The sequence below is a fragment of the Mucilaginibacter auburnensis genome (assembly GCF_002797815.1).
Lineage (GTDB): Bacteria > Bacteroidota > Bacteroidia > Sphingobacteriales > Sphingobacteriaceae > Mucilaginibacter > Mucilaginibacter auburnensis.
The window spans coordinates 2,133,848-2,358,713 of sequence record NZ_PGFJ01000001.1 but is presented as its reverse complement, the minus strand read 5'-3'; the positions used below and the strand labels follow the sequence as shown (position 1 = coordinate 2,358,713).

The following is a 224,866-nucleotide window of genomic DNA, read 5'->3' as shown; positions in this document are numbered from 1 at the left end:
CCTATTGTGTTGCCATCGGCATCTGTTATCTCATAATCATGCCTTGGGATGCCTCTTTCCAGCATTTCAAAGCCAACCAGTTTTTTGGTAATGCCCGCCTGTTTTTGTTGCTCCAGTTGTTCGCTGTTGGTGAACTTTTTATTGAACTTAGTTACCCAGCCTAAACCGGCTTCTAATGGTGATGTGGTATCATCAATATCATTACCATATAAACAGAAACCCATTTCCAGTCGTAGGGTATCTCTGGCTCCCAAACCAATTGGTTTAATACCGAATGGTTCACCTGCTTTGAATACTTCATTCCAGATGTGCTCTGCATGGTCATTATCAAAATATAATTCAAACCCACCGGCACCGGTGTAACCCGTTGCAGATACCAATACATTATCTATACCTGCAAACTTTCCTTTTTTGAAGGTGTAGTATTCCATTGTACCCAGGTCAATATCCGTCAGACTTTGTAGTGCTTCGGCAGCTTTAGGACCTTGAACAGCCAATAGCGAGGTACGGTCGGATATGTTTTTCATATCTACGCCGCCGGTGTTGAAGCGGCTTATCCAATCCCAGTCTTTATCAATGTTAGATGCGTTAACTACCAGCATGTAAGTTTTCTCATCAATGCGATAAACCAACAAGTCGTCAACAATGCCACCTTGCTCATTAGGTAAGCAGGAGTATTGCACTTTGCCATCATACAGCTTAGCGGCATCATTACTGCTCACGCGTTGTATCAGGTCAAGGGATCCTTCGCCTTTCAGAATAAATTCGCCCATGTGGCTTACATCAAAAACGCCAACGGCTTTGCGTACGGTTTCGTGTTCGGCATTAATGCCGTTGTATTGTACAGGCATGTTGTAACCTGCAAAGGGTACCATTTTGGCGCCCAGTTTTATATGGGTATCAGTTAATGCGGTGTTCTTCATTATAGGCCTATCAAAGTTTTGTATTCGGTATCCCACAGTAAACTGTCCAGTTGAGTAAGGTCCGTCAGCTTTACCTTAATTATCCACCCGTCACCATAAGGATCTGTGTTGATCAGTTCCGGATTAGCATCTAACTTTTTATTCATCTCAATTACGATTGCTGCAACCGGCATAAACAGATCAGAAACTGTTTTAACGGCCTCAATTGTGCCAAAAACTTCTTCGGCAGCCACCTCTGCCCCTATTTTATCAATCTCAACATACACTATATCACCCAATTCCTGTTGGGCGAATGCTGTAATTCCAATATAAGCCTCATCACCTGAAGCCTTTATCCATTCATGATCTTTAGTATATTTTAATTCCGAAGGAAAATCCATGTAAAAAAATTTGGAAACAGGTGCTTAAAAAAACGGGACAAGGAATTAATTCCTTAGTCCCGCTACCTAATCAACCTATCAAAAATGAAACAATTAAATTATTTTTTATCCAACAGCATCCGCTTTAAAAAATCGGCTGCTGCGGTATTAACTTTTAAAATATTGCTGTGTGCCATCCAATGGTGCGAATCGCCGGGTATTGCCAGGTACTCAAAATATGGCTTACCATTCTGCTCAAACCGCCTGACTAACGATACACCTGCCGAATAGGCGACATTGCGGTCATCATCACCATGAATTATCATGGTGGGCGATGTCCATGCATCAAGTGGTTCTTGTGAGTTTCCATGAATGATCACCCCTGCCTTAAACAGCTTTGAATCCCGCGCGAGTGCAGAGGCCGTTAATGCGCCGCCTGCAGAACCACCGTAAACGCCTAAGCGTGTGGTATCAACATTAGGTTGACTAGCCAACCATTCACCACCAGCTTTTACGTCTATATAATTTGCGCCCTGTTTAGTTGGGCGGTTAAAATCATAGCCGTAGCCGATGCCATTACGATAGTTTACAGACAGTACAATGAAACCCATGCCGGCCAGGTATTGGTTAAGAGCGTAATCAATAGCGTAATAGTCCATATGGTGCCATCCTAACAACATTTGCCTTTGGGGACCACCGTGGATGTAAACAATAGCTGGCTTTTTTGACGGACCGCCAACGGGTTCAAATAACTGCGCATGCACCTGCTGCCCATCGGGCGATGTATAAATTACCTGCTTAGGAATAACCATTTGCTTAACCGGAAAATCAACCGGGATGAGCTGCTCTCCTATCTGTTTGATTTTACGCGTACTTAAAGGCATAACAGCAACTGTTAATGGTCTTTGTCCGTTAGCTGTAAACATAGCCACGGTTAAACCATCGCCGGTTAAAACAGGATAGGTTTCCATTTCGGTGCCGGGGGTTAACACCTCCATGTCAGCTTTATCAACAGATACTCTTAACACATGCCGTCTGTCAATATCCAACTTTGCGTCTGGTCCGGTGTTTGCGCTAAATATCAACCATTTACCATCTCCGCTTAATTTTATTTGTTCAGCCTGAAAATCTCCGGGTGTAAGCAACAAAGGTTGTCCGCCTTTGGGGTCAATTGAATACATATGTGGCCAGCCATCCTGATAAGAGCAAAACACAATACGGTTAGCGGCCCAGTATAAATTGGCGCCACCATCTGTGCCTGGTAAACCATCACGAGGATTATCTCCTGATTTCCAAAGCAGTTTACCTTCTCCTGTGGCAACATCTGCAGTCCATATTGACCAGGCCTGTACAGCGCCTCTGTTGGCAGATGGCTGTGCCGCACTACCCGCAGCAGCAGGTTGGGTTGCTGCATTAGCAACCTGTCCGAGTGTGCGTATGAAGGTGATCTTTCCTCCATCGGGCGACCAGCGCGGAGACGCATCTTTGCTGAACGACGGAGCTAACCATTTTACTGGCGCAGCTGCATTAGTATACACGCCGATGTAGGTATGATCTGTACGGTTACATACAAAGGCCAGCTTTGAACCATCGGGCGACCATTGTAATGACCCGCATTCTCCTGCTATGTCAACAATGCATTTTGCAGCAGCAGCTCCATCAATAGCAGCTATCCATATTTTGTTGTCATTTATCCATGCAACCTTATTGCTCTTTGGCGATGGAACAGCATAGTCACCTTCGCCCAGCTTCTTTGGTATCCCTCCGGCAAATTTCACGCTCCAAACCTCAATTTTTGGTTGCACGGGATTGTTGGCAGGGTTTACCACCATGCTGCGGTCGCGGTTACCACTATGTTCTCCGCCGCGTACGTAGGTTACCCACTGTCCGTCTGCCGACACCGAAAGACTTGTTATTTCCTGACCGTCATCTTGCTGATAATTAGTAAGCTTGCGTAACTCAAAAACCGGTCCTTCTGCCACATAAATATTGCGTTTACCTTCCTGCTGAACAGATACGGCAATCTTAGCACCTGTTGCCGAGCTTGTAATATCCCGCGGAAATGGATAAGCAATAACGCTCTTCATGCTAAACGACTGCGCAAGCGCATTGAACGTACCTACCGCCAAAAAGGCGATAAGCACGTTACAAAGCAGGGCTCTTTTCATAGCTGTTTTACTTTATTGCTGATTGTAATCGCAATCTGTAGCGTTGCCCAGAAAATCCATACCCGGCATACCTATAGGTGCGCCCGGTGGAACAGTAAGCTCAGGTACACGCTCAAACTTAGATGGCTCGCCTTTGAATGATTCTATCTGCGATAGCCCAAACAGCAGGTTGGCTTTTTGTACATCTGTTGCCGATGCTAATTTACCGGTCATGTAGTCCTTAAGCTTCTCAACTTCTAACATAGCCTGTCCGCGTACATTGTCTGATGTACTTGTATTAGCTGCCAAGGCCAGCAAATATTGCAGGGTAAGGTTGTTCACCATTACCTGTAATTCACCTTTATAACCTTCTGATAGCGGCGCTTTCCAGGTTTGATCCAGCAATTTGTCGGTCACAGCAATAAAACCTGGTTGCTTGCTGTCGCGTGCTTTGTATTCAATTAACCTTGCAGCACGTTCCGCGTCAAGTAGTGAAGCAATAGTTAAGTCGGCTGCTGCTTTTGCGGCCGCTATTGGGTCAAAAGTTGGACCTGTGTAACCACTGAATGTTTCAATACTTGCCGGATAGCCTGTAGGGCGCGGCGGTATTTTTGAGATCAAGCCATCAGGTAAAGCAAGCGCCTCAGGCGTTACTGTGGCCATCAATGCATCAAAAGCTTTCCATTGCTGAGCCGGATCAACCATTTTGGTTGGTACTTGTCCATCGCCTTTAACAGCATGGGTAAAGTATAAACCACCCACAGATTTAGCGACCGCTTCTATCTGGTAACGGTGCAACATGTAAATTGGAACCAATACTTCCTCAATGGTTGACATTGGCGCATCTTTCACAATAGCTTTTTCAGAGAATTTATCCAATGTGATGCGACGCACCTTCATTAACTTATCTAACTGTGCAATTGGCTCTTCGCCATCATCCCACTGGTGAGAGGCCGGGTGTGTGTAACCGCCAATATCAGGAATATACTGAAAACCCAGTTTTATGGTCTCATCCATTATTTTGTCTAAGGCAGCGTTCTCATCAACGCCTTTGGCAAATTCTGAATATCCCCAGGTTACAGCACGTTTATCCCATTCGCCAATGCCTTTTGCATAAGCGTCAGACAAGTCAATAGTACCATCAGCTTTCAGCGTTATTTTAGGGAATGGATAATCCATTACCGAAGCGCGGTCTTTAGGGCTGGCAGCGAAGTTATGCGTAAAACCAAGCGTGTGGCCTATCTCATGGGCTGATAATTGCCTGATACGAGCTAAAGCCATCTCCTTCATGCGTTTATCAACCGGTTTACCGTTTTCGTACGGCTGTAAAAGACCTTCAGCAATTAAATAATCCTGACGATGGCGATCTGAACCCAAAGTAACCACACCTTTAATGATCTCGCCTGTGCGTGGATCAATGTAAGATGCACCTGATGAGAAGGCCCTCGGAGAACCGGCACGGTTGATCCAGTTGACCACATTGTATCTGATATCCATTGGGTCCGCACCTTCAGGCAATTCTTTTACAATGAAAGCATTTTTAAATCCGGCTGCTTCAAAAGCCTGATTCCACCATGCGCCACCTTCTATTAGCGCTTTCTTCACATCATCGGGTGCGCCACGATCAACATAATATACTATTGGTTCAACAGCTTCGCTTACTTTAGCATTAGGATCTTTCTTAAATAAACGATGGCGACGGGTAAAGCGTTTCACTAACGACTCATCCATACCTGCTGAAAAATCCATGTAGTTGAACACATTAAACGAAGTACGCGGATCAAATTTGCGTGGCTTGTACTTATTATCCGGCAATTCAACAAATGCCTGATGCATTTTAACGGTAACAGCACCCGGATCAGGCGCTATGCCACCGCCGCCGCCCCGGGCACCGCCACCACCAGAACCACCAACAAAGGTGATCATGGCTTCAAACTCAGTGTTTTTAGGGAAATTTTTTGTATTTGGCAAATAAACGCCTGATCTGGTTTCGTCAACACGGTAGCTACCTCCACCGGTTGAAGCGGTAGCGCCTCCACGTGCGCCCCGACCGCCGCCACCGCCAAATGCTGTAGCGCCGCTGCCCAATCTGCCACCTATACCCTGACTGTCGCGAACGATGAAAGGGGTAATGTCTATGAGCGCTTTTTCGCCATCCATAGCTACCGGCGTAAATCCCCATATAACTGATTTTGCAAAAGCGTTTTCAACGGCTTTTATTTCATCCGGATTGGTTGTAACAGCCCTGTAGGCAAATACAGGTTCAACCAATAATACTTTTGGACCGAGCTTTACAAACTTGGCAATGTTAGCGGCAGCCTGTCCCCTTTCGGCAGAACGGCCTGCTCCATCTGTTAACGAGTTGAAGTAAAGAAATTCGTTATCAAATTTATCTACCTCTAATAAGATCTTCCCGGTCTTTTCATCGTAATAAAAGGTAAAATAACCTTCCATTTTTTTCATGCCCTGTGTAGCAGATTCAATACTGGCCATTACGCCCCTTGTTGCTCCCGCGCCAGCCTGAGCTCTGTTACCGGCGCCACCTTGCGGTGCCTGCGCCATGGTATTGGCGCACAGCGCCAGCATACCGGTTGTTATTAATAAGTTTACTTTCATAACACGAAATGGTTTATGTGGTTGTTATTGTGGGTTTTGTTCAGCAGCTGTGTTAATTGATGTTTCTGATGACGGCAGCGGCCATATGTACCTGCCCTCGGTTGGCGCTACAGTTGGTGCGTTGTTAGATGTAGATGCCTTGGCCGGAAGTGGCTGAAGCAAGCGTTGAAGATCTGGCACGCGGAAACCTTCGCCGAAGAACTCTATGCGTTTTTCTTTGAGGATAGTTTCTATCAGCGCATCAGGCGTGGCTATGCTTGCAGCAGGAAAAATATAGTCGGCATCAGAACGTAAACGCACGGCCTGCAATAATGAAATGGCCTTTGGCATATTGGCTACACCGCCAGTACGAACCAGCGCTTCAGCATAATTGAGTAACACTTCAGGATATCTGATCACAGGTACGTTATCAGAAAACGTTGATGCAACTTTAAATTTTGACATCCATTTCTGGCCTGCCACTGTTTGTACAAATCCTTTCCTGGCATCTTTTGAAGCAGTCGCGAAGGCTGGATCAGCTATTATTCCGACAGGATTCAAATAAAACTCCTGATTACCCGGATTACCCCCGAAATAGTAAGCTAGCTGGTTTTGCCCACCCGGCGTTTCAAGTGGCGTGAAAGGCAGTGAGAATACAGCTTCAGGTCCTACATAATTGCCTGTAAAAACCGTAGCAACGTTTGTTTCCATCTTGTTGGCTACGCCTGTAGTTGCAGAATAAGGGGCACTGGCTGAAACAATTTTTTCCGCTTCTGTTATAACAGCGTTGTAATTGTTCATCACCATATAGACCCTTGTTTTTAATGCTATGGCAGTATTTCTGCTGGCACGGGTGGTGTTTAAGCTAGCAACTGCTGTTGTTGATCCTGTGCCATAGTTTAAAGGCAAACCGGTTTCAGCAGCATTTAGGTCAGCCAAAATTTGCTCATAAACCTTTGCAACGGTGCTGCGGGCTAACAGGCTATTCTCTGAATTTAGCTCAGGCATTAGCCTTAAAGGCAAACCCGGACTTGTTCCATTATTTTTTGCATACGGCTGAGCGTAGGTTTGCACTAAAGCAAAGTAAGTTAGCGCCCTTAAAAATTTGGCTTCTGCAGAGTAGTTAGCATATAATGTAGCCGAAACTTTGCTTTTATTAGCATCTAAGCCTGCTAAAAAGGTGTTTACCCTGTTTATGGTTAAATAGCCGGCCGTCCATAAACTGCTCACTTCGCTGGTGCCCGGGTTAACAGACTGTGACCAGGTTTGCTGACCGGTAACTACGTTCGGTTTGTTCATAATGAAATCTTCACCGCGGATCTCATTATAAATAATATATCTGCCTCCGTAAAAGCTGCCACTCTTTGCCGCTACATATAAACCGTTTACCTGTGCCAAAATACGTTCTGGCGTATCAAATACGGCTACGTCAGGTATAAGGCTGATGATATCAGGATTAAGCAAATTCTTTTTGCACGACGTAGCATTTATAAGGATCAAGCTCAGAAGGCTTCCTCTGACTATTAAATGTTTATATTTCCTTAAGTTTTTCATTTGTTTCAATTATTAAAATCCAACACTAAGTCCGAAAGTGAATGTTTTGCCGGCTGGTAACGAGTTCTTGTCTCTGCCTGCACCAGTACTCGAATCGCCGTTAGCTGATACTTCAGGGTCTGATCCAGTATATTTGGTATAGAGTAGAAAGTTTCCGCCCGTTGCGTATATGCGCATAGACGATATCCCTGCTTTACTCAATAATTTTGCTGGCAAACGGTAACCAATTGCGGCATAATTCATTTTAATAAATGTTCCGTCCTCAACGTTATAAGAGTTCATTAATACAGACCCACTCGCTATCTGATCATTATAATGCAGTTTTGGTATATCAGTAATTTGACCAGGAGTTGTCCAACGCCTTAATATATCTGTCTGATTGTTAAAGAAACGGTTATCTAACAAGGTTCCCTTGGTACCATTATAGATAAGGTTGCCGCCTGAATAAGTGAAGTTTAAAGTAAGGTCAAAATTTCCATAAGTAAAGTTGTTGTTAAAGCCACCGTAATATTTTGGCAGCGTAGTACCCATAATTACGCCGTCACCATAAGCGTCAAGTGTAGGTGCTACAGTTCCGTCAAGATACGTCCATCCGCTTGTTCTTGGGTTGTATTGAACAGTTTGTCCATTACGGTTCTCATACATACGTAAACCATTGGCAGGGTTTACGCCTGTGGTTTTAACCACATACATTGCGCCCAGCGGATAGCCGACACGAGTGATATTAGATGTTTCTAAACCGCTTGTCCACAAATCGTTAACACCCGGAGCAAGTGAAGTAACTTTGTTACTTAATGTACTGATGTTGAAACTGCTTGTCCATCTGAATTTACCTTTATCAATAATGTGAGCTTCAATATTGAACTCTAAACCACGGTTATAAAGCGAGCCAATGTTGCGTGTAAGTGAGTTTCCGGGGATACCTTTTGACGCAGCCTGCGGAACGTTAAGTATTAGATTATCATTATTGTTATCATAATAATCTGCGTCAATAGTTACGCGGTTATTCCATAATCCTACGGTTAAACCCACGTCTGTTTTCTTGCTTGTTTCCCAGCTTAATTCAGAGTTGCCTATTTGCGACGGACTTAATGCCGATAACCCGCCATAAACGCCCGAGCTGTATAAGGATGCGTAAGCATATGTGGCAACACCTGAGCTGTTACCGGTTAAGCCGTATCCGCCTTTTAATTTTAACGTTGAAATGGTTTTGCCTAAGCCGGAGTTTTTGAAGAAATCTTCCTCGGCAATATTCCAGCCTACAGACACTGCCGGGAAATTACCCCATTTTTGAGCTAAAGATGAAAATCCGTCCCTTCTTATACTTGCGCTAAACAGATATTTTTTATCGTAATCGTAACTGAAGCTACCTAAAAATGATTTTAAACCAACTTCAGTGTAGTTTGATGTTGAACCGCTAACAGTAGCGTAGCTACCAAAGAATGATTCATAAAATCTATCGTTCAGGTTTTGGCGGGTAACACCCCATGATGTGGTTTTTGTGTAGATCTCCTGATAAACACCAAACGCGTTAACGTGATGCTTACCAAAGGTTTTGTCGTAAGTAAGCTGACCTAATACGTCTGAACGCCTGTTAACCCCATTGCTGTTGGTGGCTGAACCATTTGGCGCAAATCCACCAGCCTGATATGGGTTATTAAAGCCCATGTTAACGGTGTTCAGATCATTCAAGGCGTAATTGATCTTTCCGGTTAAACCCTTTACTATTTGCCACTCCAAAAATACATTTCCTATAAAGGACTTGCTTTCAGAAGTAAACTTGTCATGCTCCAACTGCGGCAGTGGGTTGTAGTAGCCGGTTAAAATACCATTAGGGCCGGCACCTAAACCTGCTCCGTTAGTATTATAAGATCCGTCAGGATTAAACGGCGATACGTTTGGCGGTAATACCATTGACATACGCACCAGGTTATTTAAACCGAATGCATTATCAAAACCACTGGTAAGGTTGTTATTTAAAGTATTAGTATATGATACGTTTGCGCCGATGGTTACGTTCTTCATCAGTTTATGATCAATATTGAACCTTGTACCACCGCGCTCAAAAGTATTTTTCTTCAAAAAACCTGTTTGATTTGAATAGTTACCTGAAAAGAAATAATGGGTAGTTGGGCTGCCTCCGGAAATACTCAGGTTGTGGTTATGCGAGATACCTGTTTGATAAACATAGTCATACCACTTCGTTCTTAATGTTGAGCCATCAGGATTTGTTCCTAAAAAAAATTGCGGTGCGAGTCCGTTATTGGCTAAAGATTCATTTTTTATCATAACGTAATCTTCTGCGCTAAGCAACTTCGGCAAGCGAGGTGTTTTGTTCATGCCAACAAATCCGGTATAGCTAACTTTGGCGGTTCCTTGCTTTCCCTTTTTAGTAGTGATCACCAAAACGCCATTTGTACCACGAGAACCATAAAGCGCTGTTGCTGCGGCATCTTTCAATACCTCTGCCGACTCAATGTCATCCGGGTTGATGGTTGACAGCGGGTTGTTCTCGGCCGAGTTACCCACGTTGCCTGTAAACGCGGTTACCCCATCTATAATAACTAAAGGATAAGAGCTTGAACTGATTGAGTTTGAACCACGGATCCTGAAAACCGGAGGCGAGTTCAATGAACCGCTTGATGATGTGATCTTTACACCTGCAGCCTGGCCGGCCAACGCCTGGTCAAAACTGGTAACGGGGCGCTCAGTTAAAGCCTTGGCACCTATGTGCGATGATGAACCCGTAAATTCGGCTCTGCTTTTAACGCTATAGCCCGAAACAACCACTTCACTTAATTCACTGGTAGCTTCCTCTAAAGTAACGTTCAGAACCTGTTGGCTACCAACTTTAACCTCTTTGGTTTTGAAGCCTATAAATTTGAAAACCAAAATGGCATCACCGTCAGCAACCGTGAGTTTGTATTTACCATCAATATCAGTTTGAATGCCTAATGATGTGCCTTTCACCATTACCGATACACCAGGTAAAGGGTCGCCTTTGCCGTCTTTTACAACACCTGTAACGTTGATTGCAATGGGGGCGGCAACGGGTTGTGAATCAGCGAAAGCTTTTTTCTTTATCTGAAGCACTATAGTTTTATCAACTATGCTGTAGGTAAGCGGCTGGTTGGTAAAGCAAATATCAAGCACCTCGGTTAACGGGGCGTTTTTAACATTGATATCAACGTTTTTCGATAGCTTGATCCACTGCTGGTTATACAGAAACAGATAGCCTGTTTGTTTTTTGATCTCAGTAAAAACTTTCTCAAGCGAAGTGTTATGCTGATTTATGGTCAGATTTTGGGCAGAAGTGCTGGCATGTACCTCTAAAAATCCTAAAAACATCAGTAAGGTTATTATTTTCATTTGTAACAGTAATTTTCGGGTAAATTCTGTTCGAGCGATATTGCGACGCGCTCTGGAAATCCGGGGTATTAAAACGTCGCTGACGCTTATGTAATATTTTACACGGTCATTTTCGCAAGTAGCATTTAATTGCATAGTTTTGCATTGTTTAGGGTTAAATATTAGATCGTTAGAAAGTTTTTTGTTTTTGCCCTCAATCTTATAGCCGGGGGTGGTGGTACACCTCCGGTTTTTATTTGAGATATGTGCATATTATTTATGGTCCCATATCGTATTCGATTTCTTTAGTTTTTCAATACTATAATTTTGTTTCCTTGTTGTTTAGTTCTAACATCGCTTAGTTCAAGCATTTTCAACACCTCTTCAAGTTTGGCATTGCGGGAAATATAACCTGTTATCTCGTTATCAGGCATTCCGTCACTATACACAACTTCTACGCCGTACCATCGCTCCATTTCACGCATTACCGCGCTTACGCTTGCGTTATCAAATCTGAACAAGCCGTTTTTCCATGATACCGCGTCTTCAACATTTACATGACGCAGCTGGATCTTATCAGTCACTTCAGCCATTTCACCGGGAACCATTAATTTTTTGATGTTACCCTTTTGTATGTCTATTGATCCTTCCAATAAGGTGGCATCAACGCTTTTGTCTCCAGGATAGGCCGCTATATTGAAATGCGTACCCAATACTTCTACCAAAGTACCATCGGGCATTTTTACTTTAAATGGCATTTCCCTGTTCTTAGCTACCTCAAAGTAGGCTTCACCGGTAAGCTCAACCAATCTTTCCTTGCCTTTAAATACCGCGGGGAATTTTACAGCACTAAGCGCGTTGAGCCATACCTTGCTGCCGTCAGGTAATGATATTTGAAACTGCCCCCCTTTTGGCGTACTGATAGTATTAAAGGCAACAGCGTTTGACTTTGCTTCATCATGCCCCGCGCTATATAATATTTCTCCATTGGCCGTTTTGCGTATGTCGGTACCTGCATCGGATGCAATTATGCCATTTGTAGCGCCATTTAACTCAACAATTCTCCCATCCGAAAGCGTTAGCGTAGCTTTATTTAAGTTACCGGTACTAACGATAACCGGATTGGCTGCTAACTCCTGTTCTTTAACAACTGCATTACGCGAGTATAAGTAAAGAGCGCCAATAGCTAGGGTAACCATGGCAGCTGCTGAATACAGGATTTTTTTGTAATTGAATTTCGCCGGCGTAAGCTCATCAGCAAGTTGCGATTGTATGTTATAATACAATCTTTCCTTAAGTTGCTTTTCATCCCAATCACCCGCCGTCCAATTAATGTCTTTATTAGGGTGACTGTTGTACCAATCTTCTAAAACAGCAAGTTCATCAGCAGTTATGGTTCCTTTTAACCATTTATCTGACAACTCCTGAATTTTCTCTTTAGACAGATACTGCATTACGCTCGTGTTTCTTATATAGCGTATGAAATGTATCGAATACCCTTAGCCTGTTTTAAAAAAAATTAAAAAAAGATACATATCATTAAATAATCTATAACGATTATCTATAATTCTTGAAAATAAGCTAAAATATATGACTAATTACATAAAAAAGCTACCTAAACTCACACGAAGTGTTTTTAGAGCTTTTGTAATATGCGCCTCAACGGTTTTTGGAGAGATCTGTAAGGCATCTGAAATTTGTTTGGCGGTAAGACCTTCTTCCCTGCTTAAACGGAATACCAGTTGACATTTATCTGGCAACACTTTAACTGTTTGTTCTATTTGGGCATGGAGGTCGTCAAAATCAAGACGGTTTTGAGTGGAATGATCATGTATAGCTACAACAGCTATATCTTCCATATATAAGGTTGTTGGTTGCTTGGCCAGTTTTCTAAGTACCTCGTACTTAACTACAGCAGAAATGTAAGTATTGAAAGTGTGTTTAATAGTAATGGTATGACGTTTTTTCCATAAATTAATGAATGAATCCTGAACAACTTCTTCGGCAAGTTCATGCGCTTTTAAAATGCTGTAAGCCCTTATAAGCAACTTATCCCAATACCTGTTGTAAAGTATTTGAAAAGCCTTTTCGTTATCGGCTGCCATTAATCTCACAAGCTCCTCGTCAGAAACCCTCATTTATCGCTCTCCCTTACATTATTTAAATATTTTTCAAAACTTGATTAAATAACTTGCAAATATTTACTCGCTACTGCCTTAAAATTACAAATTTTATATACAAACAAATATATGTTTCAACTTAAATAGTAACTTTTATTAAATTTTAATTAAATAGATGTAAAATTTTAAAATGTTTCAAAAATAGACACGTAAAAAAGTACTTAAATGTCATTATATTTAAGTATTCGCAATTAAATGATAAAAAATCCTAAATTATTAAGTATTTAAAAGTTTCATTTTATCAATTTTGCAACCACCAACAACATTAAAACTACATTAACTTCCATAATTAAACTTTAATACCAACAAAAACTCGAAATTTTACAAAAAAGGGATGACTATGCAAATAGTCATCCCTCATATCTAATTACTAAGACTTTATTAGCAGCCTTGCGCGTCAATAACTGCAATATTAACCATATTAACTATCTCGCGTACAGTGCTACCCATTTGCAAAACGTGCACTGGTTTATTCAAGCCTAATAATATTGGTCCAACCGCCTCTGCCTCTCCTAACTCCTGCAATATCTTATATGCTACGTTACCCGATTCAAGGTTGGGGAATACCAACGTATTAGCCGGAGCGTCTGTAAGAGCGCTAAATTCAAAATTTTCGGCAAGTAGCTTTGGATTGAGCGCAAAATTCACCTGCATTTCTCCGTCAATTAAAATTTCCGGATGATGCTCTTTGATAATGCGCACCACTTCGGCTGTTTTCTCAGGAATAGTTCCATCAGTTGAACCAAAATTGGAGTAGGATATCATGGCTATACGAGGCTCAACGTTAAACTTCTTTACAGCATCATTTACCAATACAGTAATATCAACCAGTTCGTCAACAGATGGCTCTTTATTTACGCTGGTATCGCCCAAAAATATAGGGCCGCGTTTGGTTAACATCATGTAAATACCTGCCACCCTTTTCACCGCCGGTTTTGTGCCGATGATGTGCAGTGCGGGTTTAATGGTCAAAGCATAATCCATAGTAATGCCCGAGATCAGCGCATCGGCATCCCCAAATTGTACCATAGATGCGCCAAAGTAATTACGGTCTAACATCAACTTATTAGCCTGTTTACGACTCATACCCTTTCGCTGTCTTTTCTTGTATAAAAACTCAGCGTACTGTTTCAGCTTATCGGTCTCTAAGGCAGGTTCAAATATTTGTACGCCTTCCAGGTCGAGGTTGTTTTCTGTAATTAGCTTTTGTATTTGCTCTTTGTTACCTAAAAGAATGGGAATGGCGGTACCTTCATCTTTTACAATTTGTGCCGCCTTTAAAATTTTATAATTATCAGCCTCTGCAAACACAACACGCTTAGGAGCTGCTTTAGCCTTGTTAGTGAGCGCGCGCAGCATAACGTTCTCCACACCCAAACGTTGGTTGAGTTCTTCTTCATACGCACTCCAATCAGTTATAACCTTACGTGCTACACCCGATGCAATAGCCGCTTTAGCCACAGCAGGCGAAACCGTGCTGATCAGCCTTGGGTCCATTGGTTTTGGAATAATATATTCATTACTGAATGCCAGGTGCTTAACATTATAAGCCTGTGTAACCGATTCGGGTACGGGCTTCTTAACCAGTTCAGCAATGGCATAAACAGCAGCGATCTTCATTTCCTCATTAATGGCAGTCGCTCTTACATCTAATGCTCCCCTAAAAATAAATGGAAAGCCCAATACATTATTTACCTGATTAGGGAAATCAGAACGTCCGGTGGCCATGATCACATCCTTGCGGGTACTCACAGCAAGGTCATAAGCTATTTCAGGATCAGGATTAGCCATGGCGAAAACGATAGGACGTTCAGCCATTGAAAGCAGCATTTCAGGGCTAAATGTGTTGGCACTTGATAAACCAATAAATACATCGGCTCCTTTAACAGCTTGGTCTAAAGTATACAGATCTGCACCGGTTGCAAATTCGGCTTTTATTGGCTCAAGCGCTTCCCTGTCTGCACGGATAACTCCTTTTCTGTCCAGCATAATAATATTCTCTTTCTGCGCGCCAACGCTCAAATAAAGGCGCGCGCATGATATAGCGGCAGCTCCGGCACCGTTAATAATGATCTTTACTTTGCTGATGTCTTTCTCCTGCAACTCGCAGGCATTGATCAATGCTGCAGATGAAATAATAGCGGTGCCATGTTGATCATCATGCATCACAGGAATATTCATTTCGGCTTTTAAGCGTCTTTCTATTTCAAAACATTCAGGCGCCTTAATATCTTCCAGGTTGATACCGCCAAAAGTAGGTTCAAGTATTTTTACGGTGTTTACAAATTCGTCAATATTTTTTGTGTTCAGCTCGAGGTCAAAAACATCTATATCGGCAAATATTTTGAACAATAAACCCTTGCCTTCCATTACAGGCTTACCCGCCTGAGCGCCAATATCGCCCAAGCCTAAAACAGCGGTTCCGTTACTTATTACAGCTACTAAATTACCTTTAGCGGTGTATTTATAAGCGTCTTCCTCATTCTCCGCTATTCGCAAGCATGGTTCGGCTACACCCGGTGAATAAGCAAGTGTAAGATCGCGCTGTGAACGGGTGGGCTTGGTGGGTATAACTTCTATTTTGCCGGGCCTGCCCATGGCATGATAGTCAAGGGCATCGGTAGTTTTTCTGTGGTCGCTCATAAAGTTTAACGGTATTGATTTAGTGGGGCGAAAAGTACAACTTTATAAGCAATTGATTAAAATTTGTTAAGAAAAGCAGCTACAAATAAAAAAGGCCCGGTAAAAGCGAGCCTGAGTTATCATTGTATAATTTTTCTACTTAAAGAGATTCAGATCAATTGATTTACCCATCATTACATACCCCTGTTCATTAGGGTGCAGATGATCATTAGCACCAGATTGAGCAGAATCCAACAACATTTCAGGATCGGCAGGGTCTCGCAGGGTTTTATCAAAATCAATAACAGCATCAAACTTACCACTGTTGCGTATCCACTCATTTACTTTTTGGCGGGCACCTTCACTGTGTTTATTATAATAGCTGTTACCTTTAAAAGCCATAATGGTAGCACCATACACCTTAATACCTTTAGCATGTGCCTGGCCTATCATTTTTTCATAAGCGGCTATCAAATCAGAAGCGGTTCTGTAAGCCATTGTGCTATCGCGCTTGCCACCCAGGTCATTTACGCCTTCATAAATAATAACCCATTTAATGCCTGCCTGGTTCAATACATCGTGCTCAAAGCGACTGAGCGCGTACGGACCTAAGCCGCCCCTCAACACTGCATTACCACCAATGCCCATGTTAAGCACACCAACATCTTTAGTAGCATTGTCTTTTAACAATTCCATTGAAAATATATCGGGCCAGCGGTTTTGCTTATTGGTGCCCGATCCCCTGCCATCGGTTATCGAATCGCCAAATGTGGCAACAGCACCGGCCTTTTTTGATTTATTTTGAACATCAATGCCTATAACAGTGTACCAATGATCAGTTTTTACAGCAGCGCTGTAATCAGTATTGGCACCTGTTTGATTTCCAGGTAATATATATGATGTAGTACGCGAACCCGGGTGTCCTGTAACAGTTTCCGAAACCTGACCGTATGCAATGGTTATGGCCACTTGCATTCGTGGGGTTAATTTGAACGAAATCTCATCCGAAGTTATTTCAACACCCGGTTCCATGGTAACTTCCTCCTTACCATTAAACATTAGCGTTTTAGTAGTACTTTCATCAATAGCGCTACCTCCTTTAGAAACAGCTATTTGTACTTTCTTTAAGGTAGTGGCAGCTTTACTAAACTCGTTTGAAAATTTAAGTCGGATTTTTTTACCGCCTATGGAAACAGCTACCAATTGCCTTATGGTATTATTAGCCAAACCGGGAGCTGGCGCCATATTATTGGGCTCAACTAACTGGCGTGCAGTACCCCACGTGCCTACCCAGCCTTTTTGAGCGGTTTGAGCAAATGTTACGTTGGTATAAATTACTGTGAAGACCAGCAGGAAGTAGCGCAAAAAAGATCGCTTAAAAGCATTAGTATTATTGAACATGGCTAATTGGTTAAAAACTTAAAAGTAATGTAAGACGTAATAAAACATGCAACATGATGTGGTATTTTTACGAAAACGAAGTAGTTTTAATGCATGTTAAAAAAACAAAAATGCCTCTCCAATTTATTGGAAAGGCATTTTTATATCAACATGGTAGTTGATCAATCTTTCTTTTTGGGAGGCTGGTGAGCGCTGTCTTTACTTGATGTTGTAAAAGACGGCTGCCCTCCTGAATTACTTATACCGCGTTGTTTTTGATCTTCACGGTGATTATTAAAACCTCTGTCGGCAGTTGGGTTGCCTTGCTTGTTCCCGTTGTTTTTAAAATCCTGTGCTTTCATAGATATTTAAATTTACGTGTTAAGCTATTCAACAGCTGTACCGAAATTAATTACTTGTTAGCAGTTTCGGGTGCTTTGCCAATCAGATCCATAAACTGATCTAACTTAGGTGTAATAATGATTTGCGTACGACGGTTTTTAATTTTACCGGCTTCTGTACTATTATCAGCAATCGGATTATACTCACCACGACCACCTGCCGTTAAACGTTTGGGATCTACGCCATAGGTATTCTGTAATGTCTGCACTACTGAAGATGCGCGCAAAGCACTCAAATCCCAATTGTTACGAATATTGGTTTGTTTGATAGGAACGTTGTCTGTATTACCCTCTATCAAAACATCATAGTCTGAGTAATCTTTAATGATTTTTGATATTTTGCTCAACGTACTGCCCGCTTGATCTGATATTTCATAGCTACCTGATTTATATAACATGTTATCGGATAATGATATATAAACCACGCCTTTAAGCACCTGCACATCAACACCCTGCATTTCTTCGCGGCTCAACGAGCGGGTTAAGTTGTTGGTCAAAACCATGTTAAGCGAATCGCTTTTGCCTTTAGCAGAAATTAACTGTTTAATGTATTTGTTTGACGAGTTGATCTCATCAACAAGTTTGGCAATGTTGGCACCGCCTTGTGTGTTGCCGGCTAAACATTTATTTAGCGCGTCTTGCAAAGAGGCAAGGTTTGAACGTTCTGATGATATTTGTTCTTCTAAACTTTTAACCCGGGTTCGTGAACCTTCCAGTTCCCGTTGCGTCAGATCGTAGCTTTTTTCCAGATCCTTTTGCTTTTGTTGCAGGTTATCATAGTTGGTTTGAAGCGCAGCATATTGTTTTTTACTTACACAGCTTTGTGTTAAAGCTGCCGCTGCAAATAATGCGGCAAATAATATCTTATTTTTCATAAGCTTGTTGTTAGTTAATACTCAGTCATACTATTATTTATGACACGGATTTATAACAAATACTTCAACAAAAAGTTTACAAAAGGTGTGTGATGAATAGCTTCAATACAGCAATGCTAAGCAATAATGGTACATTGATTGTTTTTAAGTCCGGCCGCAATAAACCCTTATATTTTAATTAATATGATAATAAATATGGTTAATGCACTTTCGTAATCATACAGCAACTTTTTGAAAACGGATGACTAACTTTGATCAATGACCGATGTTTTAAAAGATTACCTGCAAAATAATAGCCAGATCTGTGATAGCGATGTTAAACTGATCTGTGATCTCGCGGTTCCTCGCCAACTTCGTAAAGGCGAGTTTTTGTTAGAGCAGGGAGCAATTTGCCGGCATAAAACTTTTATTGCAAAAGGTTTACTTCGCACGTATAGCCTTACCGCCGATGGTCATGAACACATACTTCAGTTCGCTCCTGAAAATACATGGACGCTGGATGCAGAAAGTTATAACAAAACGGTGCCATCAAAATACAACATTAGCGCCGTTGAAAATAGCCGGGTATTGATGTGGGCCAAGCCTGATTTTGATCATTTACTGTTAGCGGTTCCTGCATTGAAGTTATTCTCAGACCATATTATTTCAGAAAACGTGCAAGCTACGCGAAACAGGTTGCACACTATATTAAGTGCGGGTCCGGAAGAACGGTACGAGGACTTTCTGAAAAACACCCCTCACCTGCTGCAACGGCTACCTTTAAAAATGATAGCAGCTTACCTTGGCATATCACTTAAAACGCTTAACCGCGTTAGGCAGGCCCAGTTGCAGCGTATTTGAAAATAGCGTCAAATGACTTCTTTTTTGCTTTTGTTAGTATTCACTTTTGTAATATAAATTGAAACTTATGAAAGTATTTGTAACAGGAGCCTCCGGATTTGTAGGCTCGGCAATAGTTGAAGAACTGCTTAATAACGGTCATCAGGTATTAGGCCTGGTGCGCAATGAAAAGGGTGCGGAAATGGTAGCCTCTTTAGGTGCTGAGACTTTATTGGGAGATGTTAATGATTCGGATATCATCACTAAAGGCGCTCAAACCTGCGATGCCGTGATCCATACTGCCTTTAACCATGATTTTACGCAATACAAGGCCAGCTGCGAAGCCGATAGAAAAGTGATAGGCATTTTTGCTGATGCTTTGGCCGGGACAAGTAAACCATTAGTTGTAACATCAGGTGTTGGCATTTTGCATTACAACAGGGAAGTAACCGAAATGGATGCTTTGACAGCCGGCGCTGACGTTATACCCCGCGCCGCTTCCGAAGAAGCTGCAAATGAAGCTGCGGCAAAAGGTACTGATGTGTATGTAGTAAGATTGCCCGCAAGCGTACATGATGCCGGCGATCATGGTTTTGTGCCAATGGTAATTAATATGGCCCGAGAACACGGAGCATCTGCTTATGTTGGCGATGGCAGCAATGTTTGGCCAGCCGTTCATCGTACAGATGCAGCAGCGGTTTACCGCCTCATAATCGAGCAAAAGCCTGATTTAAAAACGCTTCATCCTGTTGGTGATAAAGGAATACCATTTATTGAGATTGCAAAAGCAGTTGCTAAAGGCTTAAATCTGCCGCTGGTTAGCAAAACCGGAGATGGGGTTACCGCGCATTTTGGTTGGCTGGCACATTTTGCGGGTATAAGTTGCCTGGCATCCAGCGAGCTTACAAAGCAAACATTGGGTTGGGAGCCTAAAGGATTGGGATTATTAGCAGATGTAGAAGCAAATTATTTTTAAGAAATTACCGGCGGCGTTTATATGCCGCCGGTAGTTTTTTCTATCAAATTTTTCCAGTAGCGTTTAGGCATATGCTGAATATGGAGGCGCATATTTTTGCGGGCTTTTATATTTACCGCGCCAAAATACTTGCGCCACATATCCTGAAAAAATAGCTCCCGTTCATCAAGAATGGATGCTAACGCGTCTGAGTTTCCCGTTGCTTCCGAAAATTGCAACTGAACGTTGTTTACAGCTTCCAAATCATAATAAATACCATAACGGCGTTTGGTATCGTAGATCAGCCAGCGTTGGTCGGCATAGCGATTTTTGAAATGATTTACAATCAATGGTAACACATTGCAGTCAGGTTCTACCATCGCATAAAACAAACCATCGTTAGTTAATTTAAACCGAACAAAGGCCTTCATACGATGCGTTTCGCGATGTACAAACTTGGCGGCTTCCCGCACGTCCCGAACAGCATTATTGCTCAAGTCCTCTTCAACATTATGCTGCACAGCAAAAACATATTTTACAAAACGCCACATCACTTCTTCTACCCTTTCAATTTCAGACAGAAAAGTTTTATAAATACTTTTAACAGCGTCTGTAGATAAGCGCTGCATTAATCCGTTCAATACTCTTTTCGCTTTAACTTCATCTGTTTTTACCAAATGTGTTGAACCAAAAAGAACCGCGGCAGGTGCATCATCTTTGCTAAAAAAAACATCGCCAAATTTATATTCATAAATATCAAACACCGCTGTTAACCAGCCTTGGTAAGTGCCGTCGTAAATTAAGGTAGCCATAGTTAAAACAGCGCCATTTGCGGTGAGAAATTAGCTACATACTTGCTATTTTGCAACGTAAGTATTTGCTGTCTTATCTGTTCTGAAGTATAATCTTTATGCAAAGCAAACGGACTGCTTTTAGCCAAAAAGAATTTAGCCCGGTTGTAAGCCACGCCCATTTTTTGCAGATCTTCGGGTTGCAGATTTTTGAATTTACGGGCCGAAATTATTTTCTGCGCGCTCAATAACCCTATTCCCGGTATGCGTTTTATCAAAGCCAGATCAGCCGTATTTACATCAACCGGAAACTGATGCAGATTGCGAAGTGCCCAACCCAGTTTTGGGTCAATTTCCAGATCCAGATTAGGCAGGTCAAAGCCCACCAACTCGTTCACATTAAAACCATATAGCCGCACTAACCAATCAGCCTGGTAAAGCCTGTTCTCCCTTATCATAGGTACCGGGGTGCCAATAGCCGGTAATCGGTTATCTGTACTGATAGGTACATATCCCGAATAGTAAACTCGCCTTAAGCTCATTTTCTTATAAAAATAATTGGCCATACCCAATATTTCCATATCACTTTCGCCGGTAGCACCTATAACCATTTGCGTACTCTGCCCGGCAGGGGCAAAAGTTGGTGTGCTTTTTATGATCTTTTTCTCCTCTTTAAAACCAATTATTTCTTTCTTCAAATACTTCATTGGCTCAATTACATCTTTATGACTTTTGTCGGGAGCAACCAATTTCAGCCCTGTCTCTGTAGGCATTTCTACGTTTACGCTGAGGCGGTCGGCATATAAACCGGCTTCTTTCAACAGTTCCTCACTGGCGCCGGGAATTGCTTTTAAATGGATATAACCATTAAAATTTTCTTCAAGGCGCAGCTTTTTCGCAATACGCACCAGGCGCTCCATAGTGTAATCAGCATTGTAAAAAATGCCCGAGCTTAAAAATAAGCCCTCAATATAATTACGACGATAAAAACTAATGGTGAGATCAACCACTTCTTCTACCGTAAAAGCAGCTCGCTTAATATCATTACTCTTGCGGCTTACGCAATAGGCACAATCAAAAATGCAGTGGTTAGTTAAAAGGATTTTTAGTAATGAAACGCATCGCCCATCCTCGGTATAAGCATGGCAAATGCCGTTGCTGGCATTACCCAAACCCTTATCCTTGTTTTGCCGCTTGCTACCGCTTGATGCGCAAGAAACATCATACTTAGCGGCATCAGCCAATATCTCTAACTTCTCAAATGCTCTTTCGCTCACTTTCATCAAAAGCTAAATTACTAATATTTTTAGCAATTAAGCACTTTTGTTTAGAGATTTTAAGAGTGGAAGCTTATATTTTTTCTTTCTTTTCTTCAGCCTCTTCAATATCATCAGCATCTACCGCTAAAGGCTGTTGTTCATAAACTGCAGTTTCATCTAACTGAACACTCAGGTAGATAGGAAAATGATCTGACCCACAATTGCGCAGTCTTTTTATAGCATTCAATTTAAAGTGCGGCGAAATAAAGGCATGATCAAGCGGAAAACGCACAAAGAAATAATTGGCATGAAAAGAGTTAAAAAAACCACGCCCCCGGCGCGGGTCAAGCAAACCGCTCATTTTTAAAAACAGTTCGGTGGTATGGCTCCAGGCCACATCATTCAGATCGCCGGCCACAATAACCGGTAGCTCACTTTCATGAGCCAGATCTGCAATTAACAACAGTTCTTTGTCGCGCTCTGTTGAGCGTACATTCTCATTGGGTGTGGGCGGTGTTGGGTGCACTGCAAATAACTGCACCTGTTTGCCATTGCGCAATGTAACCTTAGTATGGATGGATGGAATTTCTTCCTCCACCAAATATTCTACATGTGTGTCAGTAAGTTCCAGTTTTGAATAAAGAAGCAGTCCGTAGGTATTTTCCAAAGGTACCCGACAATGGTAAGGGTAATTATATTCCAATTCGCGGGTTTCCAGATCCCAACGAGAGTTGGTTTCTAACAGTACCAATATATCCGGATTTACGCGTGCTATTTGTGTGAGGCAACCTCGCGAATTTTTATTGTCCTGAAAAATGTTAGCTATCATTATGCTTAGCCGGTTAGCCGGATTTCTATCCGTAGCCTTTAAAACCTGCTTAGCGCTTAAAATGGTAAACGGCCATATTAACCATAACAGATAGCAAATATTAACAAGCAGCAGGCCAGCTAATGTATATAGCCAAATTGAACTTCCATCGTAGTAAACAAATAGCAACAAAAACACTAAAGTGCTTAAAAACAGCTTTTGCAGTCGCGGATAATCAAATACACGGAACACCCAATAGTCGTTACGTATCAGCGGAAGTATACTGAAGCAAAGCAACATGCAGGTGAGTACGACGATGATAGTGTTCATGTTTCAGAACACAAGACAAAAATAAGCCACTTGTGTTTGAGCAGACATAAAAAAAGCTGCACCTTTTGTAAGATGCAGCTGATTATATTTATTTAGAACTTTTACTCTTTATTTTTAGCAAAGCGCTCGCTGATCATGGCTATTTCTTTGTCGTTGAGTTTTGAGGTTGATTTTAATATTTTGGCAAAATACGCCACCTCTTTTTCAGATGCCGGACAGCCGACATTATCACCATAAGTATCTAAACCTGCACCTGCAGGGCGTTCCTGGCTATCAGCCAAGGCTTTTCCGTTAACATCTGTAATAAACCAAAATGGCAAACCGGCTTTATCACCCTTATATTTTGTCATTAAATCTAGCGCGCCCGGGTTTTCCAGGTTTTCCTTTCCCTTGCTTTCTTGTACGGTGAGATAAACAACAACGTAGTTATCGTCAAAAAACTTTTTAAGGTTAGGTTCATTAATGGAGGCCTCCATTTTTTTGCACCAGCCGCACCATGAAGCGTGGAAAATAACCATCACCTTTTTATTTTCTTTTTTGGCCCGCGCATAGGCTTTTGTCATTATTTCATCGCTTGACGGAACAGCCGTTTGCGCAAAAGTGACCGCGGTAAAAGCCAATAGTAAAGTGAGTGACAAAAACAGGATCTTTTTCATGATGCTTGTATTTTTTAAGCAAGTTATGTAAAAGATGAGTTAAAACATAACAACAACTAAAACCGTTTTTTAACCCACTCTGAAATTGTTTGCAGGGCAATTGCAGACATTGGTTGCGTATTAGTTTTCGCCTCCTGCGTTGTGCAGGTATTGCAAGGCAAAAACAGGTGATCTACACCAGGTATCAACACCGTAGTTACATCTTTATTTAAACCCTTTGCCGGCAGTTTTTTCCAGTTTTCCAAATTTTCTTTATATGACATGATTATGTCTTTATCGCCATTAAGCGCCAATATCGGAACTGTAACTTTTGCCAACACAACCGCCGGATCATACTTAACAAAGTACCGGTACCACTGGCCGGCGGCTTGTTTTGAATAGCTATATATCGGGAACCTGAAGTGATCGTACTGAATGCCTTTTGCTTTAACCAATTCGTCATCCTGCTTTTTCCAATCCTCATAGCGTTGGTTTAAAACTTTTTCAAGATCAGCAGAGTCTGCATATTCCCTAACCGTTTTGAACATCAACGTATTAATATCATTATATCGTTTTTTGTCAAGATCTGTGAGTGCTGCTGCTGATACGAGGGCCTCGTTCTGTAAAATCAAGGCATCGTACCCGTTTACGCAAAGCCCCGCAAGCGATATTAAAAATGCGACTCTGGGCTCGCGCGACGCGGCGATGGAAATACTCGCTCCACCTTCGCTGTGACCGAGCAGGCCAATTTTATTTTTGTTGACCTCTTTGCGGGTTTGTAAATAGGCGAATGCTTCCAGCACATCATTAGCAAAGTCTCCGGTGGTTGATTGCGCATAATCACCTGTTGAACGCCCTACTCCCCTGTCATCAATCCTCAACACAACTATACCTTTACCTGATAATTCGTCGGCTATCTCCTTGAACATTTTATGTCCGGCCATTGTACCATCACGATCCTGCGCCCCCGTTCCTGATACTAATATTACAGCCGTGTGGCGTCCCGGTTGTTTAGGAACCGTTATGGTTGCCCCATAAAGTAAGCCCGTTTGCTTACCCGTAAATTCAACGCTATCTGCACTGTAAGCTAAACTTCCGGGAGTTTTATTTTGAGCATTTGCAGTAAAAAAAAACAAGCAGGCTGCCGTGCAGCCTGCTATCCTTGTAATTAACCATTTACTAAACATTATTATTCAGTTTTTTTTGCCAGTTCAATCATCTCTCCTATTTCGTCGGCTAAAGCGGTAGCACTGCCTTTGTATCCGTCTGTCAGAAACCGTAATTTTCCTTTAGCATCTATTATCAGTTTCATAGGAATACCTGAAATGGTATAGGCCTTACACATTTTTAAATACACTTCGTCATTTTGTTTGCTGCCTTTCGGCGTGTTATCAAACAGAACATTAAAAGGATAATTGTTCTCTTTCATATATTTAGTTACTGCAGCTTTATAAGCATTACCCCGCTCTTCCGTATCTACAAAGTAAAACACCACGTTGGGGTCATTTTTATAACGCTCAACAGCAAGCTTCATACCCGGGAAAGATTCTTTACAAGGCACGCACCATGTGGCCCAAAAATCAAGCACAACGGTTTTGCCACGCAGGTCACTGAACTTAACTAAGTTGCCGTTCAAATCCATCATTTGCCAATCGGGTACAGCATCATTGCGCATTATCTTTCTTATCTCTTCGCTGCTTTGAGCGCTCAGCACCGGATTTTTTAGTTTATTAAGGTAATCGTCAAAACCTGCTTCATCCTTATTATGCTTGAGGTACTCGGCCTTGAGTATTCCTATCATTTCCGGTGAGCTTTGATTTTCGTGTATGCTTTTTATAAGCACATCGTTCAGCTTTTCAAATTGCCCGCTTTTATTCAACAGTAATGCATAGTTATTATTGATAAAGGCCTTTTTGTAATGGGTATAATCTTCGGCACGCTCTGCTAACTTCAATGCTTCCTGATAGTTGCCTGTGCTTGTTAATATATCTATATGTATAGGCAAAACACTGTTCTGAATATATTTCTCGCACTGATCACTCCATTCCTCGGGAGATAAATACCAGCCTTCCGGTTGTGGCGTATTTTTAATTTCCTCAATTCGTTTTGCCAGTTTTACGGCATAAGGTAATAGTTTCTCATCCGGGATGTCCTTGCGCTTATGCGGTATCTCAATTACCTTGTAGTAAAGATTAATAAGCGTGGCTAATGGTAACTGATTAACATAACGATCAAGTACAGTGTAGTCGCCTTTTGCTACTGATAAAAGAATAGCCGCTTGATAAACGTTGCCATATTTTACACCATTCTGCTCGTCAAATTCAGCATTTGTAGTAGTGGGAAATTCTTCCAGAAACTTTGAGCTTAACTTTTGCATCATGTCTTGGTCGCGTGTAGCAGTGAAAACTTTGTAAGCATTTAGCCTTGCTATACTGCCTTTAGGATAACGCTCGAGTAACACCGCATCTAACGAGTCTGCCGATGCTTTGCGTTTTAACACTTGCAAATAAATTTGGCGTACACGCAACATATTGTCTTCTCCACTTTCTTTGGTGAGGTAAGCAATCACGCGTTGTAAACGAGGTAGCGCCACATCGCCCTGATAAGCATAAGTGGCTTTTGAAAAAGGAACGGCTATTTTAGTGCCTGCTTCTTTTGAATGCCAGCTTATTTCATTATTCATCCAGTAATAAAAAGCGGTATCACTAATGGCCAGGTTTTTATAATAACCAGGAATACCATATCCACGGTTTTGCGACCGTAAAAAACCCCATCCGGCATAAGCTCCCGGTGCATTTACACTGGGATGCTCAGGATCAATGGTCATAAAGGCATAACCTTTTTCATTATTTGTATCTGTACTATCCCCTCCTTTAAACTTGAAAGCAACTAAACCACACTGCTTATCTAAAGTAACACTTGCTTTATATTGGTTACCAACCTGATGCAAATGCACATCGCTTGCCTTCCAGGCATAATTACTATAACTATAAACAACAGCTTTTACCAGCTTTTGGCCCTCAAGCGGTGTCCCTTCAGGATCATAAGTGATCTGAACCGTTTCTCCGGGTTTAGGGCGTTGAGGTTCAAACACAAAGTTCTTTTCCTGAGCTTTTATTGTACTGCATAGCGCAAGCATTGCTCCCAACAGCCCGTATCTTATTTTTAACATCATTGCAGTTATTTGAATCAAGGATTTTGTTGTATTTCAGGATTAAGTTGTATCTGATACGGGGGTATACGAAACACATAACGATCACTGGTTGGCTCCAGCGTATACGTTACGTTAGCATACGTACGGGTGTAAGTTTTTTGAAAAGCGGGGTCCTGTTTTAAGCGGCGCTGATCCCACCACCGCAACATGCGGCAGAAAAACTCCCTGTGGCGCTCATCAATAACCTGACTTAAGGCTTCTGCTTGTGTGGTGGCCGTTAAAGGGGTATAATCAGCCGGTTTGAAGCGTTTTTGGCGCAGTCTGTTCACCCAAAGCATAGCGTTTGCAACATCATTAGTGCGGGCGTAATACTCCGCTTTTATCAGCATCATTTCAGGCACATTAGGGCCAATGTTACGCGCTTCGCCAATAGAACGGTCACGCGTAAAAAATCTGCCTCCCGCCGCTACATATTGAGTAGAAATAACCGAAGGGTCTGATGTGAACAAGGTATAACGTTGGTCTTTAGTGCCTAATAATGCCAACAGATCGCTACTTAACCTCATGGCTGTTGTTGTAAAGGCGCTAATGCCATTATAAGCAACTTTTGAAAGTAATATTTCCGGGTCACTACGTCTGATAGGATAAGTTGTGGTATTAACAACCGTAATAGCTCCCAGATCATTTAGTGTATTGGCAATTGCCAAAGCGCTATCAGCATAGGTATTTGCAGCCGCATAATTATTCATGTACAGATAACAGCGTGCCAGTTCGCCATAAGCAGATACTTTTGATGGCTGTGTGTTAAATGTCTGCCTCGGCGCAAGGCTGGGAATGGCTTGTTTCAGATCTTTAATGATCTGGTCGTACACAGTTTGTGACGACGGCCTAACTAACGACTGTTGTGTAGTTTGCACAAGTACCATTGGAACACCCAGGTCACTGCCCGCAGTGCTTGCATTATAAGGCTTGGCATAGGTGTTCATCAGCATAAGGTAAGCATCTGCCCGGTGTACTAATGCTTCACCTATTAACGCCGCTTTATCTTTTTCAGAACCACCTGTACTGGTTGGTACCTCGCCTATAACGGTGTTAGCGTAGGCAATGCTATTGTACATAGCATTCCAGTTATTATCTGTTTGATAGGTGCCTAATGGATAAATATCAGTTTGCCATGTATAGGCCGCGCGCCAGTAACGGTAAAAGTCAGATGACTGGTTGCTTTGTTGTGTGCTACCGTTTACAATTTCAACATCGTCTGATGAAAGGTCGCCTATTTGCGGCCCCACCTCAAAGGCGTTGGAATTATTGAGTATTAAACGATAGTTATTTATATCTCCGGGCACTAATTGTCCCTGCGTTTTTATCTCTACATACTTGCGGCATGAAGCTAAAGAAACTGAAAAAAGAATAGCTGCTGCGATATATCTAAATTTCATGATGCTGTTTGTTAAAAGTTTAAATTCAGGTTAAGTGTGTAAGATCTGGCTGCCGGTAATCCACGCAAGCTGCCCACATAATTGGCAAAGTCCGGATCATAACCCTCCTTGTTCGCTCTCCATATTAACCCAAGGTTATTAGCTGTAATTCCAACCTGTGCTCCTCTTATTTTAAAGCGATTAAGCACAGCATTAGGTATTTGATAAGCAAATGTTAGCTGACGCATACGGATGTAGTCGCCTTTCAGAACATTAATATCTGAATTCTGGTAGCGGATCAAACTTATCTGTGTGGCACTTCCTCCCGCTAAACCAGGCACTACTGTATTGGCCTCATCGCCGGGTTGCATCCAGCGTTTAGCAATATCAGCACTTAGGTCATATCTAAGCGTTGTTGATGAGCTAATATAGTTTTGAATACTTGGCTTAAGGAACACATTCCCAAACTGGTATGAGAACTGAGCGAACAATGAAAATTGTTTGTAGCGAACATTGGTGTTAAAACCACCAAAGTAAGGAGCCGTTGTGCGTCCGGCATATTTAAGATCACTCAGGCTGGTTAAGGTTACGGTAGATGATTTTACAATATCACCGTTTCTATCATATATCTGGGTCATGCCCGAAGCATCTAACCCGGCGTTACGATATACAAACAACTTATCAGACGGATAACCACTAATATAGCTTATACTTGATGGCGAAGTACCGAGGTTAGAAGCATAAGCAGCTTCGTTAAAGCGGCCATCAGTAATTTTGTTGGTATTGTAGGCAAAGCTAAGACCAGCGCTCCAGCTGAAATCTGTTTTCCGTACTATCACTCCGTTTAGTGATGCTTCTACGCCCCAACCCGTTAACGTAGCTGCGTTGCGCGTAAGTTGCGGACTAATATTGCCTTGATAAACGCTGCTTATTGGAAAGCTGTAAACTAAGTCTTTACCATTCTTGTCAAATACCTCAAATGAGCCATTTAACCTGCTTTTAAACAAACTGAAATCAATACCAAGGTTTTTAACTATGGTTTTCTCCCATCTTAATTGCGGATTGGCTAAGGCTATAATATTGGCTGAGCTTTGGCCTGTAACACCATCATTTGATCCAAGCGAAATATAAGTGAACGGGTAGGTGTTTAATGACAAGTTACCGTTTACACCATATGTTGCACGAATAGCAAGCTGATCTATCCACTTAACGTCTTTCAGGAAATTTTCCCTGCTGATGTGCCATTTGGCACCCGCCGACCATAATGGAGTTGCACGGTACTTACGGTCAAGACCAAAGTTGTTGTAATCATCATACCGCACACTTGCAGATAAAATATACTTGTTATCTAATGTGTAGGCAGCGTTGCTGTAGTATGATAAAAAGCGGCGTTGTTTATCTACCTGCGTTGGATAGCCCCCTTTATTGAACGTGGTATAAGCAGTTGGGCTTAAACCCGCTATGTAGGCGTACGTAGGTGAGCTTGTATTGAAATTTATATTGGTATTAGTAATACCTGTAGCCATGTTATAACCCCATAGCGTTGATGTATTTTGCCCGATGTTTGTTTCTCTAATTTCGGTACCGGCAATTGCAGTTAACTGGTGGCGTTTATTGAAAGTGCGATCAAAGTCTAACTGACCACGCAAACTATAATTGTTTTGATTAGTGTTTGATTGCTGCAGAGCGCCGCCGTTAGTTATGTTAAGACTATTACCTGTTGCTGTTGGATAGGTATAGTAATTAAGTGCGTCGCGCATGTAAAAGGTTGCCGGGTCATAAAACTGCCTGTTGAAGTTAAAACTACGTTCGGTAGTGTATAATGCACTTGCTGATAAGCCTTCAAACAATGGCACTTTCAGGTTAACATTGAAGGCGTAATTGGAAGTTTTTTGCGTATTATCGCCTAAAGCCAGCTCATCCAGGTAATTATAACGCCAGTCTTTATACACACTTGAAAGCGTACTGGTAAAAGCCGGATTTAGCCGGTCAAAATAAATACCATTGCCATTGGCATCAGCTAACTGCTGGTAAGGCATTAACGTTGACTGAGTTGGATTGTAAAGCGTATTAAGGCTTATACCATTATTAACTAAATTGAAAAACGATCCTTTAAAACTGGTAGACAATGTAGCCCAGTTAAAAAGTTTCCAGCTGTTGTTCATAGTAGCGGTAAGTCTGCTGCCGTAATTACGTACCTCGTAAGGACTTTCTTTGCTGTATGACAAAGAATAGAAGTAAGTATTATTTTCGCTGCCGCCATTTATTGATAAATTATATTGCTGGCTTTTAGCGCCTTGCAGCAGATATTTACTTATTTGATCGCGGTTATCAATAGCACTTAATGCACTTGCCTGGGCCGCGTATTGGGCCTGTGTAATGGTGCCCGCTTTAAGCGCAAATGCCAGGTTAGTTCCGGGTGAATAATACGACAGGGCATTAAAATAGTTAGACGGGTTTGGCGCGGGCAACAAGCTACGATCTGCGAGCTCTTTCTCATAAGCCAATTGCTGAGCCGATGTCATGGTACGGAAATAACCCAGATCAGGCTTTTCGCCAAAGGTTAGCAAGGTGTTAAAGTTTACGGTTGGCTTGCTGTTTCTTTTACCTTTTTTTGTGGTTATTACAATAACACCATTTCCCGCGCGAACACCCCATATAGAAGCTGCTGCCGCATCTTTTAATACAGTGATATTCTCAATATCGCTCGGATTAAGAGTTGACATATCAAGCTCGGTGATGGCTCCGTCTAACACAACCAACGGAGACTGTTCTCCTTGCAGGGTATTCTTCCCCCTTATGGTAACGCCGTAATCATTAGTACCAACCGTTCTGGTAGTTGAATTAGCACCTTGCACGGTAGCAATTGAGCCGCCACTCTGATAAAAAAAGCCACGATCACCAGAAGACAGATTGATCTGCATGCCAGGCGTTAAGCCTTCCAGGCGCTGAATGATATTATTTTGCGGATGTTCTTCGATCTCTTTGGCGCTTAAGCTGAATGCCGCGCCTGTTGCACGCTCTTTGCTGATGGTTTGATAACCGTTACTTACAATACTAACTTCGTTAAGCATGGTTTGATTAGCCCTGAGCGAGACATTCAATTTAATATCATTACCGGCAACAAGTTCGCGGGTTTCGTAACCCATCATGCTGAAGCTAATAACATCTGTACTATTAACTGCAGGCAGCAAAAAACCACCGTCATCATCGCTGCGCGTTGCCTGATTAGTGCCCTTTACCCAAACGTTTACAAAAGGCAAAGGCTCGCCATTATCACCGGTAATGTTGCCACGAACAGTATGTGTAGCAACACCACCGGTTTTGTTGACAGTTACCGAAACGGCGGGAGTGCCACTATTAAAAAAGCTCGCGTTCCTGGCAACTATGGTATAATTATTTTCGCTTACATAAAGGAAAATAAGGTTATTGGGGTATAATATGTTTTTTAACGCCTCCTCGGCCTGGCTGCCTTTGAGGTCATTAGCTGTGGTAAATTTGTTGTCGAGTAAACCGTGCTCATAGGCTAACTGGGTTTTGAACCGGGTTTGAACACTCTTGATCGCGTCAGTAAGGGAGATCCTTGAGTTGCCGTTTTGGGCATAAGCGTTGTAACAGCATCCTAAACACAGGAAGAGTAACAGGCATCGCGTTAGTTTTGTAAAGGTGTTACGCATAAATCAATAGGGGTTTAAGGGGTTAATGCTTTGTATTATTTGATCTGAAATAAAAAGTACTGTCATTACGCTGCTCAATGGTTGCATTTAGCAGGTTAGCCAGCATATAGAGGGTGTTTTCTTTATTTTGCAACGAAATGATGCCATCAATCCGTTTAGCTTTTACTGATGGATTATCAACTATGATTTGTCCGCCGTAGGTGTCCTCATAGTTCTCAATAATGTCGGCCACGGTTAAGCCACTGGCCATTATTTTGTGTTGGGTCCAGGCTAATGGCTTATTGGCGAGTTGATTAATTGGAAGCCTCACAAATTGATCATTCTTGATCTGAAGTGCATCGCCCGGCAGCATAATAATGGATTTACTCTTTTTAGTGTTGCTTACACTGATCTTACCTTTTACTAAGGATATAACTACCCTGTCCCTCCTGTTTTTCACATTGAACTCGGTTCCCAATACGCTTATTTGCACATTGGCAGCATGGGCTACAAAGCGCTCGGACGCTTTAATGCTATTGGCATCTTTATTAAGATGATTCACCTTAAACAACGCTTCGCCGTTCAGCCAAACTTCGCGCATAGACTGAATGGCCCAGGCACGGTGATAGCTTAAAGACGAATTAGCGTTTAATTGTATCTCGCTATCATCCGGTAGTTTTACCAGCTGCTGCTCACCATTGCCAGTAGTTATTACAACAATCGAATTTAAATACCACCACGCTCCCCCTAACAATAAAATAACCGAGGCCGCCATGGCGCTCCACACACGTAAGCGTTTTACACGGGTAGCACGTTTCTGAACAACACTTAGTTGGTGGTTGATCTGCCTCCAAACCAGTTTTGTATTACTATCCGAATCTATTACAGGTTTCGCGGAATTAACTATTTGTAAAAAATTAAGGGCATCACGGTATAGTGTAGCATTTTCAGGTTGTGTAGCCAGCCATTGCTCCCAATGTGCACGCTCGGGTGCGGGGCCATGTTTTGCTAACGCGATGAAGGAGTCATCGTCAAGAAAGTCCTGAAAAGAGTATTCGTCGTAGTTTTTCATTCAACATTCAGCGTAGTATCGCCGTCTTTTTAAATTACAAATCACTTTCGCGCGGTTTTTACCCCACCGAATTGATAATTTTTTTTAAAAAAATTAATGTTGATTTAAAAAATGTTTCAATGAGGTGAAAAAATCAAGGCGACAAGCCATTAAAAGGAGTAGGATATCATTTTTTGGCATGTTCAATGCCAGCTTTAACACTTCTAAAGCCCGATAAACTAATTTATAAGCACCCTTAACCGATATATTCATCAGTTCTGCTACCTCATCATAGCTTAATTCTTCAAAATAGCGCAAATAAATGGCTTCTTTTTGGCGGTCTGTTAATTGTTCAAGGGCTTCAACTATCATTTTGGAGCGTTGACCCTCTTTTTCTTTCAGCAACAATATCATCTCCGGATCAAAATCCATTGTGAAAGGCATATCAGCATCCAGGCTTACCCCCTGCCGCTTATCATTTTGCATGCTTGCCTTTACTAAAAAATTACGCAGGGAGGCCAGCAGGTAGTATTTAACGTTATCTGTTTGCCTAAGGTTGGCACGATTTGTCCACAGGTGAACAAACAGATCTTGTATACAGTCGCGCACCAGATCAGGGTGATTCGTTTTGCGCACACCATAACTATATAAGTTTTGATAATATTGAGAATACATATTCTCATAAGCCTGCGGATCGCCTTTTAAAAATGACGCCCACAAATACTGATCACCCATATAACGACCAAAAACAACGCTTTTTTAGTAAAAGCTGTTAAAATTAAATAATTGTAACCAATTAATTAATAATAAGCGCCCGGCCCCGCATATTTAAAACTATTAGGTTTTTGATCGGATCGCGATAGATAACCGCTATGCCAACAGACAACAAATTTTAAATTGAGCTAAAAGATAACCAAAAGCAACGGTATGGCCCATAGTTTGCTTTAAACCAGGTATGAAAGTAGAAATTGAAGCCACACCCAACCAGATCAAGCAATTGCTGAAACTGTTAAGTAACAATCCCGAACTGCAAGCCATTTCCAAACAGCTAAGCAGCGCAGAAGTGGATACAGTAAGGCAGGAAGAGGAATTACCGCAGGAAGGTGATAACGAAATTATTGAGCGTGCAGAATAGTGTGGCTGTAGGTTTTAAGCAACATAAACGTATTATTTTTTTAAAAATTAAAGTTATGACAAGTCCATTCAGAAAAAGAAAGCATACCACGTTGGGCGCCGGTTTGGTAATAGGCACAGTAGTGGCAGGTATAGCCGGTTATTTATTTTATAGCAAAAACAAACCAGAAGTACGCAATATGCTGGCCGACAAAATTGACAGGCTCCGTTTAAAATTATTTACCAAACAGCAACCTGCTGAAGAAACAACTGATACACCTGAATATTTAGCGCACCACCAAAAAGCGCCGAAGACGGATAGGGAAGCGTTGCTAAAGGGTGAGTTATTGCACGAGTAAGGGCCGGTTAATCAGCCGCTCTAATCCTACTTAATACACCAAGTTGTCCCACGCAGATATGCGGGATAAGCTAATTTTGGCAATGATGATCTTTATATGAACTGATCTTCAATTACTAACACTTTCACCACTGTACCGTGGGACAACTTTTAGGTAGGTATATTTAGCTGTAAAAATTACATAAACACCTGAAATCAAAATAATTAAATTTAAATTGCCTATACTTTTTTTGGGTCCACCATCTGGGACAGGTTCCAATACACTAAGTGTTGCCGCACTTCCACAAGCTCAGTATGACAACTAAAAAAAGATGCAGTGACGGAGCTTGTCCAACCATGATACGGACACATTGAACTCTGTCAACTTTTAAAGTCTTGAAGGCGATATCCCATATTTACCCTTAAACGCGTATGAAAAGTGCGAAAGGTCTTCAAAGCCCACTTCAAGATAAACATGGGAGGCCGACCTGTTTTTTTCTTTTATAAGGTAGTGCGCCTCCTTCAACCGTCTATTTAAAAGCCAGTTTCCTGGTGTGGTATCAAATATTTTCTTAAAGTCGCGTTTAAATGTGGCAAGACTTCGGCCGGTTAAGTATGCAAAACGTTGCATTTGCACATTAAAGCGGAAGTTTTTTTCCATAAAAGCTTGCAGGTCTATTTTATGAGGTTGGCTAAAGTTAAAAAGTATATCCTTTAGCTTCGGCTCAACCTCTATAAGCATCAATACACCTTCTCTGAGTTTGAGTGCCTGCAATTCTCTTGTTAAAACAACCCCGTCTCTATGCAGCGACAAAATGGAATCTACATAACCTGTGAGTAACGGACCGGGCTTTAAACTGATTATAGATTCGCTTGAAGGCAACGTAGCGGTATAACCATACTCAAGGCTAATATCTCTGAGCAGATCCTGATCAAAATGAACGGATATGGATCTAAACTCTCCTTCGGGTTGAGGTTGCTTTACAAATTTAATAAGTTGATTTCGTTTTATGAACCTGAAATCGCCGGCATTAAACTCATAAACTTTACTACCTGTATTAAGTAAAAGCGAACCCGACAACTGAAAGCTCAGGATATGTTCTTCCACAAATTGCTCGCCCTGTCTGTTTTCTTTGTAATAACAAGAATAGCTGATGCGGGCGTTATTATTTGAAACAATTGCCATGGTTACTGTAAAGTTACAACTAACAGCCGCAAAAACTACTTTTTAAGATCGAGGTATCGTTTACCGTAGTCTGTATCCAGAAATGCAGGCGAATCATCATGATCAGTACTTGAACTAACTTTCTCCCAATGTTCCAGTTCCCTCAACTTTGCCGCTTCAGAACTTTTTACAATTGCAACAGCGTCACTACCCAGTAAAAGATGTAATGGCGGATTGGGTTCATTAACAATATCCAGCATTACCTGCGCAGCTTTTTTAGGATCGCCCATTGGCACAAATGTGCCATTTTGAAATATTTCTTGTCTTTGATTAACAATTTTATAATCCGGTATGCTGGCGGCATAAGTCATTGAATCGCCTGCCCAATCGGTTTTAAATCCGCCGGGCTCAACACAAGTAACTTTTATGCCCAGTTCCGCAACTTCAATTGCCAGGCCTTCACTAAAGCCACTTAAACCAAACTTAGCTGCCTGATAAATAGATACCCCTCCGCTTCCTACTCTGCCTCCTACAGAACTTACCTGTAGAATGTGACCCGATCGTTGACTACGCATATGCGGAAGTACAGCCCTGGTGATCTCTATTGGCGCGTATAGGTTTGTTTCTAACTGACTACGAACCTGTTCTTCAGTGTAAGCTTCTACTGCTCCGGTAATACCAAAGCCGGCATTGTTAACCAGTACGTCAATTTTACCAAAACGAGCCAATGCTTTATCAACAGCATGGTATACCTCGCTTTGTTGCGTTACATCAAGTTTTATCGCAAGCAATTGTTCGGGATAGCTTGTTTGCAGTTGTGTTAAGGAACTTGTATCGCGAGCGGTAGCGGCAACAAAATGGCCTGTTTCCAAAATCAACTCGGTAAGGCTGCGTCCCAATCCGCGGGAAGCACCTGTTATAAACCAAACTTTTTTCATAATATAATTTTTTAACAAAGTTATCCCGATAACAAATGGGGCGCTTTGTTAAAAAGCTCATTTTACTTTGTTTAAAAGATCAATTGTTAACGCGTCATTAAAAAAATCGGTTCACCCGTTTCATTTTCGTTCACTGTTTTTATTTAAAAATCTACAAATCAAATATTTACAAAAAATATCGTTTCAAGTCGTTTCATATACACAGTGAAACGATACGCTGCAAAATTGAATTGTGGCAACACACTTGCAGTCAATAATAAAGCCGCTTTATTTAGCATTAACGAGCAATAAAGCTTAATTTTGGCGTTTCAATTAGGTCTAACTATGCTAAAAAAAACCTCCCTGTTTGTTGTTATCGCCTGCGCACTGTTTGCTTGTACGGATGATAAGTCTAAAGAAAAAGCGGCTTTAGATGAAGTGATTAAAATTCATGATGAAGTGATGGGAAAAGAAGAATACCTGATGCGTAATAAAATGCAGATGGATAGCATACTTACTCCCGGCCCCGTTAACGATAAATACTCCATGGAGCAAAAAGTGACCATTAGCGCTATGCGATTTAAACTGGTTGCTGCAGACGAGGCCATGTCTATCTGGATGCAGCGTTTTGATCCTGAACTGAAGGGCAAAACCCATGAACAAAAACTCAAATATTACGCAGAGCAGAAAAAAGCAGTAACACGGTTAGATTCGCAAATAACAGTTGCGGTTGAGGCATCAGACAAATACTTGAAAGAGATAAAGAAATAAAATGAAGAAATTAATTTATGTGGCGGCTTGCGTGTTGATGCTGCTAAACGCATGTAAGTTCAATGACGATGTACAACGTTTGCCAATAGCGGGTAATCGCGATGTTGAAACTAAAACGGTAGATGGCAAAACCGTTACAGATACCGTTTATCATACCATACCCGATTTTAAAACTGTTAACCAATACGGTGACTCTATAAAGAGCGTTAATTTGGACGACAATATTTATGTTGCTGATTTCTTTTTCACCACCTGCCCCTCTATTTGCCCGGTAATGCATCGCAATATGCTGAAGGTTTATGAAGCATATAAGGATATGCCCGATCTGAAGATCATATCATACACCATAGATCCGAAGCACGACAGCGTTACAGTGCTAAAGGATTACGCTAAAAAACTGGGTGTAACAGGTAATCGCTGGTGGTTTTTACAGGGTAAAAAGGAAGATATCTACCAGCTGTCAACCAGCTACCTGGTGACGTTTCCTGTTGAAGACGCCAAAGAAAAATTTATTCATGATGGATACTTTATTCTGGTAGATAAACAGAAACGCATACGCAGCCAGTATGACGGCACAAACCCGGATCAGGTTAAGAAACTGATTGATGATATCAAAATATTAAAAGCCGAGCCCGAGCAGAAATGAAGTGGAAAGCCATAGGTTTATTTGCGTTAGCCGTTGTAGGCTTAGCGGCCTGCCAAAGTGAAAGCGACCTGGAGTTTGCCCGCTATTACGCCGGTGGAAAGGTGGTTTATCAAAGCAAGTGTCAAAACTGCCATGGCAGCGACGGGAAGGGATTAGGCGCGCTTATACCTCCACTCACTGATCTGAGTAAATACAAAACAGACAAAGTTGCAATGGCATGCCTGATTAAATACGGTTCAAGCAAGAGCTTAAACACAGCAGCTAATACTTTTGGCGATAAAATGCCTGCGACCGACCTCCCAACGGTTGATATTGCCAAGGTAACAACCTATGTAACCAATTCTTACGGAAACAAGCAAGGTACAACAACTACGCAACAGGCGGAGGAGTACCTCAAAAAATGTAGGTAATTAGGCTTTGTATTTCTTATCTGGTCCTACTCGTTAAAGGTAACACCAGGTAACGAACAATGGTATGTGCTGTTAACGAAAGTGCAAAAGTAAATACAATGATCATTGCTCTCTTTAACGGCGAATCAAAATAGTCAAGAAACCCACATTGGCCGGAGCCGCTATAAAATAAAGCGAGCAAAAACACGATACATCCCGTAAGCCATAAGGTTAAGTGAGAATAAAAATAGCGCTTACTTGCTAATTGCGATTTTGGGAAAGCGGTAAATAGTAAAATAACATGTGCCAAAAACAGGCACGCGGCTGTAATAAGTAATAAATAAAACATAGGTTTATGTGTAAATATCAACCCAAAATACTACTTAGGGGAATATATACAAAATTATTCTATTGTTTTTTCGATAGGTTTACCTGTTTCATTGTCCATTTTTTTTGGCAGCTTCTTCACTTTTTTTTCCTCTTCTACCCTTTCCACATAAACAGCATATTCCGCAGGTTCTATTTTCCTCCCTTTAAAATCAACATAAGCCTTGGTGAATTCAGCTCCGAAGTAGAGTATGGCAGCTGTGTAGTAAACCCATAACAAAATAGCTATAAGGGAGCCTGCCGCACCATAGGTGGAACTGTTTGCAGATGACGCTACATAGATCCCTATAACCAATCGTCCCAACATAAACAGCAAAGCGGTAAAAATGGCACCTGATCTCACATCTTTCCAGGCAATTTTTGCATCAGGCAATACCTTAAATATCACAGCAAACAGTATTGTTATCACTATAAAGCTAATTGCGATATTAATGATATAGAACACAACCACCGTAATATCTGGTAGATAGGTTTTCAATTTACCACTTAATGCATCCAATGCTCCGTTAACTACAAGCGAAACCAGTAGCAGGAAGCCCAACGATAATATAAGCGAACCGGATAGCAACCTGTCTTTCAGTAACTTCAACCATGCTTTTTTTGGCTTGGCTTTAACCTGCCATATAATGTTAATAGATTCCTGTATCTCACCAAACACTGTGGTTGCGCCTATTACTAAGGTTATAGAACCAATAATTATAGAGAGCGTAGATTTCCCGGTTAACTCCAAACGGGCTATCATATCCTGAATTTGTTTGGCCGCATCATTACCTACAAAGCCGTTAATTTCTTTAAACAACTCACCTTGTATTGCTTCCCGGCCCAAAAAAACTCCCGCTAATGATATAACCAACAACAAAAGCGGCGCTAAAGAGAATACAGTATAATAGGCAAGCGACGCGCTAAACTTCATGGCCATATCATTTGAAAAACCACTGAACGCAGCCTTCAATATGGTAATTGCATCTTTAAAAGTTTGTTTAGTAAAGTAGTTTTTCATGGATAAAGTGGGTAACTTTTATTTAGTACAATAGTTCAACACCATTTAACAGCTTACTGTTTGGTTAAATTTGTATTACTTACGGTCATAAACTGTACCTTTGCAACGCAAAACGTTCTATCGCTGTCTCATTTATTTGAGGTAGAGGAAAGTCCGGGCAACACAGAGCATCCTGCTTCCTAACGGGAAGGCGCCGACAGCCGGCGACAGCAAGTGCCACAGAGAATATACCGCCCGCAAGGGTAAGGGTGAAAACGTGAGGTAAGAGCTCACGGCTTTTCCGGGCGACCGGAATTGCGGTAAACCTCAGGAGTTGAAAAACCAAATAGGTCCTGAACGCGGAGTTGCTCGCTCCCACTCTTCGGAGATTTCAGGATGGGTAGGTTGTTAGAGGTTGTTGGCAACAACAACACCAGATCAATGATAGAAGTTCTGCCTTGTGCGGAAAACAGAACCCGGCTTACAGCTTTGCAGCTGATTAAAACGCCCCTACCGTAAGGAAGGGGCGTTCTTTTTTGGCAACTGCCGCAATCGTTTTAGACGATTTTGCGCCTTATGAAACAATTGCGCCTATTACAAATGACTCAAATAGTATTAAAAGCCGTAATTTGGCAACTTTTATAGCGTAGCATCTACTAACGCTGTTAATCAAATTGTAACCCAATTAAATAAATTTAATAATGAAGATGATAACTAAAGCATCCAAAAAGTTGATTTGGGCATGTGCGTTTGTTTCGTTGGCACTTTGTGCTAAAGCTGATGACGGGCACAACCTGTGGTTAAGACCTGTTAACGCTAAAGCAGTTAAGGTTACAGGTGCCAACCCTAAATCTGCAACGCTTGCCATCGCAAAAAAGGAAATTGAACAAGCCTGGCTGGGTACGGCTGGTGCAACTGTTAAACTTAAATTGGTAAAAGATCCGACACTTAAAGCCGATGGATTTAAAATTGCCGGAAACACCGTGAGCGCAACTACCGAAAGTGGCATACTTTACGGCGTTTATGAAATGTTGCGTCGCCAGCAAACTGGTAACATTAGTAATGTTGTTTCTAACCCTTCATATCAAATAAGGATTTTAAACCATTGGGATAACCTGAATGGTTCAATTGAACGCGGCTACGCCGGTAATTCTATTTTTTGGCGCGCAGGCGACAACGCTTTCACCGTGACCGATGCCGATAAAAAACGTTGGGAAGAATATGCACGTGCTAATGCATCAATAGGCATCAATGCATCAGTGTTAAATAACGTAAATGCCTCACCTAATATGCTGGGCGAAAAAGAGCTTGCCAGAATGAAGGCAATTGCTGCAGTATTGCGCCCTTATGGCATTAAAACTTATTTAGCTATCAACTTTGCTTCACCAATGCGGTTAGGTGGATTAAAAACTGCCGACCCACTTGATCCTGAGGTTATAAAATGGTGGAAAGCTAAAGTAGCTGAAGTTTATAAACTGGTACCTGATTTTGGCGGTTTTCTGGTAAAAGCAAACAGCGAGGGGCAGCCAGGTCCGCAGGATTTTAAACGTACTCATGCCGACGGCGCAAATATGCTGGCGGATGCCTTGAAACCATACAAAGGTATAGTAATGTGGCGTGCCTTTGTTTACAATGCCGAAGAAAAAGACCGCGCCAAGCAGGCTTATTTAGAGTTTATGCCTTTTGACGGCAAATTCAGAGATAATGTGATCATCCAGGTAAAAAACGGCCCGATTGATTTTCAACCCCGCGAGCCATTCAGCCCGCTGTTTGGCGCTATGAAAAAAACGCCCGTGATGCCCGAACTTCAGATCACACAAGAATACCTGGGTCATGCAGAACAACTGGCTTTTTTAGCCACCATGTGGGAAGAATTGTACAAAAGCGATACCTATCAGGAAGGGAAGAATAGTACCGTGGCACGCGTTACCGATGGAAGCATTTTTCCTCAAAAGTATACAGCTGTTGCAGGTGTATCAAACGTAGGTTTAGATACCAACTGGACCGGTCATGATTTTGCACAAGCTAACTGGTATGCCTTTGGTCGTTTGGCATGGAACAACCAGTTAAAAAGCGAAGATATTGCCAACGAGTGGATAAAACTGACGTTTGCCCCTACCATCGAAAATAAAGACTGGAACAAAGGCTTTTATGAACCTGTAAAGAAAATGATGCTGGATAGTCGGGAGGTAGTTGTAAACTATTCTATGCCTTTAGGTTTGCATCACATTTTTGCCGGTAATCATCACTACGGGCCAGGTGCCTGGTATGCTCCAAGAGGTACGCGTAAAGATTGGACTCCTCCTTATTACCATCAGGCAGACGAGAATGGTATTGGGTTTGATAGAACAAAAACAGGCACAGATGCGGTAGACCAATATCATGAACCACTTTCTTCGGAGTTTAATAACGTTGCTACTACACCCGAAATTTATTTGTTGTATTTCCACCACCTATCATGGGATTATAAATTAAAAAACGGACAGACCTTATGGGATGCTCTTTGCAATCACTGGAATACAGGCGTTAATCAGGTTAGACAGTTCCAGGTAACCTGGGACAAAGTTCAACCTTATGTTGACGCAGAACGCTTTACCCGCGTACAGGAGAAGTTGCGCCGCCAAACCCGCGACGCTCAATTCTGGAAAGATGCCAACCTGCTCTACTTCCAGCAGTTTAGCAAACGCCCTTTCCCTGATAACGTAGAGAGACCAATAAATAATCTTAATTACTACATCACCACCGACCCACTTAGCATGAAGCCGGTGCAGCAAAGAAGATAATACAACAAGAACGCCTCCCACAACCGGAGGCGTTTTTGGTATAACAAAATCAGGTTTAAAGCTCACTTATAACCCTATTATTTTACTTTTGCGCTAAAATCAATTTAAATGGCAAATAATATCAACCTACAGGTATATCATGGCGTTGAAGCTACAGTTAACGCTTACATTTTTTCGGATAATGAAAGCGTTATTTTGGTAGACTGCCTACGCAATAGCGACGAAGCATCAAAACTGGCTGCCCAAATCAAGTCATTAAATAAACCCCTTACCCATTTATTTATTACACACGGCCATCCTGATCACTATACCGGCATGCATGTAATGAAACAGGAATTTCCGGATGTGCAGATAGTTGTAAATACGCCCGAAATAAAAGAAGACATTATCAACTTTTCGACATGGATGGAAAGTGTTGGATGGCTCGAAAAAGAGCCTGCCTTAAAACCTAAAACCGATGCCAACCCTAACGGTTTTGATTATCAAGCCAACATCGACATTTTAAAACGTGGCAAACTTGTTTTAGCCGAAGGTGCAGAAATTGAGGCCTTTAGTAATTATGAGGCTGCGGAGTGTGAGCATTTAACTACCTTGTACAGCAAAGACTTAAAAGCCTTTTTTGCCAATGACTTTGTATACAATGGCGTACATCCATGGTTAGCCATTGATACGCAGAATATTCAAAACTGGAAACAACAGCTGGAGGAATTTGCTCATGTATTGGAACAGGATTTAACCATATATGGAGGGCATGGGAAACCAGGCGATATCTCTGTATTTAACACGCAACTAAAATATATCAATGATTTTGAAGCTGTAGTAGCCGAAGCCAAATCCCGCGAAGAAGCAATGCAAAAAATGCAGGAGCTTTATCCTGATTATACTCAAGCGGATTTTTTACTTGTTTACTCGGTTAATGCGTTTGTTGCAGAGTAAATTATAGTGAGGCAAAAATATCTTTAATGTGTATATTTGCCTTCCGCTATTGACTCCGTAGCTCAGCTGGTAGAGCAAATGACTCTTAATCATTGGGTCGAGAGTTCGAATCTCTCCGGGGTCACACATATTTTTGAACGCCCTTTTTGAAGAAAAAGTGCTTTTTTTTAACTCCAAGGCCGTTTTTTGGCTATCTACATTCCCATATCGCCTTACGGGCATCATATCTGGAAGGCATGAATGATGCAAATATGGTTTTAAAAGCCGGTTTTAAGTTTTCATAGTTTTTCCGGATTGCAGCAGTTCCTGGGTGATCAGGCGGTATAGGCTTTGATCTCTTCTTGAAAGGCGTTGACGGAGGCACCGCCGCGAATCTCTTCGAGCCTTTTTTCCCAATTGCCGGTCAGTTCGGCTTGGGCGATGCGCTGGTGTTTTACAACATTGTAAACGGACAGGCCGGTTGCTGTGGGCACCAGGTTTTTCTTTTCGCGCAGGATGTATTTACGGGTGATCAGCGTTTCGATGATGGCGGCGCGGGTAGCTGGGGTACCCAATCCGCTTTCCTTCATGGCTTCGCGTAGTTCGCCGTCTTCAATTTCTTTACCGGCGGTCTCCAGGGCTTTTAATAAACTTGCCTCGTTGTAAAGCGGCTTTGGTTTGGTTTGTTTCTCCAGCACAGCTTTATTCAGGATGGGCAGGTCCTCCCCTTGTAGCACTTTAGGCAAGGTAGCGTTTTCCCCATCCTGCTTTTCCTCATCTTTGTCATTGAATACCGCGCGCCAACCTGGTGTTTGAATAACGGTGCCGCTCGCGATAAATTTAGATCCGGAAAATACAGTGATCCTGGTAATTTCTTTAATGCAATCCTGGTTAAATGCTTCCAGCATACGCCCCGCGACCATATCATATACCGCCTGCTGGTCTGGGGTCGGGTGATACGGCGCTATTCCGGTTGTCAGCAGGGCGTGGTGATCCGTTACTTTTTTAGCATTAACACTTCGTTTGTTCAATTGGGATTCAGCGAGTAACAGGGCTTGTTTCCCGAATGTGGCATGATCGCTGAGTTTATTGATCAGGCCGGGTACTTCGGCAAATACATCGTCACCGATGTAGCGGCTGCCGGTACGGGGGTAAGTGATTAGTTTGCCCTCGTATAAGTTTTGCAGCAGGCCGAGGGTCTGGTCTGCCGTAAACCCTTTGCGTTTGTTAGCCTCTTGCTGTAAACTACTCAGGTCATGTAACAAGGGCGGCGGCTCTTTACGCGGTTTGGCAGCTACACACAGGATGTTCCCGGTTGCCTCTACCTGATCCAGCACTGCCTGCGCCTCTTCTTTGCTTGAATAGTTTTTTTCAGAGATCGCCCGAAAAGGCTGCCCATCTTTATCCGGCTGGATGGCTACCTGGTAGTACAGCTCGGGTACGAAATTTTTGTTGTCCAGGTAGCGCGCGCAGATCATCGCCAGTGTCGGGGTCTGTACCCGGCCGAGCGACAAAACCCCTCTGTTGCCCGATGCCAGGCTCAGGGCCTGTGTGGCGTTCATACCTACCAGCCAATCGGACTGCGAACGGCAATGAGCAGAATTAAAGAGGGTATCGTAATCGCTCCCAGGTTTTAAGTTCCGGAAACCTTCTTTGATAGCTTCGTCTGTCTGGGAAGAAATCCACAGTCACTTAAAAGGCTTTTTGCATTTCAGAAAATAATAAATATAGCGAAAAATAAGCTCGCCTTCCCTTCCGGCATCCGTAGCGACAATGATCTCGGTCGCCTCGTCAAATAACTTACGGATGATGTCCAGCTGTTTTCTGGCACCCGGATCATCCTTGCCATCTTTTTTTCGCAGGCACAGTTTGAACTTAGGTGGCAGCATGGGCAGGTTCTGCACACTCCAGCCATGATAGCCATATTCCTGTGGCGCGGCAAGTTGCAACAGGTGCCCGAAAGCCCAGGTAAAGGTGTAACCTTCGCCTTCCATATAACCGTCATGTTTAGTGGTAGCACCGAATACTTTGGCGATCTCGCGCCCTACAGAGGGTTTTTCGGCTATAATAACTTTCATAGTGGCGGTGGCGAAAGTAACGAACCTTTAAGGCCGGTACAACGGTTGTGGATAAATCAGGTCTTATCTTTGTTTCATATGCAGCCTGTTAATTTTTTATGACACGCTTAGCTGAGTGTTCTACGTGTTCAGCGTATTGATAATGCCGGACGTTATCCAAATAGGTTCATGGTCGTTCCAAACAGCTTCCATTTTTCTAAAATGATTCACGCGTTCGTTCGATGCCGCCTGTGTCGTCTGAAGGAAAGCAATATTATTGTAACTGGTTACACGATAAAGATAAAGCCTTGCCTTATTGAGTTTTGATAAACAGCGTAGCGCCTGCGGCAAGCAGCATTAAAGTACCCGCCAGCATTATAGCGTTTACCGGATCACCGCCCAGCCAGCTTTCGTAATAAAGCGGCATAGTAACATTTTGCAACAGCATAGGTATAACAATAAACATGTTAAATACTCCCATATAAATACCGGTGCGCTCAGCGGGTATGCTACCAGCTAATATTATATACGGACAGCCCATCATGCTGGCCCAACATAAGCCGAGGCCGGTTATTGGGATAAATACCAATGCCTGAGTATGAAACCACGGCAGAGTAAATAAACCTATACCCGCCAACAATAAACAGGTGGCATGTACTGCCTTTGCTCCCCATTTTTGAGCCAGTTTAACCAATAAAAACGCCGACGCGAATGCAACGAAATTATAGTAAGCGCCTATTTGTCCCGTTAATATATCAGCCATGCGAAAGGAAGTAATACCGGCGTTGGAAAACACAGTATTTGAAAGGCATTTGGTAATGTAGATCCAGTAAATAAACATGGCATACCAGCTTAAAAACATCATGGGTATCATGAGTTTCATGGTGCGCGGCATGTTTTTTACTGCCGATGCTATCTCTCCAAATATCATTTTCACAGAGAACGGCCCGCTATTATTTTCGGTGCGTTCTACCGGCGCTTCCTTAGTTGTTTTCAGCGTCCACAAAATAGCTGTTATGGAAATGAATGCACCAATACTGAATGAAATAATGGTAGTTACAGGAATATTACGATCATTCACCGCGAATTTACTTACGCCCAAGCCTATTAAAATACTGGGTGTAAGGTAAGAGAGTGTTTGCCCCAAACCTGTAAAAGCGCTTTGGGTTAAAAACCCTGTAGCATGCTGACTTTCATCTAATTTATCACTAACGAACGCACGGTACGGTTCCTGCGTAATATTGTTAGCGGCATCTAATATCCATAAGGTACTGGCTGCCATCCATACCGATGTGCTGTGCGGCATAATTAGCAAACAAGTGCTGCATAAAATGGCACCGATCAAAAAATAAGGCGTTCTCCTACCCCATTTGGTAACGGTGTTGTCGCTCAAGGCCCCTACGATTGGCTGTAAAACAAGCCCCGTTACGGGCCCCGCCAACCATAGGTAAGGCAAGTTCTTCTCCTCAGCACCAAGATAGGAATATATCGGGCTCATGTTGGCCTGCTGTAAGCCAAAGCTGTATTGTAAACCCAGAAAACCAAAATTCATGTTGATGATCTGCCAGAAAGACATCCTGGTTTTAAATATTTTCATGATGTTATATCAGGTTAAAGGTTCACTCGCGGTAAGTTACCACTTCGAGTTGGTTGTTTAATACCAGGTTGGCCAAATCTTCGTGCATACTTATCAGTCCGCTTTCTTTTTGTAGTACCTGCTCAATAAAATCATTGTCTTTATCTCTGCCTCTGCCTGCCCTGCTTTCGCGTGTTTCGCGATAATCAGCATTAAAGAATATTTTAAACCGGGGTTGGCTTAACAATGATGTATAGGTACCTTCAACTAAAACCACCTGCGCGTCTTTAATATCAATTACCATTTGTTCCTCCACATCCTTTACCCAGTTCATACGTGGAATAGTGATTGTTGAGTGCTGTTGCAACTTGATCTGTCTGATGTGCTCATCTAAAACTTCTAACCGCACCTCATCGTAGCCGATATGGCCAAAATCTTTCTCGCGGGCCATGTGGTTTTGTTTAGGCGGAAGCTTAAAATAGTCGTCCTGATGCAATAAAATAGTTTTTACGCCAAGTTGCTGCAGTTCACGCTTTAGCGCATAGGCCAATGTGGTTTTACCACTGCCCGATTGCCCGGCTATTGATATCACCATAACATTTTTACCCACAACGGGAAGCACAGCCAATATTGCTGCGCATAACTCGCTGTACTTTTGTTGAAGTTTGTAAGTTTTCTGCAGATATCCGGGCAATAACCTGTTCACCGCTGCCATGTTTGTCTGAGAGGTTGCAGCCATCAAATAACCCGACGCACTAAAGCAAAGTTCGGGAGTGCCACACGGCTCACCGCTGTACAACTCAAAATACTCTGTAAAAGGCCTGCTTTCGTCTGCTATTTCTAAAGCGCTTTGCATGGCGTTGAATAATTGCGTGGCAATATCTGTTTTACCGCAAAAATTAAGTGCCGTAACCAAAAAACCATTGGCCACCGGCCATATACCACCGTTATGAAAGTGTCCCGGTTTATTTTTAAAGCGATAACTATAATTATTGCTCAAAGCCTCATAGGCACTATCCTTTGGCATTATTTCTGGCCAGAATGCAGGTATACCTTTGCTATTAAATTGATCAAAAGTATCTTTAATAACACCGGCCAGGCGGTCGCGGTTATCTTCTGAGGGTATTTGCAGTAATAGCAATAAAGCTATACTCCAGGCATCGTAACGTTCTACCCTATCGCCCGGCGAAAAGGAAGCGATAAAATTATCAGACAAGTTATACTTACCAATTTTTTGACGTTGCGCTATCGGATACAAGCTACTATCAAGCGGCTGTTCAAACAAAAAGTGCTGTTTTATAGCCGCCTTTACCACAGTTGCTTTCTTTGATAGCTCATTATTCTTCAATCTTTCGGCCGCCAATTGCAATGCCCAATAACGTAGTAGTTGATCATACAGCACGTAGCCATGTGTAACATATTCGTCAGCCCAGTTACCACTCATGGGTAGGTACATCAGTTGTTTGCCGTTAAACTCCCACGCCTCCGCCAGATCAAATATCTTGAACGCATGTGCCTCAACTTTCGATGCAAACTCAACATCTTCAACTTTTTTAAGGTAAGTGAGGCTGGCTATCAACCACCAGAAACTGGAATCGGTGCGACCTACCAGTCCGCCAAAACTCACTTTTTCAATTTCACCAGCCTCGTTAACCTGTACGTTTGAAGGTATCTGCCCCTTGCTATCGGCTTGTTGCTGTAATAATTTTAGGGTGTTGGCAGCAGTAGTAAACAAGTTTTTAAGATCGCTTGCCAATATAGCCAGGATTGTTACCGCACTATCTCGTGCCCAAACCTGACGATAGTTATCTATTTGCTGCCCGGATGCCAGTAAGTATCCCATAGACGCAGCTTTCTCTATCACCTCAACTGCACCAGCTGTAAGTTTGCTTTCTGTCGCTTTCATAATTCAAAAGGCAATAGGTTAGGGCGGCGTGCCGCCCTAACGGTTATTAATTTTAGAAGTTGAACATCACGGTTGTTGAAATGGTACGGCCGGTAATTGAACGGGCGCGTACAATATTACTTTGTCCGCCTGTTATAGCTGCTTCTTCCGCCTCTGTAAAGCCCATGGCATTGAAAACGTTATTGGCATTTAATGATGCTGACCATTTTTTACCAAAGCGATAGTTAAAGAATGGATTTACATATACATAAGCAGGCAGTTTTAACTGATTAACATCTTGTGTGAAAGATGCGGTAGTACCTAAAACACTTGCACCAAATGACAAAGCTCCGGCTTTGTAAGTAGGTACAATGTTATAGATCAGATCAGCCTGACGACGCGGCTTGTTGCCTTTGTACTGGCCATCAACTATACGGGCGTGAGTAAAGGTTGCGCTGTAACGAACATCAAAATTGCTGCTTACATTAGTAACACCTTCTAACTCCACACCAAAAGCGCGGTAGCTGTTTTGAATGATGCGTTGTGTAGTAACTTCAAATTCGCCGGCTTCTTTGGTGTGCGCGTAAAAGCCGGTAAGGAATAATCCTCCTTTATCATATTTTAATTTCCAGCCTAACTCGCCCTGATCAATACGATTGTAAGCCGTTGCCGCACCGCCATTAGCAAATATACTTGAAGTGAATAGTATGCGGTCGGCTTGTGCTGTACCACCAGAGCTATAGCGTGCAAATACCGCATTTGACGGATCTATCAAATAATTTAAACCGGCAGAGAACGATAAATACTTATAATTGTAATTAACAGGCTTGGCATCGCTAAAATTAATGGCAGATACGCTTTGCTCATTGGCGCTTATCGTACCGTCATTATTTACATCATAGCTGCGTTGCACATTGCCTGAATAATTGCCTCTTACCCTGCCCATGTCATATCTTAAGCTACCATCAAATTTTAATTTTGATGAAAGGTCAAGGTTGATGCCTGCATAAGGTGCGGAAATATCATAGTTAACATTATAATTACGGTGCAGATTACCCCAAACAGGCGCACCGTATGCATATTGACCATTGTTACTCAATGAAGTACCACCTGCTGTAGTTATGTTAAGCGGAACAGCACTTTCACCGTCAAGACTGGTGAGGTAGGAATTGAATAACCAATCCATATTAATGTTTTGGCTTGATTTATAATAACCGAAGGTCAACTTAGCTTTGTCAAAGTCTTTCCTCAATTTAAAATCATTAATAAAATTGTTAAAGTTATTCAGCTTGGCATCAAACATATGGATGATCATAGCCTGGCTACCGGTATATGCCTGACCGGTTACAGCGTTGGTTACGGTTGCGCCGGTAAGCACGCGGCCTGTTGCAGTACCTATCTGGTTGAGCATTGCGCTTGTAGAACCTACCGAGGCAGGAAATGGCGCGATAAATTCTCCGGAGTTAAAAGCGGCGCGGTTGCGGTTATCCAAAGTCCAGCGGTCGCCCAGATCAAACTGAATTTCGCTGCCTATTGTTTTTGATAATGGATGCATACCATCGCTAACCTGACTTGTGTAAGGGCCGCCATTGGGGCCAAGACCCTGGGTTTGCAAAATGTAAGGGGTTTGCAACGCACCATGATTAATATTGAAGGTTGGCAGAGACGTGTAAGTGGGGTTATCATTAGAACCTGTTACCTGTACAGGCATTGGCATGTAGGCCGCAGCGCGGTCATCTAATAATTTAAAGTAAACTCTTACATAACCTCCGTTAAATTGCTTGGTAAGGTTAGCCTTGATCTGTCCGCCGTTGTTGGCTAAAAAACCTGCTGTACGCGGGCCTTGTCCCTGACGATAAAAACCACCAATGTTAAAGCTCAATCCGTTGCCAATAGGCGCGCCATAGTTAAAATCAGTGCGGAAGTTTTGATAATCTAAGCCAACAGTTGTGGCTACTGTACCGCCCTCGGTAGCGCCGGTTTTGCTGATGAAGTTAATGATACCCGCAGGTGAGTTAGTCGCCATAGTTGAAGCCGAACCGCCTCTTACAGCCTCAATTCGGCTTAGCGTTTGGTCGGCCCGTAAAAATATATCTGCGGTAGCAAAGGCTATATCGCCAAATTGTAACACAGGTAAACCATCTTCCTGTAATTGCAGGTATTTTGAACCGCCCGATGATAATGGCACACCACGTACGGTTATATTGGCATTACCCTCGCCGCCTGTTGCCTCAGAACGCACACCCGGAATTGAACGAAAGATCTCGGCAGTGGTACGTGGAGCGGCTTTTTCCAGATCGGCGCTTTTAAGGCTGCTGGTTGAAAGGCTGCTGGTTAACCTGTTGCCGGAGCCTGTTGAAGCTGTTACAATCACTTCTGTTAATGACAAAGCATCAGTATTACTCAGTACTATTTTTAAGGTATCTATACCGCCTGCCGAAGCATCTACTATCCGCTCAACTGATGTATAACCGGTATAAGTTACACGTAGTTTCAACTGATTAGAAGCCGGTAAGTTGTTGAGGGTAAATTTGCCGTTTACATCAGTAGCCGTGCCGCCTGGTACGGTTAAACATTGTACGGTTGCGCCCGGTAGTGGTTGGTTACTTTTATCGGTAACTGTGCCTTTAACAGAAACAGACTGCTGGGCAAAAACGGCAGTTCCGGCAAACAGCAGGAAGGCTGCCAATAGTAGCTTTCTCATAATTAAAATTAGGTTGTTATAATTGTTAAGTCAAAGTTATCGGGCTCATATATCAATAGTCGCTATTTTACGAGGTGACGCGGCGCAAACGTTTCCGCAAATGTTTGCGAAAACGTTTGTTGTTGAAAAAATAGTTATCTTCATTCAATTTTTAAACCAAGATGAAACCCCAAGTAACCTTAAAGCGCATCTCTGAGATGCTAAATATCAGCATCTCTACTGTATCAAGGGCGCTTAAAGATCATCCTGATATTTCTGAGACCACTCGCCGTAAAGTACAGGAACTTGCGCAAATGCTGGAATATGAGCCAAACGCTTATGCTATTAGTTTGCGTACCAACAACAGCAAGGAGTTTGGGGTGATACTGCCGGATATATCCAATCACTTCTACCTGTCATTCATCGCCTCTTTAGAAGAAGAAGCGAGGCGATACGGCTATTCGCTCATCATCCTGCAATCTGGTAACGACCAGGCCATTGAGCGAGATAATGTTAAGCGCTGCCGCTTCGCGCGGGTGGCCGGTGTATTTATATCTGTTACTGCCGAAACAGAGGACATAAAAGAAATGCTGAAAATGGATGAGCAAAATATCCCTGTTATCTTTTGCGACAAGGTGCCTGCCTTTGAGGCCTGCAATAAGGTTTGTGTGGCTGATGAACAAGCTACCCATCTGGCCGCTGCCGAACTACTTAAAAAGAATAAAAAAAATATCCTGGCTATTTTCGGTGATGCGCATTTATCTATAACGCAGATACGTATGTTGGCTTTTACAGCTTATATGAGTGAACATAACGCCTCAGCAAAATACACTATTATTCACGCTGCTAACCCGCAGGAAGCCGCTACAGCAGTACAAAAGGCAATGAAAGCCAGGAGACGCCCCGATGCTATTTTTTCTATGAGTGATGATATACTTACCGGCGTTATGCGTAGCATACAACGTTCTGGCTTAAGATTTCCTGATGATATTGGTTTAATTGCCATTAGCGATGGTTACTTACCCGGCTTATACTATCCGGAAATAACTTATGTAGAAACCTCAGGTTATAAGTTGGGCAAGCTGGCTTTTAACCGAATGATGTCCTGCCTGTCAGGTAGTTTGTTTGCACGCACGTTAATTGCTGATGCTGTGCTTGTCCCGGGAGGTTCATTATAATTCATCTTGATCAAATAACTTTTCTGAGGATCTGTTTTGAGTTCGGACACCTGCTTTTTATCAACTTTTAGAGAATTAACTGAGTTGCCTGAAATGCAGAAAGAATGCTGTGCCTTCACCAGGGACGGAGTCTCCGGATAGTATCAACGCGTTTTTTGCAGCAAAGTCTCTAACCAGTTGAAGTCCCAGTCCAATGCCCTTCTCATTTGCTGTTCCATAGGTGGAGCTGTAGCTGTCATTGCCGGAAAGCAGGCCGGCCAGAACGGAAGGTGACATACCAACGCCGGAATCCCGTACCGCTAACACTACCTCATCATCATTAATTGTGTAGCTGATACGGATATAACCGCCTTTGGGCGTAAATTTTAAGGCATTGGATAATAAATTCTGTATGATGATCCTGATCTGGTCTGCATCAGCACAGACATGTGGCAAAGTGTCTTTTTCATGAATGATCTCAATTCCTTTATCACGGGCCGCTACACTCATAAAACTGATCACTTTATCAACTTTGGCCACCAGGTCAATTGGAACCATACGGGTGGACACCCCTTCCAACTGGTTAGCCGCCCAGATCAGTAGGCTGTCCAGCATCAGCGAGGCCGCATTGACCTGCGTTGAAAGTTCTCCGAGCAAACCAGAGAGTTCGTCGACGCTGAGGCCCTCGGCGCGAAAAACAGTTAAGGTGCTTTGAAGTGAAGCGAACGGACTTCTCAGGTCATGGCTGATGATTGAAAGCAAACGATCTTTATCCTGATTGAGCCGGTTTAGTTTTTTATTTTGTTCTTCAATAATTCTGCTGTGTTTTTTGCTGGCTGCCTGCTCCCTCTCCAACAGTTGGTTGCGGTGTGATATTCGCCGATAAATTAATAGCGCGGATAGCAATACGGCAATGATTATGGCTGTGACCGTTATTACATAGAGATGATTAATTTTTTGTTTTTGCTCGGCCATGCTGATTGCATTACGGAGGTTCTGATTCTCGGTGGCTTGCGCTTCGAGTTTCAGTTTGTTGATTTGCTGTTCCTTGGTTGCGTTAAAAATGCTGTCACTTACATCCTTATAGATCAACAACCGCTTGTAGGCTGAGTCAATTGAGCCCATAGCTTTATAAGACCTATGCGCGAGCTCCAGTGCGCGTGCCGCGTCCCACTTCGCATCGATAGTAAGTGATAATTGATAAGACCTATCCGCCAGTTTGGCCGCAAGGGGGTATTGCCTACGCTCAAAAGCAATACCCGCCAGCCCTGCGTAGGCGAAACTGTTTTCCCATCCATCCTGATAAACTTTATTGCCGATGACGGTATGATAAAGCTGCTCTGCCTGTGCCAGTTTACCTTGTCTTGCGTAAAAATCTGCAAGATGGTTATTGCCCATAGCTGTCAGGTTATGTAAATGGCGGCGTTTGCTGATGGAGAGGGATTGTTTAATGAAGGTAACGGCACTGTCCAGTTGATGCAGATCGGATTTAGCCAGGCTGATATTGAGCAGATTGGCTGCCAAACGACCCTCCTTATGCAGCGCTTCATTGGCAGCTTTTGCCCGTTTAAAATAAGCCAGTGCCTCCTGCGGCCGCCCCTGCGCCAGTTCCACCAGTCCTATCAGGTTCCCGGCATCCGCTGCCATATCCGGTTGCTGGTTGCGTACGGCTTCCTGGTATACCGGGAGAGCCATCGTAAGTGACTTGAGGTAATTACCCTGGTTGTAATGCATTTTCGCTGCTTTGAGCTGCGCTGCGCCCACCAGATTTTGCCCATACACGTTTGTCCATCCTGCGGCACGGAAGGCAACCATAAAAAAGACAAGCACATATCGGTACATATCAGGACAAATTCTTAATTGAATAATCACCTTGCGAGCAATCATTCAACTTTTATACGCGGATTAAAGTTTAAAAAAACAAAAAAATCGTGATTGTAAAAAAACGAAAGAAAATACCTGGGCTGTTTTGTCCGAAATTTATCTTTTGCCTCCTCCCTATTTTCAACTTGTGTTCAGCCGATCATGGCGGTATTGAACAGGCGTGGTATTGGTGCGTTGCTTAAACAATTTATTAAACGACTGCGGATGCTCGAAACCCAATTGGTAGGCTATCTCCGCAATAGTGAGGTCAGTCTGGTTCAATAAAGCCTTTGCCTTTTCAATCAGCACAAGATGTATATGCTGCTGCGTTGTTTTGCCGGTGATAGCGCGCAGCATATCTGAAAGATAGCGTTGTGAGACCTGAAGGTACGCAGCAACATCCTGAGGAGAAGGCAATCCACCTGTTAATGTATGCCGCTATCTAACTGGTTTTCAAGCCAGGCATTCATTTTCATGGTCAATTGGTATGGATTAAGGCCTGGCGCATCTCAGAAGTCATTGTGAAATAAAGTGTTTTTTAAACAGGAATTGCCGATGCGTTACGCCCCAGGTCGAGATAGCGGTAATTACCCCGCTTAAAGTCTTACCGTGTTCTATTAACTCATATTCTACGGTTACCGGTTTCGTTGGCATCACTGTTCTCACCATTATTTCATTTTGCTCCAGTTCCTGTAACTCTTTTGAGAGCATCTTTGCCGCAATACCATCTATTCCGCGCAACATATCCATAAAACGCACCTTACCATACAACAGGAGCCATCCAACGATCTGAATTTTCCACTTCCCTGATAATAGGATCATCGTGTCCCTTATCGCGATCAACTGCTCTTTACATTCAAGCGGTTCTGCGGATTGCTTTTTTGCATTCATATCATTCAAAATTATGAAGATCGGTTAGTCAATGGCGACTTAGTTTCCTGAAGGAAACCAGTTTCTAAAAGGAAACAGATAACAAATGTAAAAGTATCCACAATAAATTTGTCCCTAAATATTTCAGATCATGCAAAAAGAAAAAAGAATTTATTGGATCATCACCATTATCGCTATGGCTTTGATCGTGCTGCCGTCCTATTTTGCCCCAAAGGCATACTTAATCGAAGCCATAAAGAAGATGGGCTTCCCCGCTTATTTTGCTTTGGAACTGGATGTCCTTAAAATTGTTGGCGCGGTAATTATACTCATCCCTGCTATAGCTACAATGTTTAAAGAATGGGCCTATGTCGCTTTCGGAATATTACTGCTTTCAGCAAGCCTCGGGCACTGGGTCGCTGATGGCCCTGCAAAGGGAATAGCACCGCTGGTACCTTTCGCTGTATTGTGTATATCTTATTATTATTTCAGGAAATTGAACTATCCGAACGAAGTGTCCTGATAATATGGGCACTTTATTTTCCCCGATTTTTTTTTAAATGTTTTTTTCAATTTCCACAGGCGTAGCTACGTCACGCGTTCATAACAGAGATAGCGCTGGCGATCTCGTTAAATCGCTTGCTATCATATGAATGGCTAATATGATAGGCAGCTTCCATTTCCTGCCAAGAATGAACATCGTGTCCTGGTCGCCTTGATCTTCTCCGGGTACAGAAGATGAACCGCAGACTGATCGTATAGCGTTTAAAATGAAAATCTCTTTTATTCTTAGGCCCCCTACAGCCAGTGCAAAAACAATATAGCTTTATTTTTACTGATCAGAATACGCTCAGGTGTTTCTACGCTTAGTTTCACTGCCAGTTTTCTGGTGAAGAACTTTTCAGCGGTATCGATATCCTGCCTGTTGATCAGAAAATTGCCGGTTTGCCCTGAAAAATAGTTCCGGGTCCAGCATCTTTTCCAGCTCTTCCACGCTGCTGGTCAGGAAATATTGCTGATTTTGGAGAGTTCCTAAACGAATAACTGTACTATCAAGGCAGATATAGGCAATATCTTTAACCTGAACCGGTATGATCTTTTCGCGGTGGTTGACCAGTAGAGTTGTTTTGTAGTTTTTTTTCAGGCTCGCTAATAATTGTTCGATCCGAAGCGCAGGGTCTTCTTTATTAGCTGATCAAGCAGGGTATACCACCCCTCAGGCTATAATAATGCGATCTTCTTTGTGGGATTGTAGCTGTGGTATTACAGCTGCCAACTGTGATGGTGCCAGCCGCTCCTGCAGCGATAACGGTCATGCCATCATACATCAGGTCTATGAAAGTGCTGGGCTTGTTTTGAAGAAATGTTTTACAAATATTTTAAAACGAAACAGTAATAGTTTACGAATATTTGATTTAATAAGATATAAAATCTATCTGATGACTTTTAATATTTGGTGGAGAGCGAGTCCTTCCCAGGTCATAATTACTTTATTAAAGGCCCTTCCGGGCTTTTTCTTTGTTTGCGAATAATTTTATTTAATACAATTACATTATACCTTCCTAAAGATACCCAACAACATCTTTATAAGGCAATTTAAACAGAAATTGTAGTGTCGCGCTTTAACATCACATCTCGCAGAGACGTGAAAATTCTGCGACCGCCATACTTCACCCATATGTTTGACCAATCGTTACGGTCATAACCTAAAAATGTGACAAAAGGATTGTCCTCACGGAATCCCTTAAATGCCTTTCCGGTGTAAAGCAACTCAACGCCTTCCAATAGTTCTTCTTTGCTGATCATTGTGACACAATTATATTGTAAATATAACGGGTTAATCAATCCAATGTTTACATCTCTTTCAATAAAAATGTATTTAATAAATATATTTTTATATCTCGTTTACAGGATTGGCAAATGAAAATAATTGTGTACTCCAATAAATTGCGCATATAAATTAAACTAACCAAACCAAATTGCTATTTTTGTTAGCAAAGCGTTATGAGCGATCTTAGTGATTACAGAAAGATTATCCATATTGATATGGATGCATTCTATGCATCTGTTGAACAGCGCGATAATCCTGAATTTGTGGGTAAAGCATTGATTGTTGGTGGGTTGCCAGAAGGTCGGGGTGGTGTAGTGGCCACCGCAAGTTATGAAGCCCGGCGGTTTGGGGTAAGGTCAGCCATGCCCTCCAAGCAGGCTTTGCAGCTTTGTCCGGATGCTATATTTGTAAAGCCTCGTTTTGACGCTTATAAAGAAGTTTCCCGCCAGATACGTGAGATTTTTAAACGTTATACAGATTTGATCGAACCGCTGTCATTGGATGAGGCCTATCTGGATGTAACACAAGACAAGCAAGGTATCGGCTCAGCCTTGACAATAGCACACGCTATAAAAGAAGCCATCCGTTCAGAGCTCAGGCTAACCGCATCAGCAGGTGTTTCGGTAAATAAGTTTGTAGCCAAGATTGCCTCTGATATTAATAAGCCGGATGGAATGAAATTTATTGGCCCTTCAGCCATTGAAACCTTCATGGAACAGCTTCCGGTAGAGAAGTTCTATGGTGTTGGAAAAGTAACGGCAGCTAAAATGAAAGCGATGGGCTTGTTCACGGGCGCCGATCTCAAACAACTAAGTGAAGCAGAATTGCTTCGTAACTTTGGCAAAACAGGTAGCTTTTACTATCAGATTGTACGTGGTATTGATGAGCGACCTGTTACGCCATCCAGACCCGCTAAGTCACTCGCTGCGGAAGATACATTCGCTTATGATTTGAGAACGCTTGAGGAAATGGAGGCGCAATTAGATACACTGGCGCTTATTGTGTATGGGCGGCTGAATAAAAGCAAGTTACAAAGTTGCACGGTTACACTTAAGGTTAAATACCATGACTTTAAACAGATTACCCGGAACCGTTCATTCCTCGCACCGATTGACGACCTTGAAACAATTACGCGTGTTGCTAAAGAATTACTGGCACTAAACTTTGAAGAAGGCCAGCGCGTAAGGCTACTGGGTATTTCGCTATCCAATTTCGCGCGTGAAACCGAACAATTACGGCTATTTTAAGTCTTTTAAATCAACAATAAAACTATTATCCTGTTGGTATAGGTGATGATAGATCGCTCAACCATTGCTGATGCCATTGTTACCAAAGCGACAGAACGTGGGCCTGAAAAAAGTACATGCCCATCTGAAGTTGCCCGCGCAATTTTTCCGGACAACTGGCGTGAACATATGCAGGAAATCCGCAATGTTGCGATAGATCTCTGCAAAGAAGGAAGCATAATAATCACGCAAAAAGGCAAAGACGTTGATGTTACAAATTTTAAAGGACCTGTTCGCATCAAAGTTAAACGACAGTACAAACCAGAGACTGATTTTTAATCAATTGACGTAATCCCTTTAGTAGTAACTAATTTTCCTTTTTCTTCCGGAACATTGTTGATTTTCTTCACATAAAGCTCATCAACCAAAATTACAGTAATTGCTAACAGTGGCACAGCCATAATGATACCCAATGCCCCCGAAACAGACCCCATAACCAATTGACTGATAAGGGTTAAAGCAGGTGGAAGATTGATCATTTTTTTCTGAATAAGGGGGTTTACAATATTTGCAGTAATAGTTTGCGAAATAATGTAAATGATGGCTACAACAATTCCGGTATTGGTGCTTACGGTAAGTCCGAGCAAAGTACCGGGAATCATAGCTATCACTGACCCTAAAGTTGGCACAATTTCTAAAAACCCGGTAAGTAGAGCCAATACTAATGCGCCGGGTATTCCAACAATAGTTAAACCAATACCTATCATGATTGCTACCAGAACCATAGAGATCATCATCCCCTTTAACCATCCCTTTAAGGAAAGACTAACCCTGTCCATAATTTGCCGTCCCATCGGTTTTTTTGCCGGGGGTATGAGTAACAGCAAGCCATCCTTATAAATAGAAGGGTTGGCGGTGAAAAAAATGCCGAGAAACAAAATGATATAAACGTCGCCAAGTACGCCAAAGCTGGTAGTAAAAAATGAACGGGCTGTGTCAAGCAAGTTGCCCGCAGGTTTGGTATTCGTTGCTTCAAGTATTTGTCTTCCTATTTCGTTTTGGGCTAATTTTTCTTTCAAATGAGTGACTGTTTCCGGAAGCGACTGACTCAATTGGGTAATTTGCTGTTCTATGCGTGTACCCATAAACCAAAATATAAGCCCAACAATTACGATAGTTAATATCAGACCTGTTATCATTGCCAGCCTTCGTTTCCATTTTGTATGGCGTTCAATAAAATCAGCCAGGCCGTGAAAATAGGTGGAGATAAGCGTACCAGAAAGGATCATTAACAGCACATTAAAAGCAACACGTGCTATAAGGATGGCAGAAACCAACAAGGCAACAATACCAACGGTGAGCCATACTTTTTGTGTGTAGGTTTGATTTACTGCGCCGCGTTGTTTTTCCATACGGTTGTTAACCGCTAAAAGATGGGAAAGTTTTAAAAAGTCGGAGTAAGCACATGTATAACACATAGATACTTATTAACAGGAAGTGCGGGAACGTTTTAATGTTAAGAATGATGACATGATTGAAGAACCTAAACTTCAATACAACAAAAAGCCTCTCATAAAAATGAGAAGCTTTCGGGTCAACAACGTAGTATAATCAAACCGTTTTGTGGACGAATTGATTGAAATAGGCGGGTTTTCGAAAAATCTTAAAGAATAGTTTTGCTTATTTTATTACAAAAGCTCCCGGGCCTGTTCATGTAGTAATCAAATTTAGATCAAACCTTCACCTGTTATAGCCATGCTTATGATATCTCATGAAGTACTGCTCAATTATTGGCTGGTCCATTCCAGCTCACCGAAATCTTCTGGCCGCCATGAATAATATATTCTGCGCCGTCTTTAACAGCTTTCAGTTTGTTAATTTCAAGCTGATCTATGTCATTCTCTATATTTATTTTCAGAGCCGGCAAACGCTTGTTACCCTGCTTTAATATCTTCATACGGCAGGTTAGCCTGCTGTCGCCTTCTACATCAAAACTAAATGAGTTGCCTTTGGTGGTTTGGTTAATAACGGGGTAATCCACAAAAATTATAAAATTTTTTACAGGAACCCGCATGTATTGTCTGGGCACTATACCAAAGCATAAACCTGCGCCATAAACTTCCTGTCCTACGCTGCCAGATTGTTCCCATCCGTCGTGAATATCTTCCAGTGCCACCCATAGTTTAGGGTCCAATTCTCCTGTTTTTACGTCCTTAACCATCATGTCTTCCGGTAACATAGGCGGATAGTAATACATCATGCGGTTAATAGAGTGTTTTACAAACTCTGCCAGCAACAAGCGTACGGATGGCAGTAGCTCTACGCCATTAGCATAATTTAAAAACTCATGTACTCCCGAGAAAGATTCCTGCTCTTCGTATACTGCAGTGTAAGGCGCGTCGTCCAATGGAAACAATTGAAAAAAAGTCGGAAAGTTTTTACCAAATCCATACTCACACTCCCACAACGCTACATTTTTAAATATGTTGGCCAAAAACAGGTAGGACAAATTGCGGTAAAGCTCTTTTTTTGTTTCCTTGTAAAGCAGTATCATGGCTTTAGCAGAGAACATGGTATTGTTAGCCTGGTAAAACACATTAAAACCATGCTGCTGCATAGATTGCGCCGCTTTTTCTGCCTCTCGAAAAAATTTCTTGTCTTTGGTTAACTCCCATACCTGCAACATTACGTGCGCATAAAGGCCCGCTACATCCTTTTCACCGCCCGCCCCTTCTTTGGTTTCCGCTTTTATTACCTCCAGCGTTTCCATGTTGTAAAAAACCGGCCAGCAATAGTTAAAATGATGAGCTACCTTAATTGCGTAATCAACTGAGTTTAGCAACAACTCTTTGGCTAACTTATTACCGCCTTCTGCCAAACGCGCCAGATTAAGCAAAGGGTGATGCAGATACCATGCATCCATAACTTTAGGTATTTTCTGCTCTTCAGATTTGTCAAGCATGTCCTCTGCAGATGGGAGCCAGCGCATTACTGTACCTATTTTTTCGTCATAAAAAGCAGATAAACCATCAAGTATCTCCTTTTCTAAAGCGCAGGTCTCGCCACTCCATCGCATGTAATCCTGCACAGGTAGTAAAACGGCTAACTGCACCATAATTTCGGGTGGGGTGTAATAGTCGCAGAGGTAAGCATTTAAATAAGCCCTACCGCTGTGGTATGACCAGCAACCTTTGTTGGTCTCTATATCATGCAGCGCTTTGGGCAATACATCCAAATAATCCTGGTAAGGCGTTTCGGGTCGTGGCAATAGCAGGTACACTTTAGCCAGTGTTTCTAAAAAACCCTTAGCAATGTCGAATTGGTCTGCAGGGCTTTTGTCATCTAAAACAACAAATGCATCGCTAAGTATATATGTTTTACCTTTTTGCAATGGCTTATCTGAGGTAGGCGGAAGGCTTAATCCCAATTCCGGCCATAGGCCGCCAACAATTCCTCCAACAGAGCTTTCTGTGTCGGTATTGTAATCAGCAAGCGCTGTTAAATTCTGGAAGTATAAAAAAGTGCCTGAACCTGGCTTCTTTAATGAGCCATAAAGCAGTCCGGAGCGTGTACCGGTTTGGGAGATATGTATCTCACCTTCCGGCTCTGCGTTCCCAAATATTAAGATATCCCTTGGTGAATAAGGAACAAAAAAGTCGGCTTTTGCTTTTAGCGATACAGTATATCGTAATATGGCCTCATCGGGTTGCGGCCACTTTATATCGACAACAAATTCGCCTATCGCAGCTATTAATTTTACAGAAACACCAGTTTCATCCTTAGCAGTTATCTTAACATCATCAAAGCCGTGTGGTAAATATGCCGTGCGAAAGGCTATTTTGTTTCGCTCGTAAAAACCAGTCAATACCCATAGGGAATCATCAATTAATTTGATTTCAAAATTATAGCCGCCCTGGGTCTGCTGATGCAAACTATCTGAAGCATCCGTCAACTTTTTTATGGCAGCTAAGGCCCATAAGGAGGTGATTGTAGACATAGGAAGTACATTTGGTACGAAACGGTTAACATAAGAGCGCGGCATTTGGCTTTCACAATTTAACAAACGAGTATTTTTACGCTTTGCGGTTTATACCTATTAAGTATAACGGAAGTGCTATCCTTTGCGGTGCCAGGTATCTGCCATCGCACATCTTGCTGAAGCGAAGCACGTTTCGCAGCGGAAATACAACCCTTTAACGTTACGCTTTGATTGGTAATATTTGCAACAACCTGAGGATATTTATTTAATAGGCTATCGACTTGCAACTTTGCAATAGTAAAGCGTCCAGTGTATCACCGACTATGACGAATTGATATATGGCATCAAAAAAAATTGTCAAAACAAGCAATTTATTTGCAGCGGTGTATTATCTCGTTTAAGTGTACGTTTAATGAAGGAGCCCGAATTTAAGCAACATCAAAAATTTTCCGTTGACTTGTCTCGCAGAGAGATGGAAATATTAACACTTTTGGCAGAAAGGTTTACTAACATCGAAATAGCAGACAGACTTTTCACCAAAAAAAGATCAATTAACGGAATAACAAAGGCATATACCATGTTTGTTAAGAGCAGCATACGCATGGGGCGTGGCTGCTCTTAACAAATTGGTACTCTTTAGTCCAGGAAGCCATTAACATTAATCGTCTGAAAGTATTTTAGAGATTGTAAATACTATACCCCCAATTAATGCTACAGCAGCTATTTTTTTCAGCATAACCGGCTTGTTATATTTCCACTCTACAGCTAAACCCCGTTCTTTAATGGGGTTGGGCAAATGGCCATGCGTTATATCTTCAATCCAACCTTCGCACACGTTTATTCTGTCTGCCAGAATAAGCGGTATCCAATGCCGGTACCTGTCTTCGCTATTTCTAAAAGCGTAACGCCTGATCATACCACTTAATCCCGACGGTGGAACAGTGGTACCAAAAACTGCAGACGGCCCCGGGCGCTCATTAGATTGAAGCAGCTCAACAGTTAGCGGTTGTTGTTGCGAACGATCATAGTTAATTCTGTTATGATCATCACCCGTGTAATTTTTCATTGGATAGGTAGGTTCATTCTCCGGGTCGGCATCCATACCCCAGCCTGGTATATTTTTATAATCTTCGTTTTCTGCTTTCATAACTTAATGTTTTGTTGATGGGATGAGTACTGTTTTAATGCAATTATCCAGTTTGGATGAAAATAGCCGGTAAGCATCTGATATTTCTTCCAGGGGAATACGGTGCGTAATAAGCCCCTTTGGGTTAAGCCTGCCTGATTGTACATGATCTATTAATTTTGGCAGCAGGCGTTTTACCGATGCCTGGTTAGCTCTTATAGTGATACCTTTGTTAACGATGTTACCAATTGGCGCTAAGTTGAATGGCGGGCCATAAACACCCACAACAGACACAATACCACCTTTTTTAACCGAGTTAACCGCCCATTGAAAAGCAGTTGCTGCTCCGGCCTGCATCAGCATTACCCTACCGCTAAAAGTTTGCAGCGTGTTGCCTTCAGCTTCGCAGCCTACACAATCAATACAAACATCGGCCCCATACCAATCGGTAGCCTTTTTCAGGAATACTACCGGATCTTCCATATCTTTAAAGTTGTAGGCCTCGCACTTAGCATAGTTTTTGGCAAACTCCAAACGATAATCAACATGGTCAATAATAATAACACGAGACGGACCGAAGAACCACGCACATCGTGCCGCCATTATGCCAATAGGACCGGCACCAAACACAACTACCGTATCCCCTTCTTTTATTCCGCCCATTTCGGCAGCCTGATAACCGGTTGGTACCACGTCTGTTAATAACACGGCATCATCCGGGTCCATGTCCGGGGGAATAACAGTTGGGCCTACATCAGCATAAGGCACGCGTACATACTCTGCTTGTCCCCCGTCAAAGCCGCCTGCCGTATGCGAATATCCAAATATACCGCCTACAGCGGTAGCCATTGTGTTAGACTCATGGCAATTGCCAAACAAGCCCTGCTTGCAAAAATTACATTTGCCGCAGGCTACGTTAAACGGCACCAAAACGTGATCGCCAACTTTAAGCTTTTGTACCATTGGGCCAACTTCCTCTACCACTCCGGTAAACTCATGCCCAAACGTTGAGCCAACACGCGTGTCGGGTACCATTCCATGATACAGATGCAAATCAGAGCCACAAATGCAGCTGCGGGTAACCCTAATTATCGCGTCTTCAGGATGCAATATTTCGGGCATTGGTTTTTGTACGGTGCGCACCCTGTAAGGGCCGCGATAGTTCATTGCTAACATATGTTGCTGTTTAAATGTAATTACCCTGCGCTACTATCATCTGTTATTTCCTCAGATAGATATTCTTTAGTAGCGCCATTATCTAACTTCACCACAACTTTATCGCCCATGGTTTCAAGTACCTCACCTGGTCCGCCGGGCGAAGTAATGCGTTGTCCTTTAAGCAATGCCGTATTTGCCATAACATGAGTATTAGTTTTAACTTTTAGTGTAAAATATTTCAAATACAACTCGCAAAGCGACGCGCCTGTTTGCGTGTTAAATACGGGTTTTAAAACGGAAAATACGTACTTATAAGCATATTCAACACGATCGCAGCTAACAAGCTGCGCTGCCTCCATTCAATAAAAACACTCAATTAAATGTCTTGTTAGTTAAATTAGATAATTACAAACTAAGTTTATGAAATGGCATATAGGATGTTCCGGGTTTCATTATAAACATTGGAAAGGCACCTTTTATCCAGATGGACTGGCTCAAAAGCATTGGTTTGAATTTTATGCGGGCCAGTTTAAAACGTTGGAGCTCAATGTTACATTCTACCGCTTTCCTACCATAGAAATATTGCAGAAATGGTATGATAACTCACCTTCCGATTTCCGTTTTGCTGTAAAGGCACCCAAAGCTATCACCCACTTTAAACAGTTTCATGGAACCGTAGATATGGTTAGTAGTTTTTACAAAACTATTGGCCAGGGTTTGAAAGATAAACTGGGGCCGGTATTATTTCAGTTTCCGCCCCGTTTTCGTTATGATGACGAAAGGCTGTCCCGTGTACTTGCACAACTTGATCCTTCATTTGATAACGTACTTGAATTTAGACATGCAGGCTGGTGGTGTGATGAGGTGTATGCGCAATTGCGAAGACACAACGTTACCTTTTGCGGCATGAGCTATCCTGACCTGCCCGATGCGCCCATCGTTACCAGCGAAACCGTTTATTATCGTTTCCACGGCGTGCCCGAATTATATCGGTCCGGGTATGAGGATGCGGCTCTTACAGAATTTGCGAAGAATTTGCGAGAGACGAAGGGCATTAAAAATGTGTGGTGCTATTTTAATAATGATGTTGCGGTGAAAGCCGTACCTAACGCAAAAACACTATCAGGTATTACAACTGGTTTTTAGTATCTATCCGTTTAATTTAGGGTATTTCACGCACGTGTTTTCGGGTACTAATCCCCAAACAGCAAACGGTTATGACACGTTGTCATTTCAGCGTTGTTAAAACAAACGCTTCTGACATTGATGAAAATTTTCACTTGGCATATTCACGGCAGCTACCTGTATTACCTATCGCAGGGTAACTATGAAATTTACATACCAACGAGGCCTGATAAAGCAGAAGGCTATTACGGGCGGGGTGAAACTTTTCCGTTTGGAAACAATGTTATTGAAATTCCTGCCGATGAAGTGAGCCTGCATGAGTTTGACTGTATTTTATTCCAAACCAATCAGAATTATCTTACAGATCAGTTTGAGATATTGTCTGAAAAACAAAGGGCACTACCAAAAATATATTTGGAACATGATCCGCCGCGCAGCCACCCTACAGATACGCTTCATATTATAAATGCCCCCGATATTAAAGTGGTTCATGTTACTCATTTCAATAAATTAATGTGGAACAACGGAAATGCTGATACTAAAGTAATTATACATGGGGTAACTGATCCGCAGATTGCCTACACCGGCGAACTGGCTAAGGGCATAGTAGTAATAAATAACCTGCCTACGCGTGGTAGGTTGTTGGGCGCTGATGTGTTTCAGGAAGTAAGCAAGCATGTTCCACTTGATCTTGTTGGTATGGGTACAGGCGATTGGGGGTTGGGTGAAGTACTTCATCCGCAGTTGCCGGCATTTCAGAGCCGTTACCGCTTTTTCTTCAATCCAATTAGATATACAAGTTTAGGGCTTGCTGTGTGCGAAGCTATGATGATGGGCATTCCGGTTGTAGCCCTCGCCACTACCGAGATAGCAGCTATAATAGATAACGGTTATTCGGGATTTATTGACACAGATATCGACGTGCTTGTACGCCGAATGAAAATGTTGATAGATGACCCTCAGCTCGCATTTGAAATAGGACAAAATGCCCGTACGGTAGCGCTTAACCGATTTAACATACAGCGTTTTACACAGGAGTGGGAACAAACTTTTATTGAGGTGTGTGAGAAAAAAATGCTGACAATAAATTTAAACTAATGAGCATCAACTTACAGCGAATTGCCTTTATCAGCGACCATGCATCGCCGTTAGCTGCAATAGGCGGCACAGATACAGGCGGGCAAAACGTATATGTTGCCCAATTGGCTATGCATTTAGCCAAATTGAATTATCATGTTGATATCTTTACCCGCAGAGAAGATACCGGCGTTGAGGAGATTGTAATATTGAAAACCGGTATCAGGGTAATACACATTGAAGCCGGCCCTCAAACAGTTATTCCAAAAGAAGAGTTGCTTAAGTATATGCCACAGTTTGAAAAAAACATGTTGGCGTTCATCAATCGCGAACAAAATATTTATGAGTTAATTCACGCGCATTTCTTCATGTCGGCTATGGTTGCTATGGGCTTGAAGAGACAACTTAATATTCCTTTTGTAGTTACATTCCACGCGTTAGGACATGTGCGTAGATTACATCAGGGCGAGCACGATCTTTTTCCGGAGGAACGCCTGGACATTGAGCAGCGTGCTGTACATGAGGCCGACCGAATTATTGCAGAATGCCCGCAAGACCGCGACGACCTGATCAATTATTACCAGGCAGATCATGATCGCATCAGTATTGTGCCATGCGGTTTCAGCCACGAAGAATTTTATCCCATTGAAAAAAATCTGGCAAGAAAAATTTTACAACTACCTCTTGATGAGTTTATAGTATTACAACTTGGCCGTATGGTTCCACGTAAGGGCATTGACAACGTAGTTAATGCCCTGGGCCTATTGAAGCAGAAAGGACTCACCAAAATTAAGCTTATCGTAGTTGGAGGAAAAACAGAACAAATAGAAAGTTCGGGCTGCCCGGAATATCAGCGCTTGAAGAAATTAACCAAAGATTTAGGAATTGATACAGATGTTATTTTCATAGGGCAACGTTCGCGCGCGCAGTTAAAATTGTATTACGGAGCGGCGGATGTTTTTGTAACCACCCCCTGGTATGAACCATTTGGTATTACCCCACTGGAAGCTATGGCCTGTGGTACGCCTGTAATTGGCTCAAATGTGGGTGGAATTAAATACAGCGTTGTTAACAACATTACTGGCATGCTGGTGCCGCCTAATGATGCAGTAGCGTTAGCAACCGCAATTAATACAACCATGCATGATCCCGACTTGTTAAGTACGCTTGGTAAAAATTCAATTAAGCGGGTAAACAAGTATTTTACATGGAAATATGTGGCAAGGAGTATTTCTGTTTTGTATAGCCAGTTGCTAACTAATTTAAAGCATACTGCGCTCAATGAAAATAGAGCGGCTTAAACCATGCGGAAAGCCATATTTTTAGATAAGGACGGAACGCTCATTCCGGATATTCCTTTTAATTGCGACCCTGCAAAAATTACATTGGAAGCTAACATAATTGATGGCTTACATTTACTTAGCAAGCAGGGTTACCGGTTAATAATTGTATCAAACCAAGCGGGTGTAGGGCTGAATTATTTTACCGAAGCACAGGTTGATGCAGCGATGGAACAATTACGTAAGCTCTTACACCAAGCCGGAATAATGATACATGGTATTTACTATTGCCCGCATCACCCTGAAGCCAACAATGCGAACTACAAAATGATATGCAATTGCCGCAAACCCTTGCCGGGCTTATTGCTTTCTGCGGCTCAGCATCATGATGTTGATCTGAGAAAGTCATGGATGATTGGCGACATTTTAAATGATGTAGAAGCCGGTAACAGAGCAGGCTGTCGCAGTATTTTAATTGATAACGGCAATGAAACGGAATGGCTTAGCGGCCCTCTCAGAACTCCAGCGGCGACTTGTAATACCATAAATGACGCTGCCTTGTACATCTGCAATAATAATTAAACCCATGACCGACTGGAACAATTGTAGCAAAATACTATGTATACGTCCGGACAATATGGGCGACCTATTAATGAGCGGACCAGCAATTCGGGCACTTAAGTCAAGTTTTAACGCGCAGATAACAATATTAACATCATCTATGGCGGCCGGTATTGCCGCGTTCATGCCGGAAATTGATGAGGTGATTATTTTTGATATGCCTTGGGTTAAAACTGCGGACAGGGAAAATAGTGATTCATTAGCCGAATTAATTTCTACACTACGAAGCAAGCAGTTTGATGCGGCGGTTGTTTTCACCGTTTTTAGCCAAAACCCGCTCCCTTCAGCTATGCTTGCCTACCAGGCAGGTATCCCTAAAACACTGGCGTATTGCCGCGAAAATCCTTATGGATTAGTAACAAATTGGATTCCTGACGAAGAACCTTATACCTTTATCCGCCATCAGGTTGAACGAGATATTTACTTGGTGGAAAGTATTGGAATCAGTGTGGTGAATAAACAAATGCAAATTAATACTCCGTTAAATGCGTGGCAGCAAGCGAAAGCAAAATGCGAAGTAACGGGTTGGAAAAGCAACCAACCGTGGTTGGTATTGCACCCTGGTGTAAGCGAGTTAAAACGACAGTATCCAACTGAGCATTGGATAGCCGCGGGAAAACTGCTGACTCAAAAAGGCTATCAACTGGTGGTAACCGGTATAGCTCAAGAAAACGCTTTGATAACAGAAATTTGTGCCGGCATTGGAGCACAATGCTTTAACTGCGCGGGTTTACTTAGGCTTGACGAGTTAGTTTGTTTGATTCAACACAGCCCATTATTACTTGGAGTTAATACCGGCCCTATACATATTGCAGCGGCAGTTGGTACGCCGGTAGTAGTTTTATATGCGCAAACTAATCCGCAACATATACCATGGCAGGTTCCAAATAAAGTACTTCAATTCCCGGTGCCAGATGGTTTACAAAGCAGAAACCAGGTAATAAGATTTTTGCAGCAAACTATATATAATGATCAGGCTATAACGCCCGGCCATAATGCGGTTGTTAATGCTGTTGAAGATTTGCTTACGCAATCTGCTGCATCAAATCAACCGTCTCATTAAAAACTAAATTAAAATCAGGAGTCTGCAGCCAGTTGATAGTACGGTGCGTTAGCTTATCAATTGGCCCCCAACGTTCTGGTTCGCCATCCATACTTAATACTATACTTGGTGTTTTTAACGCTGCAGCAATGTGAGACACACCTGTACAATTGGAAATAAGCATAGCCGCATCATTTATCAATACACCCATTGCACCCAAAGATGTTTTGCCGGCCATATCTATTGCTTCAAAATCCACGTGGTTAATAACAGAAGTTACAATATCTTGTTCATCATTTGTGCCAGTCACCAATACCTCATAGCCTTGTTCAGCGCAATAATTGCCCAACATAGCAAAATATTGTACCGGCCACTGCCGCCACGCCCCGCGCGATCCGGGATGGATGCAAACGTATTTTTTTGGAAGGAAATTCATATCTAATCCTTCAAGCTCTTCCCTATCGGCGCTACTTAACGGAAACTCAAGTTCTGTACCCATCGGCTCAAAACCCAAATGCTCCATAAGTAATAAATGCCGTCTTATCTCTGATCCGTAATTTGGATATGGCATAAACAGGCTGTTTTCAGGCGCATAATGGCCTTCGGTTGAAAAGCCTGCCACATGCCTGGCTCCAAAAAGTTCCATCAGGGGATTAATAACAGAGCCATTGCCCTGCATTTGTAAAACCAGATCAAACTCCATTTGTTGAATTAGCGGCAAAAAATCCGCGAAGGTTCGCGCATCAAACGCCTGTTCAGGCAAACCTGGGTAGCCGGGAAAATGAATAAAACCATCAAAGTAATCATTAAACCGCTGAGTATAAGCACATGCCCAAGGCAACCCAAGCAGATAAATCTCAGCATCCGGATACGCGTGGCGTAAAGCGCGTATTGCAGGTATAACGCAAAGCATATCGCCCAGTTGAAGCGCGCGGAAAACAGCTATTTTTTTTATTTCGTTTGGTAATAATTTCATGTCAGAAAAAAAGTATACGATACTTTATGGCTCCGTACCATTGCCAATAAATTGATAAGAAAGGAATAAATACAGATGTAATTACCATTTCGGCAACGTGTGCCGGAGCCAGACTTGTTTTATATAATCGCTTAATAATGAAATAAGCGGTTAAGCTTGCCCAAAACAAAAGGCCACTTTTAATTAACGCCACATTTGCCAATAACAAACCAATAATCATGAGCGCGAAAGCGGCTACAATAAAGTAATATAACATAGGTGGCATTGACTGTATGCGCATGCGATACAATTGTGGGTGCTTTTGATAGAGCAAGGCATTGAACAATGTTTTTTTCTGTTCTTTTAAACTAACACCCCAACATATTTGCCTTACAGGATGCACAACCACTGCACTATCTAAGTAATTAAGCTGCACTTGTTGGGCCAGGAATTTAAAATGCAGATCGCTATCTTCCCGCCATGCCATCCTAAAACGTTCATCAAAACCTCCAACCGCTATCAAAGCGGCTTTAGTACATGCACAGTTGGCTGTAACAAATTCTGCAGTTTCCAGGCCGCTTGTATTTAACTCATAGTCCGTCGGGCGTTTTGCACGTGGCACAATCACCCTGCCGCTTACTGCGCTTATTGTATGCTCACCAATAAACGTTACAATTTGTTTGAGCCAGTTTTTATCAGGCAAGCAATCGTCATCTGTAAATGCAATTATCCTTCCTTTGGCGTATAACCAACCTGTGTTACGCGCTGCTGCTGGCCCTTTATTCTCGCTGAGGGCAATAAAACGCAGTTGATTATATCCATCTTGCATTTCGTTAACCATATTTTCAGTTAAAATATCCGGCCCGTCACTCACCACTATAACTTCATATTCGGTAGCATCAATTGTTTGTAAGCGTAATGCATCAAGGCATTTTTTCAGTAAAGCCGGCCTCTTGTAAGTCGGCACCACTACAGATATCTGCATTTTTTTCTATTATAAATGATCCAATAACTAAAGCATCAAAAGGCGAACTCCAAAAACACTCAATAGCGTCTCGTGGTGTGCAAACTATTGGTTTACCTAACGTATTGAACGAGGTGTTCACCAGCACAGGTACCCCAGTCTTCGCAAAAAAAGCTTTCAATAGATCATAGTAAGCTTTATGCTGCTGCTCATTAATTGTTTGAATGCGGGCCGTTCCATCTGTGTGCATAACAGCAGGTATAAGGTCTGCCTTTTCGGGCAATACATCATATATAAATAACATAAAAGGCGAATAGACGGCGTTTTTAAACCATTTGCTCGCTTCTTCCTCTAACACAACCGGCGCCACCGGTCTAAAATCTTCGCGGTCTTTCACTTCATTAAGCCGCGCCTGCATATCAGGACTAATTGGCGAAGCCAGAATAGACCGTGCACCTAATGCACGCGGGCCAAATTCCATTGATCCCTGGTACCAACCAATAATTTTATCTTGCGCAAGCAATTCGGCAGTTTCCTCGGCGACGTTATTTACCTTACGGTAAGGAACTTTGCACCACTGCATAAACTTCTCAATCTCTGCATCATAATAACCAGGCCCCCAATAAGCATGATTCATCACAAAATCGCGTGTGTTACTTTTACGCTGTTGTGCATCAATCCACAAAGCAGCACCCAAGGCGGTACCATCATCTCCTGACGCGGGCTGCACCCATATGTTTTTAAAAATACCGGCATCTCGAATACGCGCGTTGGCTACGCAGTTTAATGCCACCCCACCCGCCATGCACAAATTTCCAGCATTGGTTTCGCGTTGTAGCCAGCTTGTTAGGTCAAGCAGCGTTTCTTCCAAAACCGCCTGCAATGAATGCGCTATGTTAAAATGGTGTGCAGTAAATTCTTCATGCCGTAGCCGCTGAGGACCAAAACGATTTACCAAGCTTTGGTTAGTAATGGTATATTGACCCTTAGCGCCTAATTGAATGATCTCCCTAAAATCTTTCACAAAGTCTTTTTTTCCATAGGATGCTAAAGCCATTACTTTATACTCATCCGAAGAATGAAGGAAACCGAGATAAGTAGTAACATCTTCATACAGCAATCCTAAAGAATGGGGCATATTTACCTGTCCAATTCTATCTAATTGTTGCCCGTTGCCCACATTATAGGTAGTAGTGGCCAGTTCACCCCTGCCATCAACCGTCATTACTGCTGCATTTAAATGGGGGGAACAATTAAAAGCGCTTGCTGCATGCGCTATATGATGTTCTACATAGTGCCACTGCTCTGTACGTATATTTGCACCAATAAAACGCTTTTGTAAATGGTGCGGATACCCGTCATTAAGTTGTTGCCTTGCATTAAGCATTGATGAAAGAAACAGCGGGTCCCAAGGGTTTTGCCATTCACTTTGGGCATTTTTGCCCATCAGATCAAAAGGGATTTCAATAGTTGGCTTGCCGCGATACTGTTCCCCGATAAGCAAATAAGGGTCAAAAGAATAAGCCACATGGTCAATATCATTGATATGTATACCTGCAATACGCAAGCAGTAATCAATGGCATGAAAGGGCAATTCCCAGGTAGAAAAAGGCACAGGCCTTTTTCCATGCTTAATATGTGTAAACCGTTCTTCTTCAGCGGCCGCTATTAATTGTCCGTCTTTAAGCAGGCAAGCTGCCGAATCATGGAAAACGGCGTTGATTCCTAATGTATACATGTGTAATTATTTAACTATTCAACAACATATACCGTAGTGGGTTTTATAACCCAGGATACAAAGCAAATTAACACTTTCGCAATTAACTGATAATAAACACTTTATATTTTACATCAAAATATAAGCCTGCAAAACGGGTATTTTCCTTTTACTATCAGGTAGTTTACTCAAGATTTCTGCTTAACACTTAAAGCGTTCTGATCGTTAAAAATGGTTTTAACTACGTGACAAAACGTAAACTTCTAAATTAGATAGTGCGGCATCAGTATTTATTGGATATTTAAGTGTTTGACAAGTGGTTGAGCTTGCGAAATTTACCAGAAATGGAAAGCCCAACAGATGATGCGTTTTACCGATCGCTAAGAAACGGCTGGCAACAAAAACCGTTCTTTACAATCAATTATAGAAAATTGATGGCAACCAACTTTTACTCCTATTTTGTGTAGAATATAAATGGTACGCATAATTCGGCAATCTGGTCCGCATTTACGTGGGTGGCCAGCCTATCGGAAAGCTTTAACAAGAATTCGTGCTGGACTTGGCTGTATTAAGGCATGATCGGGCGGTTTTTGCGCTATCTTTGATATTGGCGCGGAGCTGTTAACTCATTACGAAACCACTTTACTTCTAATTTGTTTGAAATCAGAAGCAAGGGACTACCCCCTATGCAGATCTGTAGAAAAGGATCTTGTCTCGCAAAACCCGAACTTGAAATAAATATCTGATAATCAAATATATGAAACAAGAAGAGTAGCCTTTTTAGGCTACTCTTAAGTAAAGTGGGTCAACAACGGAGTATAATCCGAACCGATTTGTGGACGAATTGATTGAAATAGGCAGTTTATTAAGAATTTTAGACGATCATCCAAAACATAAAACACAGAGCTAAGATAGAAAGTTTAGCGCTTAAACCATCCCTTTAAGCAAACCTCCTTCTACCCTTACAGCGGCACCATTGGTTCCTGACGCCAAAGGGCTTGCCAGATAGGTTACTATATTTGCCACTTCATCAGTACTCAAAAAGCGTTGAATTATAGAAGTTGGTCTAACAGTTTTAAAAAAGTCTGCCTCTACCTCATCGGTTGTTTTACTTTGATCTTTCGCTAAATTTTCAATAAAACCACCAACACCTTCAGATAATGTAGGTCCGGGCAACACCGAATTTACGGTAACTTGCGTTCCTCTGGTCAATTCGGCCAGTCCGCGGGCAACCGCCAGTTGCGCTGTTTTGGTCATGCCATAATGTATCATCTCTTCAGGTATCTGTATGGCCGATTCGCTCGATATAAAAATGATGCGCCCCCAACCATTCTCCAACATTTTGCCAAAATATGCACGTGCCATCCTAATCCCACTGAGTACATTGATCTCATAAAAGCGGAGCCAATCGGCATCAGTAATATCTGCAAAAGCTTTCGGCTCAAAAATGGCCACGTTATTCACCAGTATATCAATCTGAGGCAATTCGCTTATCAATTTATTTATTGATTCCTGGCTGGTGAAATCAGCAACAACTCCGGATACTTTGTCGTTGCCACTCTCGGTCTTGATCTGCGCCACAGCTTTATCCACCCTTTGATCGGTACGACCGTTTACAAATACTTCTGCGCCTTCTTTTGCTAATTGCAGCGCTATTGAGTAGCCAATACCGGCTGTAGAGCCGGTAACCAGTGCTTTCTTATTTTTTAATTGAAGATCCATAATATAATTACTTATGATAAATGTTAAACTAAGCTAAAGATTAAATTTTAACCCTGAACCCGTCTCTAAAAACATGTAACACGGTTGACATTTAATAGCAAGCATCGCAATAAAATCACCGATGATTGCCTTTGTGACACTTTATTTGAGAAAAAATGCCAAAAGCTCTTTTTGCACCTGTGCGGTGTTTTCCTGCACCACCCAGTGGCCAGAATCTTTTATAACCGATTCTTGCACATTATTAGCTACCAGCTTACTGTGTTCAGCCAAAAATGCTCCGGCGAAATGGTCAGAGCCCATAGCTAAAACTGGCATCGGTAGTTTTTTCTTAGCAAATTCCACATTGTCTTTCGCATCCTGCTCGAAATACCCAAACCAGTGAAAAGCTCCTGTAGTAGCGCCCGGCACCGAATAAGCACGGATAAATTCTTTACGCTCCGCAGCAGTAAATGCGTCTTTTTTAAAACCAACAACCGGCCAAAAGTCTGTAAAGAAGATGCCAACCTTACCTGATACGAGTTCGCCTGCATGTGGTTGTGCAAAAAAACCAAACCACCACGCCTGTGCTTTCACCTGACTCCAAACCGGCTCAATGCCTGGCAACAGGGCATCCATTAGTGCCAGCTTTTTAACTTCACCAGGAAACTGGGCTGCATATGCATAAGCCACCATCAGCCCAATATCATGTCCGGCCAGGTTAATGCGGTTGTAGCCCAGCTTCCTCATTAACTCATGCATATCAACCGCCATGTTCTTTTTATCATAACCCGCCTGCGTTTTACCCGATTCGCCTACGCCACGCAGATCCGGCGCTATTACGGTGAAGTGTTTAGATAATTCGGGTAACAGACGATTCCACATAAACCAGTTTTGGCCAAAGCCGTGCACCAGCAGCAAAGGGTCGCCCTTGCCGCCAATCACATAATGAAGTTTAACGCCATTTACGGTTGCGTATTGGTGTTTAAAATTAGCAGGTGGGTTGGCCGGAACCTCGGCCGCTACTGCGTTTAATGTAATAACTGCAAACAGCAACGCTGCCAGCAGGTGTTTAATGTTGTGTATTGTTTTCATCTTACTATTGGTTTGGTGTAAATACATTAATTCTTTTTATTGTTGCTGATATCTTTATAAGCGTTAGGTAAATTGAAATTGTAGTGCAGCCAGTTAAACAATACATAGCCTTTATCGAAAGGCTTCATAGTGACCGCAGCTTTAGTTTGTTCGAGAGTGAGGCCTTTACTAACAGCATCTTCTACTTCCTTTTTCAGTTCGTCTACGTAGTCTATAGTATATTTAATGCCGGCTTTATTTGTAACGCGACCGTGGCCGGGAATAATTACAGCATCATTGGGTAAAAAATCATAAACCTTTTTTAGATTGGCCGCCGGTTCTAAAAAGAAACCGTCAAACAACCAGGGAATGGCAGGGCTTTCTGCAATAAATGGATTGCCTGCCCAGAAAACTTTTTGATTGGGCATCCACACAAACAGATCTGCCGGAGATTGCGCCGTACCTACGTTTAACAACTCCACTACTTTTCCGCCTCCCATATCTACTTTAAGGTTGCTGTTTTTAGGGATAACAATGTCGGCAGCGCGGTAAACTGTGGTTTCTATACCACGCCCGGCACCAAACAAGCCTACCATAAACTGTTTAATACCATCATAATTTTTAGCCAGGTTATCTTTAGCGAACTCGTTCTGAATAATTGTTGCAGAAGTTGGCAGCAGGTAGTTTCCGAAACAGTGATCGCCATGATCGCTGGTGTTAACGGCATAAATAATGGGCTTGTTAGTTACTGATCGGATGAGTTTGATTTGCTGGTCGTATAGCCTTTTGGTTAGCATCACCTCAATCAACAGCACACCTTTTTCGCCAACAATAAAGCCGCCGGTAGTCGCTTGCGGAATACCTTTGGTAGTTTCCGATTCGGCAGTGGCTGGGATGATTGCGTAGATATCTGTGCCGATCTTTTTTAGCGTTAGCTTTACCGTATTGGCATCCCAAATAGGTACAGTAGGCGGTAGTTGAGCAAAAGCTATATTACAAAACCACGCAATTACCAGGCAAACCATGTTTAATTTAAAAAAAAGAGTCTTCATATGCTTTGTGTTTAGGAATAGTTTATTGCTGGTATCCGCCATAAAATTTCACTGGCGACCATGAGGGAGTCACATCAGCTATGGGAGGGCATTCTGATGCGTATTTGCCGCGTGCAAAAACAATCCTCCCATTCACAATAGTCATTAGGGCATTAATCTGTTTAACCTTTTCGGGTGTTTGCGTAAAGTAATCATCGCTGATTATAGCCATATCAGCGTACATACCTTTAACCAATTTGCCTTTTTTATTCTGTTCACCTGAAAACCATGCGCTGCCCGTTGTATATAATTTGAGCGCGGTATATTTATCCAACACCTGTTCCTTAGGCCAAAACTGCATACCACCTATGGTTTCACCGGTCAATAGCCAGTGTAGCGCCATCCACGGGTTGAAAGTTGATATGCGTGGTGCATCAGTGCCCATACCAACAGGTATGCCCATGGCCAGCATCTTCTTAATTGGTGGTAATTGCGTTTGTGGCTGCCCATACATTTTCTTGTACAGTTCTCCCTGATAATACATTCTGAATTGGACAGCCACACCACCGCCCAACGCCTTTACACGCAAAAGCTCTGCATCTGTAATGGTTTCTGCATGATCAAAAAACCAGCGTAAGCCGTTAAAAGGTGTGTCTTTATTTACTTTTTCAAAAATATTCAGCATACGATCTATTGATTCTCCATAAGTGGCATGCAAACGAAATGGCCAGCGTTTTTTTACCAAAAGACGAATAACAGGCTCAAGGTCGCCTTCCATCTCAGGTCCAAGTTCAATGCGTGGTTCCAAAAAATTTTCAAAATCAGCTCCCGACGCGATCAGGTTTTCGCCTGCACCTTCCATAGCATACCCATTGGGCATCAGTAAATGGTCGTTCTTGTTAGGATACGTTTGGCCTACCCATTTTTCGTAATCTGCTAACTCCTTACCTTTTTGCTGCGCGAAGAGATAATAAGCAGTGCGGACGGTTAATTTACCCGCCTTGGCCAATGCTAACGATGCCTGGTAATCTGCATCGTAATTTTGTGACCCGCCGGCCGCATCAATCACACTTGTTATGCCGAAGCTGTTTATCTCGCGGTAAAAATGTTCAGAACTATTAATGCGTTCCTCCGGCGTTAGCGTACCGGTTAGTGCTAGAGTTTTGTAAATAGCCATAGGCGTTTGCTTGGCATACAAAAGGCCGGTTGGAACACCCTCTTTATCCAATTCAACCAAACTCCCCGGGTAATTGGTTTTTTTATCGTAACCTAGTACCTCAATACCTTTTTTGTTTACAAAAGCTTTTCCGTACAGGTAAGTTATAAATACCGGCTTATCTGGAACGGCGGCATTGATCTCATCAATGGTGGGTTGACGCTTTTCGTCAAATTGAAACTCATTCCAGCCGCCAACAACTTTTACCCATGCGCCTGGAGGTGTACGTGCCGCCTGCTCCTTCAACATCTCCATGGCACGCTTAAGGGTTTTTACACCATCCCAGCGCAACTCCATGTTGTAATTAAGACCTTCGCGTATGGCGTGCATATGGCTGTCGTTCAAGCCAGGAATTACGGTTTTGCCACCCGCATCTATAATTTTAGTCGCTGTGCCCTTATATTGCTGTAGTATAAATGAAGAGCTGCCTGTGGCTAATATCAACCCATTTTTTACGGCAATAGCCTGCTTAAACTCGCCTGCTTTTTCCATGGTCGCTATTTTACCGTTGTAAATTATCATATCGGCCTTGGGTTGGGCAACCGCGCTTATAGCGGCTGCAACCAACCATAACAGGCCGAAGGTGATTGTGAGTAGTTTTTTCATAGGTTTAACTTTTTGCGATTGATCTTTGGTTGAGCCAGTTTAAAATGTACCCGGCGAGTTCCTGCCAGCCGGGTTGGCCAAGCACAAAATGATTGCGGTTAGCAAACTCTTTAAAATCGATTACAGACGCGGTATGGTTATATTTTTTATAGTTGCTGTAGTTGAGCGAGGCTGGTATAAACCTATCTGTGCTCCCTGCCAAAAAGAGCAAAGGGGCATGTGGCCGGTTGAAGTCTATCTTAGCAGCGTCCGTTGTGGCATCGCGCACCACTAATTTCGACTCCGGCACCAGCAACTTGTAGTACGCTTCTTTTTGATCCTCATACGGCATACCGTTAGTAAAAGCATATTGCCATTCCGCGAAAGACATGAGGTAGGATTTGTTAGCATTGGTAAAAAAGCCTAATGCGGGCCACCCGGCTTTATAAAATGAAAACTTGAAGGTAAATATGCCTTTCGGCTGTAAAGAGTGAATGGCTACGCCGGCTATGGCCAGGTCTTTCTGTAGTAAAAGCTGTGTAATTAATCCCCCCATAGAGTGGCCAATTAAAATTGGCTTTTCGGGTAGTTGTTTAACTATGGAGGTAAAATAAGCCGTAAGGTTTGCCAACCTTTGGCTGGCAATATCAGCATCAGGGTGGCGCTCCCGCAAGGTGCAGGCAGGCGCGTCTTTATACGGCCAGGCCGGGGATATAGTGGCGTAACCTTTTTCTTCAAAGTATGCCTTCCATTCGTTCCAGCAGTCGCTGCTAACAAATGCGCCGGTAATAAATACAATGGTTTTTGTTGTGGTGGTTTTCATAACATCGGGTTTAATGCATAACCGGGTTTACTTTTATACCACCATCTATAATTATTTCCGTACCTGTAATAAATGATGATTCACTTGATGCCAGGAAAACAGCCAGTTGTGCTATTTCTTCTGCCTGTGCAAAGCGCTTTAGGAGTATTTTTTCGCTTAGCACCTTACCAAACGCTTCGGTTTCTTGTTTGGTCATTCCGAGCTTTTGATATACCGGCGTTTCAACCGGACCAGGCGAGATGCAATTAACCCTTATATTTCTGCCTGCCAACTCGGTAGCTAACACCCTACTTAAAGCAACCAACGCGGCCTTACTTGCTGCATAAACACCCGAACCAGGCATACCAATACTGGCATTAATTGAAGTATTAAAAATGATAGCACCACCGCTATTTAACAACGGCAATAGTTTTTGAATGGTAAAAAAAACGCCTTTTACATTGGTATCCATTATAGTGTTATAATGTAATTCGTCGGCCTGCTCAAATGGTGCAAACGTTGCTATCCCTGCGTTTAAAAAGATTGCGTCAAGCTTGCCAAAGCTGGCTTTTACTGTCGCCACCAGGCTGTCAATTGCGCACATGTCAGCCTGATCTGCCACGTAACCTTTAACACTTAGCTCGTTTGCCGCTTTATTTAATGCGGATTCATTTCGGCCTGTAATAATTACATTAGCTCCCTCTGCTTTAAATAATTGCGCAGTTGCATAGCCTATTCCGCTGTTGCCGCCTGTTATTAAGGTGGTTTGATTTTTTAATCTGTTCATGTTATGGGTTTTGATACAGATTAAGTGACAAGGACTTTGCCACGATAGTAATGAATTGAAAATGAATACATTAGGATTACGACCGCCTTTTTATTTACTTTATATCGTTATCGAAAGAAAATAATAACGACATAAGGTTATACTTTATAAGATCATTGAAGGTACAGTCACGCCAAGTGAGGTGATAGTGTTAGTTGATCCTCAATCCGAATAAGCACTCGTTCTGATTAATATTGGTGCCAGTTCAGTCATAAACACTCTACAGAAGAGTAACACGCGTATATTTGTTGACATAGGCGGAAAGCGATCCGTTAGCTCTCGAAATTTAATCAATACCAAATACCTGTCTGAAACGCACATAGACAGCCAAATCTGATAAGCATTTTTCACTGATGGCGATGGCAAATTCAATGTTCGTTGTGCTAAAACACGCCAACCAAATTTGGTATAGGCTTCAATATAATATCCATATTCAGAATCGAAAATGAGGCTGTTGAGCTGTTGTTCCAGTGCATTCCTCAAACGTGCAGATTCACTCTTAGTAAAGGCTGATTTATTCTTCATAAATATTTAGTTATTTACATTACTCACTGGCAGCACAATAAAATCGGCCACAAGTAGCCCGCAATGGCCGAGGTGCGTATCTATTATATGTATATATCGATAACTGTGGGTTAGGTTATCAAAATCTGTATCAACAAGGCAAATGCGTAAACTGCTCTACAAAAAGGTCTCGCCGGTTTGCAGGCATTGCACATAGGTACTTGAAATTATAGAAAAATCGTTAACATAACCGCTTTGATGTAAGCTGATTATACGCCCTGTAAGCGTGCTGTTTAGTTGTTTGATTGGCCGTTTCATTATTGTTACTTTATATATCTTATAAAGTATTCAAATACCGCACCTTGTATTTAAGTTGTTAAAAATCAACAAATTAAATAAAAACAACACCTCAGTGTAAAACGCTATTTCGCTATGTTGTAAACGCATTTTGCGAAATATCGTACTGTTTTAAACCTGATATTGATAACGCTATATCGTTGAATAACCAACATAAAGCGATATTAAGCAGTAGCTCTGACAGTAAATAATTACAACTTGCTGACTTTTAAATAATTACATAACGGGCATCTAATTGGATTGTATTGGCTATAAATAATAGCCCTACAACTCAACACCTATGAAATTTTTTTTTACTGTACTTTTAACAGCTGCAGGTATATCCTGTCTTGCACAGGGTATACCATTTAAGTCATTGCGGTACGATGAGAATTATACCTCACTCGCCAACGATACTTCATCTAATTGGTACAAGAGCTTAAAATTTGCTCCGCTAACAGTTGATAAGTTAAGCTACGTAAGCTTTGGAGGAGAGATACGCTATCAATATTTCCATTATAAAAATGAAGATTGGGGTGAAGCTCCTAACGACCGGGATGGATTTGTGCTAACGCGCTATCTTGCTCATGCTGACCTTCACTTAGGCAGTCATTTTCGTACATTTTTGCAATTGCAAAGCAGTTTGGCTAATGGGCAGTTGGATACACCCTCACCGGTTGACCAGAACATAATAGATCTGCACCAAGCTTTTGCAGACTATGCCCTCTTAACCGGACATAAGAAAAGCCTAACCTTAAGGTTTGGCCGACAGGAATTTTCATACGGATCGCAACGTTTGGTATCTGTGCGTGAGGCTCCCAATAACCGCCAGGCATTTGATGCATTACGCTTGATTTACGTTGCCCCAAACGCGAGGTTTGATGTATTTAACTCCTATTATGTACCAGCCAAGCCAAACATATTTGATGATGGCTTCAACAAAAACACGCAATTCTGGGGTGGGTATGCGGTATTTAACAAAGTTCCATTGCTACAAAATACTGATATTTACTATCTTGGTCTTCGTAAAAAAACAACGGTTTTTGATGCTAGTACAGGTTTGGAAACCCGCCATTCAGTTGGTGCACGTGCATGGGGGTCAAACCCTGAATGGCTTTATGATGTAGAAACAATATATCAATTTGGCAATTTTGCAGGTAATACCATCTCAGCATGGACGGCTTCGGCCAATGTTGCTTATACATTTAGTCAATTAAAGCATAAGCCGCAGTTCGGCATTAAAACTGAGGTTATTAGTGGGGACAGGACAAGTAATGATGGGCGATTGAATACCTTTAACCCGCTCTTTCCGCGAGGTGGATATTTTGGTTTAGCGGCATTAATAGGGCCATCAAATCTTACAGATATACATCCTTATGCACAAATTGAGCTTACAAAAGCAGTGGCTTTTAATATTGATTATGATCTGTTTTTCCGGATGAGCCGTAATGATGGGATTTATGCGGTCAATGGACGAATGATCTACCCAGGTAAGGCGGGCACGTCAGACCAGATAGGCAGGCAATTAGGTGCAGAATTCGAATTTACACCTAACAAGCACTTTTACCTAAGGCAGGAAATTACATGGTTTAGCGCAGGCGAATTTTTAAAGCAAGCCGGGCCGGGTAAAGACATTCTGATGGTTGGAACTACAGCAACTTTCAAATTTTAATTAATGGAAGCAGAGAAAGTAATAAAAAGCACAACGCTTTTGCTTTGCTTTGTAGCAGGATTTTGCGATTCTGTTACATTCATAGCGGCGGGCGAACTATTTTCGGCGCATGTTACAGGAAATTTTATAGTGTTTGCTTATGACGTTGTTAAACATTCCGACGCGCGTGGCTGGCAAAAACTACTGAGTTTCCCGGTGTTTGTCTCGGCCGCAATGCTTGGTGGCCACATTGGCAAAAAATTTGGTAACACATACCTGTTACTTATATTGGAAGGAATATTTTTGCTGTTAAGCGGCTTTTTGTCGGCACTACTGGTTCCCCACAGCCCGGCAAGCGGCTGGCTTACTCAGCTTATTGCTATGCTGATTGTAACAGCAATGGCGTTTCAAAATACATTTGGCAAACTAAACCCCAAAGCTACTTATGGCTTAACAACTGTAATGACAGGCAACGTAACTCAGGCCGCCCTTGATCTTATGAAAATAGTTTCTAATGAACAGGAAGACAGAGATATATGGTATAGTTTTAAAAGGAATTGCTACTTAATTATTGGTTTTTTAACAGGATGTTTAGGTGGCGCAATACTGGCAATGCAGTTTGGCGTAATAGCTGTGATTTTGCCAGGTTCTTTGGTACTATTCTGGCTTTGGCGCATTAATCCCAATGTTCCTTAAATTCCAAAATCTTTACGGATACCCAGTTTCTTCATTTTTGAATTAAGCGTGGTAGGCGGAAGATTCAATAAACTTGCCGCGCCTCCCTCTCCCCATATTTTGCCGTTACATTTGCGCAAAGCAGCAATAATGTGAGCCCGTTCCCCCTCACTCATAGTGATTATTTTTTGTTCGGTTACAACTGCATTAACATTTTGCTCTAACTGGGTTGGTAGCGCCATGCTGTTTATCATATCGTCGCGGGTGAGCAATACGTTACGCTCTATCAAATTTTCAAGCTCGCGTATGTTGCCGGGCCAGTGGTAATTTTTCATACTGTCTAATACTTGCGGAGCAATGCCGCGTACTACCTTGCCTGTTTTACGAGCGTATATATTTAAAAAATACTTAGCAAGGTCCGGAATGTCTTCCGTTCGCTCCCTTAAAGGCGGCATCACAATTGGGAAAACGTTTATGCGGTAGAAAAGATCCAATCTGAAGCGGCCGTCTGCAACCTCTTTCTCCAAATTACGATTGGTAGCAGCAATAATACGTACATCAGTTTTTATAGTGGTTCGGCCCCCAATCCGCTCTATTTCGCGCTCCTGCAATACCCGCAACAATTTTGATTGCGATTCCAACGGAAGTTCGCCTATTTCGTCTAAAAACAAAGTACCGCCATGTGCTTGTTCAAACTTGCCTATCTTTTTGTCATAGGCTCCGGTAAAAGCGCCTTTTTCGTGGCCGAAGAGTTCAGAGTCAATGAGTGTTGCGGGCAATGCAGCGCAATTTATTTTTACAAAGGGTTTCTCCTTTCTCCGTGAAAGCGCGTGAATACGCTCGGCTATTTTCTCTTTGCCGGTGCCGCTTTCTCCCAGTATCAAAACAGATGAATCAGCACCTGATACCTGCATTACATGATCAAAAACCGTTAACAACAGATGGCTTCCGCCTATAATTCCGGCAAAAGGATTAGGCTGATCAGATTTTGAAACGGGATGTTTTACTGCGTAATTGCTTTCTTTTTGCACCATAGGACTATTGGGGGCATTTATCATGGCTGCCATAAAGTTTGCCAGTAAAGGTTGCACTCTATCGCTTAATACCAGATGATCATCCTGATAAGCCGTGCTGCGGCGGCTATAGAAGTTAAAGTAACAAATTCGCGAATCTGGCAAATGTACAGGTACGGATAAATGCGATTTGAGGCCGTACGTATCAACCAGCAACTTTTTAAAAGACGAACCTGATAGCAACTCGCTCATTTCCTGTTCGTTATAGTATTCTGCCAATTGAGAATATTTATCTGCTGTTTTTAAACGAGTCAGTTCGTGCTTTTTTTGTTTGGTAACAACCATCAATTCTGGAGCATCTAATAGCTGGTACTCGTCATATGCTATACGGAAAAAACTTAATTCGTAAAAATCTTCGTCCTCCTGTTGTTGCATCCCTACCGACAAAAATTCAAACGGTATAAAGGGCTGCAAGCTTTTCCCAACTTCTAAAACTTTGTGTTCCCACTTTTTTGAAGAAGCCAGAATTTCTGAGGCTTTTTTTTGCAGCATGGCGTTTTGACGTGCACCATTCTCGCGTTGATTTTCGTGACGGTAAATGGCTATATCCAATGCTATCAATACATCCTTTTCCCGAAACGGTTTAACAACAAAACCATAAGGGCGGGTAACCTTGGCAGCCTCCAGCACTTTCTCATTTGCATTGGCCGAAATATAAATAAACGGGATATTCATTTCCATCAGGCGATGTGCCAGATCAATACCTGTGGTTTTCCCTTTTAAAAAAATATCAACCAGAACAAAATCAGGTCGGCTGTGCTCTATCATATCCAAAGCCTCCGTCACATTATCGGCTACGCCGCAAATGTTATAACCAGCAGTTTTAAAAATATTGGTCAAAACGTCAGCAATTATAAACTCGTCTTCAACCACAAGAATGTTTTTTCTGCTTATCATAACCCTTTACTTTACTCGTTTTTGGAAATTTCTCTGTTAAAAACCTCTGTTTTAAAAACAACATTAATTGTGCAACCCTCATCACCATAAATATCGAAGGTGCCGCCCAACTGTTTGCTTAAGCCACGCATTAGGTTTATTCCTAATGACTCAACTTTATCAATTGCAAAGCCGGCCGGTAAACCAGCACCATCATCAGCTATGGTAAGCTGGTTATAGCCATCGCCATTTCTAACAAGCGTTACGTAAATGGTACCGGTTTGCGGGGGTTTATAAGCGTACTTTATAGCGTTAGTTACAGCCTCGTTTAAAATAAGGCCCAATGGAACAGCTTGAGCTACATCCAGTAAAATATCGTCTGTGTGCTTTTCAAACAAAATACGGTTGTCATCGTCGCAGCTATGTTTTAAATAAGATAACATTTCGTCAATGTATTCGGGCATATTAATAAGATCCAAATTTTCACTTTGATAAAGCTTTTGGTGAATAAGTGCTATAGAATGCATACGGTTCTCGCTGTTTTGAATAGCGGCCAAAGCTTCGTTGTTATTAATGTATGCTGATTGGCGTTGCAGCAAACCCATAACTATTTGCAAATTGTTTTTAACCCGGTGATGGATCTCTTTCAATAACCACTCTTTTTCAACCAGCAGCTTGTCTTTTTCTTTCAGCAACACATTAAGCGCTTTATTGCCCCGTTGCTTTGTACGATAGCTGTTTAAGCTCACGCCAGCAACAACCAGGAGCATAACACTTACAGCAAGGGTTAAATTGCGGGTATTGTTGGCACGCGTTATTTTTTCCCGCTGAAGAACGCCCTCGTGCTTTAACGATGTAATGGCATTCTCTTTCTGTTCTGTTTCAAACTGTACCTGCAATTGCTGAATCTGTTTGTTCTTTGTAGCCTCAGCAATAGAGTCTTGCAGCGCAGCGTATTTTTGATAGTTATTTAATGCAGCAACATAGTTATGTTGCGCCGAATCTATTTTGTAAGTGAAGAAGTGTAATTTAACTATAAACTTCTGTTTTCCGCTGGCGTTTACGGCATTTTTAAAAGCAGGCAGTAATTTGGCAGCTTCTTGATAACTGCGCGCTGCTATAAAATACTCTATAGATGGGCCCAACATGGTTACAACAAGCACAGGATCATGTTCACCCTCTGCGTTAGCCTTTAAAAGCCGTTGTGCATATTTTTCGGCCTCCCGGTAGTTTTTTAAAGCTACGTTAGCCTGCAGATAAAATGCATTGTAATAAGTGCGGTAGCGTTCATCGATATCCGGAAAAAGGCGTTCATTTTCATTAAGTACTGTTATAGCGTCGGTCGGTTTTCCCTGATGAAGAAGGTTGTTAGCAAGGTTAGCAACTAAAAAAATTGCGGAGGGATCTTTATACTTTTGCGCTACACCTATTGATCTTTTAAAGTAATAATTAGCCTGATCAAAATGACCCGTTTCAAGGTAGATCATACCGGTGCGATTGTAGATAGTGCAAAGTAACATGCTTGTATCCTGCACAGATTCGGCTATTTTAACTGCAACTAAAGCATTTTTGAGCGCGTCTTTATATCTCTCTATCTTAAGGTAGTTAATTCCTAATAAGTCATAAACGGCTTGTGTTTTTTTATTGCCGCTTAAACGGTAACTTACCAAAGCTGACTTTAAGGCTGTGATTCCCTGGTGATATTTTTCAACCAGATAATAGAAATCGCCCATGTGTTCAAGCGTTGCGGCGTCACGGTCAAATGCATGGGCTTTGCGAAATAGCACATGCGCCTTTGCATAATAATCAGCCATAATGTTGTAGTCCTTACCACCACTTGAAGCATAATTTTCCTGTAAGTTTAAGTAACATTCAGCTGCTTCCCGATGAAGATTGTTAGACAAAAAAACCGCAATAGCTTTTATTAACAGTTCTTCACTTTTTTTAAAATCGCCTTTTTTACACAGCGCCTGCGCCCATGCTTGATAACTTAACCCTAAACCTTTGCTATAAGAAAGTTTAGCCGACAAAGCATTAGCTCTTTGAGCTATAACAATGGCGCTGTCTATCAATATTATTTGCTGTACACTATTGGCGTTGCAATAACGGCTTATATCAACGAATATGTTTACGCGGCCGGTATCAGCCTGACTTGAACGCAGTTGGCGATATAAAATTTTAACATCTTTAGGTACGGGCGGTTGAGCTAGTAACACATTGATGGTTACAAGTAAAAACAGTTTAACTAACAATAAGTTCCTAACCATTTGTTACCAGAAGATATTATTGTGAATAGATTTGTTAAACGACGAGCGCTTGGTGGTACGGCATTCATAAACCCTGCCACAAATAGCCTCCCGCATGATCTTACCAATAAATATCGTTAAAAAATTGCGTTTACTAATGACTTATTGTTTCGGCTAAATATTATAAGGGAAAATCACCCACCGGCAACGATATGTAGTTGCACGCAACAACGAAATACCGTTGAACCATGAGGTTAACTAATCAGCAAAAATAAATTGTTTATGATTTGGCCGGGATTAGATATAAAACATCTTCCATTAGAGTATTATTAAGCTTTCAGATTGTTGACAGAGCTCGAATCCAAAAAGGCCCTCTACGCCTCGAAGAGCACTTTTTTATTTCGTTAAAATTTATATGTTTCAAACATCGAACCATTCAACAAAGATCACAACCAGTTGATCACCAAAGATATAAAATAAAAAAAAGCAGCTCTTTTCAGAACTGCTTAAATTTTAAGGGTCAACAACGGAGTATAATCCGAACCGTTTTGTGGACCAATTGATCGAAATAGGCGGTTTTTCGAAAACATTAGTGTTGGTACCAATTAGTTCTTAATTATACTAAAAGTCTAATATAACAAAATAACATTGCTTCACATCCGATTAGCGACGTACTTTGAATTATGATAAATTTATTGAGGCGTTTGGATGTCTTATGCACTTAGAGGCGGCCGGTCGCGGTATTTAGGTTTCTTTGATTAAAGGGAATTATTCCAATCTTCGAACAGCGCCACGGCTTCCGGAAGTAGCAACGCGCAATTACAAAAGCCGAGCAAATACGGTCCCTCCAAGTGGTGATAAAGGTCACGGAGGTCGTGGTCGCTGCCTGTCTTATTGATTACAAGTGTCTTTTCGCCCAAACTACTGACGGTAGCACCGTATTTTTGTATTAGTTGCCACAGGCGGTCATCTAACGCGGCACGTTCGAGGCAATAAAAGCCGACCTTAGGCAACCCAGCGCCGGCTGGCCGGTGGTTTATTTTGTAAATCTCAACGATCTTTTACAAACGATGACTGAAGGGCAACAGTTCCGGTACCGGCAGGCAGGCTTCGATGGTGATTAAGACGAGGTCGGATAGATCGGTTCGTGCCACATTAATGCCTTTAAGCGGAAAATTCTTTCGATTAAAATAAACCATGAGCTCGCCGATCAGGCCTTTTTTATCCCGAGCATAGATCGAAAAAATAAAAGGTTCGTGGTGTTTTGTCATTTTGTTCAAATAACCAGCTCTCCTATGAATAAGAGTGCTAATTGTGTACGTAGCGGTGTCACCTACTTATAGCTTTTGTAGAAATTTTAACTCTATTACATTTTCGTTACAAATTCAGAAGCTCTTAAACTACCGAATATATTTAGCTGAAGCAATTCGTCTGGTATTTCAATCTTTGTTATTTATTTTACTGACCAAAATCACCCTTCGCTATCTTTTCAAAAAAGCGCCCGCTTCTTCAGGCAGGCGCTTAGTTAACTAAAACTGATATTAAAGAACAGAAGAAATATTGGAGCATGTGATACTGCTATTTAGTTTTTTCCGGCAGCAAGACCATCCTTATAAAATTTTCGCCACCGAGATATTGGGTTGCCATCTTCTTCACGTCCTCCACCGTTATTTTACCCACATCTTCGCTGTAGGTGTTTACAGCATCCAGAGGTTCTTTATTTTGGATCTGCCCAATTGTATATGTGTGCCAAAAACCGTTGGATTTTAGCTGCAGTTCAATGGTGCGTTGTGTTTCTGCTTTAAACTTGTCCAGGTTTACCGGTAAGGGTCCGGTATTTCTTATTTTATTGATCTCATCCAATGTAGCTGCAATTAGTTGCTCTACATTGTTGGGAGCGCAGGCGAAAGAGACCGTAAAGTTGAAACGGGCTTTAGGGTACTTGGCGTATGTAACCCCCACGGTTGGCGCATAAACGCCTCCCTCGTCTTCCCTGAGACGCTCTATAAGCCTTATTTGAAGTATTTCTTTTAACGCATCAACTTTCAGCTGGTTGGTAAAACTGTAATCAAACGGCCCTGAAAAAAATAGTAATACGTTGGCTTTGTCTTCTGTTCCTTTGTAGACCGTTTTGCTGACTTTGCCTGCAGGGCTGGTAATACCCAGGTCTTTAGCCTGCTCGTTTCTATAAAGGGAGGGCAGGCTGCCGATATATTTTTCCAGTAAGGGTTTTATGGCTACTGTGTCTATGCTGCCTGTGAATACAAAGGTAAAACCTGACGCGTCTGCAAATCTTTCTTTATAAATGCTGTAGACCTGGTCGAGTTCAATGTGATCGAGGTCTTCAGCAGTCTGCCGTGCCCGGCGGATATTATAACTGCTTAGTACAGCGGTCACGGTGTCGTTAAATACCTGCGCGGGATCATTTTGCCGGTTTAGGAGTGCTGCCTTTGCTCTTGCAATGGTATTTTTGAAAAGGATTGTATCCTTGCGTGGCTGCGTGAGGTAGGCGTACATTAATTGCAATGCGTCTTCCAGATCGTTAACGCTGCTCGCTCCGTTTACAGCTTGAGTCCGCTCGCCGATTGAAGGGCGTATACTGAATTGTTTACCTGATAAGTATTTGGATAGTTCGGACTCATTGTAGTTGCCTGCACCGAAGGAAGGCACGATATTCGCTGCATCGGCAGCGCGGAAATGCGCGATGTCGTATAAGGAAGTGCCGCCGGCCGATGTTCCGGTAAATAGTATCTGGTCGTTTTTGAAATTTGTGGCTTTCAATAATACTTTAGCTCCATTGCTTAACGTAAGCGTTGTGATGTTTAATGCTTTGTTATACTCACTGTTGATGATCTTACCTGCAATGGGAGCCGCCGTTAAAAGGCCTTGCTTGCTGGTCACATCCTGAAAAGCAGATATATGTTCGCTTTCTACAGCTTTCATCCATTCCATGAATGTTTGCTCAGACGGTAGTGACGCTTTTTCTTTTTCAGGAGCTGTTATCAATATGTCCCGGTCCGTTCCTTTGATCACCTGCTTTAAATAGTTGTTCACTTCGTCGGTACTGAGACTTGCCGATACATTTTTAGAAATACCATATTCGATGTCTATACCGGGCGAGGCGGTGCCGTGTAAAAAATACTGCACGTATTCAGCAACGTAATTATCAGACGGGGTCTTACTTTTTTCTTTTAAGACCGACGCTAATTGCTGGAGATAAACATTTTTTGCACGGTCAAGTTCCGTTGGCGTAAAACCATACCGCTTTGCCTGTTCGCTAAGGCGCCATGCATTTTTGAAACCAGCCTCTAACTCCCCCGGCTTGGCTGTTATGGACATTGAATAATTATCCAGACCGCCTATAAACTCTCCGATCCCGGCTCCGGCTGCCAGAAACGGAGGGGCTGACTGGCGTTGAACATCCGCATAGCGTTGGCTGAGCATGTAATTGACCAGCTGCCGAATCAGGAATGCCCGGTAATCCGCAGCGGTATGTAAGTTCAACTTGGGCTGTTTAATGTTGATTTCTATACTTGTATTGGTTTCTTCCGGGTCTGTAACAACAATGTACTGGTCTTTGCCTGTTAATTGCACCGTGAAGTTGGGTCTTATACGTGGCGATGCAGGTTTTTTAAGGTCGCCAAATCTGGACTTTATATCCTTTTCCATCTTATCAACATCAATGTCCCCAACCACCATCAACGCCTGCAGATCCGGCCGATACCAATCGCGATAAAAGCGTTGGATAGCTTCGGGTTTAAAGGTGGTTAGCACTTCTTCTGTCCCTATCGGCAAACGTTTAGCATAAATTGAATTGTTGAGTAACAGTGGTAAGTATTGGTTTTGCATGCGTTCTCCTGCTCCTTTTTTGAGGCGCTTTTCTTCTAATACCACGCCGCGTTCTTTATTTATTTCTGCAGGGTCCAGCGTCGCATCCTGCGCCCAATCACGCATAATTTGTAATCCATGCTGTACGATTTCCGGTTTATCTGAAGGTATAGGTAGTTGGTAGATCGTCTCGTCGAAGCCGGTGGTAGCGTTCAGGTCGGCACCGAAACGAACCCCCGTTTTTTGCAGATAATCTACCAGTTCATTTTTCGGGAAATTTTTAGTGCCGTTAAAACTCATGTGTTCAATAAAGTGCGCCAGCCCGCGCTGGTCGTCGTCCTCTAAAACCGACCCAACTTTATTGGCCAGGTAAAATACTACCCTGTTCTTAGGTTCCTCATTGTGGCGTATATAATAGGTAAAGCCATTGGCTAATTTCCCGGTGCGCACGGCCGGGTCAAAGGGTAATGTTTGCGCATAGGTTATGCTGTACAGTCCCGTTAGCAGAACTGCAGAAAAGATTTTCTTGATGTTCATTTATAAATTAAGGTTGATTTGATTGAATGGTATTACTACACTCCTGTAAAGTATTTTGCATTATCTTGCTTATTGATCTGCCATGCCCATTAATGATAAAATGTTCTCATTTCTGATGATCATCATGCCCTGACGGTCTTCAGTAATACCCTCTTCCAGTTGATAGGTATACCGTGGAATAGCCCCCTCCATTATGGTTGGCATATATTTGAACTGAATGTTGGGCTGTGTTTTAAGGGCCTCGCCTACTTCTATAATGTGCGTGGATACTATAAAAAGGCAATTTTTATATTCGGCAAAGGCTTCTGTTACCGCTAATGTACCGTCATAGGCGTCTTTTACGTTGGTGCCTTTAAACAATTCGTCAAAGATCAAAAGCAGCCTTTTGCCGCTGGCGGTAGCTTCCGCGGCTTGCTTCACGCGCAGCACTTCAGCATAGAAATGGCTGTAACCCGCACCGATATTATCTCCAACATTGATACTTGAGTAGATGCCATCACGGATGGAAAACTCCATTGATTGGGCCGCTATCGGGAAGCCGATATGGGCGAGGTACATGTTGATGGCAATGGACTTCATCCAAGTGGACTTTCCGGCCATATTCGCGCCGGTCAAAAAGACGACATTGGAAGCGCTCCTCATTTCGATATTATTTCCAACCGCCCCGTTTATCGCTGGATGGCAGAGGTTGACAGCCGTGAACAGGTTCATTTCAGCCGGATATGCTGTGGCATAAGCCATCTCTTTTGTTTTAGCAACATTAGCAATAGCAATACAAACATCCACTTCATCAATAAACCCGAGTAATGCAATTACCTCTGCGCGAAGTACATGTCTTGTTAAGTAATCATAGGAGGCAATTGTTTTCAGGGAGATGGATTTGTAAATGTCCGTTTCTAACAGTTCCGCCACCTGGACATGATCGAAGATCTGCAACAACTTTTTAATCCGCCCTTTATAAAAATCGGGAATTGCCTTCATTTGCTTTAAAGCCACTAAAAGGGCATAACACTTTTTTAATGTGCTGATTACCGCTTGCAGGCCTTGAACTAATTGCTTAAACTGCTCGTCCCTTGTGATCCTGGAGGTGATCAGCTGGATCATAACACGAGTATAATTACCAAAGTAGGTGGCCGGTACTCCACTATCTATATAATCGTTCATTACACTCAACTGTTGTGGATCAAAAGGAAAGGTAATCCCGGCAGCACCAAAGAAGGCGAAGAGTGCCGACCTTTCATTGATCTCCCCGTGATTCAAAAGGGGATTTCTGAACCACTCGTCCAAGAGCTGCTCTCCACCACTGCTTTTTGCTTTCCTGAACAGAAAAAATACCGAGCCGGGACTGAATTTGCTTAACAGGTTCAGTTCATCTAATGACTGCTTGTCAATATTAAATTGCTTATCCATTTTTCTTCCCGTTTTTTAAAATTTCAAGAATGCCTTCATTTTTAATAATGATCATACCGTGACGGTCATCGGTCACACCTTCCTTTAAGGTGTAGTTGTAAACTGGCAGGCTGTCTTTCATGGTTGTGGGCAGATAGTAAAAGCGCGTATTAGTTTGTTGTTTTAGTTGATCAGCGGCTTCAACTATGTGCGATGATATGATAAACCGGCTCGTTTTCATTTTTGCAAATCCCTTCGTTACAACTACGGTTCCCTCGTGGGCGTCTTTAACGTTGGTACCTCTGAACAATTCGTCAAAGACTACAAACAGGGATTTGCCCGCGCCTAATTCAGCCGCAATTTTCTTTACCCGTAATACTTCCGCGTAAAAATGGCTGGCGCCAATTCCGAGGTTATCAGGCAGGTTGATGGTGGTATAAATGCCGTCCATTACAGAAAAGTCCATGCGCTTGGCAGCCACAGGGAAACCGATATGTGCAGTATATAAAGCAATACTTAATGATCGAAGGAATGTGCTTTTTCCAGCCATATTGGCACCGGTCAGGAATATCAGGCTTTTATTACTGTCCATTGTAATGTTGTTGGGCACTGGATGTTTAAGTCCGGGATGATAAACGCCTTCCAACGCAATAATGCCGGAACCTTTAGGAAGCGCAACAGGGAATGTAAAACCGTTTTGGCGAGCTACATCAGCAACAGAGATGTAAACATCAAGCAAATAAATAAACTGCAATACCCTCGCCAGTTTGTCTTTTTCGCGCAGGCGGAACAAATCATCATATGCTGTTGCGGCAGCGTAGGATAGTTTTGGCTTGGGCTGTTCTCTGAACACGGGCGCTAATGAATCATGATTTAGCAATTCCGCTATCTCGGCGTTTTGTTTGGCCATTCCAGTAATGCTACTTATATGGTTGTTATTTATAAATGCGCGAAGTACATGCAGTAATTCAATTACAGCGCTTACGCTTTCACTCGTCTCTTTTTCGCTTAGTTCTGGTTTTTTTGCGTCATGGACATCGTTGGCATATGAAAAATATTTTTCGGTTTTATCTAATACCCAGCTATCAAAAGGGAAACGGATATTGACTTTGCTGAAAGTGGATATAATAGCCACCCTGTCGTTTATGGCCTCCCGGTCACACAATGGTGCGCGAAACATTCGTTCCAGCAGTAACTCTCCGCCCCTGCTGAACGTTTTGTTATAGAGGTCGCAGATGCCGTTTTGCTGCTGATCAGAGAAAAGGCGCAGATCAGCGGTGGTTTGTTCGTCTGTTTGTAATAACATGGCTATTTTTAACGTCGTTTTCTGCGCAGCCAGATGATCACAAAGGCGGCACCCATTAAACCGGGAATAATGAATTTATAGAGATAATTTAAAAAGGCTGCATCGGCTTTTCTTACGCGGATATCATTGTCAATCGGGGCAGGCCGGCGATCATCAATGGGCACCTTATTGTCTGATAACCAATAAAATACACCCGCTGCCATTTTGCTGTTCACATATTTTGTATCCTGGATAAGCCCGTTAGCTAACCAGTCGGCATCACCAAAAATGACGATCTTTTGCTTTTTATGACCAACACTCCTACTCAGCGCAAGACCAGTAATGATGGGTCCGGCCACATCACCCTTCTCCGGATCATATTTCGGCACCTCATCTATGAAATTTTTAGTTGTTCGTTCATTCCAGGAGCCGACAGAGTCGACAAGTTTAAAGTCATTCAAAGAATCCGTTTCCAGCATGGGCGTGTATTTAAAACCCGTGACCGGTTTATATGTGATAGCTACGGTGCCAGGCATAGGTATCCATAGCCCCGAAAGCTCAAAATGATATGCCATCTTACGACCCTCTTTTGTAAACGCTGATGTAACTTCATCCATTTGACGTTTACGGTTGTGTTCTACCACCTGTCCCGGAAGAAAAGACACGCCTAACCGTGCCACCAGGGGGTTCATTACCTCCTGTCTGTTCAGGTCGCAGGCCACCACCAGGTTTCCCCCGCGATCAATGTAATCGTTCAGATTTTTGATCTCCTGTGCGGTGTAAGGCGTTTTGGCATCGGCGATAACCAAAATATCGATACTTTCAGGAACGGGTGATGACAAGTTGCCTTGCGAGATGTCCATGCCGTTATTGATTAGCGACCGTCTCACTTTTTTATCGCTTGCCAGCATGGAATAGCTACGAGGGCCTATATCGTTCAAGGTGCGCTCCTGGTGCCCCGTTACGAAACCGGCTTTGGGTAAGGCCATTACCAGCCTCTTGAACGCAGCCGTGGTCTGTGCTTCCGCAGGAAATTTCTCGCCGTCATAATAGCTCCTTAACAGAGTTGATTTTCCGTCTTCCGTAGTGATCTTTGCTACATAGGTATTTTGTTCCGCAGCAAGGTCTATTTCGTTCTTAAAATCTTCGCCAGGCCGGAAGATGTCTTTATCCACTTCATAGGTGTTCGCTACTTTTTCAATGGTCTGATCCAATGTTAATCCCTTAAACCGGCTTTTGTGCAGGTTGATAAAATAAGGGCCACCTTGAATAGCATAGTAATACTTGTACTCGTATTTGATGTTAGGATAAAAATAGTTATACACATCATAGCGAAGCATATCAAGTTTCTGCGTAGACGGTGACACGAAGTTACCCCATTCAAAAAGGTTAACATAGGTGGTGATATGTACCTTGCCTTTAAGTTTAGCCATCACGCGCTGACTTTCCTTGGTGAGCGTGTGCACTTTTGCCTGGGTGGAGTCATAAAATGTTACCAAAGCTGGCAAAGAACAGATATAGCCAATAATCGCTACCAGTAAAAAACTGCCGACGTAACGCATAAGCGACACTGTTCGTGTGGTCTTCTCCCGCACAACTTTCAGTCGGAATACCGTAAACGCAATAAATAGTGCGGGAATAACGATAAGATAGACTACGTCTACACTTAGCACCAGACCGCTCAGCATACCGCTTACGCGAGCTGCGACACTGAGCCAGAAAGTAACATCCCGAACAAATTCAACGTCTTGCCAAACCCTGTCAACAAAAGTCAATGCAGCGAGTACAGCCAGCGTACCGATGGCGGCTCCTATTTGATAGGAGGTTAACGAGGACATGAACAAACCTATTGCCGCATAAGTACACATCATCAGATACAAGCCTAGCAGGCCGGTCAGTACAACGGGCAGATCAAAGTTTTCGACCTTTAACACCCCAAACAGTACCTCCGGAACGACCAGCATGACCATGAGGAAGTTGAAGATCATCATACAAAAAAACTTACCCAGTACAATTTGCAGATTCGTCACCGGCGATGAGTACAAGAGGTTGATCGAACCGGAGGAGAATTCCTGGCTGAGTAAACCCATTGTTACCAGTGGCAGGTACATAAATAAGGTGGCCGCAAGACCGGGTATCAGACCCCCGTTTTGATTAGCAAAAAGGTCGAAAGTAATGTTCTCAATCGGAAAACCCAGTTCCTTTGAATTGATATAATAGTTAAGGCCTAACATGAAAAGCAGGGCGGTATGCAATGCAAACGCAATTAGGATAAGCCAGGCGATGGGAGAATAGAATATTTTCTGAAGTTCTATTCTGGCGACATCTATTATTGATTTCATATTTTTTATTTTCTATGCATTTTTATTTGACAACTCCGAAAAAACATCATTGAGAGAGGTCTTTTCCGGGTGAATCGTTTCCAATCTCCAATTCCTCGACACGCATTCCACAATAAATTGTTCGGCTATACGGCTACTCCCGCCTATTTTTAACCGGTATTCTCCTCCTCCCAGCGCTTCTGCATCAGTAATCCCCGCTATCTGAAGAATCTGTTCTACAGGCGGAGCTGCAAGTAATCGTACTAAAAGGCTGTCGGGCTGTAAATAATTGTCAAATTCCCGCGTCTCTCCAGAGAAAACCAGTTTGCCGCGGTCAATCATCAGGATATGGTCACAGATGGCATGCACCTCTGTTAGTATATGGGTGGAAAAAATAACCGCACGTTCCTTCGCTATATCCCGCACCAGTTTCCGCACTTCCATGATTTGATTCGGATCGAGTCCGTTGGTGGGCTCATCCAGGATGATAATGGCTGGCTTGTGAATGATTGCCTGCGCGATGCCTACCCTTTGCTTATACCCACCGGAGAGATTGCGGATCAGGCGCTTTTCAAAGTGAGTGATGGAAACTTTTTCCATCACTTCATTGACTGCATTTCTTACCTCTTTTTCAGGTATCTTTCGTAACCTGGCACAATTGCTGAGGTATTCCTGAACGGTAGTGTCCGGGTGTAAGGGTGCATGCTGAGGTAAGAAGCCGATCAGTTTTTTGGCTGCAATCGGATCTTCGTTTAAACTAATGCCGTTAACGATCACCTCCCCCTCGGTTTGTTTCAAAACACCGCTGATGATGTTCATGGTGGTTGACTTTCCGGCACCGTTTGACCCAAGTAGGCCATAGACACCGGTCTCAGGCAGATCGAAACTAATGCCCCTGATCGCCCACTGGGTATTGTAGCGATGAGAGAGTCCTCTCACGCTAATTAATGATTTGTCCATAAAATGTTAATACTTTTAAATGCTAAGGGTTTTGTGTCCAACTTGGGTTAAACACCATGACCTGTATGGGAATCTGAAGCGTATAGCGTGGATCGCCCGGTGGCAAAGTGGCTATCACGTTATTGTTTTTATCCAATCGCGTAACCGCTGGCATCTTTCCTTCCGCGTTAAGCCTGCGCATATCTATCCACCGCATGCCATTATACGGGAATTCAAAGCTTCGTTCCTGCATGATCTTTTGCAATACTTCTTGCTGGTTAGCGGATATATATTTTTGATAACTGTCCGACGGGAACCGTTTTTTTCGAAGCGCATCCAAATGATCAAGTGCTGTCGGAATGTCATTAGCGCGTGCGGCTGATTCCGCAATGATCAGTTCCATTTCCGCAACGGTAGGTCCCCAGCTTATGGTAGCCGTTCCACCCAGCACACCTTGGGAACGGTATTTGACAACACCCCGGGTAGGAAAAGAATAATCACGAAGGTTACTATAATAAAATTTTAAACGCAGGTCTGTCTTGTCAAAGCTCTTAAGGAAGTCGATAGTAGGCACTTTATCCTGATTATAAGCCCGGCTCACCCTGGCATAGAATACATCGGGCCGTACGGTAAGGTCTCCTATTTGCTGGGCGCTGGTCATCGTGGTGAAATCCATAATAGCCTTAGGGCCGACGGCTAGTGCCAGTTGAGCGCTTTCAGCTGCCTTAATATAGTTGCCCATATATTGATAGGTTCTGGCAAGTACGGCGTATCCTGCTGCCTTGCTTCCACGAAAGCGATTTTTAGCATTATCAGCAGGTAGGTCAGGAATGGCGGCCGTAAGATCACCAAGGATAAACTCGTAGATCTCTTTGACGCTTTTGCGCGGTGGCGTAGCATTATTCAGGTCATGAGAGGTAACGAAAGGCACTGCCAGGTCTGAAGCTGCAGCAGCCTGAGCAAATGGCTCTCCGTATAAATTAACCAAATATAGGTAAGCGTAGGCCCTTCCGAGTAAGGCTTCCGCTTTGAGCGAACGTTTTTGTGCCACAGTACCATCAATTGCTTCATCAATCTTGTTGATGACAGTGTTGTAGTAATAGATTTCGCGATAAAAGTCTTTCCAGATCACCGCCTCGCCGGCAAACTGGTCTTCGGCGAACTGCGCCTGCCATGTAAATACTCTTTCATTAACCTGATCTAAAGGAAGATCAACATTCGTCAGGTCGGTATTATCGGCCAGCAGGTTAATTGACTCCGGCAAGTCTGTCGTCGCTTCATAACTATTTAGCCATTGGTCATAGTCATGTACCGTTTTCAGCAATTGTACGCCTTTAGGTTCTATGTCCAGATATTTTTTACAGGAGCTCAGCAGGAATGCCAGGAGCAGCATTGGTATAAGGCGGCTGTATATGTGTATTTTCATCTTTTTTACGTTTTTGATTAGAAACTAACATTTACAAGAAAAGTATACGTTGGCGTCAGGTATGACTTCGCATAGGAGCCCGTAGCCAAGCTGTAGTTTTGCTTGTTCAGCGCCACGGTATAAAGGTTGGACCCTTGTACCTTTAACTCCACATTACCGAGTCCTGCCTTTTTGGCCCAACTTGTACCTTTAAAGCTATAAGCAGCAGTTACATCTCCCAAGGTAAAATAAGCGGCGTTGACAGTGTACTGATCCGAACGCCCCAGCCAGCTGGAATACAGGTAACGCAGTTTCGGGAGGACATCAGGGTTGGCCTCATCTCCGGGCGTTTTCCAGTAATTGTTTACACCTTCCAGTGGCCTTACCGCGGTCGGGTCGGGAACCGGAAGTTCTGTACGCATGCCGCCGAAATAGTTAATCATCGCGTAAACATATACTCTGCCCATGTCTACCCGGTTACTTATACCCATATTAAAGGTAGGAATACGACTTCCTGCATAAGAGAGATTGTCTGTAAAGAGTGTTGGTGTAAACTTCTGCGTAACACCGTTTTTGTCTGTGATCAGCATTTCTCCGTCTGCATCGATACCGGCATGGTGATAATTAAATATGGCACCAAGCGGACGACCTATTATCCTGGACCGAAGCGCCGGGTCGGGGTTATAATATTGCAGCACTTTATTGGCATTGTAGGCCATTACCAAACCTGTGTTCCAGCTAAATTTCTTTCTGTTTATCCAAGTGCCGTTTAGGTTAAACTCCAGCCCGTCATTTCGCACAGAAGCCTGATTAACCACTGCGAAACTTCCACCCTTGGACGGATCGATCTGACTATTGGCCAGCAGGTCGGTACTTTTCTTACGATAATATTCAAAGCTGCCCGAGATGTTGCGAAAAATGGAAAAGTCCAGCCCGATATTGATGTTGTTTGTTTTTTCCCATCTTAGTCCGCTATTAGCCTGAGACAGCAGGGCGAGCGCAGGAATGGTATTGTTCTGATTAAAGAAATTAAAAGAAGTTTGCGCGATTACCTGAGGAAGCGAATTTTTAGCCACATTCCCGTTAAAACCATAGGCAGCCCTAAGTTTCAGGGTATTTAGCCAATTGAAGCCTTGCATCCACTTTTCCCTTTCTATATTCCATGCAGCGCCAGCTGACCAAAGTGGCTTATACTGATATTTCGGATCGGTGCCGAACAAGTTGGACTGGTCTACCCTTAAGCTGCCTGAAAATGAATACCTATTTTTAAAGGTGTATATAAGATTAGAGTAAACGGACACGAAACGGTTATCGGCATAGGTCAGTTTAAACAGATCCTGATAAGAGGTATAGGGGTTAAAGGGCGCAAACATAGACATGCCGTAATTGGTAAAGTTTTCCAAATACTTATAATCTACCGATTGGTGCAGGAGCGTTTGGTCATCGTAACCCAGAATGGCCGATGAGTTGGACTGATTCACAATATCACGAAGTTCTCCGCCTGCAATAACATTAATAGCGTGATCTTTAGCCAACAACTTGTCATAGTTCACCTGTGCCCTTACAGTATAGCTCCGGGTATCGGCTATGGTATTTTTCAGCAAGCTGCCTTCAGGGAAATTCAACTTGAATCCTCCTGCAAAGTTGTCTTCCGCATAATAATTCATGAACTGCCTTACCACAGCGGATTTTTCTGTAGCCAGGTAATTGTCTTCAGATTTTGCTCTTTCGTACACCCCGCCAATTTGAATATTGAGGGCATCCGTGATCTTATAACGCAGGTCGGCTGTAATCCTATTGTTAATGACGCGTGTCTTATCCGACACTTCATTCACTTCCTGGAGTGGATAATAAAGATTATCAAATAAACCCGCCGCCATGATGGTCTGGTTGTAGTAAGGGTTCATCAGTGATTTGTTGAACACCGGCGCCGGGTTGCCATTTGCATCCTGCAAGCGCTCATAGGGATATAAAGAAGCGATATCAGGAATTGGCGCGGCGTTGTTTCTTGATTCCTGGTAGCTCAAGCCAACGTCAACCGATAGTTTTCTGGACATGTTAAACGTGGTACGTCCGGTAAGCTGGAACCGGTTATTGTCGTTTTTAATTTGTGAGGAGGTGCCTCCAATATAGTTTGCGGATAGATAGTAGAGGGCGTTATCGTTCCCGCCTGACAGGTCAACATTGTAGGTTTGCGTAACCGCCGTCCGGAGGAACAGGCGGCTGTAGTCTTTTGCATTGTTATAGGCACCCAGTGTTTGCAGTTTTTGTTTTACTTCGGCATCTGTGATTACACCGGCGTTACCCTGCGCCATAATGTTGACTGGTTCAGGATAGTTAAAATAGGGGCCTAAGTAAGGGTCGGCCAGAAAGTCCCAAAGAATCGGTCCCTGAAAGTCACTTTCCACCTTTGCGTTGGCAACGATGGCCTCGTAGCCATTTTTATCCCATCGGTACCTTTCGTAGTTTTCTTTGGGTTTTACGCTTATGGTAGACCTGAAGTTCACTACAGACCTTCCCGCCCTGGCTTTTTTGCGCTCAATTACAATCACCCCGTTGGAGGAGCGCGCGCCGTAAATGGTTGCGGCCGCGGCATCTTTCAAAATGGTGACAGACTCAATCTCATTCGGGTTTATGGAGGACAGATCGAGTTCCGTCGGGTAACCGTCTACTACGATCAGCGGCTTGCGGACACCGTTAAAAGTAGAAATACCACGGATCTGAAAAAGCGGTTCTTCTTCATACTTGATATCATTATTTACCAACAAGCCGGGCAATTTATTCTGAAGGCCGGTTATGAAATCTGTCGTATTGATTCGCGAATTAAATTGCTTTTCGTTAATGGTGGCTATACTGCCAGTGCTTTGTTCGGGCTTGATCCGCTGGTAACCGGTGCTGACCAGTTCTACTTCGTTCAGATTAGATATAACCTCTTCCATCGCCACATCGATATTGCTGCGGCCCTTAACGGCTATTTCCTGCGTTTTGAAGCCGATAAAAGAAAAAACAAGTATGACATCGGAATCTGGAGCATCTATGGCATAAGTGCCATCTTCATTGCTCAGGCTACCTAAGGTACTGCCTTTTACACGGACGGTAACATTACCCATAGGAACGCCTTTATAACGCACGGTTCCCGTGACGTGAAATGTTAACTTAACGGGTTCAAACGGTAGGAGGCTTTTCATTCTGATCAACGAAACGATCTTACCGTCAATCTCATAAGCGAGCTCCAAGCCGTTCAAAGCCTTTTTTAATACTTCCGGGAGGTCAGCGTCTTTAACGGAAATGCTAATGTGCTGAACGTCGTTTACGGATCGGGTATCATAGATGAAGCTGTAACCGGTCTGCTTTCTGATTTCTTTTAAAACGGACTCCAGGCTTACATCATGCCTGTCCATCGTGATGCGCTGGGCAAATGTAGATGCACTTACCTGCAAAAAAGTTGCTATTAAAATAACTGTCGTTAAGCGCATAATCAACAATATTTTAGCATATAGGGGATTAAGTAACCAGGGTTTGGTTGTATAATTTTTATACATTTGTTCAAGTTTGGTTGAGTTGTTGCCTTAACTTTCCACGGCGCGGGCAACAAATTGTGAATAGAAATATTGACTTGTACCAATCTTCAGCCAGGCCTTACTTTAAGGTCTGGTTGTTTCTTTTGAGGGTAAGGCTTTTTTCGATAGTTTCCTTTCTTTTTATTTTTAACACTTTATTTGCTGACATATATTTTTCTGCCGTCTATAGTGAAATGGACGATCCCGGCAGCTTCCATGGAATGAAGGACGGAAGACAATTTTTCGTTCCGCGATACCCAACCGCCAATCTCGATGTCATCCGGCACAGATGAGTTGTAAATAACTTCTACATTATACCATCGGGCTATTTTACGCATGGCTGTTTTAAAGTTGATATGATTGACGTAGAACTCATCATTTTTCCAGTCCAGTGCTTTATCAATGATGGCTTCGCTTACCTTGATCTGCCCGTCAGTATTGACCGCCTGTTCGCCCGGTTTCAAAAGCTTTTTTACACTGCCGGCAGCAACTTTAACCGACCCTTCCAGTAAGGTGGTCACCAAAGCTGGCTCATTGGCATAGGCATTCACATTAAAGTGTGTTCCCAGCACCTGGATCTCCTGTCCTGCCGTTTTAACGACGAAGGGATGTATTTTGTCTTTGGCAACCTCAAAATAAGCTTCACCGGAAAGTTTTACCGTTCGTATTCCATCTTCAGTCAGCGCAGGTGCATAGCTCAGGCTGGAAGCCGCATTTAACCACACCGCCGTACCATCGGGCAGTCTCACCTGGTAGGTTTCCGCATTGGCCGTGCTGATGGTATTGATTTGATGGCTTCCGGTGCCGGAACCCTTAAGCTCATAAACCAGTTGTCCATCCGCAGCTTTGCGAATAGTCACGCCGCCTTGTTCCACCAGCTTTCCGTTCAGCATATCAGCGAGCCTGATCTTTTTGCCATCCGCCAGTGTAAGTGTGCCACCCGGCTTGCCCGGTTCAATGTCATTTTGGGCAATAGCGCTGTAATTATGCGTCTGATAATTAAAATATAATAAGCCGGCGCCCAGGAACACCAGCACCATCGCCGCAACCGCGATCCCTGGCCAAAGTTTTATCGAACCTTGATAGCCAGCCGGAGCCAGGTCCTTTTTCACAACTGCCCACATTTTGGCGCTTGCCTCGTTCAACTGTTTTTCCGTAAAGTCAAGCTTTTTCTCATTGTTTAATTGAAAAAGCCAGCGTTTCGCGATCCTTTCCTCCTCGGGTGTGTAGTTTCCCGAATCTATTTTCCTCAAAACTTCCTTAACGTTGTTTTTCTCCATCTTTTTGGCGGCAATTATGCCCTAATTATCGTTAAGACGCAGAAGCCATTCAAAAAAATTACATGATGTTAATTTTTTTTTAATAAAATTTAAAATTATACGCGACTGCGCTATTTATTCAGGATGAAAATAACGAAAATAACGACGCCTAACCGATTTCGAAGGTGTTTAAGTGCGCGCTGGAGCTGAACTTTGACGGTATGTTCGGATATTCCCATCTGTTCTGCTATTTCCTGCGGCGAGTGCTTGAACTTATGTTTCAGCTCATAGGCCTGGCGCATTCGCGGCGGCATTGCGGCTATCTCCTTTTCTATCATCTCCCGGATGTCCTTTTCCCGGATCAGGTAGTCGGTATCATTAGTATCCACATCTATGTAATGACTGCCTTCGGCAATGTAGCGCTTAATGGTTTGCTGGTGCCGGAAAAGATCGAGTATCTTGTTCAGTACAGATTTATATAAGTACGCGGACAGCGAAGCTTTGATCATGAAGTTCCCCCTGTTCGCCAACATACCGGTAAAAACGTCCTGCACTACATCCATGGCCTCGTCTTCGTCGTCCAGTTTGCGGTACGCAAAAATATACAGCAGCTTGTCATAGCGCTGGTAGATCTCTTTGAATGCGGCATCGTCATCGCCATTAAATAAGGCAATAAGCTCCGAATCGCTGTAGCTACTGTAATCTCCCATGATATCCTGAGCCTAAAACTAATTAAAAACATGGAAACTCTGTTAGGCATCACGCTTTTTACCGCTTTGAGCAAGATTTTGAGAGACCAGGGGCAGGTCCAGCTATCTGAAAAGCAAATCTATGTATAATTGACCTGGAGATTCGGCTACAGGCGTCGAAAACGTGGCAGGCAGCCATTCCATCGTAAAGGCAATTTAAGCCAGGCAAAACAGCCTTGCTATCACAACAACCGCCGAAGCAACATTTTTTTTGTAGAAATGCACTCTCGGTTCAATTAATGACAGTGCTCGAACCTTAAACATGCCATCTATAATCACTATATAAAAGAAAAGAGCAGCCTTTTCAGACTACTCTTTTGTTGAAGGGTCAACAACAGAATATAGTCTGAACCGTTTGTGGACGATTGATTGAAATAGGCAGTCTTTCAAAAATATTGATATTGAATTATTAAGACAATGGTATAGGAATTGTTAAGCTTTCCGGGCGTTACTAGGCAGGTAGCCAAACTTCTTTTTAAAAGCAGCGGTAAAGTGGTGCGCGTTTTTATACCCCACCAAATGCGCAACCTCGCTCACTGTATATTCTGATGCCGACAACATTTCTCTTGCCTTTTCCATTCGCAGATCATATAAATGGCCGAAAACGGTTGTGCCGAATGCTTCTCTGAACCCTTTTTTTAGTTTAAAATCATTGAGGCCAACTTTATGCGCAAGTTCAACTAACGAGCATGGTGACTGCAAGTCTTGACCAATCAGTTTTTTAGCTAGTTGCAACTTCTCGAGGTCATGTGTTTTCAAGACACGTGGGGTAGCTTCCTTGCCTTGATTCAACTGCTCTATATCCAGAAACAAAAGCTCGAGCATTTTAGCGGCAAGGAATATGCGGTGCAGGCAGTTGTTTTCGGCGCAATCCGTTATTGAGTTTAGTATATCATGCATGGCGCGAGTTATAACCCTATTGCTTGCAATTTTTGCACCCTCAGTTAATTTGTTTTGCAATGCAGCGTTTTCATCACAGGTGAGTAGTTTCTTTACCACCTGTTGGCTTAGACAAACTGTAAATAACGTTACTTCACCCTGTATTACAGCATCCATTGTAGTATTGCCTACCTGGATAAGACTGTTGTGCGTGTCGGCGTTCAGCCGCAGTCCCATACTTGTGTTCACGCCGCGTATGCTCAACTGTCCCTGCAAAGTAAAGTTCATCATCCAGGCAGGCTGTTCCACCCGGGCGGATATTAATACACTTTCAGGGCTTTTTAGTTGGATGATGTAAACGGCTATGTCTTCAACATGAAAGCTTTTTACGCTGATCTGTATCTCCCCCCTCACTTCGTCGAAACGGTTTACAATCACTTCATCTATCTGATTTTCAGAATAATGAAGGGGATTAAAAACTACCTCGTTGGTAAAGGGAATTGTGACCTTCAGCATGTATAAAATCCGTTTAGCGTTTATTTAAATCCCTTTAGCGTTGACCGCTGATTTATAAATCACACAAATTTGCAATATTATTTTTAATTAGTCTAAATAATGATTAAATATTTACTGCTGCTTCTTTTAATCCTTTTGCTCTTTGGTAACGTTGCATCGTCTCAAAGTAGCGATGGAACCATTCAGGGAAGAGTGGTAACAAGCGATAATAGGCCAGCTGCTGGTGTAACTATTGAGGTTGCTAACAGCAGGCTTGTTGCGGTAAGCCATGCTGATGGCAGGTTTACCCTAAAGCTGAGAACGGGCAGTTATATACTGCAATTTAAGGCGCTCGGTATGCTCAGTACTCAACAACAGGTTACGGTTACAGCAAACAGCATCACAGAAACACCCGATGTAAAACTTAAAGTTTCCTCTTTCCAATTGAGAGATGTGGTGGTTACAGGACAATACGCTCCTCAATCCATGAAGAATTCGGTCTACATGGTGCGCAGTATTACAAGTGAACAGATGCGTTTACGTAACCCGGCTAAAGTTCAGGACGTTTTAACAGATCAGTTAGGTGTACGATTTACCAACGATCTTACACTGGGCACTACCAGCATAACCTTACAGGGCGTCGCCGGTCAGCGTGTCAAATTATTGCTTGACGGGGTGCCCCTGCTTGACCGCGGCGATACCCGCGAAAGCCTCAATCAAATAGATGTTAACACCATCGATCATATTGAAATTGTTGATGGCCCCATGTCTGTTAGCTATGGCAGTGATGCATTAGGCGGTGTGATAAATTTGATAACCAAAAAAGGCCGCGGCGGGGAAAGCCTGCTTGTTTACGGTCGCGTGCAGGAAGAAACCGCGGGAAAAAAATATCAGGCTTTCGACGGCCCGGGTACACACCACGAAAATGTAGGCATAAACTGGGAGCACAACGGTTGGCAATTGGGCGGCAACATTACCCGCAATAACTTCGATGGCGCCAGTCTGGGCTGGATACCCAAAGATCAATATTTAGGCAGTGGTGTTATAGGTTACAGAACGAGGGCGCTCAACCTTTGGTACCGTTTTGATGGGGTTGACGAAACGTTGTTGAACAGCCGGATAATAACAGCAAGTAACGTACAAATTGACCAAAAATATTTAACCAATCGTTTTACGCACCAGCTGCAGGCCGAGTGGCAGATCAATAATCAACTAAGTTTTAACGGAGCTGCTTCTTACACAGATTACAGCCGCCGCACACAAACCACAAGTCTCGATCTGTTGACAGGCGACAGAAGATTAACGCTGGGTGACGGAGAACAAGACAAATCCGTCTTTGATACAAAGCTTCTTCGCGGAACTGCGCAATATAAGCTAAACAACTCAGTGTCATTCCAACCAGGTTTGGAATTCAACCTTACAGGCAGCAGCGGCGCGCGCATAACGGGAACACCTACTATAAACGATTATGCTTTTTTTATCTCCTCAGAGATACGGCTCAGTCCTTCAATAAACGTAAGGCCGGGTGTCCGCTTTACCAAAAATTCTGTATATGACGCACCGCCGGCAATACCATCTATCAACACAAAAATAAAATTATCCAACAGCCTTGACCTGCGTCTGGCTTACGGACGTGGTTTCCGTGCACCTGCTTTGCGCGAATTGTATTTTAATTTTTTTGATGCCAGTCATTCCATCATGGGTAATGACCAATTAAAGGCGGAGTATTCCCACAGTGTAAATGGCTCATTAACCTGGCAAAAATTAAATAGTGATGTGTTCAGTTTACGCTCTTCTATAGGTGGTTTTTACAACTATTTCGACAACCTGATCACAACAGGCTTCAACCCCGTCAACCCTGCTGTCACTACTTACATCAACATCAATAAATACAAAACTACCGGCGCTACCTTTGAAAACACCTTTGGCTTTAAGAACTTACAGGCTAAAGTCGGCTTCTCCTATACAGGTATTTACAATGAACATGCTGATCAGGACCCATCCCTGCCCGGCTTTACCTGGTATCCTGAAGTAAACTCCAACATACTTTACAGCATAAAAGCCGTTAAGACTGAGTTAAGCTTCTTTTACAAATACAATGGTAAGCTGCCTACCTATGAGCTGATTGATGTTGGCGGTAAACCAACCATCAAGCTGGCGCAACGCTCAGCATTTCATATCGGCGATTTTACTGTCAACAAATACATCAATAAAGTTATCACGCTTTCGGGCGGGGTTAAAAATATATTCAATGTAACCAATGTGTTTAATACATCTGCCAATATCGGCGGCGCGCACAGCACCGGCGGGCCGGTACCTATGGGCTATGGCCGCTCGTACTTTCTGGGCCTGACCTTTCAATACAATAAAAATTAGCATCACACAAATACAATTTAAACAATAAACTATAATAACAATTATGAAACATTTACTCAGCTGCCTGTTAGGATTTACCCTATTGATGTGCGTATCCTGCAAAAAGTCCGACCCTGCTCTACCTGATAACACACTTGGTTTTTCAACCTCAACACAAGGTTTAGGTACTACCGACGCTTTTATCAATATATCGCTTAACCTTAACCGTGCTACAGATGTTGCTATACCTGTTGTTGTGGACCTTACTGCAAGCGGTGTAACCTATGGGACTGAATTTACCACCGAGCCCGCGGCAACCACAAATATGTTAAACCTTACTATTCCGGCCGGAAGTAATGCTGTCAGCTTTAAAGTGATCAAAAAAGATGACATATTCCTCCAAGGAAATGAGTCACTTACGTTTAAAGTGAAGTCGGCTGGCGCACCAGTTGTATTAGGTACAACTACCGAGTTGAAATTGAGTTTCTCCGCTATCACCTCAACAGGTTCTGAGTTAACCCTTAACGGTGGCGAAGGCGGCTCTGCAGCCATCAACTCCGTTTATGTTGATTTGAGCGCCAACGCCCAAACAGCCGTAAAACGTACGAGCTGGGATCTTGGTTTTTACACTGGCGCCGATTTCCGTGTGATACTCAATAACACCACCGCGGCATCAGTTGTGGCGGTCAACAAAACGGATATCAACGCAATAAACGCTACCGATGTGACTTTGGCTAACCTCGAGTTAGGTCAGGGCAAAGGTAACTTTGGCATTATCGATGATGTTAATGGCGATATAACAAAAACGGCAATAGCAGCGGTATCAGTTACAGAAGCTGAAAATAAAGTATATGTGATAAGCCGTGTAAACGGCACCGGCGCGACACCATTAGCTGCCGATGTTTACAAAATACGCATATTACGTAATGGTACAACAGGCTACACCCTACAATACGCAAAACTTAACGAGACCACATTCAAAACACTTGATATAAATAAAAACGCTGCTAGTAACTTCAGCTTTATATCATTTGATACCGGGGCGGTAAGTGTTGAACCTGCCAAAGACCGCTGGGATTTTGTATGGGGCTATAGCATTTACTATACAGGTACGCTGCCTTACGCTTTTTCTGACCTTGTATTTGTAAACCACCTAGGCGATGTAACCACTGCCGAAGTAATTGGCAATTATGATACTTATGCTGAAGCCAATATCGCCACCACTACTTTCAGCAACAGCCGTAATACGATCGGCTCCAATTGGAGAGTTACCCAGGGCACAATAGGTGTTAAAACAGACCGCTTTTATGTGATAAAAGATGCCGCAGGCAATGTATACAAACTCAGGTTTGTAAACTTCACTACGCAGGACGGTGGAACAAGGGGTTATCCTAAGATTCAATATACGCTTGTGAAAAAAGGAGCATAATATAACCCTATAAATCAATCACTTACAACAAAACGGCTCGGCTTGTGGGGAGCCGTTTTTACAGTTTAATAAGCAATTTAAAAAAGACATGACAATAAACAGATTAATAATCGCCTCGGTATTAATGATCACAGTTTTGGGATTCAGCTCTAAAGCAGGCAAAAAAATAGCGGGACAAAAAATCGTATCTCTTAACGGAACCATCAGCGAAATACTGGCGGGCATAGGAATGGAGCCTTATATTATAGGAACCGATGTAACGAGTAATTTTCCCGAAAGCATAAAACGCAAACCAAAAGTTGGTCATAACCGCACGATATCTGCCGAGGGGATAATTGCCTTGCAACCTGATATTGTTACCGGCCTGACCACTGATGTAAAACCCGAATTGCAGGCCCAATTAAAAGGTGCCGGTATAAAATTGGTACTGTTTAACCAGGAATTTACTGCTGACGGTACCCGTAAGCTGATCAAAGAAGTGGCAACAGCTTTTGGCGCGCCCTCAAAAGCTAATCCTGTTATCGATAAGCTAAATGCCGATCTGGCCTCGGCCGCTAAATCAGGCAAAACAGGCGGCAAACCTAAGGTGCTGTTTATTTATGCACGAGGTACCGGCACCATGATGGTGGCCGGCGAAGGCACCTCTGTTGAGCAAATAATTGAGCTGGCGGGAGGCCAAAATGCCGTTAAAGGCTTTACTGATTATAAACCGCTTACCCCTGAGGCATTAGTGGCTGCTGATCCCGATGCTATTCTGCTTTTCAGTAGCGGCATGGAGAGTTTGGGCGGTGTTGCTGGTTTACAGCAAGTGCAGGGCGTTAACCAAACAAAAGCCGGTAAAAACAAAAAATTCATCACCATGGAAGGTGAATTGCTAACAGGTTTTGGCCCGCGTTTAGGCCAGGCTGTTGCGCAGTTATCACAAAATCTAAAATAAGCAGCGTGTTGAAAAGCTATCAATTAATTTTTAGCGGATTGACGCTGTTTCTGCTAGCCAGCATGGTAGCGGCTTTATGCGTTGGGGCGGTACATATCAGCCTGCCACAATTCTGGTCAATGGTCACTAATAGTATTGGTTTGAGCAATGAACAGTCGTATACCGACCAGCAAACCGCAGTTTTGTTAAACATACGTTTACCACGGGTACTGTTAGGTGCCGCCATTGGCGCTGCACTGGCTATTTCGGGTTCGTCTTTACAAGGGCTTTTTCGAAATCCGCTGGCAGAGCCGGGCCTGATAGGCATATCAGCCGGCGCAACATTAGCAGCAGCATTAACTATAGTTTTTGGCGGGCCGTTATTAAACAGATTGGGTAATGAGCATAGCTATTACGTATTGGCCATTGCAGCTTTTATAGGCGCATTTATCACTACACTAATCGTTTACCGTCTTGCGATGCACAATGGCAAAACGGTTATAACTGCGCTGCTGCTGATGGGCATTGCTATAAATGCCATCGCGTTTGCTTTTACAGGATTGCTTACCTATCTGTCAACCGATGAGCAACTACGTAACATCACTTTCTGGAGCCTGGGCAGTTTGGGCGGCGCCAGTTGGATAGCCTTTAGCAGCGCTATACCTTTTATTGTTATACCGCTTATTGGCCTGCCTTTTATGGGTAAATCGCTTAACGCTATAGCCTTGGGCGAAGCGCAGGCCGCGCACATGGGCATCAGCGTTAATCACATTAAAACGCTCGTCATCATTTTCTCCACCATGGCCGTGGGCGCATCTGTTGCAGTAGCAGGGTTGATCAGCTTTATCGGATTGGTTATACCCCACATTTTGCGCATGGCTTTTGGTGCCGACAACAGGCTTATTATTCCTGCATCAGCCCTGCTCGGAGCGGCAGCATTATCGTTTGCTGACATGATATCGCGCACAGTAGTGGCTCCAGCCGAGTTGCCCATAGGTATTGTAACGGCCATTGGCGGTTCGCCAATTTTTATTTATATGATCTGGTCACAGCTTAAAAAACAGCAGATAATATGATAGATGTAAAAAATTTAACCTACCAGGCAGGTAACAAAAAAATACTCCACGGCGCATCATTCAATCTGGTGCCCGGCGAAATGATGGCAGTGATAGGCGCTAACGGGGCGGGAAAAAGCACCTTGCTAAAACTGCTTTGCCGTGAAATGGAGCCAACATCCGGCAGCATAAAGTTTAACAACAGGGATATCGAATCTTATTCCATTCATGATATGGCTATGCTGCGGGCGGTGCTTACCCAGCACAATACAGTTAGCGTAATGTTTACCGTAAAAGAACTGGTGATGATGGGCCGCTATCCGCATTTTGAAAACCGCCCGTCAGCGCATGACATGGAAGTTGTTAAAAAAACAATGCTGGAAACAGGCATCACTCACCTTTCCTCACGCAATTACAATACCCTTTCGGGTGGTGAACAGCAGCGTGTGCAACTGGCACGGGTAATTGCCCAGATCTACGACAGGCCCAATGCCTTCCTTTTTCTGGATGAACCTACCAACGGGCTCGATCTGCTCTATCAGCAGCAAATACTGCAGTTGGCGCGCAACATGGCTAACCGGGGCTATATCGTTATCAGTATTTTACACGACATCAATTTCGCATCGCAATATGCTGATCAGATCCTTATCTTAAAAAACGGAAAAACCGTGGCATTCGGTGCTCCGCTGGAGGTTATCAACTGCGAAAATATTCACGAGGCATTCAACATAAAAGTAAAACTGATGGAATGCGAAGATTTTAAATGTCCACTGGTGATACCCAGCGGTTTAATGGTTTAACAAAAAAAACACATAAAATATGGAAAATACACTAACCACCTTAAAACAACAATGGGAACAGCTAAAAAACGAGGAACCCAGATTACGCATACGCGATGCCGCCGCTAAACTGTGCGTGAGCGAAACCGAACTGGTTAACACAGATGCAGGCGCCAACAACACCCTGCTGAAACCTGAATTTCAGGAAATATTAAAAGAGATCAGTACGCTGGGTTACGTGATGGCGCTAACCCGTAATAATCATTGCGTACATGAACGTAAAGGCGTTTACACCAAAGTTAGCTTTAATGGCCCTGTTGGCTCAATTGTGACGCCTGATATTGATCTTCGCCTGTTTATGCACCACTGGCACTTTGGCTTTGCAGTTAACGAAGATGAGCGCTTCAGTCTGCAATTTTTCGGTGCCGATGGCAGTGCGGTTCACAAAATTTACCTTACTGATAAAAGCGACGTAAACGCTTACCACCAACTGGTGACTAAATACAAAGCAGATTATCAGCAGCAGGAATTGGTTATAACGCCAGCCAAGTTGGAAGCGGTTGAAAAACCAGATCATGAAGTGGATATCAAAGCATTCCACGATGCCTGGGTAAACCTGAAAGATACCCATGAGTTTTTCGGCATGTTGAAAAAATTTGAGCTTACCCGTACGCAAGCGTTACGCCTTGCTCCTGAAGGTTATGCCAACCAGATCAGCGTTCAGGCTTTGAAAGACACGTTAAAAAAAGCATCGGAAACTAACCTGCCTGTTATGGTATTTGTAGGGAACCCAGGTTGTATACAGATACACACAGGCGAAATAAAAAAACTGGTACAGACCGGCCCATGGTTTAATGTGCTTGACCCTGAATTCAATATGCACCTCCGCGATGATGGTATTGCATCGGTATGGTTGGTTAAAAAACCTACCACAGACGGCGCCGTTCACAGCCTTGAAGTGTTCGACAAAAAAGGTGATATCATTGTTCAGTTCTTTGGCAAACGCAAACCCGGCGTGCCTGAGGATGAGGCCTGGCGAAGTGTTTTGTTTAACTAATAATATTCAGCAGTAGTGTCTGTTTAGGCACTACTGCTTCCTAAATACATCTGTGCGGGTAAAACCGTTATATTAAGTATCCAGGGTCTATTGTCATAAGTCAGTGTTCAGCTTAACAATGTAACAATAGATTAATGGGTGAAGTAATAGAAAAACTCGCCACAGCTTTTGCCAAGCTTATAAATAAAATAAGCAGATAGCGCAACCATGAGAATTTTAAAGTGCTTATTTTCGCTTAAATATACTAACCTTTCCATTTGCTAATAAATTAACCGTTCTTACTTACAAATTTACACAGCATCTTAAGAAAATCAAAGTCAGTGGATAAATCAAACAAACATTTTAAAACTGCATGGTTCCAACATGTCCGTTTTTTTGATTAGTCTGCAGCGCCAGCCCGTTCTATGATTTATAACGGTTGGGCGGAGAGACTTACACTCAGAATGGCATTAAAGGGCAGCAATTTGAGTTTTTCCGGCTACGGCAAAGTAAGGATCAGTATCCGGTAATATTATTGTTTTATTATCGGAAAACCTTCGACCAATAAAAACCATAAATTATCATTGCTACAAAAAATGCCATCAAGTTTTCCTTTGATCGCCCATTAACGGTGCTCGAACCGAAAAAAATGCTTTCTTTTGCATAGAATAGCACTTTTGGCTATTTTAAACTTCTCTTGAACTCAAACCTCGAACCATAAAATTAAAAAGACAACAGACTTATAATCAGATATATAAATAAAAAAAGCAGCTCTTTTCAGAACTGCTTAAATTTGAAGGGTCAACAGCGGAGTATAATCCGAACCGTTTTGTGGACGAATTGATTGAAATAGGCGGTTTTTCAAAAATTTTAGAAAGTGAACTATAACCTTTTTATAATTACCAGAAGCAAGCGCAAACTCAAACGGTGCACCTCAAAAAAGTCAAAAAAAAAGCTGAAATAAGGATGAATCATTAAGTCTCCGGCGATGGTCACCGGGGATTCTTAACTTTGTATTATTTAACAGCCAGCAGATCTTTTTCACCTTCCGGCGGGACTGCCAGCAATTCATCCGGGTAGTAGTAAAACCTTTGGTATCTCGTTACTCAGGTGCGCAGCGCGGTCGGCTTAAACATATTTTTGAATTTCGCAACTTAAAAATTCGTTTGAGGACTACAAAAAATCCTTTTTATGATACATTTTATTTTATTGAAATTCAATTAGTTATGTTTTTACAGCAAAATATTTTACGGACCGGTTATTGATATAGATAATTGTCATACAACGACATCCATAAAAATAAATCATGATCAAATTTCAAACAATTGCCGTGATGCTTTTCGCATTCACTTTAGGCACCTTAGGTTTTTCCAATTCTGCTGCTGCTCAAAAATATCGCACTACTGCCGATACCGTGAAACTCAATAAGGAATACGGTGAAGTTAAATTGGATATAGCCGAATTAAATTCCAAGCTGATTGAACAACAAAATAAAACCGCAGGTTATCAATCTAAGATAACTTCTACCGCGAAAGATGCAGCCACATCTGCGCAGAACAGTAAGGAAACTGCTACTACCGCTACCAATGGGGATATGGCCGATGCTAAAACGGCCATGAAACAGGCGAAAAAAGCCAGTAACCAAGCTGATGATGCGGGAGACGCTATAGACGACAAGGACGATAATGCCAAAGACATTAAAAAGCTCCTTGAAAAAATCAATAAAAAGACAGAAAAATTGACTGAACTTGAACAGCAAAAAGCTGCCATCATGTTAAAACTGAACAGTTCTGCTGCTATGTAAACAACAAGTTGTTGGTTTAACAAAAGGGGCTGTATCAAATGAAGTGCAGCCCCTTTTTATTAAGGGATTTTTTGCGTGTCTTAAAGACATACGTGACCAAATAATCAGAAGATATCCAAAAAACGCGCCTAAATGGCAAAAAAAACACCTGCCTGTTGGGGCAAGTGTTACGAGTAAGATATCGTGATAATTAGATTACTTTTACGTTTACTGCGTTCAGGCCTTTCTTGCCGTTTTCCACGTCATAGCTAACCTGGTCATTTTCGCGGATCTGATCGATCAGACCTGTCGAGTGTACAAAAACGTCTGTTCTTGTATCATTTTGTGAAATAAATCCGAAACCTTTCGAATCGTTAAAAAATTTCACTGTTCCTTCTTTTTGCATTTAATTGTTTTTATGTAAGTCGACAAGGTAGTCTTATTAATCGGTATAATTTAACTTTTAGTAAAATAATTAAAAATAAATTTAAATAGAACGAATGATCAGTTTAATCAAATAACTAAACGTATATTACACAACCTATCTCTCTTTTACACCTTAGGCTTTACCCTTAACTGATTCAGGTAATTTTTAAGCTTTACACCGAGTCAGCTAAACAAAAATGATAAATCCAACGCCAACTGCCGGCAAGGCAGATAAAAATCAACCTATCCTGGACAAGCAAATCGATCTGTTTTTATTCGACCTGAAAAACGAGTCGATAGAGCTCGGTTTCAAACAGGGAGAACATTGGGCGCTGACCCTTTCTACTGATCTGGAGATCGCCGATCTGAAAAAAAATAATCACAGGGTGATCGTTCTCCGTTTACAACCCGAAGAATTACTCAATGTGTACCAGCGCGTAAAAAGGAAGCTTAATCAGGAGCTATCAAGTACCGACGCAGTATTGACTGCCGGCAATCTTGAGCACAATGGCAAAGGGTTCCTGGCAGCGTACCCGGTAAGAAACATCCGTTAATATCTGGATCAAGTATTATGGCATTTTTAGATCATGTGCTGCAGCCGCCCGCTTATGGCTGGCAGAACACACAGGGGGAACTGGTGCGCCCCGACGTACGCACGATATTAAGAGAATTTTTCAGCAGGTTGAATGTATGGCGGGATCGAAAGAATTGGCTCGCTTTTGTAAGCTGGTTTAAGGTATTTTGCCTGATACCCTTCTTTGTTCTTTTTATTTTTCAGTTTTTCAGCTGGTGGATGTTATTGGCTGCTTTTGTTTATGGCATGATCATCATGGGCACGCATGGCACGGTCTGGCATCATCGCTATTGCACCCATGGTGCCTATCGTTTTAGCAACGGTTTTTGGCGCTTTATGACAAGGCAATTAACGCTCAATATTATACCCGAAGAAATCTATATTATTTCTCACCACGTGCACCACTCGAAATCAGATAAGCCTGGCGACCCTTATAATGCAGAAGGTGGTTTTTGGTATTGCTTCCTAGCCGATGTTAACCATCAGCCTATTGCAAGAGGTCTGAGTGAAGATGATTATAAGCGGGTTACCCGCTTAATGGCGCATACCGGTGTTAAGGGTAACACTTACCGGCAATACCAGTACTGGGGATCGTATGCCAGGCCGCTGGCTACACTCGCTACCTGGGTGCTCAACTGGTCGTTCTGGTACGGAATATTTTACCTAGCGGGCGGACATGCTTTAGCGTGCTCCTTATTTGCTGCAGCCGGTGTTTGGGCTGTTGGCGTACGTACGTTTAATTACGACGGGCATGGGCACGGTAAGGACAGGCAACGCGACGGCATCGATTATAACAGGGCTGATCGATCCATCAACCAATTGTGGCCGGGACTGGTAGCCGGGGAATGGCATAACAATCATCACCTCTACCCCAAAAGTGCCCGCAGCGGCTTCAAAGCTTATCAACTGGACATGGCCTGGATATACATCCGCCTGCTGCATCGTGTTGGTGCGGTAAGCCAGTATCGGGATGATAAACAAAGCTTCGTTAATAAATACCTGAATCGATGAGGCAACTGAAGATCACGCCTTCGATCACCTCGCGAGACAGCCGGGCACTGGAGCAGTATCTGAATGACATCAGCAAGATCGGCATGGTGACGGCTGATGAAGAAGTTACGCTCACCCGCCTGATCCGGAACGGCGATCAGGCAGCACTGCACAAATTAACCGGTGCTAACCTGCGTTTTGTGGTATCAGTTTCCAAGAAATTCCAAAATCAGGGCCTTTCCCTTAATGACCTGATCAACGAAGGAAACCTCGGATTGATCAAGGCCGCGCAGCGGTTTGATGAATCTAAAGGTTTCAAATTTATTTCGTATGCGGTATGGTGGATACGTCAGGGCATGATGCAGGCCATTGCCGAACAATCGCGGCTGGTGCGTTTGCCATCCAACCAGATCAGCGCCCTAAGCCGCCTGCATCGCCAGGCCTCGCAACTGGAGCAGGAGTTTGAGCGGGAGCCCTCCATTGAAGAAATAGCAGCAGCCATGGAGCTTTCGACGGACAGTGTTGCTGGCCTCATAAGTAAATCACGCCGTTCTTTATCGCTGGATGCAAATATTAATGATGAAAGTGAAAATTCTTTAATGGATCTGCTGGCAGCAGAAGGTGAAGCTACTGACGAGCTGCTCATGCGGGAGTCCTTGTCTGTTGCCCTGAAAGATGCATTAAAGCATCTGTCGGAGCGTGAACGTGGCATCCTAATGCTTTTTTTCGGAATCGGCCAGGAACAGCCTTTTACCCTGGAAGAAATTGCTAACCGGTATCAGCTCACCCGTGAGCGGGTAAGGCAGTTGAAAGACAAAGCGCTACATCAATTACGGCACTATGCCGGGAAACGTGGCCTGTTAAAATATCTATAAAAATCTATACTGCCGAAGTATGGCGACGGTTGAGCTATTTTCTGATATCCAGGAAGGTATTATAAGCAGACGCAATTGAAGGTGAGGTAGAAAAATATGTTCTGCTAACTATTAAATAACAGCTATGATATACCGAACAGGATTTGCATTGAACAACAACGGCCTTGAACGCTACATCCAGGTGGAAACGATACTTGCTTTTTACGAGCAGCAGTTCATTAGTACAGGCAAACATCTCTTATTTGAAGACGAGACGTTCATTGGGAACGTTACCTTGGATAATGACGAATATACGCTTCGGGGTTTCGAAAATTTCGATGATGCCGCAAAGGCCGACATCGAAATTTTTTTAAGAAAACTGACCATTCCGCATCAGCAGGAATTGATGTCAGCCTTTGGTTTCGGCATCCAGTCGGCTGATGAGTTGATCTTTTGTGAGGTGATATTGAAAGATAAAGGCATTTATACCGTTTGGATGAATGGATCGCAGGCTGCTGAATTAACACAAGACAGCAAATGCAAGTGGCATCAGCTTACAGGTGAAAAATTACGACCATCTATATTGAGAGAGATCACGGAGCGGGTAGAGGGGTATTATAATCAGTTTTAACTTATTGCTTGTAATGCATATGTTAAAAGCCGGCGGCTCAAGAGAAATATATATTTAACGGCGGCCGTAACAAAAGAGGCTCCGGCCAGTTGTACTATAACACGCGCAGCAGGCACTTTCAAATCATCATCGCTGCAGAAACAATAATTATCATGAATAAGGACAAAAAGAAACTGCCTAACCCGGTAGGAAAAAAATTGCCGTCAGACTATCAGACAGGTAAGACGGAATCACCTGCGCCGCAGATCATTGCAAGCAAAAAGAAAAAATAACATGAGCCAATCAAAAAGTCAGCCGGCCCTGATAGGGTCATGAAAATGCGGTATGCGGCAGGCGTATTTTGCGCCTGTTTGTTACTGCCAGCCATCGTTATAGCGCAAGATGCCGCTAATACTATTCCCAAGCAAAGTCAGCAACGTGATACAGCCCGACAAACTGATCTGATCGATATCGGCAAGGCGCTCTTTCACATCAAACCTCAAAAAATACGGGTTCAGCGCGAAAAGAAGATATATTTCTCTATTTTACCGGTACCCGGTGCAGTGCCAGGTGGCGCAGGCCGGGCGTTGATCACCAGTACCACCGCCGGAACCTATCTGGGTCCGCAAAGCACTACCAATCTTTCCAGTGCCAACTTTGCACCTTATTGGAATTTCAAAGGACGTTTTGGTATTCCATTACGTACCAGCATCTGGCTGCCTGACAATAGGTGGAATATTCAGGGGGATATCCGCTTATTGGTTTATCCCCAGTACACCTGGGGACTGGGGAGTACTGATAATGATCAAAAAAAAACATTGGTCAATCAGAATTATATCCGCTTCTACCAAACTGCACTCAAAAAAATTACGCCTTATTTTTATGTCGGCGGCGGTTATAATTTAGATTACCACAGCAGCATCAGCAGTGACGAGCCAGGGATAGACCTTCAGCAATTTACACATTATAACTATGGCACGCAAAGCAGCTCTTTGTCTTCCGGGGTAAACCTGTCTTTGCTATATGACACCCGGAACAATTCGATCAATCCGCTGCCTGGCTCTTACCTGAATATCGTTTACCGCGCAAATCCCACATTTTTAGGGAGCGATCAAAAATGGAACTCGCTTTATGTTGATGCAAGAAAGTACCTGCCACTGGATCGCGACAATCCAACCCGACAAAACACGCTTGCTTTTTGGTCTTACTTCTGGACAGTATTTAACAGTAATGCCCCTTACCTGGACCTTCCGGGCATAGGCTCAGACCCTTATAACCGCTCGGGCGAGGGATTAGAACAAAACAGATATCGAGGCAGATCACTGGTTTATCTGGAAAGCGAATACCGGCGTGATATTACCGGCAACGGGTTGCTGGGATTTGTTGCGTTTGTTAACGTCACCACAGTAAGCGGTTCGGGATCTCTTTTAAGATCGTGGCATCCGGCCGCAGGCACTGGTTTGCGCATTAAATTCAATAAAGGCTCCAATACCAATATAGGGATAGATTATGCCTTCAGTAAAGGTTACAGTGCGGTACTACTGAATCTGGGCGAAAAGTTTTAAGAATAGAATTTTATTGAATCAGATAATTCTAAATATAATCAGCTTACCCGTGAACGGGTAAGGCAGTTAAAATACGAAGCACTTCATCAACTAAAAACTATGCCAGAAAATGTGATATGTTGAATTAACTATAAAAATCTATCTTGACGAAGTGCGGGGGCGGTTAAGCTGTTTCCGGACAGCATCCACCGCGGTTCCCACCGCCTGTATAGCAGCCTTAAGCTTAGCCGTAGTGACATTTAACTCCCGGCTCCACATTTCCAATGCGTACTCATCATCGATGTCGATTGAGCGCTCATCTGGCATACTTATTCTGAATCTCCTGTTCATTGCTATTGGCTTTTATTTCATGTTCATGCTATTCCGGAACTTACGGATCTGCGCATCAAGTAAGTTAATGTTCAGGTCCTCGTAATGGTCCTCCCGGTATTGGGTCAATTTTTTGATCCCTCGCTCGACTTCACTGATCATTTGGCCGATATAGGCCAGCGCGCCGGCCTTTGCCTTTTCCATCGCCAGGGCTTTATCAAGATACCCGTAAAACATCTGTTCATCAGGGGGCAGCTCATAATAAAATTGGTGGGTACCGGTCGTTTCGTCCGTAGGCTGCTCTACGGGCAAGCCACGTTTAAACTTAGCGGGGGTGCACGGTATGAACTCATTCGACCTTATTTCGGTTACGGCGGTATCATGCTTGTAAACGCGGTAAAAGCGTATATAGGAGCGGTTTTTCATGGTTGGATTTTGTTTAAATTGATAGCTCAGGCACTGGCGCGGTTGACCAGGTCGCTTACCCGGACGAGTAGGTCCGTAACATCAAAAGGCTTAGCTAAATAGTCATCTGCCATACATTGCTTTTCGTGCCGGGTTCCCCATCCGTGAGTAGCAGAGACGATCATGACGGGCATCTGACTTGTAGCAGGTGATGATTTGAGTGCCTTGCAGATATCGCGACCGTCCATATCCCCGAGCCTTACGTCCAGCAGCAGCATATCCGGCGATGTGCGTTGCACGGTCAGCATCACCTCCCTGCCTGAATCCAGCGACGCCACTTCATAACCTTCAGCTTCCAGAATGAAAACTATGAGTTCGCGAATATCATGATCATCTTCTACTACAAGAACAGTTTTCAGAACGGCTAACATAGAACGTATTTACAGATAGTATCACAAGGACAAACCGGGACACCTATTGTTTCACCCGAATTTAATATTTTTAACTTTTGTTCAAAATATTTAAAATAAAGGTTAAATTTCAATATATTGTGCTATCTTACACAAATGCGCACGGAATTCTCCTGTCGTTGATCAAGATTAAGTCATATGAGTAAAGACAAAGGCGCTAAGAACGTCAAGAAAGCGCCGAATACGGAAAGCAAAAAAGCCGTTTCAGACTATCAGGCAGGCAAAAAAACCACCTCTAAAGACGACCTCGGAGCCGGTAGTAAAAAGAAATAGCCGATGGGCATTATTCTTAATTATTCAATATCTTAAAAAAACATTTTCTTCCCGATCGATCCAGGTTAAGAACTCAGTGAACTTTCTCCCATGGACGACATTCAATCTTTACAGCATACCATACAGCAGCTCCGATTAGAGATCGAGCATTTAAAGTCTGAAGAACATCGGGCAGCTATCTTATCAACAGATCAGCGCTATCAGGAAAGCCAGGTTCGCTTTCGTACGGTCTTTGAAGCCTCCCGCTTAGGCAATAAGATCATCGCGTCTGACCTTAAGATTCTACAGGTTAACCAGGCTATGGTCACTTTGCTGGGATTTGAGACCAAGGAAGAACTGATCGGCGCGGTCATACTGGATTTCGCTCCGGAGGAACGCCACAGCGACTGGCACTTTTTACAGGAAAAACTATGGCAAGAGATGTCCCCATCTTTCAGCTTTGAGACCTGTCTGCAGAAAAAAGACGGCTCGAAAGTCTGGTGTCAGATCACTTCCATCCTATTTCCTGATAATGGGCAGACCCTCGGTTACACCATCATAGAGGACATTACAGAGCGTTACAATTTGCGGGAGCAAAGGGAAGAGTTTATTAGTATAGCCAGCCATGAGCTTAAAACACCGATCACCAGTTTGCAAGCTACCATTCAGATCATCCATAAAATGGTAACAGAGGGAGCCGTCGTTACGGACAGTTTAAAAAAGTTTGCAGGCAATGCCCGGCGTTACACTACAAAGATCAACCATCTGGTGGAAGATCTTTTAAATATGACAAAGATCGAACAGGGACAGCTGGCCCTTAATAAGAATATATTTGCCCTCTCAGAGTTGATCGATGGGTGCTGTGATCACATTGACGCAGGCGGCAGGCACTGCCTAAGGTATACCGGTGACCATTCGCTTAAGGTAACCGCTGATCAGAATAAAATTGAACAGGTTGTGGTGAATTTTGTGAACAATGCGGCTAAGTATGCGCCTGAATCCTATGAGATCGTAATAGACGTTAAGCGTACCTTAAACTGCACTAAAGTATCTGTCATTGACAAAGGCAAAGGTATACCGCCAAGCAGTATAAGCAAATTATTCGAAAGATATTACCGCGATGAAGGAAATAAAGAGCAGGTCGCGGGCTTAGGACTGGGCCTATACGTTTCCTCAGAGATCATCAAAAGACATGGCGGGGAAATTGGTGTGGAAAGTCAACCAGGGATCGGTTCTACTTTTTGGTTTACGCTGCCGGACGTCAATATGCTTTCGTAAGTATCTCCCAAGAACTGCATTTTAAAATTACAGGAAAGCGGTCGACCAACAAAAACCATAAATTATCATTGCTACAAAAAACGCCATCAAGTTTTTCTTTGATCGCCCATTAACGGTGCTCGAACCGAAAAAAATGCTATCTTTTGCATAGAATAGCACTTTTTGCTATTTTAAACCTATCTTGAACTCAAACCTCGAACCATAAAATTAAAAAGACAACAGACTTATAATCAGTTATATAAATAAAAAAAGCAGCTCTTTTCAGAACTGCTTAAATAAAAAGGGTAAGTAATCGGGCTCGAACCGACGACCCTCGGTACCACAAACCGATGCTCTAACCAACTGAGCTATACCTACCGTTTTGTTGGGAGTGCAAATCTATAAATTTATAAGCTAAAGTCAAGGCCTTTTTTAAAATTACATAAAACTTACGTTCGGGTTTAGAATGCGTCTAAATAATAGGGTAAATTTGTTACATGGCAGAACAACTAATTGAACTGAACGTAACGGGTATGCATTGCAACAACTGCGCTATGTCTATACACCGCTTATTGGAGAAGAAAGGATTACAAGACATTTCAGTTGACTTTGCCGGAGAAGAGGTAAAATTCACTAATAATCCTGCTGTAACGCTGCCCCAAATAGTAAAAGACATTGAGGGACTGGGCTTTAAGGTAATTGGCGACCCGGCCCTGCATACTCCGCGTTTTTATGAGCAGGTTGAAAACAAGTTTATATTGTGTGCAATTTTCACTGCTCCCCTGCTATTGCACATGGTGTTGCCATGGCATTTATTGCACTCGACATGGGTCCAATTAGCTTTATGTTTGCCGGTTTTCATTGTGGGGTGTTTGCACTTCGGAAAAAGCGCATTCAACTCTGTTAAAGGCGGTGTGCCAAATATGGATGTGTTGATTTTTGTTGGATCTACAGCTGCTTTTGTTTACAGTTTAGTAGGTACGCTACAGCATTTAGGTCCTCGGTTTATGTTTTACGAGACCTGCGCTACTATCATTACGCTGGTGTTGTTGGGCAATGTATTTGAAAAGCGGTCGGTAAATCAGACCACTTCTGCGGTAAAGGATCTTATGAAGATTCAGCAAACTACTGCCAATCGTATGGTAAACGGCAGTATAGAAGTTATTAGTGCGAAAGATGTTCGCCCCGGCGATACGTTGGTAGTTAATCAGGGCGATAAAATACCTGTTGATGGTGAAGTATTATCTGGCGGCGCTTCGATAGATGAAAGCATGCTTACCGGAGAAAGTGTTCCGGTAGATATAGAAAAATATGGCAAGGTAATAGGTGGTACGCTGCTGATAAAAGGCAACATTACAATGCTGGCTACTAAGGTTGGTGCTAACACTACGCTTTCGCAGATAATAGAACTGATGAAGAAAGCGCAGGCCGCCAAGCCTCCCGTTCAAAAACTTGGCGACAAAGTGGCCGCCATATTTGTTCCCGCGGTTATACTTATTTCTGTTTTGACATTTCTGTTTACTTACTTGATTGGCCAATCGGACTTGCAGACTGCGTTAATGAACGCAATTGCTGTGTTAGTTATATCGTGCCCATGTGCTATGGGTTTAGCTACTCCAACCGCCGTAATGGTGGGTTTAGGCAGAGCCGCCAAAAATGGCATCCTTATTAAAGGTGGCGATACCGTTGAAGCAGTTACCGATGCCAAGTACATTGTATTTGACAAAACGGGAACACTTACAACCGGTAAATTCAGCATACAGGATATCAAACTAAATTCTGGCACCAGTCTGGAAGAGGTAAGAGGCATTATTACGGCTATTGAAGAACGCTCTAACCACCCCATTGCCACTTCTTTGGTTGAACAGCTTAAATCGTTATCAAAAACAAAAACAATATTGATAAGCGCTACAGAGGAAAAAGGGTTGGGTATGCGTGCCGAAGATGTAAATGGTAACACTTACTTTTTAGGCTCAGGCAAAACAGCTGATACACACTATAATTTATCACTTTATAAAAACCAGATACAAATAGCTCAAATTGCCATTGATGATACCATTAAACCCGAAGCAGCCGGATTAATAACCCAACTAAAGCAAATGGGTATAACACCTATATTACTAAGTGGCGACAAAAATAACCGCTGTCAAAAAGTTGCCGTTGCACTTGGTATAGACGAAGTTCATGGTGAGAAATTGCCGGATGAAAAACTGTCTATCATAGATGTTTACAAGAAGAAAGGTAAAACGCTGATGATTGGTGATGGCATTAATGACGCCCCTGCGCTAACCCGTGCTGATGTGGGCATATCCATGAGTGGAGCCAGTCAGATAGCTATACAGTCGGCAAGAGTGGTATTGCTCAACACCGACCTGAGCAGCGTAGTTAAATTTTTGCAGATCAGCAGGCATACATTGCTCACCATTAAACAAAATCTCTTCTGGGCTTTTGCTTACAATGTTGTGGCGATACCTATAGCTGCCCTTGGTTTTTTAAACCCAATGGTGGGTGCTTTTACCATGGCATTTTCAGACGTAGTGATTATTGGTAATTCTTTGCGCCTGAAAAGGAAGCGATTATAATCGTCTTTACTTCCTCAATGGGGAATGATATCAATTATTGATATTTTTGATGTTCCTGGCTCCCCCTTTAGGGGGTTGGGGGGCTAATGATAGAAATTTTTACAGATGGAGCATCAAGTGGTAACCCAGGTCCGGGTGGGTACGGAGTGATACTCCGATCGGGTAAACACTATAAAGAGCTTTCAGAAGGATTTAGAAAAACCACTAATAACCGCATGGAATTACTGGCCGTTATTAAAGGGCTCGAGGCTTTAAATAAACCCGGTCAGGATGTAATGGTTTATTCCGACTCTAAATATGTGATAGATGCTATTGAAAAGCGCTGGCTGAATGGTTGGTTACAAAAAGGCTTCGCCGGCAAAAAAAATAAAGACCTATGGCTACGCTATCTGGAGGTAAGCAAACTTCATAATGTAAAATTCACGTGGGTAAGAGGACACAATGGGCACCCCGAAAATGAACGATGCGACCAACTTGCGGTAGCAGCGGGTAAGCAGAAAGACTTATTGATAGATTCGGTTTTTGAAGTGGAAGCAAGTAAGGCAAGCTTATTGTAGACTTTGCTTTTTATTGAATCACCACATCTCCATTAAAATTCTTTTTGGTTTGCTGTGGAGAAAAGAAAGACATCATTTCTTCAGCTTTGTTTACCATGTTTTCCGAACCTATAAAGATTGCAGAGCGTTGATGTAAATGGTTAACATCTAATTCCAAAATGCGCTCATACCCATTGCTGGCCTTCCCTCCCGCCTGTTCAATCAAAAAAGCCATTGGGTTGCACTCATATACTAAACGTAGCTTACCGTTAGGCGCACTTGCAGTTACCGGGTAAATAAATATGCCTCCTAAAATAAGATTACGATGTAAATCTGCAACCATTGAGCCAATATAGCGGGATGTGTATGGTCTGTTTGTAACCTTATCTTCAACCTGGCAGTACTTTAAATATTTTTTCACCCCATCTGGAAAATGGGTATAATGTCCTTCATTTATAGAATAAATATGGCCATCCTGCGGAATTCGCATATTTGGATGTGACAAACAGAACTCGCCTATGGATGGGTCGAGCGTAAAGCCATTAACACCCTTACCGGTAGTGTATACTAACATGGTTGATGAACCATAAGTTATATAGCCTGCGGCCACCTGTTCCACTCCTTTTTGCAATATATCATCCATAGTAGGCTTGCCACTGGTTGATTTACGGCGGTAAATAGAAAATATAGTACCCACATTAACATTTACGTCTATGTTAGATGAACCATCCAGCGGGTCTATCGCTACTATGTATTTTGCATCCTTAGATACCTCGCCCTCAATGTGCAGATACTCGTCATTCTCTTCAGACACTATAATACAGCATTCGCCGCCGTATGTTAATGCCGATATAAATTGTTCGTTAGCGTATACATCCAATTTCTTTTGGTTTTCACCTTGTATATTCTCCGTACCAGCCTCTCCTATAATGTCAACCAAGCCCGCCTTATTAACCTCTCGGTTAACTAATTTAGCGGCGATGCCAATATCACGCAACAGTCTTGAAAGTTCTCCCTTTGCATAAGGAAAATCTGCTTGTTTTTCAATAATGAATTGTCCGAGGGTCTTGGTAACTTTCATAGGCGAGAATATATTAAACGTTCTTTTTTAATTCGATAACTTCCAGATCCTTCACTTTTCCATCATCTATGGCAAAACGCATCAGCGTTTGTACTTTGTGCCATCCTTGTATCCCTGCGGCTCCCGGATTTAAATGTAAGCAATTTATTTTTTTATCAAAAATCACCTTCAAAATATGTGAGTGGCCGCAAATAAAAAGCTGGGGCGGATTGAGATATATGTCTTTTTTAACAGCGGGACTATACTTATCAGGATAACCACCAATGTGGGTTATCCATATGTCCATTCCTTCAATTGTAAACCTCAGGTTCTCCGGAAATGTTTGCCTTAATTCTTTGCCGTCAATATTTCCGTAAACACCCCGTAAGGGTTTAAATGCGGCTAATTTGTCCGCTAATTCTATATTGCCAAAATCGCCTGCATGCCAGATCTCGTCACAATCTTTAAAATGCTCAAAAACACTGTCGGCCAAGTAGCCATGCGTATCTGAAATAAGACCTACACGAATCATTTACAACTGATTAAAATATGGTAAAAAAATCTATGAGAGCATTTTTATATTGCTCAGAATGAACACCCTGGCTATCATAAATTACAAATTCCTGCTTCGTAAAAACATCAACTACATTGCTTAACGATATAATTTCACGATGAGGGTCTTTGCCCTTAAATGAACTAATAGTTATAACGTCATTAATGTACAATTCATATTCATTAACCAGGTTCCTTACTAACTGCGCTGTAGCAGGCGGTAATACTAACCAGCAGCTACCATTTGCGGTTAAATGGTTTGCAACATCGCTCAATATTTCCTTAAAGAAATTCTCATCAGCATGTTTCGCCAACTGCTTTTTCTCTTCAGGAGAGTGCAATGAATTAATATAAAATGGCGGATTAGATATGATCAGATCATATTTATTATCCGGATAAGCTTTAAAGAACTGTTCAAACCCTAAAGCAAAAACTTTTAACCGGTCTGAGAACTTTGAACGACTGAAATTCTGACTTGCGGTATCTGCGGCAGACTGATCTATTTCAACAGCATCTATTTGGGCATCAGCAAAACGCTGTGCAAACATCAACGCTATCACTCCGGTTCCGGTACCTATATCCAGAATGCTTTGTGGTGCTTTTATTTGCGTCAGCGCACCTAACAAAACGCCATCAGTATTTATTTTCATGGCGCAGTTGGTTTGGTCAACGCTAAACTGCTTGAATTGAAACATCAGCTTAAAATAAGGAATAAATACACCAGCATCAAGCTATTTGCTAAAAATAACAGCACCATTACAACCACCAAAGCCCGAGGCAGTTTTCAAAAAAGTTTTTACCGAATGCTGCATTAAACTGGTAACTATATTGATGGGGCTACTCACACCTAAAGAGCTATGCCCTGGTGTGGGCAAAATAATATTTTCTTTAAGCGACTGCATTGATATTACTGATTCTATGAGGCCTGCGGCTCCTAATGTATGACCATAAAAACCTTTTAGGCTATTTGCAGGCACATTGCTTAATCCGGCTAAAGCAATAGCCTTAGCTTCCATCTCGTCATTATAGCTTGTAGCTGTACCATGGGCGGAAATAAAATCTATATCTGCAGCATTCAATCCGGCATCAATCAAAGAACTACTAATAGCCTGAGAAAGCTCCTCTCCTGTTCTGGATGGAGCAGATATATGATTGCCATCATTACTAACAGCACCAGACAATACTTGTATTTGTGTGTTATATAATGGATTTGATGTCAAAACTATAGTAGCGGCACCCTCTCCAAGCGTTATGCCTGTTCTATCAACATCAAAAGGCTTGCATGGCTCAGCGCTTACCGCTTGGAAAGATTGAAAGCCCGACAATACAAACTTGGTAATTACATCTGCACCAACAACGATCGCATTATCGAACTGGCCGCTTTGTATTAGCCGGAGACCTGTTAAAATGGCCATGATACCTGATATACAGGCATTCGATACAACTATTGCCTGGCTTTTAAATTCGAAATGCTCAGCTACCAACTTTGAAGAGGTATGCAGAGCAATTCGTTCTTTGAGATCGGGTCGCTCTGGCTGCGTTTCTAAAAGACTAACATTTCCTTTTGTTGTAGATACGATCAGAACAGTCCTTTCATCGTCCGGCTTTATATTACAATGTTCTAATGCATCCTTAATTGATGCGATAAGCAACTGCTCAAACTTTGTGTAAGTGCCGTTTTCGTTAAATACATCAGTAGAAAATAGAGAAGCATAAAACGGAACTGTTGAATATTCACTAACGCTGTGCTGCTTTATTCCTGTTGATCTAAGCTTTAGCTGCTCCATATTTGCAGCAGTGGTGTAACCCAAAGGAGATATAATATTATCAGCAGCTACGTAAACAGGGCGCATTATTGTTGATTGATAAATATTTTCATTTCGCACTGGGCAATTAAAGCATCACCCTTCCACACCTTTCCGGATACGATGCCTGCATCAAAAACCTGCACCTCAACTTTGATCTCAGTCAATAGCTCATCACCGATCTTCGGCAATTCAAACACTTCCAGATTCTTAACCTGACCTATGTAACCGGTTGCTACAGGTCTATCTTCAATTCTGGCCATATTGCCCGATCCTGCAGCAGCAGTTTGAGCCATATTTTCCATTAACCCAGCCTCGCTAAATTCTCCGTTCATCGCGAAAACATTATCAGCACGCACTTTGAATTTAGTGCGCGTAACGTTATCGTCAGAAAAAAGTAACTCGTCTACCATTACAAATGGTGACTTTTGCGGTATTAATGATAATATGCTAAATTCTTCCATTAAGTATATAAACCTCCGTTTATTGATAATACTTCGCCAGTTATGTAAGATGCTTCCTTAGATGCCAAAAACCCAACAGCATGGGCAACCTCTTCAGGCAAACCAAACCTGTTTACAGGTATATTACGTTTCAGTTCTTTCTCATCAAGTCCGTCGGTCATATCTGTTTTAATGAAACCCGGTGCAACCGCGTTAACAGTAATGCCGCTACGTCCTACCTCTTGCGCCAATGCTTTTGTAGCGCCTATAACACCGGCCTTTGCAGCCGAATAGTTAGTTTGACCAGGTAATCCCTTAATTCCCGAAAGCGACACAACATTTATAATGCGTCCGAAACGATTCATCATCATTTCCTCCAACACTAACCGGGTAACATAAAAGAAGCTATCTAAACTGGTTTTTATCACACTATCCCACTGCTCATCTTTCAGCCAAACCATTAAACTATCATCTCTGATGCCGGCATTATTGACCAATACTTCTATATCTGCGCTTTCGTTGTTGTTTATCCAGCTTTGAAGTAAATCCTTGATCTCAACCTTATCAGCAACATTAAATGACAACAATTCTCCATCACCACCGGCTTGCTTTATTTGCTCAAGTGTCTTTTCAGCCTCAACCCGATTACTCTTATAGTTAACCAATACATAATAGCCCATGGAAGCCATTTTTAAACAGATCGCGCGGCCAATGCCTCTTGATCCTCCGGTAACAAGCGCACATTTCATATTATGCTGTTAATGCTGTGTTTGTTTGTAAATACTGTTTAATACGCTCTATATCTCTATATTTAGGCGTATCTTCAATAAACTTAGGAAAAATCTTCCTTACATCTGTATATAACTGACGCGTTACAGGCGACATATCTGCTTCGCATTGCAGGTAATCTACCGCTTGTAAAAGCGTCATTAACTGGATTGATAAAACAGCGAACGCATTATCAATAACCTTTGCTGTAATTAAAGCAGCATTGCAGCCCATGCTTACAATATCCTGATTATCATTATTATTTGGAATGCTATGCACGTACATTGGGAAGGAAAGCGTTTGATTTTCTGCAACGGTTGAAGTGGCCGTAAACTGTACCCCTTGCATACCAAAATTAAAGCCTAAAATACCCAAATTCATAAATGGCGGAAACTTTTGATTCAGTTTATCATTAACCAAGTAGTTTAACTGACGCTCAGAAAGCATTGATAATTTGGCTATTGCAATTTTAATTTTATCCATCTCAAGTGAAACATAATCGCCATGGAAATTACCGCCGTGAAAAACGTTTTGGTGATGATGGTCAATAACCGGATTATCATTAACTGAATTTAACTCATTCACTACAACATGTTCTGCATTATTGATGGTATCTAAAATAGGTCCTAACACTTGTGTAACACATCGTAACGAGTAATACTCCTGCACCTTATCCTCAAAAACTTCCTGACCTATTTTATCGGGCTGATAAAGATGATCGGTGCGACTACGTATCATTTTACTTCCCTGTAAAATATTGCGGAAGGTAGCTGCAACTTTGTTCTGCCCCTCGTGATGCTTTACAATGTTCAGCTCATGCGAAAAATGGTCGTCGTAAGCCTTTACCACCTCATTGGTCATGGCTGAGAACATTACAGACCAGTTTAGCAATTTATGAGCCTGAGCAATGTTAACCATGCCAATACCGGTCATGGCCGATGTTCCATTTATTGTAGCCAATCCCTCGCGTACCTTTATGCTGAGCGGCTTGATGTTCAACTTTGCAAAAACATCAGCAGTAGCTTGAAGCGTTCCTTCATAAACCACTTCACCCTCACCTATTAATACTAAGCCCAAGTGAGCGAGTTGTACCAAATCTCCACTGGCACCCACACCACCATGCTCGAAAACACACGGACTTATATCGTTATTAATTAAAGATTTAAGCAATTCAATTATATCGGTATGCACTCCAGAGTAACCTTGAATGAGGCTGTTTAAGCGGGCGATCATTAAAGCCTTAGTAAAAGTTGGCGACAATAAAGCACCATTACCAGAGCTATGACTGCGGATAAGATTATACTGTAGTTGCAGCAGATTCTCTTCGCTTACCTTGTATTGCGCCATTGGCCCGAAGCCGGTATTTATTCCGTATATTAATTTGTTGGATGAAAAGTTCTGAAGGAACTCAAAGTTGTCCTTTACATTTTTGATTGCCGCTGCATCTAACTCAACCTTTTCATTTCTAAATACAATATCCGAAAAATCCTTAAGTGTGAGTTTGCTTTGTCCAATAAGTATCATGGGCAAATGGTGGTGTTATTTTAATTAATGGGTAAATGTATAAATATATGATAGTATAGCTATAATCAGATGTTACTAAAACCACATCAGGTGTTGATCTTAGCCCGCCTGTCAATGAATTTAACCGCTTTCCTTACTGATTCAGGGAACTGTATTTTCTGCAACTGCTCCACTCCAACGTAGTTTACTTGAGGGCTAACACGTAACCTCGCTTGCAAATATGCGCGTATGCGGTTATCGCTGGCTTTGTTTTCATTAAGTGGCAATAAATGAAGTAACACTTCATCCATTCCTATCTCGTTCGAGTAAACTTCAACAACGTAGTCAAGCACCTCTTCCATTTCGTTTAGCAGATCAAACAAGGCCGGCGGATACAGGGTGGTACCCTTAAACTTAATCATTTGCTTTTTACGGCCGATGATGGGCGAAAGTCGCATTCCGCTTCTACCACAAGCACAGGGCTCCTCATTGTACATGCATATATCGCCGGTTTTGTAGCGAAGCAGCGGCATACCTTCTACCCCTAAGGTCGTAATTGTTAATTCACCTGGGGTATTTGGCGGAACAGGCTGGTTATCATCATCAAGCAATTCAGCAATTAACAATTCAGGTTGTAAATGACCGCCGTTGCCTTGACTACATTCTGTAAATGCGGTTTGCATTTCGGTTGATGCATAAGTTGAGTACAGTTGAATACTCCAATTCTCTGTTATTTTTTTTCCAAGTATGTTAAATGAATAGTCGGTATTCCGGATATTCTCTCCTATACAAATGGCTTTTTTAACAGATGTTGTATTCAAATCAACATTATTTTCTTTAGCAAACTGTATCAACTTCAAAATAAAAGATGGCACTGCTACTATAGCTGTGGGTTTTAAGCGTTGTATGGTTTCCAGTTGCATAGCAGGAACACCAGGACCCAACCTGATTATACCTGCACCAAGTTTGCGCAAGCCCGAGTAATAGGCAATACCGGCCATAAATTGCCTATCAAGCGTAAGCATTAGCTGATAAACATCTTCTTCAGAACCATCGGCACATTTAAACGAGTTATATTCATTGATTGTGAGCCTGTTAAGGTCGTTCTCTGTAAGTGCAATTGTAACGGGGCTGCCTAAAGTTCCTGATGTTGAAGCATACTCAATTACTTGTTTTTTAGGCACGCACAAAAAATCATCATTGCCTTGTTGCAAATCTTCCTTGTGCGTTACAGGAAGTAAAGTAAGATCTTCTAAACTATTTATTACATCAATACTAATGTTCTTACTGCTGAATATTTCGCGGTAAAAAGGGGAATTCTGATGAATATATGTAAGCAGTTGTTTAAGCTTTTGCTCTTGTAGCTGCTTTATCCTATCTGCTGTTAACGGTGCACTCATATTCATTTCCAGGTGATAACAAATGTCACGACAATTGTTTTGCGGTGCATTGTAAAATATAGTGTTTGCGGTGCTAAGATATTTATAAATGCTGTTACAGCTAATAAAAACGCTGTTATTTTAATTTAATTGCTTTTTATAAGCCTTAAAGAAATTCCATATCACCTCGCAACCATCCAGATTGCGCGTGGTTTTACCAATAAGAAATTCAGGGAAATATTGTCTACCATTGGGCCAGGTATGGCCGCCATTACCTATGGTGTAACTTATAACTTTTATTCCGTTTTGTTTATTGATGTACTCCTGCTTGAAAATCATTGTACCATCATGCCTACTATCAAGAATCTCCGTTTGAGTAGGTTCTGGAGAACATGCATTTAACAAAACCCATTTCTCAATAACCTCAGGGTGCGAATATATTTTGCGGCCAAAAAGTTTGCCTCCATTGTAGCTCACAATTGGGTCACGGGTACCATGTATGTACATTACAGGCATTGGCTTTTTGGGCGCATATCCCGCCTCTTTATCTAAGGTAGCTGCAACAACAGCAATAGCCGCTATACGATTTGATAACTGGCAAGCTAAGCGTGTAGTCATGAAACCACCGTTTGAAATTCCGGTAACATATATACGTTGAGCGTCAGCGTGATATTTTTCAACTACGTGACTAATAAGCACGTCAATAAACTTAACATCATCAATGCCTTTAGTATCAGCGCCGTCATGCCAAAAACGCTTTGATGCCGGGCACACCACAATAAATTTCTCTTTATCAGCCAATGATTTAAAATTCGCCAGCCTAAACATCGCTTTAGGTGTTGCAAAACCGCCATGAAGGGCAATAACTACTGGCATATGCTCCTTACTGTTGTTTTGTGGTATATATGTTATCAACTTACGCTTCGTTCCATCAACCAGTATTTGTTCAGTTATTTGCTGAGGTTGAGCTTTAACACTTTTGTTAAGCAACAAAATAACCATGCAAATGAAAGTTTTAATGATGTAGCGCATAACCCATCAACGAGATAAGTGCACCCACAGTTTTGACAAAGTTTAAAAGCAACAAAAAAGCCGGATGCAAAACAACCGGCTTATATAATATGAATGAAAAACTTATGCTGATAGCAATAATTTGCGCATATAAGCGGATTCACCTACTGCGTTTAAAAGTTCATTGGCCGGCAAGGTTTCCGCATAATCACGGTAGTTGTGGTTAAATACAATACTCTTTTCAGCACTGATAACAAAAGTTGACAACAATGGTACGTTATTATCAATACCTGAGAACCAGTTCCATATAGGATCGTTATCAGAGTAAACTCCAAATTGATCTGCAATGCTGTTGTTAGGGTCGAAATAGAAAGAAAGGCTGAGGTTATTTTCAAAAGCTAGGTTAATCAGGTCCTCGCTAACAGCTTCAGCGCTAACTACCACCAAATTACCACCGTTTGATTTAACCTGCTTGCTTAGCGAACTTAGTTGTTTTAAATAATCAACACCTTTACCATTCCAATAATTGGAGTAAAAACTTAAAACGAGTGGTTTTCCCAACACTTGCTTTGTTGCTACAAAGTCTTCATTAACAATGCCATTATTAAAACTCACCCATTTATCATAAGAAAAATCAAAATTGATGTTGGAAATCAAAGAGCCTTTTTGAGCGGGTTTTAATGATTGGTAATTGTTATAAGAAAGATCTCTGTCAATGCTTGCTTCAAGCAAATCAAATTCTGGATATGTAGTTTCTATTGTGGTTTTCATTGCATTTCAGTTAAAAGTGTAGTTAATATTTTCGCGCGTATTAACTACTACAACAATTACTCAATCCATAAAAGTCCTGATAGGCCGATCCGGCATTAGCAATACATTTATGGTTAAAAATATTCATTTTACGGTTGCATTTATTTAACACAACAAATATACTACTAAATCGGTATACATTATATATTTTTTTTGTAAATCTTATTTTACAAACTATTTTCCAGACCCAATCATCAGGTAAATGCTTAATAATTTTAATGTGTTGAACCTAATAAGCATATTTGCATAAAGCCGTGAAGGGATGGAAATAAAAGTTCTTGCATTTGGTATTGCTAAAGAGATCTTCAATGGGTCAGTTATTTCTGCGCAATTGCAGAACGATGCAACTGTATCTAACCTGAAATACGACCTAGAGCAGCGCTATCCGCGTTTAAAACAACTCGCTACTTATATGATAGCGGTCAATAACGAATATGCTTTAGACGGAGACACCATACACGAGCGCGATGAGATAGCCATCATCCCTCCTGTTAGCGGTGGATAAAACCATGAATATTGATATAAAAATATCGTCCCATGCTTTAGATATACAGCACTGTACCAATTGGGTTATGTCGCCAGATTGCGGTGGCATAGATGTTTTCATTGGAACGGTTCGTAACGCTACAAAAGGTAAAACTGTTGTACGGCTTGAATTTGAGGCTTATGAAGTTATGGCGTTGACCGAAATGGAAAAAATCGCCGAACAAGCCTTTGACAAGTGGCCGGTACAAAAAATACTGATCCACCACCGTACCGGTGTTTTACAGGTTGGCGAAGTACCTGTAATTATTGCTGTAGCCGCAGCTCATCGCGGCGCTGCCTTTGATGCCTGCCGGTATATTATAGATACTTTAAAAGAAACTGTTCCAATCTGGAAAAAAGAATTTTTTGAAGATGGAGCTGTTTGGGTAGCCGCGCACCCTTAGTTAGTTTTTCAATTAGCATGTTTTTCAAACTCAAACCAAGCCTTTAGCCCACCTTCCATTGAGAATACTTTTGCACTGGGCCATTTTTGCTTTATGGCCTTTACGGCTTCGGCACTGCGCTTACCTGATGAACAGTACAGAACTTTGACAGCAGGGCTATTTAAATACGTTTCATACTCTTCAAACTCGTCGGCCTCAAAATGAAATCCGCCTATATCTATCACATCACGCTCCTGATCGGTGCGGATGTCTACCAGCTCGAGCTTATTTTCTGCTAAACCTACTTTAACCTCGGCAATTGTCATTAAGGATGTTAATTGAGTTGGCTGAATGTCTTTTATGTTGGTTTGCGTAACGTTTCCAATTTTTATAACCCTACTTTGCAGCGCAAGCGCGTCAAAAACTAAAACTTTACCCACGAGCAAATCGCCAGATCTAACAATATATTTTATCACCTCATTAGCCTGAATGCAGCCAATAATACCGGCAAGCGTTGGTATAACTCCCCCATCGGCACAGTTAGGTACTAAAGCAGCATTCACTTTTGGATATAGATCCCTGTAATTAGGCGAAAATGTTCCATCCGCATTGTTAACGTTCCACAACGCCGCTTGCCCTTCATATTGATAAATAGCTCCATAAACAATAGGTTTACCTGTAAGTACACAAGCATCATTGAGCAAGTAACGTGTTTCAAAATTGTCTGTACCATCTAACACAATATCATAACCGCTTATTGTGTCCATAACATTATCAGACGTTATTCTAACATCGTAAGCTATAATTTGAACGGTTGGATTTTGCTGACTTAGTTTTTCAGCAGCTATACTGACTTTCTTTTTGCCGACATCTGCCGAAGTATAAAGTATTTGCCTGTGGAGATTGCTTGTACTTACCACATCAAAGTCTGCAATGCCAATAGTGCCAACACCTGCAGCAACCAGGTATTGCGCAGCGGGGCACCCTAATCCACCTGCTCCTACTATCAACACCTTAGCTTGTTTTATCAATTGTTGCCCATCTTCCCCGAAACCCGGCAAAGCTATCTGGCAACTATATCTTAAATCGTCACTATCCATTACGGCTGTATTTTTGAACCTTCAAGATGAGATATTATCTCTTTCATTTCTTCAGGAGTGTTCACATTGGTAAGTGCAATTTCATCTAAAGGCTGAATAAGCTTGATATCACTATTGATAAGCACCTTGCGGGGACAAGAGTAACCTTGCGCCAACCATGCCAGTAAACGCGGGTATGATTTAGGTTCCCAAATAGTAATTAGCGGTTCAGGGAAACCCTGCTCTTCGTTTTTAAACGCTGTAGCAAAAGCCGATGCATCGCGATTGATGGTAAGATGCTGTAAACTCTGCCTATCCAACAACGGAAGATCGCAGGCTACCACCAACCATGCCGAATTGGGGTCATGCCTGAAAGCTGATAAGATTGCTCCGTAAGGCCCCAAATCTGTAAAAGTATCTTCAAGTAAATTATACGAAGTATTTATCCCGGCTTTTTGCTCAGCACGACACGAAATACAAACTTCGCTGCAAAATTCCGCAAGCATATCAGCTATGTGTAGGCGTTGCTCCGCACCGTGCCATTTTAGCGCGCCTTTATCCTGTCCCATGCGCAGGCTTTTTCCTCCCGCCAATACCAAACCTTTCAAAGCAGGTTTATTTGCTGTCAATTGTGTTTTAAAAAAAGCAATGATAGCTTCTGTATTATTGAGTGAATATGTGGGTATAGCTTGCCAATTTGGTAGCGCTTCTTTTATAAACTCAAAAACATCATCAACGCCTTCTGCAAGTAAAATCAACTGCACATTGGTTAGTTGATCCACTCGTTTTTGCAGTGATGCCATCTTGTTTGGATGAATGACCACCACCTGTGCATTAGCCTGATGATGATTGCCATTAACAAACACTGCGTCTGCTGCTAAAAACTGCTGTTTAATGTCAAATGGAGAAACACTTGTATAGCTAAACTGGTGGTAATTTTGCTGATCAACATATTCCAGGCAGGCACCAGCCGCTAAACGGCCAGGTAATGAAACTACCTCATCATTATGCGAGGCATCTACATAAGCGCATTTATATTCTGTTGATAAAGCCTGAATAACGTCATTAGCCAATAACTTGATATTAACGCATGGTGCGCCAACTATAGCCCATTCATTACGACCAAAATTGCCTGTTTGCGGACGTACCAACGAGGCATGTTTTTTATGATCTTTTAAAGTCACGCTTACCTCCTTTTTTTTCCATCAGTTTAACTTCTTTAATAACAATATCGTGGCTAAGCGCCTTACACATATCATATATGGTTAAAGCAGCAACGCTTGCGCCTACCAAAGCTTCCATTTCTATGCCCGTTTTGGCAGTTATAACGGCAGTGCAATCTATCACAACTTCGTTAGCTTCATTTATGCTGATATCAACATTGCAGTTGTCCATACCCAATGGGTGGCAGAGCGGTATCAGGTCGCCGGTTTTTTTTGCCGCCATTATGCCTGCAACAATCGCTATTTGAAAAACCGAGCCTTTTTTGGTTTGTATATCGCCCGCATTTAATTGCGCTAAAACCTCTTCCGGTAGATAAACAACTGCGCGGGCTTTGGCTAAGCGTTGCGTAATTGATTTCTCTACAACATTAACCATGTTAGCCTTGCCTGTTTTATCAAGATGAGAAAACTCGCTCATTATTAAAGTATGTTAAACTGCCAAATTTTATAAACTTCACCTTTTTTGAACTCCTTCTTCTCCAAAGGTAATTCCATAAATGCGTCTGTATCTGCTAAATTAGCAAAATCACCTGAACCATTTCCTTCTACGGGCATAGCTAACAAAACACCTTCTGCTGAACTGGTTAACTGAACTTGTAAAAAGTATTTCAATTCAGGCTCAAATTTCAGATCTCTATCTAAAACTGCATATTTTGATGTACGCTCATCAACGCTTAAAGTTTTATTTAACCACGGAACAAAGTACCGCTGCACGCACATAAAGGTAGCCACAGGGTTGCCGGGAAAAGCAAAAACCACCGGGCCTTCCGCCTGCTTGCCAAACCAAAATGGTTTACCGGGCCGCTGCTGCACCTTATGAAATATTTGTTCCACCCGTAATTCATTCAAAACTTCTGGGATATAATCAAATTTACCCATTGATATACCACCACTTAGTAACAACACATCAAAATTATACAGGCATTGTTGCAAAGTTTGCTTGATTACAGTAGGCTCGTCGGGTAGGTGCAACATGGCCGCATCAATACCTAATTGATCTAACACTGCCCTAACCATGTAGTTATTAGAACGTCTGATCTGAAAAGGTGATGGCGTTTTATCTGCTTCAACTAACTCATTTCCTGATGATAAGATAACCACCCTCGGCTTACGTTTAACCCTTACTTCAACTTCACCTACAGATGCCAGCATATTTAAAACGGCCGGCGTTATAAGTCGGCCTGGTGTTAAAACTATGTCGCCTTTTTTTCGGTCTGCACCCTGCAAGTGTAAGTTTTGACCCTTGCGTAACTCGTTCAAAACTACCGTCGCTTTTTCATCCTCTATCGTTATATCCTCATACCGCACAACAGTGTCTAATGATTCGGGTAGAGCGGCTCCGGTCATTATCTCTACACACTCATTTTGCGTATCAATATCTATAGGTGTATCGCCGGCGGCCTGGGTTGCTTTAATAGTAAATGTGCGTTGTCCGTTGGCAAATGCTTCGTATTTTATGGCTATGCCATCCATACTTACCCTGTTAAAGGGCGGCAGATCACGGTCGGATTTTATGGTTTCTGCCAATACACGCCCAAGCGACCCATCAAATGAGATGATCTCATTTCCGTAATCGCCTGCATTGGCCAATATTAGTTTTTCGGCTTGTTCAACCGTTATCATGCTTACTTATTTTTAGGTAGATAATTTTAGCCACCAATTGTAGCCATTGATTCATGTGCGCTTTTATTCTCTGAGCGCAAGCGTTCCGCTTCCCACCCATCCTTGGCGCGTTGGCTGAACGCTTTTAATAAACTATTTTTCAACTCATCATCCCCCACTCCGCTTCGCATCAAATCGCGAATATTCATTACGCCATCGTCATATAAACAATTTCTTAATGTGCCTTGCGGAGTAATTCTGATACGGTTACAGCTTCCGCAAAAGGTACGCGAATAAGCGGCAATAATACCTATGCTGCCTTTGTGACCGGGTATTGTATAATTGTAAGACGTGGAACCTACAGCATCGATCTCCTTTCGCACATCAGGATAGGCTTGTTTTATCTCATCTAAAATGCGTACATGGTTCCAATTGAGTCCTGTATAAACATGACCATCGCCATTGAACGGCATTTCTTCGATAAAGCGTACGCTAACGGGTAAATGCTTAGTCAACTCAACCATCGGAATAATATCCTGCGTGTTTTTGCCTTCCATAACCACAGCATTAATCTTAACATTCATATCGTTGCGCAATAGCTCTTCTAACGTATTCATTACATTTTTAAACTCATCGCGAAGCGTAATGCTAAAAAAACGATTGGGATCAAGGGTGTCTAAACTCAGATTTACATTTCTGATACCCAGCATTTTCATCTCGGCTACGTAAGGTGCGGTAAGCACACCATTGGTTGTCATGCTCAGGTCTTTCAATCCATCAAGCGCAGCCAAACCTGAAAGCAAATGCATAATATCTTTACGAACAAAAGGCTCACCACCGGTAATGCGGATCTTATCTATACCCATATTTACCAGTACAGAGCATGCTCGCATCATTTCCTCATACGTCATCAACTCTGCCCGAGATAACCAGTTCAAACCCTCCTCTGGCATACAATAAAAGCAGCGCAGGTTGCACCTGTCTGTTACCGCGAAGCGCAGATAACTCAATTGCCTACCGTGATTATCTATTAACAATTCGCTTTCTCCTGTCTGTATATATCGTAAAATTAAAAATATCCGCGTGATGCCGTGTTTTTTAATTGTCGTTTTATCACAAAAATGTGGCTCGCTTACATTAGCGGCACATGCAACATTAATTTATATTTGTTTTGATGAAAGAACTGCAGGACATAGTAACCGCATTTGATAAAGCCACAGCACAGGATAAACAAACTGCCCTGGCCACGGTGGTTCATGTTGAAGGGTCATCCTACCGCCATGCAGGCGCACGTATGCTTATTGCCGAAGATGGAGAGCTAACTGGCGCCATAAGTGGCGGTTGCCTGGAAGGCGATGCACTCCGTAAAGCACGGTTAGCTATGGCAGAGCATAAACCAATGCTGGTGACTTATGACACCACAGATGAGGATGATGCAAAATTTGGCGTTGGTTTAGGCTGCAACGGCATCATTCATATTCTGATAGAGCCTGTTTCAAATAAAAATGCTAATAACCCTGTTGCTTTATTCAAGTTATTTTTAACGCGTCGCCGTCCGGTAGTTTTGGCAACCTTATTCTCTTTAAAAGATAAAAAGAAAGAACAGCCGGGTACTTGCTTATTATTATCTGACGATGAGTTGATTGAAAGTGAGTTTCCTGATGAGCTTATCAAAAACGCAGTTTTGAACGATGCCCGGTTTGTACTAAAAAACGGCAACTCTGTTACAAAGGCTTATTTATATGAAGATGAATACACCTGCTTTGTTGAATTGGTGCAACCCGCTGTTTCGCTGGTTATATTTGGTGCGGGCAACGATGCAATACCGCTTACTAATTTTGCAGCAGTTTTAGGTTGGCAGGTAACTGTAGTTGATGGAAGGGCTAACTATGCCGTGGCTAACAGGTTTCCGGCTGCCAAACAGGTTATTACATCCAAACCGGATCAAGCCCTTCAACAATTAACCTTAGATGAAAGAACAGCGGTTGTTTTAATGACTCATAATTTCAACTACGATATGGCAATGCTTAAGCAGTTGCTACCTTTAAAATTAACTTATGTAGGTTGTTTAGGCCCCAAAAAGAGATTAACGCGTATGTTAAACGACTTGCAGGAAGAAGGAACAGCAATTACAAATGACCAACTGCAAACAGTTTACGGCCCTGCAGGACTGGACATAGGCTCGGAAAATGCTGATGAAATTGCACTTTCCATCATAGCGGAAATACAATCGGTATTGAAAAAAAGCAAGCCCATGTACTTGCGAAACAAGCAGTTTATTCACGACCGTGCTGTGCAAATTATTCAGCAAAGCCTATGACCGGCATCATCATTTTAGCTGCTGGCGCGTCAAGCCGCATGGGCAGCGCCAAACAAAATTTGCTTTACAGAGGCCAAACATTACTTCAGGCAGCAATAAGCAAAGCATTACAATGTGATTGCGAAATTGTGTCAGTGGTGCTGGGTGCTAATGCGGCTGAAATTGTTCCAACATTGATTGGTTTGCCGATAAAAACATTTTTTAACGAGCGTTGGAAAGACGGCATGGGTAGCAGTATAGCCTATGGAGTAAAAGAACTGCTAATCATACATCCCAACCTCGACAGTGTTCTTTTTTTGCTAACTGATCAGCCTTTTATAAGCGCAGACCATATTAACAAGCTGATTGAGCATCGCCAACAAGGCCAGATAGTGACCAGCGCATACAATAACACCCTGGGACCGCCTATATTATTTGATAAGGTGTACTTCAGCGAACTTATGGAGATAAAAGGCAGTGAAGGTGCTAAAAAATTGATAAATAAATATCTAAATAAGGTTTTGCCCTACCCTTTTGAAGCAGGCGCTTTTGATGTTGACACGCCGGAAGATTATGAACGCTTGGCCGGTAAATACTAAAACATGTCTCGCTCAATAACAGCCGACTGACATATATAAGTTGGTACTATACCAGTAGAGTTGATCCTAACTTCTGCATCCTGAGGGCGGGTATTACCTGATAAAACCAACACCGTATCCAAACCATATTTGTTCCCGCCCAAAATGTCGGTTTGTAAGGTATCCCCCACCATTACAATGTCTTTTTTACTTATCGGGCGGTAGTCGCGGATCAAGTCGTAAGCAAACATAAACATTTGTGAATCAGGCTTACCAAAACGTATAAACGCCTTACCTACAATATCTTCCATCATTTTAGCTAAACCGCCTACAGCCACGGCTACGTTTTGTACCGATACCGGGTAAGCATAATCGGTATTCGCTACAATAGCAGGGATTGGCCTTCTGCGCAGCAGGTTAACGGCAGTGTTCAGATCATTACGCCAGTCAAAACCTTCATCATCCAAAAAAATAAGCGCGGTTACCTCGTCAAAATTATCGTCGTTTATTTCACTTACAGGTATAACGCGCAGACCAGAGCTTTCAATGTAGTGAGCGGAATTTTCTGTACCGAGATAGGCTACAATACCATCTTGAACCTTTAGATCAAGATATTCTTTGGTTAACATTCCCGAAGAGATGATCCTGTCGGCGCTAATTACGTCTAAACCTAATAAATGATAAGATGCCGCTAACTGTTCCGGACTACGGGAGGCGTCGTTGGTAACAATGTAATATTCTTTACTGGTCTCGGCCAGGTATTCAAATGTCCGTTCAATTCCTTTAACTAAACCTTTGTAGTTTTTCAAGACGCCAAACGCATCAAAAAAAATTATATCATACTTATCTACAATGGTTTTGAAGTTATCAATACGCTGCATTATACTTTAAAAGATTGTTTGAACTTGGTTATAAATCCAAATATATCAATTTAAAGCAATTGAGGGCGTTTTTGACTTGGAATTAAGCCAGGTTAAGCGCCTGTACCAATTTTTCAGCGTCGAAATCACGATCTACTGAAGGTAGATATATTTCGAATGCTTCAGCCTGGAGTTTTTTTGCGTATTGCTCGGCAAAAAAGTATTTGCCGTCTTTCATCACATAATTAAGGATAAAAAAGCGGTAAGCCTCTTTTAAAAACCTAACCTCATTAGCAGTTAGTGGGTTCACTTTATGATACTCCTGCAGAAAAAGTATAAAACGATCCTCGGTTAAAGTATTAATGCCATAGCTAAAAACTGTTCTATCTCCAACATCAGACACTACCCTGCTAAGGAAATAAAAGTCAAGCACACGGTAACTCATTCTAAACCAATCATAATCCCAACGCGAATACAGATTTTGATTACTATCCACAGAGAAATTGCCAATATTCCAGTCAATAAACACAGGAATAATGTCAAAAGAACTCATCGTATACTTTGACCTGTTTTTAAGGAATGTTTCACAGTGATATTTCAGAAAATCAGCTTTCATAGCTGAACCAAACTGCTTCTCGTTAACTTCCAACTGGTGCATTAACGAATAAATATCAGTGCGAAGTGTTTTAGAAGATTTTGGTAATACGTTTTTAATATGCTTGCAAGCCTTATGGAATTTTCCAACCTGCTGGCCCAATTTCAATATATGCTCTTCTTCTAAACGGCGTGGCAATCGCTCTAATATTCGGGTTGGATTATAAAAAACTACCCATGCTTCTTTTTTACCCTGTTTATAATGATAGATATAGACCCTGTTGTTTTTTACCAGCGATTTCGCCAACACATTTTCAAAAGGGTACAGCAAGTTGTTACCGAGGCTGTGGATAATGCGGTGGTCTTCTTTAAAATACTCAAACTTGCCAAAGTTGGAAAATTTCGCAATTATGATATCATCATCTTCAAATGTTATCCTGAAAACGCGGTTGGTTGATACCATTGCGCTAATGTCTTCTATACGCTTAATAGTTTTAGAAGCATCATACCCTTCCCAGGCTTTCTTAATTATTAATGAATGATCCATCGACGTTTTGCTCACAAGGGCGGCAAATATATAACAAGCGCAGGAATTATATGATAAATATCATTTAAATTATCTCAAAATACCTTTTTAACTCCCAATTAGTTACGGCCTTATTAAATTGTTTCCATTCCCAAATACGGGTTTGGGTAAAGTGCTCAACAAATGCTTCGCCGAACAATTCTTTAGCAATTGCTGACTCTTTCATAAACGATGCGGCATCAAAAAGATTATTCGGCAACTTTAAATTCTGCGGGTTTGCATAGCCACTGCCAATGGTTTGCGGTGTATCAAGCGTGAGCTTATTTTTGATGCCATACAACCCGGAAGCCAACGCTGCCGCCATTACTAAATATGGATTAGTATCTGCTCCGGGAATTCGGGTTTCTAAACGGGTATAGTTTTCTGAGGTATTGATAACTCTTAGTGCTGTAGTTCTGTTTTCTACAGCCCAGGTAACAGTGGTAGGTGCCCACGCGCCTTCAATCAGTCGCTTGTAGCTGTTAACAGTTGGAGCATACATAGCTGTAATATGTGGCAGGCAATATAATTGACCAGCAAGGTATTGCTTATGCAACTCGCTCATTTTATTTACGTCACTATTATCATAAAACAGATTTTGAGTTTGATCCGAGTTCCACAAGCTTTGGTGAACATGACCGCCGCAACCTGGCAGTGTTTCATCCCACTTAGCCATAAACGATGCCATTATACCATGTTTATAGGCAATTTCTTTAACAGCAGTTTTTAGTAATACAGCCCTATCAGCAGCCTCCATAACATGACTGTGTAAAATGGCAGCCTCATAAACACCGGGACCGGTCTCAGTATGCAAGCCTTCCACAGGGATGTTAAACTGCATAAGTAAATCAAACAGGTCGTGGTAAAACTCATTGTTTTCGCTGGTGCGTAACACGGAGTAACCGAACATGCCGGGCGTTAGCGGTTGCGGGTCAACAAACTTTTTATCGCTGATGGTTTGTGGTGTTTCTAAAAAATTAAACCACTCAAACTCCTGCGCAAACTCCGGGTGGTAACCCATCGACTCACACTGAGCAGTTATCTTCTTTAAAAGCGAGCGAGGACAAGCCGGAAAAACATCACCTTTGATTCCCGTAAAATCGGCCAAAAAGAAAGGAATATTATCCTGCCACGGTACAGTTCTAAAAGTTGACAGGTCTATATAACATAGTTTATCCGGATAGCCGGTGTGCCAGCCGGTTAGTTCAACCTTATCATAAACAACATCGCCGCTATCCCATCCAAAAACAACATCACAAAAACCGTAACCGGTTTTTAAGCCATCCAAAAATTTCTTTGCGTGAATGAGCTTCCCCCGCAATACGCCGTCAATATCAGCGAAAGCAAATTTTATCTTCTGGATATTATTTTCCTTTAAATAGGCGGAGATTTGTTGTTGGTTCATGTATGTAGATAAACTTTACCAAGATAGCTATAAAAGCAAATATTTTAAACTTTGCCACCTATAAAACCTAAAACTTTATATTAGTTTTTAAATGACAGATCTGCTTTTTATATACGGCTCATTAATGGATAGTCAAAATGAATTCGGACTTTATCTACAGCGTAATGCTGTACTTATTGATGAAGGTTTTGCTATAGGTAAGCTCTACGATATTGGCGAATATCCAGGTGCAATTTTAGATAATGAAGGTTATCAATTGAAAGGTAAAATCTATCAGCTCAATAATATTGAAACAAACCTCCGGGTTTTAGATGATTATGAAGGATATGGCGATGATCAACTGCAACCAAACCTATTCATCAGACGACTTTTTGAAATTGAAACGCAAAGCGGGCATTTAAAGTGCTGGATTTATCTCTACAACTTACCTGTTGATGGACTTATAGAAATAACCTCTGGCAATTATTTTGCTTACAGACAACACAAATAAAAAAATCCCTTCGCGACCTGAGCCGGAAGGGATTAATTATATAAGCTTTAGAGTGATTATATCTTAGCTGATTTTACAGTTTTGATAATAACTGCTGCAACTTTGTATGGATCTGCAGCTGAGTTTGGACGACGATCTTCCAGATAGCCGCTCCAGTTGTGATCAACTGCATAAAGAGGGATACGGATCGAAGCGCCACGATCAGATACACCATAGCTAAAGTCGTGGATTGAAGCTGTTTCGTGTTTACCGGTTAAGCGTTGATCATTATCAGCACCATAAACAGCAATACAATCAGCAACTGCAGGGCGGAAAGCCTCGCAAACTGCTTTAAATTTCTCTTCGCTATTTGCTGTACGTAATAAAGTGTTTGAGAAGTTCGCGTGCATACCAGAACCATTCCAGTCTAATTGACCAAGTGGTTTGCAATGCCAGTTAATTGATACTCCGTATTTCTCGCCTATTCTTTCTAACAAGTAACGTGCAACCCAGATCTGGTCACCTGCTTCTTTAGCGCCTTTAGCAAAAATTTGGAATTCCCACTGACCTGCAGCAACTTCCGCATTAATACCTTCAACGTTTAAGCCTGCCTCTAAACATACGTCTAAATGCTCTTCAACAATTTCACGACCGTAAGCATTGTTAGCGCCAACTGAACAATAGTAAGGGCCTTGTGGCGCCGGGTAACCGTTTGCAGGGAAACCAAGCGGCTTGTTGGTTGAAGGATCCCAAAGGAAATACTCCTGCTCAAAACCAAACCAGAAATCATTATCATCATCTTCAATATGAGCACGACCGTTTGACTCATGAGGCTGACCTTTTGAATCTAATACCTCACACATTACTAAGTACGCATCTTTTCTTCCCGGATCAGGACAAGTAAACACAGGCTTCAGGATACAATCTGAAGAACCACCTGGTGCCTGCTCAGTTGATGAACCATCGAAGCTCCAGTTATCCAGATCTTCAACTTTTCCACTGAAACTTTTAACAATTTTAGTTTTACTACGCAGGCTTTGAGTTGGTTTGTAGCCATCAAGCCAAATGTACTCGAGTTTAGTTGCCATTTTTAATTTATTTTTGAAAGTTTGATTCAATTAGGGGATTTTACGCTCGTAAATCTCTTTATGAAGACAAATCTAAAATAATAATTCTGTTTTTTGCAAATATTATCACAAAAACCATAAAAAAATTTAAAATCACATAAAATTATTACAGTTTTATATTAAAAATCCTATTCTTCGTATACTTAAAGTAATTACGCAAGCGTTCATTGGTATTTAAAGAATAAAATTGCATGTATTAAGTTATATGTTAAATAATTATTAGCAATACTAAACCCTCTAAACCGTTGTAGTATTATCTTTTTAATAATTAGCGTCTTTACAGCATTTTTTGCATAAATTTTTTAGTAAAATTGCGCACAAGTTTTAATCATCTATTAAATAAACCAAATAATATCATGAAAATAACCGTTGTGGGTGCCGGTGCAGTAGGCGCTACTTGCGCAGATAACATTGCAAGGAAAGAACTGGCTGAAGAACTTATTTTGTTAGATATCAAAGAAGGCTTTGCAGAGGGTAAAGCAATTGATATGATGCAAACTGCAGCTCTTTTGGAGTTTGATACAAAAATTAAAGGTGTTACCAATGATTATGCCGCTACTGCAGATTCAGAAGTAGTTGTAATTACCTCTGGGCTGCCGCGTAAGCCAGGTATGACCCGCGAAGAATTAATTGGTACAAACGCCGGTATTGTTAAAAGCGTTACCGAGAACATTCTGAAATATTCTCCGAACACCATTATCATAGTAGTATCAAATCCTATGGATACTATGAACTACCTTACACTAAAAACATCGGGCTTGCCTAAAAACCGTATTATAGGTATGGGTGGTGCTTTAGACTCTGCAAGGTTTAAATACTACCTGAGCCAGGAACTGGGCTGCTCTCCTGCCGACCTTAACGCTGTTGTTATTGGCGGTCATGGTGATACTACCATGATACCTTTGATCAACCACGCCTACTGGAACAGTGTACCTGTTACTAAATTCTTAAGTAAAGAGCAACAGGAAAAAGTTGTAGCTGCTACCATGGTTGGCGGTGCTACTTTAACTAAATTGATCGGCACTTCTGCATGGTATGCGCCAGGTGCGGGTACAGCTTTTATGGTTGAATCGATTGTTCGTGACCAAAAGAAACTCATCTCTTGTGGTGTTGCTTTGGATGGTGAGTATGGCCAGTCTGACATTTCATTAGTTGTTCCTGTTGTTTTAGGTAAAAACGGATGGGAGAAAATTGTTGATTACAGTTTGACTGCTGATGAGCAAGCCGCCTTCAACAAAAGCGCTGATGCCGTTCGTGCAATGAACCAGGTATTAGTTGATAGTAACCTGATCTAACAATAAACAAGAAAACACAAAACGGCCCCCGAAGTACATTCGGGGGCCGTTTTGTGTTTAAAGATCCTCACTTCTACCCTACTGATTTTTAAATCGTACCTGCACATTGTATATTGGCTAAAATTTAGCAATTAATGAAAATAACCATTGGATTGTCAGTCATCCTTTACTTAGCTGCAATAAGTTTAGGGTTGTTTTTTTCATTACTCCTATTCTTTTCTCATAAAAACAAAACTGCAAACCGCATATTAGGTGCGCTTACCTTAGCCATAACCGGGTGGATTATTGATGCGTTTTTCAGAGCATCTGACATTTATGGCCAACGGCCTGATCTCTATTTTCTCCCAATTTATTACTCCTTTAGCTTCGGCCCACTTATTTACTTTTATGTTCAGGCTATCACCAACAAAAAATTCAGCTTAACCAAAAAAAATCTACTTCACTTTATTCCGGTATTTATACAAGCGTTATTTTATTGGGTAGTAACCTTTAAAAGCTACAACGGAAAATATATAGTATGGGAGAATATTCATAGGCCTTACACCTATCGCGTTGAATATGATGGCACCTGGCTTTCATTAGTTATTTACCTTTCACTTTCAATTCTTTACCTTAAAAAATATCGTTTATGGCTGAATGATAATTATTCAAACCTTTCAAAAAAAATGCTTAACTGGTTAAAAACTGCTTTGCTCATTTTGGTAACGGTTTGTGTAACATGGTTTTTTGAGGCCTATCTGCGCGACTTTGAAAACACCTATTACAGGTATGATTTTTCAACTAATTTGCTGTGTCTGGTAATTTATTGTATAGGCATAGTTGGCATGCAGCAGTCATCTACTAATATAACTTTTGAACCCTCGCCTTCAAAAGTTGAAGTCACTTCTGCGCTGTTGATAGATCAAGCAATAATGGAAAAGATCAATTTCGTAATGGTAAATGATAAATTATATCTCAACGCGGACCTTACACTTGCCGACCTTGCACTATATTTAAAATTACCAACCAAAACGGTATCAACTACCATCAATATAGCGTTTGGAAAATCATTTAACAGCTACGTAAATAGTTTCCGGATTGAAGAAGTTAAGCAAAGATTTAAAACGGCCGATCTGGAAAAATTTACGCTGCTTGCTATAGCTTACGAATCGGGCTTTAACTCAAAGGCTACCTTTAACCGTACTTTTAAAGAGCAAACGGGTAAATCTCCTTCCGATTTTATCGGTAATTAAGTCTCAAATTAATTGGGACGTCTCAAATTGCTTCTTGAGGCGATGAGCTTTTCTTTTTACGTCACATTTGGCTAAACAAATCAATAGTCAGATGAACAGAACATTTTTATTTTTTGCGTTTATGACCTGCTGTACTCTCACAAACGCTCAAAGTGTGTGGAGTAACAAAAGCCGTGTATTGCCAGATAAGCTTCAGGAACTGCCGGTAGGCGTATTATTGTGGCACAACCCCAACCCATGCTATCCTGAGTTAATTGACAGCACGTATTACTGGAAGCATAGCACCTCGGCAATGTCAGTTGCCAAAAATTTAAAAGTAATTGAATGTGGCAGCTTTATATGGTATAATGAAAAAGGCTGGCAATCTAACGTGAGACTCTCGACAGATGAATTTGCAAAGGCATTTAATTGTAAAGGTGGCAGGCTTAAACCAAACAAAACCTTCACCTACGAGAAGAATTGGCGTTACGGAAAGCAAGCATATGGCGGCGATGCGCTTTGGTACATTATTGCTGAAGACAGCAACGGCACTCGATACAAGGGATATGCCTTAATAGAAACTGAAGGAAAAATTTTAAACGCTAACAATTAATCGCCATGAAAAAAATCACTTACACGTTGCTTTTGTTCTTTATAACATTAAGTTCTGTATTGGCTCAAAAGAAATTACCGGTAGATTTAAAAAAGAGCATAATTAATTGGATAGGCCATGCAGAAATTGGAAGCTACGCGCCTGCGGGTACACTAAAATTAAAAACAGGCTTTGTAACACTTAGGGGCAACAAAATAACAAGTGCTAATATAACAGTTGATATGGGTAGCCTTAAGCAAGACAATGAAGACATGATGACACACCTAAAGGATAAAGAGTTTTTTGATGTAAAAACATATCCGCAAAGCAGAGTGATTATCAAATCAATAATTCATGGCCAGGCGCTGGGCACATTGACCATTAAAAACAAAACAGGCACGGTAAGCTTTCCGGTTAGTATCTCTAAAGAAAATAATGATTATGTTGTAACGGGAACCGCAATTATTGACCGTACCAAGTATGGCATTGTTTATAATTCAAACAGCTTCTTTGCGGGTTTAGGAGACAAAGCTATACGAAACACTTTTGATATTGCTTTTACTTTATTTGTTTCAGCCAAAAGTATTGAGACTAATCAACGGGAATAAGACGTGAATAGGGTTTGGTAATTTAATAAACTACCAAACCCACCAACCTTTTTTGCCAGGCTCTTTTTTCCCAGACACATTAAATCGCATTTCAATGTGCTTGAAGGTCCAGGCGGATGCTACCCAAATAATAGCATAATTTACAATAAACATATAAGCATATGCCGATGGCGGCAACTTTAGCACACGAAAAAACACCACGTTGAACAAACTCAAAATAAGTGTATGGATCATGTATATTGAGTAGGAATACCGGCCTGTTGTATGTAAGAACTTTGATTTTTTTAGCTGAGTTGATAACCATCCTTTCTCAAAAGCAAATACCAATATGGTAACGAAGAAGGCAGCCAGATATACAAAACCGTAGGTCTTGAAAGTTTCGCCGTAGCAAACAAGCGTGATGGTTGTTGCCAGCATTAAAATCTCTAAAAAGCTGAATAAGCCGTTACCTTTATTACGGATTTCAGTTTTATTGACATTGAATGTGGTAAAGCACAGAACCCCTGTAAAGAAGCCGGTTATGCCTCGTAAAAAGCCATAATTAAATGTGTATAGCAAACCAAAGGTACCGGTAAAGAAATGCATAACAGTTGCGCTTGCAATTGCTACGCCCGCAAATATCCAAACTCTGTATTGCCCCAGCCTTCCTCTGCCAATCTGCAAAATGGTAATTCCAAAAACAAGATAAGCTATCATTTCAGCGCTTATAGACCAACTTGCAATATTCCAGCTTACATCATTTACGCCGGGCAGTTTAACTGAGTTCAATAAAAACAGGTTACTTAGAAAAGTAGTAACGTTATTGGCCGGGTTATTTAAATTATTAACCTGTACGTAAGGTGCTGCAAAATGTTTGAGCACCTCAATAGCAACAAATGCCATCAATACGATAAAGTGTAAGGGGTATAACCTAAAAAAACGCTTTTTATAAAACCTGTTCAGCTCTTCTCCCGTTGAAACAGATTGATAACTATACGCTATTACAAAACCGCTTAGTACAAAGAAAAAGTCAACAAAAAGATCGCAGTTTAAAATAAACCGGTTATTAATAACAGGCGTATCGGAAAAAGTACTCATATGGAAAAACACCACAAGGCTGGAAAAAATGCCCCTGAAAATATCGAGTACTTCAAATCTTTCTTTCATTTAAATGCTATAAGTGTATATTGCCTTATACGAATATACCACGGCTATGTTAGCTAAAACAACAAAACACAAAATTTAAATTAGCAGCTAATGAAATTGGCGCATTTGATACTTGCCCATAGTCAGCCTGAGCAGTTGGAACGTTTGCTTGGTAAGCTTCAGCATAACGATGCTGATATTTACATTCACCTGGATAAAAAAACAGATATAACTGCATTTCAGCATCTTGCTAAAATCAGGAATGTATATTTTATAAAGAACCGTGTAAAAGTTTATTGGGGTAGCTACAACATTGTGAAAGCCACGCTCAATAGTTTTTATGAGATCATATCACTTAAAAAAAACTACGACTACCTTAATTTATTGAGTGGTCAGGATTACCCTTTAAAGCCACAACAAGAATTACATGACCTTTTAGCCGCTCACCCTGGGCAAGCGTTCATGAATTATTTGTTATTTGATACGGAATGGCTGGAGGCTATGCCGCGTGTACAATCCTATCATTTTAATAATTTCAGATTGCCCGGCAGGTATATTTTACAGGAGATGGTGAACAGACTTTTCGGGCCGCGTAAAATGCCTGATAACATGATACCTGTTGGCCGGTCGCAATGGTTTACCGTATCGTGGGAATGCATAATTTTTATCTGCGATCACTGGCGCAATACGCCGAAACTTCGAAATTTTATTAAGCTAACGTGGGGACCCGACGAGTTTATTTTTCAAACTATACTCTACAACTCGCGCTACCGTGATGTGATGAAAAATAACGATCTAAGGTATATTGACTGGTCTGGTGGGGGTGTAAGCCCAAAAACACTTTCCATTGATGACGCGGAGGCGCTTAAAACATCGGGGCAGTACTTCGCCCGAAAATTTGATATTAACAAGGACAAAGCTATACTTGATATGATAGATAGCGAAATGCTTTAAATAAAATCTACGCACTTAATTTCATACGTACATTAAACCTATTCAAGCCTGAAGCGGCATCATAATGATACGTGAAAGATTCTGCCGATCGGGATATAATCACCATACCGAAGTGCTCTCCTACACCGTTAATGTCGATTTTATTCCTGTTCCGTTTAGCTTCGCATACAAAACGGACTACATTGTTACTTTCAAGGTAGGCGTACAAACTGTGCAATTCGTCATAGGATAGCAGTATTTTATAACCCGGTTGTTGTTTAAAAATATTTGCAAAGCCATTGGGGTTAAACTGGGCGCCAAAGTCGGTTTTCTCAATTGTAAGGTAATTGTTATCCAAATAAATACGAATAAAGCTATCAGCATTCTTCACATGCTTTAAGGCGTTAGTAATTAATTCGGTAATTACTATTTCAACTTTATAATTAAGGTCTTCGCTGGCGGCATGTTCCGGTAAAAAATCATTGATAAATCCGCGAATCTCCTTTAACGAATTTACCATACCCTGCTGTGTATTTGGTAGAACAAATTGGCTGAATACTTTACCTGGCATAACTGTTAGGCAAGCGCTTCGTTAAAATTTTCGTATATTTTAAAAACCTTATCAAGCCGTATCAGGGCAAATAAATTATGTATATCCTTGCGTAAGCCAACCAAAACAATATCAGATTTAAATGATATTACATATTTAAGCACTGATACCAGGGCACCTAAAAATGAGCTGTCGATATACTGAACATGCGCAAAATTCAATATTAGTTTTTTTCTTTGGTGCGTATCAAACAAACGGGTGAGTTCAGCCTTAAACTCGTCGGCATGCCCCATATTGGCATCCTGTATATCAAGGTTTAACAGCAAATTGGCGTCGTCTTCCTTATAAATGTTAATCATGGCTAAAGTTTATAAATGCATATTACGCTTTGATCGTCAATTTGGTTAGCCCCAAACGCATCAAAATGTGATTTTACATCAGTAAAAGGTTCGTGAGTATTGAGTTTTTCGAGCAAAGTAGAGGCAAATTTATTGTAATCACTTTTTTTACCACCAGCGTCGGCAAAATCAATCATCCCATCAGTAAATATAAACAACTCATCGTTGGTTTGCATCAAAATCTCCTGCTGGTTGTAAACTCCATCCGGAAACAAACCCAATAGCAATCCTGATGAACTAATGGTGGCAAATTTTCTTTCCGCATGTATATAATGTAAGAGCGGCAAGTCTCCTGCGCCGGAGTAAGCAATTGCTCCGGTTTGGCTATCTATCAATAAAAGTGACAAGCTGGACAAAATGTCTGTTAAAACATCATCAAAGCAAATAACCTTATTAACCTGCTGCAATATTGTAGCTGTAGAATATTCGCCGTTGGAAGCCGCAAAGCGCACAGCCGACCGTATATAGCTCAAAAAACCAAAGGTAAAGAACCAGGCCATCCACTTTTTCCCCATCACGTCCCCTAAAACGGTAAATGTATAACGTTCGTCTACCCGTATAAAGTCAATAAAATCACCTCCGGGTATATCATCGAATGTTTTATGCCAAAAATCAATTTTAAAGCCTTTGGTGTTTGGTACATTAGCCGGAATGGATTTTATATTGAGTGAAGTTGCAGCTTTTCTAACTTCCTGCTCAGAAAGCTCCCGCTGTTTATCAACCGCGTAAAGTATATTATTAACTTTTGATACTATTACATTAACAGGGGTATTTTTAAGCACATAGTCAATGGCTTGCAGATCAAATCCCTGTATCATCAGGTCGCTGTCTGAAAAATAAGTGAGGAACAAAAATGGTATGTTCTTAAAAACCTCATCCTTCATCAAATGCTTACGGAACTCAAGGCCATTCATCTGGCCCATATTGTAATCAGACAAGATAATGTCCGGCGGATTCTTTTTATCCAGCAAAACTAAAGCACCTTCTGCAGAGGTGGCGGTTTGGCATTCAAAACCTGATTTTGTAAATACCTGAACCATTAGCTTCAAAAACAAGCTATCATCGTCAACCAGCAATATCTTATGTGGTTGCTTATTCATTTGTGTTAGATGATAAAGGTTCGTTATATAACGTGCGCACCAGTAAATAAATACCTATTAATATAATGATGCACGAAATTACATCCATTAATGTTATGCCATCATTCGGAGTAAAATAATAAATGGTAAACAATTCAAAATAAGGTGGTGCCGGAATAACGATCATGGCAAGGCCAAGCGTTATCATTGTCAGCGCAATAGCTATAAGCACCAAATTTTTAATCCGTTTTGCTTTTATGTATTTGCCTGCTACGCGACTGTCTACCTTGTTTGACAGCAACAAAGTTGAGAACTCGTTTAACAGTTCTTCGCGCGATGCGTCTTCCCGCTCGTCAATAATTTTAAAAGCATCAATAGCTTCTATTCCGGCAGAACAATTTTGAAGTGTGCTGCTAAACTTATCCTGAAAATACTTCATTTTCTCTTCGTCCAATTGATGGCCGTTGAGCAAAGCGGCAACCTCGTTGAGCTTTTGCTCAACGGCCAGTTCAACATCTGTACCGGTGGTAACTTCCTCTTTGATATTATTTGCTTTAATTCTCAATTTTAATTAATAATTTCAACAAAACATAGCGCAGCGGTTTGCCGTATACAGCTATAATTTCTGCAAAATGAATTTAGTTTCCATCATTACGGTAAATTTCAATCAAAGTTACGTTACTGAACAATTGTTAAGTTCTATAAGTTCAACAAACACCTACCCTGCTATAGAAATTATTGTGGTTGATAACGGAAGCACCGTAAATAGCGTGCCTGCGTGGACAAACAAATACCCTGATATTACCTTTATCCGTTCTGATAAAAACCTGGGTTTTGCCGGCGGCAATAATATAGGCATAGCTGCAGCTAAAGGAGATTATTATTTCCTGGTAAATAATGATACTGAATTTACGCCAGGCCTTGTTGAAACATTGGTTAAAACCCTGGAAGCAAATAGCCGCGTAGGAATGGTATCACCTAAAATACGCTATTTTGACCAGCCCGACATGCTGCAGTATATGGGTTTTACCGATATGAATTATTATACTTCCCGTAACAGCAGCATTGGCCAGTTTGAAATTGACAAAGGTCAGCACGACCATCTAACAGGACGTACCGGCTACGCACACGGCGCAGCAATGATGGTAAAAAAGGAGTGTGTTGATAGAGCCGGACTAATGGCCGAAAACTTCTTTTTGTATTACGAGGAACTGGATTGGTGCGACCGGATAAAACGCGCAGGCTATGAAATATGGCTGCAAACCGCAGCGCTTATTTATCATAAAGAGTCGGTTTCTGTAGGAAGGGTAAGTGTATTGAAAGAATATTTTATGAACAGGAATCGAATTTTGTTCATTCGCAGGAATGCGCCATTTTTGGCACGTTTGTTCTTCTATGTTTATTTCATGGTATTTGTTGTGCCGCGCAATGTGTTAAAATACATCAAAATTGGTCACAAAGATTTTATCGGCTGGTTATTTAAAGCCATTTGGTGGAACGTTACGCAAGGGAAGGACAGTAAAAAATTAGGTTACCCTATTGCTATATGATCGCTTTATTCTGGATTAGTTTATTTATTATTTTTTATGCTTTTATTGGCTACGGCATATTGCTGTATTTTATAATTAAAGTAAAGCGCGCTGTAAAGGGTAAACCCGTTTTACCAACAGCAAATAACCTGCCCACCTGTACATTAATTGTTGCGGCCTACAATGAGGAGCGCTTTATTGAAGAAAAGATAAAAAACAGCCTCGAGCTAAATTACCCCCAGGGTTTGCTCAAACTGATTTTTATAACCGATGGTTCCAGTGATGGCACAGCCGATATTGTTGCTAAATATCCGCAGATCATTCACATGCACTCGCCAGAGCGTAAAGGTAAAATGGCGGCAGTACACCGCGCTATTGACACCGTTGATACAGCTGTGATGGTGTTTACCGACGCCAATACTTTTTTGAATGCAGATGCCATCGTTAATATTTGCCGCCATTATTCAGACCCTAAAGTTGGTGCTGTGGCCGGCGAAAAACGTGTACTGATCACAGAAGCATCCGATGCCACCGCCGGTGAAGGCTTCTACTGGAAATATGAGTCGAAACTGAAGGTTTGGGACTCTGAATTATATTCAGTTGTTGGAGCTGCCGGTGAATTATTCAGCGTGCGCACCGACCTTTACGAGCACGTACCTGCAACTTCTATTATTGATGATTTTATGATCTCCATGCTGATAGCCAGGAAAGGCTATCGCATAATATACGAGCCAGATGCTTATGCTATGGAAACAGCATCAGAAGATGTAAAGGAAGAATTAAAACGCAAGGTGCGTATTGCCGCGGGAGGGTTACAATCAATTATTTGGTTAAAGAGTTTGTTACTTCCTTTTAAAACGCCAACTCTATCATTTCAATATATCAGTCACCGGGTTTTGCGGTGGACTGTTGTGCCTTTTTTAATGATACTATTGTTAGTGCTGAACATTATTTTGGTACACAACGATGAAGGCGCTATTTACCAACTGTTTTTAGCCGGTCAAGTTATGTTTTATGGTATGTCAATTTTTGGCTGGATGCTTGAGGCTAAGCAAATAAAGGTAAAAATATTTTTTATCCCCTATTATTTCTGCATGATGAATTACGCTGTTATAAGGGGAATCTTTCGCTATCTTTCTGGCAATCAAAGCGCCGTTTGGGATAAGGCAAAACGTAAATAAAAATGTCGCTTAAAGAGAAAATAACCGCTAATCCACGTGTCAAAAGTTTTGTTCATTGGATGCTTATAGCGCCTGGCGAGGCCCGGCCGCGGCTTTGGGTGAAATGGTTTGTTAATCCATTTATTCATCACAAAGGTAAAGGTGCTAAAGTGCGCAGGCGTACGCGTATGGATGTTTTGCCTTTTAATAATTTTAGTTTAGGCAACAACTCAACCATCGAAGATTTTTCTACCATTAACAACGGCGTTGGCGATGTATCTATAGGTAATGGCAGCCTCATTGGCATGGGTAATGTTATTATTGGTCCGGTTAACATAGGCAACAATGTAATTTTTGCCCAAAATATAGTAGCCAGCGGGCTGAATCACGAATACCGCGATGTTAACGTACCAATAAAAGATCAAAAAACGGTTACCGCTACTATTACTGTTGAAGATGATTGCTGGATAGCAGCCAACGCTGTATTAACGGCAGGTGTAACCATTGGTAAACATAGTGTGGTTGCAGGCGGAGCGGTTGTAACCAAAAGCATTCCTCCCTATTCGGTAGCAGCAGGTAATCCTGCAAAGGTTATTAAACGCTATGATGAAACCGCGGGAGATTGGGTGTCTGTTAAAAATTAAAGCTGATACGCTAATTTCATAAAGCTTAATACTTCTTCATTAATGTCTTCAGGTTGGAGTACTCTCAAATGATGATTAAACTGGTTGGTGCCCGGCACTTGAGCAACTTTCTGAAAACAGAAGTTATCATAATGCGGTTCGCGCAGCGGAAAAACCACGTGAATAAAATTTTTGCCCAATTGTGTAATCCATGCAATACGTTTATGCGAGTTAGATATGCCTATCATAGTTTTGGTAGCTTCCAGCCTGATCTCTCCTATCTCTTCAAAGTTTTTTATTAACTGCTCAAAAAGCATAAGGGTGTGCGTTGATTTTCCTGTAAGAAATTTTGAAACATCATTGTCAATAGGTGAAAGCATATACTAATATCGTCATGGAAATGTATTAATCAAAATTAACAAAAGCAACTATGTTGCATTTGTTAATTTTAGTTTTAGTTTTGCGTCATGGAAACCAATTTTGATGTTATAATTATTGGCGGCAGTTACGCCGGATTATCGGCAGGTATGGCGCTTGGAAGGTCACTACGGAGCGTGCTTATTATTGACGATGGGAAGCCCTGTAACAAGCAAACCCCACATTCGCATAATTTGATTACTCACGATGGGGAAACACCTGCAGCCATCGCATTAAAAGCCAGGCAACAGGTAGCTGCTTACAATACGGTACAATTTAAACAAGGCCTTGCTACCAGCGCAAAAAAGCATGATGGATGCTTTATAGTCACTACTGATGACGGGAAAAGCTTTAGCGCGGGAAAATTACTTTTTGCTACCGGCGTTAAAGATATTTTGCCCGACATACCTGGTTTTTCTGACTGCTGGGGTATTACTGTACTGCATTGCCCCTACTGCCATGGCTACGAGTTCAAGAACGTATCTACCGGAATTTTCGGAAATGGTGATGAAGTTTTTGAGTATGCTAAGCTGATAAGTAACTGGACTAAAGAGCTCACCATTTTTACGAATGGCCCCGCTGAATTAAGCAACGATCAATCAGACATGCTAAAACGCAACCAGATCACTGTAAACGAATTACCCGTAAAGCAATTAATACACAATAATGGCGTATTGAAAAAAATTACATTCACCAACGGTTTGGAACAGGAAGTTAAAGCAATTTATCACCGACCGGTTTTAAAGCAGCATTGCAACCTGCCCGAAGAATTAGGATGTGAGTTGAACGAACATGGTTTTATACAGGTTGATAATATGCAGCAAACCACAGTACAAGGTGTGTTTGCGGCAGGCGATAATACTACTATGTTCCGCTCTTTAGCCGTGGCTATTGCTGATGGCAGCAAGGCTGGCGCAGTTATAAATAAACTTTTAGTAGAAGAGCGATTTAAATTTTAGGCAAAATACCTTCCAATCCCCAGCGCTCCTCAATGCCTAATCCAAACAAAGCGAAATCGTACTTAACAGGGTCTTTAGGGTCAAAATCTTTAAGGCGTTCTGTTAATTCAACTGCTGTCTGCCAGTCGGTTTGTTTACGGCTAATGAGGTTTAGCTTACGCGCTACACGGTCAACATGCAGATCGCAAGGCATAATAAGGTCGGCGGGCTTTATGCGGTGCCAGATGCCAAAATCAACACCATTGTTGTCTTTTCGTACCATCCAGCGTAAAAACATATTGAGACGCTTACAGGTTGATTTTTGCGAAGGAGACGACACATGCTTTTTAGTGCGGTGAGGGGAATCATCCAGAGAGAAAAAGTAAGAGCGAAAGCCCCCCAGCCCCCTAAAGGGGGAGTAATTGCCGTCCGGAGGAATGAATGCATCCTCTAACGATTCGTGATTTGAATAATGATGCGTGAAAAAAGAAATGAAGTAAAGCGTGTCAATATCATTGAAAGTACGGTGCTTAAATTTCAGCAACCTGGCCAGATCGGGCTCCTCATGATTAATAATAAAATCATATGGAGCTCCGTCCATCAGGGCAATCAACTCTTTACATTTATTGATGATGGTAACACGTTGGCCCCAGGCCAGTGTAGCAGCCCAAAAACCCATTATCTCAATATCTTGTTTCTTGCTAAATAGATGTGGGATAGAGATGGGGTCGTTCTTTATGAAATCAGGACGGTTGTATTGCTCAACTTTGGCATCGAGAAATTCCTTAATCTGCGTCGCTTTACTTAATTCAGAACTATTAGGCATAATGATATAGTTCTATTCAGTTTTAGCGTTTTTTCCACTGTAAAACAGCCAACCGAATATTAGAGCATAAATGCCATATATCACCGCAAATATCCAAAACGCTTTTGGCAGCAACGGATTGGTAATCAATTGTTTTATCAGTGCCATCGCTCCCACAAAAAAATTGCTAAAGTTAGCAACCGAGACCGGTTTATTGTAAATGCCACCAATAACCGACCATTGCGACATCCAATTCAACATAGCGAACCCAAAGTAAAGGCCGCCATGCAGTTGCAAAATCAATACAGATGATTTATTAAAATCAGCTTCCAATCCATTTAAAACTTCAGCAGGTGCAAAAGTTAGTATAATACCTATGGCGCTTAAGAATAAAGCGCTTGAGGCCATTATTAAACGAGTATTCATTTATTTATCAATGCTTAGCGCATGCTTCAAATCTTCCAACAGATCGTCAACATCCTCTACTCCAACACTTAGCCGGAGCAAGTTGTCTACCACCCCCACTTTTTCACGGGCTTCCTTTGGTATAGAAGCGTGTGTCATGGTAACAGGGTGGTTAATTAGTGACTCCACGCCGCCTAAGGACTCAGCTAAAGAAAACACTTTAAAAGATGATGCCACCTTAAAAGTTTCCTTCAGGTCTGCACCTTTTAAAGTAAAGGATATCATGCCACCAAAATCGCGCATCTGTTTTTTAGCAACCTCGTGATTGGGATGGTCTGTAAAACCAGGCCAATAAATTTTATCAATGCGTAGATGTGTTTTAAGGTATTCAGCAATCTTTCTTCCGTTGTCACAATGCGCTTTCATACGTAAATGAAGCGTTTTTATACCGCGAAGTACCAAAAAGCTATCCATCGGTCCGGGAGTGGCCCCACAAGCGTTATATATAAAGAACAAACGCTTGTATAACTCCTCATCGTTCATCATCAACGCACCCATCACTACATCGCTGTGACCACCTATATATTTGGTTACAGAGTGCATTACAATATCAGCACCCAAGTCAATAGGATTTTGAAGGTATGGCGAAGCAAACGTGTTATCAACCACAGTTAGCAACCCTTTTTCTTTTCCTATCTTGGTAATGGCCTTAATATCCACTATCTGCATAGTAGGATTAGTAGGCGTTTCAATCCAGATCAGTTTGGTTTTGTCGTTTGAGTATTCCCTTATTATTTCCGGATTTGACAGATCCAAAAAATGAAACTTAATACCGTAGTTAGCAAATATTTTGGTGAAGATGCGATAAGAACCACCATAAAGGTCATCTCCGGTTATTACTTCATCACCGGGTTGAAGCAACTTCATCACAGCATCGGTAGCACCCATTCCGCTCGAAAACGCAAGTCCGTATTTTGCATTCTCCAACGCGGCCATACAATTTTCTAAAGCCTTACGTGTGGGATTGGTTCCACGCGAATACTCGTAGCCTTTATGGTCTCCCGGCGATTGTTGCCAGTAAGTTGATGTTTGATATATCGGCGTCATTACCGCGCCGGTAGTCGGATCGGGCTCCTGCCCTGCGTGTATAGCTTTTGTAGCGAATTTCATACCCCCTCCGCCCCCTAAAGGGGGAACTTTTATTCTCAAACCCAAAGGTGTGAGATTGGTTTACTTTTTAATTACACAACCCATAAAGCTTTCAAAGCTCCCCCTTTAGCGGGTTGGGGAGCTTAATAAGCCCTTGCAAACAATACTCTTTGAGTTGACGGTTTCCCTGTCAAAATACACTTACCTTCTTCCTGTTTATTATCTAAAGGTATACAGCGTATAGTAGCCTTGGTTTCGTCTTTTATGCGTTGTTCGGTTTCAGATGTGCCATCCCAATGGGCAGATAGGAAACCTGGTTTCTCATCTAACAAACGTTTAAACTCTTCATAGTCGTTAACTTCGGTAGTATTTTCAACTCTGAAGTTAGCGGCTTTTTGGTAAATGTTATTCTGTATCTCTTCAAGCAACGCTTCAATTTTATTAGCCAAACCGTCCTGATTTACAGTCTCTTTTGTTTTAGTGTCTCTTCGAGCCAACTCGACGGTACCATTCTGCATATCACGACTACCAATTGCAACACGCAACGGAACGCCTTTTAACTCATACTCGGCAAACTTAGCACCCGGGCGGTGTGTATCGCGGTTATCAAATTTAACTGATATACCTTTTGCTTTTAATTCGGTGTTTAATGCATTAACATAGTTGGTTATGTTTACCAATTCTTCATCATGCTTGTAAATAGGCACAACCACAACTTGTATTGGCGCCAGTTTTGGTGGCAATACCAAACCAGCATCGTCAGAATGCGCCATTATTAAGGCACCTATCAAACGCGTTGACACTCCCCATGAGGTTGCCCAAACGTAATCCTGTTTATTATCTCTGGTAGTAAATTTTACATCAAAAGCTTTTGCGAAATTTTGCCCTAAAAAGTGGGAGGTTCCGGCTTGTAATGCTTTCCCATCCTGCATTAAAGCTTCAATACAATAGGTATCTAACGCACCTGCAAAGCGTTCGTTAGCAGTTTTACGTCCTTTAACTACAGGCAGCGCCAACCAGTTCTCAACAAAATCTGCATAAACGTTCAGCATTTGTTCTGTTTCAGCAATGGCTTCTTCGGATGTTGCATGAGCGGTATGACCTTCCTGCCATAAAAACTCGCTTGTACGCAAAAATAAACGTGTACGCATTTCCCACCGCATTACATTAGCCCATTGGTTAACCAATATGGGCAGGTCGCGGTAGGATTGTATCCAACCCTTATACGTATTCCAGATAATGGTTTCTGAAGTTGGACGAATGATCAGTTCCTCTTCCAGCTTGGCTTCTTCGTCAACAATAATATTACCCTCGCCATCATTTTTTAGGCGATAGTGAGTAACCACGGCGCACTCTTTAGCAAAGCCATCAACGTGACTGGCTTCCTTTGAAAAAAAAGATTTTGGGATAAGTAAAGGAAAATAAGCATTGCTGTGGCCGGTGTCTTTAAACATTTTATCAAGCACACCCTGCATCTTCTCCCATATAGAGTAACCATAAGGCTTAATGATCATACACCCTCTAACAGGTGAGTATTCGGCCATATCGGCCTTAATTACCAGGTCGTTATACCATTGCGAGTAATCTTCATCTTTACTTATAACACCTTTGCTCATACGTTGAATAGAATTTGACTTTATATTTTTATAGTTTAGCATCCAAATTTATAAATTTATACGTTATTAGCCTATGTTAATTAAACCTTATCGGCTTTTATCTGTCTAATTTTATAAATCTGCCAATACATAAAACTATGCGCAACCTAAAATATTTAATTGCTATCTGTGTTATAAGCTTGAGTGCCTGCTCAACCAGCCAGAAGTTAGCATCTACGCCGGGCGCTGATGACGACGACGTATATTTTACCCAGGCAAAAGCCGGCGACGAGATAATGTATGCCGACGACAGCTATCAGGCTAATGGTTACAATAACAATGGCTACAATAGCGACGAGTACTATTATTATGGTGATTATGCTTCACGCATCAATCGTTTTGATTATTACTCACCCTTTGGCTATAATAGCTTTTACTACGGCTATTCGCCTTACAATTCAATGAGATGGGGCTTGGGCTACGGCATGGGCGGCTGGAATAGAGGCTTAGGCTTTAATTATGGCTTTGGCTGGGGTTATGACCCTTTCTTTTATGGAGGTATCTATTCACCATACTTTTATGACCCATTCTACGCATCATTTTATGGCTATGGCTGGGGATTGGGCTATGGTTATGCCTATTCACCTTGGGGCTACCCGGGCATTGGCGGTTACGGTTGGGGATATGGCGGCGGTTTTGTAACCGGCGGTTATTCAAGACAAAATCCTCGTCCGGTTTATGCAGGTGGTACATCGGCAACGGTAGCAAGACCGGGCCGTACAACCGTTTATGAAACAATGCCGGGCCGCAGGCCAGGTGACCTGAGCACACAAAGCATTTACAGTACAGGCGGACAAACAAGAGCTGTTCGTTCTACAAGCTCACGCGATGGTCAAACACGCCAGGTTATTCAACAGGTAGACCGCAGGCCAACATATAATCCTGCTCCTGCCCCATCACCAAGCTTTGGTGGCGGCGGCGGTGGAGGCAACTCCGGTGGCGGAGGTGGTGGCGGTGGCCGTCCGGTTAGACCATAAACTTTTTAGCTGACATAACACTATGAGAATAAAACATATAATGTGCCTTATAGCTTTGACAGCTATAGGCAAAAGCAGCTTTGCTCAATATGCCAAAGATGCCATACGCTTTTCAACCGGACAAACCGGTACCACCTCAAGATTAAAGGGAATGGGTAGCGCTAATGTTGCCGTAGGTGGAGACCTGACTTCGGTTGGTGGAAACCCGGCAGGTTTAGGTTTTTTTACGCGCTCGGAGATTAGTATAACGCCTGAGTTTAACGGCACTAAAAATAACGCCTCCTACCTTGGTGAAAACAGCAGTGGTTCTAAAAACTCCGGAAACCTTAACAACTTTTCTGCTGTGTTTTACAGTAGGATGAACACGCCACGCGGACGTGATAAAACTAAAGGCTGGCTGAGCGTTAACTTTGGAGTGGGATATAACCGCACTAATGATTTTGGCGATAATATCAATTACGGCGGCACAAATAAGGCTAATTCAATTAATGATTACTACGGCACCTTAGCTACCAATTCAGGCACAACAGGCGACTTTGTTCAAGGATACGCCTACGATCATTTCCTGATAGATCAGTACGGAACTGCAGGTAATTATGAAGCCAATAACCCTCGTAACGGGGCAAATTTGGTAACACCTGTAAAGCAAGCAAATGCAATTACCCGTACGGGTGGCCAATCAGAATTTAACCTATCTTTAGGTGCCAATTACAGCAATAAACTTTATCTGGGTTTTGGTATTGGTATAACCAGCTTGCGTTATAATTCAACCAATATGTTCAACGAGGTTGGCTCTGTCAACAATGACGATGGTACCACAGGTGTTTTCAGTGTTAAAAACTATAATTCAACCTATAGCCAGTTTCAGGCTACTAGGGGTGCAGGCTTTAACGCTAAAATTGGCGCCATATATAAGATTGAAGAGAATGTTAGGTTAGGCGCGCAAATAACCAGCCCTACCTGGATGAGCATTGACGACATTTACAGCGAAAGCCTTAATACATCTTACAGCACCAATAATAAAAGATACAATAGTGTGTCGCCAGATTATACGCTGACCTACACCATGCGTACACCTTTTAAAGCTGCCGGTGGTTTATCTGTGTTTTTTGGTAAAGCAGGTTTTATAACCGGCGATGTTGAGTATGTTGATTACAGCTCAACCAAAATAAATAGCAGCGATGCTTTTGATGCCTCTTACGATAACTCTATTATCCGCAACAACTATAAAGGTGCGGTTAACGCTCGCTTCGGCGCTGAGGTGAAAGTAGCTACGAACTTAATGTTACGCGGCGGTTATGGTTTGTTAGGCAGTCCGTTGAAAACTGATGGCAAAACTACCACTATGGGAACAGCCGGTTTAGGTTACCGTTTTGGCACCTACTATATTGACGCTGCTTATCAACATGTTTCGGCCACCCAGGTTATCAACCCATACCTGTTAACTTCAGGCACTCCGGGTGCTAATGTTAACAGGGTGAACGACAATCTTTTCCTTACTTTAGGAGTACGTTTTTAACATCGTAATCATAACATAAAAAAACCTCCGCCTAACCGGCGGAGGTTTTTTTATTTCGACAACCCTTGCTACACTATGTTGTCCCACATAAATATGCGGCACAGTATTTTTTTAGTTTATATTTTATTTATAAACAACTATAAATCAAATATTTAATTAAAACAAACTATTCAGTTACCGATTTTTCTGTTCAGCACTTTCAGTAATGAAAAATTTTGGTCCACCAAATGGGACAAGGTTCAGTACACTAAGTAGATTCGCGAAACACTACACTTAAATTCCCCCCTCATAAAAGATGCAATAGGCATAGTACTCGTATATGAGGTATAATAATATCCGGCATCAAAGCTAAGCAGTACTATTATCACCTTGTATTGCACAGGGCGAGAATTGTTAGAGACTATAAATGCAGACTATAGTAAAACCATTATCTCTAAACAAAAAAGCTTGCTTACCGTAAAAATTTGCATATTGTAGTAGTGTTTATCTTTATCACACTAACAATGCCAATTATAATTAATGAGATCGGCCGCGTTTAAAATAGCTGCAATTTATATTGTTGTTGCGCTGGCATGGATAGCCCTTAGCGATAACCTGCTTGACATGGTGCACATCAGCGCCAACCGCGCCAACATGGTGTACCTTAACATTGCTAAAGGTTCATTATATGTAATTTTTACAGGTGTAATGCTGTATAAACTTATTGATAAATACAACAGCCGTTTAGCCGCCAGCGAGCAACAGTACCGTAGTTATTTTGACAACAATCCATCACCCATGTGGATATACCGGCAAGACACGCTGCAGTTTACCGATGTTAACGATGCTGCCGTAAACCATTATGGCTACACCCGCGATGAATTTAAACAAATGCGCGTGCTTGATATCAGGCCAACTCAGTATAGAAAAGAGCTTTCAAAAATTATAAAAACGCTTCCCGAAGGCTACAATGATGTTGGCACCTGGGTGCATCAAAAAAAGAATGGTGATCTGATAGATGTGCAGATCAGTTTGCAGCACATCAAAAACAACGGTGAAAACAAGATAATGGTGCTGGCTAAGGATGTTACAGAACTTAAACGGCTTGAACAAGAAAAAAATGATTATCTGCTACGTTTGGAAGATACGCTTAACAGTATAAGCGATGCTTTTTTTCTATTAGACAAAAACTGGAACATTAGCATGGCAAACGCCATGTTTGAAAAAATATCTGGCTTAAAGCGGACGGATGTAAATGGGAAAAACTTTATGCAGGTTTGGCCAAATGGAGCCGACTCCCCTTTTTATCACCATTATAAAAAAGCGTTATCAGAAAAAATCACAGTAAAGTTTGAAGGGTATGGCATCAACGTAAAAAAATGGCTAAGCATGTCATGTTATCCAACCCAAGAGGGTTTAGCTGTTTATTTAACTGACATTACAGAAAGTAAAGAAAAAGATCTGAAACTGGAGTTGGCATTGGAAAGATATAACCAGGCTGCCGCAGCATCACAGGATATGTTGTATGAATTTGATCTGTTAACCAACAAAGTGTCGTACTCAGAAACCAAGGGACACTTTATAGGTTTAGAAAAATATATCATCTCTGACCCAGCCAATGCATGGCTGTCACTTGTACATGTTGATGACCTACCGGTATTAACATCAACCATGGCCAAAGCGTTAAGTGCCAATGCAACCAAATATGCCTGCGAGTATCGTGTAAATTGTGGTAATGTTAATTATCGTTGGGTAAGTGATAAGGCCAGTATTATTTATAACGAGCAACAACAACCGCTGCGGATGGTTGGATCAATACGTGATATAAACGACATTAAAGAGCAGGAAGAATCTCTTAAACATCAAAATAACATATTGCGGGAAATTGCCTGGATCGAATCACACGAGATACGCAGACCATTAGCATCTATACTTGGTCTGGTTGAATTGGCCAATACCTGCAACCGTGAAGAGTTAAACGAAGTATTGAGTTATTTAAAGTTCTCTGCTGATGAATTAGACCAGATGGTTCGCAAAATAACTTCAAAAATTGATGAAGCCGAGGTTGATAATTAAGCAGCACCATAATGCAATTATTCTTTACAAGTATTGATATTTCCTGCATACAAGTTACTGTCTGTTCTTAATTTATTTCAATTACCAAATCCGGCGCAAAAGGCTTACTTTAGCTATCGCATCATCATATTTCAACAAATAAACAGCAAACATGCTCACTATAGACAATTACCTTGATACCCATTACATTAACAGGAGCAATTGGTTGCGGGCAGCGGTTTTGGGCGCTAACGATGGTATTATATCTGTATCGAGTTTAGCTATTGGGGTGGCGGCCGCCAGCAGTACACGCGAGCCCATTGTATTGGCTACTGTTGCCAGCCTGGTTGCGGGTGCGCTCTCCATGGCAGCGGGTGAATATGTTTCTGTAAGCTCACAAACCGATACTGAAACTGCCGACATTGCCCGTGAAGCAATTGAGCTGCAGGAGATGCCGGAAGAAGAGTTACAAATGCTTGCCCAGATCTATGAACGCCGTGGTTTGAAAAAAGAAACCGCCATGCTGGTGGCACAGGAATTAACCGAACATGATGCACTGGGCGCGCACGTGCGTGATGAACTGGGTATTACTGAAATAAGCCAGGCTAACCCTATACAGGCAGCATTGGCTTCGGGCGCATCGTTTACAGCCGGTGGCATATTACCTGTGTTAGCGGTGTTGTTTTGCCCTGTTAAAGCCATGGAATACTACTTATATGCCTTCACCATTGTTGCCTTGATGATATTAGGTGCGGTGGCAGCGAAAACAGGGGGCGCAACCATAGGTAAGGCTGTTTTACGTATTACTATTTGGGGTACTTTAGCCATGGGGCTTTCGGGCGTGGTGGGCTATATTTTTGGAGTGAAAGTTTAAATCGATCTCAAAAATACTTTTCAAAATTCAATCCATACGTAAACAGCAAGTTTTCGCCTCCAGTGCGGTTTTGCCTATTGTAATTGAGCGATGAACTTACACTTATCCAGCTGCGTAGCTTAAATTGCAAGCTACTGGCAGAACGGATAATGTAGTCATAACGGCGGTCTAATGAGTTTTGTAAGAAGGTGCTGCTCTCAAAAGTTACCAGGTTGTTGATGTTAAACTTCATGGCCAATCTCAAGGAATTACGATAGGTATGGTAAACGCTTCGGTTTCCATCTATCATCAGGTCGCTGGCATCATATAAAATACCATCACTTAAATTTAGATAAGCATTGGGTTTATCAATAATGTTGTAAGCCAAGCCCCCACCTGCCAGTAACTGATTATTTATTTTAAGCGAATAACTGGTGTTGTAATTTAATAATCCCCAATAATAAAAGTGCTCAGGCCCCTTGTAAACGTTAAAGTCAACAAACGACGAATAATCATTATTGGTAAGCCCAACGTTTTGCCGCCCATAGATCCAAGTGTTCGTAAAATTAAAAGAGATCACCTTTTTGCGGATATTAAACTTAAGGTTATTATTAAGCAGGTAAGCTGTGTTGCCATTAGCTTTGTTAATAGAGCCTGTTGGCGCAAAACTGACATGATAGAAGGTGCTATCATTATATTGTGCGCTGGCAGAATAAGCCGAACCCAATAAGGCAAAAAGCAACACGCATGTTACGTAATATGTGAGCTTTATTTTAAACTTCATTAGCCGTTTACTACTTCCCCACCGTTAACATGTAACACCTGCCCGGTTATAAATGAGGCATCATCTGAAGCTAAAAAGACATAAGCCGGACCTAACTCTGATGGCTGCCCTGCCCTTTCCATTGTGGTTTGCGTACCGAATTTTTCTATATCTTCTTTTTTGAAAGTTGATACAATAAGCGGTGTCCAAACCGGCCCAGGTGCCACCGCGTTCACCCTTATTTTACGTTTAGACAGGTTGGTAGCCAATGAGCGGGTAAAAGATGTAATGGCGCCTTTGGTAGATGAATAATCAATAAGGTGCGGCGATGAACGATAGGCTGTTACTGAAGTGGTGTTGATAATGGTATCGCCCTCCTGCATGTGCTTAAGAGCAGCATCAGCAAAATAAAAGTAAGCGAATATATTGGTTCGAAAGGTTTCTTCCATGTTCTTATCGCTTATCTGCTCCATTTCATCTTCGGGTATTTGCATACCGGCGTTGTTGACCAATATGTTTAATTGACCAAACTCCTTGAACATCTTTTCCACCGCTTTTTTACAGAAAGAGCTTTTTTTAACGTCGCCTTTTATGAGCAGGCACTTCCGGCCAAAACGCTCAACTTCTTTCAGTGTTTCCAGCGCGTCAACGTCCTCATTAAGATAAACAATGCCTACATCGGCACCCTCGCGGGCGTAGTGTATGGTTACTGCGCGACCAATACCGCTATCTCCCCCTGTAATTAAGGCAACTTTGCCCATTAATTTACCGGCAGCTTTATAACCTGGTTTAATATACTCGGGGCGTGGGTCCATTTCAGCCTCAATGCCGGGTTGTTTATTCTGTTTTTTTGGAACTTTTGTTGCCATGGCGATACGGGTTATTTGTTTTTACAACCTTATCGTTTAAAAGAATGTTTGGCAAAATGTGAAATAGAGGGTTTCTACTTAGAAACATCCTGTCATTCCGGAGCGATAGCGAAGAATGTTGTCCCACTCACATTTAACGCGCGATAAGCCGCGGGGTAAGCACAGCGTATAAGATCCTTCACTGCGTTCAGGATGACAACATCCTGTCATTCTGGAGCGATTAGCGAAGAATCTTGTCCTACTATCATTAACGCGCGCTAAGCCGCAGGGTAAGCCCAGCATATAAGATCCTTCACTGCGCTCAGGACGACAACATCCTGTCATTCTGGAGCGATAGCGAAGAATCTTGTCCCACTAACATTTAACGCGCGCTAAGCCACAGGGTAAGCACAGCGTATAAGATCCTTCACTGCGTTCAGGATGACAAAAGTGGTAGCTACATCCGCTCCGGCACCGCAATGCCCAGCAAATTCATCCCCTTGCTGATCACCTTGGCCGAAGTCGCAGATAATTGCAAACGGAATTGTTTAGCCTGTTCATCAGGAGCCTGCAAAATGGAATGCTCATGATAGAACTTATTGTATGATTTAGCTATTTCGTATACATAATTAGCAACAATGCCTGGGTTATGGCCTTTTGCGGCTTCAGCGATAATTTCGGGAAACTTGCTCAGTAATACAATCAGATCGCGTTCCTCGGTAGCTAATTGCGTCGGCTCAACTGCAGTGCCGTTAGTTGTAGCCCTGTTCAATACAGATTTGATACGCGCATGAGTATACTGTATAAATGGCCCCGTGTGCCCTTGAAAATCAACCGACTCGTTAGGATCAAACAATAAACGTTTTTTAGGATCGACTTTCAGCAGGAAGTATTTTAAAGCGCCCATACCTATGGTATGGTAAAGCTCCTGCTTGTCTTCTTCGCTGAAATCATTCACCTTACCTAACTCTTCGGTTACCTGTTTAGCAGTGGCCTCCATTTCGGCAATCAGGTCGTCGGCATCAACTACTGTGCCTTCACGAGATTTCATTTTACCCGACGGCAGGTCAACCATACCATATGATAAGTGGTACAAACCTTTAGCCCAGCTTTTTTGCAGTTTCTCCAATATCAGAAAGAGTACTTTAAAGTGATAATCTTGCTCATTACCGACCACATAAATAGACTCGTTCATGCCAAACTCATCATATTTCAGTTGAGCTGTACCCAGATCCTGTGTTATATAAACCGAAGTACCATCAGAGCGACGTACCAGTTTTTCATCCAGCCCATCGGCAGTCAGGTCTATCCAAACAGAGCCGTCTTCTTTTTGGAAGAAAACGCCTTTGGCCAATCCTTCTTCAACAATATCCTTGCCTAATAAGTAAGTGTTTGACTCGTAGTAAAACTTATCAAAATCAACACCCAGCGCTTTATAAGTTTTGCCAAAGCCATCATAAACCCAGGTGTTCATGGTTTTCCAAAGCTCAATTACATCGCTATCGCCTGCTTCCCATTTTTGTAAAAGGATTTGAGCCTGCTTAATAAGCGGAGCATGCTTTTTGGCCTCTTCCTCGGTTTTGCCTTCGGCTTTTAAAAACTCAATTTCCTTTTTGTATTCCTTATCAAAAATTACATAGTATTTGCCCACCAAGTGGTCGCCTTTCATACCTGCCGACTCCGGCGTTTCGCCGTTGCCGTAAAGTTGCCAGGCCAGCATTGATTTGCAAATATGTATACCCCGGTCGTTAACCAGGTTTGCTTTCACCACATCGTAACCGGCAGCCTTTAATATCTCGGCTACAGAAAAACCCAGCAGGTTATTACGCACGTGGCCCAGATGAAGCGGCTTGTTTGTATTAGGTGATGAGTACTCTACCATTACCTTTTTGCTATTGGGTTGAAAAACAGCAAAATCTTCTGTGGCTATATTGCTATATAACTCGTCTATCCAATATTCATCGGATAACGAAATGTTCAAAAATCCCTTTATTACATTAAATGCCGAAACCTGCGGAACTTCATTTTTGATGAACTCGCCAATATCGGTACCTGTTTGCTCAGGACCTTTGCGAGAAAATTTGGTGAACGGAAAAGTAACAACAGTTATTTGTCCTTCAAATTCTTTGCGGGTTTCCTGTAGATTGATTTCAGCAGAGGTAATGTCGGTATTGTAAATATGTTTAACAGCCTTTACAACGGCATCTAATATAAAGTTCATCAGGGCAAAATTAGTCATTTACTCCGGAAGTCTGAAAGTCGGTAAGTCCGAAAGATTATTTTGAGGGTTCGGTAGATTTAAGTTTTTGTTAACCTACTATAAACAAATTGCTTATTAACATATTGTATAGGTTTGTGTTGGTACAAATTAATTTTTTTCGGATAGATTTGTGATTAGTGAACATGGAAAAACAACCTGAAATGAATATAAACGTAGGTTCTGAAATAGGGACTTTACTTGCTTTGCTGATACATAGTCCGGATAGCGGACTGGGCCGTGTAGTGCCCTCAAAAGCGCAGGATTGGCTCTTTGAGGATATTGTACACCTTGAAAACATGCGCAAAAACGAGTATGATTATTACGTTAAACTGCTGCTTTATTTCCTCGATCCCGAAAAGATCAAAGGCAAACTGAAAGATATAGATGCTAAAGAAAACAACCGCGATTTTTTTAAGCCGGATAATGAAGCTTTCCATTCTTCAACAAAAGTTATAGAAATACAATGTCTGCTTGCGGATATTTTAACAGATGACGGCATTCGCAAAAAAATGGTGGCATCGGTTTGTGCTATTGAGGGCTGCACGTACGGTTTACAGCAAAAACTGATTAACACACCACCGCTTGAACTGGCGAAAATATTTATATCCGGCTCTTTAACCGGCTCTGAAATGATCTTCGCTCCTATCCCTAATCTTATTTTTTCCAGAGATCTGGGTGTTGTAGTAAACGACCATATTTTACTGAACCGCCCGGCTAAGAAAGCCCGCTCACGCGAAACCTTGCTGATGCGTTATATATTTTTTAATCACCCTTTGTTTGAGGCTTACCGTGATAAGATAATTGAAGTAGCCGAGACCAAGCAGCACTTTTTGCGCCCGGGTGAAGCAAACGACGAAAAAACTACTATTGAGGGTGGCGATTTGATGATGATTGCTCCTAACCATTTAATAATTGGTTGCAGCGAGCGCACCTCTATTAGTGGTGCAAACGAAGCGATAAAACAGCTATTTGAAAAAGATGTGGTTAAAAAAGTCACCATTGTTAAAATACCACACAAGCGCGATTATATGCACCTGGATACGGTTGTTACGCAGGTTAAACGCAATGTTTGGGTGTTGTTGAAATCATTAAGCGGTTCAGAAAAAGAGCAGCCGCAGAATGATGCAGTAGCGTGGTTTTCGGAAAAGAAAAACAAGGAAAAAACAGAAATTGTACAGTTCAGGCAAGATAAAAAACCTAAAACATTTGCCTCGTTAGAGGCTCTGCTGGATAATATTAGCAGAAAGGACTTGGGCAGTAACGAACCAACCCAATTCATTTACTCGGGCAATGATGAGTTTCCGTTCGACGCCCGAGAACAGTGGACAGACAGTTGTAACCTGCTTGCGCTTAAAGAAGGCGTTGTATTGGGTTACGACCGCAACGACCGTACCGTAGCGGCATTTAAACAAAACGGCTTTAAAATTATTAATGTTAAGGAGCTGCTCAAAAAAATTGAAAATGATGAGACAGACCCGCATCAAATGAAAGATACGCTGATACTGATGCCATCGGCTGAACTTTCAAGAGCGCGTGGTGGGTTTCATTGTATGAGCATGCCGCTTTGTAGAGAATCATTGGTCAATAGTCATTGATTCAATACAGAAACGCAACCACTAATGACGCAAAGCAAATGACTAATGACCAATATGCGAAGCAAATGACCAACACGATATTAATGATCCGCCCGGCGAGTTTCGGATTTAATGAGGAAACCGCAGGTAGTAACGCTTTTCAAAACCGCGTTACCGGTAACGACTTGCAGGATAAGGCCGTAGCAGAATTTGACGCGTTTGTTAAAGCTTTAAGAGATAATGGCGTTAACGTTATTGTTATTGATGACACTGTTGAGCCGGCCAAGCCCGATGCAATATTCCCTAACAACTGGGTCTCATTCCACGAAAACGGAGATGTAGTACTCTACCCAATGCAGGCAGAAAATCGCCGTTTGGAGCGCAGAGAAGATATTATCAGAAAACTGGAAGAACAGTTTAAGGTGGCTCATATAATAGATCTGAGCCGGTTTGAAACACAGGATAAATTTCTGGAAGGTACCGGCAGCATGGTGCTGGATAGGGTAAATAAAATAGCTTACGCTTGTTTATCGCCGCGAACTGACACGGACGTTTTACATACCTTTTGTGAGCACACAGGGTATAAGCCGGTATGGTTTACTGCAGTAGACCAAAATAGGCAGGCCATTTACCATACCAATGTTTTGATGACGGTGGCCGAAAAATACGTTGTGATTTGTTTGGATGCTATCGATGACGATGATGAGGCTGAACGTGTGATAGACACTATCGCAGAAAGCGGCAAGGAGATAATTGCCCTCAGCTTTGAGCAAATGAATCAATTTGCAGGCAACATGCTTGAAGTGAAAAATGATAAAGGCGAAAGTCTCATAATAATGTCTAAGACAGCATGGAAATCTTTATCAGACGAACAAAAAGAAGTTTTAGAAAGCTACAGCAAACCCATTTACGCAGATATAAAAACTATTGAACAGACAGGAGGCGGAAGTGCCAGATGCATGATGGCAGAGGTGTTTTTACCGGTTTTAGTCGATGGTCAATAGTCCATTGTCCGTAGTTAACGGTATTACGACAACCGCTATCGACCATTGGCTATGGACTATGGACCGATAAATTACATTCCAACCATAAAAATCGTATGATAAGTATTGATTTATTCCGTTTAAAAATTACATTTTTGCGAAAATTTTAATAGATGCAGAGTTACCAGGAATTTCTTGACTTAAGCGTTGGCTTTCCTCAAGAGGGTTTTGAGATCATCGATGACGAATTGTACTTTCATGATCTTAACTTAATGGAAATGATTGAAACGTATGGCACCCCCCTGCGCTTCACTTATTTGCCAATGGTTACCAAAAAGATACAACAGGCTAAACTGTTGTTCCAGCAGGCAATCATCAAAAACAATTATCGCGGCAGCTATAAGTATTGTTATTGCACCAAAAGCTCGCATTTTAAACACATTGTTGAAGAGGCTTTAAGGAATGATATTCACCTGGAAACTTCTTCGGCTTTTGACATGCCTATGATTGATGCCCTTGAGAAAAAAGGCGTTATCACCAAGGATATGACGGTTATATGTAACGGCTTTAAAACTTTTCAATACAAGCAATATATAGTTGATATGTTGCATGACGGTTTTAAGAACATCATTCCTGTGCTTGACAATAAGGAAGAGTTTAACCTGTATGATGATGAAATTGAGATGAATACTCCCTGCAACCTGGGTATCAGGATAGCTGCGGAGGAACAACCCGACTCTCAATTCTATACTTCGCGTTTAGGTATCCGTATGGAAGACATTATTGATTTCTATTACAATAAGATAGAAAGCAACCCTAACTTCCAGGTAAAACTATTGCACTTCTTTATTAACTCGGGTATATCTGACACGCCATACTATTGGAACGAGTTAGAGAAATACGTTACGCTGTATTGTAAATTCAAAAAAATCAATCCACATCTGGATACTTTAGACATTGGCGGCGGTATGCCTTTTAAAGACTCACTGGTATTTGACTTTGACTACGAGTACATGATCAACGAGATCGTTAAGCGTATTAAAGAGATCTGTGCTGAAAACGATACCATAGAACCAGACATCATTACTGAGTTTGGTAAATACACCTGCGCTGAAGCGTCAGGTATATTATATAAAGTTTTAGGTCGTAAACAACAAAACGACCGTGAGCGCTGGTTGATGTTGGATGGTTCATTTATTACCAACCTGCCTGATGTTTGGGCGCTTAACCAAAAATATATTCTGTTACCTATTAACAACTGGGATTCTGAATATGAGCGCGTAAACCTTGGTGGTATTACCTGCGACGGTCAAGATTATTACAACCAGGAAGCACATATGAACAGCGTGTTTATGCCTAAAACACGTAAAGTGCAATACCTGGGCTTTTTCAACACTGGCGCATACCAGGAAGTATTAAGCGGTTATGGTGGTATACACCATTGCTTACTGCCATCGCCTAAGCATGTTATTATTCGCCGCAACAGAGATGAAACTTTCAACTTTGAAGTGTTTGGCGAAGAACAAAACAGCAAGCAGGTATTGAAGATATTAGGTTATTAGTTTTTTAAAGATTAGTAATTGAAGATTAAAGATTAGTTGTTGATATTTACCAGCTGAAGGGTCACAACTAATCTTTAATCACTAATCTTTAACGTCTTATCACCATGTTTGCCAATCACAAAGGTGAAATTCCTTTTGTAATCCTGCTTATCCCATTTATTGCAGGAATTGGTTTCGCAATTTCCTTCCCTAATTCACAGATCAACCATGTTATCACCAGTATACTTATAGCTTTAAGTATAGGGTACATTGCACTGAATTTCAGCTATAAATATCTTTCGCTTTACAAACAACCGTTAATTGGCGGAGCAAGTGTTTATTCTATTTTATTCTTATCGGGATGGGTTTGTGCGGCTCAATACAATCAATTTAAAAGCGCAAGCCATTTTTCAAAACACACAAACGAACAACTGGTAGTAAGCATAGCTAATGAGCCGGTTATTAAAAACGGATATATTAGGTTTGCGGCCAATGTAAACGAGGTTGTCAATAACAAACAGCGTTCTTCAGTAATTGGTAAGTTGCTTGTCAGCATTAAAGATAGCGCCGCCTTTAACCTAAGTTATGGCGATGTTTTATTGATAACTGCAAAATATAATGAAGTTGACCCTCCATTTAATCCGGCGGAGTTTAACTATAAGCAATACCTTGCCAATCAGAACATCTATCATCAGGCTTACCTCTACCCTAAGCAATACGCCGTTGTTGGTCATAATAAGGGTATACCAATTATTGCCTACTCATTGCAATTAAGACAACAATTGGTTAATAGTTTCAGGAAGCATATGACGGATACTTCTGCCATTGCAGTTGCATCAACCATGATACTTGGATATAAAGCAGACCTAAGCGAGGATGTTTTAAACGCTTATACCAACACCGGCACTTTGCATGTACTGTCAGTATCTGGTGCGCATGTGGCTATTGTATTTATGCTACTGAACTGGGGGTTATTGTTTTTAAACCGGTTCCGATATGGAAAAATAATAAGGGCCTTGTTAATAATTGCTTTAATATGGGGCTATGCACTTTTAACCGGCTTATCTCCGGCCGTTAATCGCGCCGCTTTAATGATCAGCCTCATCATCATTGGCAACAACTTTTATAGGTACGTTAATGCTTTGAACCTGTTGGCTGCCTCAGCTTTTGCATTGTTACTTTACAATCCGTATTACATTACCGATGTTGGCTTTCAGCTATCCTATCTGGCTATTGGCGGATTAACTATTTTTCAGCCGGTGCTGTATAAAAGCTTCGAGTTCCGGAATAAATGGATGGATAAGTTATGGTCGCTTTGCTCTTTTTCCATAGCGGCACAATTGATTACATTTCCGCTAAGTGCATATTACTTTCACCAATTCCCGGTTTATTTTCTCTTAAGTAACCTGTTTATTTTACTACCGGTAATTGTTATTATGTATGTTGGGTTTGCATTTCTTGTATTATCAAATATTCCGTATGCGGGAGATGCATTAGGCTTTTTGCTGGAAAAAAGCATCATCATCATGAATAAAGGTCTCGCATTGCTTGAGCACCTCCCCTTCGCCAGTTTGAATAAATTATGGATAAGCAAAAATGATTATTTATTGCTGTACGGAATCATTATCTTATTCTTCTATTTTCTTTTCAACAAAAACAAACGCTTGCTCAATTGGTCGCTTGCCCTGATTGTTGTTTTAGCTATTAGTTTGGGCTGGAAAAAAGTTGATAGCTCATCAACAAGCGGCATCACTTTTCTTAACTTGAAAAAAAACAGAGGCATCGTGTTTAAAAACGGATCAAATGCTGTTGTACTATCTGATTTAAAACCTGATGAAAAAAATTACAAATACGCCATTCAACCCGGCTTAGATAGTACAAAAGTAGTAAACGTAAAAACTTACTCTTTTGCAGCGGACTTCAGTTTACCATTAATCAGAAAGAAAGGTAATGTAATTCAGTTTCTGGATAAAAACCTGCTTTTGCTTGACAGCTCAACACTTATTACAGACAATAAGGTAAATATTGACTATGCCTATGTAAGCCAAAATGCTGATATAAAGGTTGTTGAAAACTATAGTTCCAAATTATTGATTATCAACGCAGATAACAGCAATAGATACACCGATACAATCGTTAGATATTTATTGAAAAACAATAGAAAGTTTTATTCGCTTAAACGTAACAAGGCCTTAAACCTTCCATCTAATTAAATATCTTAGTAAAGCTTATTTTAAATATAAAATCAAACTAATGAACAAGTCAATTTTAAAAACAGCGCTGTTTGCAGCATTCGCCTCATTTGGTATTAGCGCAAACGCTCAAAAAGTATATACCGAAGGTGTTGCAAATTACACTGTATCGTCGCCTATGGGTAGCGCGGATACTAAAGTGTACTTTACAACTGACTCAAGCGCTGCTGTAACCGATAATGGTATGTATACGGCTAAAATAGTGTCTGACAGTAAAAATACTTACACCGCAGTTTTGGTTGATGTGCCTGCAATGTCAATGCGCAAAGTTGCCGTGCTTACGCCCGCAGAAGTTACGCAAGTTAATGGTGAGATACCTAAATTAACTTTTACCCCGACTACAGAAACCAAGCAAATAAACGGTTTTAACTGTAAAAAAGTAACTGCCAAAGATCCTAAAAGCGGAATGGATATTGAGTTGTGGGTAACTAATGATATAAAAGCACCGGTAACATCAATCACCAAACCTTTTACCGATGCAGGTGGTACTCCGGTAAAATTTGTAACGGTTCAACAGGGTCAAACTGTTAACGTAGAGCTAAAGTCAATGGCTGGTGATAAAGTACCCGCTGGTACCTTTGGTATTCCGGCTGGCTATGATAAGTTGTCATTTTCAGCTTTGAAAGCTTTAGGCGGTCAGCAATAACAGGTTTTTTTAAAAAGGTTTCTCAAACGTCATGCTAAAATAAAGTACTTTTGCCATCCGATGTTGAGAAACCTTTTTAGCTTTATTCGTTTCTTCCTTTTCTGGCTGCTGTTTTTTGCTATAACACGGGCCACGTTCGAGATTTACTTTCGTGAACATCTGCACGGCGTATCTGCGCTCGATATAATAAAAACCTTCATATACGGCATCCGCATGGATGCTTCTGCTGCGGCATATGTAGCTATAATACCATTACTGGTTTTCATTGTTGAATGGTTTGTTGGCCGCAGATTAGTAAAGCCTGTCTGGCTGCGTATTTATGTTTGGTTTTTAGTTTTCTTAGCCAGCTTAATTGCTATTGTTGACCTCGGCATATTTACTGAATGGGGTGCTAAGGTTAACTTCAGGGCATTTGAAACGTTGTATAATTCCCCCGCGGAGTCTATGTCTTCAACAGCATCGGCGCCTATCGCTTTGCATATCACTATTGGCGTAACATTGCTTACGCTTGGCGTTGTGCTGTCATATTTCATTATTGACTTTAATGTAGAGTACCCCAAAGTTTCTAAACGGACTAAGGCACTGTATTCGGTGGGCCTGTTGCTTATAGACTTTATTATTCTACGGGGCACATTAACGCCTACCCCTATTAACCAAAGTGCTGGTTACTTTTCAGATAATCAATTGCTTGACCTGGCGGCGCAAAACACGGAGTGGAATCTGGCTAATAACGTGTTTGAAAACCTGCGTCATCCGTACAACCCTTACAATTTTATGCCTGAAAAACAGGCCGAGGAAATTGTTGCCAATAATTATAAGGTTGAAAAAGACACAACCGTAAAAGTGCTTACTACTGATCGCCCCAATGTGGTGATCATTCAATTAGAAAGTTATACTGCTGATCTGATAGAATCATTAGGTGGTGAAAAAGGTGTATCGCCCAACTTTGAAAAACTCGCTAAACAAGGTTTGTCATTCAATAATATTTACGCGGCGGGAGACAGAACAGACAAGGGCGTAATTGCCATTTTAAGCGCCTTCCCATCACAGGCTATACGCACCATTATTGTTGATACCGTTAAACAAAGAAAGCTTCCATCGCTGATGACTGAGTTCAAAGATACCGGCTATCATACCTCCTACTTTTATGGGGGACATAGTAATTACATGAACTTTGACACCTACATGTATGACCATAAAACCGACCTGATATTTGACAAGTCGCGCATACCGGCTGATCAGATAGGTTCGGTTTGGGGAGCTCATGACAATATTCTTTTCCAAAAAAATGTAGTAGAGCTGGGCAAGTTTAAACAACCGTTTTTCTCGTTGGTTCAAACATTAACTAATCATGAGCCATTTGTATTGCCAACACCTCCGCATTTTAAGGGTAAAGACTTGTCGGAGCAGTTTAAGAGTACCGCGTGGTTTACAGATTCCTGCTTAAATGCTTATCTGGAAACTGCCAAAAAACAGCCCTGGTATAAAAACACTTTGTTCATTATTGTAGCCGATCACGGTCACCGTTTACCGCGTAGTACTTCGTGGGCTTACAGTCCTGCTAAATACCATATCCCTTTATTATTTTATGGAGAGGTGATAAAACCGGAATATCGTGGTCAGAAAATTACGAAGCTAGGTAACCAAACAGACATCGCGGCTACCCTGCTTGCGCAATTGGGTTTGGCGCATAACAATTTTAAATGGTCAAAAAACCTGCTCAACCCTTATAGCAAACAGTTTGCATTTTACGATTGGGATAATGGCTTCGGCTTTTTAACGCCGGAACAAGGAATAGCTTACGACAGCCAGGGCCAGCGCATTATCTACAGAAAACACCCAAACGCTGATGCCCGCTTAACAGAAAAAGCCCTGCTCAATGGCAAAGCTTTTATGCAGCAGATATATACAGAATATTTGGCTTATTAATCCACCTCTTTAGCCAGCGCTTCAACCCAACTATTAAATAACCGCGTTTCTATCTCCACAGCTTTGTCAGCGTGCTTTTGCCAGTCAGGTGAGAATTTATGCAATTGAGCAATCATTTCCTCCAAGTGCCCTTCCTCTTCCAGAATGATAGATTTGACGTTTACTTTGCTCCCGGCATCGTCTAAAGCCTGTTGATATATCGGGTACAGTTCGTCTGCGCGCACTTCAATAGCATAAGTAACTAACAAGTAAGCTGCAAAGCGCAGCTCTTTGCCTGAAAGCCCAAGCTCCTTTTTTAAGTAACGCGATACGTCAACATCTAAAACATTTAAATAATATTTGCTGTAAGCTGGCGCTATCAGATAGTCGTTGGCGTAGGTAGGGCAAAGGTCCTTACCTGTTTTCTCTATCTGCTTTTTAAGATAGAAGGCGTGACGATGCTCTTCGGCAGCATGTTTTAAAATGATATAGGTAACGGTGACAGGATCTTCGCTGGCTGATATTTTACGTGCACCAGTATTCTCCATTAACGACAGCGTATTTAGAAATCTGGCATGTAACTGAGTATCGGCAACTATTTTGGGTAATATATAATTTAAACTCATGATATTTTCTTAAAAATAAAAAATGGATGGAGAACACTAATTACTAATCACCAATCTCTATTAACGCCTCTTCAATTTTGCCGTAAATGTAATGCAAGTCTTCATTGCTTATGCAATACGGAGGTAAAATGTAAATAACATTTCCTAACGGACGTAAAATAATACCAGCTTTTAAAAAGTACTGATACAAAGTATCGCGTAACGAACTAAAATAGGAAGTATTTGAACCTGTATCCCATTCCATAGCTAAAATTGTACCCGTTTGCCTAACCGATTTTAATTTAGGATGCACTTTAACGCGATAAGCAAACTCAGCGTGTTGTTCAACAATACGGTTTATATTTTGAATGGTAGCATCCTTTAAAAATATATCCATGCTGGCTAACGCGGCTGAACAGGCAATTGGATTAGCAGTGAAAGAATGACCGTGAAACAAGGTCTTCAATTTATCATCGCTTAAAAAAGCATCGAAAACAGTTTGTGTGCAGGTAGTTATGCCAAGCGCCATAGTGCCGCCTGTTAAGCCTTTTGAAAAGCACATAATATCCGGCTGCTCTGTAACATGGTTGCAGGCAAAGGGCTTACCTGTACGACCAAATCCAGTGAATACCTCATCATCTATTGTTAATACCCCTTCCGCTTTACAATGGGCCATTAACTCATTGAGATATCTCGCTTCATACATCAGCATCCCGGCAGATCCCTGCACCAACGGTTCAAAAATGAAACAAGCTAATTGAGATTTAAGGTTTGAGATTCGAGATTTGAGACTTTGAATGTTTTCTGCATCAGGCAGATCAATGAACTCTACTTCAAACAAAAGCGAATCAAAAGCTGCCGTAAAAGCACTCCGTCCGCTTACGGCCATAGCGCCAAAAGTATCGCCGTGATAAGCATTGTTAAATGCCAGTATTTTTGTACGCTGCTGCCCTTGATTGTGCCAGTATTGCAGGCACATTTTAATAGCCACTTCAACAGCTGTTGAGCCGTTATCCGAATAAAAGACTTTTTGTTGATTTCCAGGTAAAATGGCCAGTAAACGCTCAGCTAATTCAACAGCTGTTGGATGCGTAAACCCTGCAAAAATTACATGTTCCAATTGCTTTAACTGTTCGGCAACTTTCTGCGCAATATGCGGATGCGCGTGCCCGTGTATATTGGTCCACCATGACGATACAGCATCAATATACCTGGTGCCGTCTTCTGCAAATAAATAGGCCCCTTCACCTTTAACTATTGGCACCGGCAATGCGGCCGTTTTCATTTGGGTATAAGGGTGCCATATTACTTTTTTATCTCTCTCAACTAAATCCATATTGCTGTTTTAATAATTTAACCACATGCTGATCGATGGGAAAAGTCACATCTTCCACCTTTAATTCACTAACTTTAAGCCAACGGAAAGCCTGTAAAACATCTCCCTCACTATCAAAATCAAAGGGCTTATTTTTAAAGTTAAGTTGAAGCGCATGTATATTTTTAACTGTATAATAGATACTTATGATTTGCGCATCGCTAAATGCCGATTTGATAAAAAAATCGGTGGTGTAAAAATGATCCACCACCTCAATTTCAGCGTTGCACTCTTCCACAAATTCCCGCTTTAAGCCATCAATGGTACCTTCGCCATACTCCAAACCACCGCCCGGAAATTTAGAGAATTGCATGCCGTATTGTTTCTCATCGCTTATTAATATTTCATTATCAGCGTTAATAAGCAAGCCATAAACACGAATACTATGCTGCATTTTACTTCTCAAAATGTTTCTTGTTACGGATAACCCTGTCCAGCGTCCATACAATTTCTTCGCGCTTACTTTCGAAACGTATTGGGCAATTGGGCATTTTACAATAATGGCAACAATCAGGTAAACATGGGTCGGTGTGAATGAACAGCTCTGTGTTGGTTACTTCACTGTTAATTAACTTATCCACCAAAGAAACCTCGTCATGCACCTTGTTCAGATCAAAATAATTAGGCAAGGTTAAATGGCAGTCAATGTGTAATTCGTTGCCATACTGTTGAGCTCTAAAATTGTGGATGTCAATCCATTCAGGGCGGCGGTTATCATTTAATACCTTAACAACCTTATCTACCATATCAAAGTCGGCCTCATCCATCAACCCGCCAACGGAACGGCGCACCAGCTTGTAGCCTGTAAAAACTATGTAACAGCCTACCATTATTGACAGGATGTTATCTAATATCAACAAACCGGTAAAATTGATGAGTAATAAGCCAATTACCAGGCCGCCGCTGGTTACCATATCAGTAAGCAGGTGTTTACCATCGGCTTCTAAAGTTATTGATGATAAAACCTTTCCCTGCCTAACCATATAATACCCCAGCGCGCCGTTTACAGCACCGGTTATTCCAATTATCACCGCACCTACTAAAAGATTGCTTACAGCGTGCGGATAAAAAAAGCCATATGATGCCTTTACAATAATCATGGCACCTGCTAAAAGAATAAGCGCCCCTTCTATAAAAACAGAAAAAAACTCAATTTTTCCGTGTCCGTAAGGATGGTTCGCATCGCGTGGCTGTGCTGATAGATAAATGCTAAAAAAAGCAAACGAACTGGCTATTACATTCACTACGCTCTCGGCAGCATCCGTCAAAATAAAGGTTGACGATGTTAACAGGTAAGCGCCAAACTTGGCCAGCATAAGTACGGCACCGGTTATCAGTGAAATTAATATAATTCTTTTTTGTTGATGCAAAGCGTTTGTTTTACGACGGCAAATTTAGGAATAACAACGTCAATTAGCCCAATTTGTTCCTTTTGTTTGGTAGCAAAATATTACATAAAAAGACCACCTTATTGTCTACCTGTTTAGTATAGAATTTCTATCTTTGCGCCCGAAACCATCTAAAAATCAAAAATGACTGCACTTAGTAACAGGATAAACAACCTGTCGGAATCAGCAACTATCAAAATGGCCAAAATGGGCCGCGAACTTGCCGCTAAAGGCGTTGATGTTATTAATCTGAGCTTTGGAGAGCCCGACTTTAACACTCCTCAGCATGTTAAGGATGCCGCGAAGAAAGCACTGGATGATAATTATACTTATTATACTCCGGTTTCAGGTTATCCTGAATTGCGTAAGGCAGTGGCCGCCAAGTTGAAGAACGAGAACGGCCTTGACTATGATTTTAGCCAGATAGTTGTATCAACCGGTGCTAAGCAATCAATTGCCAACACGCTGTTGGTTTTGGTTAATCCGGGCGAGGAAGTAATTATCCCTACTCCATATTGGGTATCGTACTCAGAACTGGTAAAACTTGCTGAAGGTGTGAGCGTATTTATTGACACTACTGTTGAGTCTGATTTTAAAATTACGCCCGAACAATTAGAGGCAGCAATTACGCCAAAAACTAAATTGTTTATGTTCTCATCTCCTTGTAATCCTACAGGTAGTGTTTACACTAAAGAAGAGCTGGAAGGCTTAGCTAAAGTATTTGAGAAATACCCGGATGTTTACATTATGGCCGATGAGATCTATGAGCACATCAACTTTATGGGTAAACATGAGTCAATTGCTCAGTTTGACGCCATTAAAGACCGTGTTATAATCATCAACGGTTGGTCAAAAGGTTTTGCCATGACCGGCTGGCGCTTAGGCTACACTGCATCAAACAAAGAAATAGCTGCCGCTATTGACAAATTGCAAGGCCAGGTTACTTCAGGTACCTCATCAATCACTCAACGTGCCGGTTTAGCTGCTTACGAAGGTGGCTTAGAAACAGTACTTGAAATGCGCGAAGCTTTTCAAAAACGTCGCGGTATTGTTTATGATCTACTGAGTTCAATTCCCGGCATCAAAGTAAACCTGCCCCAGGGTGCATTTTATTTCTTCCCTAACGTTACAGCTTTCTTTGGCAAAAGCTATAATGGCAGAACTATAAACGATGCTGATGAACTTAGCGTATATTTACTGGAAGAAGCACATGTTTCAACGGTGGGTGGCGATTCATTCGGTGATAAAAAATCTATCCGTATATCTTACGCAGCGTCCGAAGAGAAACTTGTAGATGCTATGACCCGTATCAAAGCAGCTTTGGCGAAATTACAATAGTATAAAATCAAATATTTTGAAGCCTCTCAATAAAACGTTGAGAGGCTTTTTTATTTTGTAAAAATGCACTTTACAGAATGTTGTTCTAAACAACAAAAAGACTAAAAAATTCTATTACGCTTAACCATAGATTAACAAATACATACGAATAAGTCATATTTTAAAAAAACTGTGCTATTTAATTTGTTAGCGTAAAAGTTTAGCTATACTTTTAGGTGTGTTTTAACTAAACCTTATCACAATTTAACTGATTTTTAAAAAGCCTGACCCACCGTCGAGGCTTTTTTATTTAGGAATTATTGCTTCTTATAGAAAGTTTGCTCTACAAATTTGTACTCTGTACGCAGATCCAGTCCCCAGTTCAATCTTGGTAAACTGTTATATACTTTCTTAAGCGTCATGTCAGTTTCGGTAATACTTATAATTGACTTGTTTTCACTTCCCCCGTTTTTAGGTTTAAGCATCAAACTGGCACCGTTAATGGCATAATTTAAAAAAGCAGTTGTATCTGCTTTTAATACATTATTTATTGTATACGGTTTGCCGGTTACAAATGCGTTTCCATTAGCCTCATAAATTTCAAACCACCAATTAATATTGTTGGCAGCATTGTAATTTACAACTGTGTCTTTTAATATAGCATTGTCTTCAACACGATAAACTACCGTGTGGCGCTGGTATGCCTGCCATTTGCCGGCTATGAGTGATGCATTCTTAGCAGATATTTTAACACCATTGTCTTTTTGGCAAGATGCTATTAGAAGACACGATAATACGGCAAAGGAAAAATACTGAACTTTCATGGGATGATGTAAGGGTTAGATCACAACAAATTTATGATTTTGTTTTTAAGCGGAAAAGATGCTTTATAATACTTTTGAAACATGAACGACATTTTAGGTCAAGCTATTTTTAATTACTACAATAAGACATCTAAACAAAAGCTCTGGATACATAACCACTACGGTCCAAGGGAGGAAATGCCTTTGCGTGTTTATTTTAGAGGAGAAGATGATATGCCCGACCTTGAATGGCTGGCCATTGAACGTTGTTTTGGTAACGTATTGGATGTAGGTGCAGGCGCAGGCAGCCATTCGCTTGTTTTGCAACAGAGGAATATAGATGTAACAGCACTTGATATTTCTCCATTGCTAACTCAGGTAATGATTGGCAGAGGCGTAAAAAAAGTGGTTCAGGGCGATATTTACGTTTATAACGAACAGCAGTTTGATACAATTTTGCTTTTAATGAATGGTATAGGTTTGGCCGCTACAATTGGAGGTCTTAAACAATTACTTTTACATCTGAAAACACTGCTTGAGCCCGGAGGACAAATACTATTTGATTCATCCGATGTAGCCTATTTGTACGACGGCCATCCACCTGCCGGAAAATACTATGGTGAAGTAGCTTATCAGTACGCCTATAATAATTATAAAACCGACTGGTTTACATGGCTCTATATTGGTGAACACGCTATGCAAGAAGCTGCAAAAGAGTGTGGCTTTGATATGGAAGTTTTGTTGGAAGATGAGCATGCGCAATATTTGGCAAGGTTAACCATTGTTAACGACCAATCAGATAACGAACAATCAGATAACAATTAACATACATAGGATTGAAAAATTGTTAAAAAATTTGTTTTAATCAAATACTTTCGTACATTCACCTAAAACCATAGTTACTATGAAAAACCTAAAGCTTTTAGTGCTTATGCCGGGCATGTTGCTGGCCATGCACATTTCTTTTGCGCAGGGTACATCGCGCTTAAAATTTTCAAATCCTTATCCGGAAAGGAATGAGAAAGTAACATTTACTTATGATGTTCCTTCCAACCTGATAAAACCAAATGGAAAAATTGAAGGCACCGCCTGGTTTATTGAAGATACGGGCTACCCCTCTACTCCGGTAACTATAGAGGCAACCGGCCAATCTGTAAAAGGCGAATTTACCGTTTCGGGCGGTGCGCGTGCCTTTTTTATCAAGCTAAATAATGGCGCAACTATAGATAATAATGATGGCAAAGGCTTTATATCATTAGTGTATAAAGATCAAAAGCCATTAGAGGGCGCTTACGCAAGTAATGCGTTTATTTTAGGAAGCGGTATTGGTACAGCATATGCCAAAATTGACCAGAGCACTGAAGAGGCTATTGCTCTTTATAAGAAAGAGTTCGAACTGTACCCGCAAAGCGAAAAAAAATATAGCGCTAACTATTACAATTATTTGGCAGCCAATCCGGCTAATGCCGCCATTGTAAATAAAAAAATTGAAGCGTTACAAAATAGTTCTGACGAAAGCGACCTCATTTTAGCTACCCGCTTACTAAGGGCATCCGGTAAAACTTCAGCTATTGATTCATTAACTAAAGTTGCAAAGGAGAAATTCCCCACAGGCACGTTAGCTATGAGCGACGATATGTCTCTTCTTAATAAAGAAAAAGATCTCACTAAAAAAGATTCGCTGTTTAAAATCCTGCTTGTTAAGTATAAAGATGCGCCTGCAAATATGAAAGAAAGCATGATTTACAGCATGCTTGGCTTATATTTAAAAAACGGCGATACAAAAAGCTATGATAAGTACGCCGCCATGATCACCAATAAGCAAATGCTTATACAGGCGCTTAACAGCACCGCCTGGAACTGGGCGGTAGCCGGTGAAAGGTTGGAAGAAGCAGAAAAACTTTCTAAGCAGTCTATAGATATTGTATTGGCAAGCGCGGGCGTTGTATCGCCTACCGCACTAACCAAAGAAAATGGTGGTTTATTTTCTATGGTGGGAGATACATATGCTTACATTCTATTTAAAGAAGGAAAATTTGACGAAGCCGTTAAAACACAATCGCTCGTTTATGCAAGAGGTTCTGACAATACAGAAATTGTTGAACATTATGTACAAATGCTTAATGGCGCCAAAGATTACAAAACAGCCCTTGAAGTAGCAGAAAAGAGCATTAGAGCAGGAAAAACATCCGAAATAATTGAAGAAGGATTAAAAACAGCGTATCCTAAAGCGAAGGGCAGTATGACTGGTTTTGACACTTATTGGGCCGATGTACAAAAATCTATTAATGAGAAGAAGGAGCAGGAAAAGAACGAATTTGCTGCTAAACAGAAAGAACTTTTAGCTAATGTTAACTCTTCTTCCAATTTACAACAGGTTGCTAAGTTGAAAAAAGAACTTAGCAGTAAAATGATCAAAGAAGCAGCGCCGCTGTTTAGCTTGAAAGATCTTGACGGTAAAACGGTTTCATTAGAAAGCCTAAAAGGTAAAACGGTGGTTGTTGATTTTTGGGCCACGTGGTGCGGACCGTGTATCCAATCATTCCCAGGTATGCAAATAGCGCAGAACAAATACAAAAGCGACCGTAACGTTGTGTTCCTGTTTATTGACACATGGGAAAATGGAACCAACTACCTGCCTGGTGTTAAGAAATTTATTGCCGACAAAAACTACTCTTTTCACGTATTAATGGATGAAATGGGCGCTGATAAACGTCAATCTAAAGTGGTAAGCAGCTACAAGGTTGAAGGTATTCCTACCAAATTCATTATTGACAAAAATGGCGACATTCGCTTTAAGTATGTGGGTTACTCAGGCAGCACCGAGGGTGTTGTTAACGAAGTTACAGCTATGATTGAAATGCTTAATGATCCGGCATATAAAGCCGCAGCGCCGGGCACATCGGCCACGGGCGGATCAGCTCCGGCTCCACCCAAGCCAACTTTAAATAAATAATACACTAAATGCCCGGTAAGTCCGGGCATTTTTGTTTTAACCTGTATTGTACCAAATGCATAATTACCGCATTTTTGTTAGATACAACATGAAGATATTTCAAGAACATATTCAATTAAGCCAGCGTAGGCGAGGTTTCCATTTAATTACCACTGAAGTGCTGAATGCGCTACCACAATTGAGCGAAATCAAAACAGGTATCTGCCAGGTTTTTATACAGCATACCTCGGCATCATTAACCATAAATGAAAATGCCGACCCAACCGTGCGTAAGGATTTTGAGATGTATTTCAGCAAGACGGTTCCTGAGAATGACCCTGAATATCTGCATGATGATGAAGGGCCTGATGATATGCCCGCACACATAAAAGCATCAATGTTGGGCGCTTCGGTTACTATACCCATCAGCAATGGCCGATTGGCATTGGGCATTTGGCAAGGCATTTACCTTTGCGAACACAGGAACTATGGCGGCCAGCGGAATTTGATGATAACCGCCTGGGGAGTTTAGTGTTCTTTTACTTTTTAAGGCGTAACCAATTTTCAACAGCTGTATAGCATAGTCTTTATCGCTTTCGGTTTTAATATGAAAACTTATCCACCCGGACTTTCGGAAGGTGTGATGATCCCGAATCTTACCATCAGATATTAGCTGGCGTTTGAAGTCGCGGTTTAAAATCATGTCTAACAAGCCATTACCATGTATATGACCTATCTCGATCTCCTTCAAATCAAACTGAACTCCGCCATACTTGTGCAGTTTTTTGCTGACACCAGGCCATTGCTGCACCTCGAGTTCAATCTCATCTATTAGGTCTAATAACTCAGGATTGGTAAAGAGGGTAATTACTTTTAGCAAAACATCAAACAATAATGCTAAGCCGGGCACATGTTTTAAAAAGCCAAGATATTTTACAACAAAGTTAAACATGGCTACTGTTCGCTTAACTCTTTTAAATGTTCCATTACACGCCAATGCACATTGCGAGTTATGCTTTTTGCCCAAATATCATAATACCATGTTGGAAACACATACAGCCTGTACCAGCTATTGCCAGTAAGTGTGGTGGTGCCATCGCCGTTATCTTTTAAAATAAACTGGCCGCGCAGAATATCTATATGCCCCATAATTTCCGGGTCGCGGGGTTGGCGTGTTACATCAAAAGTAAGGTTGACATTTTTATTATAAGTCACTATTTTCTCGTCGAATACATAACCGTTGCTGAAAATACATTTACGGCCTGCGCCTAAATGATTGCCTGTAACTGTTGCTTCTACCGGACTGGGCATACCAATTTTAAATAGCCAGTATTTATTCTCTTCCCTAATGCGCTCAAATGATACAACGTTTCTCCAAACCTTATCTGGCGGAGCATTAATGATCAATTCATCAGATACTTTGTTTTCATAGTGGTGTTCTGATAGTGAGTCTGCAATGAAAACTAAAAATAAAGCGGCAAACACACTTACATTAAGAGTAGTATTATTCCGGTTGAAAACATTCTCGCCAATTTTAATCCCCAACCAAATAAAGACGAATAATAAAGGAGATACGATGATCAAGCATATTGCACCTTCCCCAAAAAACACGCTGGTTAGTAATATAACTGTGAGGCACAGAATTAGCGTTCTATTCAAAACGGAACGGGAAGATTGATTGGCTTTTCTGTAAAACCAGGCGTTGATCAATCCCATAATTATGGGTATAATGATAAATTCCGCGAATACAAAAGTACCGTCCTGTACAAAAAAGCGTGTGATGGCTAACATCACAACAGCAAATAAATTAGGGAAAAAGTAACTGTGGAATTGAGGTGTAAAAATGTATTTCATGATTAGATTTAGTGTTAAAATTATGCTTTGTTCTTGTTCATCAAAATATTACTAAATGCATGTTCAATATGTCTAAACTGAAATTGGAAGCCGGCATCTGTCAAGCGTTTAGGTAACACCCAACGGCTTTTTAAGGTCAGCTCTGTTTCGGTACCAATAACAACAGCACCAATTTTTAAAAGCCATGCCGGCGCGGGTAAACCAAATGGCATTTTACAAACTTTGCGCAACGTCTGCATCATGTCATAGTTATTTACCGGGTTAGGCGCTGTACAGTTTACCACACCTTTAATTTCGTTGTGTTGCAACAAAAACTCGGTAACAGCAGCAGCATCGTGTTCATGTATCCATGCTACCATTTGCCGGCCATTGCCCTGCTTACCTCCCATACCTAATTTCACTAAATTAAGCAAGCGGGGAAAAGCTCCATCTTTTACTCCCATCACTATGCTCATTCGTAACGCTACCTTTCTTGTTCGGGGAGTATTAGCTTTAAAAAACATTGCTTCCCACTCCTTGCACACTTCCACAGAAAACCCGGTACCTAACTCGCCGGTAAATTCGTCCTGCGGATGATCTTCAGCATGGCGGTAAATAGTAGCAGATGCCAGGTTGATCCAAAGCTTTGGCGGGTGAGCCAGTTGGGCAACAACTTTAGCTAACAAAGCTGTGGGTTGTAATCTTGATGCAAAAATTTCAGCTTTGTTTTTTTCAGTATAGCGGCAGTTTACGTTTTTGCCGCAAAGGTTGATCAGCATATCAGCGTTTTCTATTTCAGGCATCCAATCATCCTCTGTCTTTCCATTCCAAACGCGGGTAACCACATTGCCGTTAGGAGCATGATAGCTTCTGCTTAGTATGATAACTTCTTCAGCAAGATTTTTATAATAAGCAGCTAATACGCCACCCAGGTATCCGTTGCCACCTGCTAAAATTATTTTTTTGTATTTCATGATATGATAAGGTTTAAATCAGTATTAAAACAAGTACAACTAAGCGATAAACTACCCACGTAATAGTAAGCCACCAACCTAATTGCAGCAGCTTTGAGCGGCGGATGTGTCCAATAAACATCGCTCCGGCAACCAAGAGAAAATAGCTTAAATAAACCACCGGTAGATTACCTAACCAATTGCTCGCTATTAACATAATCCCGAGTAATAGCGCACCTGCAAAAGAAATAGTCATCATATTACCTAAATAGTCCCAACGTTTTTCATGAGCTATTAAACCGACAACAAATCCCTGACAAACTATCTGCCCTCCACAAATAAGATATTCTCTAAATGCACCGCCAACTGGTACCACGCCATCCAATATGATTGCGTATTGGGTAAGTATAAATGATGTTAAGAACCAGGTGATCATCAGGTACGCTACACGATAGTGCAGTTTAAACTGAGGTTGTAAACCATCTTGTTGCTTTACCGGTATAACCATTCTGCGGTTAAGAGATATAAAGGCATATAGCTTATTTAAAATCCACATCATCAGTTTAACACTTATCACTTTATGTACTACAGGATACCGGCTTGCATAAATTCTTAATATACTTTCGGCTCCATAACTAACCTCGCCTGTTTCTAAATTCACAAGAGCAATTTCATTAACTGCCCGCTGCCTGTCTACCAACGGACAAGTTGCTACCTCCAGCTCCTGTTGATATGACTTCCGTCCATTTTTGTCTATTAAACCTTGTTTTACAAGCGCGTTGCTGTAGGCATCACACACCGGGCATTCTGCATCAAAAAGTAACAGATGGTTGGCAAGTATTTTCATATCACATAAATTGTATTTTCAGAAAATATTGAAAATTTCAATCAAATTTTTTTATTTAAATATTTTAAGGATAGACCCCCAAAACCAGCTTTCTTCAGCCTTGATCATGGTATCTAAAGTTTTATCCACGTTTTTAGCCAGTTTATTGATGTCGGTTACCGACTTATTGAAGGTTTTGTAATCTTCGTCATTTTTGTTGCCTTCAACTTTGCTTAGCTCATCCAGCACCCTTAATACCGGCTCTAACTCACGTTTGCGACGTTCGCGGGCAACTTGCCTTGCAATGTTCCAGGTATCTTTATCGGCATAAAAATATTCCTTACGCTCACCGGCTTTATGTTTTTTTTCTACAAGCCCCCACCCCATCAGGTCACGCAGGGTCATGTTAGCATTACCACGGGATATTTTTAACTCTTCCATTATCTCTTCGGTGGTTAGCTCTCCGGGAGTTATCAGCAACAATGCATGTACCTGGGCCATAGTACGATTTATGCCCCACTCGGTGCCTAATTTGCCCCATGTTTCAATAAGCTTTTGCTTAGCCTCTGTTAATTGCATACACAAATATAAATACAATTTTAAACTTTCAAAACTTTTTGAAAGTTTATTCAGTTTTTATTTCCGGCCCTTTCACCTTTTATCCCATGTAAAACTTTTCTCTGTAACCCGTAGGCGTCATACCAACTGCTTTACGAAACACCTTACGGAAAGCTTTTGGGTCGTTGTAACCTGAGTTGAGCATTACCTCAGTCATTTGCTGGTTAGTTTCAATCAACAACTTTTTAGCAGCTTCAATTCTTGTTTTTTGAAGATACTCTATCGGCGTAACTCCTGTTACTTGTTTAAATCTGCGTAAAATGTTACGGCGACTGGCCGGTATTTCTTTGATCAGATCCTCAATGGTACTATTATGCCTGTACCCTTCTTCAATTCGTTTTTGTGCCATAGCCACCAATTGGTCGTTATGTTGTTGAGCTGGGTAAAACGTACTAAAATAGGTTTGCTGCTCGCGGTCCATATCTATAGAAAAAAGTTTTGCTATGCGTACAGCCATTTCCTTGCCGCAATGCTTTTGCAACAAGTGCAGCATCAAATGAAAACTTGAGGTAGAACCTCCGCTGGTATACAATCCGCCCTCTCCCGTCACAACTTTTTCGGGCTGAAGTTTAACAGCCGGAAATATAGCGTTAAATGCAGGACAGGCATCAACATGGGTAGTAGCCGGCTTCCCATTAAGTAAGCCTGTTGCTCCCAACAAAAAAGCGCCGGTACAAACGCACGCAATTTCGGCACCATTACTAAACTGTTGTTGTAGCCAAGGGATAAAAACCTGATTAGATGCGACAGCACTCGGTATATCATCCGACCGGAACGCAGGTACAAACACAATGTCCTGTTGAGGCGCATTGCCAATGTTGTCTAACTTATAACCATCAAATTCTGTTTTGCTTAACCCTGGCGCAATTAAAGTAATATTAAAGTATGGTGCACTACCATCTGCCTTATAATAACTGTTTACACTATCAAAAACATCAAGTATAGCAGCAACACTCAACAGACGATAGTTATGGGTAAGCAGAACACCTAAGTTTTTCATAGCTAAATTATTACGTTATACAATGATAAAAAATTTGTCTCAAATGCCCCCTATAATTGACTTCAACACCCATTTGACAATGCCAAAATACCAATTATTTTAGCATTATAAACAACAAGCAAATTTTAAACTTAAAAACACAACTGCAATGGCACTAATCAATCCTTATTTAAACTTTTTAGGTAATACCGAAGAAGCTTTTAACTTCTACAAATCAGTTTTTGGCGGCGAGTTTGCCATGGTAATGCGTTTTAGCGACACAGATCATGGCGCTAACCTGCCTGAAGAAGATAGAAACAAAATAATGCATATTGCATTGCCAATTGGTGGAAATATGTTAATGGCTACAGATTGCTTGCCATCTATGGGTCAAAGCCTTACTGCCGGTAATAATTTTTCCATTTCTGTAAATGGTGATAGTATGGAACATACTCAAAAAATATTCAATGAGCTATCCGAAGGGGGCACTGTTCTGGTCCCTTTAAAGAAAGAGTTTTGGGGAGATTACTTCGCTTTGTTCTTTGACAAATTTGGTGTGCAGTGGATGGTAAATTACCGGGATACCCAATAATATATAATTAGCAGGTGCTGCACAGCACCTGCTATAGCTCAAACACAATGGAAAACATAGCAACCCAACTAACTCAAACCAAAACTGATTTGATGGCTTCTCTTAACGCTATTCCTGAAAACAGGTTTAATGATGTTCCATTTGCAGGAAGTTGGACAGCCGGACAAGTGGCAGAACATCTATTAAAAGCCAACAATGTTGACGTTTTATACGCTGATACCGATGCCAGCAAAAGAACATCTAACGAGAAAATTCAAGCTATATCTGACATCTTCCTGAATTTTGAATTAAAGCTTGTTCCCCCTGCTCAAATTATTCCTTCAAACAACCTGCAACAAAAGCAGGATATGATCAGCAAACTAACAGGTATGTTTGATAAGTTAATTAACGCCGCTAACACACTTGAGCTTAATGTTATTTGCACGAGTTGGGTGATACCCGCGTTTGGGCCTTTAACCCGGTTAGAATTTTTATGGTTGTATAACGCGCATACTATACGTCATACCCGGCAAATACAGAATATTGCTGTAGCGCTTCCGGCTTGATGAACGTTTAATGATACTTTATTATGATAGTTGAAGTTTTCAAAACAAATGTGGAGGAAGTTGAACTGTCTGAACGTATAATTCAGCAGCTGTCTGCGCAATTTCCCGAGAGCCTTATCAATTTCGATATAGATGACTGTGACAAAATTTTGCGGGTGGAAGCAGCTGAAGTATCACCAGAAAAAATAATACAGATTTTAAATTCAAATGGCTATTCTTGCGAAATACTCCTTTAGCTTAACACTCCTTACACAATGACTTTTAAGAAGATAATATCAGCTATAAAGCTTTCACTAAGTGGTCACGAACAGGATTATACCGAAGGAAGTATCCGGAAAGCGGTGTTTTTGCTGGCTATACCTATGATATTAGAACTCAGCCTTGAAAGCGTGTTCGCACTGGTTGATATCTTTTTTGTAAGCAAGCTCGGTCCAAACGCAATTGCCAGTGTTGGACTTACAGAATCAGTGATTACCCTAGTATACTCAATGGCCATTGGTTTAAGTGTGGCAGCTACTGCTGTTGTAGCGCGCCGCGTTGGTGAGAAAAACCCAAAAGCCGCCGGGCATGCCGGCGCGCAATCCATTTTGGTAGCGGTAGTTTTGTCAATTTTAGTGACCATTGCGGGGACAATTTTTGCCCCCCATGTGTTAGCGTTAATGGGTGCCAGTAAAGAAGTTATTGCTGAAGGTTCCATTTTTGCCCGCATTATGTTTGGCGGCAGTGTAGTTATTATGCTGATCTTCCTAATTAATGGTATATATCGCGGCGCGGGCAATGCAGCTATGGCTATGAAAAGCCTTTGGATTGCAAGTGCCGTTAACATCATCCTCTGCCCTATCCTGATACACTTTTTTGGGTTGAAGGGAGCTGCTATAGCTACCGTAACAGGTCGTACATCGGGCGTGCTTTACCAATGCTATCATTTGTATAAAGGCAACGGCATCATCAAATTTACATTACTCGATTTTAATTTCGATCCTTCTGTAATTAAATCAATAATCAGCATAGCATGGCCCGCAACACTACAGTTTATTATAGCAAGCGGAAGCTGGATAGTGGTAACACGTTTAGTAGCCGAAACTGATGGCACCAATGCATCGGCCGGTTATCAGTTAGCTATGCGTAATGTGGTGTTTTTTATTTTGCCAGCATGGGGTTTAAGCAATGCCGCGGCAACATTAGTAGGGCAAAATTTAGGAGCTAAAAAATTTGACCGTGCCGAACAAAGCGTAAACCTTACAGCAAAATACAATGCCTTTTTTATGGGCTTTGTAATGCTGATCTTCTTACTGTTTTCCAAATGGATAATTCGCTTTTTTACTATCGAACCGGAGGTTGTAAAATATGGCTCGTTGGCTTTAAAGATAATGGGCTCTGCTTACATATTTTATGGCTTGGGCATGGTAATGAGTCAGGCCTTAAACGGTGCCGGCGACACCAAAACGCCAACCTGGATCAACTTTATTTGTTTTTGGCTGATTCAGATACCTTTGGCTTATATATTAGCCAATGTGTTTAACCTGCGTTCAACCGGTGCTTTTATGTCTATACCCATTGCAGAGGGTTTGCTCGCACTGGCAGCGTGGTATTATTTCAGAAGAGGTAAATGGAAAGAAGTTAAGGTTTAGTATATCATATTTATCAATGAACAATCAACCCGAAACAACAGAAATCACAATTGGAAAGGCAACTATCAAAGACCTGTCGCAGATTAAAAGCCTTGGCACCACATCCTATAAACAATACGCTGAAGTAATAGGGAACGAGCATTGGGCCGTTATGGAGCGCAACTTAAATAACGATGAAATGCTCAGGACTATGCTTAACAAAGCTACATGTTTTGTTGCACGTAATATTGATCAAATTGTTGGAATGGCTTTTTTATTACCCAGCGGAAATACCGTTGATGTGTACGAAGCAGATTGGTGCAGTGTGCGACTTGTTGCGGTCCATCCTGATTTTAGAGGTAAGCAGATAGCAAAAACGCTCACAAAAGCTTGTATAGAACAAGCCATTGTGAGCGGCGAAAAAATAATGGCTCTGCATACCTCGACCATGATGCCAGCAGCAGTTAGCCTTTATGAAAACTTAGGGTTCAAAAAATTAAAAGATATTGGTTCGCGCTTTGGCCAACCTTATTTTCTCTATACCCTGAACCTGAGTTTTTAAAATTTCAGTTCCATAAAATGGTAACCATAAACATCTGCTACGGCTTTGTAAGTAACAGAACCTTCAAAAGTATTTAGTCCTTTTAACAAAGCGGCATTGTCAGCAAATGCCTTTTTGTAACCTTTACCTGCAATTTGCAAAGCGTAACCCAAAGTAGCATTGGTTAAAGCAATGGTTGATGTGTAAGGCACCGCACCAGGCATATTACCTACAGAATAGTGTATTACATTGTTTTTAACATAGGTTGGGTTATCATGCGTAGTAACATGGTCGGCCGTTTCAAATATGCCACCCTGGTCAATGGCCACATCAACTATAACCGATCCCGTCTCCATTGAAGCTACCATCGCTTCAGTAACCAGTTTGGGCGATTTTGCACCCGGTATAAGTACCGCTCCAATAACAAGGTCAGAATATTTAACAGCCTGCGCGATAGTACTTGAGTTTGATGCTAAAGTTGAAACCTGATAACCAAAAATATCATCCAACTGACGCAGGCGATCTAAATTGTTATCTAATATAGTTACCTCTGCACCTAAACCTACCGCTATTTTGGCGGCATTGGTTCCGGCAACGCCACCACCAATTATAGCAACCTTAGCCCTCCGAACACCGGGTACTCCACTTAACAACACACCTTTACCACCGTTGGGTTTCTCTAAAAAGCTCGCTCCAACTTGCACAGCCATTCTACCCGCTACTTCGCTCATTGGAGTTAATAAAGGCAATGTGCCGTTAGGTAATTGTATGGTCTCGTAAGCAATAGCGGTTACCTTACTTTCTAATAACGCTTGTGTTAACTTAGGCTCCGCCGCCAGGTGTAGGTAAGTAAATAAAATCAGGTCGTTGCGAAAGTATTGAAATTCGCTTTCAATAGGTTCCTTTACTTTCATTACCATGTTGGCAGCCCAGGCTTCTGCAGCTGTTTCAACTATGGTTGCACCTGCTTGCTGGTAAGCTGAATCTAAAAAACCGGAACCTTCACCCGCGCTTTTTTGTATGCTTAGGCTATGTCCGGCGGCAACTAAAGCTTCTACACCAGCCGGAGTTACTGCAACTCTGTTTTCATTATTCTTAATCTCTTTTGGTACGCCGATAGTCATATGTGATCATTAAAATATTTGAGTAAATAAAATTAAATAACCAACCACCGGCAGAGCAGAATTTGCTCAGCGATAATAAATAAACACGGTTTTATACCCGCTATTTAAATAATAAGTCAGTTAATTAATGCCGCAAATTTAAACTAATTTTTATCAAACTAATTTTAAATATTACTTAATGACACAGCGATTGTTAACATAAAAATAATATTAAGTTCATATTTCATTAACCTATTTTTGTGGTGGATTTCAACCACTTATTTTTATAACTTCCGCATGAAAAAAAACCCAACAGTTGCCGCTGCAAAAAAAGCCCGCAAGGCGTTTAAAAAAGAACTGACCGAAAAAATTACCACACAATTAACAGCTACGATAGGCGATACCGTTAACTCAAAAAAAACAACTAAAATTATTGCGAAAGCCGCAAAAAGTTTGGCAAAGAAAATTGCTAAAAACACAGGCAAAAATAAAATGGTTGCAGAAACAGAAACTGCTGAACCGGCCGTAAATAACTTACAAACTATCGCTCAAGCAAAGCCTGTTAAAGTTAACATAGCACCTTCAAAAACGGCATTGGCAAAATCATCATCGGCTCAAACAGAACAGAATGTTTAGTTTTTAATTCTAACAATTTATCTGCTATTTCATAAAAGAAATTTACCCTTTTATGCAGGGGATTAATTAATTCAAAAAAAGTGTTCGTTAATGGCAAAATAGCCGCAAGAATATTATATTTGTTAATCCCCTTAAATAGCTGGTATTGATCTGCCCGAAAAAATATTCACGATTTAATATCGCGATCCTGATATTGGTCGCGTCAATATTTTTGTACTCGTCCTGCAAACATGAAAAGAATGAGACAGGGAAATATACCGATGCTTTTATACCGATCTTTAACCAAACTACCCGCTTTTTTGATGCCGACCAAACTGAAAAAGGATTAAAATATCTTGATTCAGCATTTGCAGAAGTATCGTCACCCTCCTATTCAGATCGTTTCAGATATTATTCTTTGCACTATGTGCATTATCAACGTGTATTGCGTACCTATCAAAAGGCGCTTATGTACGCCGATAGTATGATGCAAATGGCTAATAAAATGGCCGGCAAACATGATTATGTAGCCAATCTGGCTGAAGCTAACTACGCCAAAGGCGATAGCTACTTTGACCTGAAACAATACAACGAATCATTTCAATGTTATTACCAGGGTTACCTTATAGGTAAGAGTTACCTCAACAATGAAGCTCTTTCTGACTATACCTACCGTATGGGAATGATCATGTATAAAAAAGGGAGGTACAAAGCTGCTGCTAACTATTTTAAGGAAAGTTACCGGCAAAAAAACTCTATAAAAACAGAAGACGACTTTGTAGCTTTTTATAGAAAACAAGAGTTGTTGGACAACATAGCGTTAAGTTATAAAAATAGTGGTGATCTGGATAGCGCTATAGCTTACTTTGATAAAGCAAAAGACTTTGTTAGTACTAATGGTTACAAATACCCTGAAAAAAAGAGTTTCGTTACTATGGCGTTAGGCGTAGTTTATGGAAATGAAGCAGAAATATTTATAGCTCAAAAACAATACGATAAAGCAATCGATCTCCTAAAAAAGAGCATCACTATTAACCTTCAAAAAGGATTTGATAATATAGATGCACAATATGCTCAGCTTAAACTGGGCAAAATTTATGCGGAGCAACACCGTATAAGCGATTTAAAAGCGGTGTTAGATGACCTCCGCATTCAGTTAGATTCACTAAAAAACGGCAATGCTGAAGCTGAATGGAACCGGTTAATGGGTGATTACTACATCGCCGAAAATGACCTGCAAAAGGCATTATCGTACTTGCAAACTTACAATAGGTTAAAAGATTCATTAGCAAAACAGTCCAGCTTATTACGAGAGAGTGACGTAATGGAACAACTGGCCAATTACGAGAAAGCGCATCAGATTCAGCTATTAAACGAAAACAATAAGATACAGCGCATTTATTTAGTGGTTTCTGTTTTATTCGGCGTGATGGCTATTGCTATTATTTTCCTGGTATATCGTTATTGGAGCCGGTCAAAAAACGATGTTAAGCTAATGAATGAGCTTAACAAGCAAATAAATGAGCAAAATAGCAACCTTGAGCAAGCACTCGAAGAAGTAAAACTGAGAAGCCAGGAAAAAGATCGCATCCTACGCGCGGTAGCACATGATCTGAGAAACCCAATTGGCGGCATAGCTTCTTTAACAACAATTATGGCAGAAGAAGCTTATACTGATGAGCAGAAAGAGATGATCAACCTGGTTAAGGAAACCTCATACAATTCGCTCGAACTGATCAATGACATATTGGAAGCAGCGAACGTAAAGTCAATTAATCTAATCCCCGAACCGGTTGAGATCAATTCGTTAGTAAATAACAGTGTGGAGCTATTGCGGTTTAAAGCTGCTGAGAAAGGCCAACTAATATTATTTGAGCCATTAAATACGCCGCAGGAACTGCTTATCAGCCGGGAGAAAATATGGCGGGTTATCAGCAATCTTATCAGTAACGCTATCAAGTTTAGCCCTACCGGCGCCATGATAGACGTAAAGGTTGAAAAGGCGGCTGACCAAGTTATTGTTTCAGTGAAAGACAATGGTATTGGCATACCCGAAAAAATGCAGGATCAGGTTTTCAATATGTTTACCAGCGCTCAACGCCCGGGTACAGCCGGCGAAAAATCATTTGGTTTGGGCCTTTCAATTTGCCAGCAAATTATGGAGAAATCGGGCGGTGCCATATGGTTTAAAAGCCGTAAAGATGGCACTACATTTTACATCAGCTTACCGCTTATAGATGGTGCAGGCTTAGATCCCGCTCAAAAAGTCAGCATACCATTTCCCAGATGATTTTATAACGCGTTGTTGCGTTTCAAAATCAACATAAATTATTCCGAAACGCGGATGGTAGCCTTCTGCCCATTCAAAATTATCAGTGAGTGTCCAGATAAAATAACCGCTTACTTCGCAACCCTCATTCTTGGCTTTTAAAACCTGCTGTAGGTACTCCTGCAAGTAAGCTACTCGCAATGGGTCATGCACCACGTCATCCTGGTATACATCCGGAAAGGCCGCCCCACTCTCAGTAAGGTATATTTTCCTGATCTCTGGATACTTATTGTATTTGTGCAGCAAGTGGTATATAGATTCAGGCCAAACCTCCCATCCCATGGCTGTTAAAGGCACATGTCTTTTCTCGGCCTTAACCAAAGATGCACCTATATAAGGGGTGAAAAAAGAATATTTGACAATTTCGCGCGTATAATTTTGTAAGCCAATAAAATCAAAGTCAAAGGCCAGTTTATCTTCATCTCCTGGCAACATGTATTTCTTTAGTCCTTTGGATACAGGAAGGTCATCAAAGGGGTAACCTAAACCTAAAACAGGTTCCACAAACAGCCGGTTAAGCAATGCATCTACCCGTTTTGCGGCAGCTACATCACGCGGTTTTTGCGAATACGGTTCTATGTATGAGCAAGAAAAAGTGGTCCCAATTTCCGCTTGCGGCAATAGTTCCCTTAACACTTTCCCTCCTGCAGCAATACTTAAAGTTACATGGTGAACAGCTGGCAAAAAATTACTTAAACCTGTTTTTCCCGGAGCATGCAGGCCAAAAAAATATCCGGCTCCGGTAAAAACAGATGGTTCATTCATCACCATCCAATGTTTCACTCTATCTCCAAACGCATTTGCGCAAACTTTTACAAAGTTGGTAAACCAATTAACCACTTCGCGGTTAGTCCAGCCGCCTTTAAGCTCCAATACATGTGGCAGGTCCCAATGATACAAGGTGATCCATGGCTCAACGCCGATAGCAAGACAATGATCAATTATACGGTTATAATAGTCAATACCAGCTTGATTAATCGTTTCGGTACCATCAGGTATGATACGCGACCAGGAAATTGAAAAACGAAAATTAGGTATATTAAGCTGTTTGATGAGGTTGATGTCTTCCTCATAACGATTATAAAAATCGCAAGCCACACAATTATGGACATTGCCCTTAATTTTACCTTTGCGGCGGACAAAAACATCCCATATAGATTCGCCTTTGCCATCGGCATCGTGTGCGCCCTCAATCTGAACAGCAGCTGTAGAAACACCCCAAACAAAATCATCGCCAAAAAGCGCTTTGTTAAAAGGGTTGGTATTAGTGTTATATTCCATTAAATTGAGCTAACGCGAAGCTCAAATTTTGTATTATAAATTGATAAAAAAAATTTCTTTAAGAGAAATTAATGAATAAATGAAGATCTCATGCTTTTTACGATCATCCAATCGCGCAAGCTGTTAAATAAACTGATGATGAATTTCATGGCGTAATTATTAATTACATAAAAATAAGTTGCTGATGTGTACTCGGCATAACACTAATGTTATTAAATTGTTATATGTCTTTCATTTCACCCGTCGCTTAAGTTTATATCAGCTGATCTATTATTTGTTTAAAAAGCGAATAAATATACTCTCACAAAATTCATCAATCAACTTCTTCACAAAGCGGTGTCACTTTCCGGTTTCCATATGCGGTGCATCAACCGGCTTAGATTCAGGTGAGCCCTTTTGCCTTAAATAAACAGAAAGAAAAACGATAGCTACTATAGAGATGAACTCGCTCTGCCAGTTTTGAAAGGTCTGGAACCAAAAGTCAGGTTCGCCGAGAAATTGAGTAATTGAATCGGCGGGAAGATTACTCAGGCGCTGCTCATCGTTGTGTTCTATCCAACTGCCATATAAGTGCAGCGCCCAACTAATTGAAAACAGCACAAAAAAAGTGATAGATAATGAATGACTGTATAATTTCAGCCACAAGCCCCCTTTCTTAACCGGCCAAGGCGCATCTTTAGATGGAACCGGCTCGCGGTCAACTTCTTCAGGTTCATCCAAACTTTTGGACTCTGCCGAGCCTATTTGCCTCAATCCTATTGTCATTACCACATACAGGCCCATCTGCAAAAACTCACTTTGAAAGTTCTCAAACGTGGCCGAAATAAAATGACCTGAGTGCAAATAGGCAGCAAATGTTAAAGCGCTCCCACCCTCTTTTATAATCTCCTGGTTGTTCTCTTTCCAGCCGGTTAAGGCTTGGGCAATAAGCGTGATAACAAACAATGCCAGAAAAAACAGGCTCAAGCCGTTTCGATATAAAAACCCATGCTTTTTCATTCGCTTAACAATATTTGCTATTGCTTATTCACGCGTCCGCTTGGATCAGCCTGTTCTGTGCCTTTTGATTTGCCGCTATCGGTGCGAGTGGAATCAGAAATCTGCATTGTGCCGTCCTCATATTTGTGCTTTGCGTTATCGGTATGTAAAGTATCTGCCGAGTCGCCTAAACTGGCTTTATTTCGCTCCGGATCGCAAGCTGTAAAAAACAAAGTTGCGGCAGTTGTTAATATAAGTGTAGCTTTTTCTAATGCTTTCATAATATAATGATTGAAGTATCAAAACCAATAGTTGTGTAACTTTGACTGAACGCGAATGGTTTTTATTGGGGGGAAAACAGGTATAATTACGCTTATGGGGTGGTATTTACCTGTAAACAAAAACATTAAATGCGTGTTTAAACAGCAGATTGTCTTATAATTGTAAAATAGAATTATATATTATATGTTTAAACATATAATATTTACATTTGTATCATCATTTGAAATTTAAAACTCTAAACACAATGGCAACAATAACTAAATGGGTATTAGACCCAATGCACTCAGAAGTTCAATTTAAAGTAAAACACCTGGTTATTTCAACCGTTACCGGTTCTTTCAAAAAATTTGAAGGTACTATGGAAACAGAGAACGATGACTTTACCGGCGCTGATATTACTTTTAGCTTAGATGTAAACAGCATTGATACTAATCAGGAGCAACGCGATGGTCACTTAAAAGGTGAAGACTTTTTTCATGCTGAACAACATCCGGCTATTACTTTCAAATCAACTTCATTTGAAAAAGACGGTAGCGATTATACATTAAAAGGCGACCTTACCATTAAAGGCGTTACTAAACCCGTAACCCTAAAAGCTGAATATGGTGGCGTTGCAACCGACTTTTACGGTAACACCAAAGCAGGTTTTGATGTAACAGGCAAAATAAACCGTAAAGATTTTGGCTTAACCTGGGATGGTATAACTGAAGCCGGATCAGTAGTAGTAAGCGACGAAGTTAAATTGATCTTTAACGTTCAATTTGCTAAACAAGCTTAATTTAGATAAGTGACGACAGGTGATTTGTGAGCAGGATTGATTTGTGAAAAGCTTGTATAAAGAGGCATCCGCGAGACGGATGCCTTTTGTTTTTAGCGAATTTTAGATTAATGAAAGTCATGTATGTCAGCACGGTTAAGCATTTCAACCATTAGCTTGTTTTTATCCGTTCTTGTACCTGATATTTCCAATACGGCACATAAAGCCTTGTCTGTTTTATATACCTCTAATCGTTTGCTATTTAGCTTTAGCTGATGTATTCTTTCTTCTAACCACAATAGCTGATCAACATTATGATCGGCAAAAGTTATATTAACAACTTTGCTTTTTTTAAGGTTACCAATTAAAAACTCAATTTTGTTAACTAAAACCAATACTATCCAGGTGATGATAGTAAAGACGATGGCCAGGGAATAATACCCAATGCCGGCTGTCATACCTATAGCGGCAGATGTCCATATAACAGCAGCAGTGGTAAGGCCCAGAACAGACATTTTATCTTTAAATATAACACCTGCACCTATAAAGCCAATACCGGTAATAATATTGGCAGATATCCTATCGTCTGCCCCTGCCCCATGCCTGGATACAATGGTGAATATTGTTGATCCAAGCGTTATTAAAAGTATGGTACGAAAACCAGTAGACTTATTTTTATACCCCCTTTCAAAACCAATGATTCCCCCACAAATTATAGAAGTTATTATGCTGAAAATATCACGTAGTTCTATACCGAAATCCATATCGGTGTAACATTGAAGAATCTTTTCTGTTTTGTACAAGATAACTCAATAAAAGCTGTAACCATTTCAACGCGAACAGCGTCTTACAACAAACCGGGCTATTCGGTTTCAAATCAACAATCAAATCAATTGTCACTAATTATGAAAAAACTAATCACTTTTTTACTGGCTATTTCAGTAAGCGTAATAGCCAGGGCTCAATCAGATAATACCCCCTACCTAACTAAAAGCTTTAATCCTGTCGGCATTCAAAACGTTATAGCCCGTACATCGGGTGGTAGTATAAGTGTTACCGGAAACACCGGCTCAGAAGCCCGTGTTGAGGTGTATATAAAAGGTCAGGGTAATAAAAACCTAAGCAAGGCTGATATTGACGAAAAATTAAAAGATGATTACACGCTGGACATATCAACAACCGGAAATAAACTAAATGCTATAGCTACTCAAAAAAATAAAATGTTCAACTGGAGCAATGGGCTAAGCGTATCTTTTAAAATATATGTTCCTAAAAATGTATCTACCAACTTAAACACAAGTGGCGGCAGCATATCAATGAATGATCTTAACGGTAATCATGATTTTTCTACAAGCGGCGGAAGTTTAAATTTAAACTTGCTTACCGGCAACATAAATGGCCGTACAAGTGGTGGCAGTATAACGGTTAACAACTCAAAAAACCAAATAAAACTTAACACCAGTGGTGGTAGCATAAAAGCGCAAAACTGTAGTGGTAACATCAGCTTGTCTACATCCGGTGGCTCATTAAGTTTAAACGACTTGAACGGCACTGTTGAGGCCAATACCAGCGGCGGCTCTGTTAACGCTATGAATATAATCGGCGAATTAATTACCCATACAAGTGGTGGCAGCATGGCCCTGCAAAATATATCAGGGAGTTTGAACGCGTCAACCAGTGGTGGCAGTATGAATGTTGGTATTACTAAATTGGGTAAATATATTACCCTTGATAATTCAGGCGGCGGCGTTAATCTTAAACTACCTAACCAGGGAATGAACCTTAACATGCGCGCTAATCGCGTTAAAGTAAATCAGTTAAGCAATTTTAACGGAGACAAAGACGATGATAAACTTGATGGTACTGTGAACGGCGGCGGCGTGCCTGTAAAAGTACGTACCAGCGGCAGCATAAAAGTTGACTTTATTTAACACCTTTAGTCATCAGCAAAAGGCACGCGTTTTTATAAACGGCGTGCTTTTTTTGTTTTAATGCAAGGCAGGCTCAGCGGCTATATCTATAAGATTGTGGATAAAAACGCCTTATAACTCCTGTTAAGTCCTTTCTGCTTTAAGCCCAAAAACCTAATTTAGCACCCTACAGAAAAGAGGAAAAGATTTGGATTACTTAGCTGGATTAAACTCCGAACAAAGGGCTGCCGTACAGCAAATTCACGGGCCTGTAATGATCATAGCCGGCGCAGGCTCAGGTAAAACACGCGTTATAACTTTCAGGGTTGCACACTTAATTGCCAGTGGTGTTGACCCATTTAACATATTGGTACTTACATTTACCAACAAAGCCGCGCGCGAGATGCGTGAGCGTATTATGCATTTGGTGGGTGCTGAAGCGAAAAACATTTGGATGGGTACGTTTCACTCTGTATTTGCCAAATTACTACGTGTTGAGGCCGACAAAATTGGCTATCCAAACAACTTTACTATTTATGATACCGACGATAGTAAAAGCGTTTTGCGGGCTATTTTAAAAGAAATGAACCTCGACGACAAGCTGTACCAGGTAAATTTTGTTTTAAATCGCATCTCTGCGGCAAAAAACAACCTAATCTCCTGGCAAGCTTATCAGCAAAACGAACAGTTGCAGGCGGATGATTTTTCAAGCGGAAGAGGAATGATGGGTAAGATATTTGAAACTTACGTACAGCGCTGCTACCGGGCCGGTGCAATGGACTTTGACGACTTGTTGTTTAAAACAAACGAGCTACTCAGAGATCATCCGGATGTATTAAATAAATATCAGCACAAGTTTAAATACTTGATGGTTGATGAGTATCAGGATACTAACTTTTCACAATATCTTATTGTAAAAAAACTTGCTGCTGTTAACGAGAATATTTGTGTTGTGGGTGATGATGCGCAAAGTATCTACGCTTTCCGGGGTGCTAACATTCAGAACATCTTAAACTTCGAAAAGGACTATCCTGATCTGAAAGTATTCAAGCTGGAGCAGAATTACCGCTCTACTCAAAATATTGTAAACGTTGCCAACAGCATTATAGCTAACAACAAAGAACAACTAAAAAAGAACGTTTTTTCAGAAAAAGAAACAGGCGACAGGATTAAGGTTATGCGCGCTTTCAGCGATAACGAGGAAGGCAAAATAGTTGCTGAAGGTATTATGCAGGAGCGCAGTACAAAAGGCTTGAAATGGAATAATTTTGCCATACTTTATCGTACTAACGCGCAATCACGCTCTATGGAGGAGGCTCTACGCAAGTTAGGCATCCCTTACAAAATTTACGGTGGACTCTCCTTCTATCAACGTAAAGAGATCAAAGACCTTATAGCGTACTTCCGTCTTACATTTAATCCTAACGATGAAGAAGCTCTCAAGCGAGTAATTAATTATCCTAAGCGCGGCATTGGCGATACCTCTGTTGATAATATAATTGTTAGTGCAGACAAACATGGCATAACTCCATGGGAGGTTATAACAAACTCCGCGCAATATTTGCAAAGAGCACCGGCTGCATTACCAGCCTTTGCTACCATGATACAAAGTTTCCAGGTGTTGGCAAAAACACAATCGGCGTATGAAACCGCTTTGTATATAGCACAACACTCCGGAGTTTTAAAGGATCTTTATGAAGATAAATCTGTTGAGGGCTTAAACCGTTACGAAAACATACAAGAGCTTTTAAACGGTATAAAGGAGTTTAGCGAGCGCGAAGACATTGAAGAAAAAGGGCTTGAAGTGTTTATGCAGGATGTAGCCCTTTTAACTAACGATGATAAAGATAAGGACAAAGATGCCGATACCGTATCATTAATGACCATTCACTCATCTAAAGGTTTGGAGTTTCCTAACGTGTATGTAGTTGGTTTAGAGGAGAATCTTTTTCCGTCACAAATGTCTTTAAATTCGCGCAGCGATCTGGAAGAAGAGCGCCGTTTGTTTTACGTGGCCATAACCCGTGCGGAGCATAAGCTATCATTAAGTTACGCAACATCACGCTTTAAATTTGGTACATTAATTAATTGTGAGCCAAGCAGGTTTTTAGACGAGATTGACGCACAGTACCTTGAACTTGATTTTACTGCAAAACCGGCCACGGGCAACAGCAACAATTATGATGACGAGCGTGTGGCATGGAGCCGAAGCGACAGTTTTTCAAAACCGAAGCCGAAACCTGCATCAACGCAAGTTAAAACAACATCTATATTAGCTAAAGCCCATGTGCCCTCTGCTAACTTTAAACCCTCTGATACAACTAACCTGCAGGTGGGTATGGAAGTTGAACACGAGCGTTTTGGTTTTGGAAAGGTAATAAGTATGGAAGGTAACAAGCCCGATATTAAAGCTACTATATTCTTTAAAGAAATTGGGCAAAAGCAACTATTGCTAAAGTTTGCCAAATTGCATATAGTAACCAATAGTTAAGCACATCCCCAAGTTTCGTAGAAAATATTCCACACTTATAAAGTGTGGTGGCAAAATTAGTTGCTTTTTAGGTTAAAAATACCTAATAATTAACATGGCATACCTTTTGGTTTAGTTTAAAACAACCCGACAACTCACAATTTAAACTATTAAACCATGAGCGAAAATTTAAAGAAGAAAACTAACAAAACTATTGGTAAAAATATCCGTGCATATCGTCATCAACATGGATGGAGTCAGGAAGACGTTGCCAATAAATTAGGCATCTCCATTCCGGCATTCTCAAAAATTGAAACGGGGGTAACTGATATCAACTTATCCCGCTTAGAACAGATCGCCAATATTTACGAAGTTGATGTTGTACAAATTTTATCCATGGATGCCGAAGAGCCAATTGAGCAACAGCCTTCTAACTTAAGCATAGTTCAAAAGAAGTTACTTGACAGAGAAGCTGAAATTGTAAACTTGCAGCGTAAAGTAATTTTACTTTATGAGGAACTACGCAACAGTAAAATAAATTCCTGATAATTTCACGTGTATAAATTGCGTATAATACGCAATTTGAAAAGCATGCGCACAAAATTAAATTGTTTGGCCTGGTTTTGGTTCTGTTATTACGAATTTTTAACAGTACCTGAAAAGCAGATAAAATGGCTAATTACTTAATATCGAGTCATCCTGAAGGCGACATAATTTCTGACACAATTCATGATTCGGAAACCAAACTTAAGGTAAGAGCAATCAATCTTTTGCAATCTGTATTCACGCCCAGCAAAGGCGAAGTGAGGTTTTTTGTAACAACTGAAACTGAGAAAATAGCTTTTGAAACGAAAGGCTACCGTAAGCACAGGCAGGACCTTATTTTACATATGATATCGTGGTATTGTGCCTATGCGGGATGGGTGAATAGTGCTAAGATTCATTTAACCTTGCCAGGTGTTTAAGCTTGATTCTGTGTTGGATCTTGAAGCATATCGCTCATTTCAATGATTTTTTCGTCAATTTCAGAAATACACTTCCCCATTAGGTCTATACATTCGTGCTCATCAACCAAACCTTCGTTCTCCAGGTTAATTAATCCTTTGAGTGTTGCAATTGGCCCTCTAATTTGGTGTGAGAGATAGGATGAATAATCCGATAACTTTTTGTTTTTAGCTTGTAGATCTTTAGTCCGTTCATCAATTATTTCTTCTAAATGATGATTTATCCTATCAAGATTATCTTTTTGTCTGGAAACTTCTTCATTAAGTACCTGTAGTTTAAGATTGGTTACAGCCTTTCTTCTCACATTTGTTATAAGCAAACCTACAACTACCAATAAAAGGGCTGCTACCAAAGTAACTGACCAAAATTTGATACGTGACTTGTCTGCATTCAACTCCGTTTCTTTTTTTTGCATCTCCTGTTCTTGCTCATTTTGCAACAAACTTAAACGATTTGCAATGGCAGCTTTATGATTTGTACTATCCAGTTGATAAATCTCTTCCAATGCGGCTAATGCTTTTTCATAATTCTTCCTTTTCCGGGCTAACTCATATATAGAATGTTTATATTCATAAATATTCTTGTTATTCTTATCGTTATTAATAGATTCAGAATAGGCTATACCCTCTTCAATATATTTCTCAGCATCAGCAAACCGGCTCTGTGCAATGTATATATCTGTAAGAGTCATGTTTATTGCCGCTATAGATGCATTCATATCCATTGCCTTGGCGCGTTTATTCGCATCGAGCAATAGTTGTTCTGCTTTTTTATAGTCTCTAAGCTTATAATAGATATCACCTAAATTTTCGAGACACTGAATTTGATTAACAGAGTCTTTAAGCTGTATAAATAATGCGTAACTTCTGTTGTATGACGCTAAAGCATTGGTGAAAGACCGTTTTCGGTTGTAAACATTGCCTATGTTCAGCTGAAGTGATGCGATCAACCGTTTATCGGCATATTTTTCGGCTACAACTTCTGCTTTTTTAAAATAGTCAAGTGCCTTGTCATAGTCAACCATTTGATACAGGTTGCCAATATTGTTGTTTACTTTAGCAACACCGCGTTCATCATTTAGCTTTTTAAACATTTCTATCGCTTTAGCATAAGAGTTGTAAGCACTATCTGGCTTATTCAAATAGTACTCCCCTATTCCTCTTACCCGGTATGACTCAGCTATGCCACTTTTGTAGTCTAATTTTAATGCTAACTCCAAGGCCTTTTCAGCATCTTTGACCGTCTCGCGCGGATTGGTAAAACGGTTAGCATACCCGTTCTTATTTAACGTAACAACTTCTGTAGTATCATTCTCCGTAACCTCTGTAATATTATAACCGTATACTGTGGTAGTAAATATTATAAAAATAAGGAAAGCGAAAGTTTTCTTCATTAAAAGCTTTTACGGTTAATTATGGTGAAAGTTATAAATATTACCTAAATATTGAGCTGTTTATATAAAATTTTGCAATGTTTAAAAGAAAACATTTTTTTTTAATTTTTCTTTGCAATTAATAAAACCTATCTATATTTGCAGCTGTTAACTATTTGAATATCAAATAAGTATGAATATATAAAATAATAATATTAACACTTAAAAAGACAGGTTTAAACAAAGATTAAAAATAAAAAACTGATTTTTTTTACTGCGTAAATTCAATCAATTCAAAATGAATTGACAAATAAGTGTGACGATATAATTAACTAATAATTAATACATAAAATTAATATAAAAAATAATATTTCAATAATTTAAATATATAACTATTATGAAAAAGCTAATCATTTTAACTGTTGCTATAGTTTTGTCAGCTACCGTTGCTTCTCGCTCTAAAACTACTGTTCCGGCAACTGATTCTGCTGATTTTTCTACAGCATCTTTTTCGCCTAAAGCTTTCCTTGCAACTGCTGACTAAGTGTGATTTAGCAAGTAAGCCCAATTCAAAAATTTAAAATTCAAATAAAATGAAGAAAATCGTCATAACAGCAATAGTAGCCTTCACTGTAGGAACATTATCTATCCTCACCACTTCTGATTGCAAAGAGTGCGCGCCTGCTTTAAATAAGTCGGCAAATGTTGCTATCAACGATCAAAGCTTCCTTGCAACGGCAGATTAAGATTCATTTTACAACCATATATCATAGAAATAAAAAAAATTATAAATAAATACTCATAACAACGTCATGAAAAAATTCATTGCAGCAGCCGCCATCATATTAACTGTTATATCACCATCAATAGCTAACGCAGCAGGTGATAAAAACAATCTTGGCACTGCTGACAGATCTTCGGATAAAAACAATTTAGGTACGGCTGACAGAGGTGATAAAAACAACTTAGGCACTGCTGACAGGGGCGATAAAAACAATTTAGGGACAGCTGACAGGGGCGACAAAAACAACTTAGGAACAGCTGACAGGGGCGACAAAAACAATTTAGGGACAGCAGACAGATTTTAATTTAACCTTAACCAATCTATATAATATTCAATACTAACAATCATGAAAAAGACCATCATCATAGCAGCACTTTTATTAACTACAGGTATATCTTCAACTTTTGCAGCCAACACCAGCGATAAAAACAACTTGGGTACTGCTGACAGAACTTTAGATAAAAACAACTTAGGTACTGCCGATAGAAATGATAAAAATAATTTGGGTACTGCTGACAGAGGAGACAAAAATAATTTAGGCACTGCTGATAGAAATGACAAAAACAATTTAGGAACAGCTGACAGGGGCGACAAAAACAATTTAGGAACAGCCGACAGATTTTAATTTAAACCTTACCAATCTATATAATATTCAATACCACTAATCATGAAAAAGACCATCATCATAGCAGCACTTTTATTAACTACAGGTATCTCTTCAACTTTTGCAGCCAACACCGGCGATAAAAACAACTTGGGTACTGCTGACAGAACTTTAGATAAAAACAATTTGGGTACCGCCGATAGAAATGACAAAAACAACTTAGGCACTGCTGACAGAGGCGACAAAAACAACCTGGGTACTGCTGATAGAAACGACAAAAATAATTTAGGTACCGCTGACAGGGGCGACAAAAACAATTTAGGAACAGCCGACAGATTTTAATTTAAACCTTAACCAATCTATATAATATTCAATACCAACAATCATGAAAAAGACCATCATCATAGCAGCACTTTTATTAACTACAGGTATATCTTCAACTTTTGCAGCCAACACCAGCGATAAAAACAACTTGGGTACTGCTGACAGAACTTTAGATAAAAACAACTTAGGTACTGCCGATAGAAATGATAAAAATAATTTGGGTACTGCTGACAGAGGAGACAAAAATAATTTAGGCACTGCTGATAGAAATGATAAAAACAACCTGGGTACTGCTGACAGATCTATCGATAAAAATAACTTAGGTACTGCAGACTAATTTAAACCACTTTTTTTTGCAGATGAAAAAGATTTTAATTGCAGCCACATTAGTCTTTTCAACCGGATTAACTGCATGGTCTGTTACAAGGGGTAATGAAAAAGAGGTTGCATTGAAAAAAGCGACCATTGAGGAGAAAGCGGAAGCTATTGCTACAAATACGCTTTTAGGTACCGCAGATTAATTAATACCCCGGTACAATAATCATTTTTTTACTTAATACAAGCCCACCTACCTGCATACTGTAAACATAAATACCGGGATCTAATCCATTTAAAACCGCTACTGTTTCCTGATAACCGGCGTTTTGATAAGCATCAAACAAATTTTTTATAAACTTGCCCTGTATATTATATAAGTTGATAACAACTCTACCAGCCTGAGATAAGCTGAAACCAATCCGGGTGCGTGTAGACGCTGGATTAGGATAATTCTGGTTAAGACCAATCAACAACAACTTATCTTCAATAGCCTGATTAATAACATCAAACCATACAAAGCTTATTACCTTATAACCAGCTTCATTAGGGTGAACTACATCTTGATATAAGCTAAAATCTCTGCCCAAAGCCCGGTTAATATCAGCAAAATAAACGTTGTACTCCCTTGCTAAACGACGGTAAAGTGCGTTGATCTGCCCAACGAACAAATTAGCTGTCCTCAAAGACTGACTGTTCCTGTCGTTAAAAAACTGTATTGAGCCTACAATTGGGATCAGGTTATTTTTTAATGCGGTTTCGATATAATACCGCATGTTAGCTTCTGTTTCTCTCAAGGTCATCGTCCGGGCCGCCAGGGCAACCGCGTCGTTTGCGCCAATCAATATTAAAACAAACCCGGTTCTGCCCGCAATGGCAGCAGGGTAGCGCTTCAAACCCTGTGTTGAGGTTTCACCTCCTACCCCATTTGTCGTAACGGTAACTATTATACCTGTATAGCAAGATTGTATATTATCTTTTAAGAAACCCTGGAAAGACAGTCCTTTTACACCTTCAACAGTGCTCGCACCAAAAGTGGTTACATTGATGCTATCTTTTGAGTAAAAACGTGCTGCAGCGCTACAACTCGGTAATTGCGCGTAAACCGTTATACTAAAAAAGCATAGTGTAATACAGCAGTAAATTATCTTTCGATAATCCATTTATCAATCGGTGTTAATTACAGGTTATTAGACAAATATATAAAAGCAACACGGTTTTATAATGAACTTAGCAAAGCATTTACAATAACCTTACACAACGTAGTTTGATAGCGAAATTGCAGTTATATTTGTCCAAATTTAGTGCCTATGGAAACTATAAAGCAATATGTTGCGCAAAATAAAGAGCGAATGCTCAATGAATTATTTGAATTACTTCGATTTCAGTCGGTTAGTGCTGATCCCGCGTTTAAGGGTGATGTGTTAAAAACTGCCGATTATGTGGCACAAAAGCTACGTGATGCCGGTGCAGATAACGTTGAGGTATGCCCCACTGCAGGTTACCCCATAGTTTACGGCGAAAAAATAATTGACCCTGCTAATCCAACAGTATTGGTATATGGTCATTACGATGTACAACCGGCAGATCCGCTGGAACTATGGCATACTCCTCCATTTGAGCCCACTGTGCGCGATGGTAAAATCTACGCGCGCGGTGCATGCGATGACAAAGGTCAGTTTTATATGCATGTAAAAGCCTTTGAGTTGATGATGCAAACCGAGACGCTGCCATGCAACATCAAATTTATGATTGAGGGCGAGGAAGAAGTAGGATCGGCCAACCTAAGTATTTTTGTTAAAGGCAATAAAGATCGCCTTGCCGCTGATGTAGTGCTTATATCTGACACCTCAATGATCAGCATGGAAGATCCTTCACTTGAAACAGGCTTACGCGGACTTGCCTATCTTGAAGTTGAAGTTACAGGCCCTAACCGCGATCTGCATTCAGGGGTATATGGGGGTGCAGTAGCTAATCCGGCTACAATACTTGCTAAAATGATAGCCTCCCTACATGATGATGATAATCGCATCAACATTCCGGGTTTTTATGATGATGTTGTTGAACTAAGCGAAGCTGAACGCAAAGAATTGAACGCGGCGCCTTACGATGAAACCGAATACAAAAAAGATCTTGATGTAACAGAATTGTGGGGCGAAAAAGGTTATAGCACATTTGAACGCACCGGCACCCGCCCCACCTTAGAGGTTAATGGCATATGGGGCGGTTACACTGGCGAAGGAGCAAAAACAGTATTACCTTCAAAAGCGAGCGCAAAAATATCAATGCGCTTGGTACCTAATCAAAGTTCAGAAAAAATAACCCAACTTTTTACTGACCACTTTAAGCATATAGCGCCTGCATATGTTAAAGTTAAGGTAACGCCTCATCATGGCGGGGAGCCGGTTGTTACACCTACTGATAGTGTGGCTTACCGCGCTGCTCAAAAAGCAATTGCCGAATCTTTTGGTAAAGCGCCAATACCTACACGCGGTGGTGGCAGTATACCCATCGTATCATTATTTGAGGCGGAATTAGGTATAAAAACTGTATTGATGGGCTTTGGCTTAGATAGCGATGCCCTACACTCGCCTAATGAAAAATACGACATATTCAATTATTACAAAGGAATTGAAACAATACCGCTATTTCATAAATATTTTACTGAGTTAAGCGCAGAATAATCTTAAACAAGAACGGTCAGCAAAATTGCTGACCGTTCTTGTTTAAGAGATCTTTATCGCTGATCGTCTATTTAAACAATTCATCTCCTAAGCCGCTATTCGCTTTAACTTCGGTAACTTCAAAATTAACCGGCTGACCGAGTACATTAGCACTCATTTTATAAGGTATTTTAATACCTGCAGGCGTATCTCTGTAATCACTCCACTCTACAACCCCAGAGCCTGCCACTTCCGTGTATTGCTTAACTTTTAACCCGGTCTTTTGTTCGTAAAAAGTTTTCACCACAGTACCGCCCGGATAAGTTACATTAACCAAATAAGCCAGATCTTTTCCTACAACCTGCATTTTAGGATCAAGCGCTATACTATACCCCGGCTTATCAAATAAAAGTTCGGGGAAGAACTGGTAGCGCGCTTTAACTTGTTCGGTAGTAGCTTTGTCAATTGCGAAATCCCGTCCCATCTGGCTAACTTTCACACTGTCTGATGCGCTAACAATTTTTAGCACCGGCGCATTATTATAAGCTGGTGCATTGATGCTATAAATATACTTTGAAGGCGCCTTATAGCTGGTTGATAGCTTTAAAGCGGTTCCCTGTAAAACCCCATCGCCATTAATTGTAATATCTTTTAAGGCATTTAGTTTTGCAGCGCCACCAATGGCATCAATATATTTTTTCACCACCGTTGCGGCGGTTAGCCCGGCCTCAACATCTTGTCCGCTATAGTAGTTGTTATTGGGGTTAACGTCGGGTAAAACATGATCGGGGTCAACGGTAATTATTTTTATTTTTTGAGTGGAAGGATATAAAAACGTCCACTCCCCGCCGCGTTGCCAAATCTCGGCAGGTAGTTTTACAATGCCGGTTTTGCCATTTTCTTCAACTATTTCAACGGTAATTGGTAGTGCCATCTCGCCCAGGTTCTCAACAGTTACAAGCGCACCTTTTGCAGGCTTATCTTCTATATAATTAACTTCTTTTATACCTTGATCCAGTTTCCAGGTGGTCATGAACCATTGGTTCCAAAACCAGCTCAGGTCCTCTCCCGCCGCGTTGTCCATGGTGTGGAAGAAATCCCAAGGTGTTGGATGCTTGAATGCCCAACGTTTAATATATGTAGTAAACGCGTAGTCAAAGCGCTCTTTTCCAAGTATCTGCTCACGCAAAATAGTTAAACCCAAAGCAGGCTTGTTATACGCTGCATTACCCAAGTAGCCCTCCTGTATTACATCAGGCAAACTCATAATAGGCTCCGCGTCTTCCCCAAACATACCGGGGGCTTGTTTATGCACATCTTCTTTCTGATAGTATTCACCTTTATTGAATTCTTTTGTGTCAACACTATTAATAAAGGTGTTGAACCCTTCATCCATCCAGGCATATTTACGTTCATTTGAACCTACTATCATCGGGAACCAGTTATGGCCAAACTCGTGGTTTGTAACATTCCAAAGGTCACCACCTGATGAGTTGGAGCTGCAAAAAACTATCCCGGGATATTCCATGCCGCCTACTATACCCGCTACATTGGTAGCTACAGGATAAGTATACTCAAACCATTTTTTTGATGATTGCTCAATTGTGGCCTTTACATACTCGGTCGATCGCCCCCATGCTTCGTTGCTGCCATTCTCGGAAGGATAAACAGATTGGGCCAACGCTTTTTTACCGCTTGGTAAATTAATGCGGGCGGCATCCCAAACAAAAGCTTTTGACGCGCCCCATGCTACATCACGCGAATTAGTACATGTGAAGTGCCATGTTAGATTCGGCTTTGATAGTAAAAATTTTGCTTTGCTGTCAATATCGGCAGCGCTGCGTATAATAACTGTTTTATCGCTACTCTTTGCGGTATTCAATTTGGCCATGGTTGCCGCGGTATATACTTCAGCCGGATTAACCAATTGGCCCGAACCAACTACCAACATATTGCCAGGCGCAGTTATGGTATAGTCAAAATCGCCGTATTCCAAGTAAAACTCGCCGGCGCCAAGGTAAGGCAGGGTGTTCCATCCGCTTATATCGTCATAAACTTCCATGCGCGGATACCATTGGGCCACCTCATAGATCCAACCGTTAACAGTTTCAACGCGGCCCATTCGGTCTGTTCCATACTCGGGCACTTCAAAAGCGTAATCTACTTTTATCTGCACTTTAGCTCCTGCACCTTTCAGTGATGAAGCTAATTTGAGTTGCATGCGTGTATCTGTAACCGTGTAGTTTGCTTTTGTTGTCTTGCCATCTGCAATAATATTTACATCTTTCAACTCAAAGCCTTTTGTATAACTACGATTGGCAAAACGTCCACCCAGTACATTACTTGTTTCCTGTGCTCTTGAATCTTCCCGCAAAATATTCTGATCTAATTGCAACCATAAAAAAGGTAGAGCATCCGGACTGTTATTGGTGTAAGTTATCAAAACGCTGCCTGTCACTTTATTTTTTACCGTATCAAGCGCTACGTTGATCTTATAATCGGCTCTGTTTTGCCAGTATTTTATGCCTGGCGCACCGCCACCGGTACGGTACTCATTAGCTTTATCAGGATAAAATAAAGGGTTAAACACCTTATGCTGATCATACTTAGGTGGTTGTGGCATACCGCTCTGCGCCTTGGCGCCCATGCCAATTGCAGCGATAGCTATAGTTAATAAAAATTTAGTTTGCTTCATATTTTGCTAAGATGTGTAAAATGGTAAGGCAAGTTAAAATTAGCAACAATTATTGACCATTTTTTACAAAACGATGTGTTTACAATCAATAACGATAAATAATTTAAAATCATTATGTATTGGTAATAATAGATCTCAATTGCTATACTTTATAATACATTTTATACCCTTTGGCCTATCTTAGCAGCACATAATATATCGCCTTATATGGATGATTTTTTAGCCGCCCGTTCACAAATGGCCCTTTCGCTTGGGTTCCACATCATTTACTCGTGTATTGGAATGGTAATGCCAGTTTTTATGGCCATAGCCCATTATCAATACATAAAAACTGGTAATGTAGTATACAAAAACATTACGCAGGCCTGGAGTAAAGGCGTAGCTATATTTTTCGCAACCGGTGCCGTATCAGGCACTATGCTTTCCTTTGAGTTGGGGTTGCTTTGGCCTAAATTTATGTTACATGCCGGGCCTATTTTTGGTATGCCTTTTTCATTAGAAGGTGTTGCTTTTTTTATTGAGGCCATAGCCTTAGGCTTTTTTCTGTACGGATGGAACAAATTCAATAAATGGTTCCATTGGTTTACCGGAGTACTGGTTGGTGTTAGTGGTATATTATCAGGAATTTTAGTAGTATCTGCCAACTCATGGATGAATAGTCCGGCGGGCTTTAATTACGTTAACGGTAAGTACACCAACATTGACCCTATGAAAGCCATGTTTAATGGCGCTTGGTTTAGTGAAGCGCTACACATGACGATAGCTGCTTTTGCAGCCACTGGTTTTGCGGTTGCCGGAATACACGCTTTGATGATCTACCACAAACAGAATATATCATTCCATACGCGGGCTTTTAAAATTGCGATTGTTTTTGGTGCTGTGGCCGCAATTTTACAACCGCTGAGCGGGGACCTATCGGCAAAACATGCGGCTAAAAACCAGCCCGCCAAACTTGCCGCGATGGAAGCCTATTTTGAAACGCAAGAATATGCACCATTGGTTATTGGCGGCATACCAGATACAGCAACAAAAAAGGTAAATTACGGCATAGAAATTCCAGGTTTGTTGAGTTTTTTGGTGCACGATGATTTTAAAACAGCGGTTAAAGGTTTAGACCAAATTCCAGTCAATGAACAACCACCTGTAGCAATAACGCACTATGCATTTCAAATAATGGTTGGCTTAGGAATGATCATGTTGGCCATTGGTATATTGTACTTGATCTGTATTTGGAAAAAGAACAACTGGTTATTTAAACCTTGGTTCTTAAAGCTGTTCATATTTGCCACGCCACTTGGATTTATAGCACTTGAAGCCGGTTGGACAGTGACAGAGGTTGGCCGCCAGCCATGGATAATACAGGATATAATGCGCACAAGCGAAGCTGTAACCCCCATGCCCGGCATACAATATTCGTTTTACCTTTTTACATTTATTTATTTTACACTTAGTGTAGCAGTTATTGTTTTGTTGCAAAGACAGATAAAAATGGTACCTGTAGTGTATGATGTAAAATAATAGCTATTGTAAATTTAGGTGGTAATGACGAGGGACTAATGACAAATGACTAAAAAATGCTAACTGTAATAATCCTATTTCTTTGCCTGGCCATTCTGCTCTATTTTTTATTGGGCGGTGCCGATTTTGGCGCTGGTATAATTGAACTTTTTACATCGGAAGCCAACCGCCAGCGCACGCGCTCAACCAGTTATCAGGCCATAGGGCCGGTTTGGGAAGCTAATCACATGTGGCTGGTTATTGCTGTGGTTATTTTATTTGTTGGCTTCCCGAATATTTACAGCGTAATGTGTACCTATTTACATATTCCTATTTTGGCCATGTTGATGGGAATTATAGCAAGAGGAACCGCGTTTACCTTCAGGCACTATGATGCTATAAAAGGCTATCGCACCCAAACACTTTACAATAGCATTTTTATTTACTCAAGCTTTTTAACACCGCTTTTCCTGGGCATCATCGCTGGTAGCGCGCTTTCACGTAGAATTGATACTGAAGCTACAAATTTTGCTGACGCCTATATTTTCTGCTGGCTTAACGGATTTTCAATTGCAGTTGGATTGTTTACCGTTGCCTTATGCGGCTTTTTAGCAGCTATTTACCTTATAGGCGAAGCCGATAATGATTTTGACATCAAGCGTTTCTTTAAAAAGGCCAAGATGTTGAACATTGTAGCGTTTTTTTGCGGAGGACTTGTATTTCTGGCTGCCGAGACAAGTAACATACGTATGGCGAAATGGATATTTGGGAATCCGGTTAGCTTAATAGCGGTAATTCTTGCTTCGTTGTCGCTAGTATTACTTTGGGTAAGTATAAACAGAGGAAAACGGTATATTATTCGGGTGTTCGCGGCATTCCAGGTAAGCATGATCTTACTTTCTGTAGGCTACACACATTATCCATACTTTATTACCGAAAAGAACGGCAATCACCTGTCATTACTTACAGATCATGCATCAGCAAGTACTGTTAACGTATTAGGATGGGCGCTGGTT

At 41.5% G+C, this 224,866-nt stretch carries 204 protein-coding genes, 2 tRNA genes, 1 other RNA gene and 1 pseudogene (1 of these 208 only partly in view); 88 read left to right on the top strand and 120 right to left on the bottom strand.

All coding sequences use genetic code 11. The annotated features are described in order from the left end of the window. The 12 genes from gcvT to CLV57_RS10470 all read right to left on the bottom strand — a co-directional run. Nucleotides 1-923, bottom strand: a 923-nt coding sequence (gene gcvT / locus CLV57_RS10525) for a glycine cleavage system aminomethyltransferase GcvT (RefSeq protein ID WP_100341248.1), incomplete at its 3' end; no start/stop codon positions are given. Then, complete coding sequence (gene gcvH / locus CLV57_RS10520; protein WP_100341247.1) at nucleotides 923-1,303, bottom strand: glycine cleavage system protein GcvH; 381 nt, start codon at nucleotides 1,301-1,303, stop codon at nucleotides 923-925. The genes gcvH and gcvT, both read right to left, overlap by 1 nt. A gap of 98 nt (nucleotides 1,304-1,401) precedes the next feature. Next, nucleotides 1,402-3,450: a S9 family peptidase gene (locus tag CLV57_RS10515; RefSeq protein ID WP_100341246.1), complete on the bottom strand. Its 2,049-nt coding sequence runs from the start codon at nucleotides 3,448-3,450 to the stop codon at nucleotides 1,402-1,404. A 12-nt stretch (nucleotides 3,451-3,462) separates the two neighbouring features. Continuing rightward, a complete protein-coding gene (locus tag CLV57_RS10510; protein WP_100341245.1) occupies nucleotides 3,463-6,045 on the bottom strand; it encodes a zinc-dependent metalloprotease in 2,583 nt (860 codons plus the stop codon). A 24-nt stretch (nucleotides 6,046-6,069) separates the two neighbouring features. Next, nucleotides 6,070-7,578 carry a RagB/SusD family nutrient uptake outer membrane protein gene (locus CLV57_RS10505; protein WP_100341244.1) on the bottom strand — a complete coding sequence of 503 codons (1,509 nt, stop codon included), beginning with the start codon at nucleotides 7,576-7,578 and terminating at the stop codon, nucleotides 6,070-6,072. A 12-nt stretch (nucleotides 7,579-7,590) separates the two neighbouring features. Continuing rightward, nucleotides 7,591-10,947 carry a TonB-dependent receptor gene (locus CLV57_RS10500; RefSeq protein WP_169927077.1) on the bottom strand — a complete coding sequence of 1,119 codons (3,357 nt, stop codon included), beginning with the start codon at nucleotides 10,945-10,947 and terminating at the stop codon, nucleotides 7,591-7,593. Nucleotides 10,948-11,231: 284 nt separating this feature from the next. Then, nucleotides 11,232-12,380 carry a FecR family protein gene (locus CLV57_RS10495; protein ID WP_100341242.1) on the bottom strand — a complete coding sequence of 383 codons (1,149 nt, stop codon included), beginning with the start codon at nucleotides 12,378-12,380 and terminating at the stop codon, nucleotides 11,232-11,234. A gap of 144 nt (nucleotides 12,381-12,524) precedes the next feature. After that, entirely contained in the window at nucleotides 12,525-13,064 is a 540-nt protein-coding gene (locus CLV57_RS10490) for an RNA polymerase sigma-70 factor (protein WP_100341241.1), read from the bottom strand. Nucleotides 13,065-13,487: 423 nt separating this feature from the next. Further along, entirely contained in the window at nucleotides 13,488-15,749 is a 2,262-nt protein-coding gene (locus CLV57_RS10485) for an NADP-dependent malic enzyme (protein WP_100341240.1), read from the bottom strand. Between the two features lie 135 nt (nucleotides 15,750-15,884). After that, entirely contained in the window at nucleotides 15,885-17,129 is a 1,245-nt protein-coding gene (locus tag CLV57_RS10480) for an SGNH/GDSL hydrolase family protein (RefSeq protein ID WP_100341239.1), read from the bottom strand. Between the two features lie 161 nt (nucleotides 17,130-17,290). Beyond that, nucleotides 17,291-17,470, bottom strand: a complete 180-nt coding sequence (locus tag CLV57_RS10475) for a hypothetical protein (RefSeq protein WP_100341238.1) — start codon at nucleotides 17,468-17,470, stop codon at nucleotides 17,291-17,293. 50 nt (nucleotides 17,471-17,520) lie between these two features. Further along, a complete protein-coding gene (locus tag CLV57_RS10470) occupies nucleotides 17,521-18,384 on the bottom strand; it encodes an OmpA family protein (RefSeq protein WP_100341237.1) in 864 nt (287 codons plus the stop codon). A gap of 258 nt (nucleotides 18,385-18,642) precedes the next feature. Here CLV57_RS10470 and CLV57_RS10465 point away from each other — a divergent pair, with 258 nt between their 5' ends. Together CLV57_RS10465 and CLV57_RS10460 are read left to right on the top strand one after the other, a co-directional pair. Further along, on the top strand, nucleotides 18,643-19,224 hold the full coding sequence (locus tag CLV57_RS10465; RefSeq protein ID WP_100341236.1) for a Crp/Fnr family transcriptional regulator: 582 nt from the start codon (nucleotides 18,643-18,645) through the stop codon (nucleotides 19,222-19,224). Between the two features lie 67 nt (nucleotides 19,225-19,291). Continuing rightward, on the top strand, nucleotides 19,292-20,179 hold the full coding sequence (locus tag CLV57_RS10460) for an SDR family oxidoreductase (RefSeq protein ID WP_100341235.1): 888 nt from the start codon (nucleotides 19,292-19,294) through the stop codon (nucleotides 20,177-20,179). Between the two features lie 17 nt (nucleotides 20,180-20,196). On the opposite strand, the gene CLV57_RS10455 is transcribed toward CLV57_RS10460, so the two are convergent. From CLV57_RS10455 to CLV57_RS10410, 10 genes are all read right to left on the bottom strand, one after another. Then, nucleotides 20,197-20,970 (bottom strand): TIGR03915 family putative DNA repair protein, encoded by a 774-nt coding sequence (locus CLV57_RS10455; protein ID WP_100341234.1) that lies wholly within the window; start codon nucleotides 20,968-20,970, stop codon nucleotides 20,197-20,199. A gap of 2 nt (nucleotides 20,971-20,972) precedes the next feature. Continuing rightward, nucleotides 20,973-22,226: a putative DNA modification/repair radical SAM protein gene (locus CLV57_RS10450; protein ID WP_100341375.1), complete on the bottom strand. Its 1,254-nt coding sequence runs from the start codon at nucleotides 22,224-22,226 to the stop codon at nucleotides 20,973-20,975. Between the two features lie 73 nt (nucleotides 22,227-22,299). Further along, nucleotides 22,300-23,346: an endonuclease/exonuclease/phosphatase family protein gene (locus CLV57_RS10445; RefSeq protein WP_100341233.1), complete on the bottom strand. Its 1,047-nt coding sequence runs from the start codon at nucleotides 23,344-23,346 to the stop codon at nucleotides 22,300-22,302. Nucleotides 23,347-23,447: 101 nt separating this feature from the next. Next, a complete protein-coding gene (locus tag CLV57_RS10440) occupies nucleotides 23,448-24,002 on the bottom strand; it encodes a thioredoxin family protein (RefSeq protein WP_100341232.1) in 555 nt (184 codons plus the stop codon). A 56-nt stretch (nucleotides 24,003-24,058) separates the two neighbouring features. Beyond that, entirely contained in the window at nucleotides 24,059-25,168 is a 1,110-nt protein-coding gene (locus CLV57_RS10435; RefSeq protein ID WP_100341231.1) for an alpha/beta hydrolase family protein, read from the bottom strand. A gap of 2 nt (nucleotides 25,169-25,170) precedes the next feature. Beyond that, a complete protein-coding gene (locus tag CLV57_RS10430; RefSeq protein ID WP_169927076.1) occupies nucleotides 25,171-27,153 on the bottom strand; it encodes a TlpA disulfide reductase family protein in 1,983 nt (660 codons plus the stop codon). Nucleotides 27,154-27,170: 17 nt separating this feature from the next. After that, nucleotides 27,171-28,574 carry a RagB/SusD family nutrient uptake outer membrane protein gene (locus CLV57_RS10425; RefSeq protein WP_100341229.1) on the bottom strand — a complete coding sequence of 468 codons (1,404 nt, stop codon included), beginning with the start codon at nucleotides 28,572-28,574 and terminating at the stop codon, nucleotides 27,171-27,173. Between the two features lie 11 nt (nucleotides 28,575-28,585). After that, nucleotides 28,586-32,230, bottom strand: a complete 3,645-nt coding sequence (locus tag CLV57_RS10420; protein WP_100341228.1) for a SusC/RagA family TonB-linked outer membrane protein — start codon at nucleotides 32,228-32,230, stop codon at nucleotides 28,586-28,588. A gap of 22 nt (nucleotides 32,231-32,252) precedes the next feature. After that, nucleotides 32,253-33,281, bottom strand: a complete 1,029-nt coding sequence (locus CLV57_RS10415) for a FecR family protein (RefSeq protein ID WP_100341227.1) — start codon at nucleotides 33,279-33,281, stop codon at nucleotides 32,253-32,255. A 93-nt stretch (nucleotides 33,282-33,374) separates the two neighbouring features. After that, entirely contained in the window at nucleotides 33,375-33,995 is a 621-nt protein-coding gene (locus CLV57_RS10410; RefSeq protein WP_100341226.1) for an RNA polymerase sigma factor, read from the bottom strand. A 220-nt stretch (nucleotides 33,996-34,215) separates the two neighbouring features. On the opposite strand from CLV57_RS10410, the gene CLV57_RS10405 reads away from it, so the two are divergent. Together CLV57_RS10405 and CLV57_RS10400 are read left to right on the top strand one after the other, a co-directional pair. Further along, entirely contained in the window at nucleotides 34,216-34,395 is a 180-nt protein-coding gene (locus CLV57_RS10405; RefSeq protein WP_100341225.1) for a hypothetical protein, read from the top strand. 55 nt (nucleotides 34,396-34,450) lie between these two features. Beyond that, nucleotides 34,451-34,732 (top strand): YtxH domain-containing protein, encoded by a 282-nt coding sequence (locus CLV57_RS10400; RefSeq protein WP_157799125.1) that lies wholly within the window; start codon nucleotides 34,451-34,453, stop codon nucleotides 34,730-34,732. Nucleotides 34,733-35,098: 366 nt separating this feature from the next. On the opposite strand, the gene CLV57_RS10395 is transcribed toward CLV57_RS10400, so the two are convergent. Both CLV57_RS10395 and CLV57_RS10390 read right to left on the bottom strand, forming a co-directional pair. Next, nucleotides 35,099-35,896, bottom strand: a complete 798-nt coding sequence (locus tag CLV57_RS10395; RefSeq protein WP_100341223.1) for a helix-turn-helix domain-containing protein — start codon at nucleotides 35,894-35,896, stop codon at nucleotides 35,099-35,101. Nucleotides 35,897-35,931: 35 nt separating this feature from the next. Further along, nucleotides 35,932-36,813, bottom strand: coding sequence for an oxidoreductase (locus CLV57_RS10390; RefSeq protein ID WP_100341222.1), 882 nt, complete (start codon nucleotides 36,811-36,813; stop codon nucleotides 35,932-35,934). 324 nt (nucleotides 36,814-37,137) lie between these two features. Here CLV57_RS10390 and CLV57_RS10385 point away from each other — a divergent pair, with 324 nt between their 5' ends. The 3 genes from CLV57_RS10385 to CLV57_RS10375 are packed head-to-tail and all read left to right on the top strand — an operon-like array spanning nucleotide 37,138 to nucleotide 38,619. Next, entirely contained in the window at nucleotides 37,138-37,563 is a 426-nt protein-coding gene (locus CLV57_RS10385; RefSeq protein WP_100341221.1) for a hypothetical protein, read from the top strand. 1 nt (nucleotide 37,564) lies between these two features. After that, on the top strand, nucleotides 37,565-38,209 hold the full coding sequence (locus CLV57_RS10380) for an SCO family protein (RefSeq protein WP_100341220.1): 645 nt from the start codon (nucleotides 37,565-37,567) through the stop codon (nucleotides 38,207-38,209). Then, nucleotides 38,206-38,619 (top strand): c-type cytochrome, encoded by a 414-nt coding sequence (locus CLV57_RS10375; RefSeq protein ID WP_100341219.1) that lies wholly within the window; start codon nucleotides 38,206-38,208, stop codon nucleotides 38,617-38,619. Before CLV57_RS10380 ends, CLV57_RS10375 begins: the two co-directional genes overlap by 4 nt. Nucleotides 38,620-39,001: 382 nt before the next feature. Here the strand turns inward: CLV57_RS10375 and CLV57_RS10370 are convergent, their stop codons facing one another. Continuing rightward, nucleotides 39,002-39,985 (bottom strand): YihY/virulence factor BrkB family protein, encoded by a 984-nt coding sequence (locus CLV57_RS10370; protein WP_100341218.1) that lies wholly within the window; start codon nucleotides 39,983-39,985, stop codon nucleotides 39,002-39,004. Nucleotides 39,986-40,089: 104 nt separating this feature from the next. Between CLV57_RS10370 and rnpB the strand changes: the two genes are divergently transcribed. The 4 genes from rnpB to CLV57_RS10350 all read left to right on the top strand — a co-directional run bounded on the left by rnpB (nucleotide 40,090) and on the right by CLV57_RS10350 (nucleotide 43,807). Continuing rightward, nucleotides 40,090-40,464: RNase P RNA component class A (gene rnpB, locus CLV57_RS10365), an RNA gene on the top strand. 201 nt (nucleotides 40,465-40,665) lie between these two features. Further along, the gene (locus CLV57_RS10360; protein WP_211290049.1) at nucleotides 40,666-42,747 is read left to right on the top strand and encodes an alpha-glucuronidase; all 2,082 of its coding nucleotides are present in this window, start codon (nucleotides 40,666-40,668) and stop codon (nucleotides 42,745-42,747) included. 108 nt (nucleotides 42,748-42,855) lie between these two features. Beyond that, a complete protein-coding gene (locus CLV57_RS10355) occupies nucleotides 42,856-43,683 on the top strand; it encodes an MBL fold metallo-hydrolase (RefSeq protein WP_100341217.1) in 828 nt (275 codons plus the stop codon). 51 nt (nucleotides 43,684-43,734) lie between these two features. Further along, nucleotides 43,735-43,807 (top strand) — tRNA-Lys (locus tag CLV57_RS10350). A gap of 190 nt (nucleotides 43,808-43,997) precedes the next feature. Here the strand turns inward: CLV57_RS10350 and CLV57_RS10345 are convergent. The 5 genes from CLV57_RS10345 to CLV57_RS10330 form a co-directional block, all read right to left on the bottom strand. Further along, complete coding sequence (locus tag CLV57_RS10345) at nucleotides 43,998-45,224, bottom strand: DNA topoisomerase (protein WP_317044580.1); 1,227 nt, start codon at nucleotides 45,222-45,224, stop codon at nucleotides 43,998-44,000. Nucleotides 45,225-45,350: 126 nt separating this feature from the next. Then, the gene (locus tag CLV57_RS18720; RefSeq protein WP_317044579.1) at nucleotides 45,351-45,740 is read right to left on the bottom strand and encodes a toprim domain-containing protein; all 390 of its coding nucleotides are present in this window, start codon (nucleotides 45,738-45,740) and stop codon (nucleotides 45,351-45,353) included. 292 nt (nucleotides 45,741-46,032) lie between these two features. Continuing rightward, nucleotides 46,033-47,316, bottom strand: coding sequence for an MFS transporter (locus CLV57_RS10340; RefSeq protein WP_100341216.1), 1,284 nt, complete (start codon nucleotides 47,314-47,316; stop codon nucleotides 46,033-46,035). Between the two features lie 22 nt (nucleotides 47,317-47,338). Then, complete coding sequence (locus CLV57_RS10335) at nucleotides 47,339-49,201, bottom strand: glycoside hydrolase 100 family protein (protein ID WP_100341215.1); 1,863 nt, start codon at nucleotides 49,199-49,201, stop codon at nucleotides 47,339-47,341. Between the two features lie 52 nt (nucleotides 49,202-49,253). Continuing rightward, the gene (locus CLV57_RS10330) at nucleotides 49,254-51,884 is read right to left on the bottom strand and encodes a TonB-dependent receptor (protein ID WP_100341214.1); all 2,631 of its coding nucleotides are present in this window, start codon (nucleotides 51,882-51,884) and stop codon (nucleotides 49,254-49,256) included. Nucleotides 51,885-52,045: 161 nt separating this feature from the next. On the opposite strand from CLV57_RS10330, the gene CLV57_RS10325 reads away from it, so the two are divergent. Beyond that, a complete protein-coding gene (locus tag CLV57_RS10325) occupies nucleotides 52,046-53,041 on the top strand; it encodes a LacI family DNA-binding transcriptional regulator (protein WP_100341213.1) in 996 nt (331 codons plus the stop codon). Between the two features lie 75 nt (nucleotides 53,042-53,116). Here CLV57_RS10325 and CLV57_RS10320 read toward each other — a convergent pair whose 3' ends face one another. The 3 genes from CLV57_RS10320 to CLV57_RS10310 all read right to left on the bottom strand — a co-directional run bounded on the left by CLV57_RS10320 (nucleotide 53,117) and on the right by CLV57_RS10310 (nucleotide 55,705). Then, nucleotides 53,117-54,907, bottom strand: coding sequence for a tetratricopeptide repeat-containing sensor histidine kinase (locus CLV57_RS10320; RefSeq protein WP_100341212.1), 1,791 nt, complete (start codon nucleotides 54,905-54,907; stop codon nucleotides 53,117-53,119). Nucleotides 54,908-55,024: 117 nt separating this feature from the next. Further along, a complete protein-coding gene (locus CLV57_RS10315) occupies nucleotides 55,025-55,300 on the bottom strand; it encodes a helix-turn-helix domain-containing protein (protein ID WP_262497421.1) in 276 nt (91 codons plus the stop codon). Between the two features lie 99 nt (nucleotides 55,301-55,399). Then, nucleotides 55,400-55,705, bottom strand: coding sequence for a winged helix-turn-helix transcriptional regulator (locus tag CLV57_RS10310; RefSeq protein WP_245856933.1), 306 nt, complete (start codon nucleotides 55,703-55,705; stop codon nucleotides 55,400-55,402). Nucleotides 55,706-55,904: 199 nt separating this feature from the next. On the opposite strand from CLV57_RS10310, the gene CLV57_RS10305 reads away from it, so the two are divergent. Then, nucleotides 55,905-56,276, top strand: coding sequence for a DoxX family protein (locus CLV57_RS10305; protein WP_100341209.1), 372 nt, complete (start codon nucleotides 55,905-55,907; stop codon nucleotides 56,274-56,276). Between the two features lie 378 nt (nucleotides 56,277-56,654). Here CLV57_RS10305 and CLV57_RS18755 read toward each other — a convergent pair whose 3' ends face one another. Beyond that, nucleotides 56,655-56,795 carry a hypothetical protein gene (locus CLV57_RS18755; protein ID WP_394339444.1) on the bottom strand — a complete coding sequence of 47 codons (141 nt, stop codon included), beginning with the start codon at nucleotides 56,793-56,795 and terminating at the stop codon, nucleotides 56,655-56,657. A gap of 554 nt (nucleotides 56,796-57,349) precedes the next feature. Further along, complete coding sequence (locus CLV57_RS10295; RefSeq protein WP_100341207.1) at nucleotides 57,350-57,559, bottom strand: hypothetical protein; 210 nt, start codon at nucleotides 57,557-57,559, stop codon at nucleotides 57,350-57,352. A 198-nt stretch (nucleotides 57,560-57,757) separates the two neighbouring features. Between CLV57_RS10295 and dinB the strand changes: the two genes are divergently transcribed. Both dinB and CLV57_RS10285 read left to right on the top strand, forming a co-directional pair. Next, the gene (dinB, locus tag CLV57_RS10290; RefSeq protein ID WP_100341206.1) at nucleotides 57,758-58,831 is read left to right on the top strand and encodes a DNA polymerase IV; all 1,074 of its coding nucleotides are present in this window, start codon (nucleotides 57,758-57,760) and stop codon (nucleotides 58,829-58,831) included. Nucleotides 58,832-58,876: 45 nt separating this feature from the next. Further along, nucleotides 58,877-59,149, top strand: a complete 273-nt coding sequence (locus CLV57_RS10285) for a DUF3253 domain-containing protein (protein WP_100341205.1) — start codon at nucleotides 58,877-58,879, stop codon at nucleotides 59,147-59,149. On the opposite strand, the gene CLV57_RS10280 is transcribed toward CLV57_RS10285, so the two are convergent. Beyond that, nucleotides 59,146-60,222, bottom strand: a complete 1,077-nt coding sequence (locus CLV57_RS10280; protein ID WP_157799124.1) for an AI-2E family transporter — start codon at nucleotides 60,220-60,222, stop codon at nucleotides 59,146-59,148. The two genes, CLV57_RS10285 and CLV57_RS10280, sit on opposite strands and share 4 nt — an antisense overlap. A gap of 371 nt (nucleotides 60,223-60,593) precedes the next feature. After that, nucleotides 60,594-62,807, bottom strand: a complete 2,214-nt coding sequence (locus CLV57_RS10275) for a hypothetical protein (protein WP_100341373.1) — start codon at nucleotides 62,805-62,807, stop codon at nucleotides 60,594-60,596. Between the two features lie 394 nt (nucleotides 62,808-63,201). Between CLV57_RS10275 and CLV57_RS10270 the strand changes: the two genes are divergently transcribed. Beyond that, on the top strand, nucleotides 63,202-63,411 hold the full coding sequence (locus CLV57_RS10270) for a LuxR C-terminal-related transcriptional regulator (RefSeq protein WP_100341203.1): 210 nt from the start codon (nucleotides 63,202-63,204) through the stop codon (nucleotides 63,409-63,411). 36 nt (nucleotides 63,412-63,447) lie between these two features. On the opposite strand, the gene CLV57_RS10265 is transcribed toward CLV57_RS10270, so the two are convergent. From CLV57_RS10265 to CLV57_RS10255, 3 genes are read right to left on the bottom strand one after another with little or no spacing between them, the layout of a single operon-like run. After that, the gene (locus CLV57_RS10265; RefSeq protein WP_100341202.1) at nucleotides 63,448-63,936 is read right to left on the bottom strand and encodes a hypothetical protein; all 489 of its coding nucleotides are present in this window, start codon (nucleotides 63,934-63,936) and stop codon (nucleotides 63,448-63,450) included. A 3-nt stretch (nucleotides 63,937-63,939) separates the two neighbouring features. Continuing rightward, entirely contained in the window at nucleotides 63,940-65,082 is a 1,143-nt protein-coding gene (locus CLV57_RS10260; RefSeq protein ID WP_245856932.1) for a zinc-dependent alcohol dehydrogenase, read from the bottom strand. Nucleotides 65,083-65,111: 29 nt separating this feature from the next. Beyond that, a complete protein-coding gene (locus tag CLV57_RS10255) occupies nucleotides 65,112-65,432 on the bottom strand; it encodes a hypothetical protein (protein ID WP_100341200.1) in 321 nt (106 codons plus the stop codon). A gap of 61 nt (nucleotides 65,433-65,493) precedes the next feature. Here CLV57_RS10255 and CLV57_RS10250 point away from each other — a divergent pair, with 61 nt between their 5' ends. The 5 genes from CLV57_RS10250 (at nucleotide 65,494) to CLV57_RS10230 (ending at nucleotide 70,239) form a co-directional block, all read left to right on the top strand. Beyond that, the gene (locus CLV57_RS10250) at nucleotides 65,494-66,219 is read left to right on the top strand and encodes a DUF72 domain-containing protein (RefSeq protein WP_100341199.1); all 726 of its coding nucleotides are present in this window, start codon (nucleotides 65,494-65,496) and stop codon (nucleotides 66,217-66,219) included. 120 nt (nucleotides 66,220-66,339) lie between these two features. Next, on the top strand, nucleotides 66,340-67,296 hold the full coding sequence (locus tag CLV57_RS10245) for a glycosyltransferase family 4 protein (protein ID WP_211290048.1): 957 nt from the start codon (nucleotides 66,340-66,342) through the stop codon (nucleotides 67,294-67,296). After that, nucleotides 67,296-68,576: a glycosyltransferase family 4 protein gene (locus tag CLV57_RS10240; RefSeq protein ID WP_100341198.1), complete on the top strand. Its 1,281-nt coding sequence runs from the start codon at nucleotides 67,296-67,298 to the stop codon at nucleotides 68,574-68,576. The genes CLV57_RS10245 and CLV57_RS10240 overlap by 1 nt, the downstream gene beginning before the upstream one ends. 3 nt (nucleotides 68,577-68,579) lie before the next feature. Continuing rightward, nucleotides 68,580-69,137, top strand: a complete 558-nt coding sequence (locus tag CLV57_RS10235) for a D-glycero-alpha-D-manno-heptose-1,7-bisphosphate 7-phosphatase (protein WP_100341197.1) — start codon at nucleotides 68,580-68,582, stop codon at nucleotides 69,135-69,137. Between the two features lie 4 nt (nucleotides 69,138-69,141). Next, nucleotides 69,142-70,239: a glycosyltransferase family 9 protein gene (locus CLV57_RS10230; protein WP_100341196.1), complete on the top strand. Its 1,098-nt coding sequence runs from the start codon at nucleotides 69,142-69,144 to the stop codon at nucleotides 70,237-70,239. Here CLV57_RS10230 and CLV57_RS10225 read toward each other — a convergent pair. From CLV57_RS10225 to CLV57_RS18370, 11 genes are all read right to left on the bottom strand, one after another. Then, nucleotides 70,202-71,194, bottom strand: coding sequence for a glycosyltransferase family 9 protein (locus CLV57_RS10225; RefSeq protein WP_100341195.1), 993 nt, complete (start codon nucleotides 71,192-71,194; stop codon nucleotides 70,202-70,204). The two genes, CLV57_RS10230 and CLV57_RS10225, sit on opposite strands and share 38 nt — an antisense overlap. A 1-nt stretch (nucleotide 71,195) precedes the next feature. Then, nucleotides 71,196-72,158 carry a glycosyltransferase family 2 protein gene (locus CLV57_RS10220; protein WP_100341194.1) on the bottom strand — a complete coding sequence of 321 codons (963 nt, stop codon included), beginning with the start codon at nucleotides 72,156-72,158 and terminating at the stop codon, nucleotides 71,196-71,198. Further along, nucleotides 72,097-73,875 carry a carbamoyltransferase family protein gene (locus CLV57_RS10215; RefSeq protein WP_100341193.1) on the bottom strand — a complete coding sequence of 593 codons (1,779 nt, stop codon included), beginning with the start codon at nucleotides 73,873-73,875 and terminating at the stop codon, nucleotides 72,097-72,099. The genes CLV57_RS10220 and CLV57_RS10215 overlap by 62 nt, the downstream gene beginning before the upstream one ends. Before the next feature lie 906 nt (nucleotides 73,876-74,781). Further along, a complete protein-coding gene (locus CLV57_RS10210; RefSeq protein ID WP_100341192.1) occupies nucleotides 74,782-75,576 on the bottom strand; it encodes an SDR family NAD(P)-dependent oxidoreductase in 795 nt (264 codons plus the stop codon). Nucleotides 75,577-75,717: 141 nt separating this feature from the next. Continuing rightward, entirely contained in the window at nucleotides 75,718-76,647 is a 930-nt protein-coding gene (locus CLV57_RS10205) for an alpha/beta fold hydrolase (protein WP_211290047.1), read from the bottom strand. A 26-nt stretch (nucleotides 76,648-76,673) separates the two neighbouring features. Continuing rightward, on the bottom strand, nucleotides 76,674-77,678 hold the full coding sequence (locus CLV57_RS10200; RefSeq protein WP_157799123.1) for an MBL fold metallo-hydrolase: 1,005 nt from the start codon (nucleotides 77,676-77,678) through the stop codon (nucleotides 76,674-76,676). 22 nt (nucleotides 77,679-77,700) lie between these two features. After that, entirely contained in the window at nucleotides 77,701-79,479 is a 1,779-nt protein-coding gene (locus CLV57_RS10195; RefSeq protein ID WP_100341189.1) for an amidohydrolase, read from the bottom strand. Nucleotides 79,480-79,483: 4 nt separating this feature from the next. Next, nucleotides 79,484-80,281 (bottom strand): alpha/beta hydrolase, encoded by a 798-nt coding sequence (locus CLV57_RS10190; protein ID WP_100341188.1) that lies wholly within the window; start codon nucleotides 80,279-80,281, stop codon nucleotides 79,484-79,486. 10 nt (nucleotides 80,282-80,291) lie between these two features. Continuing rightward, nucleotides 80,292-81,047 (bottom strand): SDR family oxidoreductase, encoded by a 756-nt coding sequence (locus tag CLV57_RS10185; protein ID WP_100341187.1) that lies wholly within the window; start codon nucleotides 81,045-81,047, stop codon nucleotides 80,292-80,294. A 201-nt stretch (nucleotides 81,048-81,248) separates the two neighbouring features. Further along, the gene (locus CLV57_RS18375) at nucleotides 81,249-81,611 is read right to left on the bottom strand and encodes a hypothetical protein (RefSeq protein WP_157799122.1); all 363 of its coding nucleotides are present in this window, start codon (nucleotides 81,609-81,611) and stop codon (nucleotides 81,249-81,251) included. Between the two features lie 156 nt (nucleotides 81,612-81,767). Beyond that, nucleotides 81,768-81,908: a hypothetical protein gene (locus CLV57_RS18370; RefSeq protein ID WP_157799121.1), complete on the bottom strand. Its 141-nt coding sequence runs from the start codon at nucleotides 81,906-81,908 to the stop codon at nucleotides 81,768-81,770. Nucleotides 81,909-82,227: 319 nt separating this feature from the next. Between CLV57_RS18370 and CLV57_RS10180 the strand changes: the two genes are divergently transcribed. Together CLV57_RS10180 and CLV57_RS10175 are read left to right on the top strand one after the other, a co-directional pair. Continuing rightward, on the top strand, nucleotides 82,228-83,598 hold the full coding sequence (locus CLV57_RS10180; RefSeq protein ID WP_100341186.1) for an alginate export family protein: 1,371 nt from the start codon (nucleotides 82,228-82,230) through the stop codon (nucleotides 83,596-83,598). Nucleotides 83,599-83,601: 3 nt separating this feature from the next. Next, complete coding sequence (locus CLV57_RS10175; RefSeq protein ID WP_100341185.1) at nucleotides 83,602-84,273, top strand: YoaK family protein; 672 nt, start codon at nucleotides 83,602-83,604, stop codon at nucleotides 84,271-84,273. Here CLV57_RS10175 and CLV57_RS10170 read toward each other — a convergent pair. The 13 genes from CLV57_RS10170 to CLV57_RS10105 form a co-directional block, all read right to left on the bottom strand. Then, on the bottom strand, nucleotides 84,270-86,222 hold the full coding sequence (locus CLV57_RS10170; RefSeq protein ID WP_100341184.1) for a sigma 54-interacting transcriptional regulator: 1,953 nt from the start codon (nucleotides 86,220-86,222) through the stop codon (nucleotides 84,270-84,272). The two genes, CLV57_RS10175 and CLV57_RS10170, sit on opposite strands and share 4 nt — an antisense overlap. An 11-nt stretch (nucleotides 86,223-86,233) precedes the next feature. Beyond that, nucleotides 86,234-88,417 (bottom strand): tetratricopeptide repeat-containing sensor histidine kinase, encoded by a 2,184-nt coding sequence (locus CLV57_RS10165; RefSeq protein WP_169927075.1) that lies wholly within the window; start codon nucleotides 88,415-88,417, stop codon nucleotides 86,234-86,236. A gap of 1,091 nt (nucleotides 88,418-89,508) precedes the next feature. Further along, nucleotides 89,509-89,718, bottom strand: coding sequence for a hypothetical protein (locus CLV57_RS10155; RefSeq protein WP_100341181.1), 210 nt, complete (start codon nucleotides 89,716-89,718; stop codon nucleotides 89,509-89,511). Between the two features lie 307 nt (nucleotides 89,719-90,025). Next, a complete protein-coding gene (locus CLV57_RS10150) occupies nucleotides 90,026-92,812 on the bottom strand; it encodes a M16 family metallopeptidase (protein WP_100341180.1) in 2,787 nt (928 codons plus the stop codon). Between the two features lie 69 nt (nucleotides 92,813-92,881). Continuing rightward, nucleotides 92,882-94,222 (bottom strand): MutS-related protein, encoded by a 1,341-nt coding sequence (locus CLV57_RS10145; protein WP_100341179.1) that lies wholly within the window; start codon nucleotides 94,220-94,222, stop codon nucleotides 92,882-92,884. Continuing rightward, nucleotides 94,215-95,507, bottom strand: a complete 1,293-nt coding sequence (locus CLV57_RS10140) for a MutS-related protein (RefSeq protein WP_100341178.1) — start codon at nucleotides 95,505-95,507, stop codon at nucleotides 94,215-94,217. Before CLV57_RS10140 ends, CLV57_RS10145 begins: the two co-directional genes overlap by 8 nt. Before the next feature lie 8 nt (nucleotides 95,508-95,515). Next, the gene (locus tag CLV57_RS10135) at nucleotides 95,516-97,828 is read right to left on the bottom strand and encodes a Gldg family protein (RefSeq protein ID WP_100341177.1); all 2,313 of its coding nucleotides are present in this window, start codon (nucleotides 97,826-97,828) and stop codon (nucleotides 95,516-95,518) included. Nucleotides 97,829-97,840: 12 nt separating this feature from the next. Continuing rightward, the gene (locus tag CLV57_RS10130; protein ID WP_100341176.1) at nucleotides 97,841-98,767 is read right to left on the bottom strand and encodes an ABC transporter ATP-binding protein; all 927 of its coding nucleotides are present in this window, start codon (nucleotides 98,765-98,767) and stop codon (nucleotides 97,841-97,843) included. 22 nt (nucleotides 98,768-98,789) lie between these two features. Beyond that, nucleotides 98,790-100,172 (bottom strand): RagB/SusD family nutrient uptake outer membrane protein, encoded by a 1,383-nt coding sequence (locus CLV57_RS10125; RefSeq protein ID WP_100341175.1) that lies wholly within the window; start codon nucleotides 100,170-100,172, stop codon nucleotides 98,790-98,792. A 17-nt stretch (nucleotides 100,173-100,189) separates the two neighbouring features. After that, entirely contained in the window at nucleotides 100,190-103,693 is a 3,504-nt protein-coding gene (locus CLV57_RS10120) for a SusC/RagA family TonB-linked outer membrane protein (RefSeq protein WP_100341174.1), read from the bottom strand. A gap of 173 nt (nucleotides 103,694-103,866) precedes the next feature. Then, nucleotides 103,867-104,991, bottom strand: coding sequence for a FecR family protein (locus tag CLV57_RS10115; RefSeq protein ID WP_245856931.1), 1,125 nt, complete (start codon nucleotides 104,989-104,991; stop codon nucleotides 103,867-103,869). A 110-nt stretch (nucleotides 104,992-105,101) separates the two neighbouring features. Beyond that, nucleotides 105,102-105,680 (bottom strand): RNA polymerase sigma factor, encoded by a 579-nt coding sequence (locus CLV57_RS10110; protein ID WP_100341173.1) that lies wholly within the window; start codon nucleotides 105,678-105,680, stop codon nucleotides 105,102-105,104. Between the two features lie 471 nt (nucleotides 105,681-106,151). Then, a complete protein-coding gene (locus tag CLV57_RS10105; protein WP_100341172.1) occupies nucleotides 106,152-107,114 on the bottom strand; it encodes a helix-turn-helix transcriptional regulator in 963 nt (320 codons plus the stop codon). Nucleotides 107,115-107,213: 99 nt separating this feature from the next. Here CLV57_RS10105 and CLV57_RS10100 point away from each other — a divergent pair, with 99 nt between their 5' ends. The 7 genes from CLV57_RS10100 (at nucleotide 107,214) to CLV57_RS10070 (ending at nucleotide 116,467) form a co-directional block, all read left to right on the top strand. Next, the gene (locus tag CLV57_RS10100) at nucleotides 107,214-109,469 is read left to right on the top strand and encodes a TonB-dependent receptor (protein ID WP_100341171.1); all 2,256 of its coding nucleotides are present in this window, start codon (nucleotides 107,214-107,216) and stop codon (nucleotides 109,467-109,469) included. A 43-nt stretch (nucleotides 109,470-109,512) separates the two neighbouring features. Further along, nucleotides 109,513-110,877 (top strand): HmuY family protein, encoded by a 1,365-nt coding sequence (locus tag CLV57_RS10095; protein ID WP_100341170.1) that lies wholly within the window; start codon nucleotides 109,513-109,515, stop codon nucleotides 110,875-110,877. A gap of 124 nt (nucleotides 110,878-111,001) precedes the next feature. After that, nucleotides 111,002-111,814: a heme/hemin ABC transporter substrate-binding protein gene (locus CLV57_RS10090; RefSeq protein WP_245856929.1), complete on the top strand. Its 813-nt coding sequence runs from the start codon at nucleotides 111,002-111,004 to the stop codon at nucleotides 111,812-111,814. A gap of 62 nt (nucleotides 111,815-111,876) precedes the next feature. Continuing rightward, the gene (locus CLV57_RS10085) at nucleotides 111,877-112,869 is read left to right on the top strand and encodes a FecCD family ABC transporter permease (RefSeq protein WP_100341168.1); all 993 of its coding nucleotides are present in this window, start codon (nucleotides 111,877-111,879) and stop codon (nucleotides 112,867-112,869) included. Beyond that, nucleotides 112,866-113,648, top strand: a complete 783-nt coding sequence (locus tag CLV57_RS10080; RefSeq protein ID WP_100341167.1) for a heme ABC transporter ATP-binding protein — start codon at nucleotides 112,866-112,868, stop codon at nucleotides 113,646-113,648. The genes CLV57_RS10085 and CLV57_RS10080 overlap by 4 nt, the downstream gene beginning before the upstream one ends. 19 nt (nucleotides 113,649-113,667) lie before the next feature. Then, the gene (locus CLV57_RS10075) at nucleotides 113,668-114,684 is read left to right on the top strand and encodes a hemin-degrading factor (protein ID WP_100341166.1); all 1,017 of its coding nucleotides are present in this window, start codon (nucleotides 113,668-113,670) and stop codon (nucleotides 114,682-114,684) included. Nucleotides 114,685-115,969: 1,285 nt separating this feature from the next. Next, a complete protein-coding gene (locus CLV57_RS10070) occupies nucleotides 115,970-116,467 on the top strand; it encodes a hypothetical protein (protein ID WP_100341165.1) in 498 nt (165 codons plus the stop codon). A gap of 190 nt (nucleotides 116,468-116,657) precedes the next feature. Here the strand turns inward: CLV57_RS10070 and CLV57_RS10065 are convergent, their stop codons facing one another. Continuing rightward, on the bottom strand, nucleotides 116,658-116,852 hold the full coding sequence (locus tag CLV57_RS10065) for a cold-shock protein (protein WP_100341164.1): 195 nt from the start codon (nucleotides 116,850-116,852) through the stop codon (nucleotides 116,658-116,660). A 217-nt stretch (nucleotides 116,853-117,069) separates the two neighbouring features. On the opposite strand from CLV57_RS10065, the gene CLV57_RS10060 reads away from it, so the two are divergent. The 5 genes from CLV57_RS10060 (at nucleotide 117,070) to CLV57_RS10035 (ending at nucleotide 121,465) form a co-directional block, all read left to right on the top strand. After that, nucleotides 117,070-117,426 carry a hypothetical protein gene (locus CLV57_RS10060; protein WP_100341163.1) on the top strand — a complete coding sequence of 119 codons (357 nt, stop codon included), beginning with the start codon at nucleotides 117,070-117,072 and terminating at the stop codon, nucleotides 117,424-117,426. Between the two features lie 17 nt (nucleotides 117,427-117,443). Continuing rightward, nucleotides 117,444-118,457 (top strand): fatty acid desaturase, encoded by a 1,014-nt coding sequence (locus CLV57_RS10055; protein WP_100341162.1) that lies wholly within the window; start codon nucleotides 117,444-117,446, stop codon nucleotides 118,455-118,457. Then, complete coding sequence (locus tag CLV57_RS10050; protein WP_100341161.1) at nucleotides 118,454-119,311, top strand: sigma-70 family RNA polymerase sigma factor; 858 nt, start codon at nucleotides 118,454-118,456, stop codon at nucleotides 119,309-119,311. Before CLV57_RS10055 ends, CLV57_RS10050 begins: the two co-directional genes overlap by 4 nt. 124 nt (nucleotides 119,312-119,435) lie before the next feature. Beyond that, on the top strand, nucleotides 119,436-119,921 hold the full coding sequence (locus CLV57_RS10045) for a hypothetical protein (RefSeq protein WP_100341160.1): 486 nt from the start codon (nucleotides 119,436-119,438) through the stop codon (nucleotides 119,919-119,921). 311 nt (nucleotides 119,922-120,232) lie between these two features. Beyond that, on the top strand, nucleotides 120,233-121,465 hold the full coding sequence (locus CLV57_RS10035; RefSeq protein ID WP_245856927.1) for a BamA/TamA family outer membrane protein: 1,233 nt from the start codon (nucleotides 120,233-120,235) through the stop codon (nucleotides 121,463-121,465). Between the two features lie 138 nt (nucleotides 121,466-121,603). On the opposite strand, the gene CLV57_RS10030 is transcribed toward CLV57_RS10035, so the two are convergent. From CLV57_RS10030 to CLV57_RS10020, 3 genes are read right to left on the bottom strand one after another with little or no spacing between them, the layout of a single operon-like run. Then, nucleotides 121,604-121,795, bottom strand: coding sequence for a DUF3606 domain-containing protein (locus tag CLV57_RS10030; protein ID WP_100341158.1), 192 nt, complete (start codon nucleotides 121,793-121,795; stop codon nucleotides 121,604-121,606). A gap of 12 nt (nucleotides 121,796-121,807) precedes the next feature. Further along, nucleotides 121,808-122,200 (bottom strand): hypothetical protein, encoded by a 393-nt coding sequence (locus CLV57_RS10025; protein ID WP_100341157.1) that lies wholly within the window; start codon nucleotides 122,198-122,200, stop codon nucleotides 121,808-121,810. 26 nt (nucleotides 122,201-122,226) lie between these two features. Then, nucleotides 122,227-122,610, bottom strand: coding sequence for a response regulator (locus CLV57_RS10020; protein WP_100341156.1), 384 nt, complete (start codon nucleotides 122,608-122,610; stop codon nucleotides 122,227-122,229). A gap of 177 nt (nucleotides 122,611-122,787) precedes the next feature. On the opposite strand from CLV57_RS10020, the gene CLV57_RS18695 reads away from it, so the two are divergent. Further along, nucleotides 122,788-122,922 (top strand): hypothetical protein, encoded by a 135-nt coding sequence (locus tag CLV57_RS18695; RefSeq protein WP_262497420.1) that lies wholly within the window; start codon nucleotides 122,788-122,790, stop codon nucleotides 122,920-122,922. 90 nt (nucleotides 122,923-123,012) lie between these two features. Beyond that, nucleotides 123,013-124,179, top strand: a complete 1,167-nt coding sequence (locus tag CLV57_RS10015; protein ID WP_100341155.1) for a PAS domain-containing sensor histidine kinase — start codon at nucleotides 123,013-123,015, stop codon at nucleotides 124,177-124,179. 283 nt (nucleotides 124,180-124,462) lie between these two features. Here CLV57_RS10015 and CLV57_RS10010 read toward each other — a convergent pair. After that, nucleotides 124,463-124,536: transfer RNA gene (locus tag CLV57_RS10010), tRNA-His, on the bottom strand. A gap of 119 nt (nucleotides 124,537-124,655) precedes the next feature. Between CLV57_RS10010 and CLV57_RS10005 the strand changes: the two genes are divergently transcribed. Next, entirely contained in the window at nucleotides 124,656-126,740 is a 2,085-nt protein-coding gene (locus CLV57_RS10005) for a heavy metal translocating P-type ATPase (RefSeq protein WP_100341154.1), read from the top strand. 86 nt (nucleotides 126,741-126,826) lie between these two features. Next, on the top strand, nucleotides 126,827-127,297 hold the full coding sequence (gene rnhA, locus CLV57_RS10000) for a ribonuclease HI (RefSeq protein WP_100341153.1): 471 nt from the start codon (nucleotides 126,827-126,829) through the stop codon (nucleotides 127,295-127,297). Between the two features lie 10 nt (nucleotides 127,298-127,307). Here the strand turns inward: rnhA and fbp are convergent, their stop codons facing one another. The 10 genes from fbp to CLV57_RS09950 all read right to left on the bottom strand — a co-directional run bounded on the left by fbp (nucleotide 127,308) and on the right by CLV57_RS09950 (nucleotide 136,568). Next, nucleotides 127,308-128,357, bottom strand: coding sequence for a class 1 fructose-bisphosphatase (fbp, locus tag CLV57_RS09995; RefSeq protein ID WP_100341152.1), 1,050 nt, complete (start codon nucleotides 128,355-128,357; stop codon nucleotides 127,308-127,310). A gap of 13 nt (nucleotides 128,358-128,370) precedes the next feature. After that, on the bottom strand, nucleotides 128,371-128,868 hold the full coding sequence (locus CLV57_RS09990; RefSeq protein ID WP_100341151.1) for a metallophosphoesterase family protein: 498 nt from the start codon (nucleotides 128,866-128,868) through the stop codon (nucleotides 128,371-128,373). A gap of 10 nt (nucleotides 128,869-128,878) precedes the next feature. Further along, a complete protein-coding gene (locus CLV57_RS09985; protein WP_100341150.1) occupies nucleotides 128,879-129,583 on the bottom strand; it encodes a tRNA1(Val) (adenine(37)-N6)-methyltransferase in 705 nt (234 codons plus the stop codon). Between the two features lie 36 nt (nucleotides 129,584-129,619). Continuing rightward, on the bottom strand, nucleotides 129,620-130,741 hold the full coding sequence (locus CLV57_RS09980) for a beta-ketoacyl-[acyl-carrier-protein] synthase family protein (protein ID WP_100341149.1): 1,122 nt from the start codon (nucleotides 130,739-130,741) through the stop codon (nucleotides 129,620-129,622). Beyond that, entirely contained in the window at nucleotides 130,741-131,157 is a 417-nt protein-coding gene (locus tag CLV57_RS09975) for a 3-hydroxyacyl-ACP dehydratase (protein WP_100341148.1), read from the bottom strand. The genes CLV57_RS09980 and CLV57_RS09975 overlap by 1 nt, the downstream gene beginning before the upstream one ends. Then, entirely contained in the window at nucleotides 131,157-131,885 is a 729-nt protein-coding gene (gene fabG, locus CLV57_RS09970) for a 3-oxoacyl-ACP reductase FabG (RefSeq protein WP_100341147.1), read from the bottom strand. Before fabG ends, CLV57_RS09975 begins: the two co-directional genes overlap by 1 nt. Before the next feature lies 1 nt (nucleotide 131,886). Further along, nucleotides 131,887-133,428 (bottom strand): HAL/PAL/TAL family ammonia-lyase, encoded by a 1,542-nt coding sequence (locus tag CLV57_RS09965; protein WP_100341146.1) that lies wholly within the window; start codon nucleotides 133,426-133,428, stop codon nucleotides 131,887-131,889. A gap of 86 nt (nucleotides 133,429-133,514) precedes the next feature. Further along, nucleotides 133,515-134,807: a phenylacetate--CoA ligase family protein gene (locus tag CLV57_RS09960; protein WP_245856924.1), complete on the bottom strand. Its 1,293-nt coding sequence runs from the start codon at nucleotides 134,805-134,807 to the stop codon at nucleotides 133,515-133,517. Nucleotides 134,808-134,927: 120 nt separating this feature from the next. After that, entirely contained in the window at nucleotides 134,928-135,818 is an 891-nt protein-coding gene (locus CLV57_RS09955; protein WP_100341144.1) for an alpha/beta hydrolase family esterase, read from the bottom strand. Between the two features lie 102 nt (nucleotides 135,819-135,920). Continuing rightward, nucleotides 135,921-136,568 (bottom strand): redoxin domain-containing protein, encoded by a 648-nt coding sequence (locus CLV57_RS09950; protein WP_100341143.1) that lies wholly within the window; start codon nucleotides 136,566-136,568, stop codon nucleotides 135,921-135,923. 301 nt (nucleotides 136,569-136,869) lie between these two features. Between CLV57_RS09950 and CLV57_RS09945 the strand changes: the two genes are divergently transcribed. Together CLV57_RS09945 and CLV57_RS09940 are read left to right on the top strand one after the other, a co-directional pair. Then, the gene (locus CLV57_RS09945; protein ID WP_100341142.1) at nucleotides 136,870-137,112 is read left to right on the top strand and encodes a MoaD/ThiS family protein; all 243 of its coding nucleotides are present in this window, start codon (nucleotides 136,870-136,872) and stop codon (nucleotides 137,110-137,112) included. Between the two features lie 4 nt (nucleotides 137,113-137,116). After that, nucleotides 137,117-137,536 carry a molybdenum cofactor biosynthesis protein MoaE gene (locus CLV57_RS09940; RefSeq protein ID WP_100341141.1) on the top strand — a complete coding sequence of 140 codons (420 nt, stop codon included), beginning with the start codon at nucleotides 137,117-137,119 and terminating at the stop codon, nucleotides 137,534-137,536. An 8-nt stretch (nucleotides 137,537-137,544) separates the two neighbouring features. Here the strand turns inward: CLV57_RS09940 and CLV57_RS09935 are convergent, their stop codons facing one another. The 5 genes from CLV57_RS09935 to moaA are packed head-to-tail and all read right to left on the bottom strand — an operon-like array spanning nucleotide 137,545 to nucleotide 142,456. Beyond that, complete coding sequence (locus tag CLV57_RS09935) at nucleotides 137,545-138,615, bottom strand: HesA/MoeB/ThiF family protein (protein WP_100341140.1); 1,071 nt, start codon at nucleotides 138,613-138,615, stop codon at nucleotides 137,545-137,547. Continuing rightward, nucleotides 138,615-139,778, bottom strand: coding sequence for an NTP transferase domain-containing protein (locus tag CLV57_RS09930; protein WP_211290046.1), 1,164 nt, complete (start codon nucleotides 139,776-139,778; stop codon nucleotides 138,615-138,617). Before CLV57_RS09930 ends, CLV57_RS09935 begins: the two co-directional genes overlap by 1 nt. Continuing rightward, nucleotides 139,759-140,235 carry a cyclic pyranopterin monophosphate synthase MoaC gene (moaC, locus tag CLV57_RS09925; RefSeq protein WP_100341139.1) on the bottom strand — a complete coding sequence of 159 codons (477 nt, stop codon included), beginning with the start codon at nucleotides 140,233-140,235 and terminating at the stop codon, nucleotides 139,759-139,761. Before moaC ends, CLV57_RS09930 begins: the two co-directional genes overlap by 20 nt. 2 nt (nucleotides 140,236-140,237) lie before the next feature. Beyond that, the gene (locus CLV57_RS09920) at nucleotides 140,238-141,440 is read right to left on the bottom strand and encodes a molybdopterin molybdotransferase MoeA (RefSeq protein WP_100341138.1); all 1,203 of its coding nucleotides are present in this window, start codon (nucleotides 141,438-141,440) and stop codon (nucleotides 140,238-140,240) included. 26 nt (nucleotides 141,441-141,466) lie between these two features. After that, nucleotides 141,467-142,456: a GTP 3',8-cyclase MoaA gene (gene moaA, locus CLV57_RS09915; RefSeq protein ID WP_100341137.1), complete on the bottom strand. Its 990-nt coding sequence runs from the start codon at nucleotides 142,454-142,456 to the stop codon at nucleotides 141,467-141,469. A 137-nt stretch (nucleotides 142,457-142,593) separates the two neighbouring features. Between moaA and CLV57_RS09910 the strand changes: the two genes are divergently transcribed. Together CLV57_RS09910 and CLV57_RS09905 are read left to right on the top strand one after the other, a co-directional pair. Then, complete coding sequence (locus CLV57_RS09910; protein WP_100341136.1) at nucleotides 142,594-143,739, top strand: XdhC family protein; 1,146 nt, start codon at nucleotides 142,594-142,596, stop codon at nucleotides 143,737-143,739. Beyond that, nucleotides 143,736-144,317 carry a nucleotidyltransferase family protein gene (locus tag CLV57_RS09905; RefSeq protein WP_100341135.1) on the top strand — a complete coding sequence of 194 codons (582 nt, stop codon included), beginning with the start codon at nucleotides 143,736-143,738 and terminating at the stop codon, nucleotides 144,315-144,317. The genes CLV57_RS09910 and CLV57_RS09905 overlap by 4 nt, the downstream gene beginning before the upstream one ends. On the opposite strand, the gene CLV57_RS09900 is transcribed toward CLV57_RS09905, so the two are convergent. The 3 genes from CLV57_RS09900 to CLV57_RS09890 form a co-directional block, all read right to left on the bottom strand. Further along, on the bottom strand, nucleotides 144,314-145,177 hold the full coding sequence (locus tag CLV57_RS09900) for an HAD-IIA family hydrolase (protein ID WP_100341134.1): 864 nt from the start codon (nucleotides 145,175-145,177) through the stop codon (nucleotides 144,314-144,316). The genes CLV57_RS09905 and CLV57_RS09900 overlap by 4 nt on opposite strands. Before the next feature lie 82 nt (nucleotides 145,178-145,259). Continuing rightward, nucleotides 145,260-146,297: a hypothetical protein gene (locus CLV57_RS09895; RefSeq protein WP_100341133.1), complete on the bottom strand. Its 1,038-nt coding sequence runs from the start codon at nucleotides 146,295-146,297 to the stop codon at nucleotides 145,260-145,262. A 64-nt stretch (nucleotides 146,298-146,361) separates the two neighbouring features. After that, on the bottom strand, nucleotides 146,362-147,720 hold the full coding sequence (locus CLV57_RS09890) for a glutamine synthetase family protein (protein ID WP_100341132.1): 1,359 nt from the start codon (nucleotides 147,718-147,720) through the stop codon (nucleotides 146,362-146,364). A 91-nt stretch (nucleotides 147,721-147,811) separates the two neighbouring features. Here CLV57_RS09890 and CLV57_RS09885 point away from each other — a divergent pair, with 91 nt between their 5' ends. Next, nucleotides 147,812-148,210: a gamma-glutamylcyclotransferase family protein gene (locus CLV57_RS09885; RefSeq protein WP_100341131.1), complete on the top strand. Its 399-nt coding sequence runs from the start codon at nucleotides 147,812-147,814 to the stop codon at nucleotides 148,208-148,210. A 56-nt stretch (nucleotides 148,211-148,266) separates the two neighbouring features. Here CLV57_RS09885 and CLV57_RS09880 read toward each other — a convergent pair whose 3' ends face one another. Beyond that, entirely contained in the window at nucleotides 148,267-149,277 is a 1,011-nt protein-coding gene (locus tag CLV57_RS09880) for a glutamine synthetase beta-grasp domain-containing protein (RefSeq protein ID WP_100341368.1), read from the bottom strand. A gap of 395 nt (nucleotides 149,278-149,672) precedes the next feature. Here CLV57_RS09880 and mdh point away from each other — a divergent pair, with 395 nt between their 5' ends. The 4 genes from mdh (at nucleotide 149,673) to CLV57_RS09860 (ending at nucleotide 153,022) form a co-directional block, all read left to right on the top strand. Beyond that, nucleotides 149,673-150,611 (top strand): malate dehydrogenase, encoded by a 939-nt coding sequence (gene mdh / locus CLV57_RS09875; RefSeq protein WP_100341130.1) that lies wholly within the window; start codon nucleotides 149,673-149,675, stop codon nucleotides 150,609-150,611. Nucleotides 150,612-150,745: 134 nt separating this feature from the next. Further along, complete coding sequence (locus CLV57_RS09870; protein WP_100341129.1) at nucleotides 150,746-151,843, top strand: helix-turn-helix domain-containing protein; 1,098 nt, start codon at nucleotides 150,746-150,748, stop codon at nucleotides 151,841-151,843. A gap of 121 nt (nucleotides 151,844-151,964) precedes the next feature. After that, nucleotides 151,965-152,435, top strand: coding sequence for a hypothetical protein (locus CLV57_RS09865; RefSeq protein WP_157799120.1), 471 nt, complete (start codon nucleotides 151,965-151,967; stop codon nucleotides 152,433-152,435). Between the two features lie 5 nt (nucleotides 152,436-152,440). Next, entirely contained in the window at nucleotides 152,441-153,022 is a 582-nt protein-coding gene (locus CLV57_RS09860) for a YceI family protein (protein WP_100341127.1), read from the top strand. Between the two features lie 30 nt (nucleotides 153,023-153,052). Here CLV57_RS09860 and CLV57_RS09855 read toward each other — a convergent pair whose 3' ends face one another. Further along, a complete protein-coding gene (locus tag CLV57_RS09855) occupies nucleotides 153,053-154,168 on the bottom strand; it encodes an acyltransferase family protein (protein WP_100341126.1) in 1,116 nt (371 codons plus the stop codon). A 90-nt stretch (nucleotides 154,169-154,258) separates the two neighbouring features. Here CLV57_RS09855 and CLV57_RS09850 point away from each other — a divergent pair, with 90 nt between their 5' ends. Next, complete coding sequence (locus tag CLV57_RS09850) at nucleotides 154,259-155,101, top strand: beta-1,6-N-acetylglucosaminyltransferase (RefSeq protein WP_100341125.1); 843 nt, start codon at nucleotides 154,259-154,261, stop codon at nucleotides 155,099-155,101. Nucleotides 155,102-155,108: 7 nt separating this feature from the next. Here CLV57_RS09850 and CLV57_RS09845 read toward each other — a convergent pair whose 3' ends face one another. Genes CLV57_RS09845 through CLV57_RS09830 form a run of 4 tightly spaced genes read right to left on the bottom strand, consistent with a single transcriptional unit; the run spans nucleotide 155,109 to nucleotide 157,672 of the window. After that, nucleotides 155,109-155,651 carry an ATP-binding protein gene (locus CLV57_RS09845; protein WP_100341124.1) on the bottom strand — a complete coding sequence of 181 codons (543 nt, stop codon included), beginning with the start codon at nucleotides 155,649-155,651 and terminating at the stop codon, nucleotides 155,109-155,111. A gap of 5 nt (nucleotides 155,652-155,656) precedes the next feature. After that, nucleotides 155,657-155,989: an STAS domain-containing protein gene (locus CLV57_RS09840; RefSeq protein WP_100341123.1), complete on the bottom strand. Its 333-nt coding sequence runs from the start codon at nucleotides 155,987-155,989 to the stop codon at nucleotides 155,657-155,659. Nucleotides 155,990-155,991: 2 nt separating this feature from the next. Continuing rightward, the gene (locus tag CLV57_RS09835; RefSeq protein ID WP_100341122.1) at nucleotides 155,992-157,128 is read right to left on the bottom strand and encodes a response regulator; all 1,137 of its coding nucleotides are present in this window, start codon (nucleotides 157,126-157,128) and stop codon (nucleotides 155,992-155,994) included. Further along, entirely contained in the window at nucleotides 157,121-157,672 is a 552-nt protein-coding gene (locus CLV57_RS09830) for a hypothetical protein (RefSeq protein WP_100341121.1), read from the bottom strand. The genes CLV57_RS09835 and CLV57_RS09830 overlap by 8 nt, the downstream gene beginning before the upstream one ends. 67 nt (nucleotides 157,673-157,739) lie before the next feature. Here CLV57_RS09830 and CLV57_RS09825 point away from each other — a divergent pair, with 67 nt between their 5' ends. The 3 genes from CLV57_RS09825 to CLV57_RS09815 are packed head-to-tail and all read left to right on the top strand — an operon-like array spanning nucleotide 157,740 to nucleotide 160,440. Further along, the gene (locus CLV57_RS09825; RefSeq protein WP_100341120.1) at nucleotides 157,740-158,657 is read left to right on the top strand and encodes a glycosyltransferase family 2 protein; all 918 of its coding nucleotides are present in this window, start codon (nucleotides 157,740-157,742) and stop codon (nucleotides 158,655-158,657) included. Next, nucleotides 158,654-159,817, top strand: a complete 1,164-nt coding sequence (locus tag CLV57_RS09820; protein WP_100341119.1) for a glycosyltransferase family 2 protein — start codon at nucleotides 158,654-158,656, stop codon at nucleotides 159,815-159,817. The genes CLV57_RS09825 and CLV57_RS09820 overlap by 4 nt, the downstream gene beginning before the upstream one ends. A gap of 2 nt (nucleotides 159,818-159,819) precedes the next feature. Beyond that, on the top strand, nucleotides 159,820-160,440 hold the full coding sequence (locus CLV57_RS09815; RefSeq protein ID WP_100341118.1) for an acyltransferase: 621 nt from the start codon (nucleotides 159,820-159,822) through the stop codon (nucleotides 160,438-160,440). Here the strand turns inward: CLV57_RS09815 and CLV57_RS09810 are convergent. Then, on the bottom strand, nucleotides 160,437-160,799 hold the full coding sequence (locus CLV57_RS09810) for a DUF5655 domain-containing protein (RefSeq protein ID WP_211290045.1): 363 nt from the start codon (nucleotides 160,797-160,799) through the stop codon (nucleotides 160,437-160,439). The genes CLV57_RS09815 and CLV57_RS09810 overlap by 4 nt on opposite strands. Before the next feature lie 87 nt (nucleotides 160,800-160,886). On the opposite strand from CLV57_RS09810, the gene CLV57_RS09805 reads away from it, so the two are divergent. After that, nucleotides 160,887-161,795 carry an NAD(P)/FAD-dependent oxidoreductase gene (locus tag CLV57_RS09805; protein ID WP_100341117.1) on the top strand — a complete coding sequence of 303 codons (909 nt, stop codon included), beginning with the start codon at nucleotides 160,887-160,889 and terminating at the stop codon, nucleotides 161,793-161,795. Here CLV57_RS09805 and CLV57_RS09800 read toward each other — a convergent pair. The 4 genes from CLV57_RS09800 to proS all read right to left on the bottom strand — a co-directional run bounded on the left by CLV57_RS09800 (nucleotide 161,785) and on the right by proS (nucleotide 165,749). After that, nucleotides 161,785-162,600, bottom strand: a complete 816-nt coding sequence (locus tag CLV57_RS09800) for a TIGR02757 family protein (RefSeq protein WP_100341116.1) — start codon at nucleotides 162,598-162,600, stop codon at nucleotides 161,785-161,787. The genes CLV57_RS09805 and CLV57_RS09800 overlap by 11 nt on opposite strands. 12 nt (nucleotides 162,601-162,612) lie before the next feature. Further along, nucleotides 162,613-163,005, bottom strand: coding sequence for a hypothetical protein (locus CLV57_RS09795; protein ID WP_100341115.1), 393 nt, complete (start codon nucleotides 163,003-163,005; stop codon nucleotides 162,613-162,615). After that, entirely contained in the window at nucleotides 163,006-164,154 is a 1,149-nt protein-coding gene (locus CLV57_RS09790; protein WP_100341114.1) for a cystathionine gamma-synthase, read from the bottom strand. A 122-nt stretch (nucleotides 164,155-164,276) separates the two neighbouring features. After that, nucleotides 164,277-165,749 (bottom strand): proline--tRNA ligase, encoded by a 1,473-nt coding sequence (gene proS, locus CLV57_RS09785; RefSeq protein WP_100341366.1) that lies wholly within the window; start codon nucleotides 165,747-165,749, stop codon nucleotides 164,277-164,279. Between the two features lie 137 nt (nucleotides 165,750-165,886). Here proS and CLV57_RS09780 point away from each other — a divergent pair, with 137 nt between their 5' ends. The 4 genes from CLV57_RS09780 to CLV57_RS09765 all read left to right on the top strand — a co-directional run bounded on the left by CLV57_RS09780 (nucleotide 165,887) and on the right by CLV57_RS09765 (nucleotide 171,192). Further along, entirely contained in the window at nucleotides 165,887-166,765 is an 879-nt protein-coding gene (locus CLV57_RS09780) for a DUF5320 domain-containing protein (RefSeq protein ID WP_100341113.1), read from the top strand. Nucleotides 166,766-166,787: 22 nt separating this feature from the next. Beyond that, on the top strand, nucleotides 166,788-168,284 hold the full coding sequence (locus CLV57_RS09775) for an OmpP1/FadL family transporter (RefSeq protein ID WP_157799119.1): 1,497 nt from the start codon (nucleotides 166,788-166,790) through the stop codon (nucleotides 168,282-168,284). A 519-nt stretch (nucleotides 168,285-168,803) separates the two neighbouring features. Beyond that, complete coding sequence (locus CLV57_RS09770; RefSeq protein WP_100341111.1) at nucleotides 168,804-170,339, top strand: PAS domain S-box protein; 1,536 nt, start codon at nucleotides 168,804-168,806, stop codon at nucleotides 170,337-170,339. A 151-nt stretch (nucleotides 170,340-170,490) separates the two neighbouring features. After that, nucleotides 170,491-171,192 carry a VIT1/CCC1 transporter family protein gene (locus CLV57_RS09765; protein ID WP_100341110.1) on the top strand — a complete coding sequence of 234 codons (702 nt, stop codon included), beginning with the start codon at nucleotides 170,491-170,493 and terminating at the stop codon, nucleotides 171,190-171,192. Between the two features lie 7 nt (nucleotides 171,193-171,199). Here the strand turns inward: CLV57_RS09765 and CLV57_RS09760 are convergent, their stop codons facing one another. The 3 genes from CLV57_RS09760 to argS all read right to left on the bottom strand — a co-directional run bounded on the left by CLV57_RS09760 (nucleotide 171,200) and on the right by argS (nucleotide 175,003). Further along, nucleotides 171,200-171,955, bottom strand: a complete 756-nt coding sequence (locus tag CLV57_RS09760; protein WP_100341109.1) for a DUF481 domain-containing protein — start codon at nucleotides 171,953-171,955, stop codon at nucleotides 171,200-171,202. Further along, nucleotides 171,955-172,803: an SDR family oxidoreductase gene (locus CLV57_RS09755; protein ID WP_100341108.1), complete on the bottom strand. Its 849-nt coding sequence runs from the start codon at nucleotides 172,801-172,803 to the stop codon at nucleotides 171,955-171,957. The genes CLV57_RS09760 and CLV57_RS09755 overlap by 1 nt, the downstream gene beginning before the upstream one ends. 436 nt (nucleotides 172,804-173,239) lie before the next feature. Next, entirely contained in the window at nucleotides 173,240-175,003 is a 1,764-nt protein-coding gene (argS, locus tag CLV57_RS09750; protein ID WP_211290044.1) for an arginine--tRNA ligase, read from the bottom strand. A gap of 182 nt (nucleotides 175,004-175,185) precedes the next feature. On the opposite strand from argS, the gene CLV57_RS09745 reads away from it, so the two are divergent. From CLV57_RS09745 to CLV57_RS09720, 6 genes are all read left to right on the top strand, one after another. Further along, complete coding sequence (locus CLV57_RS09745; RefSeq protein ID WP_211290043.1) at nucleotides 175,186-176,637, top strand: arginine deiminase family protein; 1,452 nt, start codon at nucleotides 175,186-175,188, stop codon at nucleotides 176,635-176,637. 38 nt (nucleotides 176,638-176,675) lie between these two features. Next, on the top strand, nucleotides 176,676-177,620 hold the full coding sequence (ctlX, locus tag CLV57_RS09740) for a citrulline utilization hydrolase CtlX (RefSeq protein ID WP_245856921.1): 945 nt from the start codon (nucleotides 176,676-176,678) through the stop codon (nucleotides 177,618-177,620). 152 nt (nucleotides 177,621-177,772) lie between these two features. After that, entirely contained in the window at nucleotides 177,773-179,161 is a 1,389-nt protein-coding gene (locus CLV57_RS09735; RefSeq protein ID WP_100341106.1) for an arginine decarboxylase, read from the top strand. A gap of 104 nt (nucleotides 179,162-179,265) precedes the next feature. Then, entirely contained in the window at nucleotides 179,266-181,353 is a 2,088-nt protein-coding gene (locus tag CLV57_RS09730; RefSeq protein ID WP_100341105.1) for a ComEC/Rec2 family competence protein, read from the top strand. 40 nt (nucleotides 181,354-181,393) lie between these two features. Continuing rightward, nucleotides 181,394-182,038 carry a DUF4412 domain-containing protein gene (locus CLV57_RS09725; RefSeq protein ID WP_100341104.1) on the top strand — a complete coding sequence of 215 codons (645 nt, stop codon included), beginning with the start codon at nucleotides 181,394-181,396 and terminating at the stop codon, nucleotides 182,036-182,038. A 60-nt stretch (nucleotides 182,039-182,098) separates the two neighbouring features. Continuing rightward, nucleotides 182,099-183,967, top strand: a complete 1,869-nt coding sequence (locus CLV57_RS09720) for an LTA synthase family protein (protein WP_100341103.1) — start codon at nucleotides 182,099-182,101, stop codon at nucleotides 183,965-183,967. Here the strand turns inward: CLV57_RS09720 and CLV57_RS09715 are convergent. From CLV57_RS09715 to CLV57_RS09700, 4 genes are read right to left on the bottom strand one after another with little or no spacing between them, the layout of a single operon-like run. Then, nucleotides 183,964-184,572 (bottom strand): hypothetical protein, encoded by a 609-nt coding sequence (locus CLV57_RS09715; protein WP_100341102.1) that lies wholly within the window; start codon nucleotides 184,570-184,572, stop codon nucleotides 183,964-183,966. The two genes, CLV57_RS09720 and CLV57_RS09715, sit on opposite strands and share 4 nt — an antisense overlap. A gap of 43 nt (nucleotides 184,573-184,615) precedes the next feature. After that, a complete protein-coding gene (bioA, locus tag CLV57_RS09710) occupies nucleotides 184,616-185,887 on the bottom strand; it encodes an adenosylmethionine--8-amino-7-oxononanoate transaminase (protein WP_100341101.1) in 1,272 nt (423 codons plus the stop codon). After that, nucleotides 185,874-186,320, bottom strand: coding sequence for an NUDIX domain-containing protein (locus CLV57_RS09705; RefSeq protein WP_100341100.1), 447 nt, complete (start codon nucleotides 186,318-186,320; stop codon nucleotides 185,874-185,876). Before CLV57_RS09705 ends, bioA begins: the two co-directional genes overlap by 14 nt. Before the next feature lies 1 nt (nucleotide 186,321). Beyond that, nucleotides 186,322-187,296 carry a cation diffusion facilitator family transporter gene (locus CLV57_RS09700; RefSeq protein ID WP_100341099.1) on the bottom strand — a complete coding sequence of 325 codons (975 nt, stop codon included), beginning with the start codon at nucleotides 187,294-187,296 and terminating at the stop codon, nucleotides 186,322-186,324. Between the two features lie 162 nt (nucleotides 187,297-187,458). Between CLV57_RS09700 and CLV57_RS09695 the strand changes: the two genes are divergently transcribed. After that, complete coding sequence (locus CLV57_RS09695) at nucleotides 187,459-188,652, top strand: pyridoxal phosphate-dependent aminotransferase (protein ID WP_211290042.1); 1,194 nt, start codon at nucleotides 187,459-187,461, stop codon at nucleotides 188,650-188,652. A gap of 296 nt (nucleotides 188,653-188,948) precedes the next feature. Here CLV57_RS09695 and CLV57_RS09690 read toward each other — a convergent pair whose 3' ends face one another. Next, nucleotides 188,949-189,455 (bottom strand): hypothetical protein, encoded by a 507-nt coding sequence (locus CLV57_RS09690; RefSeq protein WP_100341098.1) that lies wholly within the window; start codon nucleotides 189,453-189,455, stop codon nucleotides 188,949-188,951. An 81-nt stretch (nucleotides 189,456-189,536) separates the two neighbouring features. On the opposite strand from CLV57_RS09690, the gene CLV57_RS09685 reads away from it, so the two are divergent. From CLV57_RS09685 to CLV57_RS09675, 3 genes are all read left to right on the top strand, one after another. Then, complete coding sequence (locus CLV57_RS09685) at nucleotides 189,537-190,259, top strand: class I SAM-dependent methyltransferase (protein WP_100341097.1); 723 nt, start codon at nucleotides 189,537-189,539, stop codon at nucleotides 190,257-190,259. Nucleotides 190,260-190,338: 79 nt separating this feature from the next. Next, complete coding sequence (locus CLV57_RS09680; protein ID WP_100341096.1) at nucleotides 190,339-192,390, top strand: TlpA family protein disulfide reductase; 2,052 nt, start codon at nucleotides 190,339-190,341, stop codon at nucleotides 192,388-192,390. 88 nt (nucleotides 192,391-192,478) lie between these two features. Continuing rightward, nucleotides 192,479-192,901, top strand: coding sequence for a secondary thiamine-phosphate synthase enzyme YjbQ (locus CLV57_RS09675; RefSeq protein WP_100341362.1), 423 nt, complete (start codon nucleotides 192,479-192,481; stop codon nucleotides 192,899-192,901). 42 nt (nucleotides 192,902-192,943) lie between these two features. Here CLV57_RS09675 and CLV57_RS18750 read toward each other — a convergent pair. From CLV57_RS18750 to CLV57_RS09650, 6 genes and pseudogenes are all read right to left on the bottom strand, one after another. Then, nucleotides 192,944-193,321, bottom strand: a pseudogene (locus CLV57_RS18750) (luciferase domain-containing protein); the annotation flags it as partial. Between the two features lie 2 nt (nucleotides 193,322-193,323). Next, nucleotides 193,324-194,223, bottom strand: coding sequence for an SRPBCC family protein (locus tag CLV57_RS09670; protein WP_100341095.1), 900 nt, complete (start codon nucleotides 194,221-194,223; stop codon nucleotides 193,324-193,326). A gap of 20 nt (nucleotides 194,224-194,243) precedes the next feature. Beyond that, on the bottom strand, nucleotides 194,244-195,176 hold the full coding sequence (locus CLV57_RS09665) for a TIGR01777 family oxidoreductase (protein ID WP_100341094.1): 933 nt from the start codon (nucleotides 195,174-195,176) through the stop codon (nucleotides 194,244-194,246). A gap of 13 nt (nucleotides 195,177-195,189) precedes the next feature. After that, nucleotides 195,190-196,002 carry a DCC1-like thiol-disulfide oxidoreductase family protein gene (locus CLV57_RS09660; RefSeq protein WP_100341093.1) on the bottom strand — a complete coding sequence of 271 codons (813 nt, stop codon included), beginning with the start codon at nucleotides 196,000-196,002 and terminating at the stop codon, nucleotides 195,190-195,192. 51 nt (nucleotides 196,003-196,053) lie between these two features. After that, complete coding sequence (locus CLV57_RS09655) at nucleotides 196,054-196,560, bottom strand: GbsR/MarR family transcriptional regulator (RefSeq protein WP_100341092.1); 507 nt, start codon at nucleotides 196,558-196,560, stop codon at nucleotides 196,054-196,056. Between the two features lie 79 nt (nucleotides 196,561-196,639). After that, on the bottom strand, nucleotides 196,640-197,599 hold the full coding sequence (locus CLV57_RS09650; protein WP_100341091.1) for a GlxA family transcriptional regulator: 960 nt from the start codon (nucleotides 197,597-197,599) through the stop codon (nucleotides 196,640-196,642). 148 nt (nucleotides 197,600-197,747) lie between these two features. On the opposite strand from CLV57_RS09650, the gene CLV57_RS09645 reads away from it, so the two are divergent. From CLV57_RS09645 to CLV57_RS09625, 4 genes are all read left to right on the top strand, one after another. Next, a complete protein-coding gene (locus CLV57_RS09645) occupies nucleotides 197,748-198,170 on the top strand; it encodes a VOC family protein (protein ID WP_100341090.1) in 423 nt (140 codons plus the stop codon). Between the two features lie 47 nt (nucleotides 198,171-198,217). Continuing rightward, a complete protein-coding gene (locus CLV57_RS09640; RefSeq protein ID WP_100341089.1) occupies nucleotides 198,218-198,715 on the top strand; it encodes a DinB family protein in 498 nt (165 codons plus the stop codon). Between the two features lie 254 nt (nucleotides 198,716-198,969). Next, nucleotides 198,970-200,346, top strand: a complete 1,377-nt coding sequence (locus tag CLV57_RS09630) for an MATE family efflux transporter (protein ID WP_100341088.1) — start codon at nucleotides 198,970-198,972, stop codon at nucleotides 200,344-200,346. A gap of 16 nt (nucleotides 200,347-200,362) precedes the next feature. Continuing rightward, the gene (locus tag CLV57_RS09625) at nucleotides 200,363-200,887 is read left to right on the top strand and encodes a GNAT family N-acetyltransferase (protein WP_100341087.1); all 525 of its coding nucleotides are present in this window, start codon (nucleotides 200,363-200,365) and stop codon (nucleotides 200,885-200,887) included. Here the strand turns inward: CLV57_RS09625 and ald are convergent. Further along, a complete protein-coding gene (ald, locus tag CLV57_RS09620) occupies nucleotides 200,884-201,990 on the bottom strand; it encodes an alanine dehydrogenase (protein WP_100341086.1) in 1,107 nt (368 codons plus the stop codon). The genes CLV57_RS09625 and ald overlap by 4 nt on opposite strands. A 276-nt stretch (nucleotides 201,991-202,266) precedes the next feature. Here ald and CLV57_RS09615 point away from each other — a divergent pair, with 276 nt between their 5' ends. Further along, nucleotides 202,267-202,605 carry a hypothetical protein gene (locus CLV57_RS09615; protein ID WP_100341085.1) on the top strand — a complete coding sequence of 113 codons (339 nt, stop codon included), beginning with the start codon at nucleotides 202,267-202,269 and terminating at the stop codon, nucleotides 202,603-202,605. 193 nt (nucleotides 202,606-202,798) lie between these two features. Further along, a complete protein-coding gene (locus CLV57_RS09610) occupies nucleotides 202,799-204,874 on the top strand; it encodes a tetratricopeptide repeat-containing sensor histidine kinase (protein ID WP_169927073.1) in 2,076 nt (691 codons plus the stop codon). On the opposite strand, the gene CLV57_RS09605 is transcribed toward CLV57_RS09610, so the two are convergent. The 3 genes from CLV57_RS09605 to CLV57_RS09595 all read right to left on the bottom strand — a co-directional run bounded on the left by CLV57_RS09605 (nucleotide 204,833) and on the right by CLV57_RS09595 (nucleotide 207,453). Then, the gene (locus tag CLV57_RS09605) at nucleotides 204,833-206,194 is read right to left on the bottom strand and encodes a GH1 family beta-glucosidase (protein ID WP_100341083.1); all 1,362 of its coding nucleotides are present in this window, start codon (nucleotides 206,192-206,194) and stop codon (nucleotides 204,833-204,835) included. The genes CLV57_RS09610 and CLV57_RS09605 overlap by 42 nt on opposite strands. Nucleotides 206,195-206,533: 339 nt before the next feature. Further along, the gene (locus tag CLV57_RS09600; RefSeq protein ID WP_100341082.1) at nucleotides 206,534-207,193 is read right to left on the bottom strand and encodes a DUF6766 family protein; all 660 of its coding nucleotides are present in this window, start codon (nucleotides 207,191-207,193) and stop codon (nucleotides 206,534-206,536) included. Nucleotides 207,194-207,210: 17 nt separating this feature from the next. Beyond that, a complete protein-coding gene (locus CLV57_RS09595; RefSeq protein WP_100341081.1) occupies nucleotides 207,211-207,453 on the bottom strand; it encodes a hypothetical protein in 243 nt (80 codons plus the stop codon). A 245-nt stretch (nucleotides 207,454-207,698) separates the two neighbouring features. Between CLV57_RS09595 and CLV57_RS09590 the strand changes: the two genes are divergently transcribed. Then, nucleotides 207,699-208,232, top strand: a complete 534-nt coding sequence (locus tag CLV57_RS09590; RefSeq protein WP_100341080.1) for a YceI family protein — start codon at nucleotides 207,699-207,701, stop codon at nucleotides 208,230-208,232. A 107-nt stretch (nucleotides 208,233-208,339) separates the two neighbouring features. Here the strand turns inward: CLV57_RS09590 and CLV57_RS09585 are convergent, their stop codons facing one another. Beyond that, nucleotides 208,340-208,975 carry an MgtC/SapB family protein gene (locus CLV57_RS09585; protein WP_100341079.1) on the bottom strand — a complete coding sequence of 212 codons (636 nt, stop codon included), beginning with the start codon at nucleotides 208,973-208,975 and terminating at the stop codon, nucleotides 208,340-208,342. A gap of 141 nt (nucleotides 208,976-209,116) precedes the next feature. Between CLV57_RS09585 and CLV57_RS09580 the strand changes: the two genes are divergently transcribed. The 4 genes from CLV57_RS09580 to CLV57_RS09565 all read left to right on the top strand — a co-directional run bounded on the left by CLV57_RS09580 (nucleotide 209,117) and on the right by CLV57_RS09565 (nucleotide 213,556). Continuing rightward, on the top strand, nucleotides 209,117-210,142 hold the full coding sequence (locus tag CLV57_RS09580) for a DUF4097 family beta strand repeat-containing protein (protein ID WP_100341078.1): 1,026 nt from the start codon (nucleotides 209,117-209,119) through the stop codon (nucleotides 210,140-210,142). 187 nt (nucleotides 210,143-210,329) lie between these two features. Next, the gene (locus CLV57_RS09575; RefSeq protein ID WP_100341077.1) at nucleotides 210,330-212,612 is read left to right on the top strand and encodes an ATP-dependent helicase; all 2,283 of its coding nucleotides are present in this window, start codon (nucleotides 210,330-210,332) and stop codon (nucleotides 212,610-212,612) included. Nucleotides 212,613-212,768: 156 nt separating this feature from the next. Next, nucleotides 212,769-213,137 carry a helix-turn-helix domain-containing protein gene (locus CLV57_RS09570; protein ID WP_100341076.1) on the top strand — a complete coding sequence of 123 codons (369 nt, stop codon included), beginning with the start codon at nucleotides 212,769-212,771 and terminating at the stop codon, nucleotides 213,135-213,137. Between the two features lie 125 nt (nucleotides 213,138-213,262). Then, the gene (locus CLV57_RS09565) at nucleotides 213,263-213,556 is read left to right on the top strand and encodes a hypothetical protein (protein WP_100341075.1); all 294 of its coding nucleotides are present in this window, start codon (nucleotides 213,263-213,265) and stop codon (nucleotides 213,554-213,556) included. Here CLV57_RS09565 and CLV57_RS09560 read toward each other — a convergent pair. Then, entirely contained in the window at nucleotides 213,553-214,989 is a 1,437-nt protein-coding gene (locus CLV57_RS09560) for a tetratricopeptide repeat protein (RefSeq protein ID WP_100341074.1), read from the bottom strand. The two genes, CLV57_RS09565 and CLV57_RS09560, sit on opposite strands and share 4 nt — an antisense overlap. Nucleotides 214,990-215,365: 376 nt before the next feature. Between CLV57_RS09560 and CLV57_RS18365 the strand changes: the two genes are divergently transcribed. From CLV57_RS18365 to CLV57_RS18355, 7 genes are all read left to right on the top strand, one after another. Then, nucleotides 215,366-215,512, top strand: coding sequence for a hypothetical protein (locus CLV57_RS18365; protein ID WP_157799118.1), 147 nt, complete (start codon nucleotides 215,366-215,368; stop codon nucleotides 215,510-215,512). A 49-nt stretch (nucleotides 215,513-215,561) separates the two neighbouring features. Beyond that, nucleotides 215,562-215,714 carry a hypothetical protein gene (locus tag CLV57_RS18360; RefSeq protein WP_157799117.1) on the top strand — a complete coding sequence of 51 codons (153 nt, stop codon included), beginning with the start codon at nucleotides 215,562-215,564 and terminating at the stop codon, nucleotides 215,712-215,714. A 66-nt stretch (nucleotides 215,715-215,780) separates the two neighbouring features. Further along, nucleotides 215,781-216,056 (top strand): hypothetical protein, encoded by a 276-nt coding sequence (locus CLV57_RS09555; protein ID WP_100341073.1) that lies wholly within the window; start codon nucleotides 215,781-215,783, stop codon nucleotides 216,054-216,056. Nucleotides 216,057-216,098: 42 nt separating this feature from the next. Continuing rightward, on the top strand, nucleotides 216,099-216,377 hold the full coding sequence (locus tag CLV57_RS09550) for a hypothetical protein (protein WP_100341072.1): 279 nt from the start codon (nucleotides 216,099-216,101) through the stop codon (nucleotides 216,375-216,377). A 42-nt stretch (nucleotides 216,378-216,419) separates the two neighbouring features. Beyond that, nucleotides 216,420-216,698: a hypothetical protein gene (locus tag CLV57_RS09545; protein ID WP_100341071.1), complete on the top strand. Its 279-nt coding sequence runs from the start codon at nucleotides 216,420-216,422 to the stop codon at nucleotides 216,696-216,698. Between the two features lie 43 nt (nucleotides 216,699-216,741). Next, nucleotides 216,742-217,017 (top strand): hypothetical protein, encoded by a 276-nt coding sequence (locus CLV57_RS09540; RefSeq protein WP_100341070.1) that lies wholly within the window; start codon nucleotides 216,742-216,744, stop codon nucleotides 217,015-217,017. Nucleotides 217,018-217,039: 22 nt separating this feature from the next. Next, nucleotides 217,040-217,201 carry a hypothetical protein gene (locus tag CLV57_RS18355; RefSeq protein ID WP_157799116.1) on the top strand — a complete coding sequence of 54 codons (162 nt, stop codon included), beginning with the start codon at nucleotides 217,040-217,042 and terminating at the stop codon, nucleotides 217,199-217,201. Here the strand turns inward: CLV57_RS18355 and CLV57_RS09535 are convergent, their stop codons facing one another. Further along, the gene (locus CLV57_RS09535; RefSeq protein WP_100341069.1) at nucleotides 217,202-218,158 is read right to left on the bottom strand and encodes a GDSL-type esterase/lipase family protein; all 957 of its coding nucleotides are present in this window, start codon (nucleotides 218,156-218,158) and stop codon (nucleotides 217,202-217,204) included. A gap of 147 nt (nucleotides 218,159-218,305) precedes the next feature. On the opposite strand from CLV57_RS09535, the gene CLV57_RS09530 reads away from it, so the two are divergent. Beyond that, nucleotides 218,306-219,679 (top strand): dipeptidase, encoded by a 1,374-nt coding sequence (locus tag CLV57_RS09530; RefSeq protein ID WP_100341068.1) that lies wholly within the window; start codon nucleotides 218,306-218,308, stop codon nucleotides 219,677-219,679. A 67-nt stretch (nucleotides 219,680-219,746) separates the two neighbouring features. Here CLV57_RS09530 and CLV57_RS09525 read toward each other — a convergent pair whose 3' ends face one another. Continuing rightward, nucleotides 219,747-222,353 carry a M1 family metallopeptidase gene (locus CLV57_RS09525; RefSeq protein WP_169927072.1) on the bottom strand — a complete coding sequence of 869 codons (2,607 nt, stop codon included), beginning with the start codon at nucleotides 222,351-222,353 and terminating at the stop codon, nucleotides 219,747-219,749. Between the two features lie 207 nt (nucleotides 222,354-222,560). Between CLV57_RS09525 and CLV57_RS09520 the strand changes: the two genes are divergently transcribed. Then, complete coding sequence (locus CLV57_RS09520; RefSeq protein WP_100341067.1) at nucleotides 222,561-223,871, top strand: cytochrome ubiquinol oxidase subunit I; 1,311 nt, start codon at nucleotides 222,561-222,563, stop codon at nucleotides 223,869-223,871. Nucleotides 223,872-223,927: 56 nt separating this feature from the next. Continuing rightward, nucleotides 223,928-224,866, top strand: the 5' portion of a protein-coding gene (locus CLV57_RS09515; RefSeq protein ID WP_100341066.1) for a cytochrome d ubiquinol oxidase subunit II. The gene runs 75 nt beyond the window's last position; only the first 939 of its 1,014 coding nucleotides appear in the window; its start codon is at nucleotides 223,928-223,930; its stop codon lies off the right edge, out of view.

Excerpts from the sequence above, each read along its gene's own strand:
- gcvH (WP_100341247.1), bottom strand. The coding sequence starts at position 1,303 with ATGGATTTTCCTTCGGAATTAAAATATACTAAAGATCATGAATGGATA.
- CLV57_RS10515 (WP_100341246.1), bottom strand. The coding sequence starts at position 3,450 with ATGAAAAGAGCCCTGCTTTGTAACGTGCTTATCGCCTTTTTGGCGGTA.
- CLV57_RS10510 (WP_100341245.1), bottom strand. The coding sequence starts at position 6,045 with ATGAAAGTAAACTTATTAATAACAACCGGTATGCTGGCGCTGTGCGCC.
- CLV57_RS10505 (WP_100341244.1), bottom strand. The coding sequence starts at position 7,578 with ATGAAAAACTTAAGGAAATATAAACATTTAATAGTCAGAGGAAGCCTT.
- CLV57_RS10500 (WP_169927077.1), bottom strand. The coding sequence starts at position 10,947 with ATGAAAATAATAACCTTACTGATGTTTTTAGGATTTTTAGAGGTACAT.
- CLV57_RS10495 (WP_100341242.1), bottom strand. The coding sequence starts at position 12,380 with ATGCAGTATCTGTCTAAAGAGAAAATTCAGGAGTTGTCAGATAAATGG.
- CLV57_RS10490 (WP_100341241.1), bottom strand. The coding sequence starts at position 13,064 with ATGAGGGTTTCTGACGAGGAGCTTGTGAGATTAATGGCAGCCGATAAC.
- CLV57_RS10485 (WP_100341240.1), bottom strand. The coding sequence starts at position 15,749 with ATGAGCGACCACAGAAAAACTACCGATGCCCTTGACTATCATGCCATG.
- CLV57_RS10480 (WP_100341239.1), bottom strand. The coding sequence starts at position 17,129 with ATGTTCAATAATACTAATGCTTTTAAGCGATCTTTTTTGCGCTACTTC.
- CLV57_RS10475 (WP_100341238.1), bottom strand. The coding sequence starts at position 17,470 with ATGAAAGCACAGGATTTTAAAAACAACGGGAACAAGCAAGGCAACCCA.
- CLV57_RS10470 (WP_100341237.1), bottom strand. The coding sequence starts at position 18,384 with ATGAAAAATAAGATATTATTTGCCGCATTATTTGCAGCGGCAGCTTTA.
- CLV57_RS10465 (WP_100341236.1), top strand. The coding sequence starts at position 18,643 with ATGACCGATGTTTTAAAAGATTACCTGCAAAATAATAGCCAGATCTGT.
- CLV57_RS10460 (WP_100341235.1), top strand. The coding sequence starts at position 19,292 with ATGAAAGTATTTGTAACAGGAGCCTCCGGATTTGTAGGCTCGGCAATA.
- CLV57_RS10455 (WP_100341234.1), bottom strand. The coding sequence starts at position 20,970 with ATGGCTACCTTAATTTACGACGGCACTTACCAAGGCTGGTTAACAGCG.
- CLV57_RS10445 (WP_100341233.1), bottom strand. The coding sequence starts at position 23,346 with ATGAACACTATCATCGTCGTACTCACCTGCATGTTGCTTTGCTTCAGT.
- CLV57_RS10440 (WP_100341232.1), bottom strand. The coding sequence starts at position 24,002 with ATGAAAAAGATCCTGTTTTTGTCACTCACTTTACTATTGGCTTTTACC.
- CLV57_RS10435 (WP_100341231.1), bottom strand. The coding sequence starts at position 25,168 with ATGTTTAGTAAATGGTTAATTACAAGGATAGCAGGCTGCACGGCAGCC.
- CLV57_RS10430 (WP_169927076.1), bottom strand. The coding sequence starts at position 27,153 with ATGTTAAAAATAAGATACGGGCTGTTGGGAGCAATGCTTGCGCTATGC.
- CLV57_RS10425 (WP_100341229.1), bottom strand. The coding sequence starts at position 28,574 with ATGAAATTTAGATATATCGCAGCAGCTATTCTTTTTTCAGTTTCTTTA.
- CLV57_RS10420 (WP_100341228.1), bottom strand. The coding sequence starts at position 32,230 with ATGCGTAACACCTTTACAAAACTAACGCGATGCCTGTTACTCTTCCTG.
- CLV57_RS10415 (WP_100341227.1), bottom strand. The coding sequence starts at position 33,281 with ATGAAAAACTACGACGAATACTCTTTTCAGGACTTTCTTGACGATGAC.
- CLV57_RS10410 (WP_100341226.1), bottom strand. The coding sequence starts at position 33,995 with ATGGGTGATCAGTATTTGTGGGCGTCATTTTTAAAAGGCGATCCGCAG.
- CLV57_RS10405 (WP_100341225.1), top strand. The coding sequence starts at position 34,216 with ATGAAAGTAGAAATTGAAGCCACACCCAACCAGATCAAGCAATTGCTG.
- CLV57_RS10400 (WP_157799125.1), top strand. The coding sequence starts at position 34,451 with ATGACAAGTCCATTCAGAAAAAGAAAGCATACCACGTTGGGCGCCGGT.
- CLV57_RS10395 (WP_100341223.1), bottom strand. The coding sequence starts at position 35,896 with ATGGCAATTGTTTCAAATAATAACGCCCGCATCAGCTATTCTTGTTAT.
- CLV57_RS10390 (WP_100341222.1), bottom strand. The coding sequence starts at position 36,813 with ATGAAAAAAGTTTGGTTTATAACAGGTGCTTCCCGCGGATTGGGACGC.
- CLV57_RS10385 (WP_100341221.1), top strand. The coding sequence starts at position 37,138 with ATGCTAAAAAAAACCTCCCTGTTTGTTGTTATCGCCTGCGCACTGTTT.
- CLV57_RS10380 (WP_100341220.1), top strand. The coding sequence starts at position 37,565 with ATGAAGAAATTAATTTATGTGGCGGCTTGCGTGTTGATGCTGCTAAAC.
- CLV57_RS10375 (WP_100341219.1), top strand. The coding sequence starts at position 38,206 with ATGAAGTGGAAAGCCATAGGTTTATTTGCGTTAGCCGTTGTAGGCTTA.
- CLV57_RS10370 (WP_100341218.1), bottom strand. The coding sequence starts at position 39,985 with ATGAAAAACTACTTTACTAAACAAACTTTTAAAGATGCAATTACCATA.
- CLV57_RS10360 (WP_211290049.1), top strand. The coding sequence starts at position 40,666 with ATGAAGATGATAACTAAAGCATCCAAAAAGTTGATTTGGGCATGTGCG.
- CLV57_RS10355 (WP_100341217.1), top strand. The coding sequence starts at position 42,856 with ATGGCAAATAATATCAACCTACAGGTATATCATGGCGTTGAAGCTACA.
- CLV57_RS10345 (WP_317044580.1), bottom strand. The coding sequence starts at position 45,224 with ATGAACGCCACACAGGCCCTGAGCCTGGCATCGGGCAACAGAGGGGTT.
- CLV57_RS18720 (WP_317044579.1), bottom strand. The coding sequence starts at position 45,740 with ATGAAAGTTATTATAGCCGAAAAACCCTCTGTAGGGCGCGAGATCGCC.
- CLV57_RS10340 (WP_100341216.1), bottom strand. The coding sequence starts at position 47,316 with ATGAAAATATTTAAAACCAGGATGTCTTTCTGGCAGATCATCAACATG.
- CLV57_RS10335 (WP_100341215.1), bottom strand. The coding sequence starts at position 49,201 with ATGAAAGCGACAGAAAGCAAACTTACAGCTGGTGCAGTTGAGGTGATA.
- CLV57_RS10330 (WP_100341214.1), bottom strand. The coding sequence starts at position 51,884 with ATGAGAAAGCTACTATTGGCAGCCTTCCTGCTGTTTGCCGGAACTGCC.
- CLV57_RS10325 (WP_100341213.1), top strand. The coding sequence starts at position 52,046 with ATGAAACCCCAAGTAACCTTAAAGCGCATCTCTGAGATGCTAAATATC.
- CLV57_RS10320 (WP_100341212.1), bottom strand. The coding sequence starts at position 54,907 with ATGATTGCTCGCAAGGTGATTATTCAATTAAGAATTTGTCCTGATATG.
- CLV57_RS10310 (WP_245856933.1), bottom strand. The coding sequence starts at position 55,705 with ATGATCCTATTATCAGGGAAGTGGAAAATTCAGATCGTTGGATGGCTC.
- CLV57_RS10305 (WP_100341209.1), top strand. The coding sequence starts at position 55,905 with ATGCAAAAAGAAAAAAGAATTTATTGGATCATCACCATTATCGCTATG.
- CLV57_RS10295 (WP_100341207.1), bottom strand. The coding sequence starts at position 57,559 with ATGATCAGCAAAGAAGAACTATTGGAAGGCGTTGAGTTGCTTTACACC.
- dinB (WP_100341206.1), top strand. The coding sequence starts at position 57,758 with ATGAGCGATCTTAGTGATTACAGAAAGATTATCCATATTGATATGGAT.
- CLV57_RS10285 (WP_100341205.1), top strand. The coding sequence starts at position 58,877 with ATGATAGATCGCTCAACCATTGCTGATGCCATTGTTACCAAAGCGACA.
- CLV57_RS10280 (WP_157799124.1), bottom strand. The coding sequence starts at position 60,222 with ATGGAAAAACAACGCGGCGCAGTAAATCAAACCTACACACAAAAAGTA.
- CLV57_RS10275 (WP_100341373.1), bottom strand. The coding sequence starts at position 62,807 with ATGTCTACAATCACCTCCTTATGGGCCTTAGCTGCCATAAAAAAGTTG.
- CLV57_RS10270 (WP_100341203.1), top strand. The coding sequence starts at position 63,202 with ATGAAGGAGCCCGAATTTAAGCAACATCAAAAATTTTCCGTTGACTTG.
- CLV57_RS10265 (WP_100341202.1), bottom strand. The coding sequence starts at position 63,936 with ATGAAAGCAGAAAACGAAGATTATAAAAATATACCAGGCTGGGGTATG.
- CLV57_RS10260 (WP_245856932.1), bottom strand. The coding sequence starts at position 65,082 with ATGAACTATCGCGGCCCTTACAGGGTGCGCACCGTACAAAAACCAATG.
- CLV57_RS10255 (WP_100341200.1), bottom strand. The coding sequence starts at position 65,432 with ATGGAGGCAGCGCAGCTTGTTAGCTGCGATCGTGTTGAATATGCTTAT.
- CLV57_RS10250 (WP_100341199.1), top strand. The coding sequence starts at position 65,494 with ATGAAATGGCATATAGGATGTTCCGGGTTTCATTATAAACATTGGAAA.
- CLV57_RS10245 (WP_211290048.1), top strand. The coding sequence starts at position 66,340 with ATGAAAATTTTCACTTGGCATATTCACGGCAGCTACCTGTATTACCTA.
- CLV57_RS10240 (WP_100341198.1), top strand. The coding sequence starts at position 67,296 with ATGAGCATCAACTTACAGCGAATTGCCTTTATCAGCGACCATGCATCG.
- CLV57_RS10235 (WP_100341197.1), top strand. The coding sequence starts at position 68,580 with ATGCGGAAAGCCATATTTTTAGATAAGGACGGAACGCTCATTCCGGAT.
- CLV57_RS10230 (WP_100341196.1), top strand. The coding sequence starts at position 69,142 with ATGACCGACTGGAACAATTGTAGCAAAATACTATGTATACGTCCGGAC.
- CLV57_RS10225 (WP_100341195.1), bottom strand. The coding sequence starts at position 71,194 with ATGAAATTATTACCAAACGAAATAAAAAAAATAGCTGTTTTCCGCGCG.
- CLV57_RS10220 (WP_100341194.1), bottom strand. The coding sequence starts at position 72,158 with ATGCAGATATCTGTAGTGGTGCCGACTTACAAGAGGCCGGCTTTACTG.
- CLV57_RS10215 (WP_100341193.1), bottom strand. The coding sequence starts at position 73,875 with ATGTATACATTAGGAATCAACGCCGTTTTCCATGATTCGGCAGCTTGC.
- CLV57_RS10210 (WP_100341192.1), bottom strand. The coding sequence starts at position 75,576 with ATGGATCTTCAATTAAAAAATAAGAAAGCACTGGTTACCGGCTCTACA.
- CLV57_RS10205 (WP_211290047.1), bottom strand. The coding sequence starts at position 76,647 with ATGAAAACAATACACAACATTAAACACCTGCTGGCAGCGTTGCTGTTT.
- CLV57_RS10200 (WP_157799123.1), bottom strand. The coding sequence starts at position 77,678 with ATGAAGACTCTTTTTTTTAAATTAAACATGGTTTGCCTGGTAATTGCG.
- CLV57_RS10195 (WP_100341189.1), bottom strand. The coding sequence starts at position 79,479 with ATGAAAAAACTACTCACAATCACCTTCGGCCTGTTATGGTTGGTTGCA.
- CLV57_RS10190 (WP_100341188.1), bottom strand. The coding sequence starts at position 80,281 with ATGAAAACCACCACAACAAAAACCATTGTATTTATTACCGGCGCATTT.
- CLV57_RS10185 (WP_100341187.1), bottom strand. The coding sequence starts at position 81,047 with ATGAACAGATTAAAAAATCAAACCACCTTAATAACAGGCGGCAACAGC.
- CLV57_RS18375 (WP_157799122.1), bottom strand. The coding sequence starts at position 81,611 with ATGAAGAATAAATCAGCCTTTACTAAGAGTGAATCTGCACGTTTGAGG.
- CLV57_RS18370 (WP_157799121.1), bottom strand. The coding sequence starts at position 81,908 with ATGAAACGGCCAATCAAACAACTAAACAGCACGCTTACAGGGCGTATA.
- CLV57_RS10180 (WP_100341186.1), top strand. The coding sequence starts at position 82,228 with ATGAAATTTTTTTTTACTGTACTTTTAACAGCTGCAGGTATATCCTGT.
- CLV57_RS10175 (WP_100341185.1), top strand. The coding sequence starts at position 83,602 with ATGGAAGCAGAGAAAGTAATAAAAAGCACAACGCTTTTGCTTTGCTTT.
- CLV57_RS10170 (WP_100341184.1), bottom strand. The coding sequence starts at position 86,222 with ATGATAAGCAGAAAAAACATTCTTGTGGTTGAAGACGAGTTTATAATT.
- CLV57_RS10155 (WP_100341181.1), bottom strand. The coding sequence starts at position 89,718 with ATGACAAAACACCACGAACCTTTTATTTTTTCGATCTATGCTCGGGAT.
- CLV57_RS10150 (WP_100341180.1), bottom strand. The coding sequence starts at position 92,812 with ATGAACATCAAGAAAATCTTTTCTGCAGTTCTGCTAACGGGACTGTAC.
- CLV57_RS10145 (WP_100341179.1), bottom strand. The coding sequence starts at position 94,222 with ATGGATAAGCAATTTAATATTGACAAGCAGTCATTAGATGAACTGAAC.
- CLV57_RS10140 (WP_100341178.1), bottom strand. The coding sequence starts at position 95,507 with ATGTTATTACAAACAGACGAACAAACCACCGCTGATCTGCGCCTTTTC.
- CLV57_RS10135 (WP_100341177.1), bottom strand. The coding sequence starts at position 97,828 with ATGAAATCAATAATAGATGTCGCCAGAATAGAACTTCAGAAAATATTC.
- CLV57_RS10130 (WP_100341176.1), bottom strand. The coding sequence starts at position 98,767 with ATGGACAAATCATTAATTAGCGTGAGAGGACTCTCTCATCGCTACAAT.
- CLV57_RS10125 (WP_100341175.1), bottom strand. The coding sequence starts at position 100,172 with ATGAAAATACACATATACAGCCGCCTTATACCAATGCTGCTCCTGGCA.
- CLV57_RS10120 (WP_100341174.1), bottom strand. The coding sequence starts at position 103,693 with ATGTATAAAAATTATACAACCAAACCCTGGTTACTTAATCCCCTATAT.
- CLV57_RS10115 (WP_245856931.1), bottom strand. The coding sequence starts at position 104,991 with ATGGAGAAAAACAACGTTAAGGAAGTTTTGAGGAAAATAGATTCGGGA.
- CLV57_RS10110 (WP_100341173.1), bottom strand. The coding sequence starts at position 105,680 with ATGGGAGATTACAGTAGCTACAGCGATTCGGAGCTTATTGCCTTATTT.
- CLV57_RS10105 (WP_100341172.1), bottom strand. The coding sequence starts at position 107,114 with ATGCTGAAGGTCACAATTCCCTTTACCAACGAGGTAGTTTTTAATCCC.
- CLV57_RS10100 (WP_100341171.1), top strand. The coding sequence starts at position 107,214 with ATGATTAAATATTTACTGCTGCTTCTTTTAATCCTTTTGCTCTTTGGT.
- CLV57_RS10095 (WP_100341170.1), top strand. The coding sequence starts at position 109,513 with ATGAAACATTTACTCAGCTGCCTGTTAGGATTTACCCTATTGATGTGC.
- CLV57_RS10090 (WP_245856929.1), top strand. The coding sequence starts at position 111,002 with ATGATCACAGTTTTGGGATTCAGCTCTAAAGCAGGCAAAAAAATAGCG.
- CLV57_RS10085 (WP_100341168.1), top strand. The coding sequence starts at position 111,877 with ATGGTAGCGGCTTTATGCGTTGGGGCGGTACATATCAGCCTGCCACAA.
- CLV57_RS10080 (WP_100341167.1), top strand. The coding sequence starts at position 112,866 with ATGATAGATGTAAAAAATTTAACCTACCAGGCAGGTAACAAAAAAATA.
- CLV57_RS10075 (WP_100341166.1), top strand. The coding sequence starts at position 113,668 with ATGGAAAATACACTAACCACCTTAAAACAACAATGGGAACAGCTAAAA.
- CLV57_RS10070 (WP_100341165.1), top strand. The coding sequence starts at position 115,970 with ATGATCAAATTTCAAACAATTGCCGTGATGCTTTTCGCATTCACTTTA.
- CLV57_RS10065 (WP_100341164.1), bottom strand. The coding sequence starts at position 116,852 with ATGCAAAAAGAAGGAACAGTGAAATTTTTTAACGATTCGAAAGGTTTC.
- CLV57_RS10060 (WP_100341163.1), top strand. The coding sequence starts at position 117,070 with ATGATAAATCCAACGCCAACTGCCGGCAAGGCAGATAAAAATCAACCT.
- CLV57_RS10055 (WP_100341162.1), top strand. The coding sequence starts at position 117,444 with ATGGCATTTTTAGATCATGTGCTGCAGCCGCCCGCTTATGGCTGGCAG.
- CLV57_RS10050 (WP_100341161.1), top strand. The coding sequence starts at position 118,454 with ATGAGGCAACTGAAGATCACGCCTTCGATCACCTCGCGAGACAGCCGG.
- CLV57_RS10045 (WP_100341160.1), top strand. The coding sequence starts at position 119,436 with ATGATATACCGAACAGGATTTGCATTGAACAACAACGGCCTTGAACGC.
- CLV57_RS10035 (WP_245856927.1), top strand. The coding sequence starts at position 120,233 with ATGAAAATGCGGTATGCGGCAGGCGTATTTTGCGCCTGTTTGTTACTG.
- CLV57_RS10030 (WP_100341158.1), bottom strand. The coding sequence starts at position 121,795 with ATGAACAGGAGATTCAGAATAAGTATGCCAGATGAGCGCTCAATCGAC.
- CLV57_RS10025 (WP_100341157.1), bottom strand. The coding sequence starts at position 122,200 with ATGAAAAACCGCTCCTATATACGCTTTTACCGCGTTTACAAGCATGAT.
- CLV57_RS10020 (WP_100341156.1), bottom strand. The coding sequence starts at position 122,610 with ATGTTAGCCGTTCTGAAAACTGTTCTTGTAGTAGAAGATGATCATGAT.
- CLV57_RS18695 (WP_262497420.1), top strand. The coding sequence starts at position 122,788 with ATGAGTAAAGACAAAGGCGCTAAGAACGTCAAGAAAGCGCCGAATACG.
- CLV57_RS10015 (WP_100341155.1), top strand. The coding sequence starts at position 123,013 with ATGGACGACATTCAATCTTTACAGCATACCATACAGCAGCTCCGATTA.
- CLV57_RS10005 (WP_100341154.1), top strand. The coding sequence starts at position 124,656 with ATGGCAGAACAACTAATTGAACTGAACGTAACGGGTATGCATTGCAAC.
- rnhA (WP_100341153.1), top strand. The coding sequence starts at position 126,827 with ATGATAGAAATTTTTACAGATGGAGCATCAAGTGGTAACCCAGGTCCG.
- fbp (WP_100341152.1), bottom strand. The coding sequence starts at position 128,357 with ATGAAAGTTACCAAGACCCTCGGACAATTCATTATTGAAAAACAAGCA.
- CLV57_RS09990 (WP_100341151.1), bottom strand. The coding sequence starts at position 128,868 with ATGATTCGTGTAGGTCTTATTTCAGATACGCATGGCTACTTGGCCGAC.
- CLV57_RS09985 (WP_100341150.1), bottom strand. The coding sequence starts at position 129,583 with ATGTTTCAATTCAAGCAGTTTAGCGTTGACCAAACCAACTGCGCCATG.
- CLV57_RS09980 (WP_100341149.1), bottom strand. The coding sequence starts at position 130,741 with ATGCGCCCTGTTTACGTAGCTGCTGATAATATTATATCTCCTTTGGGT.
- CLV57_RS09975 (WP_100341148.1), bottom strand. The coding sequence starts at position 131,157 with ATGGAAGAATTTAGCATATTATCATTAATACCGCAAAAGTCACCATTT.
- fabG (WP_100341147.1), bottom strand. The coding sequence starts at position 131,885 with ATGAAATGTGCGCTTGTTACCGGAGGATCAAGAGGCATTGGCCGCGCG.
- CLV57_RS09965 (WP_100341146.1), bottom strand. The coding sequence starts at position 133,428 with ATGATACTTATTGGACAAAGCAAACTCACACTTAAGGATTTTTCGGAT.
- CLV57_RS09960 (WP_245856924.1), bottom strand. The coding sequence starts at position 134,807 with ATGAGTGCACCGTTAACAGCAGATAGGATAAAGCAGCTACAAGAGCAA.
- CLV57_RS09955 (WP_100341144.1), bottom strand. The coding sequence starts at position 135,818 with ATGCGCTACATCATTAAAACTTTCATTTGCATGGTTATTTTGTTGCTT.
- CLV57_RS09950 (WP_100341143.1), bottom strand. The coding sequence starts at position 136,568 with ATGAAAACCACAATAGAAACTACATATCCAGAATTTGATTTGCTTGAA.
- CLV57_RS09945 (WP_100341142.1), top strand. The coding sequence starts at position 136,870 with ATGGAAATAAAAGTTCTTGCATTTGGTATTGCTAAAGAGATCTTCAAT.
- CLV57_RS09940 (WP_100341141.1), top strand. The coding sequence starts at position 137,117 with ATGAATATTGATATAAAAATATCGTCCCATGCTTTAGATATACAGCAC.
- CLV57_RS09935 (WP_100341140.1), bottom strand. The coding sequence starts at position 138,615 with ATGGATAGTGACGATTTAAGATATAGTTGCCAGATAGCTTTGCCGGGT.
- moaC (WP_100341139.1), bottom strand. The coding sequence starts at position 140,235 with ATGAGCGAGTTTTCTCATCTTGATAAAACAGGCAAGGCTAACATGGTT.
- CLV57_RS09920 (WP_100341138.1), bottom strand. The coding sequence starts at position 141,440 with ATGATAACGGTTGAACAAGCCGAAAAACTAATATTGGCCAATGCAGGC.
- CLV57_RS09910 (WP_100341136.1), top strand. The coding sequence starts at position 142,594 with ATGAAAGAACTGCAGGACATAGTAACCGCATTTGATAAAGCCACAGCA.
- CLV57_RS09905 (WP_100341135.1), top strand. The coding sequence starts at position 143,736 with ATGACCGGCATCATCATTTTAGCTGCTGGCGCGTCAAGCCGCATGGGC.
- CLV57_RS09900 (WP_100341134.1), bottom strand. The coding sequence starts at position 145,177 with ATGCAGCGTATTGATAACTTCAAAACCATTGTAGATAAGTATGATATA.
- CLV57_RS09895 (WP_100341133.1), bottom strand. The coding sequence starts at position 146,297 with ATGGATCATTCATTAATAATTAAGAAAGCCTGGGAAGGGTATGATGCT.
- CLV57_RS09890 (WP_100341132.1), bottom strand. The coding sequence starts at position 147,720 with ATGAACCAACAACAAATCTCCGCCTATTTAAAGGAAAATAATATCCAG.
- CLV57_RS09885 (WP_100341131.1), top strand. The coding sequence starts at position 147,812 with ATGACAGATCTGCTTTTTATATACGGCTCATTAATGGATAGTCAAAAT.
- CLV57_RS09880 (WP_100341368.1), bottom strand. The coding sequence starts at position 149,277 with ATGGCAACTAAACTCGAGTACATTTGGCTTGATGGCTACAAACCAACT.
- mdh (WP_100341130.1), top strand. The coding sequence starts at position 149,673 with ATGAAAATAACCGTTGTGGGTGCCGGTGCAGTAGGCGCTACTTGCGCA.
- CLV57_RS09870 (WP_100341129.1), top strand. The coding sequence starts at position 150,746 with ATGAAAATAACCATTGGATTGTCAGTCATCCTTTACTTAGCTGCAATA.
- CLV57_RS09865 (WP_157799120.1), top strand. The coding sequence starts at position 151,965 with ATGACCTGCTGTACTCTCACAAACGCTCAAAGTGTGTGGAGTAACAAA.
- CLV57_RS09860 (WP_100341127.1), top strand. The coding sequence starts at position 152,441 with ATGAAAAAAATCACTTACACGTTGCTTTTGTTCTTTATAACATTAAGT.
- CLV57_RS09855 (WP_100341126.1), bottom strand. The coding sequence starts at position 154,168 with ATGAAAGAAAGATTTGAAGTACTCGATATTTTCAGGGGCATTTTTTCC.
- CLV57_RS09850 (WP_100341125.1), top strand. The coding sequence starts at position 154,259 with ATGAAATTGGCGCATTTGATACTTGCCCATAGTCAGCCTGAGCAGTTG.
- CLV57_RS09845 (WP_100341124.1), bottom strand. The coding sequence starts at position 155,651 with ATGCCAGGTAAAGTATTCAGCCAATTTGTTCTACCAAATACACAGCAG.
- CLV57_RS09840 (WP_100341123.1), bottom strand. The coding sequence starts at position 155,989 with ATGATTAACATTTATAAGGAAGACGACGCCAATTTGCTGTTAAACCTT.
- CLV57_RS09835 (WP_100341122.1), bottom strand. The coding sequence starts at position 157,128 with ATGAATAAGCAACCACATAAGATATTGCTGGTTGACGATGATAGCTTG.
- CLV57_RS09825 (WP_100341120.1), top strand. The coding sequence starts at position 157,740 with ATGAATTTAGTTTCCATCATTACGGTAAATTTCAATCAAAGTTACGTT.
- CLV57_RS09820 (WP_100341119.1), top strand. The coding sequence starts at position 158,654 with ATGATCGCTTTATTCTGGATTAGTTTATTTATTATTTTTTATGCTTTT.
- CLV57_RS09815 (WP_100341118.1), top strand. The coding sequence starts at position 159,820 with ATGTCGCTTAAAGAGAAAATAACCGCTAATCCACGTGTCAAAAGTTTT.
- CLV57_RS09810 (WP_211290045.1), bottom strand. The coding sequence starts at position 160,799 with ATGCTTTCACCTATTGACAATGATGTTTCAAAATTTCTTACAGGAAAA.
- CLV57_RS09805 (WP_100341117.1), top strand. The coding sequence starts at position 160,887 with ATGGAAACCAATTTTGATGTTATAATTATTGGCGGCAGTTACGCCGGA.
- CLV57_RS09800 (WP_100341116.1), bottom strand. The coding sequence starts at position 162,600 with ATGCCTAATAGTTCTGAATTAAGTAAAGCGACGCAGATTAAGGAATTT.
- CLV57_RS09795 (WP_100341115.1), bottom strand. The coding sequence starts at position 163,005 with ATGAATACTCGTTTAATAATGGCCTCAAGCGCTTTATTCTTAAGCGCC.
- CLV57_RS09790 (WP_100341114.1), bottom strand. The coding sequence starts at position 164,154 with ATGAAATTCGCTACAAAAGCTATACACGCAGGGCAGGAGCCCGATCCG.
- proS (WP_100341366.1), bottom strand. The coding sequence starts at position 165,749 with ATGAGCAAAGGTGTTATAAGTAAAGATGAAGATTACTCGCAATGGTAT.
- CLV57_RS09780 (WP_100341113.1), top strand. The coding sequence starts at position 165,887 with ATGCGCAACCTAAAATATTTAATTGCTATCTGTGTTATAAGCTTGAGT.
- CLV57_RS09775 (WP_157799119.1), top strand. The coding sequence starts at position 166,788 with ATGAGAATAAAACATATAATGTGCCTTATAGCTTTGACAGCTATAGGC.
- CLV57_RS09770 (WP_100341111.1), top strand. The coding sequence starts at position 168,804 with ATGAGATCGGCCGCGTTTAAAATAGCTGCAATTTATATTGTTGTTGCG.
- CLV57_RS09765 (WP_100341110.1), top strand. The coding sequence starts at position 170,491 with ATGCTCACTATAGACAATTACCTTGATACCCATTACATTAACAGGAGC.
- CLV57_RS09760 (WP_100341109.1), bottom strand. The coding sequence starts at position 171,955 with ATGAAGTTTAAAATAAAGCTCACATATTACGTAACATGCGTGTTGCTT.
- CLV57_RS09755 (WP_100341108.1), bottom strand. The coding sequence starts at position 172,803 with ATGGCAACAAAAGTTCCAAAAAAACAGAATAAACAACCCGGCATTGAG.
- argS (WP_211290044.1), bottom strand. The coding sequence starts at position 175,003 with ATGAACTTTATATTAGATGCCGTTGTAAAGGCTGTTAAACATATTTAC.
- CLV57_RS09745 (WP_211290043.1), top strand. The coding sequence starts at position 175,186 with ATGGAAAAACAACCTGAAATGAATATAAACGTAGGTTCTGAAATAGGG.
- ctlX (WP_245856921.1), top strand. The coding sequence starts at position 176,676 with ATGACTAATGACCAATATGCGAAGCAAATGACCAACACGATATTAATG.
- CLV57_RS09735 (WP_100341106.1), top strand. The coding sequence starts at position 177,773 with ATGCAGAGTTACCAGGAATTTCTTGACTTAAGCGTTGGCTTTCCTCAA.
- CLV57_RS09730 (WP_100341105.1), top strand. The coding sequence starts at position 179,266 with ATGTTTGCCAATCACAAAGGTGAAATTCCTTTTGTAATCCTGCTTATC.
- CLV57_RS09725 (WP_100341104.1), top strand. The coding sequence starts at position 181,394 with ATGAACAAGTCAATTTTAAAAACAGCGCTGTTTGCAGCATTCGCCTCA.
- CLV57_RS09720 (WP_100341103.1), top strand. The coding sequence starts at position 182,099 with ATGTTGAGAAACCTTTTTAGCTTTATTCGTTTCTTCCTTTTCTGGCTG.
- CLV57_RS09715 (WP_100341102.1), bottom strand. The coding sequence starts at position 184,572 with ATGAGTTTAAATTATATATTACCCAAAATAGTTGCCGATACTCAGTTA.
- bioA (WP_100341101.1), bottom strand. The coding sequence starts at position 185,887 with ATGGATTTAGTTGAGAGAGATAAAAAAGTAATATGGCACCCTTATACC.
- CLV57_RS09705 (WP_100341100.1), bottom strand. The coding sequence starts at position 186,320 with ATGCAGCATAGTATTCGTGTTTATGGCTTGCTTATTAACGCTGATAAT.
- CLV57_RS09695 (WP_211290042.1), top strand. The coding sequence starts at position 187,459 with ATGACTGCACTTAGTAACAGGATAAACAACCTGTCGGAATCAGCAACT.
- CLV57_RS09690 (WP_100341098.1), bottom strand. The coding sequence starts at position 189,455 with ATGAAAGTTCAGTATTTTTCCTTTGCCGTATTATCGTGTCTTCTAATA.
- CLV57_RS09685 (WP_100341097.1), top strand. The coding sequence starts at position 189,537 with ATGAACGACATTTTAGGTCAAGCTATTTTTAATTACTACAATAAGACA.
- CLV57_RS09680 (WP_100341096.1), top strand. The coding sequence starts at position 190,339 with ATGAAAAACCTAAAGCTTTTAGTGCTTATGCCGGGCATGTTGCTGGCC.
- CLV57_RS09675 (WP_100341362.1), top strand. The coding sequence starts at position 192,479 with ATGAAGATATTTCAAGAACATATTCAATTAAGCCAGCGTAGGCGAGGT.
- CLV57_RS09670 (WP_100341095.1), bottom strand. The coding sequence starts at position 194,223 with ATGAAATACATTTTTACACCTCAATTCCACAGTTACTTTTTCCCTAAT.
- CLV57_RS09665 (WP_100341094.1), bottom strand. The coding sequence starts at position 195,176 with ATGAAATACAAAAAAATAATTTTAGCAGGTGGCAACGGATACCTGGGT.
- CLV57_RS09660 (WP_100341093.1), bottom strand. The coding sequence starts at position 196,002 with ATGAAAATACTTGCCAACCATCTGTTACTTTTTGATGCAGAATGCCCG.
- CLV57_RS09655 (WP_100341092.1), bottom strand. The coding sequence starts at position 196,560 with ATGCAATTAACAGAGGCTAAGCAAAAGCTTATTGAAACATGGGGCAAA.
- CLV57_RS09650 (WP_100341091.1), bottom strand. The coding sequence starts at position 197,599 with ATGAAAAACTTAGGTGTTCTGCTTACCCATAACTATCGTCTGTTGAGT.
- CLV57_RS09645 (WP_100341090.1), top strand. The coding sequence starts at position 197,748 with ATGGCACTAATCAATCCTTATTTAAACTTTTTAGGTAATACCGAAGAA.
- CLV57_RS09640 (WP_100341089.1), top strand. The coding sequence starts at position 198,218 with ATGGAAAACATAGCAACCCAACTAACTCAAACCAAAACTGATTTGATG.
- CLV57_RS09630 (WP_100341088.1), top strand. The coding sequence starts at position 198,970 with ATGACTTTTAAGAAGATAATATCAGCTATAAAGCTTTCACTAAGTGGT.
- CLV57_RS09625 (WP_100341087.1), top strand. The coding sequence starts at position 200,363 with ATGAACAATCAACCCGAAACAACAGAAATCACAATTGGAAAGGCAACT.
- ald (WP_100341086.1), bottom strand. The coding sequence starts at position 201,990 with ATGACTATCGGCGTACCAAAAGAGATTAAGAATAATGAAAACAGAGTT.
- CLV57_RS09615 (WP_100341085.1), top strand. The coding sequence starts at position 202,267 with ATGAAAAAAAACCCAACAGTTGCCGCTGCAAAAAAAGCCCGCAAGGCG.
- CLV57_RS09605 (WP_100341083.1), bottom strand. The coding sequence starts at position 206,194 with ATGGAATATAACACTAATACCAACCCTTTTAACAAAGCGCTTTTTGGC.
- CLV57_RS09600 (WP_100341082.1), bottom strand. The coding sequence starts at position 207,193 with ATGAAAAAGCATGGGTTTTTATATCGAAACGGCTTGAGCCTGTTTTTT.
- CLV57_RS09595 (WP_100341081.1), bottom strand. The coding sequence starts at position 207,453 with ATGAAAGCATTAGAAAAAGCTACACTTATATTAACAACTGCCGCAACT.
- CLV57_RS09590 (WP_100341080.1), top strand. The coding sequence starts at position 207,699 with ATGGCAACAATAACTAAATGGGTATTAGACCCAATGCACTCAGAAGTT.
- CLV57_RS09585 (WP_100341079.1), bottom strand. The coding sequence starts at position 208,975 with ATGGATTTCGGTATAGAACTACGTGATATTTTCAGCATAATAACTTCT.
- CLV57_RS09580 (WP_100341078.1), top strand. The coding sequence starts at position 209,117 with ATGAAAAAACTAATCACTTTTTTACTGGCTATTTCAGTAAGCGTAATA.
- CLV57_RS09570 (WP_100341076.1), top strand. The coding sequence starts at position 212,769 with ATGAGCGAAAATTTAAAGAAGAAAACTAACAAAACTATTGGTAAAAAT.
- CLV57_RS09565 (WP_100341075.1), top strand. The coding sequence starts at position 213,263 with ATGGCTAATTACTTAATATCGAGTCATCCTGAAGGCGACATAATTTCT.
- CLV57_RS09560 (WP_100341074.1), bottom strand. The coding sequence starts at position 214,989 with ATGAAGAAAACTTTCGCTTTCCTTATTTTTATAATATTTACTACCACA.
- CLV57_RS18365 (WP_157799118.1), top strand. The coding sequence starts at position 215,366 with ATGAAAAAGCTAATCATTTTAACTGTTGCTATAGTTTTGTCAGCTACC.
- CLV57_RS18360 (WP_157799117.1), top strand. The coding sequence starts at position 215,562 with ATGAAGAAAATCGTCATAACAGCAATAGTAGCCTTCACTGTAGGAACA.
- CLV57_RS09555 (WP_100341073.1), top strand. The coding sequence starts at position 215,781 with ATGAAAAAATTCATTGCAGCAGCCGCCATCATATTAACTGTTATATCA.
- CLV57_RS09550 (WP_100341072.1), top strand. The coding sequence starts at position 216,099 with ATGAAAAAGACCATCATCATAGCAGCACTTTTATTAACTACAGGTATA.
- CLV57_RS09545 (WP_100341071.1), top strand. The coding sequence starts at position 216,420 with ATGAAAAAGACCATCATCATAGCAGCACTTTTATTAACTACAGGTATC.
- CLV57_RS09540 (WP_100341070.1), top strand. The coding sequence starts at position 216,742 with ATGAAAAAGACCATCATCATAGCAGCACTTTTATTAACTACAGGTATA.
- CLV57_RS18355 (WP_157799116.1), top strand. The coding sequence starts at position 217,040 with ATGAAAAAGATTTTAATTGCAGCCACATTAGTCTTTTCAACCGGATTA.
- CLV57_RS09535 (WP_100341069.1), bottom strand. The coding sequence starts at position 218,158 with ATGGATTATCGAAAGATAATTTACTGCTGTATTACACTATGCTTTTTT.
- CLV57_RS09530 (WP_100341068.1), top strand. The coding sequence starts at position 218,306 with ATGGAAACTATAAAGCAATATGTTGCGCAAAATAAAGAGCGAATGCTC.
- CLV57_RS09525 (WP_169927072.1), bottom strand. The coding sequence starts at position 222,353 with ATGAAGCAAACTAAATTTTTATTAACTATAGCTATCGCTGCAATTGGC.
- CLV57_RS09520 (WP_100341067.1), top strand. The coding sequence starts at position 222,561 with ATGGATGATTTTTTAGCCGCCCGTTCACAAATGGCCCTTTCGCTTGGG.